This is a genomic window from Agrobacterium genomosp. 2 str. CFBP 5494 (assembly GCF_900013495.1).
In the GTDB taxonomy this organism is placed as follows: domain Bacteria; phylum Pseudomonadota; class Alphaproteobacteria; order Rhizobiales; family Rhizobiaceae; genus Agrobacterium; species Agrobacterium pusense.
Genome location: NZ_LT009718.1, coordinates 1,988,565 through 2,156,569, shown reverse-complemented (window position 1 = coordinate 2,156,569; position 168,005 = coordinate 1,988,565). Strand labels below are relative to the sequence as shown.

Genomic DNA, 168,005 nt, shown 5'->3' with positions numbered 1-168,005 from the left:
CCGCGTTGGCGCTGGCGGTGCTGAAGGGGCGGCGCTGCCAACCGAGGCAGACATCCCGGCCGATCTCCTGCAGGACCGGGCAGCGCACGGTCTCGGACATGAGCGCGCCGCGAACGAGCTGCTCGATCCGGCCGACATCGCCGGGATAGCTGTTCGAAAGGAGCTGGCTGACGGTCGAACCGGCATAGCCGATGCGTTTTCCGACCAGCGTCTGGTTTTCGGCGTTGCAGGCCTCTGCCAGAGCGATAATCCATTCCGGAGGCTGCTCGCCCCATGCGGCGCGGGCCTTTTCCAGATTGTCGGGTTTGGGCTTTGTCGGGGTCATGGCTGGACCTCGACAGTCTCCGGCTCGCCGAAAATCTTCTCGGCGTTTGGGTCATAGATGCACTCGGTTTTGAGGAGCTTCGGCGCGATCGGGCCGGTGTTGCGAACAAGCCGCCAGATCGTTGGCTCCAGTCGGGTTCCCTTCTGCAGAACGGTCAGGTACCCGGCCCGGAGCAGGCAGGAAATGTAAAGCCGGGCCGAACGCTGTGCGACCGTCAGCGAATCCGTCGAGGCATGCACCGAAATGTCGATGAGCTTGAAGCCATTCCTGAAGAACGGCGAGCGCATGGCGTTCCAGAGCGCCTGCCGAGCCGTCATCGGATCGGCGATCAATGTACCGTCTCGCTTGAACACGGGCGTGGCCGACTGTCGAGCTACGATGCGGAACAAGGCCATGCCACGCGGGTTCTGGTCACCGGTGCGGGTGATGAGTTCGGCCTTTTCGCACATGGCGAGGAAGGTCGAAATTTGCTCCCGGCCGCGATTGTTGGACAGGTCGAAGATATCGTCCACGCTGAAGGGCTGGTTGCGCATGTCGGCGTCCATCATCAGCTTCCAGTAATGATCCTGACCGGTCAGCACGCGCTGGCCCTTGGCGACGGAAATCTTGAGTGCGATCGGAGTAACCCGCATTATGCTGCCTCCTTTCTGGAAGGCAGGCGCGAGCGCGAGAACAGGCCGTTACCGCCCTCGTAAGCTGCGAGGTCGATGGAGCTAAGGCCCATCCTCGCGGCCGCCTCGGCAATGTTATGCAGAGAGTTGCCGACGCGACGGACACGGCCTTCGCCCTCGGTTCTGGCCTTTTCGAGCAGGTCATCCGCAATCGACAGCTTCGGATAGAATGTCCGCGCCAACGTGCGGGCATCTTCCATGTCGCAGGGATGGGCATATTTCGTATCGAGGACGAGATCGCGGAAGCGGTCGCCGACATGTTCCAGTTTCTTCGGGAACAGCTCCTCGCCGATCAGCATCACCGGCACGCCGCTGGCCTTGGCAATGCCGCGCACCAGCTCGATCAGGTTCTTTTTGATGAGCAGATCGCCTTCATCAATGATGAGCGGGCGGCGCGGATCGCGGCAAAGAAGGCCGATGACCTCGTCTTCCATGTCGGACAGCGTGCCGCGTGGCTGGTAGACGCCGAGTTCGGAGAGGATCGAGCGCAGCAGCTTGGCGCGGGTCCATGTGTCGCGCACTTCGACATAGGCTGCGCCGGTCTTGTTCTGGCAATAGAGCGCCGCTACGCTTTTGCCATAACCGGAATAACCGGCGAGAACGCCGAGGTTTGGTTGCAGGGGATGACGGTTCTGCAGCGACCGGACAAGAGTGAGCGCCGTAGTGACGTTCTTGATCGGTGCCGTGTCGCCATTGACTTTCATCGGTTGTGTCGTCATTTTGATCCTCGTAATTATTGCAATGCAGAGGGGGCGATGGCAGTCGGCCCCTTTTTCTTGACCTAGCCGCGTAGTGCGGCGTCGATCCCGAAATCCTCGAAAATGTCCCGGCGCGTCTGGTAATCGGCGCTGGCCTTGTAGCGGGCGAGCTTGCCCGCCGTGGCGTCATCGATGACGACACCGGAGGCGATCTGCGCCTCTACGGCCTGCGCCCACTTGAACATGCGGGCGCTGTCGGAAAGTGCCGCGTCCGGGTCCAGATGAATGACGGTGGAATTGCCCTTCAGCTCGGCCTCGCGGACGATGGCAGCGTGGATTTCCGCCGCCTTCTCATTGAGCGTGGCAGGCTGCGGCACCTTCGGCGCGGTCATGGCCTCCAGTGCGGCGGCAATGGCGGGCGTGCTGTGCTGCTGTTCGCGCTTGGGCAACTGGATGACGTTGGCGGTACCGGCTTCGCGCTCTGCCTTTTCTTTTTTGGCAAGGCGGATGGTGCGCTCGATACCGGACGGTCCCTTCTTCAGTTCGCGGATATCGGCCTTGATCTCGCGTTCCTTTTCGCGGATCAGTTCGGCGGCAATCTGTTTTTGCGCCTTGACGTAAGCCTGTGGATTGACCTCAGAGAGTTCCGGGCAGATGGCGACATCGAGATACCGGCCGGTTTCGCCGTCAAAGACGTACATCTTGCCCATGTCGAGCGGATCGAGGCGGCAAAACACATCCGTTCCGACCATGATGGAACCGGCGAGATAGAAGAAGCCATCGTTCTGAATGCCGCGCTTCTGCATGACACGGTGGCCATTCTTGCCAGCGACAGGCATCAACAGGGCATCCAGTGCGCGCTCATCAACGCGGTTGATCTTCGCCAGAGAAGCGGCTGCGACCTCGTTGGGTGTACGGTCTTTCAGGCCGCCGTGTTCACGCTCGTGATAGACATATTCCAGCCAGTCATCGATATGGCGCTGGAGCTGCTCGGCGGTCAGAGCGACTTCGAACAGGTCTTTTTCGTCTGCACCAAGGCGTTCTGCGAAAGACTTGCGACCCTCAATCGCTTTCCGATCGGCGACGGAATGGCCGATGTAACCGGGCAACTGCGGGCATACCTCATGCTGGAACGTCTTGATGACGCGCTCGACATGGCCTTTCTGCTCGGGCGAATAGGCGTCGGAAACATCCGGCTCGATACCGAGATCGGCGAAGAGACGCTTGATCGAAACTGCAACGAAATCGCTTCCGTTGTCGGTCTTGATGACCTTGGCCACACCCCATTTGAGAATGGCTTTGCGCATCATCAGGCCAACGGCAGAAGCACGCGGCGTTTTGGAAAGAGTGATGACCAGCCTGCGCGTGGCGATGTCGATGCAGGCATACAAGGAATGGCGGCCGTCGATGCAGAGCGCATCGACCGGAGAGGCGTCGATCATCCAGAGCGCGTTCGGGTCGGTAATGTGGCGGAAGGTGCCGGTACCGGAAATCTTCATGTGCGACCGGAACTTGTCCGGGTCGGTGATCTTGGTCAGGACTACCTTTTCCGAAGACTTCAGCTGCGCGATGAAATGCTGGAAGGTACGCTCCGGCGGCAATGGCTTCAGTTCGCCGTTGCGGTCGATCAGCTCCGCGCCAAAATGATCCTTGCAATAGCCTCGGATTACATCGGCCGACAGCGCCGGGTTTTTGGCGATCCATGCCAGCACAAAGGCGCGGACCTCACCGGCGTTCGCGGTGTCGAGCAAGCCCTTGCCCTTGCGCGCCTCGGAGCGATCCACCGCAAGCTTGTCTTTTGCACCGGCCTGTTTGGCCGAGCGCCACCGGAAAACCGAACGCTGCGAAATCTGCGGAAGGATGTCCTTCACCCAAGCATCCGCTTGGATCATGTTCATGTTCCACCGGTCGCAGAAGATGAACATGGAGGCCTGAACTGAGATTGAAAGGCCCTTTGAGAAGGTCTCAAAGGCGGCGACAACAGCCAAGCGGGCATCGCGTTCGCGCCGGGCGCGATCGGTCAACGATGCCGAGGCAGCGGGTTCTGGCTCGGGTCGTTGGTCCACCGGCTCGCTGCCGACAACCATGTAGCGCTGCACATAGGTGACCTGGGCGAGCGTCGGGAATAACCGATAGTGATACTCCAGACCGCCGCCATAGCCAGCATGGTTGCGCGTCAATGAGGGAACGTCGTTCCAACCCTCGCGTTTCGCGAAACGGATTACGGCGCTCTTTGTGGTGGGCAGGCCGGGCAAGGCTTCCTCCGCGATCTCACGCGCGGTTAGCCATTCCTTCAGGTGGCGCTTTTCGGAGGCAAAAGGGATAGTGTTCAACGCATTGCCCTCACGATAAGGACGAGCGTCGTGGCGACCTGCGAGAAATAGATCATTCCGAGGATGAAACAGAGGATGGCCCACAGGGCGGAAACGTCTTTTACGATCTGGCTTTTCGCGACACGGCAGACGAGCTGCAGGAATGGCGCGATGCTGCTGGCTATATTCATCGGCGTGCTCTCTTCCTTACGGCGCGAGCTGCTCTCAGCGCCTCCATTTCCTTGATGTGATCCTCAAGAAGCTGGTCCTCGATCATCTCGGCGTATTCGTCCTCGATGACGGTCAGGCCGAACTCGCCCGGCACGAAACCGAGCAGCTCCTTGGCTTTGGTGGCGTGGACAAGCGCGATGAAGGCATCGAGCGGAATGCGGTGTTCGCCACTTCCTTCCGACGCCCACTTGTCGAGCATCGCGCTTGAGATCGTGCGGCCGAGGTACTTGCTCATTGCGCTGGCGATCTCTGACCGCTGAAACCCGTCATCGCGGGCATCGCGCAGGGCGCGAGCGATGAGGCGGGAAATGCGGTTATCGAGTGGGCCGCGACCGGTCACGCCTTCCTCGTAGCGGATCGCCACCTGCGGCGGCGTCCACTCGAAGAGGTCTTTCGTGAGAGGGTCGCGGCGTTTGCTCATCGGCGAGCAGCCTTCCGCTCGGCAAGCCAACGCATGACGGAAGCTTCGTTCAGGGCGAAGAACGCGTCCTGTTCATTGGGCTTTAGCCGTGTGAAGCGGTCGTTGAGCTTTTCCCACGCGGCCAGCGGATTGGCGCGGGGAACTTGGTCAATGATGGCAATGGCGTCGGCGTAGTTCGTCGCCTCGCCGGAAATGAGCAGCTCCACGATACGAGCGGCGCGCTCGTAAGGCTGGCCAGCGATATCCAGAAGGGTCTGTTGGTTGTCTGCCAAGCCCTCATCAAGCGCGATACGGTCCCGCAGTTCAGCCGGGATACTGGCAATCTTGAGAGCGTTGAAAACATTGCGGCGGCTGATCTTGAGGAAGCGCTGTGCTGCCTCGCTGAAGGTGCCGGAGAACGCGGCGGCGGTCTCGATTGTCTCGTCATCGGAGTTTAGTGCAGAGTTTGCACTTAATTCCTGCTTTGGCTTCGGGCCGCGCCGGACCGGGTTTGCAGCCCGCCAGATTGCACACCAGTCGGCAACGTCGACACTATGCTCCAGCGCCGTCAGTTCGTGGCGATAGAGGGTTTCGGAAATCTCGGTCAGGCGGATTTGAGCGTCGTTCGCGAATTCGTCTGATTGGCGAACGATGGCGGATATTTCGATACCGAGCGATGTGGCTGCGGCAAGGCGCTTGGCACCGAAGACGAGGCGATATCGCCCCTCGGTACCGGCGATAACTTCGACCGGAACGCGCTGCCCGATCTGTTGGAAGCTTTCGGCCAACGCCTGAATGGCGTCAGGGGAGACTCTTTTCGCGTCGGAGGGGACGTCGATGAGTTTGGGAGACAGAAGTTCAATCTGCATGTGGCACTCTGGATTGTCAGGAAAGGTTGCGCGGCCTGACGAAAACATCAGGCGGCGCTCTGCGCGCCGTCAGGCTTCGACGACTTTTTTGCTCTGGTGTTGCCGCTCTTCTTGCTGCTACTGTCATCGCGGTCGTGACGACCAAGCGTGTAGCTGTCGGGAAACATCTCGCGGAAAGGCACGCCCAGTGCGTTGGCAAGAGCCTCGGCACCGGGACGGCTGGCCCCGATCAAACCTGCACGGCAAGCGCTCGCATAAAGGCCAGCATCGAGAGCGATTCCGGTCAGGGTTTTATTCTGACGTAACAGTTCCTCTTTGATGGTCGTGCGAGTCCACGTTTTTGTGGGCGTCATGATTGCTCCCTGTTTTTCTGACCTTCGGCAAAAGGTTGGTTTGGTTGGGGGTTGGCGTTCAAACTTTGTTGCAACGGGATATTCGCGTAATTACGTGAAAATGTCAATCAAACTCTCGCTATTGCGCGGGTCACAGTTTTGAAATTCACGTAATTCCGAAAATCCCATGGAAGGCATTGAAAATGTTTGGGAAATTTCGGGGAAATGCGCGGTTTTCCAACCGTGTCGCTTGGTCACGGTTTGCGTTATGACGGGAGAAACGTTCTCGCAACGCCTTGAAATCGTGCTGGACGGCGAATCAATTCACGCTTTTTCAAAAAGGGCGAAAATCCCTGATTCTACCTTTCGCCAATATTTGGCTGGCACCATGCCCGGGCTGGAAAAGCTCATCTCGATTTGCGAGGCTGGGAATGTATCGTTGGATTGGCTGGCGACGGGGCGCGGGCGTATGCGGCCAGACAACGACAACGTTGCTGGAACGTTGATCGTCGCAGGAGAGCCGAACATCATCTCAGTTGACGGAAGACAGCACGATATAACACTGGTTCCGCGCCTTGACGTTCGCGCATCTGCCGGGCTTGGCTTGGTCGCATTTCAAGAGCAAGCTGTTGAAATAATAGCGTTTCAGTCTGAGTGGCTTAGGTCGATCGGCGTTGCGCCGTCATTTGCCCGCATCATCACAGCGCGAGGCGATAGCATGGAGCCGACGATCCGCGACGGCGATGTTCTTTTGATAGACACGTCCGTGACCGAAGTGCGCGATAACGGCATCTATTGTGTGGTTTACGGGAATATGCTGCTGGTTAAGCGCGTTCATCCGAGAATGAACGGCTCCCTGCAGTTGATCAGCGACAATGCGGTGTATCCGCCAGAGGAGGTCACCTCCGCCGAGGTGCCGGGGCTGTCTATCGCCGGTCGGGTGATGTGGTATAGCCGGTCACTGTGAGAGCCAGCGGCCGGGCGTGCTGATTCCGTTCCGGCCGCGTTGCCTGCCATTTGTTCTTGCGGGCGAATTTTCTTAGAAGGCCCTTTAAGACGTTCTCTATGGTGTCGTATGTCCCGAGAAAATAAGGCCTCTAACCGCAGGGTCCCGGATTTTCCCAGATATTCCCGGTTAAAGCCTCCTCCTGCCATCTGGTGTTGCGGGTTACATTAGTCCGGCATGACGGAGGACAGGTTTTTGCTCTGAGACAAGTCCTGTCGCGCTCGGGACCTTCAACTCCGCCTTCAATGGGCGGCCTTGCCTGCCTGGCTCGCCATTGCCATGCGCGAAGCACTGATCAGCAGCTTGCGCTCGGCGCGCTCCTGCTGCGGGGTGCGATTGTAGATTTCGCGATAACACTTCGAGAAATGCGACGCTGACACGAACCCGCAGGCGACGGCGACTTCCACCACCGGCATGGCCGATTGCACCAGCAGGTGACGGGCGCGGTCAAGGCGGATTTCAAGGTAATAGCGGGCGGGCGAGCGGCCCATTTCCTGGCGGAAGAGGCGTTCCACCTGCCGGCGCGACAGATCGGCGGCGTCGGCGATATCGAGCAGCGACAGCGGCTCGGCAAGATTGCCTTCCATCAATTCGATGATCGACAGAACCTTGCTGTTCTGCACGCCAAGGCGGGCGCGCAGCGGCAGGCGCTGACGGTCGTTGGGGCTGCGCACGCGGTCGGTCAATTGCTGTTCGCAGACGCGGTTGACGAGGTTCTCGCCGAAATCCTGGCCGATCAGGCTCAGCATCATGTCAAGCGAGGCCGTGCCGCCGGCGCAGGTATAGATGTTGCTGTCGACTTCGAAGAGATCTGCGTAGACTTCCACCTGCGGGAAGGCTTCGGAAAAGCCGGGCAGGTTTTCCCAGTGGATCGCGCAACGTTTGCCGTTGAGGAGGCCAGCCTGCGCAAGGATATGGGCGGCGGTACAGAGGCTGCCGATGGCGATACCGCGATTATAGGCTTCGCGCAGCCAGGCGTTGACCGATTTGTTGATGTGTTGATCCACATCGATGCCCGAACAGATGATTGCCATTTCCGGGCGGTTTTCGCCGCTGACATAACGCCGCTCATCTGCAAGACAGGTATCGGCCTCAAGACAGATGCCGCTCGATGACATGACCTTCTGGCCATCGAGCGAGGCGATGCGCCATTCATAGGCCTGGTAGCCCAACATTCGGTTGGCGATGCGAAGCGTTTCAACCGCTGCGGCGAAGGGCAGCATGGTAAATTGCGGAATGAGAAAAAAGACGATTGAGCGCTTCTTCTGGGAGTTTCTGCTCATTTGCCCGTGCTCCGTTGCGAATACGCAATTCCTCCCTTGGAATTGGTCTTCTGGATGTCCTGTATGCGACATCTTTAACGAAAAATACGCCGTGGAATCGGGGCTGTCAAAAAATAGCTTTTGAAATATGCAAATTTTGCGACAAGCCTTTTTAAAGGGCGTCGCGTCGCATGTAAAACAGGCAGGCCAATTTACGCCCGGGGGCCGCCATTTACCCGCAGAGGGCGATGGCTCGCGGGCGTAAGAAAGGCTGCGAGCCATCGGCCGGCGGTCATTTGCGAATGACGCTTCTGCCGTAGTTGTCGGTTGTGGGCCATCCGATATCCTTCAATGTTTCAGGCGGGAGCGCTTCCAGCGCGCGGAGCATCCTCGCACGGCGCCATGACGCATAATGGGAGGCGATATTGCCTGACAGGCGCTGCAGCCAACCGGCGGATGACGGGCGATGCGGGGAGCGGTTCGCCGCGGGCAGGTAGTGTATCATGGTCATGTCTTCATCCTTTCCTGAACCACGATTGATGTGAGGATGGTGCGCCGTTGTTGACATTCAATCAAACGAAATGATATCCATCTATAAATCAAAATATTTGAAGGTGCGTGCCATGACCGTGACTTTCCGCCAACCGCTGCCGTTGCTGGATAACGACATATTGAGGACCTTCGTCGCCATTGCGGAAACGGGAAACTTCTCGACCGCCGCCGAAGTCGTGTTCAGAACACCATCGGCCGTTTCGATGCAGATCAAGAAGCTAGAAGAGCAGCTGAAAACGACGCTGTTCCTGCGCGATGCGCGTTCGGTGACATTGACGGCGCATGGGGAGACGCTTCTGACTTATGCGCGCCGCATGATTGCCTTGTCCAACGAGGCCGTGTCGCGTTTCGTCATGCCCGAATTGTCCGGTGTGGTGCGTCTCGGCGCACCGGAGGATATTGGCGAGCGCGGGCTGCTGCCGGGCATTCTCAAGCGTTTCGCCGAGGCTTTCCCCGGCATCATGATCGACGTCACAATCGATGCCAGCTCCAATCTCTATAAGCGGATGGACGAGCAGCGTCTTGATCTCGCCCTCGTCAACTGTGCTTCACATCCGCTGAGGGATACCGGCGAGGTGCTGATGCGCGAACGGCTCGTCTGGGCGGGTGCGAAATGCGGCACGGCCTATCTGCGCGATCCGTTGCCGATCTCGATATGGGAAGAGGGCTGCATCTGGCGTTCGGAGGCGATTCATTCGCTGGAAAAACGTGGGCGCAATTTCCGCGTGGCCTATCTCAGCGGCCACACGATGGCACAGCGTGCGGCGATTGCCGCAGATCTCGCCATCGCGCCGCTGCCACGATCCTATGTGCTGAACGACATGGTCATTCTGGGCGAGAAGGAAGGCCTGCCGGAACTCGGCTATTTCGATATCCGGCTGATTATGGGCGACAAGGCGTCGCGGCCGGTGCTCGCAGTGGCGGAAAGCATTCGCAATGCATTCGTCGAGGTCGCGAAGGCGGCATGAGGCGAAGGAACGCGTCACGGCCATCATGCGCCGTCGACGCGCCGCTTAGATCGCCACCGAACCCGTGGCTGCGGCGTGATCCGCGTTTTCGGTCCGCCAGCTGCCACGACTGACCAGCCAGTCTGACGACGCCTGCAGCCCGCCGAAGGGAAAGACATGGATCTGCCGGATCGGTCCTTGCGGATTGTCCCGCCAGTGCCGTTCGATCGGCCCGACGATGCTTTCCGGTGAATGGCCCCTGGCAAGCGTGGTCAGGGAAAGCGCGTTTTTCTTGAGATAGGCAATGGAATTGCCGACACCGCAGAGCGCGGCGTATTTCAGGAGCGTGGTGATCTTGGCCGGGCCGGAAACGCCGATATGCACCGGCAGATCGATACCGGATGCGGCAAGCCCCTCTGCCCAGGCGATGAAGCGGGCGGAATCAAAACCGAACTGGGTGACGATGCGCATGGCGGCGTCGGTTCTTTCGCCAAAATCGCGTTTCAGCCGCAACGCGGCCGTCGCCGTTTCGTCGTTGAAATCGGGGCTGCCTTCCGGATGACCGGCAATTGCGATATGCCTGATGCCGCAACGGTCGAAAATGCCCGTGGAAAGCATGTCGATGGTAGACGTGAACGGGCCCTCTGGCTTCTCGACGCCACCGCCGACCGCCAGCACGTCGGTCACGCCGGCGTCGCCGGCAAGCCGCTTCACCTGTTCCTCGAAATCGATGCGAGAGGCGATACGGCGCGCCGCAAGGTGCGGAACGGGCTCATAACCGAGATCACGCAGATGCTTTGCGGCATCGACCAGCTTCACCTGCGAGGCGGCTCCGGTATCTGTCAGATAAACGCGCACGCCCTGCGGAAAAAGACCGGCAAGACTTGCCGGGCCAAGCACCTGCGCGGGTGAGGCCTCGATGGAGGCGGGGATGACGGAAGTGGCGGAGATATCGGGCAATGTGTGCATGATCCTTTTGATTATCATGCACCGTTTTTGAGGCCAAGTCTGTGCCTGTTGCGGCAAGACAGCCCTGCATCTGCGACGAAGCTTGAGCCGAGCGCGGTGCCGGCGGCGCTACCAGACCCGTTTCGTCAGACCGTTCCAGAGCCATGTCCAGATTGTTGGTGGAAAGCGGAGCACCGACTTTCCGGGCGAGGGCGGCTGCGGCGCAAGGCTGCCGGACAAGGCGTCTTCGATGGCATTGATGGCGATATCGACCGAGGCTGCTGTCAAGAGAAGGGGATAGGTGGCGATGGTGTCGGACGGTGAGGGTTTCAGCCGTTTTTCGTAAAGTGTGGCGCCGGTATCCACACCCTTGTCAACGAGATGCACGGTTGCGCCGAAATTGCCCCGGTCCTTTTCCACCAGCGCCCAGTATCCACCCATCTGGCCGCGATAGGCCGGGTTGATGCCGGCGTGAAAATTGATGATGGGGCAGTGCAGGTCCCTGAGCGTCGCCGGCGTCAGCAGACGGCAGGAAATGGTGAAGATGACAGCCGGTTTCAGGAGATTGGCGGCCTTGCGACATTCTTCATCGTTCAGCGAGGCGAAATGCGTGACTGGAATGGTGCCGCCCAGATCAGGCAGGAGACCATGCTCCGCAATGATCTCTTTGCTTCTTCGTACCGTGAAGCGTTTGCCGAGCCGCGATGCGACCATCGTCGCCAGCTGGCCCACTGCGACAATCCAGCCGAGGCGTCTTGCCCGGCGCTTGAGGATGGCCGATTTGCTTTCGGGCTGTTCCATGAACACATGGATGTCGGGAAATCGCGCTGCCAGCGCATTGATCATGACGTTAGGGTTCACGCCGCCCGCCGTCATCACCAGAAGCCGATTATTGATGTCAGTCATATCACCCACTGGATTTCTCAAGCCACGATCCACGCGCAGTTTCCCTCGCGAAGCTCAAAACCATGTTAATTTTCATCGACAGGATTTTTTGAAACGCCGCTGGAACCGAATTTTGGAACTCACGTTATTGTGACGCATATCACATCGGCGCTTGCCTCGGACGGCAAGTCATAGGGGAGTAGTTTCAAATGATCACACGCATTCTTTCGACCGTTTTCGTGGCTCTGCTGACCGTCGTGACGCTCAGCTCTTGCGGCAACACCATTCGCGGCATGGGCCGGGATACGGCGAACGCCGTGGATGCGACCCAGGATGCCGGCCGCAGCGTCGACCGCGCCGCCCGTCGCTGACGACATCTCCCCTTCTGAAAGTCCGGCGTCTCCCTGAAGCCAGGGTGACGCCTTTTCTTTGACCGAATTTCCCTGCGAATGTTCCCCTGAAGAGAATCACGGGGTGGGCATGAACAGATCGATGAAAAGACTGGCGAAGCTGCTGTTGCCGTTGCTGCTGCCATTTGCGGCCGAAGCGGACGGGCAGGTGGATTTCTGCAGAATCGTGGATCATGCGGGCGGCCGCTATACCGTCTGCAGTTTCGATCCGGCGAAAAGCACCATCCGGATTTACGACCGCGACCATGTCTCAGGACAGGGATATCGATCTTTCGCCGATCTATCCTCCGCGCTCTGGCGTCAGCACATGTTCAGTGTCTTCGCCATGAATGGCGGCATGTATCATTCCGATTATTCCCCGGTCGGGCTGTTTATCGAAAACGGCGTGGAACGTTCGCCACTCAGCACCCGCGGTGGCTGGGGCAATTTCCATCTTCTTCCGAATGGCGTGTTTTACCTGAAGGATCACAAGGCGGGCGTGCTGGCGACCGAAGCCTATCTGACGGCCGACCCGAAGCCCGATTTTGCCACCCAGTCCGGGCCGATGCTTGTTATCGACGGCGGACTGCATCCGCGTTTTCTGCCCGACAGCGACAGCTTGAAGCGCCGCAACGGCGTCGGAGTCTCTCGCGATGGCATGGTACATTTTGCCATTTCGGACAATACCGTGCGCTTTTACGATTTCGCCACGCTGTTCAGGGATGTGCTGGATTCACCGAATGCGCTCTATCTCGACGGCACCATTTCCAGCGTCGATATTCCCGCGATGAAGAGGCGAGATTCACTGTTCCCCATGGGGCCGATCATCGCCGTGGTCGACAGGGTGCCGGATTAGTCGAGCCGATCAGATCGGCGCCTTGGGATAGGCTTTTTCAAGGCCGGCGGAAGCCGTCAGCCCCTTGCGGAAGGCGAGATAAGCAGGATGCTGGCTTGCCTTCGCAATTTCCGCGAGGCGGATTTGCAGGCGGGCAGGGGCGTGGCCACCCAGCCATTCACCGGTGGCTTCAAGCTTCAGGCTATTAAGAAAACGGGCGCCGGCCTGCTGGTCGAGATAAAGGTTAAGGCCTGCCAGCAGGTTCTCGTCCTGCAGCGCGTTCTCCATCAGCAACGACACCCAGGCCTTATCCTCACTCGCAAGCGAGGTCAGTTTCGAAGCAACAGTTTCACGGTCGGGGAAAGAGGATGTCTGCATGTGGGACTCGCATCGTTGCTGTTTGACCATGGTCGATAAAGCAGCGGTCGCAGCCATTCAAGATGGGTTTCAGCGGAAGAATTGCGACCGCAACGTGCCCGCGTCCGCCGTTTTCAACAGGTGTTTGTATGAAACCTTTAAAAAACGGTTACACTTTAGCCTAAATTGCGGCGAGGCCAGAAATGGCACTGATTTCAGGATCGCGCTAACGCTTTGTTTTTTAACATACCTATGCAAGGCGCGAATGGCAGCCCGTCGAAAACGCCTTCATTTAGCCGCTTTTTGCATTTGCCTTCCGCGCCGGATTTTAATAAATGCTTCCTCCACGGGCCGGGTCTTGAAGATCCCCCGGAGAGTGAATAGCTGGAGTAATCATGGAAGAAACCGCTCAGAAATCCTGCTGGGGCGTCACGTTGCGCGCACTCGCAGGCTTTGCCGCTTTTCTCGCATTGACGTACATTTTTGGCAGCCCATAAGCATCTCTCCTGATTGACGGGTTTTGAAACGGCGCGGTTTTCCTCTGGAAACCGTGCTGTTTTCGTTTCCGGTAGGCCCATGTCGCAGCTGCAAAAGCCGGTGCCGCTCTTTTGTGGCGATAAGTTCCAGCTTTGGATATGATGTGACGGAATCCATTACGCAGGAAAAACTCAATGTTTCTTTCGGTCTTTGACGTCTTCAAGATCGGTATCGGTCCTTCCAGTTCGCATACGATGGGACCGATGACGGCGGCCAACCGCTTTCTGGCGCTGATCCTCAGCGACGAGTGGCCGCGCCCCGCCGGTGCCGCCGTTGCGCGCCTGAAGGTCAGCCTGCACGGGTCTCTCGCCTTCACCGGCATTGGTCATGGCACCGGCCGGGCAGTCATTCTCGGCCTGACCGGCGAGCGGCCGGACCTTGTCGATCCCGACGCGATGGACGCCATCATAGAGGCGGTGGAGAAGGCCGGTACGGTTACGCCGCCCGGCCATCCGACCTACGAGTTCAGGACGGCCGAAGATCTCGTCTTCGACAAGAAGAACCCGCTGCCGGGCCATGCGAACGGCATGACCTTCTCCGCTTTCGATAACCAGGGCAGGCTGCTGGTCAAGCGCATCTATTATTCCGTCGGCGGTGGCTTTGTCGTCACCGACACGGAACTGGAGGCGATCAAGCAGCGCGGCAAGACCATCGATAACGGCCCGCGCGTGCCCTATCCTTTCGCCACGGCGAAGGAAATGCTGGAAATGGCCGCGCGGTCCGGCCGCACCATCGCCCAGATGAAACGGGCGAACGAGGAGACGGTTGTTTCGCGCGAAGAGCTGAATGAACGGCTGGACCAGATTTGGGACGCGATGAACGGATGTATCGAGCGCGGGCTGAAGGTGGACGGCATCATGCCCGGCGGCCTCAAGGTGCGTCGCCGTGCCCGTTCGATCTATGAAAAACTGAATGCGGAATGGCGTAGCAACCGGTTGAATCCCGTCATGGCGAATGACTGGTTGAGCGTCTATGCCATGGCCGTGAACGAAGAAAACGCGGCCGGCGGCCGTGTCGTCACCGCGCCCACCAATGGCGCTGCGGGCGTGGTGCCGGCGACAGTGCGGTATTTCCGGCATTTCCATGAGGATGCCACCGTCGACGACGTGCGGGACTTTCTCCTCACGGCGGCAGCGATTGGCGGCATCATCAAGCATAACGCGTCGATTTCCGGCGCGGAGGTGGGCTGTCAGGGGGAAGTGGGATCGGCTGCGGCCATGGCGGCGGCAGGTCTTGCGGCGGTGATGGGCGGATCGCCCGAGCAGATCGAGAATGCGGCGGAAATCGCGCTCGAACATCATCTCGGCATGACCTGCGACCCGATCGCTGGATTGGTGCAGGTGCCCTGCATCGAACGCAACGCACTGGGCGCGGTCAAGGCGGTCACGGCGGCGTCGCTGGCGCTGAAAGGCGACGGTCAGCACTTCGTGCCGCTGGATGCCTGTATCGAAACCATGCGCCAGACCGGCAACGACATGAGCGAGAAATACAAGGAAACCTCAACCGGCGGCCTTGCCGTCAACGTTGTGGAGTGTTGAGCGGGCTGGACGCCCGGCATGTCCGGCATGCTTGACGCCCGCCGCAAAAAGGCATTGATAGAGACATGCCTCTACATCTCATCAAACTTTGCGTCGGCGCGGATTCACTCCAGGACCTGAGGGATTGGGTCGCACAGCGCTCGCTCACCACCATGGCTGCGGGCCTTGAGCCGCACAGCGTCCACACCACCCGCATGATCCCCAAACGGGTAGAGGAACTGCTTGAAGGCGGCTCACTCTACTGGGTCATCAAGGGGCAAGTGCAGGCTCGACAGAAGCTGCTCGATATCCGTTCTTTCAAGGGAGACGACGGTATTTCGCGCTGCGATCTCGTTCTCGGACCCGAGGTGATCGAGACCTCACCTGCGCCGAAGCGGCCGTTTCAGGGCTGGCGCTACCTGAAGGATGACGAGGCGCCGCGCGATCTCGGGGGTGGAGGCGGCGGCGAGGACATGCCTTCCGATCTCAGGCGCGAACTGGCCGAACTTGGTCTGCTCTGACGCATGATGGATGAAAATGAAAAAGCCGGCACCTTTTGGTGGCCGGCTTTTTTATTTGGGGAGACGGGTTGGTTAGTTGATGCCGCCGACTGCATTGGTGGCGCGGCCATCCTGAATTTTCACCCAGCGACCCGGGTTGGCGGTGTCCTGACGCTTCAGATAGGTATATTCGGTTTCCGACCAGTTCATGACCTTGTTGCGCATGTTGTCGAGAACGAAGTCGCCACGGTCGGTGCGAACGGTCAGAACGGCATGGCCTTCGCCATTCGGCTGCAGAACGACGGTGATCAGCAGGTTGGAGGCGGAGAAACCCTTGTTCATCAGCATCTTGCGCTTCAACAATACGAAATCTTCGCAATCGCCGACGGTGGTAGGATAGGCCCAGCGTTCTTCGACGCCGTAGATTTCCATGTCCGTCATCGGCGTGATCGTGGTGTTGACGGTGTAGTTGACGTCAAGCATCGTCTTCCAGCGCTCTTCCGTCAGCTTCATCGGGCCATTGTCCAGCGAAGTCGGCTGGCACTCGCTCTGATAGGTCTGGCAGAATTCATAATGACCGATCGGTGGATTGGCCTTGCCGATGACGCGCATGACGGCTGCCGGCGATGCGCTGGCCTGTTGTGCGAAGGCGCCGACGATGAACGCGATCAGGATGAAAACGATACGGTTGTTGTTCATTGCTTGTCTCCCCGTGTTGAGGAGACATTCGCAGGTATTTTTTGACCCGGCGGAAATTTGCGTGGCGCAATTTGAGCTTAAATTTCAGCAAATTAGCGGATGTTTTGAACTGTATTTGAAGTGTTTTTTACACGTGTTTGAAGCAAATTTTATTAGAATTTTACGCATTCCGGCCTTAGGTTTTTGGTAGCCATTTATGCCGCTGTATCGACAGCGATTTTTCGTTCGCAGGTGTTTTCATACCCATGTTCATCGCCGTAGCGGAAGCAGGCGATGTAGGGGATTTCCCGTTTTGGGATAGGTGTTCCTTGCTGGCGCGCGTCGAAAAAGCGCCGAAAAAAACTTCAAAAAAACTGCTTTTTTCTCGAAAAAAGTTCGGACGGCGTGTTGCAGGCTATGTCTGTGACCCGGTCGTGCCGCAAATTACCAAGGTGAGCGTTCCTGTCGGGACGTTGTTTGGGCGACAGGTCGAAAGCGGCAAACTGCGTCCGCGGACTTGTTTTTGAACGGGATATCCGCGTCGCGAACACACGCCGACCGGATTTTCGGGCAGGGACGAGGGGGCGAGGCTGCGGTAAAGGTGCGTTGAAAAAGCCGCCCGGTCCCGACTGCCCATCACGGTGCGATGGACTGACTGCAGCCTTGTCCGCTGCCTGACTTCACGCTTTGCGGGGAATGGCGTCGGGCCGTGCGGGGCCTTTTTAAAGAAACTCGATCAATGCGTCGGGTGACTGGACACGATCGAATTCAACGGCGACGCCTTCCATGAAGTGACGCACGATCTTGCCACTCATGTTTTTGCCGAGCTGGACGCGGCTTCCGAGCGGCGGCCGGTGTTCGATCTCGATTGCTGCGCCCGAGAGCGACAGGTCGATCAGGCGGCAGGCGACGAGCATGCCGTCTTCGAGAACCAGCTGCGCCCTGGCATTGCGCGGGGTCAGGCGGTCGTGGCGACGGTCTTCCGGCAGGCCCAGCAACTGACGCTTGGCGATCCATGCGAGCTGGGCGGCGAGCTTTTCGCGTTTGCGCTCCGGCGCATTGATGGCGATGAGGAAACCGGATGCCGTCAGCGACGTCACCGTGCCTTCGATCCGGCCGATATGCTGGAGATAGGCGATGACGCGATCGCCATTGCGGGCGACACCCGGGCAGGTGAATTGCGCTCTCTCGGCGGTCATCTCGGTGGCGGTGCAATCATATTCTTCGTGATCGGGCAACATGAGGCGGCCATTGAAGGACACACGCACGGCGTCGTCGAGGCGAACTTCCTCAACCGGGCGCAGAATTTGGGCGGTGTTGACCGAACGGGACGAAAACATGGGCAGCGCAAATTGTAATGAATGATGATCGTCCGTTTCTACCCTGTGCGAGTTAACAGACTGTATTGCCTAATCTCTACAATTTTTCTAATCGACCAAATCGTTACGTTTCGTTGCCCCGCGCTCCGTGCGGCCATGGGCTTTCAGCATCGCTTCGTCGATCCTGGACGCCTCAGCATCTACCCGTTCGTAATGCGGCTGCGGCATTGGCCGAATATCCGGCCGGGGTGATGTCCATACGCAGCAGCCGGCTGCTTTTCATCGACAGACAGTGTATCGGCACCATCAATGTGTGGTGCCGTGGCTGCTGTGGAAGCAGCGCGCCGAGGAGCCGCGGGGCGACACCTGCTTCCGTGCGCAGTGGCAGCAGCAGCATTTCGAACGCCAGGGGTTCATCGCCGTAGCCGTCGTCAGCATCGATGTCGAAGACCACGGGCAATTGATGTTGCAGGATGCCGAGCGCCACGCGACAGGGAAAGGACGCGCCGGCCGCCGGCCAGAGTTCTGAAAACGGGCGGTCCCGCAATTCGCGGCCGAACAGGTCGCAAAGACGGGTGCCGGCAAGACGGAAGAAGGGTGTTTCCTCTCCTTTGTCTGTCAGGATGAAAAGGTCGCCGAGATGAGTCTTGAGCTTCGAGGGTTCAATGTCCTCGCGGCGTGGAGCGGCGCTCTTGCCGCGCAATTCATCCCAATAGGCGTATATCTCCAGTCCGGCCATGCTCTTCATAGCATCTCTCCATGTTCGTTTTTGGGACATCATGTCCATCCGAACGTCTGTATCTGGAGGTGTAGCGATTTTCGTGCCAACTGGATTTGTTAAGGTTAACAAAGGGTTGATATTGCCTGACGGCATTTGTCGTGGCATCGGTGCGGCCCTGTCGGGGAAAGCTCCTTCAGCACAATTTAATGGCGCTGCCCGTTCTTTTACGGTGGGCCTGCAAGCCGGACCGTTTTTGGCCTGGCGCCTTTACCGGTTACGGTTCCGGCGTCGCGCGCTTCGAAGGCGGGACGGCTTTTTTTTCTTTCAGGCTTCCTATATTGCTCGGGAAACGCAAAATTCGACCAAGACAGGGATGAACCATGTCCTACGAGGACGGCGAACAGCCGCCGGTTTCGGAAACGCCGGAGCCGAAAGACGATGCGAACAATCCCGTCTTCAATCTGCCATCGCTGCTGGTGGGCATCCTGGTCGCGCTGATCGTTGCTTATGTCGTTCCCGCCTATCTTCTGTCGGAGGAAGGCAATGGCTGGTTCATCTTCACCTTCGGCTTCATTCCGCTGCGTTATGCGGTGCCGTTTTCCCAGCAGGGGCTGGAATGGCTGTGGACGCCGGTGACCTATTCTTTCCTGCATGGCGGTATCGAGCATATCCTCTTTAACGGATTGTGGCTGATGGCCTTCGGCGCGCCGGTTCTGCGCCGGATCGGAACAGTGCGTTTCGTGCTGTTATGGTGCATTTCCGCCGCCGTTTCGGCCTTTGGTCACGCGGTTCTGAACTGGGGGGACGTGACGGTGCTGATCGGAGCGTCCGGTGTCGTTTCGGCGCTGATGGGAGCGGCCTGCCGGTTCGCCTTTCCGGCGCGGGGCGGATATAGCGCGTCTTTCGGCCATCTGATGCCGCGGCAGAGCATTCTTGCGGCGCTCTCCAACCGTACGGTGCTGATCTTCACGCTGATGTGGCTGTTCGGCAATGTGCTGATTGCGGTCGGCGTGCCGCTGTTCGGCGATGTCGGCGGTCAGATCGCCTGGGATGCCCATGTTTTCGGGTTTCTGCTCGGCTTCCTGTTCTTCGGCCTTTTCGATCGCCCGTTACGCTAGGCCGATCACGCTCCTTGTCGGGCGTGGCGCAAATTTGCTTTCGGGCGTCCCATCCGGGATTGCATTCACGCGGGCCTCAGCGCACCATACCTCATGATTTGTAACCGCCGGGGGAGACTGCGGCACTGCGGATCGCTGCAAAGAGGAGGAAGGCATGCCAACATTCGTAAAGGATCTTCTCGACCGCAAGGGCCGGGACGTCGTGACTGTCAATCCTGAGGTCAGCATCGGTGAGGCCGCGGCCACGCTGCACGCACATAAGATCGGTTCCGTCGTCGTGACCGATGGCGATGGTGTCGTTCTCGGCATCTTCACGGAACGCGATCTCGTAAAGGCCGTGGCGGGCCAGGGTGCCGCTTCTCTCCAGCAATCCGTTTCAGTGGCCATGACCAAAAATGTCATCCGCTGTCACCACGATTCCACCACCGATGAGCTGATGGAAATCATGACGGGCGGGCGCTTCAGGCATGTGCCGGTCGAAGAGAATGGCCGTCTTGCCGGCATCATCTCCATCGGCGACGTGGTGAAGGCGCGGATCGGCGAAATCGAGGCCGAAGCGGAGCATATCAAGGCTTATATTGCCGGGTGAATTAGTGTCCTCTCCCTCATTCCTGTGCTCGTCACAGGAATCTAGTCAGCCCAAGTCCTTGGGCTGATGGGAGTTCCTACCGCCACGCAGACGCGCATCAGCTGGATTCCCGTGACAGGCACAGGAATGAGGGAGCTTCTCGCCTCACCGCCGGAACGCCTGCTGCATGCGCTCCAGTTCCGGAATGCGTGCGCGCGTTTCCTGATATCCCCGGTCGATGGCTTCACTGGCGCGATGGAATTCCGACAGTCCGATATCGTTGATGCGGGGATGAAGCATCAGATCGGGCGGATCACCTGCAAGACGCGAGCGCGAAATCCTGTCCTGAATGATGTTGAAGGCCTGCACCATGACGCCCGGCAGGCCGGGGCGCGGCGCGCTGTCGTGCGGTGCGCCGCCGGGAGGTGCAGCGGCGTGCTTGACGACGGCGGAGCGGCCGAAGAGATCGTAATTGAGGTTTACAGCCACGACCAGCGCCTGCTCATAGGCCCGGCAGACCGAAACCGGCACGGGATTGACGAGGGCGCCATCGATGAGGGTGCGGCCGTTGCATTGCACGGGTTCGAAGATGCCGGGCAGCGCATAGGATGAACGCAAGGCGGTCACGAGATCACCCTGATGAATCCAGACTTCATGACCCGTGCGCAACTCCGTCGCGACGGCGATGAAGGGATGATCGAGGCTTTCGACGCGCAGCCCTTCCAGATGCTCCTGCATGCGTTTTGTGAGCCGCATTCCGCCGAAGAGCCCGCCGCCGCCGATCGTGAGATCCAGCAGGCCGGCAATGCGGCGCATCGTTAGCGAACGGGCGAATTCCTCAAGCTCATCGAGCTTGCCGGCGAGATAACATCCGCCAACCAGCGCGCCGATCGAAGTGCCGGCGATCATGCCGATCTTGACGCCCGCTTCATCGAGGGCCCGCAGGACACCGATATGGGCCCAGCCGCGGGCTGCGCCACCGCCAAGCGCGAGCGCTATCCGGTGTTTATCGACGATCTGTGTAACGGGCGGTTCATTGCCGATGACGTCGGTATTACCCGCCGCAAGGTGGTTCTGACGATTTCCCCATCCCAACATGACCGCACTCCCTGCCAGTTCTTCGGGTTCCGCCCTTGGCCCCGGAACCCGCTATATTGGTAGCAAATTGGTGCGGCCGATGGAAGGCGGCGGTTTATGTGCCTGAATAGGTTGTCGCCGGATCGAAATGGCGCGTATCGTCGGTGATTTTCGTCACCGCCTGGCCATCAGCCAGTTCGACCGTGCGGTAGAAGCAGGAGCGGCGGCCGGTGTGGCAGGTGGCGTCGTGGCCGGCGACCGAGACCTTCAGCCACACGGCGTCCTGGTCGCAATCGGTGCGGAATTCCTTCACGGTCTGCAGGTTGCCCGACGTTTCGCCCTTCTTCCAGATCTTGTCGCGCGAACGGCTGTAATAGTGGGCGATGCCGGTCTCAAGCGTCAGCGACAGGGCCTGTGCATTCATATGGGCGACCATCAGCAGTTCGCCATCGCGCGCGTCGGTGACTACGGCAGTGACGAGGCCGTGGGCGTCGAATTTCGGCGAAAAGAGACCTGCGTTTTCAAGCGCTTCCTTGTCCGCGGGCGCGGACGGAAAGGGAATGGACATGGCAACCTCGGAAAATCATCTGGCGGAACGATGAGAGGGGCGGATGAAACGGAAGAGCGCCCGCCACTCTGAATTTTCTTGCGCATCGGATTTTCCGAAAGCCGCATTACGGCTTTCGGGCCGGTGCTTAACGGTTCCGCACCATGGTCATGAAGCGCACCTGTTCGGCCGGGTCGTTCTTGAACGTGCCGGTAAAGGAGGTGGTGAGGGTGGTCGACCCCTGCTTGTTGACGCCGCGCATGGACATGCACATATGTTCGGCATCGATCATGACGGCCACGCCGCGCGGTTTCAGGGTTTCCTCAATCGATCTTGCGATCTGCGCGGTCATGTTTTCCTGCGTCTGCAGGCGGCGGCCGAAGATTTCGACAACGCGGGCGATCTTCGACAGGCCAAGCACGCGACCGGCCGGAAGATAGGCGACATGCGCCTTGCCGACGATCGGCACCATATGGTGTTCGCAATGGGAGAAGAACGGAATGTCGCGCACCAGCACCACATCGTCATAACCGCCGACTTCCTCGAAGGTCGTGCCGAGCACGTCCTGAACATTCAGCTCGTAACCGGCAAAAAGCTCGCGATAGGCCTTGGCGACGCGCTTCGGCGTATCCAGAAGTCCTTCGCGGGCGGGATTTTCTCCAGCCCAGCGCAAGAGAACGCGCACTGCTTCTTCCGCTTCGGCCTGGCTCGGGCGAGCTTCGGCCACGTCGGGTTTTGCGCCAGCGCCGGGGAAATTCTTCACGATCGCATCCATTCCGTCTCTCCCGATGCGGGTAAAGGCCGCACCTGAATTCGTTTTACATCACGAACCCATGTTCGCAGTTGCTGCTATCTGGTTGTTTTATAGCATTTTGGCAAGGCCGATGCTGTTTTTTCGGTATCGGAGCCGTTAATTTGATCACGGCTTGATGTCCAGAAAGCTCGTTAGCATATAATGAGAATGAAGGGCAGGAAAGCTTCACTGCGACAAACGCTGTGTTAGAAAAATTTGACCTGTCCTGTTTTGGGCATTCTTGAGCGCGCCGGGCACCAATGATGGACGATATCTACAATAATCGCATTCTGGACTTTGCCGGGAATATCCCGCTCATCGGCGTTCTTGAGGATGCTGACGCCAGCGCCGATAAACACTCCCGGCTGTGCGGTTCGAAGCTGAAGGTCTATCTGAAAGTCGAAGACGGTATCGTAACGGCGTTTTCGCACGAGGTTCGTGCCTGTGCGCTCGGCCAGGCCTCCGCCTCCATCATGGCACACCACATCGTCGGGGCCTCCAGCGGCGAAGTCCGGCAGGCGCGGGAAGACATGCTTGCCATGTTGAAACAGGGCGGCGATGGCCCGACGGGCCGTTTCGAGGATATGCGCGTTCTGTCACCAGTCAGGGATTTCAAGGCCCGCCACGCCTCCACCATGCTGACCTTCGAAGCCGTGGTCGATGCGCTCGACCAGATCGAAGGGCGCCAGGCTCTCGACGCCGCGGGTTAGGCAATGTGCGGCGAACCGGGCTGCCGGCACCAGCAGGCCGAGGTGAAAGCCGGGCGATCACGTAACTGGACCGGCAGCTTTGCCAGGACGCCAGGACGGCTTTTCGGTGTCGGCTTTATCAGGCTTTATCAATTGACGCTTTCCGGCTTCATCGGAAACTCCTGCCGCCATATCCCCACCTGTTCGGAATATGGCTACGAGGCGATCGCCCGCCACGGGCTTTGGGCCGGCGGCTGGATGACGCTGTTTCGTGTGGCGCGCTGCGGACCGGGCGGCACAAGCGGTCTGGATCCGGTGCCGGAAGTAATTGATGGAAGCAGGCGCTGGTGGATGCCGTGGCGCTACTGGAGCCGACATCGATGAATGACTATGTGGCCCTGCTGCACAGCATCGTTCTCGGCGCGGGCAAGCGGCTTGTCATGGCCGATCTCAGGGCCTTGGCGGAAGAGCTGGGATTTACCGACTGCAGGACGCTTGTCGCGACCGGAAATCTTGTTTTTCGCGCTGAAGCGGCACCTGTCCGCGAGATAGAGGACAGGCTGGAGCGCGCCTTCGAAGATCGCTTCGGCAAACATGTCGATATTCTCGTTCGTTCCGGCGGCGACTGGCTGAAGCTGGCGGCGGACAATCCCTTCGCCAAGGGCAATCCGCCGGATGTCTGCGTGCGGGTGATGCGTGAACCGCTTGGCGAAGGTATCCTTGGATTTCTCGATAAGTATCGCCGACAGGAGACGATCGCCGTGATCGGCGGTGACTTGTGGATCGATTTCAAGGGCAAACCGAGCGAGAGCAGGCTGCTGTCTGCGCTGACCACAAGAAGGCTCGGTATCGGCACGACCCGCAACGCCAACACGGTCAATGGTCTCGCGGAAATGCTTCGCTGAGCGGCCTTGACCTTTGACTGCAATGGCAAAAGCCTTTATCAGCCTGCGTGCCCGCCTGTCGCGGGCAAATCATTATTCCAACACCACCCGCATTCGTTGGCGGGACTGGACAGGAGCACTAAACGATGTCTGAAGCCGTTTCCCTTACATTTCCCGATGGTTCCGTCCGCAGCTACGCCCCCGGCACGACCGGCCGCGAGGTTGCCGAATCCATCTCCAAATCGCTCGCCAAGAAAGCCGTCGCCATAACGCTTGATGGCACCCTGCGCGATTTGTCCGACACCATCACCGATGGCAAGATCGAGATCGTCACGCGCGAAGACAAGCGTGCACTTGAGCTCATCCGCCACGATGCCGCCCACGTCATGGCCGAGGCCGTGCAGGAACTGTGGCCCGGCACGCAGGTGACGATCGGCCCTGTTATCGAGAACGGCTTTTATTACGACTTCGCCAAGAACGAGCCCTTCACGCCGGAAGATCTGCCGAAGATCGAAAAGCGCATGAAGGAAATCATTCAGCGCAACAAGCCGTTTACCCGTGAAGTCTGGTCGCGTGAAAAGGCCAAGGAAGTCTTCGCCGCCAAGGGCGAGAATTACAAGGTCGAGCTGGTCGATGCGATTCCGGAAGGTCAGGACCTGAAGATCTATTATCAGGGCGACTGGTTCGATCTTTGCCGTGGCCCGCATATGGCTTCCACCGGCCAGATCGGCACTGCCTTCAAACTGATGAAGGTGGCCGGCGCCTATTGGCGCGGCGACAGCAACAATGCAATGCTGTCACGCATATATGGCACCGCCTGGGCGACGCAGGAGGAGCTCGATAATTACCTTCACGTTCTGGCCGAAGCCGAAAAACGCGACCACCGCCGTCTCGGCCGCGAAATGGACCTGTTCCATTTCCAGGAAGAAGGTCCGGGCGTCGTGTTCTGGCACGGCAAGGGCTGGCGCATGTTCCAGACGCTGACGGCCTATATGCGCCGGCGGCTCGCCAACACCTATCAGGAAGTCAACGCGCCGCAGGTGCTCGACAAGTCGCTATGGGAAACCTCCGGTCACTGGGGCTGGTATCAGGAAAACATGTTCGCGGTGAAATCCGCCCATGCCTTTACCCATCCCGATGACGAGGAAGCCGATCAGCGCGTCTTTGCGCTCAAGCCGATGAACTGCCCCGGTCACGTGCAGATTTTCAAGCATGGCTTGAAGTCTTACCGCGAAATGCCGGTTCGTCTTGCTGAATTCGGCAATGTGCACCGTTATGAAGCGTCCGGCGCTTTGCACGGCCTGATGCGTGTTCGTGGCTTCACGCAGGATGATGCGCATGTCTTCTGCACGGAAGAGCAGATGGCGGCGGAATGCCTGCGGATCAACGATCTGATCCTTTCCGTCTACGAAGATTTCGGCTTCAGCGAAATTGTCGTCAAGCTCTCCACGCGCCCGGAAAAGCGCGTTGGTTCCGACGATCTGTGGGATCGCGCCGAAAGCGTGATGATGGAGGTTCTGAAGACCATCGAGGAACAGTCGGAGGGACGCATCAAGACCGGCATCCTGCCGGGTGAGGGTGCCTTCTACGGACCGAAGTTCGAATATACCCTGAAGGACGCCATCGGCCGCGAATGGCAGTGCGGCACGACGCAGGTGGACTTCAACCTGCCTGAGCGTTTCGGCGCCTTCTATATCGACCAGAACTCGGAAAAGACGCAGCCGGTGATGATCCATCGCGCCATATGCGGCTCGATGGAGCGCTTCCTGGGTATCCTGATCGAGAACTTCGCCGGTCACATGCCGCTATGGTTCGCACCGCTCCAGGTCGTGGTCGCGACGATCACCTCTGATGCGGATGATTATGGTCGTGAGGTTGCGGAAGCGCTGCGCGAAGCGGGCATGGCGGTCGAGACCGACTTCCGCAACGAAAAGATCAACTACAAGATCCGCGAGCACTCGGTGACCAAGGTTCCTGTCATCATCGTCTGCGGCCGCAAGGAAGCGGAAGAGCGCACCGTCAACATCCGCCGTCTCGGCTCGCAGAACCAGACATCGATGTCGCTTGAGGAGGCAATCACCAGCCTCGTGGACGAAGCGACGCCGCCGGATGTGAAGCGCAAGCTTGCGGCGAAGAAGCAGGTTGCCTAATATCAGTTACGGCCCCTTCGGGGGCCGTTTTGTTTGTGGGGATGTGCGGGTAATTTCACTGCCAAAGGCGACGCATTCACCTCCGTCATCCCGGACTAGATCCGGGGCCCAGCAGGATGAAGTCCTTGATCGCGAAAGACTCTCTTCACGACGCAGACGCGTCGTCGCTGGATGCCGGATCAAGTCCGGCATGACGGATGGATGTGGGTGACGCCTACTCGAAATCCCCGGACATCTCTTCCGGCGCCTGATCCTTCATCAGCACTTCCACATCCGAATCCCGGCCGGCGGTTACCTTGAAGTTGCGCTGGTAGACCTTGTCCTTGTTGCGGGCGATGGCGGTATATTCGCCTTCGGCCAGCACCATGGTCGAAAAGGCGCTGACGCTTTCATTGACAACGTCACCGCCGCCGTTCAGCACCGACCAGGCCGTATCGGCAATGGCTTCGCCGCCCGCTTCGGATACCAGCTTGAGGGTGATCTGTGCCGCCCGGTGCTGAAGGGTCGCTTCGGTAAGCTTGCCGGCTTCCACCTGGATATCGGCGCGCACGGAGGCGTTGGCGTTACCGTATTGGGAAACGACGTGATATGTGCCGGCATTGAGGCGCACGATGGTGTTCGGTTTAATGTCTTCCATAACCAGCCCGCGTTCGCCATCCGGACGGGCGTCGGAGGAATAGATAGAGAATTTCAGCTGGTTGGCGGAAATCTGCTTGTCGGATCCTGCAACGGCGTTCAGCACGAAACCACCGGCATCGAGAATGAGCACCTGTTTCTGGACGCTGCCGGAGGCAGGCACGTTGAGCTTCTTGGTGACACCTGCGCGGCCGAAAGCGACGTTGACGAAATATTCGCCCGGCACCAGATGGAATTCCGCCGAGCCGCCCTCTGAGCTTGCCAGCATCGGCAATTTACCGTCGGTGCCGGGGATGGGGCTGAATACGCGCCAGGACAGGCCTTCCTTCACCGCTTCGCCTTCGCCGGTCAGCTTGGCTTCCATGACTATGTCGCGGGCGGTGCTAGTCGGCGCGTTGGGGGCGGAGGGAGCGGTGAAAGCATTGAGTTTCGGCATTTTCGGCGTGCCGCCGAGTTGCTTGAAGTCCTTGAAGGCGTCCTGCGAAAAAGCAGCTTGCGATAACAGGCCAAGCGCGGCACATGCAATGGTCAGACGCGCCGCGATTTTGATTGCCGACATTTTCGATACCGATTGACTTCTTGATTTTCCCGGATCACTTCAAAACCAATGCCGTGGCTATTTCAAGGCCCATGTTTTTGCGATGACAGTAGAATGGAAGATTATTGATCATGACAAGTGATATCAAGCTCCTCGATTACCTCAGGGTTCGCCGTTCCACGCCGGCCCTGCAACTTGCCGAGCCGGGACCTTCGAAGGCGGAAATTGAAGATATCCTGCGGCTCGCCGTGCGCGTGCCTGACCATGGTAAGCTTGCGCCGTGGCGTTTCGTGGTTTTCCGCGGCGAGGAGCGCGTCCGTCTCGGTGAAACGGCGCTTCGGATCGCACTCGAAAAGAACCCGGACCTCGACCTGCAGCAGCAGGAAGCCGAGCGCACCCGCTTCACCCGCGCACCCGTCGTCATTGCCGTCATCAGCACTGCAAAGCCGCATTTCAAGATTCCGGAGTGGGAACAGATCATGTCGGCCGGCGCGGTGTGCCTCAATCTCATCTTCGCAGCCAATGCCAGCGGTTTCGCAGCGAACTGGCTGACGGAATGGCTCGCTTTCGATCCGGCCTTTCTCGCGGAAATCGACGTCGATGCGGCGGAGAAGGTCGCCGGGTTCATTCATATCGGTTCGACGACATTCCCGCCGGTGGAACGGCCTCGGCCGGAGCTTGCCGATGTCGTCACCTGGGTTGGGGACGTCTGATGTTCTACACCACGGACACCAACCAGCACGGCCTGCCGCATGATCCGTTCAAGGCCATCGTCGCGCCGCGCCCGATCGGCTGGATCGGCTCGAAGGGCAGGGAAGGTTCTCTCAACCTCTCGCCCTACTCCTTCTTCAACGCGATTTCGGACCGGCCGAAGCTCGTGATGTTCTCCTCCAGCGGCAGGAAGGACAGTCTGCGCAATGTCGAGGAGACCGGCGTCTTTACCGCCAATCTCGTCAGCCGCCATCTGGTAGACCGGATGAATGCGTCTTCTGCACCCGTCGCTTATGATGTCGATGAATTCGCCCTTGCCGGTCTTACCGCTGTCGATGGCCGCGTGGTGGATGCGCCTTTTGTGGGTGAGGCACTGGCGGTTCTCGAATGCCGGGTAACCCAGATTCAGCAGCTCAGGGACATTGACGGCGAGCCAGCCGATTCCTGGATGGTCATCGGTCAGGTCATGGCGATCCACATCGATGAAACGATCATTCACGATGGGCGCATCGACATGGGACTTGCCCGTCCCGTGGCGCGCATGGGCTATATGGATTACTGCGATGGCGGCAGCGATGTATTCCAGCTGCAGCGCCCCTCTACTGCGCCGTAAATATAGGCCTTCTTCGGCGAGGGTTAATTTTTATGGTGAACCAAACGTAAACCATTTGCGCCTAGAGTTTTATACATGGTGGCGGCGATGATGCCGCCATCCATTGTATGAATGTGTTTCGAGGCTCAGGTGATCGTACAGGCATTTCTTCGCTGGTCTGAAAAGGCTGGATCGACCGAGCGGGCGAATGCCGCCAATGCTCTCGGCCGTGCCTATCTGCATTCCGGCATGGCGCGCGAAAACCGCGATGCCGCCTATATGGCGATGACCTATCTTCTCGACGATCCTTCGCCGCGCGTGCGGCTGGCGCTTGCCGAAGCGCTTGCGGACGCCCATGATGCGCCGCGCGCCATTATCGTTTCCCTTGCTGAAGACCAGCCGGAAATCGCCTGCACGGTAATCGCCCGTTCGCCGGTTCTGGCCGAGGCCGATCTGGTCGATCTGGCGGGGCGTGGAGAAAGCTTGACCCGCGCACTCATCGCCGCCAGGCCCGGCCTGCCGCGCGGGGTCTGCGCCGCACTTGCGGAAGTTGGCGACCTGCCCGAAACCACCATCCTGCTAGAAAATGACGGAGCCTTCATCACACCGTTTTCGCTCCGGCGCATCGCCGAACGTCACGGTTGCGACGCCGATATCCGTGATCTCCTGCTCCGCCGCGAGGCCTTGCCTGCCGATGCGCGTCATCTGCTCGTGGGCCGCGTGAGCGAGGCTCTTGCGGATTCCGCGCTGGTTCATGCACTGATCACGCGCAACCGCGCCGACAGTCTTTTCCGCGAAGCGGAAGATTCCGCCACCATCCTGATCGCATCGAGCGTTTCCTCGCCGGAACTGCCGGCACTGGTGGAGCATCTGCGCCAGAGGCTGGAGCTGACGCCCGCATTGCTCATCCATGCCGTCTGTTCGGGCCGGCTTGAGTTCTTCACGGCGGCCATGGTCAATCTCTCCGGTCTTGATGACCGCAAGGTGCGCGCCATTCTGGCCACGGGCCGGCCGCATGCGCTGAAGGCGCTGTTCCAGTCCATTGGTCTGTCGGGCGACGTCGTTGACGTCTTCATCGAAGCGACGCTGATGTGGCGCCGTGCCGCCCGCTCGCAGCTTCCTGAGGCGGCCGCCTCCGTCTCCGCCGAACTGCTGTCGCATTTCCGTGACGTGAGCGGTTCCGAAACGCTGTTCGAACTGTTGCACGCGGTGCGCAAGCTGAGCATTGCGGAAGAACGGCAGAAGGCGAGATATTATGCGCAGGCGCTGGCGGTGGAGGCGGCGTAAGGTCGGGTTAATTTCGGCTGATACAAATCATATGAGTATCATAATTTTCCCAGAGGGGGCATCCTCTCATCCTCATCCCTGTGCTCGTCACAGGGATCCTTCCAGCCCAAGTCCTTGGGCTGGAAGGACTCTCTCCGCCGCGGAGACGCGCGTCGCTGGATTCCTGTGACAAGCACAGGAATGAGGGAAGATCGGTTGCCCGCAATCACTTATCGAACCGTTTGGCAATCCATGAATAGCTGTTTTCGACCATCCTCACAGGCGTTCCAAGGAAGTGCTTTATGCCTTCGGTGGAAGGAAGGACGCGGCTGACGCGGCCGATCGCCTGTTTGGTGAGACTTTCCTCTTCTTTCGGCGTCACTTCCGCCGTGGCCTGCTGGGCATCGGCCGGTGCTGGAGTGCCGGACTGCGTGCCGGCCGTTTGCGGGCTCTGTTCACCCGGTGTCTGGCACACGGCCACGACCACCGGATAGGACGCGTTCGCAAAACGCTCCAGCTCCTTTTCCGACACAGCGTCGCACAGTTCGATGCTCGTCCACCGCTGTTGCGAGGTGGCGAGGTAATGGCAATCGGTGGCGCTGTCGTCGCAACCGAGAAAGGTCATGAGAACGAGGGCTGTTTTCATGGTGTGTGTTGCCTCTGTCGGGAATTATGCTCTAGAAACTCATCTATCCCGATTGCAGTGACATTACGACGAAATACGCATTTTTTTGAGAGAAGGCAGGCATCGCATTGGCCATCGAAATCAAGCTTGAGACACCCCGGCAGGACGCGGTTCTGCGCCTCATCGACCTTTCCAATGCCTATATGGCGTCGCTTTACCCCGCAGAAAGCAATCATCTGGTCGATATCGGCGCGCTTGAGAAGGATAATGTCTCTTTTTTCGTGGTGCGGCAGGGTAGCCGCGTGGTCGGCTGCGGGGCGCTGGTGGAAGCGGGCGATGGCACGGCTGAGGTCAAGCGCATGTTCGTCGATCCGGAGGCGCGGGGTCTGCGCATCGGCAAGCTGATCATGGATACGCTCATCGCGCGTGGTGAGGAGCTTGGCCTTTCTGCCATTCGTCTCGAAACCGGCATCAGCCAGCCGGAGGCGATAGGGCTTTACCGCAAGGCGGGTTTCGTGGAGATCGAGGCTTTTGCGCCCTATAAGCCTGATCCGCTCAGCCTCTTCATGGAGAAGGTGCTTTAAGTCGGCGGTACAGGTTCGCGGCCGCTTTGCGGTGTCCAAAACGAAGGAATCCACGCGACATGAAACGCAGCGCGAGCGACGGATCGCGCCAAACACCCAACGTCATCCTCGGTGTGTCACGAGGATCTGCATCCGAGTGATTTATCTGACGTGAGGATGACGGCGATGGTGCATTTCCCGCTCTCCATCCGTTTCAGACCTGAATGAAAACTTAGAACTAAGAATGATCGCAACGTGCCGAGGATCAGGTCCCGTACCGGAGAAGCGATAGTTGCGGATGCGCAACGAGGCCGAGCATGGGCGGATGCGAGGTTCGCGGATATCTGTCGTTACCGGAGCTGCGGCGTCCGGCGCAGGCCTCAATCAGAAAGCGGCCTTCCGAAACGCCGTCGTTTCCTCGCTATTGTCCTCGAGCACGGCGACCTCGTCCAGGGCGTCACCCTGCGCAGGAGGCGGTGTCGGAGCTTCGGCGGCCGCGGAAAGTTCGACCTCACGAACCCATTCGCGCCAGATCGCAACCAGAAGCGCCATCAGCACCGGGCCGATGAAGAGGCCGAGGAAACCCATGGTCTTGACGCCGCCGACGAGGCCGAAAAACGTCGGCAGGAATGGCAGCTTGATGGGCCCGCCGACGAGTTTCGGGCGGATGGTCTTGTCAACGATGAAGAGTTCCACCGAACCCCAGACAAACAGGGCCAACCCGTGGGCGGGCGAGCCGCTGGCGACCAGATAGATGGACACCAGCGTGAAGGACAGAGGCGCACCGCCCGGAATGAGGGCCATGACGCCTGTCAGCACGCCGAGCGTGACGGGCGAGGGGACACCGGCGATCCAGTAGGCGATGCCGAGGATGATGCCTTCGCCGATGGCGATCAGCGTCATGCCGGTGACCGTGGAGCTGATGGTGGCGGGCACGACGCGGGAAATGCGTTCCCACCGCGTCGGCAGGATACGCTCACCGACCAGATCGACCTGACGGGTGAAACCGGCCCCGTTACGATAGACGAAGAACAGCGCGATCAGCATGAACAGCAACGTCAGCACCAGATGGAACGCGCCATTGCCGGCGGCGAGGATCGCCCTGTAGATATTGCCGATATTGGCGCCGCTGACGAGCTGGATCACCTCACCGATGGCGCCCGGCGTGCCGATATATTTCACCCATTGTTCGCCAAGCCATGGGCCGACGGCGGGAAGGGCGGCGATCCAGTCCGGCACGGGGGCGCCGGTCTTGTTGACATGCACTGCCCAGCCGAACCATTCGCGGATTTCGCTGGCCGTGTAGGAAGCGGCGATGAAGATCGGGACGACAAGGAAGGCGAGGATGAGAATGATGGCGATGGTGGCGCCGAGCGTGGTGTTGCCGCCCACCTGCCGAAGAAGCCGTGTATAGACCGGCCAGCTGGCGAAACCGATGACGAGGGCGGCGAGAACCGGAACCAGGAAGCCGTGGAAGAAGTAGATGCCGGCCAGGGCAACGAGAACGAGCAGCCAGCGTGCAGCCGAAATGGGCGGGATCAGGGCGATCCGCGTCGGGCTGGCCGGACCAAGCCATCTCGGTTCGCCACTCTGCTTACGGCTGTCATTCTTACTCACGGCAGGCTCTTTCTCGCATTCTCCCCGAAGGGTGCATTCACTCTGTCACACCGATACATATAAGTGCAATATAATCGGATCACATTACCGTTGTGTGTTTATTGCTGAACCTATTGAACGATTTTGGTAAAAATAGAACATCGGTCTTGGCGCGCGCATTGAAATATGACAATTGAACTCCGTTTTTCTTGCGGCGTAAGGTTGCCGCGCCCGATCTCCAGGTCACGCCATGCTCCGCCGCTTCTTCGCCTATTATCGCCCCTATCGCGGTCTGTTCATTCTCGATTTTTCCTGCGCTGTCTTGTCGGGCGTACTGGAACTCGGCTTTCCGATGGCGGTGAAGGCCTTTGTCGACGTGCTGCTGCCGGGCGGTGAATGGGCGATCATCCTTGCGGCCTCTGTCGGGCTGCTCCTCATCTATGTGCTGAATACCGGGCTGATGGCGACTGTCACCTACTGGGGACACATGCTTGGCATCAATATCGAAACCGACATGCGCCGTCTGGCCTTCGATCATCTGCAAAAGCTTTCCTTCCGGTATTTCGACAACCAGAAGACCGGCCATCTGGTGGGGCGGCTGACCAAGGATCTGGAAGAGATCGGCGAGGTGGCCCACCATGGTCCCGAAGACCTGTTCATCGCCATCATGACCTTTATCGGCGCGTTCCTGCTGATGCTGTCGGTCAATGTGCCGCTGGCGCTCATCACCGCCGCCGTCGTGCCCGTCACTGCCTGGGTCACCAGCCGGTATGGCGGCCGCATGACGCAGAATTTTCGCGCGCTATACGGCCGTGTGGGGGATTTCAACGCCCGTATCGAGGAAAATGTCGGCGGCATGCGAGTGGTGCAGGCCTTTGCCAATGAGGATCACGAGAGGGCGCTGTTCGAAAAAGACAACCAGAAATACCGCCGCACCAAGCTTGACGCCTACAAGATCATGGCGGCCAGCACCTCGCTGAGCTACATGAGCATGCGGCTGACACAGATGATCGTGATGATCTGCGGCGCCTGGTTCGTTCTGAATGGCGACCTGACAGAAGGTGGCTTCGTCGGCTTCCTGCTGCTGGTCGGCGTGTTTTTCCGCCCGGTGGAAAAAATCAATTCGGTCATCGAGACCTATCCCAAGGGCATTGCCGGTTTCCGCCGGTTCACCGAGCTTCTCGACACCGCGCCCGATATTGTCGATGCGCCCGATGCGGTGGAAGCGCCGCTGCTGCGCGGCGATATCGAATACCGCCATGTGGGCTTCGGTTATGCCGAGGGCAAGCAGGTTCTCAGCAATATCGACCTGAAGATCAGCGCCGGCGAGACCGTGGCTTTCGTCGGCCCTTCCGGTGCGGGCAAGACGACGCTCTGCTCACTGCTGCCGCGCTTTTACGATGTGACCAGCGGTGCAATCACCATTGACGGCGTGGATATCCGCAAAATGAAGCTCGCCTCGCTGCGCAATCAGATCGGCATCGTGCAGCAGGATGTCTTCCTGTTCGGCGGCACGATCCGTGAGAACATCGAATATGGACGGCTTGGCGCTTCGGATGCGGAGATCATGGATGCCGCTAGGCGCGCGCGGCTGGACGGCGTCATTGAGGCCATGCCGCTCGGGCTCGACACCGTCATTGGCGAACGCGGCGTAAAGCTGTCCGGCGGACAGAAGCACCGTCTTGCGATTGCCCGCATGTTCCTGAAAAATCCGCCGATCCTCATTCTCGATGAGGCCACCTCGGCGCTCGACACGGAAACCGAGCGGGCCATCCAGCAATCGCTGACCGAGCTTGCCAAAGGCCGCACCACCCTCGTCATCGCCCACCGGCTGGCGACGATCCGCGATGCCTCGCGCATCGTGGTGGTCGACCAGAGCGGCATCGCCGAAACCGGCGCTCATGCCGAACTCCTGGCTGCCAAGGGCCATTACAGCCGTCTGCACGAGGCGCAGTTCAGCGGTCATCTCGCGGGCCTCAGCTGACCGGCCCGCACGTCGCTCAGCCTTCTGCTGCCCGTTCTTCGACGATGCCGGGGTTTGCCTCCGGCTTGCCGGGATGGCTGCTGACGAGGTAACCCATGGCGACGGCGGCCGCGACGACGAAGAGCAGCAGGACACCGCTGATCGTCATCAGCCATTCGCGGGGCTTTCTGTGCCCCATGATATAGTTCGGCCACCGGCCTGGATGGTTCACCACGTCGTTATTCCGGTGCTGTCGCATGAACTTCCCCAGATTTAAGCGTTTTGGTGAAAGATCAACGCCAGCGCTACCGCGACTGTTCCGTTTGGGTGGCGAACAGGTGATGACAAGGACGTGAGTCAGGTCATTCTGTCTCGGCAAGGCCGATCAGGCGGATTGAATGGCGATGCGGTTTCCCTCGCTATCGGAAATCTCCGCGACGAAGAGTGCATCATTCACCGCCGTTTTGGGAAATAGGAGCTTGCTTCCACCGGCAAGAGCTTTGGCAATCACATCATCCACATCAGCGACACTGAAATAGACGATCGCACCATCTCGCGTCGGTACATAGGCCGGACCTTCGGCAAGCGCGGCACTGGCACCATTGCTGTTTTCGTCAAAAGGGAAATAGGCCATTCTGCTATCGTGGATCGCGACGATTTCGGCAAAGGGCACATCAAAAACCGCGCGATAGAAGCGGATCGCCCGATCAAGATCGGTCACGGGGATTTCGACATGGGCGACAATATTCATACGCTTCTCCTCAGCTAGACTGACGCTTTTTCCAATTTCTGATGGCACCGATCTTTCTAGCGATGGCTAACATGGCGAGGCAATGGCTTGCGGGCTAGGCGCATAATCTGCTGGCGCCTCTGCTCGGCCTTGCGATTGCGCCGAGGCTGTTCGGCGTGGCGCTTTTGTGCTGCGGCATCAATTCTACCGGCCAGATCGTGATGGAGGGCTTTATCAAAATGCGGCTCGCCCCCTTGCTGGCCATCGCCATCATCCCCCGCCGCCGGCGTGACCATCCTTTACGGAGACAGCGGCACGGGCGAACTGCTGATGCTGACACAGGTGGTCTTAAGCCTGCAACTCTCCTTCGCCGTCTTCCCGCTGGTGATGTTTACCGTGACAAGGTCAAGATGGGCGAGCCGCGCTCACCGCTCTGGCTCTCAGGCTTCGCATGGCTGATCGCGGTGGTGATTGCGGCGTTGAATGTGAAGTTGCTGATGGATTTTATCGGGTGATGGATCAGGTCGAGGCCTAAACGCCATTAGGAATGAGTTTTGCATATTCTGACGGTAGTTTCCCTGATTTCTCAACGAATAGATTCAACGCCCCTGATCGCAGAAGATATGTGAACGGCGTATGACTCAATCGCTCGCAATTCTTGCAATGCACCTGATCTTTCAAGTAAAATAAAGGGGCATATTTTTTTCTTATTTTCACATCACTTTGGTCACACCATTCGCATTTAAAAAGAAAATTTATCTGTTTATTCAGTGACCTAGATAACGAATCTAAGCCGCCTTCATAGAGGTTTCCGAACAGTCCAACCGATCTAATTAGAATTTCATTGACGGTAATTTCATGTATCTGAAAGTATTTTGAGAAGCCTTTCAATGATATTTGGAGAATGAAAAAAAGAAGTATTGGCAAAGTGTTGTAAACATTATAATTATCATCCCCGTGTTCGTAATGAAAAATTCTATTGAGACCAAATTTTGGTGTCGCTAGGGCTGGGTGACGGGTAGTGATAAGGTGCATGGATTTCTGCATATTCAGCTGTAATCCATTGGGCGTTTTTTTATCAAAGATAATTTTATATATTAAATCACCGGTTGCGAAATCCTGCAAATATAGATCCTTGATTACGCCATCAAACAAAGATACGCAATCTTTTGGATCTATTTGCATTACTTGTTTTGTTTGAAGCGAACCATCTGCGAAAGATTTTATTAACGCGTCGTCGTTTTGTATTAGCTTCGAGATAATGATCAAATTTTCGGTGAGCGGCTTTCGAAGAAGGGCGTACGCAACGTTGAATTTTCTTTTTTCGAAGGCCGTAAGCGCTTCGTAAATGAAATGCATTGTGTCAGCAATTAGCCCCAGCAGTATATCTAGCTTTATCGGAGTCGATACTATTCCTCCAGCTTCCGCTACTTTAGTCCATATAGATTCGTCATCTGCACTCTGACCATTTTTCCTTAATGCATCTTGTAAAAGGTCGTGCCAGAACTCAACGTGGCCAGATTGAGTTGCCTCAACCAGTAACCGGGTAATTTCGTCGTGGAGCCAAAAACAGTACTCATGCCGCGGAATTATATCCCGCGGCATGTATTGAAGTCTCTCATCTGGGATGATCCCGAGAGGTTGCATTCTTATCAAGAGCAACCGCTCGTCGCACCACAAGTATCGCACTTCTCACAAGTGCCGTTCCGCACCATCGTGAAGTTCTGGCATTCCGAGCACATGTTGCCCGTATAGCCCTGTGCGATTGAGCGCATGCGGCGTTCGTTTTCGACCTTCTTGGCTTCCGTCTTGGCCGAAGCTGCGTCTGCGGCGGCCTTGTCGGAGAAGAGGGCGGTGGCCGTCTGCTGGGCTTCCTGAACGACCTCGTCGATCACTTCTTCGGCGATTTCTTCGGCCAGTTCCTTGGCGCGCTCTTCATAGTCCCGCTTGAAGGAGACGATTTCGGAGGTTGCGATGGCGACTGTCGGTTCCAGCTTGCGGGCAGCGGAGCCTGCAAAGGAGGTCACGTTGGCCGAGGCGCGGGCAGGGGCTGCCGTTGCCGAACCCTTGGGCTCGGAAGCGGTGCGTTCGCCGTCATTGCGGGACACGATGGTCGGCTTGTAACCGCGGGTCCAGCCGGTGGAAACGAGGTTGGTCTTGCCTTCCTGGATACCCTTGCCGAGCGCCGTGTTGGAGAAGTCGGACGTATCGACATGGGCGAGATCGTGGCGGCCGAGATAGGAGACGGCGAGTTCGCGGAACACGTAGTCGAGGATCGACGTGGCGTTCTTGATCGCGTCGTTGCCCTGCACCATGCCGGCCGGTTCGAACTTGGTGAAGGTGAAGGCCTCCACATATTCTTCCAGCGGCACGCCATATTGCAGGCCGAGCGAAATGGCGATGGCGAAGTTGTTCATCATTGCGCGGAAGGCGGCGCCTTCCTTGTGCATGTCGATGAAGATTTCGCCGATGCGGCCATCACCGAATTCACCGGTGCGCAGATAGACCTTGTGACCGCCCACAGTTGCCTTCTGGGTATAACCCTGACGGCGGTTCGGCAGCTTTTCACGCTCGCGTGAGACACGCTCGATGACGCGTTCGACGATCTTTTCGGTGATCGTCACGGCCTGCTGTGCGGCGGGCTGCTGGATCAGTTCTTCGATCAGGTCTTCGTCGTCCTCATCTTCCACCAGCGACGCATTGAGCGGCTGGGAAAGCTTGGAACCATCGCGGTAAAGGGCGTTTGCCTTCAGCGCCAGCTTCCAGGAGAGCATGTAGGCTGCGCCGCAATCCTCAACCGTCGCATCGTTCGGCATGTTGATCGTCTTGGAGATCGCGCCCGAGATGAAGGGCTGTGCCGCCGCCATCATGCGGATATGCGATTCGACCGAGAGATAACGCTTGCCGATCTTGCCGCAGGGGTTGGCGCAATCGAAGACGGGCAGGTGCTCGTTCTTCAGGAACGGTGCGCCTTCCAGCGTCATCGCGCCGCAGACGTGAACGTTGGCCGCTTCGATGTCCTTCTTGCCGAAGCCGAGGTGCTCGAGCAGGTTGAAGCTCATGTCGGAGAGCTGCTCGTCGGAAACCTTCAGCGTTTCCTTGAGGAAGTCGGCGCCGAGCGTCCACTGGTTGAAGACGAACTTGATGTCGAAGGCGCTCTTCAGCGCGCCGTTGACGGCTTCGATCTTCTCATCGGTGAAGCCCTTGGCCTTCAGCGTCGAGGGGTTGATGCCGGGAGCCTGGTTGAGATTGCCATGGCCGACGGCATAGGCCTCGATCTCGGCGATCTGGCTTTCGGAGTAACCGAGCGACCGCAGCGCATCCGGAACGGCGCGGTTGATGATCTTGAAGTAACCGCCGCCTGCGAGCTTCTTGAACTTCACCAGCGCGAAATCGGGTTCGATACCGGTCGTGTCGCAATCCATCACGAGGCCGATCGTGCCTGTCGGCGCGATAACGGTGGTCTGGGCGTTGCGGTAGCCGTGCTTTTCGCCAAGTTCCAGCGCCTTGTCCCAGGCGGCTGTTGCGTGGGCGATCAGGTCCTGATCCGGGCAGTCGCCATGGACGAGTGCGACCGGGTTGACCGACAGGCCCTCATAACCTTCCGACTGGCCAAGGGCGGCGCGGCGGTGGTTGCGGATGACGCGCAGCATGTTTTCGCGGTTCGGCGCAAAGCCCGGGAAGGGGCCAAGCTCACCGGCCATTTCGGCCGAGGTGGCATAGGACACGCCGGTCATGATGGCGGTGAGCGCACCGGCAATGGCGCGGCCTTCGGCGCTGTCATAGGGAATGCCGGAGGACATCAGGAGGCCGCCGATATTGGCGTAACCGAGGCCCAGCGTGCGGTACTCATAGGAGAGTTCGGCGATCTGGCGCGACGGGAACTGCGCCATCATGACGGACACTTCGAGCACGACGGTCCAGAGGCGGACGGCGTGTTCATAATCGGCGATATCGATGCGCTTCGTCGCCTGATCCTTGAACTGCAGAAGGTTCAGCGAGGCGAGGTTGCAGGCCGTGTCATCGAGGAACATGTATTCCGAGCACGGGTTGGAAGCGCGGATCGGACCGGCCGCCGGCGAGGTGTGCCAGTCGTTCATCGTCGTGTTGAAGTGCAGACCCGGATCGGCAGACGCCCAGGCGGCGTGGGAAATCTTTTCCCAGAGGTCGCGGGCCTTCAGCGTCTTCATGACCTTGCCGTCCTTGCGGGCGGTGAGGTTCCAGTCACCGTCATTTTCGACAGCGCGCAGGAAATCGTCCTTCAGCGAGACGGAGTTGTTGGAGTTCTGGCCCGACACCGTGAGGTAGGCTTCCGAATCCCAGTCCGTGTCATAGGTCTTGAACTGGATGTCCTTGTAACCCTGCTCGGCGAACTGGATGACGCGCTTGACGTAGTTTTCCGGCACCATGTCCTTCTTGGCGGCGCGGATTTCGCGCTTCAGGGCAGGGTTCTTGGCCGGGTCGAAGCAATCGCCGTTGTCAGCCTCGCAGTTGACGCAGGCCTTCATGATCGCCTTCAGGTGCTTGGCGACGATCTTGGAACCGGTGACGAGAGCGGCAACCTTCTGCTCCTCGTTCACCTTCCAGTCGATATAGGCTTCGATATCCGGGTGGTCGGCATCAACGACGACCATCTTCGCTGCGCGGCGGGTCGTGCCGCCGGACTTGATGGCGCCGGCTGCGCGGTCGCCGATCTTGAGGAAGCTCATCAGGCCTGACGATTTGCCGCCGCCGGAGAGTTTTTCGCCTTCGCCACGCAGATAGGAGAAGTTCGAGCCGGTGCCGGAGCCATATTTGAACAGACGCGCTTCACGCACCCACAGGTCCATGATGCCGCCTTCATTAACGAGGTCGTCCTCAACGGACTGGATGAAGCAGGCATGCGGCTGCGGATGTTCGTAAGCCGACTTGGACTTGGTCAGCTTGCCGGTGAAGGGGTCGACATAAAAGTGGCCCTGGCCGGGACCATCAATGCCATAGGCCCAGTGCAGGCCGGTGTTGAACCATTGCGGGGAGTTGGGGGCAACACGCTGGGTGGCGAGCATATAGGCAAGCTCGTCGCGGAAGGCGAGGGCATCTTCTTCGGACGAGAAATATTTGCCCTTCCAGCCCCAATAGGCCCAGGTGCCGGCCAGGCGATCGAAAACCTGGCGTGCATCGGTCTCGGAGCCGTAGCGCTCGGCTTCCGGAACATCCTTCAGAGCCTTTTCATCGGGCACGGAGCGCCAGAGGAAGGAAGGAACGTCATTTTCCTCAACCTTCTTCAGGAACTTCGGCACGCCGGCCTTGCGGAAATATTTCTGCGCCAGAACGTCGGTCGCAACCTGGCTGAACTGCGCGGGAACGTCGATGTCAGCCAGACGGAACACGATGGATCCATCCGGGTTCTTGATTTCACTGACGGCCTTGCGGAAGTCGATCTCCGCATAAGGCGATTGGCCGGGCTTCGTGAAGCGGCGTTCAATGCGCATGGTTTCTGTCCTCGTCCATTGGGCGCCCGGTGAAGGGCGCAAAAATTCGTTCCAGCCGTGCGATGCCTTCGCGCAGCCGGTTGTTGCCGATCTGATGGGGATGTTCATCCTTGGATGTCATCCCTGTATCTCGTGTTTAAGATGGCCGCAAGCCTACTATATATAGTATTAACACATTCTTGCTGCCAGTCCCCGCGTAATGTTTTTGGCGGTTCCGAAGGCGCAGAAAAGCCATCGGCGAACCGCCCCCTCATGGCCGGGACGCCGTTTGGACATGCGCGCTAAAGATGGAGAAGAACCGGCCTCGTTACTTTCCGGTCCGTTGCCGCCGCAACATATTTGTCACTTTCCTCTCGCGGCACAGATTCGTCAAGCCATAGATTGAAACCCATTTTTAACCACAAGATATTGTGTGGAGTGCCTGTGGAAAACGGGGATAGGAAAAGCTCTCAGAAAAATCAGTGACTTGGCGGAAAAATTTGAAGCTTGCGCGAGGCTGGTTTCCGCAACGGAAAGGCAAAACCCCGCATTTCCGGGGTGAGGCATAATGGCGACACTGCGGTTTTTCCGTGTTTTCCGCTGTCGGCAAAAAGGCCTTTTCACATAAAAAAGCCGCCCCCGGTGGGACGGCGAAAGAGTGTATATTGCTGGGGGAAGTCTTGCGCGGTTGGTGCATCCGCACTCCGTCACCCCGGACTTGATCCGGGGTCCAGCGCGATCAACTCCTTGATCGCGAGAGACTCACGGCGCAGACGCGCCGTGGCTGGATTCCGGCTCAAGGCCGGAATGACGGATGAGAAAAAATGAGTCCCCTGTGGGCACTCAGCCGCGCGATCCCTTGGCGATCGGCTCCTGATAGGTGAAGCCCATGTCCCAGGGGAAATAGATCCAGGTGTCCTGGCTCACTTCGGTGACGAAAGTATCGATGGTCGGCACCCCCTTCGGTTTGGCGTAAACGCAGGCAAAATGCGCCTTCGGCAGCATCTCGCGCACTTCCAGCGCCGTCTTGCCGGTATCGGTCAGATCGTCGACGACAAGCACGCCTTCGCCGGCATCAACAGTCAGCTCGGGGGCTACGCCTTTCAACAGGACCGTATCACCCTGGTTGACGTAGTCATGGCGGGTGGCGATGCAGACCGTATCGATCATGCGGATGTTCAGTTCGCGGGAAATGATCGCCGCCGGAACGAGGCCGCCGCGGGTGATGCAGACGATTGCCCGGAACTCTTTGTCGAGACCGGCAAGACGCCAGGCAAGCGCACGGGCGTCGCGGTGAAACTGGTCCCAGGAAACGGGAAAGGCTTTATCGGGAAGGGACATGTCGTCTACCATCTGGTCAAAATTGTCGATGGCTTTGGCTAATAGCCGCAAGACCGGCAAAAAGGCAAGCTTTGCGCTTATCCGGCGTGATTTTGGCTGAGAGAATGCCGCTTGTTTCTTCTCCCTTAGGGGGAAAAGGTGGCCCGAAGGGTCGGATGAGGGGGTAACGGCGGAGATTTTCGGAGAGCTTGCCCCCTCATCCCGCTGCCGCGGACCTTCTCCCCGGCGGGACCCGTTGCAAAATTCCGTGGTTGTGATTCACTCGGTCGAGGATAGCGGGCGAGGTTACGATGTCGGTGCGAGACAACAGGCAGTTCAGTTTCGTTGAGGCGCTGATGCCGCAGGCGAAGGGTTCCGGTCGGCTGGAGCGCTTGTCGGGCGTTGTGAAGTGGTATCGGTTCGAAAAGCTTCTGTCGCGTCTTCGTGATGAGAAAAGCGCCGGTCGTCCGGCCTATGAACCGCTGGTGATGTTCAAGGCCCTGCTGTTGCAGTCACTCTATGGGCTTTCCGACATGGAGCTCGAGGAGGCGCTTGGCGACCGGCTGTCGTTCAAGCGTTTCGTCGGCCTGACGCTTGAGGAGGCCGTTCCGGATCATTCCACGCTTTGCCGCTTCCGTAACCTTTTGATTGGCGAAGGTCTGCTGGAGAGGTTGTTTGGAGAACTCGACCGGCAGCTCGATGCCGCGGGCCTGATCCTGCGGCGCGGCACGATGCTGGATGCGACGATCATCGAAACGACGGCGTCGCGGCCACCCAGGGGGCGCAATGGTGACTTCGATGCGGCCGCTGGATTTGCAGATGGGCGCAAACCGGAAGAGCCGGATCATCCTGGTGCTGCCGGGAGCGATGAGCGGACAATCGATCCGGATGCCCGCTTTGTCCGGCATAAGGGCAAGCACGGCTCGGCCTATGGCTACAAGGCGCATGTCGGTGTCGATGAAGGGTCTGGCCTGATCCGCAGGATTATCACCACGCCTGCCAATGTGAACGATACGGTCGTCGCCGATCGGCTGATCGTCGGCGACGAGGCCTGCGTTCTGGCAGATGGGGCGTATCATACCCATGCGCGGGAGAAAGCCTTGAAGGCGAAAGGCATCAAGCCGCGGCTGATGCGCCGTCCGAACCGGCATCACCGCGTTCTGTCGCCGCGGCTTGCCCGGCTTAACCTGTTGATATCGAAACGGCGGGCGGCCGTCGAAACGACGTTTGCCACACTCAAGAACCGCATGGGGCTCGACGTGATCCGCTACCGTGGGCTGATCAAGGCCAGGGCGCAGGTGCTACTGGCAGCCATGGCCTTCAACATGCGCCGCTGGGTGACTTTGACAACACCTGCAAGGCCCCACTGCGCCTGAAAACCACCGAAAACATCCCCAACCCACCCAAAACCCGCCAAAGACAGAGGCGGGACGGGAAATCACGGCTGAAAATCTCCCGAAAGGGTCCCGTGATGAATTTTGCAACGGGTCCCGCCGGGGAGAAGAAACCAGTGGCGGACGCTCCTTTCGAGCCAGATCGCGGGGGCTGGCGGCGCCATTTGCGCCGCATCCATATTCAACGCGACAGCAGCGTCATCGCCGTCATGGAATCGAGCAGCGTGCGGGTAACGCCGCCGAACAGCAGTTCCCACCAGCGGGAATGGCCGTAAGCGCCCATGACCAGAAGGTCGATGCTGTTATCGGAAAGGCGATTTTCGATGGCCGCCTGCGGCGAAAGGCCGGCAATCTTTTCCTGTGAGGTCACCGTCACGTTCACGCCGTGGCGGGCGAGCGTGGCCGCCAGTTCCGTACCGGCAAACCCGGAGGACTGCGTTTCGCTTTCTGCCTGGTCGACGGAGAATATCTCGACGCTGTCGGCGGCTTTCAGAAAGGGCAGGGCGTCGAAAGTGGCGCGCGTCGCCTCGCGAGAGCCATTCCAAGCGATCAGGACGCGTTTGATCGGTTTGGCGACGGTGAGCACATGCGGGACGAGGAGAACGGGACGGCCGCTTTCATAGAGAAAGCTGTCAATATCGGTGCGGCTGTCCGACAAAGCCGAGGAACTGCTCTGGCGGGCGACGACGAGATCGGCGCAACGGGCGCTGTCGATGGCAGAGGCGGAGGCGTAACCCACCGAGGTAACGAAGCTTCGCCATTCATGCGAGATGCCGTTGGCCGACAGCGTGCGCTCGAAAAGCGTGCCGACATCGGTGGTTTCCTTGTGTGCCACATCCTGCAGGGCCTGCACGGTGGCGGGATCGGGAATTTCCATCGGCGCGACGAGGGGAACGGCGGCCAGCGTTTCCATGTGCAGGCCGATGACATGCGAGGAAAACTGATCTGCAAGGCTCACCACGAATTCGCCGAGCTTCTGTGTGTTCGAAACATTGTCGACCACTGCCAATATCGTTTTGTAACCCATTTATCTCTCCTCGGTGACATCTAATTTCTGTGGGGAGAGTGGCCGCCTTTGCAGGCCGCCACCTTGATTTTGGTCAAAGCCCGTTCGTCAAAGGCCCTTTCTCGCTCAAGCCGTTGCGTCGCCCTTGCCTGCCGCCAGTCTTTTCTCCTGTCCGATCGCTTCGATCATGGCCGCGACCGCATCCGCCGCGGCCTTCAGCACGCCTGCATCCCGGGCGCGCACCACGATTTCCGTCGAAAAGCGTTGCCCGTCATATTTCGGATATGAACCGATGCTGGTTTCGGGATGGGCTTTCTGGATGGCCGTCAGCGGCGTGCCGATATCGCCTTCGCCATACGGTGAGCGTACGGCCTGCGACATCACCTTGGCGCCGGTGCGGAGCGTCGGCATGACGTTGTCGAGCATCGCCTGGAACACCTGCGGCACGCCGGCCATGACATAGACATTGCCGATGATGAAGCCGGGGGCGACGGAAACGGGGTTGGCGATGTGGGCAGCACCTTTCGGCATGCGCGCCATGCGCTTGCGCGCATCGGTGAATTCCATCTCACGGGCACGATACATGTCGCCCAGTATCCGCAAGGCTTCGGCATCGTGCTCGCAGGGAAGGCCAAACGCCACGGACACCGCATCCGCGGTGATGTCGTCATGGGTCGGGCCTATGCCGCCCGAGGTGAAGACATAATCATAGCGGCTGCGTAGCGCATTCAGCGCTTCGACGATCGCGTCCTCCTCATCGGCAACGATACGCACTTCCTTGAGGTCGATGCCGGAGATGGTCAGCACGTCCGCGAGGTGGCCGATATTCTTGTCCTTGGTACGGCCCGAAAGCAACTCGTCGCCAATGGCGAGCATGGCGGCGGTCACGACGGATTGAGCGGAAGAGGGATTGGACATGGGTGTACTCGTCATCTGTTTTATCAGACGTTAGCCCCGCGCCCGATGATTGCAAAGCGGTTTTGAAAAAATGTATTTCGGCAAATAGTTGACGTCTCGCTTTTCCGTTCACTTATGGTGAACAGTGCGTATGCCGATAGGCCGCTGGCGTGGAAGGAGCCTGTGAGCTAGATTTTCATCACATGCTTGTAACGGGTCGCCGCTAATGATCATCACGTTTTTGAAAAGGCTTCTGGCCGGGACGCCGGAAACGATAAACCCAAAGGAAACAAAGAAAATGACGAAAGTTCTGGTGCTCTATTACTCTTCCTACGGTCACATCGAAACGATGGCCTATGCTGTTGCCGAGGGTGCAAAATCGGCGGGCGCAGACGTCGTCGTCAAGCGCGTTCCGGAACTGGTGCCCGAAGCGGTCGCCAAGTCTTCGCATTTCAAGCTCGACCAGGCGGCGCCGATCGCCACCGTGGACGAACTGGCTGAATACGATGCCATCATCGTCGGCGCCGGCACCCGCTTCGGCACGGTCGCTTCGCAGATGCGCAATTTCTGGGACCAGACGGGCGGCCTGTGGTTCGGCGGCAAGCTCGTCGGCAAGGTAGGTTCCGCCTTCACCTCTTCCGCGACCCAGCATGGCGGCCAGGAATCGACTATTCTCGGTTTCCTGCCGACCTTCCTGCACCACGGCATGGCCGTCGTTGGTCTGCCCTATGCCTTCCAGGGCCAGATGGGTGTCGATGAAATCAAGGGCGGCTCCCCTTACGGCGCTTCCACCATTACCGATGGCGACGGCTCGCGCCAGCCATCCGAAGTCGAACTTGAAGGTGCACGCTTCCAGGGCGCGCATGTGGCGAAAATCGCCGCCAAGCTTTCTGCCTGATCCTGAAAGTCCTATGAAAAAGAAATGCGGCCCAAAAGGCCGCATTTTCTGTGCCGGTGGCATCATCACCAGCTTTACCGCGATGCACTCCTGCGAAGCTCGCTCCCCGATCAGATCGGCAGGTTCACCATGAAGAGGCAGCTTGCAACCACGAAGCCGATCATCGAAATTTCAAGAAAACCGTTCAGTCCGTCACGCATTTCAATCCTCCTTGTTCGATCGAAAAGAGAACGGAAAAAGTTTAACGCGGTTCCATAACAGCAGAATGAAATTTAGGGATTCTTAACGCCTGATTTACGGCGTGTCAGCCGGTGACGACGAAAGCCACGACGAGGTGGCCGAGAAGGCCGATCGCCAGGCAGGAGAGAAGAAAGATGAACAGGGCTTTTTTCATATATCCGGACGCTTTCCTCTGTACCGATCCATCGAACCATGAACTTGACGTTAGCGCCCCTGGCGCCTCCGTCACGACGCGTGACGGGGCCGTTACGCCTTGATGTCGAGCCCCGCTTCGATCGCGGCGGCGATGAAGGCCTTGCGCGCGTCTTCAGGCTTTTTCCTGCCGGCATCCACGGCGGCGCAGACCAGCAGCGCCTTGTCTAGCGCCTCGCCATCCTCCACCGGCCAGTCCTCGATCAGGGCCCAGGAGGCGGCCTGGGTTGTTTCGATGCTCGTATAATCACCCGGCGTTTCGAAGGCGATCAGGACGGGTTTCTGCCAGCGCGTGTTCATCGCTCATCCATGTTGGTTTCGCGCCCGGCTCTAAACGAAGCAGGCGGGATGCGCAATCCGTTTCGGAGCCGACCGGTGCGGTCAGTCGTCGCGTCCGAACAGCCATTCGCGAAGGATGCGCCGGTCAATGAGTTCCAGCGAGCGATCTGGCGCGATGCGATAGGTTTCCACCGCCCTTGTGCTGCTGTCTATGCGGAACTCATGGGTGAAGGTGCTGCCGATCGGTGACTTCGTCAGCTTCGTGCGCGGCTGGCCTTTATAGATGATGCTCCCGGGAATGGGCTCCACATAGGGTGCCGGACCGGCGGTCGTGCATCCCGCAAGCGCGAGCGAAAGGGCTATTGCGGCCGATGATGCGAGCGTTTTCATCCTGTCCTCCGAGGTCCATCTGCAAAAACGATATGGAGGCGCGGAGGTTCCCGGAAGCGGCGGATGCGGCAGTATTATTTCTTCCGACTACTTGCGCTTTGGGTTCTGAATGTCGCGCGCGACCCAGCGAAAGAAAAAATAGACGAGGAAGCCAAAGATGAAAAGCGGGATGAGGTTCGCAAAACCGGACATATGATTCTCGTTTCTCCCTCCCGTCACGGGGGTCTATCCGGAGAGGCTGAGACGAGGCAAGGGGTAGCACGCATGGTCGTCGGTCACATGTACGTGTGCCGACCTGCCTGCGGCAGGAGTAGGACGGAGCGAGGGAGGGGCGGGAGAGATCCGGCGCACTGCCAGCGAAGCCGGATCTCTCCGTCTCCCGCCGGTTTCAGGGTACGGGGGACTGTCTTCACTATGGCGGACAACCGAAAATAGACATAGAGCGAGAAATTACCTCGAATAAATTGCAGCGATCCAGAACTCGCGATGGATGCGACGCGCGAGACTATGCACAATTCCTCATCTTCACTGTCCGGGACATTAATCCGCCAGGCACGGGGGACGGCACGCCCCTTCCGGCCGGACCATCATGTCTGTGCAAAAGCGGTGTAACCTGTTGAAACGGCACGTCTGCCGTCATTCTTTCAGCCTGCTGGAGAGGCCGGAAGAGGGAACTTTTCACACGCTGCGTCATTGAAGCAGTCGGACACATGCCAATAGTGGAGGGTTAAACATGCTCGGCACCATCCTTGTCATCCTGCTCATTCTGTTCCTCATCGGCGCGCTGCCAAGCTGGGGTTATCATAATTACGGTTACGGCCCTTCGGGCGGTCTCGGACTGGTGCTGGTCATCGTGCTGATCCTGGTTCTGATGGGACGGATTTGATCGACAATTCCTGAAAATGCACAGGTTGCCCGCAGTCGAAAACGCTTCGGCTGCGGGCAATTTTTCGTCCGGAGCAGCGGGATGACGCCAAAAGCCATGTCATCTTAGTGGCTTAGACAACTTGGGCGGTTGGACTCCGCGTACCCGGCTGAAAAAACACGACATTCGGAACGATCCCTCTTGCGCCCCAAATGGATTCGTTCTAAATGCCCGCCATCGCTCCATTGATGAGCGTGTGAGGCCTCGTGGCGGAGTGGTGACGCAGAGGACTGCAAATCCTTGTACCCCGGTTCAATTCCGGGCGAGGCCTCCAAAATTCTCCCAAGGTACGATGATTTTTCCTGTTCCGCGTCACGATTGGCGACGTCTCGCCGTTCGTTCCGCGAAGAAAACCGCTGCCATTCTGCTTTTTACCCCACATCCGTCTTACCGCGCTTGAAAGCGCGCTCTTGGCCAATTATGAGATTACTCAAAGGCGAGGGGAGGCCCGCGCCGTTTTGAGCTTTTGGAGCCGGGACTTCCCGACCGGTATCCGTGAAATTGAGGCGATAACGACATGATGGATTTCGAAACCGCGCGCGCCAATATGGTCGACAGCCAGCTGCGTACGACCGACGTGACTTCGCATTCGGTGCTGAAGGCGTTTTTGAGTGTGCCGCGCGAGGCATTCGTGCCGACGGGTGCACGGCAGATTGCCTATGTGGATGAGGATTTGCAGATCTGTCCCGCCCGGGATGGCCGCCCGGCCCGTTATGTCATGAAGGCCTCGCCGCTCGCGAAGCTGCTGCAGCTCGCGGCCGTTTCGAGGGAGGACGTGGTCCTGGAAGTCGGCGGTGGTTCCGGTTATGCGGCCGCCATCCTGTCCCAGCTTGCCGGCTCCGTCGTTTCGCTCGAATGCGATGAAGCGCTCGCCGCACAGGCGACCGAAACGCTCGCTTCGCTTGGCTATGACAATGTCGCTGTCGTCACCGGCGATCTCGAAAAGGGTTATGCGAGCGAAGCGCCTTACGATCTGATTTTCGTGAACGGCGCTGTCGAGGAAGTGCCGGCGGCACTTACCGAACAGTTGCGTGACGGCGGGCGTCTCGTCGTCGTTGTCGGATACGGCAATGCCGCAAAGGCCACCGTCTATCGCCGCGATGGCGCCAGCACGTCGGCCGCGACCTTCTTCAATGCGTCGGTCAAGCCGCTGCCGGGTTTCGCCAAGGCAGCCGAATTCGTTTTCTGATCACCGTACCATCATTCTGTTCTTGACGCCGGGGTGGAATTTCCACCCCGGCGTTTTTGTGAAGATTGGAAATTTATCCCGTGTGCGTCTTCGAGAACATCGCGCCCACAAAGCTGTGTATCATCACGAAACTTGTCGAATCAGTGATTTAGTTCGTGGCTATGCTACCCTAAACTAAGGTGATTCGGGGTGTGCGTATTTCTGCCCCGCATGACCCCTGCAGCGGGTTGCGAAGATGCGGAGCGTCTTTCTCAGGCCTGTTGCAGACTGTCGGCGCGGCGGTTGTCTTCGGCTGCCGCTGCCGTGATGTGCAGATTGAACAGGTGCGAAGTGCCCCTGGCATCCGAAGCGATGCGAGGCCGGGTGCTAGAGAGTGGAAACCGGGGATTGATATGGCTCAGCCAAGCGTAGCGCGTGAACCGTCCATGGAAGAGATACTGGCGTCGATACGCCGGATCATCGAAAGCAACGAGCCAGGGCCCGCCGGCGCATTTTCCGGCCAGTTACCGCCGGTTTATGACGATGAGGACGAGGCGGCAGGCGACGCACCTTACATGACGGAGCCAGCCAGCCCGCCGGCCCGCGTCCCTCCGCCGGCAAACCAGGCCTTTGGCGCGCGGCCTGCACAGGATTTTTCACCGGCTTATGAAAAGTCCCTGGCCGAGCCCCAGGAAATCTCCGTCGAAAAGACGATGTCGCTCGCCGATGTCGCCGCGCGGGTTCGCGCTGCCGCAGACCGCAACGCTGCCATGGGGCCGCAGGCCTTCGCCTCGCAGGGCCAGCGCGCGGCGATGCAGGCTTCTCCAGCTTCCTCTTCTCCCGCCGTGCCGCAGACCGAACGGGCCGCCCCACAGCGTCCGACGGATGTACGGCCGCTGATGGTGGCGGCTGCGGCAACTGCTGCTGAACAGCAGGCGCCCGCCGCTTCCGAGGACCGGGCCGCTGCCGCTGCCATCGAAAGCGCGCCTGTACCGGAAAACCATTTTGATCATATGGCGCTGCGCGGTGCGATTGAAACCGCCGTCGCCGAGGAGGTTTTCGACATCGACGTGCAGGAACCCATTGCCGAGGCGCCGTCACTCGATCTGGTTGCGCCGCAGCCGGAAGACAAAGTGCAGGCCGGTTCCGACCTGTCGCTCAACCTCATCTCGGCCGCCGCGGGCGCGCAGATCGCGCGTTCCTTCAGTGAGCTGGCCGAGGTTTTCGACGGTGTCGAACGTCGTTCGATCGAGGACATGGCGGCCGAGATGCTGCGTCCGATGCTGCAGGAATGGCTGGAAGACAATCTGCCAACCCTGGTTGAGCGTCTCGTGCGCGAAGAAATCGAGCGCGTGGCGCGCGGCTCGCGCCGCTGACTTTACGCTGGCCGCAGGGCCGGGTGCTTCCCGCCCGCCTCGGGAGACGTGGCATTGGCGTTAAACAGGGGCCGCCCGGCACAGGGGCGGCTTTTTTATTGAAGATGAAAGCGTTATCGGGGCATAGTCGGCCATCGGGTCGCTCACGGAGCGTCCTGAGGGTCGGTTTCTGTTGACTCTCGACTGTCCATCCTTATTTAAAAATCCACACAAGAACTCTAAAATTCAGGTCAGGAAATGCTCGAAAAGACCTACGATTCCGCCACCGTCGAACCGAAGATCGCCAAAGCCTGGGACGAGGCTAACGCTTTTCGTGCCGGCGCCAACGCCAAGCCGGGCGCGGAAACCTTCACCATCGTCATCCCGCCGCCGAATGTGACGGGGTCCCTGCACATGGGCCATGCGCTCAACAACACGCTGCAGGATATTCTGGTCCGCTTCGAGCGCATGCGCGGCAAGGATGTGCTGTGGCAGCCGGGCATGGACCATGCCGGCATCGCCACGCAGATGGTCGTCGAGCGCAAGCTGATGGAGCAGCAGCTTCCAGGCCGTCGCGACATGGGCCGCGAGGCCTTCGTGGAGAAGGTGTGGGAATGGAAGGCCGAATCCGGCGGCCTGATCTTCAACCAGCTGAAACGTCTCGGCGCGTCCTGCGACTGGTCGCGCGAACGCTTCACCATGGATGAAGGTCTCTCCGAGGCTGTTCTCGAAGTTTTCGTCACGCTCTACAAGCAGGGCCTGATCTACAAGGACAAGCGCCTCGTCAACTGGGATCCCAAGCTGCTGACTGCGATTTCCGACATGGAAGTCGAGCAGATCGAGGTCAAGGGTAATCTCTGGCACCTGCGCTATCCGCTCGAAAAGGGCGTTACCTATCAGTACCCGACCGCATTCGACGAGGAGGGCAAGCCCACCGAGTTCGAGACCCGCGACTATATCGTTGTCGCCACGACGCGTCCGGAAACCATGCTTGGTGATACCGGTATTGCCGTGAACCCGGAAGACGAGCGGTATAAGGGCATCGTCGGCAAACACGTCATCCTGCCCATTGTCGGTCGCAGGATTCCCATCGTCGCCGATGATTACGCCGACCCGACCGCCGGTACGGGTGCGGTCAAGATCACGCCCGCGCATGATTTCAACGACTTCGAAGTCGGCAAACGCTGTGGCCTGCGCGCCATCAATGTCATGAATATCGATGGTACCATTTCCATCAAGGAGAACGAGGATTTCCTCGAAGGCCTCGACCATCCGGCGGCGCTGCACGGCGCATGGGACCGTCTGGAAGGTCAGGACCGTTTTGCCGCCCGCAAGATCATCGTCGAAATTTTTGAGGAAGCCGGCCTGCTCGACAGGATCGAGCCGCACAAGCATGTGGTGCCGCATGGCGACCGCGGCGGCGTTCCGATCGAGCCACGCCTGACGGACCAGTGGTGGGTCGACAACAAGACGCTGGCGCAGCCGGCGATTGCCTCGGTTCGCGAAGGCCGCACCAATTTCGTGCCGAAAAACTGGGAAAACACCTATTTCCAATGGATGGAGAACATCCAGCCCTGGTGCATCTCGCGGCAATTGTGGTGGGGACACCAGATTCCGGCATGGTACGGCCCGGACGGGCAGGTGTTCGTCGAGAAGACCGAGGAAGAGGCGCTGCAGGCGGCCATCCAGCATTACATCGCCCATGAAGGCCCGTGGAAGGCCTGGGTCGAGGAAAAGCTTGAGAACTTCGCTCCGGGCGAAATCCTGACGCGCGACGAAGATGTGCTCGACACCTGGTTCTCTTCTGCGCTCTGGCCGTTTTCGACGCTCGGCTGGCCGGAACAGACGCCGGAACTGGCGCGCTATTATCCGACAAACGTGCTTGTCACCGGCTTCGACATCATCCCCTTCTGGGTGGTGCGGATGATGCAGATGGGCCTGCATTTCATGAAGGACGACGCCGGTAACCCGGTTGAGCCGTTCAGCACGGTCTATATTCATGCGCTGGTTCGCGACAAGAACGGCCAGAAGATGTCGAAATCCAAGGGCAACGTCATCGACCCGCTGGAACTGATCGATGAATATGGTGCCGATGCGCTGCGTTTCACGCTTGCCATCATGGCGGCGCAGGGTCGCGACGTGAAACTCGATCCGGCACGTATTGCGGGTTACCGCAATTTCGGCACGAAGCTCTGGAATGCGACGCGCTTTGCCGAGATGAATGGCGTGAAGCGTGACCCGCATTTCCTGCCGGAAACCGCCTCGCTGACGATCAACCGCTGGATCCTGACCGAGCTTGCCAACACGGCCCGCGATGTGACGGCGGCACTTGAGAACTTCCGCTTCAACGATGCGTCAGGCATTCTCTACCGTTTCGTCTGGAACCAGTTCTGCGACTGGTATCTGGAACTGCTGAAGCCGGTCTTCGGCGGCGACGATGAAAAGGCCAAGTCGGAATCGCAGGCCTGCGCGGCTTATGTTCTGGATGAGATCTACAAGCTGCTGCATCCTTTCATGCCGTTCATGACGGAAGAGCTTTGGGCGCATACGGCCGGTGAGGGCAAGGAGCGCGATGATCTGCTTTGCCTTACCGACTGGCCGGAGCCGGAGTTCCGCGACGACGCCGCGGCTGCGGAAATCAACTGGCTGATCGATTTCGTGTCCGGCATTCGTTCGACGCGCGCCGAGATGAACGTGCCGCCGGGTGCCATTGCCTCGCTGGTGGTCGTTGGCGCCAATACCTCCACGGAAGCACGGCTCGATCGCCACGCCGCCGCTATCCGGCGTCTGGCGCGGGCCGATGAAATCCGTGCCGCCGATGTCGCGCCGAAGGGATCGGCCCAGATCATCGTCGGTGAGGCGACCATCTGCCTGCCGCTTGGCAATCTGGTCGATCTTGCGGCCGAAAAGGCTCGTCTCGAGAAGGCGATCGGCAAGGTGGACGCGGAAATGGAACGCATCGACAAGAAGTTGTCGAACGAGAAATTCGTGGCCAATGCCGATCCGGAAGTCGTTGCCGCCGAACGCGAGCGCAAGGCTGAGCTGGAAATTCAGCTCGCAAGCCTGAGAACGGCGCTCACGCGGGTAAGCGAAGCGGGGTGACATGCCGCTTGCGGCTTTGCATGAACAAAAACGCCCCGCTAAAAACGGGGCGTTTTTGCTATGGAGCGATAGGGTCGCCGCCTATCGATTGCTGCGTTGCAACGACGAATCATGTTGCTCGCGGGAGGGCGATCATTTCTCGCCATCTCGCGCTCGAAAATCTCCCGAACAGTCAAAAAAGCCAACAAAAACGGCGTGATAAGCGCCTTTCTTCGGGAAACGCGCGTGTGTGGTTATTTGGCGACAATTCCCGTCACGCGTGGGAAATTGTTTCATTTTGTGTCGGATCGCTTCCGTTTAATTAGAAAAATAACCTAAAATGATTATGCAAGGGGATCGACATGAAATTCTTACGTAAAAAATGGAGAAGTGTCGCAGAACTGTGCCAGTGTGCGGCAGATTGTCATTTTCCGCGAAGCGCTTCACTTTTTTGATGATCACATTGCCTTGATTGGGGAGAGAGATGGCAAAAACTGCAATTTTTCGCGGCGCGGTATGTTTCGCAGTCAGCATCGCGGCGGTAACGCCTTCACTGGCCGGCGGTCTCGAGCGCGGCGGTTATAATATCGATCTGTTGTTCGATCCGTCCGATTACGTTCTCGACAGCTCCGCGACCTTCGTCGCACCGCAGCGCAAGGTAGAGAATGCGCGGGACAACCCGCTGAAAAGTGGCCCCTTGCCTGCATCCTGGTCCAGGACGGCAGATGATTCCGAAAACTTCTGGTCGACCCGCATCGGGGCCAAGGCATCGATCGGCGATTTCGGCGACTGCATGTTCGACTATTCGCAGCCCTGGGGCGCGCATCTCAATCCCGGTATCTGGCAGGGATCGAGCTACAATATCGAAACCAAGGTCAAGTCGCACAATTACGCGACCACCTGCCGGGTGAAGTTCGATCTTGGCAAGGGTGACTTCTCGATTATCGGCGGCGGCTTCTATCAGGAATTGAGCGGCTATAAGTATCGTCAGGTTCTCGGGCCGGCCGTTCTGGGCCTCAATCCGGCCTGGTCCAGCTTCAGCGGCGTCGGCAAACTGGAGATGGAAGGTGATGGCTGGGGCTGGCGCGCCGGCATGGCCTACGAGATTCCCGAGATCGCGTTCCGCGCCAGCCTTGTTTATAACAGCGCTGTCGATCACGATTTGACCGGCTTCGCCGATGTTAGAGGGATCCCACAGACACCGCCGTCCATATCTCCGACGCTTGCAAAATACGGCGGCAAGCTCGTGCCGATCTATGGCTCTGTTTCCATGCCAGACAGCATCGAACTAAAAGTTCAATCCGGCATAGCGCCAGACTGGCTTGCTTTCGGTTCCGTGAAGTGGACAGACTGGAGCCAGATTCAGGTCATTCCTTTCTGCGCGGTCGGCACATCTCCCTGCGTCCCAAGTGGCGCAGACACGCTGAACACGCTTGATCTGTTCTATCGCGACGGCTGGACGATCTCCGGCGGCGTTGGTCACAAGTTCAACGAACAGTGGAGCGGAGCCGTCAGCCTGACCTGGGATCGCGGTACGTCCACGGTCATCGGCACCCAGACAGATACGTGGACGCTCGGCACGCAGATTGTCTATTCGCCCAACAAGAACATCGAGTTCAAGATTGCCGGCGCTCTCGGCCTCCTGACCTCGGGCAGCTCCTCCATCAATGGCGGACCCTGCGGCGCTGGTTTCACCTGCGGCAACGAGGCAGGCTACGATTTCGGCAACGACCTCGTGGCAGCCATCTCGACGGGTGTGAAGGTCAAGTTCTGATCTGATCCTTTCGCTAATGCTAAAATAAAGGTCCGGTTTACCAACCGGGCCTTTTTTCATGTCCGACTATGATTCCTTCTCGATAAAATTTTCTGGCCCGAAAGTTTTGTGACGATTTGGCAACACTTTTCTGCAAGCTTGGGGTCGCGTTGGAATGTGAGCATATCTGTCCATTTCCCGCCACAAACAGGGTGCTTGGCTTATGTTTAGGGCAGCGGGATCGGAAGAACATGCAGGCGTTTGATGTGGGCCCGCGGGGTTGCAGAAAGTGAAAACAGGTTTGGATTCAGGGTTTAAGCAAGTAATACGGGAATTTCATCCGGATTTCTTGTTTGGCGCTGACCGGTGGATGGCGGAACGCCGTTATATTGCCGGAAATTATGCCTATATCTGTCTAACTGGAAAATTTGGGCAATTGCCGCAGGAGACCACCGGTGGTGCGCTGGAAAGTGCTGCCGGAAAGACGCAGTGTGTTCGAAAAATCGCGACCCGGCGGGGTTCGGCTTTGCAGTATTCCGCAAGTATTGGCTATATGCCGGGAAGAGTGAGAGAAGTTCGCTGAAATGCTGAAATGTGAAGCCAACGTTTTAAAGCCGCTCCTCATGGGCATGTTGCTTGCGTCGCTCGCAATGCCTGCCGCGGCTTTTGACATCAATGCGGGCGTGACCAAGGAATCCGGCCCCTTCGACCTGTTCAAGTTCGGCTTCAAGGCCTACAAGAACGGCAACAAGGGTGAAGCTGTCGAGGCCTATCGCTACGCGGCCGAAAAGGGCCATACAGGCTCGCGCTGGGCGCTTGCCAACATGTATGCCTATGGCGATGGCGTCGCCAAGAACGACTTCGAAGCTTTCAAGATCTACAGCGAAATCGCCAATCAGGGTGTCGAACCGGGATCGGAGGATACGGGCTTTTTCGTCAATGCGCTGCTGTCTCTCGCTGATTATTACCGCCACGGCATTCCCGGAAGCCCCGTCAAAATGGACCTTTCACAGGCCCGGCAGCTTTATTTCCAGGTTGCTTCCACCTTCGGTGTGGCTGAGGCCCAGTTCCGTCTGGCAGAGATGATTCTTGCCGGCGAGGGTGGCCGCGCGGATGTGCAGCAGGCAAAGAAATGGCTCAACCAGGCCCGCAAACACGGCCATGCCGGCGCCATGTCGATTTTCGGCAACCTGATCTTCCAGGAAGGCCAGACGACGCAGGGCCTCGCCTTCATGACGGCGGCGCTGGATAAATGCACGGCGGCGGACTGCACCTGGATTCAGAACCTGCAGGAGCAGGCCTTTTCGCTGGCGGGTGAGAACGATCGCCGCGCGGCAATCGCAATGGCGCAGACCATGCGGATTGACGATCCGGATTGAAAATTGCCGCGCCAGAGCTCGGTAAAGATGGCCTGTCAGCCAGCGGGGCTGAAATCGAAGTAACCGCAGACCGGCACGTGGTCGGATGGTTTTTCCCACGCACGCACATGTTTTTCGATGCTGACCGATTCCAGCCTGTCGGCTGCTTCGGCTGACAGCATCAGATGGTCGATGCGGATGCCGTTATTTTTCGGCCATGCGCCGGCCTGATAATCCCAGAAGGAATATAGTCCTGCTTCATCCGTCGTCGCGCGTGCGGCATCGGTGAAGCCGAGGTTCTCCAGCTTGCGGAAGGCTGCGCGGGTCTTCGGCAGAAACAGCGCGTCACCTTCCCACACGCGGGGGTCGTGACAATCGAACGGTTCCGGAATGACGTTGTAGTCCCCCGCAAGGATCAGCGGCTCCTCGAACGCGAGGCGATCTTCGGCAAAGCGCCGCAGCCGCTCCATCCAGGCGAGCTTGTAGGGATATTTGACCGGATCGTCAGGCGGATTGCCATTCGGCAGGTAAAGCGAGCAGACGCGGATGGCGCCACCGTCGACGGAAAACACGCCTTCGATGAAACGCGCCTGCTCGTCGGCATCATCACCCGGCAGGCCACGATTGACCTCATCGGGCTTCACCTTGGAGAGCAGGGCGACGCCGTTGAAGCCTTTCTGGCCGTGGGTCTCGATGTGATAACCAAGCGCCTCAATCTCCAGCCGCGGAAACCCCTCATCGACCGACTTGATCTCCTGAAGGCAGACGATATCAGGCGAAGAATCCTTCAGCCACTGGCAGAGGTTTTCGATGCGCGCCTTGACGCCGTTGATGTTCCAGGTGGCAATCTTCATCGGAGTTTCCCTTTTGTGAGGGTACTTTTACCCGATGCAAAAGCGATTGCCACCGTTTTTGGAAGGTGGTGGCGAGGATGTGGTGGATAGAGGGGAGGTTGGTAGGTGAACTAGGCCGCGAAGTCAGCGTCATGTCTCTACCCCCTCATTCCTGTGCTTGTTACAGCAATCCAGCCGACGCGCATCTGCGCGGCGGGGAGACAGGGATGAGGCAGGAGAGGGACGCGGATCACCTCAAAGCTGAGAGCATTGAGGCAGAGCCGCGGACCGTTTCACTCAGATCGAGAAGCTGGTGCCGCAACCGCAGCTAGCCACGGCATTGGGGTTCTTGATCTGGAAGGACTGTCCGAGCAGATTATCGACGAAGTCGATTTCAGAGCCCGCCATATAGACGACCGAAAGGCTGTCGATCAGCACCTTGGCATCACCGCGCGCAATCACGATGTCGTCATCGGCGGGGTCTTCGGCCAGATCGAACTTGTAGGAGAAGCCCGAGCAGCCGCCGCCTTCGACGGAGACGCGCAGCGCCTGTTTGCCGGCATCCGCTGCAACGATCTGGGCGATTCGCTTCGCTGCTGCTTCCGAAAGGGTAATGTCGCTGTTTTCCATGTCGTTCCTCCTGCCGGGGTCAAGAACCGGAGAGCAATAATCTCGTTGTCACTATTATAAACCGGTCAAATTAACGGTCTATAGCCTGTGTGAGGGCGTCTGCGCGGCGATGATGCTTTGCGCTGACCTCTGCGATAGGTATGAAGGGTGAATGAAAAGGTCAATGGCCGAGACCAAAAGGAAGTCGCGGCCATAAGAAGTCAACAGGTGGATGCATGATCATAGACCAGCGCGCATTGGGTTTCGGAAGTGGCGAGAGGGCGGTTTTCGCCTCGGATCCATGGACGACGCGCGGGCGTCTTTTTCCGGAAGAAGGAAGCCTGACGCGTTCCGAGTTCCAGCGTGACCGTGACCGCATCGTCCACACGACAGCCTTTCGTCGCCTGAAGCACAAGACGCAGGTCTTCATCAGCCCCGACGGAGACCATTACCGCACGCGGCTTACCCACACCATTGAGGTGGCGCAGATCGCACGCGCTCTGGCCCGCGCGCTGAAGCTGGACGAGGATCTGGCTGAAGGCGTGGCGCTGGTGCATGATTTCGGCCACACGCCTTTCGGCCATACCGGCGAAGACGCGCTCGATGCGGTGCTGCTGCCCTATGGCGGGTTTGACCACAATGCACAGTCGCTGCGTATCGTCACCAAGCTGGAGCGCCGTTATGCCGAATATGACGGCATCAACCTGACCTGGGAAACGCTGGAAGGTCTCGTCAAGCATAACGGCCCGCTGGTGAACGCGAAGGGTGAGGGGATCAAGGGGCCGGTTCCGCTGCCCATCCTCGAATATTGCGAGTTGCAGGATCTCGAGATCGGCAGCTATGCCAGCCTTGAGGCGCAGGTGGCGGCGATTGCCGATGACATCGCTTACAATACCCACGATATCGATGACGGTCTGCGCGCCGGTTATCTCACCTTCGAGATGCTGGAGGAGGTGCCATTCCTCAGCGGCCTGATGGCGCAGGTGCGGGCGAAATATCCCGTGCTCGACAAGGAACGTTTCGCCAATGAGATCATGCGCCGCCAGATCACGCACATGGTTGAGGATGTGATCGGCGTGGCGCAGCAAAATCTTGCCCGGCTGAAGCCGCAGCGGGCTGCCGACATCAGGGCCGCCGATTTTACCGTCGCCACCTTTTCGCCCGAGATGGCCGAGACTGACAGGCAGATCAAGAAGCTGCTGTTTGCCCATATCTACCGGCACCCGGACATCATGCGCATCCGCGCCGGCGCGACGCAGATCGTCACCGATCTTTTCCACCGATATATGGAAACGCCGGCGGAAATGCAGAGCCACTACTGGGTAGACAGCATTTCCGGCATGAGCGTGGCCGCAAAAGCCCGGCATGTGGGCGACTATCTCGCCGGCATGACCGATAGTTATGCACTGCGCGCCCACCAGCGGCTGTTTGACCACACCCCCGATTTGAGATAGGGCAGCGGGCGATCGCGAAGCCGACCGGCTAAAATACCGGACATGAACAGAAGCCCTTCGCGCAGGTTGGAACGATGAACATTTTTGCCGATTTCGATACCAGGATCAAAAACGCGCTCGAGACCCTCGACCTCGTGAAAGAGAACCGCGAAAAGGTCGATTTCAGTCGAATTACCGTCGAATCCCCGCGTGATCTCAGCCACGGCGATGTCGCAACCAATGCCGCCATGGTGCTGGCGAAACCGCTCGGCACCAATCCGCGCGCCCTGGCCGAACTCATCGTGCCGGCGCTTCAGGCGGATGGCGATGTCGATAGCGTCAATGTCGCGGGTCCCGGCTTTATCAATCTCAAGGTGTCGGTTGGTTACTGGCAGCGTCTGCTGGCAGATATGATCAACCAGGGTATCGATTTCGGCCGCTCCACCATCGGTGCGGGCCAGAAGATCAACGTCGAATATGTCTCGGCCAACCCGACCGGCCCGATGCATGTCGGCCATTGCCGTGGCGCCGTGGTCGGCGACACGTTGGCGAACCTGCTCGCATTTGCTGGTTACGGCGTCACAAAGGAATATTACATCAACGATGCCGGCTCGCAGATCGATGTGCTGGCCCGTTCGGTGTTCCTGCGGTATCGCGAGGCGCTCGGCGAAGATATCGGCACCATCCCGTCCGGTCTCTATCCCGGTGATTACCTCGTTCCCGTCGGCCAGGCGCTGGCCGATGAATATGGCATCAAGCTGCGCGCCATGCCCGAAGAAAAGTGGATGCCTATCGTCAAGGACAAGGCGATCGACGCGATGATGGCGATGATCCGCGAGGATCTGGCGCTTCTCAACGTCCGGCACGACGTGTTCTTCTCGGAGCGCACGCTGCATGAGGGCAATGGCGGGCCGATCCTCTCGGCCATCAACGACCTCACCTTCAAGGGCCATGTCTACAAGGGCACGCTGCCGCCGCCGAAGGGCGAATTGCCTGATGACTGGGAAGACCGCGAACAGACGCTGTTCCGCTCCACCGAAGTGGGCGACGATATGGACCGCGCGCTGATGAAGTCGGACGGTTCCTACACCTATTTCGCCGCCGACGTCGCCTATTTCAAGAACAAGTTCGACCGTGGTTTTTCCGAGATGATCTATGTGCTCGGCGCAGACCATGGCGGTTACGTCAAGCGTCTGGAAGCCGTCGCGCGCGCCGTCTCCGAGGGCAAGTCGAAGCTGACGGTTCTTCTGTGCCAGCTCGTCAAGCTGTTCCGCGACGGTGAGCCGGTGAAGATGTCGAAGCGCTCCGGCGACTTCGTGACCCTGCGCGACGTTGTCGACGAAGTGGGTCGCGATCCGGTGCGATTCATGATGCTTTATCGGAAGAATTCCGAGCCGCTGGACTTCGATTTTGCAAAAGTGACCGAACAATCGAAGGATAATCCGGTCTTTTACGTGCAATATGCGCATGCCCGCTCAATGTCGATCTTCCGGCAGGCGCAGGAAGCGTTTCCGGGGCTTTCTCCTTCGGCTGAGGAGATGGCGGCATCTGTATCTTTGATCAGCGATATCAATGAGTTGCAGCTGGTTGCAAAACTCGCGGAATATCCGCGCCTGATCGAATCCGCGGCCCTTTCGCATGAGCCGCACCGGCTTGCTTTTTACCTCTATGATCTCGCCAGTTCCTTCCATGGACACTGGAACAAGGGTAAAGACCATCAGGAATTACGTTTTATTAACGATAAAAACCGAGAATTGAGCATTGCCAGACTTGGGCTGGTGAATGCTGTCGCGAATGTTCTGAGGTCTGGACTGACGCTTTTAGGAGCGGACGCACCTGACGAAATGCGATAACATCTCACCATTATTTGCTCACAATACGCTGGCAAGAGCTGCAATGCGTAGATGGTGGAACACGTAATGGTCGAAAAAAATGTCGCGTATAACCGGGACGCCCGGTCCGAAGGCTTCGCTGACAACGATCCTCTGGCAGAACTGGCGCGTATCGTCGGCTTCGAAGATCGTCCTTCGCATGCGGGTTCCGAAGCTGCGCCACGCGCTGCCTCACCGGTTGCCCGCCGCGAACCCGAATTTAATCTCGAGGACGAGCTGCTTCGGGAATTCGAGGTTTACGATGCGCCGCATGCCGATCCGGTCGTTCTTGATCCGGCAAACGATGTTCGTGCAGGCATCCATCCGAGCGATTTCATGCAGCGGGTCGAATCCGTTTTCGCTCGCCGCGAGCCCGCACTTGCGCCGGCAGCTGAACCGGAACCCGAGGTGACATTCGCTCCCGAAGTGACGGAAGAGCTGCTTCCAGAGGTCAATGAGGCCTATATCCACAATTACGTCGAAACCCCCACGCAGGATATCCGGGCGGATTTCCGCGATGATGCCGGCGCGGTGGCTGAAGTTTTCGATGTGCATTCGCGCCAGGCGCGTCCTGCCGAGCCGATGGTCTACGAGCAGGCTGCCTCACAGGTGGCATGGGAGGAGCCGCAGGCCGCGGAACCCGTCCAGCCGGAATGGCACGCCATGCCGGAGCTTCCGGCAGATGTCTCCAGCAATATTGCTGCCGCCGCTTATACTGCTGCACCGGAGTCCCAGAGCCTCGATCTCGCCGATGAAGTGGAAATCGCCGTCGCCGAACAGGCGCCTGCTCCGATTTCCGTTCGTCCGCCATCGCATGGCGGCCGGTCTTCGCTGGACTTTTCGAGCCTGCGGTTGCCGCTTGCCAATTTCGGCGCCCGCCGCGATGTTTCGGCCGCTGACCCGAAGCGGGTTGAGCCGCGCTCCGAACGGCAGCCTGCCGCGGCCCGGGTAGAGCCGCAGGTCGAAGTCGCTCCCGTGCCTGCCGTCGTCCAGGCGGAAGAGACCGCGCCATCCTTCACGCCTTCGGTCGCCGAGGTCTTTACGCCTGCCGCAGAGCCTCTGACGGTTGAGGCTGCCGAGAAGCCGGCGGCGAAACATCTCTCGCCGATGGACGAGTTGATTTACGACGTCGCGAAATATTCCATTCCCGGTCGCGGTGAAGCGCCGCTCGTGCAGGCGGTCCCCGCAGCGCAGGCTGCCAAGGTTGAACCGCCCGTGGTTACTGCCGCTCCGGTGAAGGCAGCGCCGGTTGCCGATGCAGCGCCCGCAGCACCCCCGGAGGAGCTTGATTTCGCCGGCTTCAACGATGATGATTTCGAGCTTGCGCTTGACGATCTCGATCTCGATCTGGATCTGTCCGACATCGCTGAAGCGGAGGTCGCGCCAGCGCCTGCACCGCAGCCGGTTCGCCAGCAGCCGGCCGCGCCGGTGGCCGTTCAGGCACCCGCACCGCAGCCGGTTAAGGTGCAGCCCGCACCGCAGCCCCGGCCTGCGCCCGTTGCCGCACCTGTTGCTGCCGTTGCCGCCGCACCTGTTGCTGCCGCTCCGGTTCAGCCGCGCCCGGCCGCTCCCCAGCCTGTCGCGCCACAGACGCTGGAAAGCCTGCCTTTCGATCCCTCGCAGATCGGTGAGACGGAAGAGCATCCGGAAACCATCGTCGAGATGGATGTACCGGAACTGCCGGTTGGCGTTTTTGAGCCGAAGCCGGCTCCCCGCCGCCATGAGGAAGACCTCGACATCGACACCGAGCTTGCGACGCTGTTTGCTCCTGCTGTTGCCGGTGGTCTCGACCGCCACAAGCACGCGGAAAACCGAGGAGCTGCCCAGGCTCGTCCTGTTCAGGCTCCGGAAGAGGCCGACGAGTTCGAACGGGCGCTGGAAGAGGATTTCCGCCGCTCCATGCAGGAGGCTGCCGCTTCCCGTGGCAATGCGCCTCGCGAGCCCGAAAATACGTACGTCGACCATCAGGCTGCTTATCGTGATGAGGATGAACGCGGCGGTCGCCGCTGGATCATGCCGGTTGCGGCTGCCATCGGCCTGGTGCTGATCGGCGGCGGTGTTTACGCGCTGGTCTCCGGCGGTTCGTCGAGCACCGGTTCCAACGGCGCGCCGGTCATCATCTCCGCCGATAACGACCCGATGAAGGTCGTGCCGGAAAATCCGGGCGGTCGTGTCGTGCCGAACCAGGACAAGGCGGTATATGATCGCGTTGCCGGCGGCAGCGCTGCCGATCCGAAGCAGCCGGCGCTGATTTCCAGCAACGAACAGCCCGTGGACGTGGTTCAGCGGACTCTGATTCCTGAACAATTGCCGCTGGAAGGCGAAAACGACGCCGATATGGAAGCCGCTGGCACGCCGGTTGGCGAGACCGAGGATCCGCGCCTGCTTTCGCCGGAAGAAAAGGCCGCGCAGAACGAAGGTTCGGCTGCGACCGGCGTTTCCCCGCGCAAGGTGCGCACCATGATCGTCAAGCCTGACGGCACGCTTGTCGCACAGGAAGTCGAGGTGCCGGCAGCCCAGCCGCCGAAGGCTGACAAGGTCGAGGAACTTGCTGCGCCGCAGACCGCCAAGCCGGGTGAGGGCGCTCCCGCCGTCATCGCCGCATCGCGGGTTCCGGTCGCGCCGGAACAGGCTCAGCCGCAGGCAAACACGCCTGCCGCCACCAAGCCGGCTGCGCAGTCCGCCGCGCCGCTTCCGGCAACACGTCCGTCCTCGCAGCCCGCAAACGTCGTGGCGACGGTGACCAATCAGGGCAATGTTCGTCCGACGACGACTGCGCCTGCTCAGCCGCAGGCCGCGCAGCAGCAGACCGCAGCCGCTATGCCGGCTGCGACCAGCACGCCGTCCGCCGGTGGCTACTATATCCAGATCGCGTCGCTGCCGAGCCAGGCGGAAGCGCAGAAGTCCTACCAGAACATGTCGGCCAAGTTCGGCTCGGTCATCGGTGGACGCGGCGTCGACATCAAGGCTGCCGAAATCGCCGGCAAGGGCACCTTCTACCGCGTCCGTATCCCGGCCGGTGACAAGAACGAAGCCGTGGCGCTGTGCGAAAAGTTCCGTTCGGCCGGTGGCAGCTGCCTGGTGGCGCGGTGACAGAGATGCGCCGGGGGTAGTACCCCGGCGCTGATTGTCTAACGACAGTGACGGAGCAGCCAACCTCCGTCATGCCGGACTTGATCCGGCATCCAGCCACGGCGCGTCTGCGCCGTGAAACGAGTCTTACGCGATCAAGGACTTGATCGCGCTGGACCCCGGCTCGGAGGCCGGGGTGACGGAAGGTAAACGTCGCTGCCCCGGCATTGGCCGAGGAGCAGGCAAAGTTCTTCCCATCTATTCTGTAACAGGCGTGACACCATGACCGATTGCAAAGCTATGATCCTCGGATGCAGCGGGCTTTCGCTGACTGCCGACGAGATTGCCCTTTACCGCGATGAGCAGCCCTGGGGTTTCATCCTGTTCGGGCGCAATATTGGCGAGCCGCAGCAGATCACCGATCTCGTCGCCGCCATGCGCGATGCCGTCGGGCGGGCAGATGCGCCGGTGCTGATTGATCAGGAGGGCGGACGGGTTCAGCGTATCAAGCCGCCGATCCTGCAGGCTTATCCGAATGCCCGCATTCTCGGTGGAATCTATGAGCGCGACCGGGGTGCCGGTCTGCGCGCCGCCTGGCTGATGTCGCGACTGCACGCGTTTGACCTGATGAAATTCGGCATCAACGTCGATTGCCTGCCGGTGCTCGACGTGCCGGTGGAAGGCGCCAGCAATGTCATCGGCAACCGTGCCTATGGCTATACGCCGACCATGGTGGCCGAGATGGGGCAGGCGGCGGCCGACGGGCTGAAGGCGGGTGGCATGCTGCCTGTCATGAAACATATGCCGGGTCATGGTCGCGGCATGGTGGATTCGCATCATGAACTGCCTGTGGTCGACGTGCCGCTCGATGAGCTGGATGCGCATGACTTCGTGCCCTTCCGGGCACTGAACCGCGAATTGATGGCGATGAGCGCGCATCTGGTGTTCAACGCGGTCGACCGCGAACGGCCGGCGACGACATCACCGAAGGTGATCGAGGAGATTATTCGCGGGCGGATCGGATTTGACGGCCTGCTGATGTCCGACGACAGTTCGATGAACGCGTTGAAGGGCACGCTGGGTGAAAGAGCTGCGAATATTGTTGCTGGCGGCTGCGATATAGTCTTGCATTGCAACGGCGTGATGGGTGAAATGCTCGAGGTTGTGAAAGAGGTTCCCGTTCTTTCCGGCCGGTCGCTGGAGCGGGTGCGGGCAGTTGAAGCGGGTTTCCCGACTGCGGACCCATCCGACGAAGCGGAACTGAGAGCCGAATTCAACGCCATGTGGGCCGTTTCCTGACAGTCGGGCGGCCGCTTACTCGGGATCAAGGCCGGAAGATCCGGCGGATGGAACGATGGCCGCAGACAAATCTCGCAATTCGACGCCGATGGACAAGCTCTGGCAGGATGTGACGCCGGAGCGGCTGACGGGCGAGGCCGGACTGGTCATCGATGTCGCGGGTTTCGAAGGACCGCTTGATCTCCTGCTGCATCTTGCCCGCACGCAGAAGGTGGACCTGTCGCGCATTTCAGTGCTGGCGCTTGCCGAGCAATATCTGCAATTCGTGGAAAGCGCGCGGCGCGTGCGCATCGAGTTGGCGGCCGATTATCTGGTCATGGCGGCGTGGCTCGCCTTCCTCAAGTCCAAGCTTCTCATTCCGCAACAATCCAAGGATGACGGCCCCTCGGGTGAGGAAATGGCCGCAACCCTTGCCTTCCGGCTGAAGCGGCTGGAAGCGATGCGCGAGGCGGCGGAACGCCTCGTCAACCGCGCCCAGCTCGGCCGCGATGTATTTGCCCGTGGTGCGCCGGAGCATATTCCGCACATCAACCGCTCTGCCTACGAGGCGAGCCTTTATGACCTGCTCAGCGCCTACGCCAATCTGCGGCAGAGACAGGCGATCACCCAGGTCACCATTGAAAAACGGCAGGTCTGGTCGCTGGTCGAGGCGCGGGAGCTTTTAACCGGTCTCCTCGGCGATGTCGGAGAATGGACCGCGCTCGATCAATATCTGCTGCAATATGTCCCCGATCCCGCGATGCGGGTGACGGCGATCGCCAGCGCCTTTGCCGCGTCACTGGAGCTGGTGCGCGAGGGGTCGCTGCAAATCCGGCAGGAGGGGGCTTTCAAGCCCATCTATATGCGCCGTGGCACGAGGGATGATCGTGCGGTCGCCGAGAGGACTTACAATGACTGATAATGATGAGACAGCCGGGGCGACGATCGCGACGGATGGGGTGGGACTAGAACCCACGGTATTTTCCGAGCGCCAGTTGAAAGAGGCCGAGCGGATCGCCGAGGCTTTGGTTTTCGCCTCGGCCGAGCCGGTCTCTCCGGGTTTCATTGCGGAGCGCCTGCCGCGCGGCATGGATGTCGACGCCGTTCTTCAGCGTCTGAAAGCCGCTTATGCGGGCCGGGGCGTCAATCTCGTGCAGGTGGGCGGGCAATGGGCCTTCCGCACTGCCGGCGATCTTTCTTTCGTCATCCGCGCCGAGGAAAAGGAACCGAAGAAGCTCTCTCGCGCGGCGCTGGAAGTCCTGGCGATTATCGCATATCATCAGCCGGTGACACGCGCTGAAATCGAGGAAATCCGCGGTGTTCAGACCTCGCGCGGCACGCTTGACGTCTTGATGGAGGCGGGCTGGGTCCGGTTCCGTGGCCGCAGGCGCACACCCGGCAGGCCGGTGACGATCGGTACCACGGTTGAGTTTCTCGACCATTTCGGTCTCGAGGAGTTGCGCGACCTGCCGGGGCTCGAGGAGCTGAAGGGAGCAGGGCTGCTTTCCGGCCGCATACCTTCCAATTTCGGCGTGCCCCTGCCGATGATGAGCGACGAATTGCGTGAGGATGAAGACCCGATCACGCAACTTGATCTGGAAGAGCTGGGCTTGCTTGCGCCTGGTGGTGGCGACGGCGACGATTGAGATCGTTATCGCGCGGGCGACACGACGCAAAAACTTTATGCTCACACCCTGTTGAAGCGGCAATTTGTTGTTTGAAAAAGCCTTTCAAACGTCTTACATCGTCTGAAAGCGAAATTCAGGAGTTTCAGTTATGGGTTCTTTTAGTGTGTGGCATTGGCTCATCGTGCTGGTGATTGTTCTCGTCCTTTTCGGACGCGGCAAGATCCCGGAATTGATGGGCGATGTCGCCAAGGGCATCAAGAGCTTCAAGAAGGGCATGGCTGACGAAGACCAGACGCCGCCGGCCGATGCCAACACGAAGACCGTCGACCACAAGGCTGACGAGATCAAGTAAGCGGCCCTGCCGTTTGGTTTGAGACTGACGCGCGTTAGGGTCTCGGGAGCATATTGATGTTTGATATCGGCTGGAGCGAGCTGCTGGTGATTGCGGTCGTACTGATCGTGGTTGTCGGGCCGAAAGACTTGCCGCCCATGATCCGCGCCTTTGGCAAGACCATGGCTGGCCTTCGCAAGATGGCGGGGGATTTCCGTACCCAGTTCGATGAGGCCCTCAAGGAGGCCGACATGGACGATGTGCGCCAGACCATATCGGATGTCCGCAATCTCAACCCGACCAACTCGCTGCGTGATGCGATGAACCCGCTTCGCCAGCTCGGCAACGAGATCAAGTCCGATCTTCAGAAGGCGACCACGCCGCCTGAGGGCCTGTCATCCTCGCCTGCTACGTCGACCGCGGCACCGGCGACCAGTGAGCCGGTTGCACCGCTCGTCAGCATTCCCGAGCCTGAGATGAAGCTGCCGGATACCCCGCCCGTGACTGCCAGCGCCCCCGTTGCGGCACCGGCCGTACCGGCGGAAAAGCCGAAGCGTGCCCGGGCTAAATCGATTGCGACGGTCGAGGCGGAAGCGGTTGCCGCCAAGCCGAAACGCGCCAGCCGCGCCAAAGCGGTCGCGGCGTCCGAACCCGTTGCTGTCAATTCCACGGAGACTTCAGCTGCAAAGCCGACCGTAAAAGCCGTCGCGAGAAAAGCGGCCGCCAGGAAGGTCGTGGCTGAAAAGCCTGTCGTGGCCGCCGATGCCAAGCCGGTGAAGCCGGCGAGAACCAAGGCTGCAAAGCCCAAAAAGGATGAAGCATGAGCGGGGACATCGAGGACAAGCCGCAGCCGCTTATCGAACATCTGATGGAACTGCGCACACGGCTGATTTGGTCGCTGGGTGCGTTCTTCGTTGCCTTCATCGCCTGTTTTGCCGTTGCCAAGCATCTCTTCAACCTGCTTGTCATTCCCTATAAGTGGGCGGTTCTCTGGGCCGGCCTTGATGTGACGAAGTCGTCGCTGATCTATACCGCGCCGCAGGAATTCTTCTTCACGCAGATCAAGGTCGCCATGTTTGGCGCGATGGTCATCTCCTTTCCGGTGATCGCCTCGCAGCTTTATAAATTCGTGGCACCCGGCCTCTATAAGAACGAGCGCGCCGCTTTCCTGCCGTTCCTCGTCGCATCGCCGATCCTGTTCCTCATCGGAGCGGCGCTCGTCTATTTCTTCTTCACGCCCATGGTCATGTGGTTCTTCCTCGCCATGCAGCAATTGCCAGAAGATGGCGAGGTTGCGATTTCGTTGATGCCGAAGGTGTCGGAATATCTGAGCCTCATCATGACGCTGGTGCTCTCCTTCGGTCTGGTGTTCCAGCTGCCCGTGGTCACGACGCTTCTGGCGCGCGTGGGCCTTCTGACCAGCGACTGGCTGCGTGAGAAGCGCAAGTTCGCGATTGTCATGGCCTTTGTGGTCGCCGCCGTGCTGACCCCGCCGGACCCGATGTCCCAGATCGGTCTTGCACTGCCTGCGATCATTCTCTACGAGATTTCCATCTACATGGCTCGACTCGTGGAGAGGAAGCGCGCTGCGGAATCCGCAAGCACGGAGCTGGAGGAGACCTGAGTTTTCGAAGGTCTCGCCGCTCAAGACATCTCCTCGCGCCGGGCTTCTGCCCGGCGTTTTGCTGTAAAACATCGGTGATGCAACAACGGTCTGGAACGACGATGCACGACATTAAATGGATACGTGAAAACCCTGAAGCTTTTGACGCGGCGCTCGCACGCCGTGGCGCGGAGCCTGCGGCCGCAGGTCTGATCGCGCTCGATGAAAAGCGCCGTTCCGTCATCCAGTCCCTGCAGGACATGCAGTCCCGCCGCAATGCCGCCTCCAAGGAAATCGGCGCCGCCATGGCGCAGAAGAACATGGAGCTTGCGGAAAAACTTAAAGCCGAGGTCGCCGACCTCAAGGACAAGATGCCGCGCGCCGAGGAGGAGGACCGTCAGGTCACCGCCGAGTTGAACGACGCCCTGTCGCGCCTGCCGAACATGCCCTTCGACGATGTGCCCGATGGCAAGGACGAGCATGACAATGTGGTGACCCGCGTCGTCGGCCAGAAGCCCGGCTGGAACCATGAGGCCAGGGAACATTTCGAAATCGGCGAAGCGCTTGGTTATATGGATTTCGAGCGGGCCGCCAAACTTTCGGGTTCGCGTTTCACCGTTCTCACCAGCCAGCTCGCGCGGCTGGAGCGGGCGCTCGGCCAGTTCATGATCGACCTGCACACCTCGGAACATGGCTATACCGAAGTTTCCTCGCCGCTGATGGTGCGCGACGAGGCGATGTTCGGCACCGGGCAATTGCCGAAATTCTCCGAGGACCTGTTCAAGACCACCGATGGCCGCTGGCTGATCCCGACGGCGGAGGTGACCCTGACCAACCTCGTGGCCGGCGAAATCCTCGAGCAGGAAAAGCTGCCCCTGCGTTTCACCGCACTCACACCGTCCTTCCGCTCGGAAGCGGGTTCGGCAGGCCGTGACACGCGCGGCATGCTGCGCCAGCACCAGTTCTGGAAGTGCGAGCTCGTCTCCATCACGGATGCGGAAAGCGCTGTCGCCGAGCATGAGCGCATGACGGCATGCGCCGAGGAGGTGCTGAAGCGGCTGGGCCTGCATTTCCGCACCATGACGCTCTGCACCGGTGACATGGGCTTTGGCGCGCGCAAAACCTACGATCTGGAAGTGTGGCTGCCCGGTCAGAATACCTATCGCGAAATCTCGTCCTGCTCGGTCTGCGGCGATTTCCAGGCGCGCCGCATGAATGCGCGCTATCGCGGCAAGGACGACAAGGCGACGAAGTTCGTGCATACGCTGAACGGTTCCGGCACGGCTGTCGGCCGCTGCCTGATCGCCGTTCTCGAAAATTACCTGAACGACGATGGCTCTGTCACAATTCCTGATGTGCTGCTGCCCTATATGGGCGGTCTGACGCGGATCGAAAAGGCGGCTTGATTTCAAAGATGCCGACATGCCGGACTTGATCCGGCATCCATCCAGCCCAAGTCGTTGGGCTGAAAAGGACTATTCCCGTGGCGCAGTCGCGCGTCGACTGGATACCGGCTCAAGGCCGGGATGACGGTTCGGGGAGTGTTCTGCCTGAGCAAAATGAAGAGCGGGAGGAAAACATGCGGATTTTGCTGACAAACGACGACGGTATCCACGCCGAAGGGCTGGCCGTGCTGGAGCGTATCGCTCGCACGCTCTCCGACGACGTCTGGATCGTTGCGCCGGAGACAGACCAGAGCGGGCTTGCTCACTCCCTGACGCTGTCCGAGCCGTTGCGTCTTCGCAAGGTTTCCGACAAGCATTTCGCTCTGCGCGGCACGCCGACTGATTGCGTTATCATGGGCATTCGCGAGGTTCTGCCGGAAAAGCCGGATCTCGTACTGTCAGGTGTCAATGCCGGCGCCAACATGGCCGATGACGTGACCTATTCCGGCACGATTGCCGGGGCCATTGAAGGTACGCTGCAGGGCGTGCGGTCTTTTGCGCTCAGCCAGGCCTTTAGCCATGCCGAAGGCCGCGTCGTGCCGTGGGAGGTGGCCGAGACCTATGCGCCCGATCTCATTCGCAAGCTCATCGATGTCGATCTGCCTGACGGCACCTTCCTCAATCTCAATTTTCCCAATTGCGCGCCAAAGGATGTGCAGGGCGTGTCCGTCACGGGGCAGGGCAAGCTCGATTTCGGCCTGACGGTGGAAGAACGCCAGGATGGCCGCGGTTTTCCCTATTACTGGCTGCGTTTCGGCGAACGCATGGGTACCTTCCGCGAAGGCACCGATATCCACGCCTTAAAGCATGGCAAGATTTCCGTCACGCCGCTGAAGCTTGACCTGACGGATTACACGGTGAAGGATCGGGTTGCGCAAGCGCTTGGATTCGGAGTCGCCGATTGAAATCTGCCATGGTCGAAAAGGAAGGTTTTGCAGCTCTCGTTCTGCGCTTGCGGGGCGAGGGGATTTCCGATCTCGACCTGCTGACGGCGGTTGAGCAGACGCCACGATCCAAATTCGTGCCGCCGCAATTTGCCGCCGACGCCTATTCCAGCCGCACCATCCCGATCGACTGCGGTTCCTTCATGGAAGGGGCCGACATGGCGGTGAAAATCCTTGCCCGCCTGCAGCTGAAACCCGGCCAGCGCGTGCTGGAAATCGGTACCGGCAGCGGTTTCATGACGGCGATCATTGCCCGCCGGGTAGAGCGCGTCTTTTCGCTGGAGCGGTACAAGACGCTGGTGCAGCAGGCGCAGAACTGTCTCGATGATCTTGCAATCCGCAACGTCGTCATCCGCCAGGCGGATGGCAGCAACGGCCTGGTGGGTGAGGGCACTTTTGACCGAATCGTTTCCACGGCGGCCTTCACCACCATGCCCCGTTTCTTTGCCGAGCAGATCGTTTCCGGCGGCATGATGATCGCGCCGATCATCGTTGAAGGTGATCGCTGCGTGATGACGCGCTTTTCCAAGACCGGCAGCCGCTTCGAGAAGGAAGAACTGTTCGAGGCGCCCTACCTGCCGCTCAGCACCCATATTGCGCGTCATTTGTGACAAAATGAAAATTTTGGAGACATTGTATTTTGGTCTCCTAATGTTCGGAATTTTCGCAAGCATTTGATTTTAAGAGATTTTATTGTTTCATCATGGCGCATCCTGTCTTCGTCATGGTTATCGAAGTGTCAAAAAAGCGCCAAACGGCTTAACGTTTTAACGGCGTGGTAACACTAACGCGCTTTAATCATAAACATCGACGCATGGTTTTCCCCACCTCGGGAAATGGGCCTTGCAAGAATTGAAATTTGTGCCGGATCGATCTCGATGCGGCGGGTTGGCGTCAGTGTAGATCGAGTCATGCGTATGAGACATTCGTCTAAAATCGGAAAATCAGTCGCAAAAATGTTCGCAGCGGCATTGCTGGCAAGCGTCGCAACGGGCTGTAGCTCGGATGCAACGCGGTTCAGCGGCCTCTTTTCCAGTGGACCGGATCAGATGACCACGGCGTCAATTCCTGCCCGTCAGGGCGGCGGTGCTTACGGGCAGGCCCCGGTTCCGCAGGGCGACATGAATGGCGGTTACGCCTCTGCCGCGCCACAGGGAGGTTATGCCAACCAGAACATGGCCGGCAATTCCTATCCGCAGCAGTCGGGTGGTTACGGTGGCGTTCAGCCGTCCACGGCCCGTGCCTCGGCCTCGCCGGTGCAGCGTTCCGAGCTGTCTGCGCCGACAGCCGTGGCGAGCCGCGATCCGTCGACCCGCAACGAAGCCATGGCCCAGCCTTTCCCGTCCGCCCAGCCCAAGGCCGCGCCGTCTCTGGCAGCGCCCGCACGGCAGGCTGCCGCACCCGCCGCTGACAACCTGACCACCGCGACCGTTCGCTCCGACAAAAACGGCTGGCACACCGATGGCGCCGCCTCCGTGACCCTGCGTCCCGGCGAAAGCATTGCGACCCTCTCCAACCGCTACGGCGTTCCGGAAAAGGAACTGCTGCGGGTCAATGGCCTGAAGACCGCTTCCGCCGCGCAGGCCGGCCAGTCGATCCTCATTCCGAAGTTCGGCCAGGTCCGCAACGCCGCCAAGGATGCCGCCGGCGATATTGCGCTCAACCGCAATGGCGACCAGCCGACACCGCTGCGTGCGCCGGATGGAAACGTGGCCGTGCTGCCGTCCCAGGCCGCCGCCCGTGACAAGGTTTCTGCTGAAGCTGGCAAACTGACGCCTCCGGGCGGCAAGCCGCTGCCGCCCTCCGGTGGCTACAAGGTTCAGCCGGGCGACAGCCTCGCCAAGATCGCCCGTGCAAACGGCGTGTCGGTGGCTGCTCTCAAGGCGGCAAACGGTCTCGGCAACGAAAGCATCCGCGTCGGCCAGACGCTCAACATGCCGGGTGCTTCGACGGATGCCATCAAGACCGCTTCCGTTCCCGCCAAGGAAGCCGCAAAGCCCGTCGAAACCGCATCCGTCAAGCCGGAGCCCTATAAGGCGCCGGCCGCCGCCGCCGCTCCGGCTGCGCCCGCAACTCCGGCCACCGCCAGTGTCAGCGATATCGAGAAAAAGGCCGACATGGCGTCCGTCGCACCGGAATCCACCGGCATCGGCAAATATCGCTGGCCCGTTCGCGGCGCGGTCATCAATAATTTCGGTGACAATGTCGAAGGCAGCCGCAACGACGGCATCAACATTTCGGTTCCCGAGGGCACGCCGATCAAGGCCGCTGAAAACGGTGTCGTCATCTATGCCGGCAATGGCCTGAAGCAGCTCGGCAACACGGTTCTTGTCCGCCATGACGACGGCAAGGTCACGGTATACGGCAACGCTGCCAATCTCGACGTGCAGCGTGGCCAGAAGGTTCAGCGCGGCCAGACCATCGCGACCTCGGGCATGACCGGCAGCGCCAAACGTCCGCAGGTTCACTTCGAAGTTCGCAAGGATGCGACGCCGGTGAACCCATCCACTTTCCTTGAATAGGTATTGCGTCTCAAGGAATGATGAAGCCGGGTGATGAGCCCGGCTTTTTCATTTACGGGGTGATGCGTGCGGAAAAAGTTCTGGAATGGGTGCCTCGGGCTTAGTGGGTATTGGTTTCTCGCGGTTTTCTCCTCCGTCATGCCGGACCCGATCCGGCATCCAGTCGACGCGCGCCTGCGCGGCGGAATGAGTCTCCTCAGCCCAAGGACTTGGGCTGGCTGGATACCGGCTCAAGGCCGGTATGACGGATTTGGGGATGCAGCCCAAGTCAGGTCGAGCCGCTACGTGTCTAACCCCTGACAAGACCCACCGTCGTCTCGATGAAGTCGGCAATCGCGCCGGTATCGTCGAGATCGAAAACCGGAAGCGCCGTGTCCGTCACCGCGTGATCGGCGGCAATGGCGACGATATGCGGATCGAGCGGCGCCAGCGGTTCCGTTTTCGCCGCCTCAACCCGGCGCGCTTCGATTTTCGGGACCGGTTCGTATTTATAACCTTCGATCAGCACCAGGTCGCACGGCGCGAGGCGGGAGAGGATGTCTTCGAAGGAGGGCTCCGGTTCGCCGCGCAATTCATGCATGATGGCGAAGCGGGTGCCGGAAACGATGGTGACCTCGTGCGCGCCGGCCTGCCGGTGACGCCAGCTATCGGCGCCGACCTTGTCAATATCGAAATCGTGATGGGCGTGCTTGATGGTGGAGACACGGTAGCCGCGCGCCGTCAGTTCGGTCACGATGCGCACGGCAAGACCAGTTTTGCCTGAGTTCTTCCAGCCGGCGATGCCGAAGACCTTTTGTGCCGTCATGCTTCCATGCTCTCCAGATAGCTGCGCGCCAGTGCAAGCTCATCCGGCGTGTTGATGTTGAAGAACGGATCGAGGCTGCCCTTTGCCGTTTCCAGCGGCGCAAAAGCAACCCCAATGGTGACATGCCGGGCAAGATAAGCGCGGATGCGCCGGTTGGCATCGTTCTTCAGCCATGCCTCGAGATCATCGGCGAGAGCGACCGGCCACAACGCAAAGACCGGATGAAGCTGGCCGCTGGAGGCGGCAATGACGATTGCATTGTCCGACAGGTGTTCGCAAAGCCGCACCACAAGATCGTCAGGGAAAAACGGGCTGTCGGCGGGCGCTGTCAGAAAGTGGCTGACCGCGTCGCCGCGGTGCTGGAAATGGCGCATGCCGGCCAGAACGCCCGCGAGCGGACCGGCATGGCCGTTCAGCGTATCGGGCAGCAGCGGCAGGCCGAAACTTTCCGCCCAGCCATTGGCTGCATTGATGGTGACGTCGCAGACCTGCGGCGTGATGCGGCTGATGACACGGGACATGAGAGGCGCATCGCCCAATTGCACCATCGCCTTGTTGCTGCCCATACGCCGCGAAAGCCCGCCGGCGAGTACCAGGCCGGGTATTTCAAAAGGGGCCGTCATTCCCGCTTTTCCTGCAGCCTTACGATATAGGTGGTGAGGAGGGCGACAAGGCCGGTCGCCAGCATCACCAGAAGAAGCGGCCAGGTTCCATCCTCTTTTGAAAGAACCGAGGAGGCGAGAACCGAGAGTGCCGCGCCGCCGCCAATGGTCATGGCGCCGCCGAGACCGGAGGCTGAGCCAGCCAGATGCGGCTGGACGCTGACCATGCCGGCATTGGCGCTGGGCAGCGTCACGCCGTTGCCGACGCCGATCAGGGAGAGCGGCACAAAAAACGCATAGGCGCTTTCCGCCCCGACCGAGATCAGTGCGATGGCGGCGATGATGCCGGCAATGCCGATGACATTACCCGACAGCATCATGCGGGTGATGCCGATTTCGCTGGCATAACGACCGGAGATGAAGTTGCCGAGCATGTATCCGCTGGCCATGAAGAAGAATTGCAGGCCGAGCATGGCCGGCGAAAGCCCATAAAGCACGCTGCCGACAAAAGGTGCGCCGCCGAGAAAGGAGAAGAACATGCCCGATGAGAAGGTCGAGGTCAGGGCGTAACCCCAGAACAGCGGCGAGCGCAGAAGTTCCGGCCAGGCATGGAACTGCTGCGAGAAGCTTGCCGATCTGTTGTGGTTGGTTTCGCCGAGATCGAGCCAGGCGAGCGCCAGGATGCCCAGGCCAAGCAGGCAGAGGAGGGCGAAGCTCGATTGCCAGCCCGAGATGTCATTGAGCAGGCCGCCAACCGTTGGTCCCACCATCGGCACCACGGACATGCCCATCGTCACATAGCCGATCATCGAGGCCGCCTGTTCCATGGGCACCATGTCGCGCACGATCGCGCGGGCCAGCACGAAGCCGGAAACGACGGCCGCCTGCGCCACGCGTCCGATCATGAAGACTGTGATATTGGGCGCCAGCATGCACACAAGCGTCGCGACGATCATGACGGCGATGCTGGCGAGCATGACGGGGCGGCGCCCGAAGAGGTCGGAGAGCGGGCCGATGACGAGCTGCAGGCAGGCGGTGGCGGCGAGATAACCCGAGACGGCGAATTGCATCACCGCGTAATCGGTCTCGAAATACACTGCCATCGTTGCAAGCGAGGGCAGGAACACATTCATGCACAGAGCCGCGACACCGGCGATGACGACCAGCGTGATGATGTGGGGTGGGGTGGTTCTGTCCAGAAAACGGCCGCCGTTCATGTCATTCTCCCGCCTCTTCCGGAACGGCAGCTTTCGTTACGGAAGCCGGCCGTACGGTGGTCACGGCAGTGGGGGTGGCGGCCGCGCGCTTGGCCATCTGCGAGCGCTTGCGCAGACTTTCCCGGTAGAAGGTATAAAGGCCCGAACTGATGATGATCATGGCGCCGATGATGGTGTAATTGTCGATTTTCTCGTTGAAGAAGAATATGCCGATCATGAAACCCCAGAGCAGGCCGGTATAACGAAACGGCGCGACGAAGGAAATTTCGCCCGATCTCATCGACAATATGATCGCCTGGTAGCCGACCAGCACCAGAATAGCCGAGGCGGCCAGATGCGAGACGATCGTGACGTTCATAGGCTGCCAGCCGCCGAAGGGCAGGATCAAGAGGCCGCCCACTGCCATGTTGACGAAGGCGGTGATGACGGTGATCGCAAGCGAAGGCACATCGGCATACATTTTCCGCGTCAGCAGATCACGCGCGGCGGTGACGGCCAGCGATGCGACAACCAGCAGCGCGCCCGGCGTAAAGCCTTCCGGGCCGGGCCGGATGATGACGAGCACGCCGATGAAACCGACGATGATCGCCACCCAGCGCCGCCAGCCCACAGGTTCGCGCAGGAACAACGCCGCACCCAGCGTCACCACCAGCGGCAGGGACTGCAATATGGCCGAAGCATTGGAAAATTCGATGAGGCCGAGCGCCGTCAGATAAAGAACGGCGGCGGTCACCTCGCAGAGACAGCGCAGGATGATGATGGGGCGCAAAAGGGTTTTCAGGGGCCGGAGCGCGCCGAAATGCCGGGCCGCGATATAGATCAGCACCACGGTCATGATGCCGCGGACGAACATGATCTGACCGGTGTTGATGTAGGGGGTGACGGACTTCGTCAGCGCGTCGTTGGCCGTGAAGCTTGCCATTGCGAGCGCCATGAAAAGCGCGCCGCGCGTATTGTCCGTCAATGCCATTCCCAAATATCCCAGACCATGCGCAGTTTACTCCGCCCGCCCTCCGGGCGATCTGGAGCCGCCGTTACGGCGCAACCACGCATTCCTCCATATAAAGAGACGTGGCACGGCAGAGCTGGCAATTCAACCGTTTATATGGGTGGGTGGATGAGAAAGACGTTCAGCCAGCCTCAGCCGCCTGTCACGCTCATATGGCGGGAGACTGCGGGTCGGTTGTGGGTGCGGTCGATGATGAAATCGTGTCCTTTCGGCTTGCGCAGAAGGGCTTCATCGATGGCGCTGGAAAGATAGGCGTCGCTGTCGGACGCGCGCAGCGCCGTGCGCAGATCGGCAGCGTCGTCCTGGCCGAGACACATATAGAGCGTGCCGGTACAGGTGAGACGGACACGATTGCAGCTTTCGCAGAAATTATGGGTCATGGGCGTGATGAAGCCCAGCCGGCCGCCGGTTTCCTTCACCGTCACGTAACGGGCCGGGCCGCCGGTCTGGTAATCGCTGTCGATGAGCGTGAAGCTCTGCTCGAGATCGCTGCGCAATTTTGAAAGCGGCAGATAACGGTCGGTGCGGTCTTCCTCGATCTCGCCCATCGGCATGGTCTCGATGACCGTCAGGTCCATGCCGCGGCCGTGGGCGAAGCGCATCAGCTCCGGCATTTCGGCATCGTTGAAGTCCTTCAGCGCAACGGCGTTGAGTTTCACCTTGATGCCTGCCGCCTGTGCGGCATCGAGCCCCTCCATCACCCGGTCGATATCCCCCCAGCGGGTGATATGGCGGAATTTATCGCTGTCGAGCGTATCGAGGGAGACATTGATGCGGCGCACGCCGCAATCGGCGAGTTCGGCTGCGAATTTCGCCAGCTGTGAGCCGTTGGTGGTCAGCGTCAATTCCTCGAGCGCACCGCTCTCGACATGCCGCCCGAGGTTCCTCACCAGGGACATGATGTTCTTGCGCACCAGCGGCTCACCGCCGGTCAGCCTGAGCTTGCGGACGCCGCGCGTTATGAAGACGGAACAGAGCCGGTCGAGTTCTTCGAGCGTCAGAAGGTCCTTCTTCGGCAGGAAAGTCATGTGCTCGGACATGCAGTAGGTACAGCGAAAATCGCAGCGGTCGGTCACGGAAACGCGCAGATAGGTGATGGCGCGGCCGAAAGGGTCCACCATCGGTGCGTTGTTTTCCGTCAGGAACTGCGCTTTTCCAAGCGATCCGGGGAAACTGTTCACGTCTCCATCCTCATTGCGCGATGCGCCCCTCAAATGATGTAGTGGCTTGCCTATCCTGAGGCAAGTCCGTAATTCTGACGCATGTGATGAGCTTGCGGAAGTGAAAAATGAGTGATGCCTGGCCGACAGAGCTGCTTGTGTCGAAAGACCGGCGCGAATTGACCGTTTCCTTCGACGATGGAAGCGTTTACCGGCTGAAGGCCGAGATGCTGCGCGTGCTTTCGCCCTCGGCAGAAGTGCAGGGCCACGGGCCGGGGCAGAAGGTCACGGTGCCGGGCAAACGCGATGTCGCCATCCGCTCCATGGTCGCGACAGGCAACTATGCGGTGCGCATCGTTTTTGACGATGGCCATGACAGTGGCATTTACACCTGGAAATACCTGAAGGAACTGGGTGAGACCGGGGACAGGCTGTTTGCGGATTATGAACGGGAGCTCGCCGAAAAAGGCTTGAGCAGGGAGCCACGGTACCGGTAGAGAAAACAGCGAGGGAGACGCCCTCGTGAGAATGATGGCAAAGGGGTCGAAGAACTGCTGCGTTTGGCAACGTTGTTGCATTCGCTCTTCGTCACCCCGGACTTGATCCGGGGTCCAGCGCGATCAAGTCCTTGATCGCGGGAGAGTCCTTTCACGGCGCAGACGCGCCGTGGCTGGATGCCGGATCTAGTCCGGCATGACGGAGGAAATGTTCTCGCGCGTTGCCGATAATCGGACGAGGGCAAAGCTTTTGTCTCACTATTTAAACGGGGTGGCGTGTGGCCGTAGAAGCAAACGGAAATGATCTGGCCCAGGTGGTCGTATTGCTGGCGGCAGGCGTTGTCGCCGCGCCGATCTTCAAGCGCATCGGCCTCGGCTCTGTGCTGGGTTATCTCGCAGCCGGCCTGGTGATCGGGCCTTACGGTCTTGGTTTCTTTTCCGATTCGCAGGCCATTTTGCACATAGCGGAACTCGGCGTGGTGATGTTCCTGTTCATTATCGGCCTTGAAATGCAGCCGTCGCGGCTGTGGTCCATGCGGCAGGATATTTTCGGGCTCGGCGCATTGCAGGTGCTGGTTTGCATGGGCGGCCTGACGTTGATCGGGGTCGGCCTCGGCTTCCCTGTCATCATGTCCTTCGTCGCTGGCAGGGCTTCGTGCTGACGTCGACGGCGATCGTCATGCAGATGCTGCAGGAGCGCAACAGCATGTCCAGCCTGAAAGGGCAGCGCATCATCGCCATCCTGCTGTTCGAGGATCTGGCCATCGTTCCGCTGCTGGCGCTCGTCGCCTTCCTCGGTTCGGGCGGGGAAGATGTCACGGCGTCGGAGCGCTGGGTTTCCGTCGGCATTGCGCTTGCCGCCGTCGGTGCGCTCATCCTTGCCGGACGTTATCTGCTCAACCCGTTCTTCCGCCTGCTGGCGGCCTCCGGTGCGCGCGAGGTGATGACGGCTGCTGCGCTGCTGGTTGTTCTGGGTTCGGCGCTTCTGATGCAGGTCAGCGGCCTTTCCATGGCGATGGGCGCTTTCCTGGCCGGCGTGCTGCTGTCGGAATCCTCCTTCCGCCATCAGCTGGAGGCGGATATCGAGCCGTTTCGCGGCATTCTGCTCGGCCTGTTCTTCCTCGGCGTCGGCATGGCGATCGATCTTGCCGTCATTGCCTCCAACTGGCAATTGGTGCTGGTCAGTGTCGCCGGATACATGCTGCTCAAGGCCTTCCTCATCTATGGCGTGGCGCGGGCGCTCGGCACCACCAGGCGTGAAAGCCTGGAACGGGCGGTGCTGATGGCGCAGGGCGGCGAATTCGCCTTCGTGCTCTATTCTGCCGCTGTCAGCGCCGGCATTCTCGACCGGGAGGCCAATGCCATCCTGACGGCGACGATCATCATCTCCATGGTGCTGACGCCGCTGATGGTCATCCTGCATGACCGGCTGGTGCCGGCGGCGGTTCCCAATACCGACGATCTGGACGTGCCTGAAAATGTCGAGGGCAGCATTCTCCTGATCGGTTTCGGACGTTTCGGCCAGATCGTCAGCCAGCCTCTTCTGGCGCGCGGTTACACGCTGTCTTTGATCGACAAGGATGCCGACTTCGTGCGCGATGCGGCGGAATTCGGTTTCAAGGTCTATTATGGCGATGGCTCGCGGGCGGAAATCCTCCATGCCGCCGGCGCCAGCACGGCGCGTGCTGTTCTCATCTGCGTCGACGACAAGGAAGCAGCCGTCCGGATCGCGGAGATCGTCAAGCATGAATTCCCGCTGGTTCCGGTTCTCGCCCGCGCCTATGACCGCGGCCACGCCATCGATCTGCTGAAGGCCGGCGTGGATTACCAGATTCGCGAGACGCTGGAATCGGCGCTGAATTTCAGCGAGGAGGTTCTGGGCGCCATGGGCGAGGAGCGGGAAGACGCCGCCCGTCTGGTGGAGGAATTCCGCGACCGCGACGAGGAGCGTTTCGCCATGGAGGTCGTCGGCGGCATTTATGCCGGCCGTTCGCTGATCCGCGGCAACGCCCAGCCAGCCGATCTCGTCGCCGCGCGCACGGCGCGTGAGCGGGCGGAGCGGGAAAAGGCGGAGGCGGCGGAAGAGTAAGGGATTGCGCCCGGCGGTGTCGCAGGGTGATTTCGAGGGATAGGAACTGACATGACGATCATTCGCACGGTCGAGGAATTGAAGGCCATCTATGACGGCACGAGCGAGGCATCCATCGCCAAGGTGACAGCCGCGCTGACGGCCGAATACAGGCTGATGATCGAAACGTCACCGTTTCTCGCTCTGGCGACGGTGGGGCCGGAGGGCATGGACTGTTCACCGCGCGGCGACAAGGGCGGTGTGGTGCGCGTGGCCGATGACAAGACCGTGCTGCTGCCGGACTGGCGTGGCAATAACCGCGTGGATTCGCTTCTCAACATCGTGCGGGATCCGCGCGTGGCGCTGATGTTCCTGATCCCCGGCTCGAATACGACCATGCGCATCAATGGCCGCGCCTTGGTTTCCGTTGACCCCACGTTGTTGCAGAGCTTCGAGATGGATGGCAAACATCCGCGCACCGTCATCGTGGTCACGATCGACGAAGTCTATTTCCAGTGTGCACGGGCGCTGATGCGGTCTGAATTGTGGAATCCCGACAATTTTGTCGACCCGTCGTCGCTTCCGACGCCGGGTCTGCTGCTCAAGGCGGCCAAGGCGGAATTCGATCAGGAGACCTATGATCGCGAATGGGCGGCGCGCGCGGCGAAGACGATGTGGTGAGGCTTCCCCCTCTCGCCCTCGTTCCTATGCTTGTCAGGAATGAGGGTGGGGACAGCGCTGTGTTTTTAATGCGCCCAAGTCGGCGCAATTTGCCTCAAGTCCGATAAATCAGCCAGTTTTTGCCGGTATAGTTCTTTTGCATACCGTCCTCGTAGAAGACCGAGCGGTTCCGGCCGGTTTCCTTGGCGTGGTAGAGCGCCGTATCCGCATGGGCGTAAAGTTCGGTCGGATTGGTGGCCTGCGCGGCAGCGGCAAAACCGATCGAGATCGTTACCGTGCCGTAATCCGCGCCTGATCTCGAATTGCGGAAGGGTGTGCTCTCCAGCGACAGGCGGATGCGCTCGCACATCACCATGACTTCCTCCGGCGTATTGCCGTCGAGAATGATGGCGAATTCCTCGCCGCCGCTTCTGGCGACGAAGCCGTCCTTGCGGACATTCGCCCGAATGACCGAAGCGACGGTAGCCAGAATCTTGTCGCCTACCGGATGGCCGAACGTGTCGTTGATCCGCTTGAAGTGATCGATATCGAGCAGGACGAGCGACGTATATTGCAGGCCGATGGAGGTATCATAAACGGTTGCCAGCCGGTCGTCGAAAGCTCGCCGGTTGGAAAGGCGGGTCAGCGAATCGGTATTGGCGATGCGCTTGTATTCATCCAGCTCCAGGCGCACCTGGTGCATTTCCTCGGCATGGCGGTTGACTTCGTTGAACGCCTTTTCGCCGTCGATGATCTTCGAGCCGGTGGCCTCGGCCAGCAACGCAATTGCGTTTCTCAGAATATTGCTGCTGGCGGCATTCTTGTCATCGATACGCTGCCGCGTCTCGCCGAGGATCCTGTTGTAGTTCTCGATGGAGGATTGTTCCCGCCGTAAGGTCCCCAGAAGGGCTTCCAGTTCGCGTCGCAGCTTTTCATGCGCATCGTCGATGAAGCGCGCGGGACCGCCATCACCGTAACGCGCGGACAGCTCGTCCAGATCGTCCTGCGTCGCCCGGTTTCCCAGCGCCGCCAGATCCTTGGTCAGCGCAGGGTTCGAACCGATATAGGCTTCGTAGAAAAGGCTGTAGTTGCGCGGGATCGGCGAAACACCCATGCTCCGCATGGCGTGGGCAATCTGCCCGGCAATGTCGGGTCCCGTGGTCTTGGGCGTGGATGCCGTGTTCATCAAGAAACTCCAGTGAGTCTGCTTATAGACTATGATTATTATTATGGAGGCTGTTTTGAAAAGCTTAATTTATGGAGAACTAATTTTTATTGCAGGAAATTCTATTTTGTACGATTTTTATCTTATTTAATTGATAATTATAAGTAATTTTCATTTTTTGGAATTTCCGGAATTTTTGACCTCTACTATCCGCCTTGGTGACAGTTTCGCATTTATTCTGTCAATCCCGATAACGCTTTGCAGCTGATTTATTTTGGCACAGCAACGTGATTCGTGGAGAGGAAAAAAGCTCAAGGGGCGGGGAATTTCCATTCGCCAAGACATGGTTTTGGGGAAGCCGATATTTGTCGGCCGCCTCCAAAGGCGTAACGTTACAGTTTGTCTGGCGGACCTGAGGGGATTGAACGCGGCGCCGTTCCGGGCGATGTCAGCAGGCGGGTGTACAAATGCCTCATCGAGTGCCGTGAAAGCGTGTTGTCTACGTTTGGCTGCGGGTTCAGGCCCTGAGTTTGATGACCGGGCATTCGGCCCCGGCGTCAGCCTGCGGCGCATGGGGAGGGCGTATGATGAGGACGTCGGAATGGGCGAGGATGTTCATCATGGATGAATCCTGTCTGGCGTAAGGCTCCGCCACGACCACGCCGCCTTGACCGCTAACCAGGCGGGCGCGAAGATAATCCTGGCGGTGATCGTTGGCTTTCAGCGCCTTCGCGGTTCTTGCGGTCGCGATGCGTTGCGGGGGCAGGTGCCGGCCAATCCGGCTGACCAAGGGTTCAAGGAAAAGCAGACCGCAAACGAGACTGGCCACGGGGTTTCCGGGCAGGCCGAGAACCTGCATGCTGCCGATGGAGCCCACCATCAGCGGTTTTCCCGGGCGCATGGCGATGCGCCAGAAATCGAGCTGCATGCCCTCCGCCTTCAATGCAGCCTGCACCAGATCGTGGTCTCCGACGGAGGCGCCGCCGAGTGTCAACAGCACATCAACCTTCGCCGCAACGGCCTCGCCGATGGCGGCGCGGATCAGCGCGTCATCATCGGGGATAATGCCGAGATCCAGTACCTCTGCACCGGCCTTGCGGGCCAGCGCGGCGACGCCGAAGGTGTTGGAGGCGATGATCTGCGCCGGCTGCGGAACGCTTCCAGGCGGCAGCAACTCGTCGCCGGTGGCAAGGATGGCGATGCGTGGCCTGCGATAGACGGTAAGCGTGGCGTGGTTCGTCGCCGCCGCCAGCGTGAGATCGGCAAAGCCGAGTTCCCTTCCAGCCTCCAGTACCGTTTCGCCTTTGGTAAAATCCTGCCCGCGCGGTCGGATATGTCGCCCGGCGATGACATCGAAGGCCGTGCGGATTTTTCCGCCTTCCAGGACTTCGGCATCCTCCTGAATGAGGATCGTATCCGCACCCTGCGGCACGGGCGCGCCGGTGAAGATGCGCACCGCCTGTCCTTCACCCACCGTACCGGCAAAAGCATGACCGGCGGCGGCCTGGCCGATGACGGTGAGGACCGAGCCGATGGCCGGTGCATCGGCGCTGCGCAATGCATAACCGTCCATGGCTGAGGCATCGAAGGGGGGCTGGGTGAGGCTTGCGATGAGATCGACCGAGAGAACGCGGCCGTCGCATTCGGCGAGCGGCAGCGTTTCGGTGTCGGTGACCGGAACCGCTGCGTCCAGAAGGCGCGCGATGGCCTCATCCACGGGCAGCAGCGGCTTCATTCAGTTCTCCTGTCGCCCGAAATCGCTGGCTTTGAAATCACCGGATTTGCCGCCGCTCTTTTCAAGCAGGCGGATATTGATGATCTCCATCGCCTTGTCGGCGGCCTTCGCCATGTCATAGATCGTCAGGCAGGCGATGGAGACGGCGGTCAGCGCTTCCATTTCCACGCCGGTCTTGCCTGACAGTTTCACCCTGGCCTCAACGCGGAGGCCGGGCAGGGTGGCATCTTCGGTGATGTCCACCGCCACCTTGGTCAGCATCAGCGGGTGGCAGAGCGGAATGAGATTGGCGGTCTGCTTCGCGGCCATGATGCCGGCCAGCCGTGCGGTGCCGATGACATCGCCCTTCTTGGCGTTGCCATCGTGGATAAGCGCCAGCGTTTCCGGCTTCATTTTCACGAAGCCTTCGGCGACCGCAACACGCACGGTTTCCGCCTTGTCGCCAACATCGACCATATGCGCTTCACCGGCCGCGTCGATATGGGTGAGCTTCGGGGCGTCGCTCATCCGGGTTTATTCCGCTGCCAGAATGCCGGACTGGCCCGTCAGCAGCGCCTTGGTGGCCGCCGTCACATCGTCCTTGCGCATCAGGCTTTCACCGACGAGGAAGGTGCTGATGCCGCTTTTTTTCAGGCGCTGGCAATCCTCGAAGGTGAAGATGCCGCTTTCGCCCACCAGCAGCCTGTCGGAGGGTACCAGTCCCGCCAGCCTTTCGCTGGTTTCGAGGCCAACCTCGAAAGTGCGGAGATTACGATTGTTGATGCCGAAAAGCGGCGAGTCGAGCTTCAGCGCCCGTTCCGTTTCCTCTTCGTCGTGCACTTCGATCAGCACATCCATGCCCAGCGCGAAAGCCTCGTCTTCCAGCCGTTTCGCGTCGTCATCCGACAGCGAGGCCATGATGAGGAGAATGCAGTCCGCGCCCCAGGCGCGGGCTTCGTGCACCTGATAGGTGTCGAACATGAAATCCTTGCGCAGCGCGGGCAGGGCGCAGGCATTGCGGGCGGCGGTCAGGAACTCCGGAGCGCCTTGAAAGCTCGGCCTGTCTGTCAGGACAGAAAGACATGCAGCGCCGCCAGCCTCATAGGCCGCAGCCAGCGCCGGCGGATCGAAATCGGGGCGGATGAGGCCCTTGGAGGGGCTGGCCTTCTTGATTTCGGCGATAAGGCCGAACTTGCCCTCGGCCTGCTTTGTTTTCAGCGCCCTGTAAAAACCGCGGGGTGCGCTCTGGTCGGCAGCCATGGCCTTCAGATCGGCCAGTGAAACCTTCGCCTTGGCGGCGGCGATTTCTTCGAGCTTGTAAGTCTCGATCTTCTTGAGAATGTCGCTCATGGTCTCGCTCTCATTCCTCGTTTGATACGGCGACCAGACGCTCCAGCGCGGCGGCGGCCTTGCCGCTGTCGAGGGCATCGCTGGCAATCGTCATGGCCTGGCCAAGCGTTTCCGCCTTGCCGGCGATGACAAGCGCTGCGGCTGCGTTGCAAAGCGATACGTCGCGATAGGCATTGCGCTTGCCTGAAAGAACCTCGCGCAGCGCCGCCGCATTGGCAATGCCGTCGCCGCCCTTGAGGTCGTCCATCCGCGCCGGCTCAACGCCGAAATCTTTTGGGGTCAGCTCGAAGGTGCGGATATTGCCGCCTTCGAGCGCCGCCACATGGGTGACGCCCGTGGTGGTGACTTCATCCATGCCGTCGCCATGCACGACCCAGATGCTTTCCGAACCCAGATCACGCAGCACTTCGGCAAGCGGCACCAGCCAGCGTGGCGAAAACACGCCGAGCAATTGCCGTTTTGCGCCGGCCGGGTTGGAGAGGGGGCCGAGCAGGTTGAAGATCGTGCGCGTACCGAGTTCGACGCGGCTCGGGCCAACGTGGCGCATGGCGGAATGGTGCATCTGCGCGAACATGAAGCCGAGACCCGCCTCGCTGATGCAGCGGGCGATGAGATCGGGACCGATATCGAGCTTCACGCCGAGTGCGGAAAGCGCATCTGCCGTGCCGGATTTGGAACTCAATGCCCGGTTGCCGTGCTTGGCGACCGGCAGGCCCGTGCCGGCGACGATGATCGAGGCGAGTGTAGAGATGTTGTAGGTGCCGATGCCGTCGCCGCCGGTGCCGACGATATCGATGGCATTGGCCGGGGCGGAAACCGGCAACATCCGGGAACGCATGGAGGAGACTGCGCCGACGATTTCGTCGACCGTTTCACCGCGCACGCGCAGCGCCATCAGGAAACCGCCGATCTGCGACGGCGTGGCTTCGCCCGACATCAGAATGTCGAAAGCCGTGCGCGCATCCTCGCGGTTCAGGCTTTCTCCATTCGCGACCCTGGCGATCAGCGGCTTCAGTTCGGCCATCTCGTCGCCTCCCAGGTTAGAAGCCGACCATCGCCTGATCGGCGAGGGCCTGGTTGATCGTCACACCATAGTCATTCTGCAGGCGGTTGACCATCTGGTCCAGCATGTCGTCGCCGGCCGCGCGGGCAATGGCGGCAAACTGCTGGTCGTCATTGGCGAGCGCGTCCGGCGTCGCGTTGGTGTCGACAGAGGTGACCTTGAAGAGGATGCGGCTGGAACCATCGGCATCGGCCGCGGTGCCGACCACGCCTTCGGCGCCCGAGAAGACGGCGGCGATGGTCTGGCGACCGAAAATCGCATCTTCGCTGGTGCGGCGCAGGCCGGATTTCTGTTCGACTGCAAGGCTCAGCTCACCCGCGACAGCCTCCAGCGTCTCGCCCTTTTCAACGCGGGCCTTCAGCTCGTCGGCCTTGGCGGCAAGTGCGGTGCGCTGCTGCTCGGCCGTCCAGTCGGCCACGACATCGTCGCGGACTTCGGCAAGCGTGCGGTCGCGGGCAGGGATGATCTGCTCGACGTCGAACCAGATGTAACCTTCGCGGCCGAGGTTGATCGGCAGGGCCTCGGTTCCGGGTTCGGTCTTGAACACGTCCTGGGCGAGCTGCGGGGAGGGCAGGCCTTCGACCGCATCGCCCTTTTCGTCGAGACCGGCTGCGTCGATGGCGGCAATGGTGACCGGTTTCAGGTTCAGCTGCTGTGCGGCGTCCGCAAGCGAAGAACCGCCGGCGCGCAGATCCTCGTAACGGTCGTGCACATTGGTGATTTCTTCCGCGGCGGCAGCGGTGGCGAGATCCTTGCGGATGTCTTCCTTTGCCTCTTCCAGCGTGCGGGTGGTTTCCGGCTTGATGCCCGTGACGCGCAGAAGTACCGGGCCGAACGAACCTTCAACCACCGGCGAAACGCCCCCATCCTTCTGGATGGCAAAAGCGGCGTCGGCAATCGACTGGTCGGGGATGGTATCCTTTGTGAATTCGCCAAGCGTGACGTCGGACGGCGTCTTGCCCTGATCCTTCACCACCTGGTCATAGGTGGTGTTGCCGAGCCTGATCTGCTCGGCGGCGGCGGCGGCCATTTCCTTGTCCGGGAAGGTCAGCTGCTCGACCGTGCGGCGGCCGGCGGTGCGGAAGCTGTCCTTGTGGCTGTTATAATAATCGGCGATCTGGGCGTCCGTTACCGAGGCTGGCTCCGCGATGTCGGAAGGTTCCAGCTTCACATAGGTGAATTTGCGGAATTCCGGCGCGCGATATTTCGTCTTGTTCGTCTCGAACCAGGGGGCGAGCACGTCGTCGCCGGGGGCCTTGACCGGCGGGATGACGGCGTTCGAAAGAATGACATAATCAACGGCGCGCTGCTCGTTGCGATATTGCTTCAGGGCATCCACGAGAACCTGCGGTGCGGCAAAACCGTCCGAGACGGCTTCAACGATCTGGCTGCGCACGGCGACCTTGCTGCGTTCCTTGATGTAGTCGTCCTCGCGGAAACCGGAATTGCGCAGGCGCTCCGTAAAGAGGTTGCGGTCGAACTGGCCATTGACCGATTTGAAGGCGGGGTCTTCGGCAATGAGTTTGGCAAGACGGTCTTCCGAAAGACCGAGGTTCATCTTCGAAGCGAGTTCGTCAAGCGATGCCCCGGCTGCAAGCTGGCTGAAGACCTGGCGGTCGATGCCGAAGGCCTTGGCCTGTTCGGTCGTCAGCCTTGTGCCGAACTGGCGGCTGAGATCGGAAATCTGCCGCTGATAGGCGAGGCGGAATTCCTCCGGGCTGACCGTCTGGTCACCCACCGTCATGACGGCGTGGGAATTGGCGGTGACAAGCGATGCGGAAACGCCCCAGATGCCAAAAGAAACAACAAGCAGGAGAAGCAGCAGCTTGGCTGCCATGGTTCGAGAAGCATTTCTCAGGGAATCGAGCATCGTTATGCAAACCTCACAGGAACGTCATCGCGGTCGCCGGCTGTCCGGCCCGCAACGTATCGGCGTTCCTTAAATCAATCCATTCGGAAATTGAAGGGAATTTCCCTTGGAAAAACGGGGTTTTGAAAACGGTTGTGTGATTGGAGGTGCCGAAATGGAGGCAACGGATGGATATCAGCGGCGTCCACACCGTCATTCCTGTGCTTGTGACAGGAATCGAGCCCGCCCAAGTCCTTGGGCTGAAAAGAGTCTTTCCGTCGCACAGACGTGTGTTGACTGGATTCTCGTCACAAGCAGAGGAACGAGGGCGGCCATCGCAGGCCTTTCAAAACAAAACCGCCCGGAGGGTCCAGGGCGGTTGAGAAAAATCATTCTTAAAGCGGATTTATGCCAGCCTGCCGCACTCAGAAAGCGCGGTCGCGCCGGATCATCGCCTTGAACTCCTCGTCCTCGCGTCGCATCTCAGCGACGACAGAGATCATTGACATCACGAACATTACGCTGATCAGGGCAAGAAGCATCGTCAGAAATGTGAACATGATGTCGTCTCCGGAGTTTCGAGAGTTTCTCCCCGTTATCAGTAATAATTCATATACTGGTAGCGGGCGGTCAGTTGCGGATAGTCAGGTCCAAGCTTTTCAGGCTTCTGTTCATAAAGGCTAAACGTCGTTGCTACCATTGCGATAACCAGAACTGTCCAGGCGGTGCTGATGACGCTGATTTTCGCCGAAGTAGACTGTTTTTCTCTTACAAACATTTGTCTGTTCCTTTGGTTTCTTGTTAACGCACCATGTCCGATCATGTTCCGCGTCAATCATAAAAATCGATTAGCATCGCCCCGGTGAAACTTCCTTGAATGGCTCGTTCATCTGGCGTTCAGGAAACTGGCTGAGGCCGTCATTCGAGGAAAAGATACTCGGCTGCGAATGACGAGATGACCGAAACGACGATCATGAAGGCCAGCATTTTCGATTCTCCGGTTGCTTAACGGGCGAAAGGCATTTCGGTTTCCCGATGCTGTGCATTTAAACAAAATGGCTCTGAAACCGCACTGAACGGCCCGTTCATCGGGGGTTCACGGCACGGCCGCGCTTGTGAGGGGTGGTTATAAAGTCTTGCGCCGCGTGCTTCTCCATGACAAAAGGCGGCACATATGCTGAAGCGTCGAGACGCGCCCACCATCTGAGAGCGATATGACGATTGCCTTTTATCCAGGATCCTTCGATCCGATGACCAACGGACATCTGGATGTGCTTCTCCAGGCGCTGAACGTGGCGTCAAAGGTCATTGTCGCGGTTGGCATTCATCCCGGAAAAGCGCCGATGTTCAGTTTCGAGGAACGGGCAGCGCTGATAAAGCAGGCGCTTGCGGAGCAGCTGCCGGGCGAAGCGGCGCGCATGGACGTCGTCTCCTTCGATAATCTGGTTGTCGATGCGGCCCGTCAGCATGGCGCGCGACTTCTGCTGCGCGGCCTGCGTGACGGCACCGATCTCGATTATGAAATGCAGATGGCGGGCATGAACCGCCAGATGGCGCCCGATATCCAGACCGTGTTCCTGCCCGCCGGCACCTCGTCGCGACCCATTACAGCCACATTGGTTCGGCAGATCGCCGCCATGGGCGGCAATGTCGAAGCCTTCGTGCCGAAAGCCGTGCTTGAAGCCCTTAACGCCAAGCTGAAGCGCTGACTTCAGCCTTACATTTGGAGCCAATCCGATGAAACTCGTTCGATTTGCCTTTGCCGGCGCCATGTTTGCGGGCGCGCTTGCCGCCAGCACCTTTGCGTCTGCCGCCGAACTTCTCACCGTCCAGCTGAAGGACGGCCCCGTTGTCATCGAGCTTATGCCCGACGTCGCGCCGAAGCACGTGGCGCAGATCGAGGCGCTGGCCAAGAAGGGCGCTTACGACAACGTCGCCTTCCACCGCGTCATCGACGGCTTCATGGCGCAGACCGGCGACGTGCAGTATGGCAACATGGAGAAGGGCTTCAGCGCCCAGCGCGCAGGTACTGGCGGCTCCGACCTGCCGGATATTCCGGCCGAATTCTCCAAGGTTCCGTTCACGCGCGGCGTGGTCGGCATGGCCCGTTCGCAGGATCCGAATTCCGCCAATTCGCAGTTCTTCATCATGTTTGCCGACGGTCCGTTCCTGAACGGCCAGTACACCGTGGTCGGCAAGGTCGTGTCCGGCATGGAAGCCGTGGACAAGATCAAGCGCGGGCAGGGCAGCAACGGCGAAGTTTCCAACCCCGACCGGATGATCAAGGTCACTGTCGGCAAGAAGTAAGACAGGGCAATAGAGCCCGAACAGAGGAGAATAATCATGGCCGAGATCAAGGATCCGGAAAACACCATCATCATGGAAACGACGACCGGCAAGGTCGTGATCCAGCTGCTTCCGGAAGTTGCTCCGGGCCACGTTGCCCGCATCAAGGAACTGGTATCGGAAGGTGCTTATGACGGCGTCGTTTTCCACCGCGTCATCGAAGACTTCATGGCCCAGACCGGCGACGTGAAATTCGGCAAGAAGGGTTCCGAAAGCTTCAACCCGGCCCGCGCCGGCATGGGCGGCTCCGAAAAGCCGGACCTGAAGGCAGAATTCTCCGCCATCCCGCATGTGCGCGGCACCTGCTCCATGGCCCGTTCGCAGAACCCGAACTCCGCCAACTCGCAGTTCTTCATCTGCTTCACGGATTCCCCGTGGCTCAACAAGCAGTACACCGTCTGGGGCCAGGTCATCGAGGGCATGGAAGCCATCGACAAGGTCAAGCGCGGCGAGCCGGTGAAGGACCCCGATTCGATCGTGTCCATGAAGCTCGCTTCGGCGGCTTGAAGGTAGCGTATAACGTGTTTACCCGCTCCGCAGGAAACTGCGGGGCGTTTCACATTGATGACAAGGGTGCCAACCTCTCAGCCGTCATCCTCGGTCCCCGGATCAAGCCCGAGGATGACGTCTCGTTAGACGAAGCCTTGTCACTCCCACCACCCGCCCCATTGAGGGCGGGTTTTGATATTTTCGAGAGCCCTTGCAATGCGTGTAGACCTGTTCGATTTCGACCTGCCCGAGGAGAATATCGCCCTACGCCCGGCGAACCCGCGCGACAGCGCGCGCCTGCTGGTGGTCGATCCGAATGAAAATCGCATGGAAGACCATCGCGTTTTCGACCTGCCGTCCTTCCTGCGGGCCGGCGATGCGCTTGTTTTCAACGACACCCGCGTCATTCCCGCCCAGCTTGAAGGTGTCAGGCTGCGCGAAGGCGCGCCGGAGACGGCCGTTTCGGCCACGCTGCACATGCGCGCCGATCAGTCCCGCTGGAAGGCTTTCGCGCGTCCCGGCAAGCGCATCAAGCAGGGCGACCGCATCCGTTTCGGTTATGAGCGCGACAATGCCTGCGGCCTTGCCCATCTGGAGGCCACCGTCGAGCAGAAGGGCGAGGAGGGCGAGATCACGCTGCTGTTCGACGTCTCCGGTCCCGTTCTGGACGAGGCCATTGCCTCCATCGGCCATATTCCCCTGCCGCCCTATATCGCGGCCAAACGGCCGGAAGATGCGCAGGACCAGACCGACTACCAGACCATCTACGCCCGCGAGAAGGGCGCCGTTGCCGCGCCTACCGCCGGGCTGCATTTCACGCCCGACCTGTTTGCCGCGCTCGACAAGGCCGGTATCGAGCGGCATTTCGTGACGCTTCACGTTGGGGCAGGCACCTTCCTGCCGGTCAAGGCCGATGATACCGACGATCACAAGATGCATTTCGAAATCGGCCACGTCTCGCAGGAAACAGCCGACAGGCTGAATGCGGTCAAGGCGCGGGGCGGGCGCATTGTCTGCGTGGGCACGACGTCGCTGCGTCTGATCGAAAGCGCGGCTGCGGAGGATGGCACCATTCACCCGTGGTCCGATGCGACCGGCATTTTCATCACGCCCGGTTATCGTTTCCGCGCGGTCGATATGCTGATGACCAATTTCCACCTGCCGAAATCGACGCTGTTCATGCTGGTTTCGGCTTTCTGCGGTCTCGAAACGATGCGTGACGCATATAAGCACGCCATCGAAACCGGATACCGTTTCTATTCCTATGGCGATTCCAGCCTGTTGTTCCGGAAAAACTGATGCACGACAAATTCACTTTCACCCTGAAAGCCACGAGCGGCGGCGCGCGCCTTGGCGAAGTCGCCATGCCGCGTGGCGTCATCCGCACGCCCGCCTTCATGCCCGTCGGCACTGTCGGCACCGTCAAGGCCATGTATCTTGATCAGGTGCGCGAGCTGGGGGCGGATATCATTCTCGGCAATACCTATCACCTGATGCTGCGGCCCGGCCCCGAGCGTGTCGCCCGCCTTGGCGGCCTGCATGAGCTGATCCGCTGGCCACACCCGATCCTCACCGATAGCGGCGGTTTTCAGGTGATGTCGCTTTCCGGTCTGCGCAAGCTGGATGAGAAGGGCGTGACCTTCAAGAGCCATGTGGACGGTTCGCTGCATCACATGTCACCGGAACGCTCGATCGAAATTCAGGGACTGCTCGATTCGGACATCCAGATGCAGCTCGATGAGTGCATCGCGCTGCCGGCCGAGCGCAAGGAAATCGAGCGCGCCATGGAAATGTCGCTGCGCTGGGCCGAGCGCTGCCGCGTCGCCTTTGGCGACCAGCCCGGCAAGGCCATGTTCGGCATCGTGCAGGGCGGCGACCAGCCGGACCTGCGCATTCGCTCCGCCGAAGGGCTGAAGCAGCTCGATCTCAAGGGTTATGCGGTCGGCGGCCTTGCCGTCGGTGAGCCGCAGGATGTGATGCTGGGCATGCTCGATATTACCCTGCCGGTGCTGCCCACTGAAAAGCCGCGTTACCTGATGGGCGTCGGCACGCCTGACGATATCCTGAAATCGGTGGCGCGCGGCATCGACATGTTCGACTGCGTGATGCCGACGCGTTCCGGCCGTCATGGTCTGGCCTTTACGCGCCGCGGCAAGGTCAATATCCGTAATGCCCGCCATGCCGAGGATATGCGCCCGCTCGACGAACAGTCCAACTGCCCGGCCTCGCGCGATTACTCCCGCGCCTATCTGCATCACCTCGTACGCGCCAACGAGGCGCTGGGCGGCATGCTCCTTTCCTGGCACAATCTTGCCTATTATCAGGAGCTGATGCAGGGTATCCGCAAGTCGATCGAGGAAGGCCGTTTCGCCGATTTTTATATGGAAACCATCGAAATGTGGGCGCGGGGCGATATAGACGCGGTTTAATGCCTCGTGACCTGTCTCCACACTCGACGTCATCCTCGGTCTCGTGCCGAGGATCTGCCGAGGTCGCTAATGTCAACGGGTGGTAGATCCTCGGACATCCTCGGACTTGATCCGGGAACCGGGGATGACGATGGAAAGGTATCTTTCCGACGCCCTGAAGTCTCCAGATTTACCTTCTACGGATTTTTCCTTGGCACATGCGCCTTACGTTCTTTTCCGGGATGACACGACCGGCACGGTGACAGCCTTCACCGAGCCGGAGGAAATCATCGTCGCGGATGAGCGAGAAGCGTTTTTTGCAGCGCTGAAGCGCATGGAAGAACTGCGCCGTGCCGGAAAGTATTTAGCTGGCTATATGTCTTATGAGGCCGGTTTCCTGTTCGAGCCGAAGCTTGCGCCTTTTGCGGAAGAACCGCGCAACGTGCCGTTCCTGAATTTTGGGGTCTTTTCCGGCCCGCAGCCGGATGACGGCCGCTTTGCGCGGCCTGACGAAGTTCCGGGCGCGGATGCGTTTCTTGCCGATACGGTCCCGGCATGGACACTTCCCGAGTATCGGCGGCGTTTCGAGCTGTTGCACGACCATATACGCCGGGGCGACTGTTATCAGGGCAATCTGACCATGCCCGTCCATGCCCGCTGGAGCGGCGATCCGCTGACGGCATTCTGGTCATTGATCGAGCGCCAGCCGGTGAAATATGGCGCGCTGGTCGATCTCGGCGGCCCCGTCATCCTGTCACGATCACCGGAACTGTTTTTCTCGGTTGACGGGCGGGGGTTCATCGAAACCCATCCCATGAAGGGAACGACGCCGCGCGGAGCGGATGCGGAGGAGGACAGGGCGATCATCGCGGCGATGCTTGCGGATGAAAAGACGCTCGCCGAAAACCGCATGATCGTTGATCTCTTGCGCAACGATATTTCCCGCATCACCGAGGTCGGCAGCCTCGATGTGCCACGGCTTTTCGATATCGAGACCTATCCGACCGTGCACCAGATGGTCAGCCATATCAGGGCGAAACTTTTGCCTGGCATGACGGTGGAAGACATTTTCGCCGCCTTGTTTCCCTGCGGCTCGGTTACCGGTGCGCCAAAAATGTGGGCGATGAAAATCCTGCGCGAACTGGAAGCGACGCCCCGCGACGCCTATTGCGGCGCCATCGGCCTCATGTCTCCTGCTGGTGAAATGCGCTTTTCGGTGGCGATCCGTACGATGACACTGTTCGATGACGGTCGCGCCGTCTTTAATGTCGGCGGCGGCATCGTCTTCGATTCCGTGGCTGAGGCGGAATATGACGAGTGCCTGCTGAAATCGAAATTCGCGGTGGGGGACAGGCTGCTGCGAAGGTGATTATTGCCCGATCATCTCAAACGCCCCATTTTCCACCAGCACTTCCTTCGCCACCGCGTGGCTTAGAAAACCCCCGGGGCTGGCGCTTGCGCCATAGGCGCCTGACTGAAGGATGGCGATGAGGTCACCGGCCTGGAGCCTCGGCAATGCCGCATTGCGAGCCAGCGTATCGAGTGGCGTGCAGAGCGGGCCGACGACAGTTGCAGTCTCCGCGTGGTCGGCCTGCATCATGGCGGGCGCAACGATGGGGTAGTTGCGCTTGACGATCTGACCGAGATTGCCCGAAGCGGCCAGATGGTGGTGCATGCCGCCATCCGTCACAACGAAGGTGGTTCCGCGCGAGGTCTTCACGGAATTGACTTCGGCCGTATAGATGCCGCCCGGACCGGCGAGGAAGCGGCCGGGCTCGACGATGACATGGGCGTCGGCGATCAGCGGCTGCGCTTTCAGCAGTGCCTTCAGATCGGGGACGGCGGCTTTTACCTTCGCGAGATCGAGCGGTGCTTCGCCGGCGAAGTAGGGGATGCCGAGGCCGCCGCCGAGGTCGATGGTTTCAAGCGGCTTGCCGAGCATTTCCGCCATGCGGGCGGCAATTGTGATGGCATGTCGCCATTGCGAGACAAGCATGTCCGCATCGAGGATCTGCGTGCCGCCATAGATATGGATGCCGACGAGATCGATAACGCCCGCATGCCGGAAAAGCGGCAGGATATTTTCCAGTTCTTCCTCATCGAAACCAAAAGCGGTGGCCTTGCCGCCCATGCGCATGGCGCCGGCTTGCGCATCCGGCACCGGATTGATGCGGACAGAGGCCTTGACGGGTTTGCCGATTGCCTCGATGCGGGCAATTTCCTCGGCGCTTTCCACGTGGATTTCGCCGATGCCGCCCGTGATCACTTCGTGCAATTCGGCTCTGCTTTTGCCCGGCCCGGCAAAGATGATGTTTTCGGGCGCGACACCGGCCTTTATAGCGGCGCGATATTCGCCAGCGGAAGCGATTTCCGCGCCGGCGCCTTCCTGCCGGAAGAGCGTGATGATGGCGGGCAGGGGATTGGCCTTCACCGAATAATAGATATCGGCAAAACCGGAGAGCGTCGCCTGGAGATCGCGGTAGGCGCGGCGCATCGCGCCAGCATCATAGAGAAAGCATGGGGTTCCGGTTTCGGCGACGATATCGCGCACGGCAAGCCCGCCGATCACAAGATCGTTTTCACTGATATCGAATGACGCGGCCGCAAGGGCGGGACCGTGGCTCTGGGGTTTATCCGTGGGCGCCATCGTCCGTCCGTTCGCGCACAAGCGCGCGGTAGTCCACCTTGCCATTGGCGGTGACCGGCAACCGGTCGACCAGCTCGATGGCGCGCGGGATCATGAAGGGGGCGAGCATTTCAGCGGCCTTCTTCAGTGCCGCGGAAACATCGATATTTTCATTGGCGGCAGTCGCCACGGCATGCACCTTTTCCCCCGCAAAGGGGTCCGGAAGGCCGATGACGGCGACCTGCTGGAACAAGCCTGTCGACATCAGGCTTTCTTCGACTTCGGTCGGGCTGATGCGATAACCCGAAGACTTGATCATCGCATCGTTACGGGCAACGAAGCTGAAGAACCCGTCTTCGTCTTCCACCGCCAGATCGCCGGAGTAACATACGGTTTCTCCGCCCAGCGCCGCCGGAATGAAGGGATGCGGGCGCAGGACTTTCGCCGTGTCTTCCGGCCGGTTCCAGTAGCCCAGCGAAACGGTCGGGCCTCGATGCACGAGAATGCCGGGTTCGCCGGGCTTTGCCCGCTGTCCCTCGGCGGTGACGATGAATATCTCACATTCGGGAATGGCTTTGCCGATCGAGGTCGGGCGGCGATCGATTTCATCCGGCGGCAGGAAGGTTGAGCGGAAGGCTTCGGTCAGGCCGTACATCAGGTAGATTTTCGTGTCCGGCAGCTTTTCGCGCAGCGCCTTCACAGTTTCCTGCGGCACGCGCCCGCCAGAATTGGTGATGTAACGCAGATGCGGAAGCGGCGTCCTGGCAAGCGACGGCGCCGCCCTCGTCAGGATCGCCCAGACTGTCGGCACCCCGGCAAGCCCGGTCACGGCATGGTCGCGCAGGTCGCGGACGATATCGTCACCGAGCCTAAAGGTGGAGATGATTGTTGTCGCGCCCTGTTCCACTGCCGTCAGCAGCTGGTTGAGGCCATAATCAAAGCTGAAGGGCAGGAGGGAAAGAATGCGATCCTTGCCGGTAATCTCCAGATAGGTACGCACGATGCGCGCGCCGGCCAGCAGATTGCGATGCGACAGCATCACGCCCTTGGGTGAGCCGGTAGAACCGGATGTATAGAGGATCGCCGCGAGGTCTTCGCCGATTGCCGCCGGGCTTTTGACCGACGTCTTGCTGCCTTCGGCGATATCGTTCGCCAGAAGCACGCGGACACCGGCCAGACCTTCCAGTGCCGCGCTCAGCTCGTCGCGCATGGTCGCATTGCTGATGACAAGTTCTGCGCCGCAATCCACGATGATATGGCGTATCTGCTGCGCCTTCAGCAGCGCATTGACCGGCACGAAGACGCATCCGGCCATGCTGACGCCGAAGATCGCCCAGCATTCTTCCGTGCCTCGCGGCAGAAAAATGACGACCCGGTCGCCGCGTTGCGCCCCGGCCTGCTGCAAGGCAGCCGCGCATCGTTCCGCCGCTTCGGCAAATTGCCGGTAGCTCAGGGATGTGTCTTTATAAACGATCGCCTGCCCGTCGCTTGCCGCGCGCGCGCCCAGCAGGTGGTGCAGCAGGTAAGGAGGTGTCATCTCCTCCGTTCCCTGAGGACGAAGGCGACGAGATCGGCGGGCGTGCCAAGGTTGTCGGGGGTGAAATGTTCGTCGTCGAGAATGATGCCGAAGCCTTCACCAAGAAAGATCATCAGCTCCAGAAAGCCGAGCGAATCGATGACGCCTCCCTCGAGAAGCGGCGTGTCGGCCGAAAAAGGTGCATAGGCAGGGAAACGGTCCGAAAGATAGGAGTGAATGGTATCAGCAATCTCTATTTCGCTCGTTTTTGCTGCAAGCATGTTCATTCCCCGATCTCCCCGTATATTTTCCATGGCTGCCGCCCCGGAACCCTGTTTATCTGTAAAGGCCAGGTTTCGGTCAGGACAACCCTAGCACCACTAAAATACCTAGGGTGGCAATAACACCAACTCTGAGTATGTTTCGTTAATAAATTGTGGGTTCCATGCGCCTTTTACTTGTATCGGCGCAGATTTATGTGCAGCGAAGCCGCCCGCGTTTCGTTCACCCTCGAGTGCAGCCATCGTCATGGCAAATCTGCCGTGGCGAAGGAGATGGCGGGCGATCGCGGAAATGTGTCTTTGTACGACTGCGCGGTCCTCGCAATAGATGAGGCGCGCGGAGGGTGCCCTTTTGGTCGCCGTTTTCAGAAAGACCAGCGGGTAATGACGGCCATCCACCTGCATGATGGCGACGATGCAGCCGAGGCGCGCGTGATCTTCAAGCATCTCACGCGTCTCGCTGGTCAGCGTACCGGGTTGAGCGGAGGCAAGCGTTATGAGGCGGGCGCTCGAGGGGCGCAACGCCTTCAACGGCAGGGGATAAAAAAGCGTGCAATCCGTCACCGTGTGAAAGCCCAGCCTCTCATTCAGCCTGCAGGCTTCGGCCGAGGGGGTGAGGTCGGTGAAGACCTCATCCTCTGAAGACGACGCCATTTGCAGCATGCGCGGCGCGAACCATCTGCAAGCCGGCTCGACATACCAGCTGGACAGATTGACGACGACGGTGCCGGTATCCGGCAGGCGGCTTTTGATTGTCAGCAATACACCGGCGGCGGCGTCACCTTTCATCAGCAATTGCCCGACCGGACCGAGTTGCCGGCGTTCGTGATGTTCGGCGATCAGCGCAAGCCCGCGGGACCAGAAGGCCTCGCTCTTTTCAGGGAAACCTTTCGTCAGAAGACTGATGGCGGCGGCGCGGTTTCCGTTATCGATCGATACGATTTTCAGGGGCGCTCTCCGCTGTCTGGCGTCACTCGGCCTGAGGAAGAGATTTTTCAACCCCACCGCGCGTTATGGGATTACAACGATAGATTTACCGTCCCGTTAATCGCGCTGGCTGCAAGGCCGAAGGAGCGATCACATTTGCATGAATGGGCAGGCGCGCCTGCTGCGCGCCTGCTGACGTTGCCGGCCGATCAGTACACGACGACGCCGCGGATGCTTTCGCCCCTGTGCATCAGGTCGAAGCCCTTGTTGATGTCTTCGAGCGGCATGGTGTGGGTGATCATCGGGTCGATCTGGATCTTGCCTTCCATGTACCAGTCGACGATCTTCGGCACATCCGTGCGGCCGCGCGCGCCGCCGAATGCGGTGCCCATCCAGTTGCGGCCCGTGACGAGCTGGAACGGACGCGTGGAGATTTCCTGGCCAGCACCCGCAACGCCAATGATGACCGACTTGCCCCAGCCGCGATGGGAGGCTTCCAGCGCCTGGCGCATGACCCTGGTATTGCCGGTGCAGTCGAAGGTGTAATCCGCGCCGCCGATCAGGTCGCCGTTGCGCTTCGTCATGTTGACGAGATAGGGCACGATATCGTCGCCGACTTCCTTCGGGTTGACGAAGTGGGTCATGCCGAATTTTTCGCCCCAGGCCTTGCGGTCCGGGTTGATGTCGACACCGATGATCATGTCTGCGCCGGCAAGACGCAGGCCCTGCAGCACGTTGAGGCCGATGCCGCCGAGGCCGAAGACGATGGCCGTGGAGCCGATTTCGACCTTGGCGGTGTTGATGACAGCGCCAATGCCTGTCGTCACGCCGCAGCCGATGTAGCAGACCTTGTCGAAGGGCGCGTCCGGGTTGATCTTGGCGAGCGCGATTTCCGGCAGAACCGTGTAGTTCGAGAAGGTCGAGCAGCCCATGTAGTGATGGATCTTGTCCTTGCCGATCGAGAATCGCGAGGTGCCGTCCGGCATCACGCCCTGGCCCTGCGTGGCGCGGATGGAGGTGCAGAGATTGGTCTTGCGCGAGGTGCACGAATAGCACTCGCGGCATTCCGGCGTGTAGAGCGGAATGACATGATCGCCCTTCTTGACCGAGGTAACGCCCGGTCCGACATCCACGACGATGCCGGCGCCTTCATGGCCGAGAATGGCCGGAAACAGGCCTTCCGGATCGGCGCCGGAAAGGGTGAAGTCATCGGTGTGGCAGATGCCGGTCGCCTTGACCTCGATCAGCACTTCGCCGGCCCGGGGACCTTCGAGCTGAACGGTCATGACCTCGAGCGGTTTTCCTGCCTGAATGGCAACGGCGGCGCGGACGTCCATATCTTATCTCCTGGCATTGTCTTGTGATTGGATGGGGCTGTTTTGCCCGAGCTTGGCTGGAGGGACAAGGGGCAAGCCCAAGTTTGTGTTTACGCATGTCACCGTGGATGCAAATCCTGTACCGGCGTCATACGCTCATACGCTTCTATCGAAGATAGCTAATTTATTAATAAATAAACTAAGCATATGAATTTGCGTCATATTTTTCAGTTCCGATTGAGCTTTGATTTACGGTTTACGTGTTAATTGACCCCTGTATTTTCAGTGGTCAGGCGACGTTGCCCGAAAAGCAGCGCCGCAGGCGGCCAAAGAGCAATTTTCGATCGACCGGCGTTAGCCGGACATATTTAGCGTCGCAGAATGCCAGGCCAGTCGCTTTTCACAGCGCGCCTTTCCCATGGTGATCAGCGACATGAGACGGTGTTTTGATGACGAGCAGGCCGATAAAAAAAGCAGCACGGGAAAGGGGAGCGTTTTTCTCGCTGCTCAAGGACCGCAAAGGCGCTTTCGCCATTATGAGCGCACTGTTGCTGCCCCTCTTCGTCCTTCTGTTAGGGGTGCTTTTCGAAGGCGGCCGGGCGCTGGTCTATTACAACCAGTCAAAGCGCGTCATGGCGCTGGCCTGCGAACGATCGACCAAGCCCACGCGGACCGATACGCCTGAAGATGAGGACCGCCGGGAAGCCGTGCTTACAACCTTCGATTCGATGATCCAGTCTACAAAACAAAAGGTGATCACCCGCGATGTTGTCATTGACTGGCTGCGCACGGATATGAAGGCGGAGTTCGGCTATAATCTGCTGTTTGCCAAGATGCTCAGCCTCGACGAATTCAAGTATCGTTTGAACTACACTTGCCAGGGCATCCCGCCTTATCCCTATGATGGTGAAGTACTGGTCAATAATGATTTTGAGAAAACCTCACTCGATAAGGAGCGCGTTCTAAAAAACGGGGTCACCGCAAGGACCCCCGGCGGTTGCTGGGGGGTCTATCGCTATACCGAGATCCGCTGGGACGGCGGGACAGACCCCGGTATCGAATTGCAGGACTGGAGCAGCCCCTGCTGCCGCAAGAATCACGACTGGGATGGCTATCCGGACGGGTTTGCGCAGAAAGTTGAGAAAGACAAGGAAACCCTCAACGACAAGGCCTGCGATATCAAAGACACAGAAAAGGCGGCCAACACGCGCAGGGATATGGTCGACGACTCCACGGGCAATAATGCGTCCTTGCCGACGCGCTACGTGATCGAGCTGGACAGCGACTGGGGCGCGGTGAGGCAAGGGGGGAAAAAGCCCATTAACGCCAACAGCTCCATCTTCAAAAAAGTGGAGCTTCATCCCGGCTACTATGAGATATCCGTGTGGTACAACGGCCGTAAGAGTCATTTCAAGGACCCTTCCAATCCCGGCAAGCTGATTACCGCTGAGCAGACGAACGGCATCGATGTCACCCTGCAGCAGCTTCGGCCACAATTGGGCACTGTAAAACCGGTCTTCAACATGCGGCAGGGACCGGGCATGGAAAATCCCGTCGATCAGGCCATCAAGTGGCGCTATTACCAGAAGAAATTCACGGTCGACACCTACTCCGTATACAAGCTCACCATCGCCGCATCGGGTTTCAGTGACAGCGTCGGCGGCATCATCACCGGGTTCGAACTGAGATATATCGGAAGGTACGGCGATGAGCGCCGGTAACCGCGTCGAAGCTCGACGGCCGAAAAAACGTTCAACGTCCTCTCGTTTCAAGAACCGGTGGCTTGGGCATTATCGGCGTTTTGCCGATGACAGGCAGGCGGCAGCAGCGATTGAGGTGGCGATATTGATGCCGTTCTTCCTCATTCTGATCTTCGGGATATTGGAAATCGGTCTGTTGTTCCTTTATCATCTCAACCTGTCGACGGCCACGACTGCAGGCATAGAATATCTTCGTAAAGCGGCGATGCAGCGGGAGCAGGTGACTGCGGACGCGCTTCGGCGTGCGATCGCGGCCAAGTTTATCGGGGCTACGGACACGGAAACCCTGAAGATAACGCTTGTTCCTATAGCCGATGACGACATCGTCGCGACGCCGATCTCCTTCCCCGTCGTCAACCGCTTTCAGGCGCCGAACAGTTCTGCCGGCCAATATATACTTGCGATCGGCTACAACTGGAATTTCGTCATGCCGACGACACATCTGCTTGTGCCCAAGTCCGGAGGCGTTCGTCAGCTGCAGAATGTGTCGCTGGCGGTCACGGCCGTACGGGTGACGGAATGATCGGCATGGGTTCACACCGCATCTTCCGGCTCTTCTCCTGCCGATCCGGCGCCGCTGCCGTCGAGATGGGACTTCTGGCGCCGGTCCTCATTCTTTTTCTGGCAGTCATTGTCGAAGTCGGGCGAGGCTGGATCAGTTATGATCGTTTTGTCACCGTGATCGATAATGCGGCCAGATGGTCGGCACGATTTCCGGAGTTCGAGACACGGGTCAGAACCGGTGTGTCCCAATTCGCGATCATCGCGGGCAACGGCATCCTCGCAACGGATAAGCTCAATCTGACTTTGCGAAGCGTTGAGCTGACCGGCGGCACGCCTAAAGAACAATTCAGGCCGTATAATTTCTTTGGATCGGCCGAGGACGTGCGATGGCAAAAGGCAGTGACTGACGGTGGATTTGGCCCCAAGGAAGCGATCATCGTTGTCTCCGGCCGCTACAGCTACCAGCCGCTGTTCTCAATCCTCTTTGGAACGACGATCACCTTCGAGCACGTTGCCGCAGTCAATCCCTTCTTCTCAAGGCATTATCCCGATCAGACCGGCAAATCCGATTTTGGCAAATGGAACGTGATGTAACGACGGCGGTCATGCCAGGTTGCCATGTCTCGGCGTCAGTCAGGTCGCCGCGCCGCTTTTGGGCGTCGCGAGCCACGCTGCACAATCCTTCAACGCCCGCGCCGCGATCAGCTGACGTTTCATGATCGTCTTGTCCTTGCCGCGAAAACGCTTGACGCCTTCTGGCTTGACGATCGAGCCCGGCTCCAGTTCGGGGAAGAGGCCGAAATTGATGTTCATCGGCTGGAAGGAGCGTTTGCCCGGTTCATCATCGGAAGACAGGTGGCCGCCGGTGATGTGGTTGAGCAGCGAACCTAGCGCGGTGGTGGCCGGCGGCAGGCTCGGGGTTTCGCCCTTTTGCTCGGCGGCGGCGAAGCGGCCGGCGAGGAGGCCGACGGAGGCGCTTTCCACATAACCCTCACAACCGGTGATCTGGCCGGCGAAACGCAGGTCCGGCCGGGATTTCAGCTTCAGCGAGCGGTCAAGCAGGGTGGGGGAATCGATATAGGTGTTGCGGTGCAGGCCGCCGAGGCGCGCGAATTCCGCATTTTCGAGGCCGGGTATCATGCGGAACACATCCGCCTGAACGCCGTATTTCAGCTTCGTCTGGAAACCGACCATGTTGTAGAGCGTGCCGAGCGCATTGTCCTGGCGCAGCTGGACGACGGCATAGGCCTTGACGGTGGGGTTGTGGGCATTGGTGAGGCCCATCGGCTTCATCGGGCCATGTCGCAGCGTTTCGCGTCCGCGCTCGGCCATGATTTCGATCGGCAGGCAGCCGTCGAAATAGGGCGTGCCTTCCCATTCCTTGAAACCGACCGTGTCGCCGGCGATCAGCGCGTCGATGAAGGCGTTATATTGCTGCTCATCCAGGGGGCAGTTGATGTAGTCCTTACCCGTGCCGCCGGGGCCGACCTTGTCGTAACGCGACTGGTACCAGCAGATATCCATGTTGATGCTGTCGCGGTGGACGATCGGGGCGATGGCGTCGAAAAAGGCGAGCGCATCCTCACCCGTCTCGGCCTGGATGGCGGCGGCAAGATCCGGCGAGGTCAGAGGCCCGGTCGCGATGATCGTGTTGCCCCATTCCTTCGGCGGCAGGCCGTTCACCTCTTCGCGGAGGATCGTCACCAGTGGGTGACCCTCCAGCGTTTTCGTCACGGCCTCGGAAAATCCGTCGCGGTCAACGGCAAGCGCGCCGCCGGCCGGCACCTGGTGCTTATCGGCGCAGGCCATGATCAGCGAGCCGGCAAGCCGCATTTCCGCATGGATGACACCAACCGCATTGGCCGTCGCATCGTCGGAGCGGAAGGAGTTGGAACAGACCAGTTCCGCCAGCGTATCGCCCTTATGCGCATCCGTGCCACGCACGCCGCGCATTTCGTGCAGAATGACGGGCACGCCGCTCTCCGCAATCTGCCATGCGGCTTCCGAACCGGCCAGCCCGCCGCCGACGACGTGAATGGGAGAAATGGTCTTGTCTTGCATTTCGGTGTCCATGGGCAGCCGCGGGGCCAAGGCTCCCGTCCGGCGGCCGTCATTCGAGTGAGAGTTCCGCGCGGGTCCTAAAAGGACGCGGCATTGTTTGCCGATGCACTAGCATGCATGGCGGGGGCAGCCAAATGGTTTTGGCGGATGGAGGCTAGTGGGCTACGAAGCTCCCGCCGGGATCGAGGAGCAGGCGCGCATTTTGAAGCAGGCAGCGGGATGAGGGGGCGAGGTTGGAGATATCAGGGGAGCTAGCCCCCTCATCCCACCCTTCGGGCCACCTTCTCCCCGGCGGGGAGAAGAAACAAGCGGCGATCTCGAACCCGATGTATTTGGCGTAGCGCCCGTATCCGAAAAGCCGGCCGGCCCTGTAAAACCGAATGGTGGCGGAAGCCAGGAGTGCATCTTCGAAAAATAGCTGCTTGCAGCGGAAACTCCAGAATCAAAAACGGCGCCAGAGGCGCCGCTTTCTTAACCTGTCGCTCAATCGTCGCGCCCTGGAGGTCGGGCAGCGGGACGATCGTTTACGCCTTAGCGGAACGAACGGGCTGCTACGTTACGGATGTCGTAACGGGTCAGGCCGATGTCGCTCAGAGCCTGGTTGGAGAGGCTGCCGAGTTCGTTGATCGTGCGGCGGTAGGAGATCCAGTTCTTTGCGATGCGGATAGGGTTCATGGTCGTTTCCTCAATCTATCTCTGTTGATTTCGTCTGCCGGCTCAGCGGTTTCTCTGTGCTCTCGGCTGTTGAGGTTTATATATAGACATGAAGCCATGTTGTGCAGTGCAGAATTTAGGCTACTGCCATGCATTTGTGCAGTATGTCGTCTAAATTTGCGGCTTTGAGTATCCTATGGGCAAAATATGAGCGGAAATGCCTGTCTTTGAGGCGGCTTTAAGGATATGGCGGCCTAAGACGGCTTTCGAAAGGGCTCTGCAGCGTGAGGGGGCAATCGGAGCAGGCCCGGACATCATCCTGCCGTACGCCAACACTCGGCATCAATGCATTTATCCGTCGGCCCAGCAGGCGGTACAGACGAATTGCTTGGAGTTGGGGCGCCACCCAAAACGAAAAAAGGCCAGAGGCGGAAGCCTCAGGCCTTTTTGGGTAGGTCGTCTCGCATCCGCCGCAGAGCGGCGGGGCGTCCAATTAGAAGCCGACGGCGGTCTTGGCGACGCGGCGGATGTCCTGACGGCCAATGCCGAGGTCATTCAGTTCGCGGTCGGTCATGCGGCCGAGTTCGGTTACGGTCTGACGATACTTGCGCCAGTTGGTGAGTGAGCGTGCAATGTTCATTTTCATCTTCCTCTTCGTGCTGTTCAGTCGCCGCGGCCAGTCTTGGGAGGCTTTGGTCCGGGGCTGAACTCGATCTCTGTATGACCACGAATATAATCGGTTTAATCAAAACAAAAACAGACAAAGCAAGATGCCACCTATGCATTAAACGCAATGCAATCCGGTAAAATGCCCCGATTGCGGCGATTCATGCATAATTTGTGACCAATTTGTGTGCTTTTGATGGAGTCATCCGCCTGTAGCCTAGCGGCGGTGCTTCATGCGGCGGCCGCGTGCGGCGGTACCGGCGCCATGATGTGCCCGCCATGCCATATTATATATAATGCCAGTGCAGCCGCGTGTTAGCGTGAAGCGGCCATATGATAGGGGGGGCTGTAATCGGGGAGGACGATGGCGCGCTACGCCGCTGTCGTCCCTGTATCCTGAAGGCTTGCCGGCATTTCGTGTTCCGAAAATCCGTTTGCCGGTGGCGAAAGCGGGCCGGGCCTCCTTCTGCCCAGCCCGGCTGGCAAGAAAAGTCCGGGCGAAACGAAAGGCAGCGGAACGGCGTGCTTGACCCTTTCTGAACATTGTGACATACCGCCGCCCAACGTGCGGGTATGGCGGAATTGGTAGACGCATTGGTTTTAGGTACCAACGCTTCGGCGTGGGAGTTCGAGTCTCTCTACCCGCACCACAAGCAAGGCATGGCTGTGCCACGCTTGCGCCAGAGTGCATCCTTACAGGATGCGGGGAGCTTCGGGGTTCATTTCTCCCCTTTGGTCTTTATTCTCCGGTGCAGGCGTAACGGTGTCCGGCAGGCGCTTGTGTAAGAAATAAGGGAAGCCACGGCCGGGGAACGATGTTTCCGGCGCAGTGCTCGAAAGTAAACCAACGGCTGTCTGAGCACCGCCGCCATGATGTGAAGGTTAGGAAAATGCAGGTTATCGAAACGCTCGCTGAAGGGCTGAAGCGCGAACTCAAGGTCGTTATTCCGGCTGCCGACATGAAGGCCCGTCTGGACGAGCGCCTGGTCGACGCCAAGGACAAGGTTCGCATCAACGGTTTCCGTCCCGGCAAGGTGCCGGTTGGCCACCTGAAGAAGATGTACGGCAAGTCCATCATGGCCGACCTCGTCAACGAGCTGGTTCGTGAAAAGCCGTCCGAAATCCTCTCCAGCCGCGGCGAGAAGTCTGCAACGCAGCCTGCGATCTCCATGACCGAAGACGAGCAGGAAGCTGAAAAGATCCTGTCGGCCGAATCCGACTTCGAATTCACCGTTGCCTACGAAATCATTCCGGCCATCGAACTGAAGGCCAATGACGGCATCAAGGTTACCCGCGAAGTTGTGGACGTGACCGAAGACGAAATCAACGAGCAGATCCTCAAGATCGCCGAAAGCGCCCGCACCTACGAGACCAAGAAGGGCAAGGCCGCTGAAGGCGACCGCGTCACCATGAACTACCTCGGCAAGGTCGACGGCGTTGCCTTCGACGGCGGCGCTGCTGAAGACGCTGAGCTGGTTCTCGGTTCGGGCCGCTTCATCCCCGGCTTCGAAGACCAGCTGGTTGGCGTCAAGGCCGGCGACGAAAAGACCATCACCGTGACGTTCCCGGCTGATTACCCGGCGGCGAACCTTGCCGGCAAGGAAGCCAACTTCGACATCACCGTCAAGGAAGTTGCTGCTGCCGCTCCGGTTGAAATCAACGACGAACTGGCCGAAAAGCTTGGCCTCGAATCGGCTGAAAAGCTGAAGGAAATCGTCAAGGGTCAGATCGAAAGCCAGTACGGCAACGTCACCCGCCAGAAGGTCAAGCGGCAGATCCTCGACCAGCTGGACGAGATGTACAAGTTCGACACGCCGGCTGGCCTGGTTGACGCCGAGTTCGACAATATCTGGCGCCAGATCAACACCGATCTCGCTCAGTCCGGCAAGACCTTCGCTGACGAAGACACGACCGAAGAAGAAGCCCGCGAAGAATATCGCAAGCTGGCTGAACGCCGCGTCCGTCTTGGCCTCGTTCTCTCCGAAATCGGCGAAAAGGCCGGCGTCGAAGTGACCGAAGAGGAAATGCAGCGCGCGCTGTTCCAGCAGCTGCAGCAGTTCCCGGGCCAGCAGAAGGAAATCCTCGATTTCTTCCGCAACACCCCCGGCGCTTCCGCTTCGCTGCGCGCTCCGATCTTCGAAGAAAAGGTCATCGACAAGCTGCTCACCGAAATCTCGGTAACGGACAAGACCGTTTCCAAGGAAGAGCTGCTGGCTGACGACGGCGAAGAAGCCACGGAAACCAAGAAGAAGGCGCCTGCCAAGAAAAAGGCTGCCGCCAAGGCTGACGACGCCTCTGAAGGCGAAGAAGCCGCTCCGAAGAAGAAGGCTCCGGCCAAGAAGAAGGCCGCTGAAGGCGACGCCGAATAATCTTCTTCAGTGCAAGCTGATTGAATGGAAAGGCCGTGGCGGAAGCTGCGGCCTTTTTGTTTGGCCGTCTTTTTGGGTGGGGTGTGACAGTCACCCGATCCACAGTCTTCCGACATGGTTATGTCATCCCTGGTTATTATGTTTCCAATCCATGGCCGCCAGTTAATGCGTCACCGGCCAAAGCGGGGATTCAGATGGAAGCGCCATGGGTGTCAGAAACTACCTGATCGAGGGTGTCTCCGGTGTCGGCAAGACGTCGGTTGCAACAGAACTTCAGCGACGCGGCCATCATGTGATCCATGGCGACCGTGAACTTGCATATAAGGGCGACCCTGAAACGGGCGCGGCCCTTGATCCAGCTCTGGAGGGCGATGCGTCGGAGATGCGTTTCCGTCACCGGCATCATATATGGGATGTCGAAAAGGTTCGGCGGATTGCCGCCGATCACAGCCAGACGCTCACATTCTTCTGCGGTGGCTCAAGGAATTTTCAGCGTTTTATCGATGTGTTCGCTGAGGTCTTCGTTCTCGATCTCGATAGCGAGACCCTGCGAAGACGATTGATCGAAAGACCCCGGGACGAGTTTGGCGGACAGCCGGAGGAGCGGGAATTTGTTCTGCAGCTCCATGCGACGAAAGAAGACATTCCCGCTTACGCCACGGTCATCGATTCATCCCGATCTCTAAATGCTGTCGTGGATGATATTCTCGCGCGTTGCGCGCCACCAATTGAAAAAGAGTAGCGACCGGGCGTCCCGCATCCTTGTTCCGATCACAATGCAGTGCAGCATGATTTTTTGCTGCATATGCTCTTGTTCATCTCCCGTTCATCTGGCACCCTGCGCAGCATGATTTGCCTGGTCGTATCAAGCGGCCGTTCGGGCATTGCGCCGCTTGAATGTGGCTTCATCGCAGCCAAACCATTGGCCTTAGCTTTTACCGTGCTTGCCGGGTTCTCCCGGTGCGCCCTTAATTTGCCAGGGGACAAGTATGTCGCTCCGAACGGGTTCTGCCCTTGTATTATTGTTCTTCACCGCAGCCGCGGCCGCCCATGCCGATGAGGCGGGGCTGATCTGGAAGCCGGTCAAGAATTCCGATCGGTCCTATACGGCGCGCATCGGCGCGAAACTGCCGGTCGATACCCCGATCCGGGCCGGGCTGGAAATGGGCATGAATGCCTCAAAGACGGGGCAGGTGGTGGATACGCCGGTGCGGCTGTGGGGTAATGTCACGTTGCTGGCCGAACAGCTGCCGGGCGTCTCGCTTGCGCGGGATGTCGGCGTCATGTTCAACGCCCTGACAGGGTCGAGCAGCGTTTCCATGACCTCGCAGCAGAAGCGTATCGTTACGCCGGAGCTGGATATCGAGGCGAACCGCAATTTCACCGTGCGGTATGACGGCACGGCGCAGCAATGGAACGGGCTTGATGTCTCACAATCGCTGCGCCTGTCCCGCTCGGAAACCGGCACGGCCTTCGTGCTGACGGGGGCGAGCCGCAACAGTTTCAACGAGTTCAGCAGCGGTGTCGCGGTGGAACAGAAGCTGGGCGATCACCTGACGGTGCGCGGGACGCTGGATCAGGGTTATGCGGATCATTTCCGGCCGGGGGTAAGTGCGCGGTATAGTATTCGGTGGTGAGGGGGCGGGCTGTCTGTATACGGTTAGTTCGCAGGTGAGAAAGTCTCTTTAGGGGCGAAAACCTTTCCTCCGTCATGCCGGGCTTGACCCGGCATCCAGTGACGGCGAGTCGGCGCTGTGAAAGAGTCTTTCGCTATCAAAGAATTGATCGCGCTGGATCCCGGCTCAAGGCCGGGATGACGGGATGGGGATGCTGTGCTTTCTCAGAAGGCCGATTACGGCAACTCCGCCGTCTCAAAAGCCGCCCCCGCGCAACCTCAATCCTTCTTGATCTCACCCATGCGGTTCCACGCATCGAGCCCAGCAATCTTGTAGGCTTCCGCCAGTGTTGGGTAGTTGAACGTATTCTCCACGAAATACTCCACCGTGCCTTTCAGGTTCAGCACCGCCTGGCCGATATGCACCAGTTCGGTGGCGCCTTCGCCGACGATATGGACGCCGAGCAGGCGGCGGGTTTTCAGCGAGAAGATCATCTTCAGGAGGCCGCTGTCGAGACCCATGATGTGGCCGCGGGAGGTCTCGCGAAAATGGGCGATACCGCATTCATAGGGAATGTTGCGTTCGATGACTTCCTCTTCCGTCAGGCCGCAGGTGGAGATCTCCGGCACGGCATAGATGCCGTAAGGGAAGAACTGCGGCGGTTCGCCGGCCGGTGCCCCAACGGCATGGCGGGCGGCGATGCGGCCCTGTTCCATGGACGTGGAGGCAAGGCTCGGGAAACCGATGATATCGCCGGCGGCATAGATGTTCGGCACGGACGTCTGGAAGGTTTCAGGATCGACTTTCAGGCGGCCGCGGCTGTCGGCTTCCAGCCCGCAGGCCGAAAGGTTGAGCGTATCGGTGGCGCCGACACGGCCGGCGGCGAAGAGGACGGTCTCGGCCTTCAGAACGCGGCCATTGCCGAGCGAGACGAGGCACTTGCCGCTCTCGTCGCGCTCCACCTTTTCCGCCTTCTGCCCGAAGATCAGCTTCATGTTGCGGTCGCGCAGCTGATAGGCGAAATCCTCGACGATTTCCTTGTCGATGAATTCGAGCATGGTTTCGCGCGGTTCCACCACCGTCACCTGCGTGTCGAGCGCGCTGAAGATGGTGGCATATTCGATGCCGATGACGCCGGCGCCAACCACGATCATGGAGCGCGGCAGTTCCTTGATTTCGAGAATCTCGTCCGAATCGAGCACCGCTTCGCCATCGAAGGGAATATGCGGCGGCCGGTAGGGGCGGGTGCCGATGGTCAACAGAATGGAAGTGCCGGTGACATTCATGATCTCACCGTCGTTCTTCACCACCTTCATGGTGTTGGCGTCAACGAAGCTTGCCGTGCCGCGAATGTGCTGCACGCGGTTGCGGGCGAACTGGTGTTCCAGCACTTCCACTTCGTGATCCAGGGTGATGAGCAGGCGGCGGCGCAGGTCCTCGGCGTCGATCTCCTGCTTGACGCGATAGGAGCGACCGTAAAAACCGCGCTCGCGCCAGCCGGTGAGGTTGAGCGCGGTTTCGCGCAGGGTCTTTGAAGGGATGGTGCCGGTATGCACCGAAACGCCGCCGACGCGGCTGCCTTTCTCGATGACCAGAACCTTCTTTTCGAGCTTGGCGGCCTGAATGGCGGCCCGTCTTCCCGCCGGACCGCTGCCGACAACAATCAGATCGAACTGGTGCATGAAAAACCCCGGAATTGAATGCATTTCGATACCGGATGTCGCATCCGGCATGGCGTCGCCGCGAAATGGTCGTGATGCCATTTTGACGATGGGGATTGATTCCCCCGTTTGCCTTGCCCGCTAGAGTGCAATGCAACAAACGCCTGCGTCAATCTGTAGCGCAAGAATCTGACGGATTCGTAACTGGGTGGGGATATTCGGCGCGGGGGTCCGTTTGCATCTGTCGTAGGGTGCGTATGGCTTTACCCCCCTCTGCCCTGCCGGGCATCTCCCCCTCAAAGGGGGGAGATCGACATGCGGCTAGGTTTCGGCCATCTCAATGTCGAGGGTAAAGTGGCGAAAGGGCCTCTGGCCGATCTCCCCCCTTGAGGGGGAGATGCCCGGCAGGGCAGAGGGGGGTAAAACCTCACGCACCCCCGCTCCGCTGTACTCTAAAACCCCAACAGCTTCATCCCGCACGGCACTGCCGAACGGGTGATCGCTAGAGAGGTCGGGCGATTGCCCGGCTGCGCCTCGGATGGGTTTGGTGTGGGTCGGATGCGTTGCGCAGCCGGGTCTTTCACCATGCCGTATCTCGCAAGGACCGTGCACTGCACCCTGCGACATGGTCCTTTCCACGAACGTTGCCAGCGTTCCACCACCAGGACCGTCCCTTGGTTTCCGCCACGTCTGGCGTCCACCCGGCAGGACTGCGATCAATATAACAGCCTGTCGCGGAGCGGGGAAAAGCGGGGGTGAATTTTTCCGGTGTCAGTCTTCCTTGCGGGTGACGTGGCGGTGAAGTGCTGCAAGGTCCTGCCGCAGCGCAGCCAGTTCGGCCAGCACTTTCACATCGATCTTTTCATGCAGTGAAAGCACTTCCAGTTCTGCCTTCAGATTCACCTCATAATCCTTGGCGGCCTCGAAGCGGTCGCGGGCGGCCTGACGATTCTGCGACATCATGATGATCGGCGCCTGAATGGCCGCCAGCATGGAGAGCAGCAGGTTGAGGAAGATGAAGGGGTAGGGATCGAAAGCGCGGGTGGTCAGTACGATGGTGTTGATGATAGCCCAGAAAATCAGGAAAAAGCAGAAGCCGAGGATGAAACTCCAGGAACCGCCGACCCTGGCGATCTTGTCTGCCAGCCTGTCGCCGAAACTGGCGCCGGCGGAAAATTCCGCATTAATATCGCTCGAAACCAGCTTTTTCTGGTGCGCCAGCTCGAGAATGCGCTGTTCCACCTCGCCGATTTCACGAGAGGAGCGCTTGAAATGAGAGACGATATAGTCGGAGATATCTGACACGGGCGTGTCTCCGGTTCTGATTGGCGGTGCGGAGCTTTCCCGAGATAAACCCGCATGATGGCGGAATTCAAACGTTTTCCGCCACCATGCGTTCAGGCGTCCCTCGCCGAAATTCATTACACCGACGGCGCGCCCTCGTGCAGCCAATTGAAGCCGGGGAAAAAGCGCTCTTTTCCATATTGCTTGCCGAACATCATGTCGAATTGCAGCAGGCGATAATTGCGCACCAAGTCAGGGACCGCGTTCGGCGCGATCGACCAGTCGGGCAGGGCATCGCCACCGGCCGTCACCAGCATGTGCCGGTCGATCACGGAAAAGGCCTGCTGAACTTCACCCAGCGTGCCGGTATAGAAAGGATCGGAAAAGCCTGCGGTTTTCAGCACGTGATAGGGCAAAAGCGCCGGGCTGATGGTGCCGATATTCTTACGCACGCCCTTCTTCGAAGACCACACGACGAGCGGCGTCTCGTGCTCCTTCTTCATCACCTCAAGCGGTGCGCGGCGGCTTGCCACCATGCCCGGCATATAGCCGCTTTCCACGAAGGTCTGGCCGAGCGGCGGCAGATGATCGCCGAAGAGGACGATGATGGTCTCACGATCGCGCTTCTTTGCCCAGCGCATCAGCTTCAGCAGCGCTTCGTCCGCTTCCACCACCCCTTGAGAATAGGTGGCGAGCGCCTGCGAGGCCGAAGCCGAGAGTTCGCCCTCAATGCCGATGGTGTTTTCGGCGTAACGGTTTGTCTCATAGGGGCCATGTCCCTGCAGGGTGACGGCAAAGAGGAAAAGCGGGTTCTGCGTCCGGTCCGCCGTCGCCATGATCTCTTCCATCAGCGCGTCGTCGGAGGCAAAATTGCCGCGTTTTTCCATGGCCGGCAGCGTCTCTTCGGAGCGGAATTCCTCGAAGCCGAAATTTTTATAGACCTGCTTGCGGTTCCAGAACCATTCCTGGAACGGATGAACTGCGATGGCGGAATAACCTTCGCCGCGGAAGAAGCTGGCGAGCGAGGGCACCGGGCGGCGGATATATTGCTGGTAGGGAATGCTGCCATAGGGCAGGAAGGCGTTCGAGAAGCCGGTCAATGCCTCGAATTCCACATTTGCCGTCATGCCGCCGAACTCGGGCGAAAACACGTTGCCGGACTGTTTGGCGCGGATGGTCGGCATGGGATCGGCCGAGAGATTCACGTTTTCAAGCCGGGTCGGATCCCACAGGGATTCGCTCATCAGCATGATGACGTCAGGGTAATCACCCTTGTTGGCGGCGAAAGATGCCGGTTCCGAGGTGAGATCGGCGATGCTGTTTTCGCCGTAACCCTCCGGCGCCGAGACATTGGCCATGGGAATATTGAAGGCGAAGGCCATCAGGAAGCCGTTGTGGCGGTAGTTTTCCTGCTGATCCCACATCATGGGGATGATGTTGAGGCGATCGCGCACCCAGGAATAATGCGAATAGTCCATCAGCGAGGCGAGGCTGGCGAGAAGCGGCAGCGCCAGCGCAAGGCCGGCGGCGCGCTCACGCCAGCGCAATACCGGCGAATGACGGTGCGCCAGCAGCCAGAGAGCCGCGAGGGAGGCAATTGCGGCGCTGAGGCCGACACCCACCAGCATCGCCGTAAAAGGCTGCGCCTTCAGCATGGTTGGCAAAAGTTCGAGAATCTGCCGCCCGAACAACAGGTCTGAGGGATAAAGCGGATCGGAAAGATAGGTCTGTTTCTGCGCTGAGATCAGCCCCACCAGTGCGCAGAGCGGCGCGACCGCTATCAGCGAAAGATAACGCCGGCCGAGGATCGCATCCAGCGCGACGAGAAGGGCGAGCACGGCGGCAATGGTTGTCATGCCCGGACGCGCGGAGGAGGTGATGAAAGTGCCGACATCCTGAAGCGAGCCGCGGACGACCCATTCCAGCGCCACGACGAGCACGACGGACGCGACCGTCAGGTTGGCAAGCGTGTAGGCCGTGCCCGAAAGCTTCGAAAGGCTCCTTGTCCATGCAGGCGAAAAGACAAAACCAGCCTTTTCGGAAGCCGTTGTTTTTGGCGCCGAATCTCTCAAACCCATACTCCGGTATTTCAGGCGCCAGCACCGATCCGGGGAGGTGAATCGGGTGTCGCAAAAGTGTCATGTAACTGTCACATAAGCGCGATGAACGCGACATGAACTTTATGGGATGTGCATATAAGCGCGATAACCTTCGCGTGAGGGCGGCTGTGTCGAGAAGCGCACGAATGAATGCAAGTGGGAATTGCTGCGTTGCGGAGCGATCACGGGCGCGGTATTGAAGGGTTATGAGCGACAGACACGATATAGAGAACCATCTCCGGATTGCCGTCGGGCAGTTCAATCCCACCGTTGGCGACGTGGCGGGCAATCTCGCCAAGGCGCGTGAGGCAAGGGCCGATGCGGCAACGCAGGGCGCCGATCTTCTGCTTCTCACCGAACTCTTCATTTCAGGCTATCCGCCAGAGGATCTGGTGCTGAAACCTGCTTTTTTGAAAGCATGTCTGAAAGCGGTGGAAGAACTGGCTGCGGAAACCGCCGATGGCGGGCCGGGTATCGTTATCGGTTTTCCGCGACAGGGCGAGACGGGTCGGCACAATTCCGTGGCGCTTCTCGATGGCGGCAAGATCATTGCGCTGCGCGACAAGATCGACCTGCCGAATTACGGCGAATTTGACGAAAAGCGTGTTTTCTCCGAAGGGTCGATTTCCGGGCCCTATAATTTCCGCGGCGTGAGGATCGGCATTCCGATCTGCGAGGAAATCTGGAACGACATGGGCGTCTGCGAGACGCTTGCCGAAAGCGGCGCGGAAATCCTGCTGGTGCCGAACGGGTCGCCCTATTACCGCGGCAAGCTGGACGTGCGCCATCAGGTGGCACTCCGGCAGGTGATCGAAAGCGGCCTGCCGCTGGTTTTCGCCAACCAGCTGGGCGGGCAGGACGAGCTGGTGTTCGATGGTGCGAGCTTTGGCTTCAATGCCGACAAGACGCTCGCCTTCCAGATGAGCCAGTTCGAGGCCACGCTTGCCGTCACCGACTGGAAACGCACAGCGGATGGCTGGCGCTGCGAAAGCGGGCCATTTTCCAAGATTCCCGAGGGTGAGGAGGCGGATTACCGCGCCTGCATGCTGGGCTTTCGCGATTACGTCAACAAGAACGGTTTCAAGAGCGTGGTTCTCGGCCTTTCCGGCGGGATCGATTCGGCGATCTGCGCCGCCCTTGCCGTCGATGCGCTGGGTGAGGAGCGGGTACGCTGCATCATGCTGCCTTACCGCTATACCTCGGAAGAATCGCTGAAGGACGCCGCCGATTGCGCGAAAGCGCTCGGCTGCCGTTACGATATCGTGCCGATCGTCGAGCCGGTGGAAGGTTTCCTGTCTGCGCTGTCAGAACTTTTCGAGGGCACGGAAGAGGGCATTACCGAAGAAAACCTGCAGAGCCGCACGCGCGGCACCATCCTGATGGCCGTTTCCAACAAGTTCGGCTCAATGGTGGTGACGACGGGCAACAAGTCAGAGATGTCGGTGGGGTACGCCACGCTTTATGGCGACATGAATGGTGGTTTCAACCCCATCAAGGACCTCTACAAGATGCAGGTCTATGCCATTTCCGCCTGGCGCAACGCCCATGTGCCGCCGGGCGCGCTCGGCCCTTCCGGCGAAGTGATCCCCGCCAACATTATCGCCAAGGCTCCATCGGCCGAATTGCGCCCCAACCAGACCGACCAGGATTCGCTGCCGCCGTACCCGGTGCTGGACGATATTCTCGAGTGCCTTGTCGAGAAGGAAATGTCGGTCGAGGAAATTCTGGCGCGCGGCCATGATGTGGCAACGGTGCACCGGGTCGAACATCTGCTTTACCTCGCCGAATACAAGCGCCGGCAATCGGCTCCGGGGGTTAAGATCACCGAGAAGAACTTTGGGCGCGACCGGCGTTATCCGATCACCAACCGGTTCCGTGATCGGTAGGGCGTTTTGGAAAGGCGCGTTTAACGCCGTGCCTGCTTAATGAATTGGGCAAGCGCATTGTGAGACGGTGCGGCATATTTCTTCTCCCCGCCGGGGAGAAGGTGGCCCAAAGGGTCGGATGAGGGGGCAACCCCTCCGTATATGACGAAGCTTGCTTGCCCCCTCATCCCGCTGCCGCGGACTTCTCCCACTCGTGGAGAAGAAACAAGTGTCATGCGCTCGATCCACAGCGGAGCGTCTTGATTGGCGCGGAAAACTCCGCGCCGCTCACCTCAAATAACCTGCCCCACATCGATACGATTGCCGTCAGGGTCTTCAAACACAAAGGCCCTCAGACCATAATCCTTGTCCTGCAGCCCTTTGATGATGCGCAGCTCATGGCTTTTGCAAATCGCATGCAGCGCATCGACATCACTCACCATCATATGCGCCACGTTGAAAGGAGCTGCCCTGTGGGCCGGCTGCAATGTCAGGTGCAGCTCGGCATTGCCCTTTTTCAGGATCATGAAGCCGACAGGGTTGCCGTTTTCGAAGGTCTTTTCGAAACCGAGCACGCCGACGTAAAAATCACGGGCCTTTTCGATATTTCTGACAGGAAGCATTGCGGCGATCCGGCCGAAGCGGATGCCGTGATCGGCGATGGTATTCATCGCGGAACCTCGGATCTGGGAGAAACGGGGAGGGTCACGGGCGGTGCCGGAACGCTGGCGTTTTTTCCGATTTGAATTTGCAGGACGGTGCCTGCGGCCATAGGATCATAATCACGGCGGTGGTTAAAGCAAACGGAATGTGCGCGCGTGCCAACGGTCCGAGCCAGACTTTTAAAGCCCGGGAGGCAGAATGCGCAGCTCCATAGAAATTTTCAACATCCGCACCCGGCAGATGCGGGTGGTGTGGCAGACGCCCGATCTTTTCGAAGCGCCGAACTGGTCGCCGGATGGACAATATCTGCTGTTGAACAGCGATGGGCTGCTTTATCGCCTGTCCCTTTCCGGTGACGCGTCGCCGGAGAAGGTCGATACCGGCTTTGCCACGCTCTGCAACAACGACCACGGCATTTCGCCTGACGGTTCGCTTTATGCCATTTCCGACAAGGTGGAATTCGGCAAGAGCGCCATCTATCTCCTGTCCGCGGCGGGCGGCACGCCGCGGCTGATGACGGAGAACCTTCCTTCCTACTGGCACGGCTGGTCACCGGATGGGAAAAGCTTCGCCTATTGCGGCATTCGCGATCAGATTTTCGATATCTATTCCATGGACATAGACAGCGGCGTTGAGACACGCCTTACCCATGGTGAGGGCCGCAATGACGGGCCGGATTATTCGCCCGACGGCGCGTGGATCTATTTCAATTCCAGCCGCACCGGACGGATGCAAATCTGGCGGGTGCGGGTGGATGGCTCAGCGGTGGAGCGCATCACCGACAGCTCCTATGGCGACTGGTTTCCGCACCCGTCACCAAGGGGGGACAAGGTTGTCTTCATTTCCTATGACGGCGACGTATTCGATCATCCCCGCGATCTCGACGTGCGGGTGCGGCTGATGGATATGGATGGCGGCAATGTCGAAACGCTTTTCGAGCTGTTTGGCGGGCAGGGCACGATGAACTCTCCCAACTGGTCACCTGATGGCGACGAGTTCGCTTATGTCAGATATTTCCCGGTGGAATGATGAAGGTAAGGTGCGGCAGGCCACATTGCCGCACCACCTGCACGGCACTTGTGTTCGCAAGCTTTTTTGCCCATAGCTTCACCCGTCAGGTGCCCGCCCTTCGGCGGGAGAATCGGGAATCCGGTGAAAAACCGGAACGTGCCCAACGCTGTGAGGCGGATGCTCTTTTTCTCATGCCACTGGAGCATTCGGGAAGGCGAAACGGGGCGGATGAAGCTTAGTCAGAAGACCGGCCTGGCAGGATGGACCGAACCGCGCGGACGGCGGCAGGTCGCTGGAAAAGCGCGTCGTCGCTGCAAACCTCCCATGGTTTCGGCACCGGCCCGCCCCGCATTGTTAGGGATAAACGATGCCGACCGAACCGCCCGTTACCATGTCGCCCGTCACCATGCCGCCCGACTCCAACCCGTTCGATCACGCGCTTTCGCCCGCCCGCCCGTTTTCCGGCGAGGAGCGTGAGGCCGTCTATCGTGCCATCGAAACCCGCCGCGATGTGCGCGACCAGTTCCTGCCGGACCCGCTGCCGGATGATCTCATCGAGCGCCTTTTGAGGGCGGCGCATTCGGCGCCCTCGGTCGGTTTCATGCAGCCGTGGAACTTCACCCTCGTCACCGATGGCGCCGTGCGCCAGGCGGCATGGTTGGCCTTCAGCCGCGCCAATGAAGAGGCGGCGGCGATGTTTGCGGGCGAGCAGCAGGCGCTTTATCGCAGCCTGAAGCTCGAAGGCATCCGCAAGGCGCCGCTCAGCATCTGCGTCACCTGCGATCCGACACGGGGTGGCAAGGTGGTGCTGGGTCGCACCCATAATGCACGCACGGATGTCTATTCCACCGTCTGCGCCATCCAGAACCTCTGGCTCGCGGCCCGCGCCGAAGGCGTCGGCGTCGGCTGGGTCAGTATTTTCCATGACAGCGATATCAGGGCCATTCTGGATATCCCCGATCATATCGAGATTGTCGCCTGGCTGTGCCTCGGTCGTGTCGATACGCTTTATACCGAACCGGAACTGGCGGTGAAGGGCTGGCGGCAGCGCGTGCCGCTGGAGGAGCTTGTGTTTCGTAACCGCTGGGGTGGGGTGTAGACCCGGAGGCCTGCGAACAGGGCGGGACGTTGCCGCGCATTTCTTCTCCTCGCCGGGGAAAAGGTGGCCCGAAGGGTCGGATGAGGGGGTAACGGCGGAGATTTTCGGAGAGCTTGCCCCCTCATCCCGCTGCCGCGGACCTTCTCCCCGGCGGGACCCGTTGCAAAATTCCGTGGTTGTGATTCACTCGGTCGAGGATAGCGGGCGAGGTTACGATGTCGGTGCGAGACAACAGGCAGTTCAGTTTCGTTGAGGCGCTGATGCCGCAGGCGAAGGGTTCCGGTCGGCTGGAGCGCTTGTCGGGCGTTGTGAAGTGGTATCGGTTCGAAAAGCTTCTGTCGCGTCTTCGTGATGAGAAAAGCGCCGGTCGTCCGGCCTATGAACCGCTGGTGATGTTCAAGGCCCTGCTGTTGCAGTCACTCTATGGGCTTTCCGACATGGAGCTCGAGGAGGCGCTTGGCGACCGGCTGTCGTTCAAGCGTTTCGTCGGCCTGACGCTTGAGGAGGCCGTTCCGGATCATTCCACGCTTTGCCGCTTCCGTAACCTTTTGATTGGCGAAGGTCTGCTGGAGAGGTTGTTTGGAGAACTCGACCGGCAGCTCGATGCCGCGGGCCTGATCCTGCGGCGCGGCACGATGCTGGATGCGACGATCATCGAAACGACGGCGTCGCGGCCACCCAGGGGGCGCAATGGTGACTTCGATGCGGCCGCTGGATTTGCAGATGGGCGCAAACCGGAAGAGCCGGATCATCCTGGTGCTGCCGGGAGCGATGAGCGGACAATCGATCCGGATGCCCGCTTTGTCCGGCATAAGGGCAAGCACGGCTCGGCCTATGGCTACAAGGCGCATGTCGGTGTCGATGAAGGGTCTGGCCTGATCCGCAGGATTATCACCACGCCTGCCAATGTGAACGATACGGTCGTCGCCGATCGGCTGATCGTCGGCGACGAGGCCTGCGTTCTGGCAGATGGGGCGTATCATACCCATGCGCGGGAGAAAGCCTTGAAGGCGAAAGGCATCAAGCCGCGGCTGATGCGCCGTCCGAACCGGCATCACCGCGTTCTGTCGCCGCGGCTTGCCCGGCTTAACCTGTTGATATCGAAACGGCGGGCGGCCGTCGAAACGACGTTTGCCACACTCAAGAACCGCATGGGGCTCGACGTGATCCGCTACCGTGGGCTGATCAAGGCCAGGGCGCAGGTGCTACTGGCAGCCATGGCCTTCAACATGCGCCGCTGGGTGACTTTGACAACACCTGCAAGGCCCCACTGCGCCTGAAAACCACCGAAAACATCCCCAACCCACCCAAAACCCGCCAAAGACAGAGGCGGGACGGGAAATCACGGCTGAAAATCTCCCGAAAGGGTCCCGTGATGAATTTTGCAACGGGTCCCGCCGGGGAGACGAAACAATGGGCACGCGCTCGCACCATTCCGCGTGCAGAAGAGATTTCACTGCTGTGGCTGGATACCCTTCAACGCCGGGTTCTTCAGGTCGATCTTGCCGGTCTGGTCCGGCAGGAATTTGGGCCCGATGACGCGCACTTTTGTGTCGTTCGGGTCATAGTCGCGTTCGGGAACAGGTTGTTCCGGCGGCTTTGCGGCCTGCTGCTCGGCGGGCTTCGGGGCCTTGTCACCTTGCGGCGATGGAATGGTGGTGATGCTGGAATAGGGCTTTTCGGCTTCCGGCCGGGACGCCTGTTCCTGCTTTTGCATCTCCTCGTGATAGGCGGCCATGTTGCAGGCGCAGCCGGGCGCTTTCGTTGAGGCATTGCGATAGGCGAAGGCGGTCGGCAGGTCCTTGTAGGGTTTGCCGGTTTCAGCGGACACCATGTCTGCTGTTTCCTGATCCGTCATGGAGTGGAAATAGAGCTCCGTCTCGGTTCCCGGGCACATTTTCTGGCACTGTTCGGCCTGGACGCGGAAATCGAGCGGCGATGCGTTGGAGGCGATCGGGAAGAATGAGCCGTCGCAGGTGCGCACGCAGAGTGTGCGAAGCCCGCCCTCCGCGGCGTTGAGGTAAGGGGAAAGGCCCGCCTGTCCCGGCTCACCGCCGTTCTGCCTGAAGGCATCGGGATAACGCGTCACATCGGGTGCAGGCGATGCTTGACGGTTCATCTCCTCAGCGGGGGTGCAGCCATTGGCATCGAGGGCGGCAAGAATGCGCTCGCGCCTGGTATCGCCGTCGTCGCTCCTCGCCGCCGCCATGGCGTCGTCGCGATCGCGGATGATCGCGTCGCGTTCGGCCTCGGCATCCACCAGCGCATCGCCGATCTCGGCGCAGAGCCCGGCATTGGGATTGCCATAAACGATGACGCTGCCGGACGAGCAGCCATAGCTGCGCATGTCGTTCCTGATCTTGCGGATGACGATGTTCTGGTGGGCAAGCGCATTGGCATAGCGCCGCACCTCGCCCGTGTTGCCGATGACACGGGGTGGTTCTCGCAACTGTTGATAAAGCGTATCGCACACCTGATCCGCAAGAGCGGCGGCAGGAGCAATGAAAACAAGGGGAAGCAGAAGGCCGATGATGCGGCTGCGCCGGGTCAATTGTGCGATCCGTTTGATGTCCCTGGCCGGTGGCAGGGGTGTTATGCTTCAGGAAATCCGTGTTTCAGGAAGATAACATAAGCTGTTGACGCATTGCGGCAACAGCATGTTCAAAACTGCGTTAACGCCGACCGCGTGTCGCTTTTCCACCTATTCGGCGGACACGAATTCGACCTTGATCCTGTCAGGGTCTTCAACGAACAGCGCGTAATAATTTTTATCGCCGTTCGCATAGGGGTATCGGTCGTCATAGAGAACCGAAACATGGTTTTGGGCGCAATGCATCTTGAGTTCGTCCACCACGCCGCGAGACGCGACCTGAAACGCGAGATGATTGAGCCCAACGCCGCAACGATGATAATCGCGTTCACGATGCTTTTTCTCCACCTGTACGAAGGTCAGGTAGGCATCCTTGTCATTTGCGATAGTAAAGCCGCTTTCCCAACGGGAGGCTACATCGTAGCCAATCTTTTGCAGAATGCTTGACCAGAACTGAAACGATTTTTCGATATCTGAAACATATATCTCAACGTGATCAAGCATATCTTTCGCTCATAAATAATAAAATAAAATATTAAATCTAAAAATCTGTATTATTTTCTATACTCGCAACTAAAAAGCCGCACGTCAATGCGCGCGGCTTTCTGGATCAATTTAGCGGGGTGTTAGACCGAAGGGTGCGAAGCCTGCACCACGGCAAAGGCCGCCATGTTGACGACGCCGCGCGAGGTGACGCTGGGCGACAGGATATGGGCGGGCAGGGCCGTGCCGAGCAGGATCGGGCCGACATGCAGGCCTTCCGTCAAGGTGCGGGTGACGCCCAGCGTGATGTTGGCCGCATCGAGGTTCGGGAAGACCAGCAGGTTTGCTTCGCCGGTCAGCACGCTGTTGGGCATGGCGCGTTTGCGCAGCGCTTCTGACAGGGCCGAGCCGCCCTGCATTTCGCCGTCCACTTCCAGTTCGGGTGCAGCCTCCTGCACGATCTTCAGCGCGCGGCGCATCTTGCGGGCGCTTTCGGAATCGCGCGAGCCGAAATTGGAATGGCTGGCGAGCGCGATTTTCGGCGTGATGCCGAAGCGGCGGATTTCCTTCGCGGCAAGAATGGCCATTTCGGCCACTTCTTCCGATGTCGGGTCGTTGTTGACGAAGGTATCGGTGAGGAACAGCGCACCCTGCTGGGTGATGAGCAGGCTGAGGCCGGCGAAGGAGCGGACGCCGTCCTGCTTGCCGATGATCTGGTTCACGTCGCGCAGATGGCGGTCGTAACGGCCTTCGAGGCCGCAGATCAGCGCATCGGCTTCGCCACGCTTGACCGACAGCGCACCGATGACAGTCGTGTTGGTGCGCACGATGGTACGTGCCGCTTCCGGGTTGATGCCGGCGCGGCCGACCAGGGCGAAATAATCATCCACGTAGTCGCGGTAGCGCGGATCGTCTTCCGGGTTCACCACGGCGAAATCCGTATGCGGGCGGATGCGCAGACCGAAACGCTTGAGGCGCGTTTCGATGATCTGCGGACGGCCGATGAGGATCGGGATGCCGGTGCCTTCTTCCAAGAGCACCTGGGCGGCGCGCAGCACGCGCTCGTCTTCGCCTTCGGCAAAGATGATGCGCTTCTTTTCGGCGGCCTTTGCGGCGTTGAAGACAGGCTTCATGATGAAACCCGAGCGCCAGACGAAGCGGTTCAGCTGGTCGAGATAGGCTTCGAAATCGGTGATCGGCCGGGCGGCAACGCCGCTTGCGGCGGCAGCGCGGGCAACGGCCGGGGCAATGCGCAGGATAAGGCGCGGATCGAAGGGCGAGGGGATGAGGTAGGTCGGGCCGAAGATCGGCGTTTCGCCGCTGTAAGCCTTGGCGGCCACTTCGGAGACTTCCTCACGCGCGAGTTCCGCGATGGCCTGCACGGCGGCCATCTTCATTTCCTCGTTGATCGTCGTCGCGCCGCAATCGAGCGCGCCGCGGAAGATATAGGGGAAGCAGAGCACGTTGTTGACCTGGTTCGGGAAATCCGAACGGCCGGTGCAGATCATCGCGTCCGGGCGGGCGGCACGCGCCTCTTCCGGCATGATTTCTGGCTTGGGGTTGGCAAGCGCGAGGATCAGCGGGTTCTCCGCCATGCGCTCCAGCAGTTCCGGCTTCAAAACGCCTGCCGCCGACAGGCCGAGGAAGACATCGGCGCCGTCGATCGTTTCGGCCAGCACGCGCTTGTCGGTCTTCTGGGCGTAAACTTCCTTCCACTCGTCCATCAGCGTATTGCGGCCGTCATAAACGAGGCCCTCGATGTCGTGGACCCAGATGTTTTCTTTCTTCGCGCCCATCGCAACGAGGAGATTGAGGCAGGCAAGGGCTGCCGCACCGGCGCCCGAGGCAACGATCTTGACGCTGGACAGGGACTTTCCGGCCAGTTCCAGAGCGTTGGTGACAGCGGCGGCGACGATGATCGCGGTGCCGTGCTGGTCATCGTGGAAGACGGGGATGTTCATCTTCTCGCGCAGCTGGCGCTCCACCTCGAAACACTCCGGCGCCTTGATGTCTTCAAGGTTGATGCCGCCGAAGGTGGGTTCCAGCGCCGCGATGGTGGAAACCATGTCGTTAATGCCGGGCGCGTCGATCTCGATATCGAACACGTCGATACCGGCGAATTTCTTGAAAAGGACGGCCTTGCCTTCCATCACGGGCTTGGAGGCAAGCGGGCCGATATTGCCGAGGCCAAGCACGGCCGTGCCGTTGGAGATGACGGCGACGAGATTGGCGCGGGCGGTGTAATCCGCCGCCATCTCGGGGTTTTCATGGATGGCGAGGCAGGGTGCGGCGACACCCGGCGAATAGGCGAGCGCCAGATCGCGCTGGTTGCCGAGCGGCTTGGTGGCCTGGATCTCCAGCTTGCCGGGGCGCGGATAGCGGTGGAAAAAGAGCGCCTGTTCTTCGATGTCGGCCTTTGCCGTGTTGGCGGGCGTGTTGTTCTTATCGTGAGAGGTCATGTCTTCCACCGTCATATCTGGTTTTATTTCGGACCCCTGAATACAACAAACTTCCCCGTGGTACAGCCGTTATTTACGGGCGTCTTATGCAAATGCGGCCACGGCTTATTCGCGTTTTCGTGAAGCGTTTCGTCATATTCCCTGCAAAAAACGGCCGCTGTCATGTTGCTGAAACACGAGTCTGGTTCTGAGAGGGAAGAAAGCCGCAGGGACGCAACCGAACAGGGGGATGAAATCCGTGGCCGGTCAAATCGAAACCAGACAGTTCAGAACGCTTTTCATTTCGGATGTTCATCTTGGTTCCAAGGCGGCCAAGACTGACTATCTGCTGGACTTCCTCAGACATCACGAGGCCGAAACGATCATTCTCGTCGGTGACATCGTCGACGGCTGGCGCCTGCGCCGCAGCTGGTACTGGCCGCAGGGCTGCAACGACGTGGTGCAAAAGCTGCTGCGCAAGGCCCGCAAGGGAACCCGCATCGTGTATATTCCCGGAAATCATGATGAATTCCTGCGGGAGTTCCCCGGCATGCATTTCGGCGGCATCGAAGTGGCCGAGCGCATGATCCATGAGGCGGCCGACGGCAGGAAATATCTCATCATCCATGGCGACGAGTTCGACGTGGTGGTGCGCAACGCCCGCCTGCTCGCCTATCTCGGCGACTGGGCCTATGACGCAGCAATCGCCATCAATATCGCCATCGCCGCCGTACGCCGCCGCATCGGCCTGCCTTACTGGTCGTTTTCGGCCTGGGCCAAGCTGCAGGTGAAACACGCCGTCAACTTCATCGGTGAATTCCAGCGTGTGGTGGCGGATGAAGCCCGGCGCAACAATGTCGACGGCGTGATCTGTGGCCATATTCACCACGCCGTCATGGAAGACATGGACGGCATACGTTACATCAACACCGGCGACTGGGTGGAAAGCTGCACGGCGATTGCCGAGAACGCCGATGGCAGCTTCGAGCTGATCACCTGGATGCAGACGAGCGAAGTGGTTGCCGAGCAGACATCGGACGAGATGGAGCCGGTGAATATTCCGGGGCTGATTGGCAAGCACGCGGCCTGATTGGAGCGTTTGACGGGCGCTGATGGTAGGCTCACCTGTAAACGAGTGTTGGTTGAAATTGTAGCATCCGCATACCGTCATCCCGGCCCTGAGCCGGGATCCAGTGCGATCAAGTCTTTGATCGCGTAAGACTTATTTCTCACGGCGCAGACGCGCCGTGGCTGGATGCCGGATCAGGTCCGGCATGACGGAGGTGAGGCTTTAGAGGCTTCTCAGTAACCTTCCGGTGACGCACCGGAGGGAGGGTGTGAATGCAGCCTCTAGGCACCAACCCAATCCGGACCCTTAGCGAGAGCTTTACCCCCACAATTCCGGCCGCGCCGGATAAACAAGCGACCCTTCATAAACCAGCCCAGGCTCCCGATCCTCGGCCAAAAGCAGCGGGCCGTCGAGATCGGCAAAGGCCGTGCCCTGCGCGGCGAGCACGGCGGGCGCCATGCCCAGCGAGGTGCCAAGCATGCAGCCGACCATGATGGTGAAACCGAGCCTTTCGGCCTCCGCCTTCATGACAAGCGCCTCCGTCAGGCCGCCGGTCTTGTCGAGCTTGATGTTGATCGCGTCGTAGCGGTCGCGCAGGCCGTTGAGGTCCTTGGTGGAATGCACGCTTTCATCGGCGCAGATCAGCACCGGATGGTCGATACGGGAAAGAATGGCGTCCTTGCCGGCGGGCAGGGGCTGTTCGATCAGCGATATCTTCAGCTCTGCCGCAAGCCTCAGATAATATTCGATATTGTCGTCGTTCCAGCCTTCGTTGGCATCGATGATGATGCGCGCCTCGGGTGCGGCTGCGCGGACGGCCCGCAGGCGGGCTTCATCATCGGCTGTGCCGGTCTTGATCTTCAGAAGCGGACGTCCGGCGTTCTCTGCGGTCTTTGCGGCCATGGTCTCCGGGTCTGCAAGCGAAATCGTATAGGCTGTGACGAGCGGCTCTGCCTCCTGTCCGAGGACCTGCTCGGCGACGCTCTGGCCGCTCATCTTCGCCTCGATATCCCAAAGCGCGCAATCCACCGCATTACGGGCCGCACCCGGTTTCATCGCCTGCTGCAACTCCTGCCGCGTGACGCCTGCGGCGATCCGCTCCGCCATCGCCTCGATATCGGCAATGACGCCTTCGATGCTTTCACCATATCGCGGATAGGGCACACATTCACCTCTGCCGGTGAAGGAACCATCGCGGATGGTGCACGTTACGACATCCGCATGCGTCCGGGTGCCGCGTGAAATGGTGAAGCTGCCAGCAACGGCGAAACGTTCTGTTGTGGCTTGAAGGTAACGGGGCATGTTTTTTCACTTCCGATTGGGCGTCAAATGACACATGACGCCAAATTTATCACGAATTGTCGGCTGCCACTGTGGCTTGCCGGAGGCCGAAACGTTATGAAACCTTTAAGAATCTCGTGACGGCTGCATTCGCTCGGAGCATTATGCAAGAACAGGACACACGGCAACAGGCGACCCCGGCCGCAATCACCGAAGACGGCGCCGTCTCCGGCGGCGGCCTGCGCTATGTCATGAGCGGCTCCTGGCGCAACAGTAATCTCTCCGCCGTTTTACCTGATCTCGATAAGATCGAAAAAAGCAGACCCGCCGGCCCGGTGGAGATCGAGCTTTCCTCCGTCGAGTCCATCGATACAACCGGCGCCTGGATCATCCAGCGCCTGCGCAAGGACCTCGAGGCGAATGGTGCGACCGTCACGCTCAGCGGCAACGACCGTATCGAGCAGGTGATCGGGCAGCTGCCCGACAAGGCGGAGATGGAGGCGGAGCCGGTCGCGCGCGAGGGACTGGTGGAGCGCATCTTTTCTCCGATCGGCAAGGCCGTGGTCCAGAACGGCGCGGATTTCCTGGCGGGCATGTATATTCTGGGTTCGGCAGTGCGCGGTGCGCAGATGAAGCTCGGACGGGGGCGTGGCGTCTCGCCGGCGGCGATCGTCAACCAGATCGACCATATGGGCGTGCGCGCCGTGCCGATCATCATGCTGATGTCGTTCCTGATCGGTGCCATCATCGCCCAGCAAGGCGCGTTCCAGCTCAGATATTTCGGGGCTGAGGTCTTCGTCGTCGATCTCGTCGGCATTCTCCAGCTGCGTGAAATCGGTGTTCTGCTGACTGCGATCATGATCGCCGGCCGCTCCGGCAGCGCCATAACCGCCGAAATCGGCTCCATGAAGATGCGCGAGGAAATCGACGCGCTGAAGGTGATTGGCCTCAATCCCGTGGGCGTGCTGGTGTTTCCGCGGCTGGTGGCGCTCACCATTGCGCTGCCGCTTCTGACCATTCTCGCCAATTTTGCCGCGCTTTTTGGTGCTGCCATCGTGGCGCTGCTTTATTCCGGCATCACTTTTGAGGTGTTCCTCTCGCGTCTGCATGGCGCGGTGGAGGAATCGACCATCGCAGCGGGTATGATCAAGGCGCCGTTCATGGCGCTCATCATCGGCATCGTCGCGGCGGTGGAGGGCATGAAAGTGGGCGGCTCGGCGGAATCGCTCGGCCAGCACGTCACCTCCTCGGTGGTGAAGTCGATCTTCGTCGTCATTCTGGTGGATGGTCTTTTTGCCATCTTCTACGCAGCCATCGATTTCTAGGGAGGGCGCGTTGGAAACACTGGACCAGAAACCGCAGCAGCAGACAAACACCGGAAAAGACGGCCGCGAGGTGGTGCTTTCCGTCGAGGGCGTGACAGTCGGCTTTAACGGCCGGAACGTGCTGGAAGATCTCAATCTCGATGTCTATCGCGGCGAAATCCTGGGTTTCATCGGTCCCTCCGGGGCCGGAAAATCCGTGTTGATGCGCACGGTCCTGCGGCTTTTGCCACGGCAGGCGGGCACGATCAGCATTCTCGGCTCTGATTATGACAAGGCGGGCGAGGACGAGCGCATGAGGCTCGACCAGCGGCTTGGGGTGCTGTTCCAGCAGGGCGCGCTGTTTTCCGGCCTGACGGTGAAGGAAAACATCCAGCTGCCGATGCGCGAATATCTCGATCTGCCGAAGAAACTGATGGACGAGCTTGCCTATCTCAAGATCGAGATGGTGGGGCTGAAGCCCGATGCGGGCGACAAATACCCGTCGGAACTGTCAGGCGGCATGATCAAGCGCGCAGCGCTTGCCCGGGCGCTGTCGCTCGATCCCGACCTCGTCTTCCTTGATGAGCCGACATCCGGCCTCGATCCCATCGGTGCGGCGGAATTTGATATGCTGATCGCGCGGCTGCGCGATTCGCTCGGCCTGACCGTTTATATGGTGACGCACGATCTCGACAGCCTGTTCTCCGTCTGTGACCGCATTGCGGTTCTCGGCCAGAAGAAGGTGCTGGTGGAAGGGACGCTGCAGGACATGTTTGCCTGCGACGACCCGTGGGTGCAGTCCTATTTCCGCGGTAAACGGGCGCGCTCTGTCGTTCTTCCGGACGACAGGCAGGAACATCCGGTGGAGTAACGAGAAGCATGGAAACCAAGGCGAACTACACCATAGTCGGAATTTTCACGCTGATCGTGATCGCCGCTGCATTCGGCTTCGTTTACTGGATGGCGGAATTCGGCCGCGGTGGCCCGACAGCACAGCTTGTGGTGCGTATTCCGGGCTCCGCCAATGGCCTTTCGGTAGGCTCTCCGGTGCGCTTCAACGGTATTCCCGTCGGCACGGTGCGCGGGCTTGCAATCGACCGCGACGACCCGGCCTATTCCATCGCCTTTACAGAGGTACAGGCGGATGCGCCGGTTTTCCCTTCCACACGCGCCGTGCTTGAAATTCAGGGCCTGACCGGAGCGGCGTATATCGAGCTTTCCGGCGGCAACAAGGATGGCGAGCGCATTCTGCAGAAAGCCGTCGAAAGCGGTGTTCCGGCCGAGCTGACGGCCGATCTTTCCAGCGTCACCAACCTGCTTGCCACCGCCGACAAGATACTGAAGCGCGCCGATGGCGCCATCGGCGAATTGCAGGGCTTCGTGCAGGATGCGCGCGGCCCGCTGACGCAGACGGTTCGCAATGCCGAAAAATTCTCCGATGCGCTGGCGGCAAACTCCGATGGCATCAAGAATTTCATTGCCAGCCTCAGCTCGCTTTCCACCACCGTACAGTCGGTCTCGGTGCGCCTCGACGGCACGCTGAGCGCCATCGAAGATCTGGTAAAGGCAGTGGATGCCGGCAAGATCGATTCCATCCTGTCCAACGTCGACAAGGTGACGAAGGATGTCGCGTCGGCTTCGAGCGATATTCAGGGCATCATGGAAACGGTGCAGAGCACGGCGCGCAATTTCGAGGCGGCAAGCACGGAAGTGCAGACGGTCGTCAAGCGCGCGGATGAGCTTCTCGCCTCCGTCGATCCCGCCAAGGTGGGCACCGTGGTTGACGACGTTTCCTCTGCGACCGCCGATGCGCGCGATGCTGTCGCGAACTTCAAGCGGATCGCCGATGATGTGGGCGCACGGCGCGCCGATATCGATCAGGCGGTTTCCGATTTCACCGAGATGGGCCGCAAGCTGAACCTGGCCTCCAGCCGCGTTGATGGGATTCTCGCCAAGGTGGACGGCATGCTCGGCACTGACGACGCCAATTCGCTGTTTGCCAAGGCGCGTGAGACGCTCACCTCCTTCAAGGCGGTGGCCGACAATCTCAATGCCCGCATCGGGCCGATCGCCGACAATCTGACCCGCTTCTCAAGCTCGGGCCTGAAAGATTTCCAGGCATTGATCGGCAGCACGCGACAGACGGTGGACAATCTCAACAATGCCATCACCAATATCGACCGCGATCCGCAACGGTTGATTTTCGGCGGCGAAACCGTGAAACAATATGACGGCAGAACAAGGCGCTAAGAGGGGTATGGGCCAATGAGACTATCGATGAACGGCCAACGCCGCGCCTTCGTTCTGGCCCCGTTGCTTGCTGCAATGATGGCGGGCTGCGCGGGCGCGCCGAAGAACGATACCTTCGATCTCTCCGTCTCGCCGGCGGCGGTGACGCAGGGGCCGTCGCTGAAAAGCCGTCAGCTGCTGATTGCCGATCCGACCGCCCTGAAGGCGCTGGACAGCGAAAACATCGTGGTGCGGCTTTCTGGCTCGGAAGTGCAATATCTCGGCAATTCGCAGTGGAGCGACCGCCTGCCGCGTATGGTGCAATCCAAGCTCGTGGAAGCGTTCGAGGATACCGGCAAACTCGGCGGCGTCGGCAGGCCGGGGCAGGGGCTGGCGATCGATTATCAGGTCGTGAGCGATATCCGCGCCTTCGAGATCGATACGGCGAAGAACCTCGCCAATATCGAAATCTCGGTGAAGCTCCTCAACGACCGAAACGGCACGGTGAAGGCGCAGGAGGTGTTCCGTTCCAGCGCCCGCGTCAGCGGCTCAGGCAACGCCAATTTCGTGAAAGCACTCGACCAGGCCTTTGCCGCCGCGACGCGCGAGATTGTGGCCTGGACGCTGAAGTCTCTCTGACGGTTGGTCCGTGCAGGCGCGGTGCCGGCACGGACGCTATCGGTATTTTCCCGATCGTTTCAGGCGGCGTCCTGCTGCGACTTCCATTCCGGCAGGGGGAAGACGCGGTCGTAGCTCCAGTTGAAGACAAAAGCATAGACCACGTAAAAAAGCGCGAAGGAGATATCCATCACCAGCGCGTGGGCAAGGCTGATATTCAGATACCAGGCGATGAAGGGCATCAGGACGATCAGCAGGCCGAGTTCGAACAGCACTGCGTGCCCGACCCGAATGGCGGGTGTCTTGAGCGTGGTGCCCTTCAGGCGCTGCATGGCGTGGTCGAAGCCGAGATTATAGACGTAATTCCAGATGGTCGCGAGCGTGGCGCTGACGAGGCCCACGACGCCGATATCCTCCATGGGCATGCCAAACAGCAATGCGCCGAGTGGAATGACCAGCAGAAGCCCGATGATCTCGAAACTGAGGGCGTGGCGGATACGATCTTGCAGGGAGCGCATTCTATTCTCCGGTTTGTGACCGGGCCGTCCCGCATGCTGTCGCCGATGTGGCCGAGGTCGTCCTCGCGCCTAGTCATATATAGCTTTCGGGCGGATTTTTCAAGCATGGGAGACTTGGGGAGTGTTCCGCCTGCTTCGTCTCGCCGCCGCGGAAGAAAAAACAGGCGGCGACGCGTTCATTCTTTCGACTGCGCCAACGAAACCGTGATCGGAACAAGAACAGTGCATTTTCGTTATCGCTTACGGAAGGAGTCGTGCAATGCAGCAGAATTCCCTCGAAGGAAGAACGATCAAGGCCGCCAACCAGGCGAAGGTTTCGACTTACACGCCAAGCCTGATTTCCCTCAAGGGAAGTTACGTGGCGATGATATTTCGCAGACCGCTTTGCAGAAATCCGCTGGATCTGCGGAAGAAATAAACAAAGCACGGCCAGTTCTGGCGCACCATTCGCATATCGAAACGACGACTGCCGACGTGAAGTTTATAAGGTGTCTCTAAAGTGTGATTTTCAATCCGGTTCGTCTCCACCTAGACTGGAGATTGCCATAAAAGCGAAGGGAGAATGACATGAAATCAGTTCTCATTATCGCCGCTGTCTTTGGTTTTTCCGCCAGCGCAGCGCTTGCGGAATGCGCGGGTCATGAAAAGATCAACGCTTCCGTCCCTGCCGTCGACCGCGAATTCAAAACCGCAAGCATCGTTCCGCCGACGGAACCGGCTGACAAGCCCGTCGTCATCCTGAAAAAGACCGATCGCCTTCCCGCCGCGGCGGTTGCCACGACCGGCGAGCCTGAAGCCGCAATGCAACGCATGCAATAAGACAGGACCATGATCTCTTCATTCTGAAAATCCCGTGCGCGATGTGATCCGCACGGGATTTTTCATTGTCTGGCTGCGTCGCACCGCCGTTTTGCAGCGTTTGAACGTCACCAGAAAGGCAGGCAGCCTCAGCTGTCGAGCTTCAGCGACAATTGCCGCGGTCCTTCGCTCTTCTTGAGCACGTAAAGCGGCCGGGTGATGATGACCTCGGTGCGCCGCTGCAATTCGCGCCGGCGTTCCAGCGCGCGCTCGCGCATGTCACGGGAACGGGCCACGACGGTGAGGGCATTTTCTATGGTTGCGTCTGCTGTGTTCATCGCTGACCTCCATAATGTTCACTATATGTTCTCATTACTGGCCGCTTGTGTCAACACTAAGGCAGGCTGTCAGCGCCATTCCGACATTTCTTGGTAAACAGGGGCGTATCACGTGGCAGCGGGCGTGGGGCCCGGCACGGCTCCGCAAGGCGCATCATGCGCCTGCGGTGAAGGCGTTTAGCCTACGCCAGCCTGGGGATCGGTGTGTGGGGATGGATATCAAGATTGCCCGGGCGCTGATCCGCCCCGGCGGCAGGGTGCATTCAGGAGTGGGGGCGTTGGTCCGGCGCTGCGAGCGTCGATAACATATCGGTGAGATGTTCGCTGGCGAGCGCCACGATGGCGAGTGCGGCCTGCTGGCGGTTCCAGCCGGCATGTTCGGCTTTTTCAATGAGCCCCTGAATGGAGGGTTCCAGTGCGAACTGGCACTCGGCCTGATAGTCCATGGTGTCGATCGAAAGCGACGGGGAATTGATTGCGGCCCGCATCGTTTGGTCTCCCTGTTTTCCGTCATGTCCTTCAAACGCGAACGCAAATTGGAACATGCACATTCAGAGGCCGGTGATACCGGATATGCCCCGCAGGGCCCGATATCACTGGCAGCGAATCCCCCAGCAGGCGGGAGTTAACGGCAAGTGCCCGTCGCTGTCAACGAATGCCCGGTAGCGATGAGGCGGGGATGCGCTTTTTCAGAGGCTTCGGTTGCGGAAGGGTTTTCGTCTCCAGATCAGCAGAGCCATGACATAAAGCGCGAAAAGGACGAACCATGTGACCGGAAGCACCATGAAAAGCGCCGCGAAAGCACAGCTTCCCTCGAAACAGGAGCCGAGGAGCCCGGAATCGGCAAGGGCTGCCGATAATAAAAACGCACATACCCCGCTCCCGACCGCGCCGAGGACGAACAGCAATATGGTGATGAGTAATCTCATAATCTCGATCATAGGGATGATTGAGACAGCTTTGCGGAAGTAACGTCACCGCAACGCCGAGAATCGCGCTTTCGTCCGCTTCATCGCAAGAATTTGAAGAGGCATCCCGGGACCGTTGGTTGCCTCGACGCAGCATGACTGAAAAACCGCCCGGGAATTATGTCAATTTCCTTTCTGGGGCGCGTTTTTAATGTATATCTTGATTAAGAGCGGGATATTTTGTAATATAAATATTATTGTGATAGATCTTAGAAAGTTCATGAGTATTCTTGCTTCATAATTTTGTATCTATGTTAGGCAACATATCCGATTTTTATTTCATTGATATTTTAACCATCACTTACTGACAAGCGGCACGGATTCACCATCCTGCGGCTGTGTCGCGAGGAAAGGATAGCAGATTTGTTCATTCTTTCATTCCCGGCTTGCCCGACGGGCAAGCTCTCGGGCCTTGTGGCCTGGGCCATCGTGCTGACAGGTTTCCTGACGCAGGCTTCCGCTCAGTCGCGCGCCTGCAACGACCCTACACCTGTCGGCAATCTCAACGAAATGTTCGATGCCATCTTCGCCTGCTGGGTGCCGCCGGAGGACACGGAGGGACTGGTGGTGACGCTGCAGTTCATTTTGCACAAGGACGGAAGGATAAGGGACAAGGTGGTGGTGATTGCCGCGCGCCCGCAGGAGGATAGTCCAAGACGCAGGGCCTTCATCGAATCCGCCATCGAGGCGGTAAGGCGGGCGGCACCTGTTCCCTTTACCGAGCAGTTTGGAAGCCGTATCGCCGGCCGGCCGCTGGCGCCGCGTTTTGTCGGTGTAAAAGAGCCTGTGCCGACGCTGGAACTTTAGAGGAGGCCAGGCGAAAACACGCGACGCTTCGAGCGCTGGCGTCGTGACTGCCGCAGCAATTTTACTGCAATGCCCGACCTAAGACGAGGCTTCCGAAGCTCACGCGATGCTTCAATCCGGCATCGCAACGTCTTGTCATTATGGAGAAATTTGGTGGGTGATGTAGGGCTCGAACCTACGACCCGCTGATTAAGAGTCAGCGGGTCTTGTTTTTAGAACCACTCACCCCGTCAGCGCTTGTCAACAAAGTTGACGCATCAAAGACTTACCATACAGGCCTTCTGTTGCCAAACACTCCGCGCCCCTCCAATCTTTGTAAACATTTTTTGATGTGACTTAGCAGGGTGATCCCAAATCACATGTGATTTGGCCGCTGACATTCCTGAGAAAGCGGGTCTAGGACTAGACGTCCTCGAATATCCGGGTCACCATTTTTGCAAGCCACTCGTTTGCAGGAACAACGCCGATGCCATCAGAACACTTCTCGGGATACACCCTTACTAAAGTCAGCAACCTCGTTAAGAAGGGGACCGACAAGGTCGTGGTGTACCGCGATAAGGAAGTCTCCGGACTAGCGATCAAGGTCACGGCGACCGGAGCCTCCTGGTACATCTCGACGCGTGACCTCAATCGCCAGATCGCGAGCTTCATCACCTTCGGCAAGGACGACATCCCGACCCTTCGGAAGCTCGTCGATGAGCTGAAGCGGGAACACGCGAAGGGCCGCGACGTCGCGCCGATGATCGCCGCGTTCTCTGCTGGGCATACCGTCCAAGATGCAAAGCACCTCCACGACGTCGAACACGGTGACGCGCTGACGTGGGAGACCGCCAGGGATCTCTATCTGGAATGGGCGGCCGACAACAAAAACCGGGACACCGTCCGCGGGTACCGATCCGCACTTGGAGCTACACTCGGACTGACTGCCGACTTCGCGCCCATTCACGGAAAGCCCTTGCCGTCTATCACCACCCACGACCTCGCATGCGTGCGCGATAACATTATCGCCCGGGTTCGCACCGAACGCGGCAAGGGCCATGGGGTTCGACAAGCCGACCTGTCCGTCGCTGCTCTCAAGGCCGCCTTCAAATTCTTCGTCAACTCCTCGAAAATCGGCCTCGAATTCAATCCTGCGGCCGATCTCTCCAAAGCACTTGAGCGATCCGCAGTTTCGTCGAAGGACGAGCAGCGTGCACTCACGCAGATCGAGATTGGCGCGCTCTGGTATGCCCTTCTCGGCTGCCGGAACGAGCAGGTCCGCCTCATTCTTCAGCTTCAGCTCCTGACCGGGCAGCGGCGATTCACGCCGACATCGGCGCTCAAGAAGTCGTTCCAGGTGGATGGACCGTATGAGTGCGTCTGGGGAATGGAAGACAAAGTCCACCACTGGAGGAAACTCGCACTGCCCCCGGCGGCAACCAAAGTCGTCCAGCAGGCGCTGCATCTGACGCGTGAAGACTGCGACTATCTCTTCCCGAAGCAGCGTCCGCGTCGAAAAGGCGATGACATGAACGGACACATCAACGAACGAACCGTGTCTGAGAAAATCGAGGATATGCGGAAGCCTGGAGGCGTCTTCGAGAAGATGCCGTTCAACGTCAGCACACACGACATGCGCAAGACCTTCACCTCAGTAATCGGGCCAAAGATGTCGATGTTCGAACTCGAGGGTCGAAAGCTGTCGCCGAAGGAAGTCGTGATCATCACCCACCTTAATGAAGGACGCGATAGCGTCAGCGAAAAGGTCTACGACCGCAATGTGAACCTCGACGTCAAGCTCGAGATCCTCACGCTATGGGAGCGTTACGTCATGGACGGGTATGCGATGTATGTTGCAAGTCTGGAGATGAAGAAAGCTGCCTGACGGTCACCAGTCGGTGATGTTCGACCTATCCCAGTGCCCGACGGATTTTCACCCTCGGGCACTGGGTGCCAGTTCTCAGTGCCGCGTATCCGGATCCCCTTCCTCGACATCATCCGAATCCTCATCTGCAGCCACCTGCTGCTGCATGAAGTCGAGCCCGTCGCCGTAGTCCGACAAGAAATGCGCTAGCGCCTCATCCGGGTGTCGAACATGTACCCGTCCGACGCCGCCCCACCCCACGCTACGGCATCGACTACATCCTCGTGTGCAGGACACCGCACCCGCGCTTCGTCACCGGCACCGACCGACTGCCCCGGCCGCCCGCAACACTCACACGTCTGAATCGACTTCTCACGCGCCGTCTCCCGGATCCGCATCATCGCGCGGAACGGATGCGGGATCTTCTTCTCCGGAGGCAGGTGGTCATCCAACGGAATGTCGCCACTGAAATACGCCGCCGACAGCTTAAGCGCGCCGTCGACGGTCTCCGCCGACGAGATCTCGAAACACCACTCCGGAGGCAGCCGCGATGCTTCTGCGACGGCCTCGTCGAGGATGTGCCGCCAACCACTGGCGACGATAATTTCCCTCATTCTGGGCTCCTTTGCTGGTTATTCTCGACATCAATCGTTGTCGCTCTTGAGATCCGACGACGGCATGCGTCGTCCACGCTCATCGATGGCGAGGCTCCGCACATATCTGAGCAGGAAGTCGCGGTCGTCCTCCGACGACGGCTGCACACCCCGCCACCGGCCGACTTCCGTGTGGAGCCAAAAACCAACGTCATCGTCTGCGACGGACATGGCGGCGACGACTGCGGTCTCAATCTGACCGCGGAATTCGAGAAGCAGCTCAGCCTTGCGACCGTTTTTCTCGAGATCGGTCTCGATCTGGCGAGAGATGGCACTCTGCCTTTTTCGATGTTCAGCGTCGGCTACAATGGCACGCGCCTTGTCCAGGACCTCATTAATGTGAACGGATTCACCGCGATCCAGCTCATCGAGACCAGCCTGCACATCCGCAGACTCTTCGTCAGCGATACGCCCCTCAGACGACTGCTTCTTCTCGAGCCACCGCCACGGATCCGCCCAGTGCCCGTCGTCTTCCTGGAAATCATCGAAGATGGCCGAGTGCTTGTCACAAACGGTTTTCGCCCACGCCCCGAGACGCAGCCGGCCATTCTCTCCGCAGACCTCGCACGTGGCCAGAGACCGCAGCCGGATCTCTTCGCGCATGCGTTTGATTTCGGCCGTCGCGCCGCGCTCGGCGACCATGAACGATACGTGCAGCACCAGGCAGCCAAACCGTTCCGTCGCTCCGTCGAGCCGCACCTTCCAAGCTGCCGGATACGTCCGCATGCGAGCGACAGCGTCCTTCAGGAGATCGAGCCAGCCGAGGTCGAACGCGAGATTGGCATAGTGAACGACGATGTCCGGGTTGTCGGCGACGAGCTTGCGGAAGAACTCTTCCTGATCCTTCGCGCGCGAAATCGCAACGCGGCGCAAGGATTCAAGACCGACCTGATCGCGCAGGTATTGGCGCTCTTCGTCCGAGAGTTCGGTGAGATACGTAAACTCGTCGGCGATAAAGGACTTGAAATCGGATTCGATGAAATAGGAGTGCGTCGCGATGTAGAATTGCGCGACTTCGACAATTCTATCGAGGTAGGAGCCGCGAAGCCGCATCCGGCGGTCGTCGTCGAGTTTCGTCATCAAATCCTCCTCCCAAGCTTGATCCAGCCATCGTCGGTCAACGCCATCGCTTTCGGTCTGTTGAGATACAGCAGCCGCGACCAGATGCGCGGATCCCATGCCGGATGATACACGGACCCATTGATCCGCCATTCCGCCGGCGACAACCCGCTCTGCCAGAGTTCGATCCGGAACGGCGTGATAAACGGCGCCTCGTACATCTCGATTTCCGTCGGCTCCGTCTGCCTCGAAAGGCGGAATTCGAGCGGGGGCATGAGGTAGCCGTCCGGCGACAGGAGCTGGAGAATCCTTCTGCCGATACGGAAATCGGTGCCAGTCTTGGCCGCCATAATCCAGCCGATCTGAACAACCGTTGGATCGATGTCAAAGGGATCCAAGCCATAGAAATCGACGGCCCTCTCGATGTCCGGGCATCTATCGAGCGCGGCGATGACGAGGTCGACCCGATCCAAGGATTCGACATGAAGCGTGACCGGCGGCAGGCCGAAGCGGCGGCGGGGTGCGGTCATAGCCAATCGGGCGGCACCGATTCAACGAAGGCATCGGCATCGGGATCGTAGACTTCCCAGCCGCCGGCGGTCTGCACGTGATACCGCGGCTCGGGTTCCTCCGGGATCGCGAGCGCGTCGTTCTGAAATGCGTGGTCGTCGCAGGTGACCGTGAGATACGCCCTCCGCTTGCGCAGCCGACCACGCTGGCCACAGTATTCGCAGGTGTGGAGGCTGCGGGCTTCGGCCAACCGATGGGCTTCGGTGACGGCGGGGACGGACGCCCAGGCATCGCCGTAGACGGAATCGTAGATCCTGATAGTCCCCATTTTTTCTTTGATCTGACCGATGTCGTAGGTCTCTCCGTCCGGCATCACGCCGTCGACGACTTCGAAATAGCGGTCGAGGATCCGGACCCATCCTTCGTGACACATGAAGTGCGTACTCGGCCGCAGCAGTCGAGGATATTTCGCGCGGAGGTCATCAAACGTCATCGGTATCCCTCCGGGGCAGCGGTCTCGACCATGCTGTCGGAGGCTTCGTCATAGCGATACCACTGCCCCCGAACTTGCATCATCCCGCCAAGCGCACCGTACTCACGCCGCGGCCACAACCGCTGCTCGTCGCTCGCATGCTCATCACAACGGCAGCGCCACCACGCCATACGGCCCGGCGGCGGGCGGCGGATGAAACCGGGTTCTCCGCAAACCTCGCAGACAGCGGCGCTTTTGATCTCGGCCTTCGCTTTCGCGAGCTTAGCGGCGACAACAGGGGTGTCGGTCCAGATTTTGAGGCCACCCCATTTTTCCTTCAACTCGAGCACTTCGAGACTGGGATCGTGCGGCAGCGCCTCGGCTACGAACGCGCGCACGAGGCCGAGCCACCCGATACCGACATCGACGTACAGGGCGGCATCGAAAACGCCCGGGTGGTCGGCGATGAGATCGTCCTTTTTGATGCGAGGGAATTCGTCATGCATCGCACCATGTCTCCTCATCACAGCCGTCACAGGTCACTACACGGCGATCTCCGCGATCTCGCCCATGACCAGACCCACATGACATGCAGGTAGACAAGGACTGGGTGACATAACCTTGGATGAGGCGCCCGCATGCTGCCTGCTCGGCGGGGGCGAGCTGACTGTCATCGACCGCGACATGAAGCCAGCCCCGGTCTGCGGTCATCGCCGTGACGGCTGCCGTCGGGTGGGCGCGGTGGAGATCCATGCGGAGGTCGTGGACGAGGTCGAACCAGCCGAGGGGGAGACGATCAGTCATGGCGGTCAGTCTCCGACAGATCCATCTCCCACTCGACGACCAGCTCGTCGGCCGCGCGGCGGTCTGCGACGGAAAGGCTGGCGTCGAACTGACGTGTCACAGTGATCCAGCCCCGCTCGCGAGTTTCGACACCGAGGATCCGGATACTCTGTAGCAGACCGCGCGCTTCGAGGTCGGCATACATGCTCCAGAGCACCGGTTGCAGGACAGTGCGGCAGCGGAAGGATTTGAGCGAGGGCACGGCGTCGCCGAAGGCGCGCGCCATCGATGCATGCCAGGCAGGATCTACGGACATGAGCGTCTCCTTGATTTCCGCGAAAGTCAGCGGGGCGAAGTGGGTGTCGGCGCAGTCGATCCCGACGTCACGGCTGAGTCCGTGCGGCGGCAGGTCGCCGTGGGAGTGGCCGAAGAGATGATACGATCCACGCAGATGACGAGGCCAGACGCGGCATGCGTAGTGGTTCATGTAGACGTGGCGCCCTTCGTCCGTCGTCTCGAGCGCATGCGTTGGCGGCTGATCCCAAGGCAGATCTCGGATCGTCTTCGAGACGCGGCCTTTCGCATCGAGATCGTGGTTGCCCAGAACGAGGATCTTGCGGCCGTGGATCTCATGGAAGAGGTGTCGGACGTATTCGACGTCACCGGACAGCGCGAAGTCTCCCACGATGTACAAGATGTCAGTGGGTGCAACGCGCTCGTTGATGCGGCGGACGATGGCGGCGTCCATGTCCTCGACGGTGTCGAAGGGGCGCGTGGCAGCGCAATGGCGGAGGATGCCGTGATGACCGAGGTGGAGATCGGCGGTGTAGAACTTGCGGGTGAAGGACATGAGGGGACTCCTGGAATAGACGTGCGAGATCGGCTCCGCGTGAGGCGGCGGTCAGGCTATTGCTATTCGGAGTCCTGCAATCATGTGTGTGGTCCTCTTATCCGGGAATCCTGAATAGCAGGACCCGGAGGAGTTGTGAGCCCCGCCGGACGAGGAAGGCGCCGGCAGGGTTAATGGGTTGCGATCGATACTCATGCACAAGTGCATGAGATATCATGGACGGTATAATCGGGGTTCAATATACCGTCTGCGATATCAAGCGGCTCGCCGTCGAAGGCTTTTCCATTCCGCTCGGGCGCGCTCGATCTGCTCCGGAGTGTATCCGACTTTATGCCCATGATCGACGATCCACTCGGTAGCCTTCGACCGCGGCATGAGGTCAAAGTGGACCAGAGCTTCGGAATCTCCGAACTTCGCAGCGAAGGCTCCTGTGCGACGGTAGGCAACTGGACAGCAGTCCAGGCAGCGCACGAATGTAGTGTTGAGCGGCTCGAATGCGGCGGCGAGCTTGTCCTTGCTCCACATAAGGTGACCATTCGCGATACTGAAGAGGTAGCCGAATGACCGCTGCTGCTGGATCGTGAGATCGCTCTCCGATGTCATGGCTGCCACCTCGGCAACCAGACGATCGAGACCCTTCTCGAAAGTGGCGAGATACTGCTCATATGAGGGGGCTACGTGTTCGATGGGCTGACGATGTCTGGTCATGCGAGGAACTCCCAAGTGTCGATGATTTCGTGGTGCTTGCTGAGGATAAGTTTGAAGGTCTGCTCCACGAGCGGAACCGCGACTTCCTTGCGATCCACGAAGCCATTTCCGTTCCACTCGAGCCGGAGCGTCTTCTGCTCACCGAAGTCAAACAGATGCGCTGCCCGCAGGTCGTCGATGATCTGCTGCGCCCAGCGCTGCGTCCGGATCTCGTCATCGAATTCAATCCGGATGACAGAGGCATCACGGAAGTCGATCCCGGTATCGGCGAGCGGCTTTGGTGTCGGTGCTGTTGGCTTCGCGTCAACGGACAAAGGCATGGGGGCGGGAACGGAACCGTCGCGATAACGAAGACCCTTCGGCTCCTTACAGTCTACCAGCCACTTTGCGAAGGCGGCGCCGACACCTTCCTTCTCGAGGACGTCGAGCACCTGCCTGCCCGTGAGCACTTCCAGTGAGCCGATAAGGAGTTCGGGATCCTCCTTCGCAAGTGATATGGCTGCCGCCCAACGTTCGGCCATGTGAGCGATTCCGACGGACAGCCTGCCGGCTGCCTGAGCGAGCAGCTCTTCACTCGGGATCTGAGCATGATCGAGGCCCGCATCCGCGAAGATCTTGCGGACACGCTCGCGATCCAGCGAGACCACCTTCGGCTTCTGCTCCTCACCGAGGTGCTTCCTGGCCTTGCCGACGTGGAAGACGATGGCCTCGACGGGACGTCCGCGGCTGGCAGCGCGGCGGAGTTCGTAGTCAGCGACGAAGCGACGGACCTTCTGCCCTGTGGATCCGTCGGCCGCTCCGAACATGTCGTCCATCGCAGGCTTGAGGACGTCGGCCTCGAAGTGACCCCAGTGGAATTTCCCTTGCTTGCCGACCCATCCCAGTTCCTCGGCGAGGTCTTCCGGCTTGTATACGAGCGGATGCTGCTCATCGAGACCGGCGACGTATGCGAGTTTGGGATAGAGCCGTGCGCTGTACTTGCACCGGAATCGTGCGAAGGCGGCGACTTCGAGATGGGCATACTGCGTCGCCGCTAGGATGACCTTGCGGACTGACGGATGCATGCGATAGCCGATCTCGCGCTCGCCCGTCGGCTTAACGATCTCCTCGCACTGCAGGAGTTGAATCCTGGAGGATGCGCGGCGGGTGCCGTCCTGTTCGGTGAAGTCGTAGGAGACGTAGGTGTTGGAGATCGCGTCGAGGTATTCTCGGATGCGGTCGGAACGAGGCGTGTCCAGGTATGCCATCGCGTCGGCAAACGAGACGGCATGGTCTTCGACTGTCGCGATGCGTGTGCGAGCGGATGCCATGAGATACTCATAGAGAGCATGGCTCTTGGCAGACATCGCCGCGGCAGGAGTTGCGCCCTCGGTTTCGCCGACATACCGGATGCTCCGGATCATGACGAGCGGGCGTTCTACACGTGGATCCTCCTTCTCGACGCGCATCTTGTCGAGCAAGGCGGAAAGGTCACCCTGGATGCCGTTGCGGTCGGATCCCGTGATCGGGGCCTTGTCGCCCGGGCGGCGGTGAAATGAATTACGCATGCGTCTCTCCTGTCCTCTGCAACAATGATTTGTCGGCCGGCGGAACGGAGCAAGAACTTTATGTCGGGCGATGCGAGAAATCCGACAGAGACGCGTGAAGATACCGTAGTGATGTCTACGTCGAACGCTGCCAGAGAGCCGACAGGAATGACAAGTTCCGACATAGACAGGCCGTTTCGATGACAAGTTCCGACACTAACAAGTTGACGCGGCTTGGTAGGGACTGGTCGGATCGGGGGCCGGAAGCCCGGATATTCTTAATAGATTCTACAGGACCATTTTGAAGGTCGTTTTCCCGTAGTGAAAGGAAGTTGTTTTGCTCCTGGACGGGATGAGACTTACGTCTCTCGCGTACGCTACGCGCTGCTCCGCTCGACCAGCTCCGCAGTCCGATATTTGCCGCCGGCGGATGTTGCGCCAATGGTCGTATGCAAGCCCACCCGCGAGTATTCCCGTAGTGATGATGGGAGGGATGGAACATGCCGAGGCAAGCCGATCCGAGCAACGAGATGGGGCGTCGCGCGACGGAGCGCTGGAGAGCAGGTCTGCGGACAGCAGCCGTGCCCGAGGCTTGCCACGTCGACACGGCGCTCGCCGCGGCAGTGTCTGTCTACCTAGCGCGAGTCCAAGAGTCCGGTGAGGACGTGCCAGCGCCGATCCGGTCAGTCATTGCCGATGCTCTTCGCATCCTCGAGTCTCGGGGCTTTGAAGCCGCGGGAGCGAAAAAGAAGACCATGGGGCGACTCCTGTATCGGCGTGACCGTGCCAAGCTCGAAAAGTCCGTCGAGAAGCCGTCCCGGAGGAAATCACTATGACGACCGATTCAGTTCCGTTTCCCCCCATTACTTCGCCCTTCGGAATCAGTTTTGGAGCGATTCCGGTAGTGATCCGGGAGACATGCCGATGAGAAAATTCGACCCACCACCTCGCGGCAACGACCCACGCTATCCGAAAGCTCGGGAAGCCCTGCTCGTGCTTGGCGCTGTGGCAGCCGAAGACGCTGACTACGCCAAGACCCGAAACGGTCGCGGCTTCAGCAAGGCCGACTCGACCAAAGGCCACGCTCTTGCGGCTCTGAGCCTCGTTGCCGTCGTCCGAGACCCGACCACTTTCACGGAGGTCACATCGATGGCCGCCCGATATCGCCGCCAGGCATCACGCATCGCGCAAGGCGCTTTGCTCTAACTCGAAACAAATTGCGGATTCCCGATTCCCCTTCGGAGGCTGCCGGCGATTGAATCTTTCACCGACCTGGCTCGATCATGGATCCTGATACGAGGAGATCCATCATGGCCGAGAAGGCAGCCGACATCCATACACTCGCGCCACGCACGTCCTGGCTCGAAGACGCTGTCGCCGATCTCTACGCGAGGCCCGGCGGTTCCGGCACACTCGACGAGCGGCTGTGGAAAGCAACGGTCACCGGCGCCGAAGTGTCGGCAACCTTTCGCGACGAGCCGTGGACTGCCGAGGACCTTATCTACGGCCCCGGATCGCCCAACAACCTCTCGATGCACCAGACGGTCTTCGGGACGAATTCAGCCGGCGCGCTGCTGTGCCAGGACGGCAAGGGCCTCTACGGCTGGCTCTTTCCGACGACCGAGACGCGCTGGCAGTACGGCCCCGAGAACGGCAGTCGCAACCTCGCCACCGAGATCTTTGACGCACCCGACTCCGGATACGTCCACGCACTCCGCGCCGCGACTCTGTCCCTGATGCAAGCCGTCTTCAAAAACCCGAGCTACGTCGGCTCATACACCATCATCGATCGCATCAACGACCAAGCAGAGGAAATGGAGACGCTTGCATCCGGGTTGGAAGAGGCGCTCGTCGCGTTCCAGGAAGCGCAAGATGAGAAGCTCGAAGCTTTCCGCGTCACGCTGTCTAACTTGAGCGCTATGGTCGACGATATGCGAACTCGAATGGCTGCTGCCGGGATCTAGCTATGACCGAAACCGACCTCACGCCCCGCCAGGCAGTCCACGCATATCTCGGCGGCGAGCCGGTCCCGCCCCATGTCCTGCGCGCCGCAGTCGCTCAGTACGTCTGCGGCTACGAGACCCTCGTCGATCTCGCCCAGGACGTCGTCGGCGACCCCTGCGACATCAGTGCGGGCAACGACCTCGCGGCCGAGATCATCATGCAGCAGACGATGCTCGAAGAGTTCTTCACGCTGACCTCCGCCGCGACCGCTCTCCCGGATCTCGTGCGCAGTCGGCAGCCGTCTCGAAGGACTCGCGCATGAATCCCCTTGCGCTCGATCCCGCCGCCGCACACCATTCTGATACCGCTGGATTCACTCCCTGTCGGTTCCTTCCAACTGCCCCGGCTGCTGCGCGATCAACCGCGCGCCCGGGGTTTCTTTTTTGAGGTGACGCATGGCGAAGGATGACCTCTTCCAGTTCGATCTGCGCGACTTCACCAGGAACATGAAAAAGATCGAGAAACAGGTGCTGCCGACGGCTCAGGCCGGATTTCTCAACGGCATCGCTTTCGGCGCACGCCGCGGCCTCCTCGCGTACGCCGACAAGAACATCAAGGGCGGACCGAATCCTTGGACGAAGAAGGGTTTCGTCGTCGAAAAGGCCACCCCGCAGAATCTGGAGGCATCGGTCAGCATCCGACCTGAGCAAGCTCGGTACATGACCTATCTGATCAATGGCGGCGTCCGGCGAGCTGGAGATCCGGGAGCATCGAAATTCGATGTCAGGGTCGACAGTTCCGAGGACTCGAAGAACAGGCTGGGCAACACGACGAAGGGGTATCTCGGCAGGATCGCGCGACAGGCCAGAACCGAGAAGGCCAAGCGGGCAAAACTGGCGGCGAAGCGTGACAAGCTACGCGCAACGGGCAAGCCAACCGCACCCGCAGGATGGAAGGCCGCCAACGCGTCTGGGAAGCCCGGTATCTTTTTCGGCGAGGTCTCCGGGAAGAGGGGCTATTGGCAGCGGCCTCAGGCTCGCGGCGGCAAGCTGAAAATGCTCGTGCGCTTCTCCGACGACGCGACATACAAGCCGACGTTCCGCTGGGACGACATCATCTCCGACTCGGTCAAGGACTCAGACCTTGCGAAGCTATACAGCGCCGAGATCACCCGCGCCCTCAAGAAGCTCAACGGCGGTTGATCCCGCCGGCGGCGTTTACCTGGACTCAACGGTCCCGCTTTATGACTCGCGAAAAGAGCATGAGGTGTGGAATGCAGTTCATTGAGTTATTCGCGGGTGCCGGGGGCATGGGCCTCGGGCTATACGCCGCAGGCATGGGTCACGAGCTGTCGATCGAGAAAGATAAGGCTCCTCATAGCGTGCTCCTGAATGCTGGAAAGGCGGCTGTCCGCATGGATCTTCGCGATGTCGGCGGTTTCTGCAACCGACTCCGACATCGCCCGGATCTGATCGCGGGAGGGCCGCCGTGTCAGGACTTCTCGAAAGCCGGGCTGCATCAGATCGGCGAGCGCGCTTTTCTCACACAGCACTTCGCGCAGATCATATGCCTGACGAGACCCGAATGGTTCATTTTTGAAAACGTGGAGGGTGCGGCGCGGTCGAAGCAATATCAGTATGCGCGCGCGCTGTGGAAACGCCACGGATACGGCCTGACCGAGCTCGTCATGGATGCCCAGTACTACGGCGTGCCGCAGCGCCGCAAGCGGTTCTTTTGCGTCGGGAGACTGGACGAACTCGATCAGTTTCTCCTCGACGAACTCGAAGCGGCGAAGTCGCCGAAGCCGATGGTCATCCGCGACATGCTGGATCCTCGTCGATACCCGGAGGACGCCGCACTGCTCGAAAAAGGCGCATTCTTCGCGAGACCATGGATGGGCCGCAAGGGCGAGCCGAACGGGCGCGGCATCATATCGATCGACGAGGTCTGCCCGACGATCGCGCGGAACACGAGGGAGAAGCCAGGCGAATCCTACATCCCGCACCCGGAGGATTCGGCCGAGCTCGAAGACACGCACATCCTGACGCTCGACCAAGTCGCCCGGATCCAAGGATTCCCTCCTACATACGACTTTCAGAAGAAGAAGAAAAAGCATGCCCGCGGCCCAGGCAGCGGATGGACCGAGAAACAGATCCAACTCATGATCGCGAACGCCGTCCCTGCGCCTATGGCGCACGCGATCGGCAAGGCGATCTTTGAGCGTCAGTACGGCTTCTCGATGCCGAAGCTCGACAAGGCTTTCACGCCGTGGCTGCTAGCGAACTCGAAAAAGAATTCGCCGAAGGACAAGGCAATGTCCGTCTCTGCCGCGAACAATATCCGCTCGCACCTCCGGAAAGCGCGGGAGATGGTCGGATGTCGAATGTACGCAAACCTCGCGCTTGAAATCCAGGCGCTCGAAGCGAGCAGCGAGATCATCTGGATCGACAAGAAGACCCGTCGCAGAGAGTCCGGCAAGCGATACGCCGACATGAGCATCCGTCAGCGGTCGGATCTGCGGACAGCTCTTGAGCTATATCACGCATACGTCCTTGAGACCCGAGATGCGTCGAAATGGGCGCCGCCGAAGCCGAAGAAGGTCGCGATGCCTGATTTCAAGAATCCGCCGAAGCCGAGCAAATGGCGCAGGAAACCCCCGATTGTCAGCGATGTCGAAGCTCCCAAGCGCGTGCCTCAACCGATCATGTGGCCGGCACCATATAGCGGCAGTCAGACGGATCCAGAACTCGCTCATCTCGGATCCTTGCTCGTCGAAGATTTCGAGCCGCCACACGATCGTTTCGAGCCCTCGCCCTCGCGAGATGATTGGTATCCAGATTACGATCCCAAAGCGGATTACGAAGAGGAGCTTCAGGAACGCCTGAGGATGCAAGCCGACGACTGACTTGCTTCTGTCGCCGCCGGCACGCACCATTTCCTTGATATCGAGGAGAGAGTGCATGCCCGCAGCCGATGTAGACATTGACCGATTCCCATCCTGGTCGACCCGTGCCCGCCGTCCTGCCGCGCCGCGCGTCGACTGGGTGTCGCTCGGGTCGGAATACGATATCGCGCACGTGGTCAGGCTCTGGCAGCTCGTCATGAGATTCCGCATCGAGTCCTTGCCCGACGACGAGAGCGTGATGTGGCAGCTCGCGGATGGCCTCCGTGGCCGTCGCGGTGACGCCGTTCGGATCCGGGAGGGTATCGTCAGCATTGATCGCCGTCATCTGAAGGAATTCCGCGATGCCATCGACTGGCTGTGGGATCACCTAGCCGACGAGCATGGGGACCAGCGCTATGCTTGGTGCCGCGACGTCGGCCAGTGGCTGCGGATGCCGACAGAGCAACCGCCGATCACGAACTTGGAGGATGCCCGGCGCGCGGTGGAAATCATCGACGATCTTATGGATGTCGCGGCCGATAACGTGATCAAGCTATGGGAGGACGCGTGATGGCGCCCCGCAAGCCGAAACCCGCACCTGAGACCATCGCCGCCGAACCCGCCATCGAGCTGCCGGTCATCCACTACATCACGAATCCTGTGACGGTCGCCGGAATGACACCGCGCACGCGTGATGAGATCGCCATCCGTGATGCCGTCCGCAAGGCGCTCAGTGAGGTCGAATCCTTGGTCGCGGACTTCGTGACGGAAAAGAGATCGGAACGCCTGTCTGATGCCGATATCGATGAGTTGTTCTGCATCGAGTTGCCATTGCAACTGCGGTACCGGAATGACGGCGGCCGGATCCGGGTGTCATACGAGGCCGCCATCGTGGATCGTCAGGCGTATCGGTAGACTGCCGTATAGGCTGGAGTCAGCTTGTCGTCGAAATACGATCTCAGCTCGGCGACAACGGATCCCAGATCTGCAGGCATGCCTGTGACTCGGTTCTTCTGCAGGTACCTTTCCCAGTCCGCCTGTTTCACCTCCGAGAACACAGGCAGAAGGCCTTCAGGGGTCAGCTCGGGGAGATCGGTGTGGCGCTGCGAGAAGGTATGTGCGATCGCCTGGCGGACGGTCTCGTCATCGAATCCTTTCCGGCTCAGGATCAGCAAGTCCCTGTAGTCCTTCATCCGGGTGTTGCCGAGGCCGCGGACGACGATGGAATGCAGCTTCTCCGCCATGGCGTATTCGAATGGCTGCACCCGTATCGTCGACGAAGTGTCGCCCTCGATCATGGGGATAATCGGCAGCTCCCTGACTGCTACGGGAGCCTCACCGCCAATCCCGACGTCGGCATAGGTGTTCACCCGGGTTTTGCCGAGCCAGCCGATGATGTGGATGCGGAGGCCCTGGTGTTCGCCGTGTTCGTGTTCGAGAACGTCAGTGCGGCCGATCTCGAAGACCACACCATCATTGTCACCGATCTCGACGGCTCGCCGGAACAGAGACATGACTTCTTCGTGAGCGATGACATCGTAGCTGTGCACGTCGACGTCGGCCGTTGGACGGTTGAGATCGGCGAACTCGGGCGCGAAGTGGTAAGCCGCGCCGCCCTTGAGAGTCATGCGAGCGCCCTCTTCGAAAGCCCACAGCCGTGCGCAGAGGCGCTCCTGTACATACTTCTGGAGCTGCTGCGGGACATCGAGACCACGGCTCTTGGACTTCGCCTTAAGCTTCTCGACCTTGCGCTCGCCGTCCGTGTGCGTGTTCGACATCGTCCATCTCCATCACGTAGTGATCTCCTGAGAGAATGGTTGTCGTCGGCCGTGCATGGCGCAAACGCGCCGGCAGCTTTCAGATTTTCGCGTAGTTCCTGATGTACATCTGCACGATATCCTCGACCTGCGCGCCGCGCTGCATCGCTTTCCGGATCAGGAGGCCGCGATCAGGAGCCTTTTCTGCTAGATGGAACGCACCGCGATAGCATTCGCCGACGTCATCCTCGCCGACCCACGCCTCATGTACGGCTAGCTCGAGCAGCGTCCTCTCCGCCGACGCGACGCGATACGGCCGTCCATCTGTGTCTTCACGGACTTCCACGCCCCAAGGCAGATCGACACCCGCGATCCATTCGAGATCGTAGTCGCCCCATCGTGCCGGCTGCGGCATCCTTTCCGGTTGGGAGAGCTGTCGGAAACCATGGCTGTTCGCGCTCGTCCATCCCCGTGCGATAGCCGACTGCATCCCTGTGACGTGGGCATTCGGAAACGCCTGACAGAGATCGGCCCAGTCCGCCTGGGCGGCGTACGAGTCCAACAGCTCGGCATCACGGCCTGTCGTCGTGCGGGACTGCCCCAGCCATTCCTGAGCGCGTGCCGTCATTGCGTCCTTGACCCCGACCTCTCCACTGCGGAGGCGCTTGGCGGTGCGCTCGGAGACGTCTAGGACTGCGGCAAGCTGTGGAGACGACAATCCGGCTGCGGAAAGCCACGCTTGGAATTGCTCCGTCGTCCATACTCGCTTAGCCATGGTCGTCTCCGTCGATCTCAATGACTACTGGGTGACAGAATATTGGCACCCAGTCAAACGGCTACGTATCCCAGCCTTAATCATCCGTTAAATCAAATCGTTCTTGACTTACGACATCGATGGGTTTCGAACGATAGAAAAGCATGCGTGGGGATTCGTTATGAGATCAGTGGAGCTGTTCGCCGGAGCCGGTGGTCTTGGACTTGGCTTGCACTCCGCAGGTTTCAAGCCCGCTGCTGTTGTCGAGTGGGACAGCTACTGCGTCGATACTATCCGCGAAAACCAGAAGCTTGGCATGCAAGCCGTCAAGGGCTGGAAGGTCAAACACGGCGACGTCCGCGATGTTGATTTCAGCGCCTTCGAAGGCAAGATCGGTCTCGTGTCTGGAGGCCCGCCCTGCCAGCCGTTCTCGATGGGCGGCAAGCATGCTGCTTATGACGACCATCGAGATATGTTTCCCCAAGCGATCCGTGCGGTCCGTCAGGCGCGCCCAAAGGCGTTTATTTTTGAGAACGTGAAGGGACTGACGCGCGCGTCTTTCAGGAATTACTTCGAATACATCCGTCTCCAGCTCGAGCACCCCGAGATCATCAAAGGTGAGGATGAATCCTGGCAGAACCACCTTGCGCGCCTCGAGCAGCATCACACCAGCGGCAGCCGCGAAGGGCTCAACTATCGCGTGGTCACCCAGTTGCTTAACGCTGCCAACTACGGCATCCCGCAGAAGCGCGAGCGCGTCTTTTTCGTCGGGATCCGTGAAGATCTGGGCAAGGCGTTCCACTTCCCGCACGAGACGCATTCCCGAGAATCCTTGTTGTGGGATCAGGTCTTGGGCGATTATTGGGATCGCCATCGCGTCGCGAAGAAGGATCGGCCTGAGATCGTGGGTGGCGATCGCATCAGCAGGATGTCGATGCCTGACGAACTGCCGTGGCAAACAGTTGCCGATGCGCTCGTCGGCCTGCCGGATCCGGCAAAGAAAATGCCGTCGGACATCATCGTGCATAACCATCGCCTCCAACTCGGCGCCCGTTCGTATCCGGGGCACACTGGCAGCCCGCTGCACGAGCCCGCGAAGACCCTCAAAGCTGGCGTTCATGGCGTGCCCGGCGGTGAAAACATGCTGCGGCGTCCTGATGGCAGCGTCCGCTACTTCACTGTGCGCGAGAGCGCCCGCCTGCAGACGTTCCCCGACGACTACGTGTTCCACGGTTCGTGGACGGAAACCATGCGTCAGCTCGGCAACGCCGTTCCGGTGGAACTGGCTGCCGTGGTCGGACGTAGCGTCGCTCAGCAGATAGGCGTGTGATGGCGGAAGGCTACGTCGAGTTCGAATTCGATCTACCGTCGGCTCTGCTCAAGAGTCTTGTCGACGAGTTCGCGAAGCTGAATTCAACATCGCTCACCCGCGAACACACGATGCAGATCCCGGACGAGCAAGGCGTGTATCAGCTCCTCGTCGGCGGACAGGTGGTCTATGTAGGCAAGACCGACGCCGATTCCGGCTTGAGAGGCCGCCTCTCCAAGCACGCCTTCACGATCCGCCATCGTCAGAACCTCAAGCCGGAAGACGTTCAGTTTAAAGCCGCCCGTGTGTTCGTCTTCACGGCGATGGATCTCGAAAAGCTACTGATCCGCCACTACTCGCAGACCGCAGGTGATGTTTGGTGGAACTTCTCAGGCTTCGGCAGCAATGATCCGGGTCGCAACCGTGACACCACCGAGCTGAAGGACGCAGGATTCGATGCCCTCTATCCCATCGATCTCGACTATCCAGTAGACATCGCCTCCGATGGCGGGGTCTCGGCGGCACAGGTTCTCGATGCCCTGAGGCGCGAGCTTCCTTTCACCCTGCGTGCCGAGGGCGATGGCGGTCGTGGTCGGAAACCTCATCCGGATCTCGTGACGAGCATGGTACCACCGTTCACGACGAAGCCATCGACCACTCGCGAAGTGCTCAACGCCGTCCTCGGCGTTCTGCCTGCAGGCTGGCAAGCCACCGCCCTGCCGGGTCGAATCATAATGTACAGGGAAAGCCGCGAGTACAGCGCGGGCGTCGTTATCGGCCGATCCTGAATCCTGCCGGCGTTTGCGCCGCGCACCGCCATCGCACACCATTCTCATGGGCACCAAGCTTGAGGAGGATGTGATGCCGGAACTACAAGTCGACGAGTTTGATAGGATGGTGCTGTTGAAAGCACTGAAAAACCAGCGCGGCGTTTACATACAGCAGTGGTCGGGTGTCCGCGCGGACGAAAAGATCCCATTCCATATCCGTGCTCAGGAGTCCGAGCTGATCGACAAAGAGATCGCGCGCGTTGGTGAGCTATGCCAGCGAATGTCGGATGCGGTCTGGACGACTGACAACGAGCATCCTGAAGTGGCTTCGTTGCAAGCGGACGAGATCACCGAAGCCGAAGCCAAGCGTCGTACCGCAGTCGCCAACATGATCACTGCCGAGATCGAAGCCATGGAGAAAATCGCGAATCTTCCAAAAGGCGCGCAGAAGACGCTCGTGCGCAGACTGTTCCCTATCTCGCATCCGGTGAAGGACATGGAAGCCGCAGAGGCCGCGGTAGCATCAGGAGATCTCACTCGGGAGGAGGCGGCGGCCGCGCTCGGGATCGATGTCGATTTCGCTGAGGCCGATGCCCAGATTGCGTCGATCCGGGAGCGTTTGGATCAGCTTGAGCCGGGCACGTGGACAACGCTGCCTGAGGATGCAGAGGACTGGATTTTCGACGTTACGGATCCTGAGGAGAAGGTCGTCATCGCATCTGCTGACACGCAGACCGACGGCACCGAAGTGGCGTTCTACACCTACGACCTGACCCCGGCCGAGAAGCACAAGATTAAACGCGAACTGCAGGGCTACGACCTGATTACATGGCAGGAGACCGTCGGCGGTGACTATCAGGGCGTAGATTTCTCCGAGCCCGCTGCCTCAGTGATCTTCGTGAGGAAGAACAAGGACAGCTACTATGAGATCCACCCAGGTAGCGACATCAGCGCTGAGTTCCGCAAGCACATGAAGAGCTTCTTCCTATCGCGTTGCGAGTACAACAGCTTCGAAGAGGTCAGGAACCTCGTACAGGAGCGCGCAGTCGCGTTTTGCAAGCTCGGCGGCAAATCCTTGAGCAAACGACACATCGACATCGAGATCTCGATCAACGGCCAGACGAAGACGTTGAGAGGGACTGCCGGGGATGCCGATAGGCTTCTGAAAGAGCTGACCGCCGCTCATCGGCGCTTCTGATGGGAACACCGACCGCCGCCCGGCTCAAGAGCTCGGCGGCGGTTTCCGTTTGTGTGGCTGCCTCCCAAAAGAAAACCCCGGATCTCTCCGAGGTGTCTTCCGGCCGCAAAGGCGACCTCGTGGGCTGTGCCCGATAGCATGATAGGTGCCGGCGTTGCCTGGCGCAATCAGCCTTCATCCAGCCTTCACGAATGCCGTGGCCCTACGCGTCAGCCACACAATGCCTGACAAGATCAGGAAGAGGAAGAGTGGAGCAACAGTGAGGACCACACGATGTATCCAGAAATCGCGCTCAATCTTACCGACTTCCTCAGTGACGCCGTCTCGAAGAAGTGCAAGCTGCTGCTCGGCTTCGGGGCTGGGCTTGAAGGATATATAGCCACCCCAATCCTCAGCTACGCACTGAGCAGTGTATGCTCCCGGATTTGGGAACCACGACAGCGGCTCCTTGTCGTATTCCAGCGTGTGGCAGTACAGGAAGATCTCCGAGCCGAGATCAACAGACCTCTGACTGCCTTCGATGCCCATGCGCACCATTGCCGGCCGCCCGACGAGCTTTTGCATCAAGGCAGTAGCCTGCGGATTCCTGATGACTTCATTTGAGTAAGGGATCACCTGCTCGACTGTCGCACGCCCAAGCGTCCTCGCATCACCTTCTACAATGAAATAGACGTTCTTGTCTGTGACGGGCGCACCGTCAATCTGGAACCAGACAGGAGACTGTTTCTTTGTGTGATCGTAGAAGTTCTCCCCCGGCCTGCCGACGTTTCGGCAGTTCTCCATTGTGCCCCAGCTCTGACACACGAGATAAGCCGAACTAGGATAAGGCATCACGAACGCGGACAGCCCATACCCGAAAAGCAACAATGGCAAAGAGACCACCAGAAGCAATCTCTTGTATTTCCCGAACGTCATAAAAGCCCCCTGAAATCATCCCGTTGCGTTCTACCTGTCATTGCATCGGATGGCGAGAGCACTTCGTATGAATTTCCGCCGGCGTTTGCCTCCCTGCCGATCCCGCTCGACCATGTATCGGCAACAGGAGCAGCCATATGACCGATACCGAGATCCTCACAATTGCCGCCGAATACCGGAATCACACGCTCACGGCTCAGTCCGGTAGGCTTTTCGATGTCATTGAGCATGCGGATCTCGTGCGGTTTGCAAGGGAGATCGAGCGGAGGGCAAAAGCTGCCGGCGTTTGCGTTGGGCATGGCGGGCGCACACCATAATCCTGTCGAATGAGGAGGAAGTGTGCGATGGGTGTGATCAGGTGGGTGGAGATGAGCAGTGACAGATACTGCGCTGACGGTGTCATGATGCTGGGTTACCTCGGCGACGAGCGGATCTGCTATGTCGCCGATTACGGCCCTGACCCGAATGCCGACGGCATTTTCCATCTGTTCACGCACAGTGAGTTTCCCGGGCGGCGTTTCAGTGAGCGCTGGACACCCTGCGATGATCTCGAACACGGCCAGTATCTGGCGGAGGCGTGGCTGCTTGAGTGGATGGCGGATGTCGGCTTCGTGCCGAAGGCGGAATTCGATGAGGCGAGGAAGAGCGCAGAACACTTCATCCGCGAGCTGCGGGCATCCTCGGAAACGAACAAGCGCCGTCTTAATGAAATCCGCGATCTCAGAGCCGAGAACACCGTCCTCAAGGAACGGATCGGCTCCGCGTTCGGTGACATCGACGATGCGATCGCCGCGCTCAAGCGGAAGGTCGACGACATCGTGGCCGATACTGGTGTTGCCCGAACCTGGTCGTGGGACGTGCCCGTCGATCAGCGGTGGAAAGGCGCCAAGCCAAAGGGATGGATCGACTCCGGATGGAGTGTCTCGGGCGATATCGGCGGCGAGTTCAGCGTCATCTTCAGGGATGGGGGTGCGGCATGAGCGCGGATCTGACTCCTGAAGATCGGGCGCAGTTGGACATCCTGATCGGCCGACCGTCTGAGGCTTTCCAGTCGAGATTGACCACGATGTGGAAGATGCAGTCGCAGATCTGGGAGAAATGGTGTCGGGCATACCAGGACGAGATCTATCGTCTCGGCTACGTGTTCGAGATTTGCTCAGTCGATGACGGGCATTTCGAGATCGTTGGCTTTAGGAAGCGGGAGGAAGCGGAATGAGCAGGATTCAAGACTACAGCAGCCGCGTCGACATCCTGAACACGGATCCGCTCATCGCCACGCTCACCTTCGAGACCGACTATTCAAAGTCCGTCCTCCGGGTGTCCTACGACCGTGAGATCGGCAAGTACTGGGTGCAGCGCCAAGGCAATCGCTTCCATTGTCACCCGCTGCTCAACGACGCCTATCCGACCATTGCGGATATCAATACCGAATCTCTCGCCATAGCCGTCTACCTCGAGACCCGCCAGCGGTTTGCTGAGGGGTTGGGAAAGCACGGCATCACAGTCGACAACTCGGGAGGCCGTTTGGTCATCGGCTTCGACAACCCTGATGCGACCTGGACAGAGATGCCGGACGAGGATCTGCGGGCGTTCGCGCTTCATGTCCTGAAGGAGTTCGACACGCGCTATGTGCCGTCGCTTGATGAGATCGCGCGTGAGGTCGTAGCCGGGCTGAGGGAGATCGCGGCGGCCAGAGTGGGAGAAGCGGCATGAGCGCCCTCGAAGCCATAATCGCTGAACGTCCTGATCTCATCATCCTGCGCGATCCTGAAGTCTTTGACACCTTCCGAGAGGTATACCAGAAGGGCTTCGTTACCGTGCTAGGCTGGCCAGATGACATCGGTAAGCTTGCAGATGCAGAGCTGATCGAGTTGCTCGAATGGTGGTACGAGGAAGATGGCGAAGCTTTGGAGAATGACTCCTACAAGTGGTGGATCAATGCCGAGGCGAACCCGATTGCTATGAGGCTATTCGAAAACACCGCCGGAGGTGCGGCATGAGTGAAGAGTTCAAGGAGCGAATGGTTCAGGATCTGATGCGGAAGGTGTTTGGTGTCGAGACGAAGGCGGGCAGAACATCGCCCGCGTATTGCGCTTTACAGGACATCCGTAACGGGCATGTCGGGCCTGAGGTTGTCGCGAGATCGTCTCTATCAGTTCTTTCTTCTGATGACGGTGCAGACATCGGTGCCACCCTTTGGCTCAGGGATTACAGATCGGCCATCGATACGAATGGGTATGAGTATGGGACAACCACCGTTCAGCGCGGAGAGATGACCCTTGTCAAGCTGGTCAAGAAGACCTCGTGACATCGCCGGAGGCTCCTGAGGGGGTGACCCCAGTGCGGGTAATTCGCGACCCCAGGTGATCGCTCTTTCCGAAAAATTTTTTCGAGCGTCAACATCAGCACCCCCTCGGCATCTGAATTGAATCTTGCAGCCACCGATCTCCCAATAAGCCTGAGTTCATTGGGAGTTTTCAATTCATGGCACGCAGGAAGACCGCCGATCCGATCATGAAGGATGCGGAAACTGACGCTGAAAATACAGAATCCGTCAGCATCCCCCCGGATGACACAGCACCCCCAGCTTCGAAACGAGAGGCTGCCAAGCTTCGCACGGTTTCCGTGAAGCAGTGCTCGCTCCTCCTGAACCGGGATCGCAACACAATTCAGAAATGGCTGGATCAGGGTTGCCCCTTCGTCACTCATGCCGACCGAAATCTTGGTGTGGCGTGGGAGCTTGATCTCGCCGAGGTGGTCAGATGGCTCGAAGAGCGCGCGGCGAGAACCGCCGCCGAAAAGTTCGGCGACACCGAAGACGGAAAGATGTCAAAGGAGGAGGCTGATCGCCGTAAGGCGGTGGCCGGCGCCGTTGTTGCGGAACTGGAGATGGTCGAGAAGCTACGCACGGTCATCCCGATCTCTACCGTCCTTGATCTGTGGGCAAAGGACTACAGCGAGATCAAGGCTAAGGCGATGTCGCTCGGCGACAAGATCGCGGTGAGCGTCGATCCCTCGATCTCCGACCACGTACGCGCAATCGCCGAACGGCATATGCGGGAAGTCATGGCTACCCTGAAGACCGAGAAATCGCTCCTGAACTGGAGCTGACATGTTCAACGTCGACCACGGTCACATTGCCGGATCCCTTCCCATCGATTTCACGAAAAGTCTTGCCGTCCTTCGTCAGGCGGTCGGAGACCTGCGTGACAACGTGCTCCAGCCGCCTGCGTGGAAGGATCCCGAGACGTGGATGTTCGAGAACATCGAGCTGCCGAAGTCGAAGACAGAGAGATCCGGGCGCCTGGTGCTGACAGGATACCAGCGCGAATTCATACGCCTGTATTTCGATCCGGAGACCGTCGAGATCGACGCCACCAAAGCGACACGCGTGGGCATGTCGCTCGAGCTCTCTGCGCTCGCCTGCTACATCCTCGCCTATCTCGGCGAAAGCGTGACGATTGCACAGCCCACCGAGGACGATGCCAAGGAGTTCTATAAGGAGCGCATCGAGCCGCTATTCACGATGTGCCCGGCATTGGGGGCGCTTCGCAGGAAGCCCCTGCGTGGCGAAAGCCAGGATACGTGGAACCTTATCGAATTCACGAACGGCGCGGTGCTGCGGCTTGTCGGGGCGGCAAGTGACGACAATTTCCGACGCTACGGTTCCAAGCACAACTGGGGCGATGAATACTCAGCCAATGCCTGGAAGATGAAGGCGGGATCTCAGGGGAGCAAGGCGGACCTGTTCATGGAGCGCGGCGGCGAGTTCTCACGCCCCAAGCTCGTTCTGATTTCCTCCCCCACAACAAGGGGCGACTGTAACACCACCGAACGCTACGACAAGTCCGACAAGCAGGAGCCATGGAATGCCTGCCCGCACTGCCATGAGATGCAGGTGTTGGAGTGGGGCGAACGCGACACCCCGTTCGGCTTCAAGATGACGAGGGACGAGAACGGCTTTGTCACGGGTGTGCATTACGAATGCCGCCATTGCCATGAACCCATCCGGGAGCATGACCGCTTCGACAAGCCGGTCACGGTCAACGACAGGGTGTGCTTCTCTCACAAGGAGTACATCGATGCCACCACCGAGTACCGCCCCTCAGCCGTGTGGCAGATCCCCGGCCGCCGCGGCATGTACATTCCACAGTGGCTCTCACCCAACGGACAGGCTGCCTGGAAGAACCTCGCGCAGAGCTTCCTGAACAAGCACAAGGATCCTGAAGAACGGAAGACGTGGGTCAACAACGTCATGGGTGTCGCCTATGACGATATGTCGACGACGGCGCTGTCGTCGTCGGAACTCACGCGCATGTGCCGGCCGTATCCCGCCGAGGTGCCGGATGATGTCGTCGTCCTCGTCATGGGTGTCGATACCCAGACGAACAAGGAGGGCAACCACCTCGAGGAACTGGCGTCACGCGAGGCCACTGTGGTCGGCTTCAACCGCTACGGACAGGCTCGCGTCATCGGCCACTGGATCGTCGAGGGCGCACCCGGGGATCCGTCCGCTGACAACCGCCTGCGCGATCTCATCAATCGCCGCTTCAGGAAACGCGACGGCAAGGAGCTAGCCATCATTGCGACCGCCATCGACCTCGGTGGCCACTACGCGGACGAGACTAGGGCTTTCGCCGCCAGCTTTCCGAAGAGCCGGAACGTGTGGGCGATCAAGGGTCGGAACAACACCAAGGGCACTCGCTCGGCGACGATCTGGCCTCGTAAGGTTTCGAGATCCACCAAGACCGGATCCCAGTTCTACGTCATCGATTCCCAGCTCGCGCGCGATGCCATCTTCCGTCTAGTTCAGATGCGCGGTGACACTGCCATGTGGGTGCCGGACGCGCTCCTCGGCATCATGCCCGACTACCTCGACAAGCTGATGTGCGAGGAGCGCAAGAAGCTGAAGACGGGATGGTACTGGCAGCCGAAAAAAGCATGCAGGGCTGAAGAGGTCTGGATGTGTCTTGCCTACGCCTATGCCGCGCTCAAGGGACTGCAGGCCTCCTACAAGGGATGGCGCGACTTGAATCTTGCAGCGGACGGCCTCGGAATCCCGAAGGTGCCGCACGATCCGGCGACCGGAGAGCTCTACGCCGACTATGCCGGTGACGATCTCTCCGCTCATGCGGTCGAGCGCACGAAGAATCTCCTCCTGATGGCGGCCGTCGCGGTGTCGGCACCAGTGCCACCCGTTCGGAGGACGGTTGGAGCGCAGGCTGCGGAACAGAGGGCTGTTCCGGAAACAGCCGAGGAAGCGCCGCCGCCGAAGCAGGTGAAACGGAAAGCCGTGAGGACGATCAGGTCATCACGCTGGTGAGGGCAGAATGGCAGCAATGATCCGCAAATACAGATTCTGGGAGCCGCTCATGCTCCAGGAAGCGATCGTCGAACTCGAGAAAGCTATCGCTTTGGGTGCCGCGTCGGTATCGACACCCGGACCCGGCGGCGGATCCGTCACCTGGACGAACCGCGACAACTACGAGGCCATTCTCCGCGATCTCTACGCTGCCTACGATGCCAAGGAATACGGCATGAACCGGCAGGCCGCCGTCTCCCATGTCCGTATTGTACCGCGCAGGGGGCTGTGATCATGGCTACCAGGTCCAATAGATCCAAGGGCTCGACCTCCGCTCCCAAGACCGCCAACACCGAGCAGCCGGTATCCGCTCCCGCAGTTGACATGACCACACCCCGCGGCATGTCCCGGATGAAGGTCATGTCGAAAGGCCGCTCTGCGCACTTCGATCAGCAGGCCGCATTCCGTCTGTCCGGAACGGGCACCTACTTCGAGGCGGCCTCCCACGCTGCGCGTCTTCAGCCCGTTCGCGGCAGCGGCCCCAACGCGGCCAACACCGAGATCGAACGCCTCCGCAACCGGAGCCGCCGCACCTACGTCAACGACGCCTTCTATAGACAGGCATGCCGCCAGATGGCGAACAACCTGATTCATTACGGCCTCAAGCCCGCCAACATCAAAGACAGGAAGCTGCTCTCCCTCTGGAAGAAGTGGATGAAGGAAGCGGACGCACGTGGCCGCCTGAACTTCTTCGGTCTGCAGTGGCTGCTCGCACTCGTCGTCGCGCGGGATGGGGAAGGATTCGTCCGTTTCCGCACCCGCAAGCCCGGCGACATGAAGAGCGGCATCAATTTCCAGCTTCAGTGCCTCGAGGGCGATTACGTGAAGCTTGACGATTCCCGTCTGGCTCCGAACGGCAACATCATCATCTCCGGTGTCGAACGCGATCTCATCGAGCGTGTCGTGGCCTACTGGATGCTCGACCATCATCCCCATGATCTGATCCTCGCCAACGGCAACAACGTGCTGCCTAAAAGAGTGCCGGCCTCGGATGTCCTGCACGTCTACATGCCCGACCGCTTCAGCGACACCCGCGGGTATCCGCATGGTGCTGCCGCGCTGAACACTTCCGATTCCAGGAAGACCTTTGACGACGCCCATCTCGAGGGCAAGAAGTCCCAGGCGATGAATGTGGGCTTCGTGACCAAGCCGCGCGATGAAGAGGCGCCCGTGTTCACCCCGGAAGGAGTCGATGAGGACGGCACCGAATACATCGGATACGAGCCGAACACCCTCACGATCCTGCCGGAAGGACATGACGTCAAGTTCTCGGCACCGACCCCTGTGGATCCGAACTACGCGTCCTACAAGCGTGAAGTCCTGTCGGAACTCGCAGTCGCCTTCGGTCTCGCCGTCGAGCACATCACCCTGAATTTCGAGAAGGTCAACGACCGCCAGTACAGGGCCATCATGCTCGAATGCACGCGCTACTTTGAGAGCCTGCAGTATCACATGATCGTCAGCCAGTTCGCGGAGCCGGTCTGGAACCGCTTCGTGGACGAAGCCTACCTATCGGGCCTGTGGATGCCCGAGGACGGGATGACGGTCGACGACTACAAGGATCCGGACTGGATGACCCCGGCTCGCGGTCACATCCATCCCCTGCAGGAAATCGCCGCCTTTAGCCAGGCTGTTCGTGATGGCTTCACCTCCCGCAAGCGCGTGGCCTCATCGTTCGGCGAAGACATCGAGGACATCGACGACGAGAACGAGATCGACCAGGCCCGGGCGAAAAGCAAGGACCTCCGATACCCCATCTATCCGGGGCTCGACGCGGACACCGAGGCCGTTTTGCGGACTCTCGAAGAAGATCCGGATGCGGAAACCGACACGGCGCAGATAAATGCTGCAAATACAGGGAGATCGAGACGAAAAGCGGCCTGATGCCGGTCGAAAATCTCATGCAAATGTCCGTGATGACAAGAATAACACGCTGAGAAAAAAGAGCTTTCTGTTGCGCACCTTGGCGAAAAAATCTGTTGACCGAGCCTGAGACATCCGGCCTTTCTGTATGCGTACTCAACGCAACAGAAAGGCTAGTACAGTGTATCTCAGTGACTTCGTTCAGCTCGACGGCGAGCGCTACTACATCGCGGTCGACACCCGCACCTGCCAGTTCCGCCTTGAGCGCGTCAGCAACGACGCCATCGCGCAGTTCATGCGCAACGTCCTGATGCTCGGCGAAGACGACACCATTCCGGGCGGCCGTTTCCCGAAGGTTTCGTCGGAGGTGTCGGCATGAGCGCGCCTTCGAAGAAAAATGTGGATCTTGACCAGATCCTCGAAGCGATGTCCGACTTCGTGCACAGCAGCCTGGATGCCGTGCTCACGGATGTCCTCGCCTATGACGCCTTGGGCGGATCCTGCGTCGGCCACTCGGCTATCGCGATGTGGGCTGAGATCGACCAGGGAACCGGTGTCCTGAAAATGCGCTTCCTGTTCGGGGCCGATGCTGACCTCCCCGATGCGGCGGCAGACGATGGCTACTACCTCGACCTCAGTGATGCCGTTATGCGCGGCGAACTGGCGTCCTCGCTGGCTTCCCTGCGCGAAGGCTTGTCGTCTGTGGCCTTCCTGCGCGTGCTTGTCGCCGATGCAGCACCGCGTCTGATCAAAGAGCGCACTCGTTTTGAAGGAGTAGCCGCATGAGCAATGCTCTGAAGCGCGCGGCCGAAGTGACCGCTGTCATCGCCGACCTCAAGAAAGGCACTGGGATCCTTGCGGACTGGCTCGCGTCCGTGATCCGCAAGGATCCCGAGCGCGCCGACAGCTCGCTGTCCCATCCGACCCTTGCCATTCGTGTCGCGCTCGAGGACGGCAAGCCGAAAGGTCAGATGGAACTCTATGATCGCACGCGCCCGATGCCTAAGCAGCGCGATACGGATTTCCGCGTCGCGGTCGAGGAGGTTTTCGAGCGCGAGGTATCGCCGCGCGATGTCATGGACTTCTTGCGCTCGGACGCATGGGGATCTGTCGTGATCGATCGTGAGTTCGTCAAAATGCTCATCGCCGACGCCAAGTCCTGACACCTGAAGCCCCCGATCTACGGGGGCTTTCATTTTTCTTCCGCTCTCGTCTCGAATCTTGCAGACGACCAGGCAACGCTCTCTCCAGACACCGATCTGAGACGAGAGCGAATGCCGAAACCTCTGCGCACAAAGCCCGCTGCCAAGCCGTTCAACGGCTCGATGACGCGTGCTTTCAGCGGGGTTCCGACCTCCATTGACGTCGAGACCGGCAGCTTTGTCGTCGTCATGGTCACCGAAACTCCGGTGCGTCGCGCGATCTGCGACCCACGGAATCCTGATCAGGAAATCATCGTCGACGAGATCATCGTACCGGCCGGCGTTGATCTCTCCCGCGCCAACGGCATGCCGCTCGTGGACGGCCACAAGACTGATGGCGGGATCGCCGCCATCCTCGGCAAGGTCGACAATCCTCGTCTTGAGGCCAACCAGGTGGTCGGCGATGCCATGTTCGCGTCGAGCCACGAGCATCTGCTCAAGGATGTCCAGCGCGGTTTCTATCGCCAGGGATCGGTCGGGTACGACGTTATCGAGGCCGAGCTGATCGAGCGCGCCGATGATGTTCCGATCTTCCGGATCACCCGCTGCTTGGTCACAGAATACTCGATCGTGCCCGTTGGAGCCGACGAGAATTCATTCATCCGGGCGAAATCCGACACCCCCAGTTCCCCCAAAATCACCTTCCGCGCAGCCGGAAAGAAACAGGAGAAGACCATGACTCTGAAGAGAGGCAAGCGCGCGAAGCGTGAAGAGACCGCCGTCGACGTTGATGAACTCGAAGCCATGATCGCCGCCGTCGAAGATGCCATCGAAGATCTCGGTGACGACGCATCCGACGAGCTGATCGAGCGCGCTCGCAAGCTCCGCGGAAAGCGCGCCGAAGAGGACGACGAAGACGAGCCTGCAGAAGAGCGCAAGCGTTCGAAGCGTGCCGAAGACGACGAGGATGAGCCCAAGGCCGAAGACGATCGCAAGCGCAAGCGCGCCGACGAAGACGACGCGCTAACCGAAGACGAGCAGGACGAATACGAAGACATCCGCTCCATCGCGCGCTCCTACGGCCTCGGCAAGCTCGTGTCGGACATGCGCGCACTAGGCAGTCGGCCGTCCGAAGCCAAGCGCGCCCTGCGCAAGGCGATTTCCGAACGCGGAGCCGTACCGGCAGCCGCCAGCAAGGACATCGAAGTGCGGCAGCCGAAGCAGCGTGCGGCCGACACCAAACTCGACACCACCGCGATCTTCGCGGCCAGACGCGCACGCTGATCGGGCGCAACAGGAGACATAACCATGGCTATTGAATTTGTTCAGCGCCCCGTCGACGAAGGATTCCTGATCTCGGAGTCCAACGGCTACCAGAGTCGCGACACCATCACCCTGAAGTCCGGGCGCGCCTATGACGCGGGATCCGTCCTTATCGCCGAACTCCACGGTGACGACGAGGCGACCGGACTTTACGTCCTCGCGACCAAGGCTCTCGTCCTGGCCTCGCCTGAAGCCGGACTCGTTGTCCTGGCGCGCTTCAAGGATGCCACCGCCGCCAGCCAGCCGGCAGCCGCCATCGTCTACGGAGCCGAGGTCAAGGACACCGAACTCGTCGTCGGCGCTGCCACCACGGTCGCGGACGTCGCTGCCGGTCTCGCCATCAACAGGATCAAGATCGTTCAGGCTCTCTGATTGCCGGAACAAAAAGTGAACAGGAGCCACAAATGAGCTTTGCAAACATCATCCGAGGCGATGCCTTCAGCTTCACCACGCTGACCAGCGCCATCAACCTCATCGTGCCGGAGCCGGAAAGCCTCGACACGCTCTTCACGTTCAACGAGCGCGGCATCCCTACGCTGACGGCGCTCGTTGAATACAAGGACGGCAAGCTTGGTCTGGTGCCGACCTCCGAACGCGGAACCGTCGGTCAAGCGATCAGCTCGAACAAGCGTCGGGCGCGTCCGATCTATGTGCCGCACTACCAGGAATACGATGCCATCATGGCGACTGAGGTGCAGGGAGTGCGCCAGTTCGGCAGCGAGACGGAATTCGAGACCATCGAATCCAAGCGCAACGAAAAGCTGAACGACATGGCCGTGAAGCTGAACCGGACGCTGAACTATGCCAAGGCTGGCATGATCCAGGGCTACCTCTACGATGCCGACGGCAGCGTGATCTACGACTGGTTCGAGGAGCTGGGCTTCGCTCGCAACGAGCATTCCTTCGACGTCACGGCACCGAACGTCAACATCCGCGACGAAGCCGTGAAGATGAAGCGGAAGGCTGAGGTCAAGCTCGGCGGCTACACCTACAGCAAGTTCATCTGGCTGTGCCCGCCCGAAATGTTCGACCTCATCGTTTCGCATCCTTCGCTGAAGGAAGCCTACGATCGCTGGCAGGATGGCGCCTTCCTCCGCGCTGACAACCGCAAGGGCTTCATGATCGCCGACAACGTCGAAATCCGCTCTTACGACATCAACGCGACCGGAGCGCTGGACAACGTCGGCCAGCCGATCCGCATGTTCCCTGCCGACAAGTCCTTCTTCGTGCCGGACACGACCAGCCTGTTCCAGGTCAGGTTCTCGCCAGCCGACACCATGGAAGCGGCAAACACCGTCGGCCTGCCGTACTACGCGATGTCGGAGCCGAAGCCCTTCAACAAGGGCGTGGACATGACGGCCGAGTCCAACTTCGTCGTCTACAACGAGAAGCCGGACGCCATCGTAGAAGTCACCTTCGACTAACCGTCGGAGGTCACAGCGCAGCCGGCTCTCCTCCTTGGCCGGCTGCGCACCCCATTCCCTTCATTCCCCCGGAGCCGCCACGATGGCAAACACAATCGACACCGCAGTTTCGAGTCTTGGCGACGCTTTCGAGTGTGCCGTCCTCGATTCAAACGCAGTATCCGTGGGCGCTCTCAACCCAGCAGATCTTGAGGCCTGGGCGCATCGGCTCGGCAATCGCACGACTCTGGTGACGCTCTACGTCTCTGCGACCGTCGAAGTCGTCCGCGCCGCCACGGCCGATGGCTGGACGGATAATGCGTCATGGCCGTTGCTCGGCCCCGGCTACCATCCTTTCAACGTGCCGGGCGGAAACCGCTATCTGCTCTTCAAGCTGCCTTCAGGAGCTGCCGCGCCCGCTGTCGTGAAAATCCTGGAGAACTGACCATGATGGGACCATCTCTCTCAGGATCCGGCGGCGGAACGACAGTCAACGCGATCATAGACCGGGTTCTGTATCACCACGTCACCGGCTCGGATAATC

Annotated in this window: 174 protein-coding genes, 3 tRNA genes, 2 pseudogenes and 1 riboswitch (1 of these 180 only partly in view); of the genes and pseudogenes, 98 read left to right on the top strand and 81 right to left on the bottom strand. The window is 59.7% G+C overall.

All coding sequences use genetic code 11. The features are described 5' to 3' along the window. From AGR2A_RS10695 to AGR2A_RS10665, 8 genes are all read right to left on the bottom strand, one after another. A partial coding sequence (locus AGR2A_RS10695; RefSeq protein WP_080822822.1) for a transcriptional regulator occupies positions 1–325 on the bottom strand: 325 nt, incomplete at its 3' end. After that, positions 322–957 carry a hypothetical protein gene (locus AGR2A_RS10690; RefSeq protein ID WP_080822820.1) on the bottom strand — a complete coding sequence of 212 codons (636 nt, stop codon included), beginning with the start codon at positions 955–957 and terminating at the stop codon, positions 322–324. The genes AGR2A_RS10690 and AGR2A_RS10695, both read right to left, overlap by 4 nt. Then, on the bottom strand, positions 957–1,715 hold the full coding sequence (locus AGR2A_RS10685; RefSeq protein ID WP_072493261.1) for an AAA family ATPase: 759 nt from the start codon (positions 1,713–1,715) through the stop codon (positions 957–959). Before AGR2A_RS10685 ends, AGR2A_RS10690 begins: the two co-directional genes overlap by 1 nt. 62 nt (positions 1,716–1,777) lie before the next feature. Further along, entirely contained in the window at positions 1,778–4,027 is a 2,250-nt protein-coding gene (locus AGR2A_RS10680; protein WP_286079585.1) for a DDE-type integrase/transposase/recombinase, read from the bottom strand. Beyond that, positions 4,024–4,197 (bottom strand): hypothetical protein, encoded by a 174-nt coding sequence (locus AGR2A_RS29550; RefSeq protein WP_167378190.1) that lies wholly within the window; start codon positions 4,195–4,197, stop codon positions 4,024–4,026. Before AGR2A_RS29550 ends, AGR2A_RS10680 begins: the two co-directional genes overlap by 4 nt. Then, positions 4,194–4,658, bottom strand: a complete 465-nt coding sequence (locus AGR2A_RS10675) for a hypothetical protein (RefSeq protein ID WP_202036622.1) — start codon at positions 4,656–4,658, stop codon at positions 4,194–4,196. The genes AGR2A_RS29550 and AGR2A_RS10675 overlap by 4 nt, the downstream gene beginning before the upstream one ends. Next, on the bottom strand, positions 4,655–5,506 hold the full coding sequence (locus AGR2A_RS10670) for a ParB/RepB/Spo0J family partition protein (RefSeq protein WP_167378189.1): 852 nt from the start codon (positions 5,504–5,506) through the stop codon (positions 4,655–4,657). Before AGR2A_RS10670 ends, AGR2A_RS10675 begins: the two co-directional genes overlap by 4 nt. Before the next feature lie 47 nt (positions 5,507–5,553). Continuing rightward, the gene (locus AGR2A_RS10665; RefSeq protein WP_080822817.1) at positions 5,554–5,859 is read right to left on the bottom strand and encodes a helix-turn-helix domain-containing protein; all 306 of its coding nucleotides are present in this window, start codon (positions 5,857–5,859) and stop codon (positions 5,554–5,556) included. Positions 5,860–6,025: 166 nt separating this feature from the next. On the opposite strand from AGR2A_RS10665, the gene AGR2A_RS30060 reads away from it, so the two are divergent. Then, the gene (locus tag AGR2A_RS30060; protein WP_286079584.1) at positions 6,026–6,805 is read left to right on the top strand and encodes a LexA family transcriptional regulator; all 780 of its coding nucleotides are present in this window, start codon (positions 6,026–6,028) and stop codon (positions 6,803–6,805) included. A gap of 281 nt (positions 6,806–7,086) precedes the next feature. On the opposite strand, the gene AGR2A_RS10655 is transcribed toward AGR2A_RS30060, so the two are convergent. Continuing rightward, positions 7,087–8,127, bottom strand: a complete 1,041-nt coding sequence (locus AGR2A_RS10655; RefSeq protein ID WP_004442297.1) for a GlxA family transcriptional regulator — start codon at positions 8,125–8,127, stop codon at positions 7,087–7,089. A 271-nt stretch (positions 8,128–8,398) separates the two neighbouring features. Continuing rightward, a complete protein-coding gene (locus tag AGR2A_RS10650; RefSeq protein WP_004442294.1) occupies positions 8,399–8,617 on the bottom strand; it encodes a DUF1127 domain-containing protein in 219 nt (72 codons plus the stop codon). A 70-nt stretch (positions 8,618–8,687) separates the two neighbouring features. On the opposite strand from AGR2A_RS10650, the gene AGR2A_RS10645 reads away from it, so the two are divergent. Next, on the top strand, positions 8,688–9,626 hold the full coding sequence (locus tag AGR2A_RS10645) for a LysR family transcriptional regulator (protein ID WP_169692031.1): 939 nt from the start codon (positions 8,688–8,690) through the stop codon (positions 9,624–9,626). 45 nt (positions 9,627–9,671) lie between these two features. On the opposite strand, the gene AGR2A_RS10640 is transcribed toward AGR2A_RS10645, so the two are convergent. Both AGR2A_RS10640 and AGR2A_RS10635 read right to left on the bottom strand, forming a co-directional pair. Next, positions 9,672–10,592, bottom strand: coding sequence for a methylenetetrahydrofolate reductase (locus tag AGR2A_RS10640; protein ID WP_034498988.1), 921 nt, complete (start codon positions 10,590–10,592; stop codon positions 9,672–9,674). A gap of 90 nt (positions 10,593–10,682) precedes the next feature. Further along, the gene (locus AGR2A_RS10635; RefSeq protein WP_034498985.1) at positions 10,683–11,459 is read right to left on the bottom strand and encodes a formyl transferase; all 777 of its coding nucleotides are present in this window, start codon (positions 11,457–11,459) and stop codon (positions 10,683–10,685) included. A 188-nt stretch (positions 11,460–11,647) separates the two neighbouring features. Between AGR2A_RS10635 and AGR2A_RS10630 the strand changes: the two genes are divergently transcribed. Both AGR2A_RS10630 and AGR2A_RS10625 read left to right on the top strand, forming a co-directional pair. Then, the gene (locus AGR2A_RS10630; protein WP_004442283.1) at positions 11,648–11,809 is read left to right on the top strand and encodes an entericidin A/B family lipoprotein; all 162 of its coding nucleotides are present in this window, start codon (positions 11,648–11,650) and stop codon (positions 11,807–11,809) included. A gap of 109 nt (positions 11,810–11,918) precedes the next feature. Continuing rightward, entirely contained in the window at positions 11,919–12,683 is a 765-nt protein-coding gene (locus AGR2A_RS10625; protein WP_072494456.1) for a phosphodiester glycosidase family protein, read from the top strand. A gap of 9 nt (positions 12,684–12,692) precedes the next feature. Here the strand turns inward: AGR2A_RS10625 and AGR2A_RS10620 are convergent, their stop codons facing one another. Continuing rightward, positions 12,693–13,040, bottom strand: a complete 348-nt coding sequence (locus tag AGR2A_RS10620; RefSeq protein ID WP_004442278.1) for a hypothetical protein — start codon at positions 13,038–13,040, stop codon at positions 12,693–12,695. Positions 13,041–13,690: 650 nt separating this feature from the next. On the opposite strand from AGR2A_RS10620, the gene AGR2A_RS10610 reads away from it, so the two are divergent. Then, positions 13,691–15,094: an L-serine ammonia-lyase gene (locus AGR2A_RS10610; RefSeq protein WP_037092522.1), complete on the top strand. Its 1,404-nt coding sequence runs from the start codon at positions 13,691–13,693 to the stop codon at positions 15,092–15,094. 65 nt (positions 15,095–15,159) lie between these two features. Beyond that, the gene (locus AGR2A_RS10605) at positions 15,160–15,594 is read left to right on the top strand and encodes a DUF1489 family protein (RefSeq protein WP_072494455.1); all 435 of its coding nucleotides are present in this window, start codon (positions 15,160–15,162) and stop codon (positions 15,592–15,594) included. A 72-nt stretch (positions 15,595–15,666) separates the two neighbouring features. On the opposite strand, the gene AGR2A_RS10600 is transcribed toward AGR2A_RS10605, so the two are convergent. Then, positions 15,667–16,272: a transglutaminase-like cysteine peptidase gene (locus tag AGR2A_RS10600; protein ID WP_004442271.1), complete on the bottom strand. Its 606-nt coding sequence runs from the start codon at positions 16,270–16,272 to the stop codon at positions 15,667–15,669. Positions 16,273–16,517: 245 nt separating this feature from the next. On the opposite strand from AGR2A_RS10600, the gene AGR2A_RS28990 reads away from it, so the two are divergent. Further along, positions 16,518–16,778, top strand: coding sequence for a hypothetical protein (locus AGR2A_RS28990; protein WP_139786365.1), 261 nt, complete (start codon positions 16,518–16,520; stop codon positions 16,776–16,778). A 195-nt stretch (positions 16,779–16,973) separates the two neighbouring features. Here the strand turns inward: AGR2A_RS28990 and AGR2A_RS10595 are convergent, their stop codons facing one another. Continuing rightward, on the bottom strand, positions 16,974–17,591 hold the full coding sequence (locus AGR2A_RS10595; protein ID WP_022556297.1) for a PilZ domain-containing protein: 618 nt from the start codon (positions 17,589–17,591) through the stop codon (positions 16,974–16,976). Between the two features lie 172 nt (positions 17,592–17,763). Continuing rightward, a complete protein-coding gene (locus tag AGR2A_RS10590) occupies positions 17,764–18,318 on the bottom strand; it encodes a PAS domain-containing protein (RefSeq protein WP_004442267.1) in 555 nt (184 codons plus the stop codon). Between the two features lie 353 nt (positions 18,319–18,671). Here AGR2A_RS10590 and AGR2A_RS10585 point away from each other — a divergent pair, with 353 nt between their 5' ends. Next, positions 18,672–19,409 (top strand): rhomboid family intramembrane serine protease, encoded by a 738-nt coding sequence (locus tag AGR2A_RS10585; RefSeq protein ID WP_004442265.1) that lies wholly within the window; start codon positions 18,672–18,674, stop codon positions 19,407–19,409. Positions 19,410–19,563: 154 nt separating this feature from the next. Next, positions 19,564–19,998 (top strand): CBS domain-containing protein, encoded by a 435-nt coding sequence (locus tag AGR2A_RS10580; RefSeq protein WP_006698832.1) that lies wholly within the window; start codon positions 19,564–19,566, stop codon positions 19,996–19,998. A gap of 144 nt (positions 19,999–20,142) precedes the next feature. Here AGR2A_RS10580 and AGR2A_RS10575 read toward each other — a convergent pair whose 3' ends face one another. The 3 genes from AGR2A_RS10575 to folE form a co-directional block, all read right to left on the bottom strand. Further along, complete coding sequence (locus AGR2A_RS10575) at positions 20,143–21,075, bottom strand: patatin-like phospholipase family protein (RefSeq protein ID WP_004442259.1); 933 nt, start codon at positions 21,073–21,075, stop codon at positions 20,143–20,145. Between the two features lie 94 nt (positions 21,076–21,169). Continuing rightward, complete coding sequence (gene hisI / locus AGR2A_RS10570) at positions 21,170–21,622, bottom strand: phosphoribosyl-AMP cyclohydrolase (protein ID WP_006698834.1); 453 nt, start codon at positions 21,620–21,622, stop codon at positions 21,170–21,172. Between the two features lie 127 nt (positions 21,623–21,749). Next, a complete protein-coding gene (gene folE / locus AGR2A_RS10565) occupies positions 21,750–22,376 on the bottom strand; it encodes a GTP cyclohydrolase I FolE (protein ID WP_003495569.1) in 627 nt (208 codons plus the stop codon). A 281-nt stretch (positions 22,377–22,657) separates the two neighbouring features. Between folE and AGR2A_RS10560 the strand changes: the two genes are divergently transcribed. From AGR2A_RS10560 to thrS, 4 genes are all read left to right on the top strand, one after another. Beyond that, on the top strand, positions 22,658–23,104 hold the full coding sequence (locus AGR2A_RS10560; RefSeq protein WP_072494929.1) for an iron-sulfur cluster assembly scaffold protein: 447 nt from the start codon (positions 22,658–22,660) through the stop codon (positions 23,102–23,104). Between the two features lie 3 nt (positions 23,105–23,107). Further along, the gene (gene yidD / locus AGR2A_RS10555) at positions 23,108–23,467 is read left to right on the top strand and encodes a membrane protein insertion efficiency factor YidD (RefSeq protein ID WP_072494454.1); all 360 of its coding nucleotides are present in this window, start codon (positions 23,108–23,110) and stop codon (positions 23,465–23,467) included. Continuing rightward, a complete protein-coding gene (locus AGR2A_RS10550; RefSeq protein WP_004442236.1) occupies positions 23,464–23,988 on the top strand; it encodes a DUF1697 domain-containing protein in 525 nt (174 codons plus the stop codon). Before yidD ends, AGR2A_RS10550 begins: the two co-directional genes overlap by 4 nt. Positions 23,989–24,113: 125 nt before the next feature. Then, positions 24,114–26,117, top strand: coding sequence for a threonine--tRNA ligase (thrS, locus tag AGR2A_RS10545; RefSeq protein ID WP_004442234.1), 2,004 nt, complete (start codon positions 24,114–24,116; stop codon positions 26,115–26,117). A 214-nt stretch (positions 26,118–26,331) separates the two neighbouring features. On the opposite strand, the gene AGR2A_RS10540 is transcribed toward thrS, so the two are convergent. Beyond that, positions 26,332–27,312 (bottom strand): hypothetical protein, encoded by a 981-nt coding sequence (locus tag AGR2A_RS10540; RefSeq protein WP_035210729.1) that lies wholly within the window; start codon positions 27,310–27,312, stop codon positions 26,332–26,334. Between the two features lie 110 nt (positions 27,313–27,422). On the opposite strand from AGR2A_RS10540, the gene AGR2A_RS10535 reads away from it, so the two are divergent. The 3 genes from AGR2A_RS10535 to AGR2A_RS10525 all read left to right on the top strand — a co-directional run bounded on the left by AGR2A_RS10535 (position 27,423) and on the right by AGR2A_RS10525 (position 29,881). Further along, positions 27,423–28,004 carry a nitroreductase family protein gene (locus AGR2A_RS10535; RefSeq protein ID WP_072494453.1) on the top strand — a complete coding sequence of 194 codons (582 nt, stop codon included), beginning with the start codon at positions 27,423–27,425 and terminating at the stop codon, positions 28,002–28,004. Further along, positions 28,004–28,615 (top strand): flavin reductase family protein, encoded by a 612-nt coding sequence (locus tag AGR2A_RS10530; RefSeq protein ID WP_004442227.1) that lies wholly within the window; start codon positions 28,004–28,006, stop codon positions 28,613–28,615. Before AGR2A_RS10535 ends, AGR2A_RS10530 begins: the two co-directional genes overlap by 1 nt. Before the next feature lie 111 nt (positions 28,616–28,726). Next, complete coding sequence (locus AGR2A_RS10525; RefSeq protein ID WP_072494452.1) at positions 28,727–29,881, top strand: DUF2336 domain-containing protein; 1,155 nt, start codon at positions 28,727–28,729, stop codon at positions 29,879–29,881. Positions 29,882–30,086: 205 nt separating this feature from the next. Here AGR2A_RS10525 and AGR2A_RS10520 read toward each other — a convergent pair whose 3' ends face one another. Beyond that, positions 30,087–30,506 carry a hypothetical protein gene (locus AGR2A_RS10520; RefSeq protein ID WP_004442223.1) on the bottom strand — a complete coding sequence of 140 codons (420 nt, stop codon included), beginning with the start codon at positions 30,504–30,506 and terminating at the stop codon, positions 30,087–30,089. Between the two features lie 107 nt (positions 30,507–30,613). On the opposite strand from AGR2A_RS10520, the gene AGR2A_RS10515 reads away from it, so the two are divergent. Continuing rightward, positions 30,614–31,069, top strand: coding sequence for a GNAT family N-acetyltransferase (locus AGR2A_RS10515; RefSeq protein ID WP_022556287.1), 456 nt, complete (start codon positions 30,614–30,616; stop codon positions 31,067–31,069). A 363-nt stretch (positions 31,070–31,432) separates the two neighbouring features. Here the strand turns inward: AGR2A_RS10515 and AGR2A_RS10510 are convergent, their stop codons facing one another. Next, positions 31,433–32,665 (bottom strand): AI-2E family transporter, encoded by a 1,233-nt coding sequence (locus AGR2A_RS10510; protein WP_006698841.1) that lies wholly within the window; start codon positions 32,663–32,665, stop codon positions 31,433–31,435. Between the two features lie 229 nt (positions 32,666–32,894). Here AGR2A_RS10510 and AGR2A_RS10505 point away from each other — a divergent pair, with 229 nt between their 5' ends. Next, positions 32,895–34,628 (top strand): ABC transporter ATP-binding protein, encoded by a 1,734-nt coding sequence (locus AGR2A_RS10505; RefSeq protein ID WP_072494451.1) that lies wholly within the window; start codon positions 32,895–32,897, stop codon positions 34,626–34,628. Positions 34,629–34,644: 16 nt separating this feature from the next. Here the strand turns inward: AGR2A_RS10505 and AGR2A_RS10500 are convergent, their stop codons facing one another. Both AGR2A_RS10500 and AGR2A_RS10495 read right to left on the bottom strand, forming a co-directional pair. Then, positions 34,645–34,866 carry a hypothetical protein gene (locus tag AGR2A_RS10500; RefSeq protein WP_072494450.1) on the bottom strand — a complete coding sequence of 74 codons (222 nt, stop codon included), beginning with the start codon at positions 34,864–34,866 and terminating at the stop codon, positions 34,645–34,647. Positions 34,867–34,992: 126 nt separating this feature from the next. Continuing rightward, positions 34,993–35,358 carry a VOC family protein gene (locus AGR2A_RS10495; RefSeq protein ID WP_072494449.1) on the bottom strand — a complete coding sequence of 122 codons (366 nt, stop codon included), beginning with the start codon at positions 35,356–35,358 and terminating at the stop codon, positions 34,993–34,995. Between the two features lie 98 nt (positions 35,359–35,456). Between AGR2A_RS10495 and AGR2A_RS10490 the strand changes: the two are divergent. Continuing rightward, positions 35,457–35,852: pseudogene (locus tag AGR2A_RS10490) on the top strand (divalent metal cation transporter); the annotation flags it as partial. Between the two features lie 16 nt (positions 35,853–35,868). Here the strand turns inward: AGR2A_RS10490 and AGR2A_RS10485 are convergent. From AGR2A_RS10485 to gpt, 4 genes are all read right to left on the bottom strand, one after another. Next, on the bottom strand, positions 35,869–36,942 hold the full coding sequence (locus tag AGR2A_RS10485) for a hypothetical protein (protein ID WP_139786364.1): 1,074 nt from the start codon (positions 36,940–36,942) through the stop codon (positions 35,869–35,871). A 47-nt stretch (positions 36,943–36,989) separates the two neighbouring features. Further along, entirely contained in the window at positions 36,990–40,808 is a 3,819-nt protein-coding gene (locus AGR2A_RS10480) for a vitamin B12-dependent ribonucleotide reductase (protein WP_072494447.1), read from the bottom strand. After that, positions 40,798–40,929, bottom strand: coding sequence for a hypothetical protein (locus AGR2A_RS30055; protein ID WP_262927040.1), 132 nt, complete (start codon positions 40,927–40,929; stop codon positions 40,798–40,800). Before AGR2A_RS30055 ends, AGR2A_RS10480 begins: the two co-directional genes overlap by 11 nt. Before the next feature lie 701 nt (positions 40,930–41,630). Then, a complete protein-coding gene (gene gpt, locus AGR2A_RS10470) occupies positions 41,631–42,128 on the bottom strand; it encodes a xanthine phosphoribosyltransferase (RefSeq protein ID WP_006698845.1) in 498 nt (165 codons plus the stop codon). 290 nt (positions 42,129–42,418) lie between these two features. Here gpt and AGR2A_RS10465 point away from each other — a divergent pair, with 290 nt between their 5' ends. Further along, positions 42,419–43,483, top strand: a complete 1,065-nt coding sequence (locus tag AGR2A_RS10465) for an IS5 family transposase (protein ID WP_080822424.1) — start codon at positions 42,419–42,421, stop codon at positions 43,481–43,483. A 199-nt stretch (positions 43,484–43,682) separates the two neighbouring features. Here AGR2A_RS10465 and AGR2A_RS10460 read toward each other — a convergent pair whose 3' ends face one another. Together AGR2A_RS10460 and AGR2A_RS10455 are read right to left on the bottom strand one after the other, a co-directional pair. Next, positions 43,683–44,528, bottom strand: a complete 846-nt coding sequence (locus AGR2A_RS10460; RefSeq protein WP_004442189.1) for a universal stress protein — start codon at positions 44,526–44,528, stop codon at positions 43,683–43,685. 105 nt (positions 44,529–44,633) lie between these two features. Next, positions 44,634–45,425 carry a competence/damage-inducible protein A gene (locus AGR2A_RS10455; RefSeq protein ID WP_072494445.1) on the bottom strand — a complete coding sequence of 264 codons (792 nt, stop codon included), beginning with the start codon at positions 45,423–45,425 and terminating at the stop codon, positions 44,634–44,636. Positions 45,426–45,702: 277 nt separating this feature from the next. Here AGR2A_RS10455 and wrbA point away from each other — a divergent pair, with 277 nt between their 5' ends. After that, on the top strand, positions 45,703–46,302 hold the full coding sequence (gene wrbA, locus AGR2A_RS10450) for an NAD(P)H:quinone oxidoreductase type IV (protein ID WP_004442185.1): 600 nt from the start codon (positions 45,703–45,705) through the stop codon (positions 46,300–46,302). 486 nt (positions 46,303–46,788) lie between these two features. On the opposite strand, the gene AGR2A_RS10445 is transcribed toward wrbA, so the two are convergent. Both AGR2A_RS10445 and AGR2A_RS10440 read right to left on the bottom strand, forming a co-directional pair. Beyond that, positions 46,789–47,034 carry a DUF982 domain-containing protein gene (locus AGR2A_RS10445; RefSeq protein ID WP_004442183.1) on the bottom strand — a complete coding sequence of 82 codons (246 nt, stop codon included), beginning with the start codon at positions 47,032–47,034 and terminating at the stop codon, positions 46,789–46,791. An 81-nt stretch (positions 47,035–47,115) separates the two neighbouring features. Next, positions 47,116–47,403 carry a hypothetical protein gene (locus AGR2A_RS10440; RefSeq protein WP_004442182.1) on the bottom strand — a complete coding sequence of 96 codons (288 nt, stop codon included), beginning with the start codon at positions 47,401–47,403 and terminating at the stop codon, positions 47,116–47,118. Between the two features lie 733 nt (positions 47,404–48,136). Here AGR2A_RS10440 and AGR2A_RS10435 point away from each other — a divergent pair. The 8 genes from AGR2A_RS10435 (at position 48,137) to exoR (ending at position 57,064) form a co-directional block, all read left to right on the top strand. Further along, complete coding sequence (locus AGR2A_RS10435) at positions 48,137–48,289, top strand: DUF3309 family protein (protein WP_004442177.1); 153 nt, start codon at positions 48,137–48,139, stop codon at positions 48,287–48,289. A 239-nt stretch (positions 48,290–48,528) separates the two neighbouring features. Further along, positions 48,529–48,602, top strand: a tRNA-Cys gene (locus tag AGR2A_RS10430). Between the two features lie 243 nt (positions 48,603–48,845). Next, a complete protein-coding gene (locus AGR2A_RS10425; RefSeq protein ID WP_022556281.1) occupies positions 48,846–49,517 on the top strand; it encodes a protein-L-isoaspartate O-methyltransferase family protein in 672 nt (223 codons plus the stop codon). A gap of 392 nt (positions 49,518–49,909) precedes the next feature. Beyond that, entirely contained in the window at positions 49,910–50,872 is a 963-nt protein-coding gene (popZ, locus tag AGR2A_RS10420) for a cell division protein PopZ (protein ID WP_072494444.1), read from the top strand. 237 nt (positions 50,873–51,109) lie between these two features. Then, complete coding sequence (locus AGR2A_RS10415; RefSeq protein ID WP_072494443.1) at positions 51,110–53,953, top strand: valine--tRNA ligase; 2,844 nt, start codon at positions 51,110–51,112, stop codon at positions 53,951–53,953. Between the two features lie 463 nt (positions 53,954–54,416). Then, positions 54,417–55,706: an outer membrane protein transport protein gene (locus tag AGR2A_RS10410; RefSeq protein ID WP_004442167.1), complete on the top strand. Its 1,290-nt coding sequence runs from the start codon at positions 54,417–54,419 to the stop codon at positions 55,704–55,706. Between the two features lie 268 nt (positions 55,707–55,974). Beyond that, positions 55,975–56,268, top strand: coding sequence for a hypothetical protein (locus AGR2A_RS10405; protein WP_234704062.1), 294 nt, complete (start codon positions 55,975–55,977; stop codon positions 56,266–56,268). A 1-nt stretch (position 56,269) separates the two neighbouring features. Continuing rightward, positions 56,270–57,064: an exopolysaccharide production regulator ExoR gene (gene exoR, locus AGR2A_RS10400; RefSeq protein WP_004442165.1), complete on the top strand. Its 795-nt coding sequence runs from the start codon at positions 56,270–56,272 to the stop codon at positions 57,062–57,064. Positions 57,065–57,099: 35 nt separating this feature from the next. Here the strand turns inward: exoR and xth are convergent, their stop codons facing one another. Then, entirely contained in the window at positions 57,100–57,897 is a 798-nt protein-coding gene (xth, locus tag AGR2A_RS10395) for an exodeoxyribonuclease III (protein ID WP_072494442.1), read from the bottom strand. Between the two features lie 276 nt (positions 57,898–58,173). Continuing rightward, positions 58,174–58,506, bottom strand: a complete 333-nt coding sequence (gene erpA, locus AGR2A_RS10390; RefSeq protein ID WP_003515615.1) for an iron-sulfur cluster insertion protein ErpA — start codon at positions 58,504–58,506, stop codon at positions 58,174–58,176. Positions 58,507–58,721: 215 nt separating this feature from the next. Here erpA and AGR2A_RS10385 point away from each other — a divergent pair, with 215 nt between their 5' ends. From AGR2A_RS10385 to AGR2A_RS10325, 13 genes are all read left to right on the top strand, one after another. Then, complete coding sequence (locus AGR2A_RS10385; protein ID WP_004442160.1) at positions 58,722–59,939, top strand: deoxyguanosinetriphosphate triphosphohydrolase; 1,218 nt, start codon at positions 58,722–58,724, stop codon at positions 59,937–59,939. Positions 59,940–60,013: 74 nt separating this feature from the next. Further along, positions 60,014–61,771, top strand: coding sequence for an arginine--tRNA ligase (argS, locus tag AGR2A_RS10380; RefSeq protein ID WP_004442158.1), 1,758 nt, complete (start codon positions 60,014–60,016; stop codon positions 61,769–61,771). A 66-nt stretch (positions 61,772–61,837) separates the two neighbouring features. Further along, complete coding sequence (locus tag AGR2A_RS10375; protein WP_072494441.1) at positions 61,838–64,882, top strand: SPOR domain-containing protein; 3,045 nt, start codon at positions 61,838–61,840, stop codon at positions 64,880–64,882. A 261-nt stretch (positions 64,883–65,143) separates the two neighbouring features. After that, positions 65,144–66,160 carry a beta-N-acetylhexosaminidase gene (gene nagZ / locus AGR2A_RS10370; protein ID WP_035211994.1) on the top strand — a complete coding sequence of 339 codons (1,017 nt, stop codon included), beginning with the start codon at positions 65,144–65,146 and terminating at the stop codon, positions 66,158–66,160. A 55-nt stretch (positions 66,161–66,215) separates the two neighbouring features. Further along, positions 66,216–67,058: a segregation and condensation protein A gene (locus tag AGR2A_RS10365; protein WP_072528725.1), complete on the top strand. Its 843-nt coding sequence runs from the start codon at positions 66,216–66,218 to the stop codon at positions 67,056–67,058. Then, positions 67,051–67,785, top strand: coding sequence for an SMC-Scp complex subunit ScpB (gene scpB, locus AGR2A_RS10360; RefSeq protein WP_072494439.1), 735 nt, complete (start codon positions 67,051–67,053; stop codon positions 67,783–67,785). The genes AGR2A_RS10365 and scpB overlap by 8 nt, the downstream gene beginning before the upstream one ends. A 130-nt stretch (positions 67,786–67,915) precedes the next feature. Further along, entirely contained in the window at positions 67,916–68,119 is a 204-nt protein-coding gene (locus AGR2A_RS10355) for a twin-arginine translocase TatA/TatE family subunit (protein ID WP_072494438.1), read from the top strand. A gap of 56 nt (positions 68,120–68,175) precedes the next feature. Beyond that, complete coding sequence (tatB, locus tag AGR2A_RS10350) at positions 68,176–68,922, top strand: Sec-independent protein translocase protein TatB (protein WP_072494437.1); 747 nt, start codon at positions 68,176–68,178, stop codon at positions 68,920–68,922. After that, positions 68,919–69,722 carry a twin-arginine translocase subunit TatC gene (gene tatC, locus AGR2A_RS10345; RefSeq protein WP_022556270.1) on the top strand — a complete coding sequence of 268 codons (804 nt, stop codon included), beginning with the start codon at positions 68,919–68,921 and terminating at the stop codon, positions 69,720–69,722. Before tatB ends, tatC begins: the two co-directional genes overlap by 4 nt. Positions 69,723–69,823: 101 nt before the next feature. Continuing rightward, on the top strand, positions 69,824–71,107 hold the full coding sequence (gene serS / locus AGR2A_RS10340) for a serine--tRNA ligase (protein WP_004442134.1): 1,284 nt from the start codon (positions 69,824–69,826) through the stop codon (positions 71,105–71,107). Between the two features lie 173 nt (positions 71,108–71,280). Continuing rightward, positions 71,281–72,051, top strand: a complete 771-nt coding sequence (gene surE, locus AGR2A_RS10335; RefSeq protein WP_004442133.1) for a 5'/3'-nucleotidase SurE — start codon at positions 71,281–71,283, stop codon at positions 72,049–72,051. Beyond that, positions 72,048–72,701, top strand: a complete 654-nt coding sequence (locus AGR2A_RS10330) for a protein-L-isoaspartate(D-aspartate) O-methyltransferase (RefSeq protein WP_022556269.1) — start codon at positions 72,048–72,050, stop codon at positions 72,699–72,701. Before surE ends, AGR2A_RS10330 begins: the two co-directional genes overlap by 4 nt. A gap of 345 nt (positions 72,702–73,046) precedes the next feature. Continuing rightward, on the top strand, positions 73,047–74,612 hold the full coding sequence (locus AGR2A_RS10325; protein WP_037093448.1) for a peptidoglycan DD-metalloendopeptidase family protein: 1,566 nt from the start codon (positions 73,047–73,049) through the stop codon (positions 74,610–74,612). A gap of 289 nt (positions 74,613–74,901) precedes the next feature. Here AGR2A_RS10325 and mobB read toward each other — a convergent pair whose 3' ends face one another. The 5 genes from mobB to moaA all read right to left on the bottom strand — a co-directional run bounded on the left by mobB (position 74,902) and on the right by moaA (position 79,426). After that, on the bottom strand, positions 74,902–75,417 hold the full coding sequence (mobB, locus tag AGR2A_RS10320) for a molybdopterin-guanine dinucleotide biosynthesis protein B (RefSeq protein WP_035211513.1): 516 nt from the start codon (positions 75,415–75,417) through the stop codon (positions 74,902–74,904). Continuing rightward, positions 75,414–76,040, bottom strand: coding sequence for a molybdenum cofactor guanylyltransferase MobA (gene mobA / locus AGR2A_RS10315; protein ID WP_004442128.1), 627 nt, complete (start codon positions 76,038–76,040; stop codon positions 75,414–75,416). The genes mobB and mobA overlap by 4 nt, the downstream gene beginning before the upstream one ends. Next, positions 76,037–77,236: a multidrug effflux MFS transporter gene (locus tag AGR2A_RS10310; RefSeq protein WP_072494435.1), complete on the bottom strand. Its 1,200-nt coding sequence runs from the start codon at positions 77,234–77,236 to the stop codon at positions 76,037–76,039. The genes mobA and AGR2A_RS10310 overlap by 4 nt, the downstream gene beginning before the upstream one ends. A gap of 1 nt (position 77,237) precedes the next feature. Further along, on the bottom strand, positions 77,238–78,206 hold the full coding sequence (locus AGR2A_RS10305) for a DMT family transporter (RefSeq protein WP_072494434.1): 969 nt from the start codon (positions 78,204–78,206) through the stop codon (positions 77,238–77,240). Between the two features lie 170 nt (positions 78,207–78,376). Further along, entirely contained in the window at positions 78,377–79,426 is a 1,050-nt protein-coding gene (gene moaA / locus AGR2A_RS10300) for a GTP 3',8-cyclase MoaA (protein ID WP_044460021.1), read from the bottom strand. A gap of 107 nt (positions 79,427–79,533) precedes the next feature. Here moaA and AGR2A_RS10295 point away from each other — a divergent pair, with 107 nt between their 5' ends. From AGR2A_RS10295 to AGR2A_RS10285, 3 genes and pseudogenes are all read left to right on the top strand, one after another. Further along, positions 79,534–79,902 carry a gamma-butyrobetaine hydroxylase-like domain-containing protein gene (locus tag AGR2A_RS10295; protein ID WP_004442123.1) on the top strand — a complete coding sequence of 123 codons (369 nt, stop codon included), beginning with the start codon at positions 79,534–79,536 and terminating at the stop codon, positions 79,900–79,902. Between the two features lie 278 nt (positions 79,903–80,180). Then, positions 80,181–81,991 (top strand): annotated as a pseudogene (locus AGR2A_RS10290) (monovalent cation:proton antiporter-2 (CPA2) family protein). 51 nt (positions 81,992–82,042) lie between these two features. Next, positions 82,043–82,651: a pyridoxamine 5'-phosphate oxidase family protein gene (locus AGR2A_RS10285; protein WP_035211516.1), complete on the top strand. Its 609-nt coding sequence runs from the start codon at positions 82,043–82,045 to the stop codon at positions 82,649–82,651. A 94-nt stretch (positions 82,652–82,745) separates the two neighbouring features. On the opposite strand, the gene AGR2A_RS10280 is transcribed toward AGR2A_RS10285, so the two are convergent. From AGR2A_RS10280 to AGR2A_RS10245, 8 genes are all read right to left on the bottom strand, one after another. Next, on the bottom strand, positions 82,746–83,816 hold the full coding sequence (locus tag AGR2A_RS10280) for a GGDEF domain-containing protein (protein WP_072494433.1): 1,071 nt from the start codon (positions 83,814–83,816) through the stop codon (positions 82,746–82,748). A 496-nt stretch (positions 83,817–84,312) separates the two neighbouring features. Then, entirely contained in the window at positions 84,313–85,530 is a 1,218-nt protein-coding gene (locus AGR2A_RS10275; RefSeq protein ID WP_080822810.1) for a molybdopterin molybdotransferase MoeA, read from the bottom strand. After that, complete coding sequence (moaC, locus tag AGR2A_RS10270) at positions 85,531–86,037, bottom strand: cyclic pyranopterin monophosphate synthase MoaC (protein WP_072494431.1); 507 nt, start codon at positions 86,035–86,037, stop codon at positions 85,531–85,533. It abuts the gene before it with no gap. Between the two features lie 6 nt (positions 86,038–86,043). Beyond that, positions 86,044–86,859 carry an indole-3-glycerol phosphate synthase TrpC gene (trpC, locus tag AGR2A_RS10265; protein ID WP_072494430.1) on the bottom strand — a complete coding sequence of 272 codons (816 nt, stop codon included), beginning with the start codon at positions 86,857–86,859 and terminating at the stop codon, positions 86,044–86,046. 10 nt (positions 86,860–86,869) lie between these two features. Then, positions 86,870–87,883: an anthranilate phosphoribosyltransferase gene (gene trpD / locus AGR2A_RS10260; RefSeq protein ID WP_006698866.1), complete on the bottom strand. Its 1,014-nt coding sequence runs from the start codon at positions 87,881–87,883 to the stop codon at positions 86,870–86,872. A 16-nt stretch (positions 87,884–87,899) separates the two neighbouring features. Further along, on the bottom strand, positions 87,900–89,792 hold the full coding sequence (locus AGR2A_RS10255; RefSeq protein ID WP_022556257.1) for a peptidyl-prolyl cis-trans isomerase: 1,893 nt from the start codon (positions 89,790–89,792) through the stop codon (positions 87,900–87,902). A 404-nt stretch (positions 89,793–90,196) separates the two neighbouring features. Beyond that, complete coding sequence (locus tag AGR2A_RS30050; protein ID WP_004442104.1) at positions 90,197–90,331, bottom strand: hypothetical protein; 135 nt, start codon at positions 90,329–90,331, stop codon at positions 90,197–90,199. A 38-nt stretch (positions 90,332–90,369) separates the two neighbouring features. Beyond that, a complete protein-coding gene (locus tag AGR2A_RS10245) occupies positions 90,370–90,549 on the bottom strand; it encodes a hypothetical protein (protein ID WP_004442101.1) in 180 nt (59 codons plus the stop codon). A gap of 436 nt (positions 90,550–90,985) precedes the next feature. Here AGR2A_RS10245 and coaD point away from each other — a divergent pair, with 436 nt between their 5' ends. The 6 genes from coaD to AGR2A_RS10215 all read left to right on the top strand — a co-directional run bounded on the left by coaD (position 90,986) and on the right by AGR2A_RS10215 (position 96,383). Continuing rightward, entirely contained in the window at positions 90,986–91,480 is a 495-nt protein-coding gene (gene coaD / locus AGR2A_RS10240; RefSeq protein WP_006698870.1) for a pantetheine-phosphate adenylyltransferase, read from the top strand. 28 nt (positions 91,481–91,508) lie between these two features. Beyond that, complete coding sequence (locus AGR2A_RS10235) at positions 91,509–92,078, top strand: peptidylprolyl isomerase (protein ID WP_004442095.1); 570 nt, start codon at positions 91,509–91,511, stop codon at positions 92,076–92,078. Between the two features lie 36 nt (positions 92,079–92,114). Next, the gene (locus tag AGR2A_RS10230) at positions 92,115–92,624 is read left to right on the top strand and encodes a peptidylprolyl isomerase (protein WP_004442093.1); all 510 of its coding nucleotides are present in this window, start codon (positions 92,115–92,117) and stop codon (positions 92,622–92,624) included. 198 nt (positions 92,625–92,822) lie between these two features. Then, positions 92,823–93,905, top strand: coding sequence for a tRNA preQ1(34) S-adenosylmethionine ribosyltransferase-isomerase QueA (gene queA, locus AGR2A_RS10225; protein WP_072494428.1), 1,083 nt, complete (start codon positions 92,823–92,825; stop codon positions 93,903–93,905). Then, complete coding sequence (gene tgt / locus AGR2A_RS10220) at positions 93,905–95,035, top strand: tRNA guanosine(34) transglycosylase Tgt (RefSeq protein ID WP_072494427.1); 1,131 nt, start codon at positions 93,905–93,907, stop codon at positions 95,033–95,035. The genes queA and tgt overlap by 1 nt, the downstream gene beginning before the upstream one ends. A gap of 190 nt (positions 95,036–95,225) precedes the next feature. Next, positions 95,226–96,383 (top strand): aminodeoxychorismate synthase component I, encoded by a 1,158-nt coding sequence (locus AGR2A_RS10215; RefSeq protein WP_072494928.1) that lies wholly within the window; start codon positions 95,226–95,228, stop codon positions 96,381–96,383. On the opposite strand, the gene AGR2A_RS10210 is transcribed toward AGR2A_RS10215, so the two are convergent. The 5 genes from AGR2A_RS10210 to AGR2A_RS10190 form a co-directional block, all read right to left on the bottom strand. Beyond that, positions 96,384–97,661 (bottom strand): type III PLP-dependent enzyme, encoded by a 1,278-nt coding sequence (locus AGR2A_RS10210; protein ID WP_072494426.1) that lies wholly within the window; start codon positions 97,659–97,661, stop codon positions 96,384–96,386. Next, on the bottom strand, positions 97,645–99,177 hold the full coding sequence (locus AGR2A_RS10205; RefSeq protein ID WP_022556252.1) for an AMP-binding protein: 1,533 nt from the start codon (positions 99,175–99,177) through the stop codon (positions 97,645–97,647). Before AGR2A_RS10205 ends, AGR2A_RS10210 begins: the two co-directional genes overlap by 17 nt. Then, complete coding sequence (locus tag AGR2A_RS10200; protein WP_034499138.1) at positions 99,174–99,437, bottom strand: acyl carrier protein; 264 nt, start codon at positions 99,435–99,437, stop codon at positions 99,174–99,176. Before AGR2A_RS10200 ends, AGR2A_RS10205 begins: the two co-directional genes overlap by 4 nt. Positions 99,438–99,545: 108 nt before the next feature. Beyond that, on the bottom strand, positions 99,546–100,436 hold the full coding sequence (locus tag AGR2A_RS10195) for a hypothetical protein (protein ID WP_080822808.1): 891 nt from the start codon (positions 100,434–100,436) through the stop codon (positions 99,546–99,548). A 137-nt stretch (positions 100,437–100,573) separates the two neighbouring features. Beyond that, positions 100,574–101,701, bottom strand: a complete 1,128-nt coding sequence (locus AGR2A_RS10190; protein WP_004442072.1) for an S-(hydroxymethyl)glutathione dehydrogenase/class III alcohol dehydrogenase — start codon at positions 101,699–101,701, stop codon at positions 100,574–100,576. A gap of 428 nt (positions 101,702–102,129) precedes the next feature. Between AGR2A_RS10190 and AGR2A_RS10185 the strand changes: the two genes are divergently transcribed. The 3 genes from AGR2A_RS10185 to AGR2A_RS10175 are packed head-to-tail and all read left to right on the top strand — an operon-like array spanning position 102,130 to position 104,538. Beyond that, complete coding sequence (locus AGR2A_RS10185; RefSeq protein ID WP_072494425.1) at positions 102,130–103,401, top strand: hypothetical protein; 1,272 nt, start codon at positions 102,130–102,132, stop codon at positions 103,399–103,401. Beyond that, a complete protein-coding gene (locus AGR2A_RS10180) occupies positions 103,388–103,963 on the top strand; it encodes a TadE/TadG family type IV pilus assembly protein (protein WP_072494424.1) in 576 nt (191 codons plus the stop codon). The genes AGR2A_RS10185 and AGR2A_RS10180 overlap by 14 nt, the downstream gene beginning before the upstream one ends. 5 nt (positions 103,964–103,968) lie before the next feature. Continuing rightward, complete coding sequence (locus AGR2A_RS10175) at positions 103,969–104,538, top strand: TadE family protein (RefSeq protein WP_080823068.1); 570 nt, start codon at positions 103,969–103,971, stop codon at positions 104,536–104,538. A 39-nt stretch (positions 104,539–104,577) separates the two neighbouring features. On the opposite strand, the gene trmFO is transcribed toward AGR2A_RS10175, so the two are convergent. The 3 genes from trmFO to AGR2A_RS10160 form a co-directional block, all read right to left on the bottom strand. Beyond that, entirely contained in the window at positions 104,578–106,017 is a 1,440-nt protein-coding gene (gene trmFO / locus AGR2A_RS10170; protein ID WP_072494422.1) for a methylenetetrahydrofolate--tRNA-(uracil(54)-C(5))-methyltransferase (FADH(2)-oxidizing) TrmFO, read from the bottom strand. Between the two features lie 519 nt (positions 106,018–106,536). Continuing rightward, entirely contained in the window at positions 106,537–106,680 is a 144-nt protein-coding gene (locus tag AGR2A_RS10165; protein ID WP_003495735.1) for a DUF1127 domain-containing protein, read from the bottom strand. Between the two features lie 472 nt (positions 106,681–107,152). After that, the gene (locus tag AGR2A_RS10160) at positions 107,153–107,299 is read right to left on the bottom strand and encodes a DUF1127 domain-containing protein (protein ID WP_004442060.1); all 147 of its coding nucleotides are present in this window, start codon (positions 107,297–107,299) and stop codon (positions 107,153–107,155) included. A gap of 593 nt (positions 107,300–107,892) precedes the next feature. Between AGR2A_RS10160 and AGR2A_RS10150 the strand changes: the two genes are divergently transcribed. The 4 genes from AGR2A_RS10150 (at position 107,893) to AGR2A_RS10135 (ending at position 111,331) form a co-directional block, all read left to right on the top strand. After that, a tRNA-Leu gene (locus AGR2A_RS10150) sits at positions 107,893–107,975 on the top strand. A gap of 240 nt (positions 107,976–108,215) precedes the next feature. Continuing rightward, complete coding sequence (gene tig / locus AGR2A_RS10145; protein ID WP_072494421.1) at positions 108,216–109,694, top strand: trigger factor; 1,479 nt, start codon at positions 108,216–108,218, stop codon at positions 109,692–109,694. Between the two features lie 205 nt (positions 109,695–109,899). Beyond that, on the top strand, positions 109,900–110,436 hold the full coding sequence (locus AGR2A_RS10140) for an AAA family ATPase (RefSeq protein ID WP_072494420.1): 537 nt from the start codon (positions 109,900–109,902) through the stop codon (positions 110,434–110,436). A gap of 247 nt (positions 110,437–110,683) precedes the next feature. Further along, complete coding sequence (locus AGR2A_RS10135) at positions 110,684–111,331, top strand: hypothetical protein (protein WP_004442052.1); 648 nt, start codon at positions 110,684–110,686, stop codon at positions 111,329–111,331. A 257-nt stretch (positions 111,332–111,588) separates the two neighbouring features. Here the strand turns inward: AGR2A_RS10135 and sthA are convergent, their stop codons facing one another. The 3 genes from sthA to AGR2A_RS10120 all read right to left on the bottom strand — a co-directional run bounded on the left by sthA (position 111,589) and on the right by AGR2A_RS10120 (position 116,333). After that, complete coding sequence (sthA, locus tag AGR2A_RS10130; RefSeq protein ID WP_004442050.1) at positions 111,589–112,992, bottom strand: Si-specific NAD(P)(+) transhydrogenase; 1,404 nt, start codon at positions 112,990–112,992, stop codon at positions 111,589–111,591. Positions 112,993–113,742: 750 nt separating this feature from the next. Then, positions 113,743–114,276 carry a DUF1003 domain-containing protein gene (locus AGR2A_RS10125; protein WP_042935668.1) on the bottom strand — a complete coding sequence of 178 codons (534 nt, stop codon included), beginning with the start codon at positions 114,274–114,276 and terminating at the stop codon, positions 113,743–113,745. A 116-nt stretch (positions 114,277–114,392) separates the two neighbouring features. Then, on the bottom strand, positions 114,393–116,333 hold the full coding sequence (locus AGR2A_RS10120; RefSeq protein ID WP_072494418.1) for an LTA synthase family protein: 1,941 nt from the start codon (positions 116,331–116,333) through the stop codon (positions 114,393–114,395). A 227-nt stretch (positions 116,334–116,560) separates the two neighbouring features. Between AGR2A_RS10120 and AGR2A_RS10115 the strand changes: the two genes are divergently transcribed. Then, on the top strand, positions 116,561–118,240 hold the full coding sequence (locus AGR2A_RS10115; RefSeq protein WP_072494417.1) for an NAD+ synthase: 1,680 nt from the start codon (positions 116,561–116,563) through the stop codon (positions 118,238–118,240). A 272-nt stretch (positions 118,241–118,512) separates the two neighbouring features. On the opposite strand, the gene AGR2A_RS10110 is transcribed toward AGR2A_RS10115, so the two are convergent. Further along, positions 118,513–118,890, bottom strand: coding sequence for a bleomycin resistance protein (locus AGR2A_RS10110; protein WP_072494416.1), 378 nt, complete (start codon positions 118,888–118,890; stop codon positions 118,513–118,515). Positions 118,891–119,080: 190 nt separating this feature from the next. Between AGR2A_RS10110 and AGR2A_RS10105 the strand changes: the two genes are divergently transcribed. The 3 genes from AGR2A_RS10105 to AGR2A_RS10095 all read left to right on the top strand — a co-directional run bounded on the left by AGR2A_RS10105 (position 119,081) and on the right by AGR2A_RS10095 (position 122,272). Then, complete coding sequence (locus tag AGR2A_RS10105; protein WP_072494415.1) at positions 119,081–119,911, top strand: TolB family protein; 831 nt, start codon at positions 119,081–119,083, stop codon at positions 119,909–119,911. Positions 119,912–119,981: 70 nt separating this feature from the next. After that, a riboswitch (cobalamin riboswitch) is annotated at positions 119,982–120,163 on the top strand. A 136-nt stretch (positions 120,164–120,299) separates the two neighbouring features. Next, positions 120,300–120,992 (top strand): 5,6-dimethylbenzimidazole synthase, encoded by a 693-nt coding sequence (gene bluB / locus AGR2A_RS10100; protein WP_107327744.1) that lies wholly within the window; start codon positions 120,300–120,302, stop codon positions 120,990–120,992. Positions 120,993–121,207: 215 nt separating this feature from the next. Continuing rightward, on the top strand, positions 121,208–122,272 hold the full coding sequence (locus AGR2A_RS10095) for an IS5 family transposase (RefSeq protein ID WP_080822424.1): 1,065 nt from the start codon (positions 121,208–121,210) through the stop codon (positions 122,270–122,272). A gap of 173 nt (positions 122,273–122,445) precedes the next feature. On the opposite strand, the gene AGR2A_RS10090 is transcribed toward AGR2A_RS10095, so the two are convergent. The 3 genes from AGR2A_RS10090 to AGR2A_RS10080 form a co-directional block, all read right to left on the bottom strand. Continuing rightward, the gene (locus tag AGR2A_RS10090; RefSeq protein WP_072494413.1) at positions 122,446–123,543 is read right to left on the bottom strand and encodes a DUF2865 domain-containing protein; all 1,098 of its coding nucleotides are present in this window, start codon (positions 123,541–123,543) and stop codon (positions 122,446–122,448) included. A 150-nt stretch (positions 123,544–123,693) separates the two neighbouring features. Beyond that, positions 123,694–124,086: a VOC family protein gene (locus AGR2A_RS10085; RefSeq protein ID WP_004442037.1), complete on the bottom strand. Its 393-nt coding sequence runs from the start codon at positions 124,084–124,086 to the stop codon at positions 123,694–123,696. 122 nt (positions 124,087–124,208) lie between these two features. Further along, positions 124,209–126,524 (bottom strand): NADP-dependent malic enzyme, encoded by a 2,316-nt coding sequence (locus tag AGR2A_RS10080; RefSeq protein WP_004442036.1) that lies wholly within the window; start codon positions 126,522–126,524, stop codon positions 124,209–124,211. A 229-nt stretch (positions 126,525–126,753) separates the two neighbouring features. Between AGR2A_RS10080 and AGR2A_RS10075 the strand changes: the two genes are divergently transcribed. Further along, positions 126,754–127,593, top strand: coding sequence for a UDP-2,3-diacylglucosamine diphosphatase (locus tag AGR2A_RS10075; protein ID WP_006697377.1), 840 nt, complete (start codon positions 126,754–126,756; stop codon positions 127,591–127,593). A gap of 297 nt (positions 127,594–127,890) precedes the next feature. Here AGR2A_RS10075 and dgcA read toward each other — a convergent pair whose 3' ends face one another. Further along, a complete protein-coding gene (dgcA, locus tag AGR2A_RS10070) occupies positions 127,891–128,874 on the bottom strand; it encodes an N-acetyl-D-Glu racemase DgcA (protein ID WP_072494412.1) in 984 nt (327 codons plus the stop codon). A gap of 143 nt (positions 128,875–129,017) precedes the next feature. Between dgcA and AGR2A_RS10065 the strand changes: the two genes are divergently transcribed. The 4 genes from AGR2A_RS10065 to AGR2A_RS10050 are packed head-to-tail and all read left to right on the top strand — an operon-like array spanning position 129,018 to position 133,025. Next, on the top strand, positions 129,018–130,178 hold the full coding sequence (locus tag AGR2A_RS10065) for an ABC transporter permease (protein WP_006697379.1): 1,161 nt from the start codon (positions 129,018–129,020) through the stop codon (positions 130,176–130,178). A 10-nt stretch (positions 130,179–130,188) separates the two neighbouring features. Further along, positions 130,189–131,028 carry an ABC transporter ATP-binding protein gene (locus AGR2A_RS10060; protein ID WP_037093204.1) on the top strand — a complete coding sequence of 280 codons (840 nt, stop codon included), beginning with the start codon at positions 130,189–130,191 and terminating at the stop codon, positions 131,026–131,028. 8 nt (positions 131,029–131,036) lie between these two features. Next, positions 131,037–132,407 (top strand): MlaD family protein, encoded by a 1,371-nt coding sequence (locus tag AGR2A_RS10055; RefSeq protein ID WP_004442026.1) that lies wholly within the window; start codon positions 131,037–131,039, stop codon positions 132,405–132,407. A 15-nt stretch (positions 132,408–132,422) separates the two neighbouring features. Beyond that, positions 132,423–133,025 carry an ABC-type transport auxiliary lipoprotein family protein gene (locus AGR2A_RS10050; RefSeq protein ID WP_045533661.1) on the top strand — a complete coding sequence of 201 codons (603 nt, stop codon included), beginning with the start codon at positions 132,423–132,425 and terminating at the stop codon, positions 133,023–133,025. A gap of 59 nt (positions 133,026–133,084) precedes the next feature. Here AGR2A_RS10050 and AGR2A_RS10045 read toward each other — a convergent pair whose 3' ends face one another. Continuing rightward, positions 133,085–133,522 carry a PACE efflux transporter gene (locus AGR2A_RS10045; RefSeq protein WP_004442023.1) on the bottom strand — a complete coding sequence of 146 codons (438 nt, stop codon included), beginning with the start codon at positions 133,520–133,522 and terminating at the stop codon, positions 133,085–133,087. A gap of 259 nt (positions 133,523–133,781) precedes the next feature. On the opposite strand from AGR2A_RS10045, the gene AGR2A_RS29545 reads away from it, so the two are divergent. Both AGR2A_RS29545 and AGR2A_RS10040 read left to right on the top strand, forming a co-directional pair. Next, positions 133,782–133,940 carry a hypothetical protein gene (locus tag AGR2A_RS29545; RefSeq protein ID WP_167378188.1) on the top strand — a complete coding sequence of 53 codons (159 nt, stop codon included), beginning with the start codon at positions 133,782–133,784 and terminating at the stop codon, positions 133,938–133,940. 149 nt (positions 133,941–134,089) lie between these two features. Beyond that, positions 134,090–134,341 carry a hypothetical protein gene (locus AGR2A_RS10040; protein WP_004442021.1) on the top strand — a complete coding sequence of 84 codons (252 nt, stop codon included), beginning with the start codon at positions 134,090–134,092 and terminating at the stop codon, positions 134,339–134,341. A 128-nt stretch (positions 134,342–134,469) separates the two neighbouring features. Here AGR2A_RS10040 and AGR2A_RS10035 read toward each other — a convergent pair whose 3' ends face one another. The 3 genes from AGR2A_RS10035 to AGR2A_RS10025 all read right to left on the bottom strand — a co-directional run bounded on the left by AGR2A_RS10035 (position 134,470) and on the right by AGR2A_RS10025 (position 135,599). Beyond that, entirely contained in the window at positions 134,470–134,658 is a 189-nt protein-coding gene (locus AGR2A_RS10035; protein ID WP_004442020.1) for a hypothetical protein, read from the bottom strand. A 263-nt stretch (positions 134,659–134,921) separates the two neighbouring features. Next, entirely contained in the window at positions 134,922–135,146 is a 225-nt protein-coding gene (locus AGR2A_RS10030; protein WP_004442019.1) for a hypothetical protein, read from the bottom strand. A 201-nt stretch (positions 135,147–135,347) separates the two neighbouring features. Next, the gene (locus AGR2A_RS10025) at positions 135,348–135,599 is read right to left on the bottom strand and encodes a hypothetical protein (RefSeq protein ID WP_004442017.1); all 252 of its coding nucleotides are present in this window, start codon (positions 135,597–135,599) and stop codon (positions 135,348–135,350) included. 390 nt (positions 135,600–135,989) lie between these two features. Here AGR2A_RS10025 and AGR2A_RS10020 point away from each other — a divergent pair, with 390 nt between their 5' ends. After that, on the top strand, positions 135,990–136,433 hold the full coding sequence (locus AGR2A_RS10020) for an energy transducer TonB (protein ID WP_234797390.1): 444 nt from the start codon (positions 135,990–135,992) through the stop codon (positions 136,431–136,433). Positions 136,434–136,584: 151 nt separating this feature from the next. Here the strand turns inward: AGR2A_RS10020 and AGR2A_RS10015 are convergent. Beyond that, positions 136,585–136,661 (bottom strand) — tRNA-Lys (locus tag AGR2A_RS10015). Positions 136,662–136,899: 238 nt separating this feature from the next. Between AGR2A_RS10015 and AGR2A_RS10010 the strand changes: the two genes are divergently transcribed. Beyond that, entirely contained in the window at positions 136,900–138,297 is a 1,398-nt protein-coding gene (locus tag AGR2A_RS10010; RefSeq protein WP_080822804.1) for an integrase family protein, read from the top strand. A gap of 185 nt (positions 138,298–138,482) precedes the next feature. On the opposite strand, the gene AGR2A_RS10005 is transcribed toward AGR2A_RS10010, so the two are convergent. The 9 genes from AGR2A_RS10005 to AGR2A_RS09965 all read right to left on the bottom strand — a co-directional run bounded on the left by AGR2A_RS10005 (position 138,483) and on the right by AGR2A_RS09965 (position 144,858). Then, complete coding sequence (locus tag AGR2A_RS10005; RefSeq protein ID WP_080822802.1) at positions 138,483–138,890, bottom strand: hypothetical protein; 408 nt, start codon at positions 138,888–138,890, stop codon at positions 138,483–138,485. Positions 138,891–138,920: 30 nt separating this feature from the next. Then, positions 138,921–140,009: a hypothetical protein gene (locus AGR2A_RS10000; protein ID WP_080822800.1), complete on the bottom strand. Its 1,089-nt coding sequence runs from the start codon at positions 140,007–140,009 to the stop codon at positions 138,921–138,923. Beyond that, positions 140,009–140,518 (bottom strand): hypothetical protein, encoded by a 510-nt coding sequence (locus tag AGR2A_RS09995; RefSeq protein ID WP_080822799.1) that lies wholly within the window; start codon positions 140,516–140,518, stop codon positions 140,009–140,011. The genes AGR2A_RS10000 and AGR2A_RS09995 overlap by 1 nt, the downstream gene beginning before the upstream one ends. Then, complete coding sequence (locus AGR2A_RS09990; RefSeq protein WP_080822797.1) at positions 140,515–140,991, bottom strand: hypothetical protein; 477 nt, start codon at positions 140,989–140,991, stop codon at positions 140,515–140,517. The genes AGR2A_RS09995 and AGR2A_RS09990 overlap by 4 nt, the downstream gene beginning before the upstream one ends. Next, positions 140,988–141,476, bottom strand: a complete 489-nt coding sequence (locus AGR2A_RS09985; protein ID WP_080822795.1) for a hypothetical protein — start codon at positions 141,474–141,476, stop codon at positions 140,988–140,990. The genes AGR2A_RS09990 and AGR2A_RS09985 overlap by 4 nt, the downstream gene beginning before the upstream one ends. Beyond that, positions 141,469–141,774, bottom strand: coding sequence for a hypothetical protein (locus AGR2A_RS09980; RefSeq protein WP_080822794.1), 306 nt, complete (start codon positions 141,772–141,774; stop codon positions 141,469–141,471). Before AGR2A_RS09980 ends, AGR2A_RS09985 begins: the two co-directional genes overlap by 8 nt. Next, entirely contained in the window at positions 141,767–142,603 is an 837-nt protein-coding gene (locus AGR2A_RS09975) for a hypothetical protein (RefSeq protein WP_080822793.1), read from the bottom strand. The genes AGR2A_RS09980 and AGR2A_RS09975 overlap by 8 nt, the downstream gene beginning before the upstream one ends. 255 nt (positions 142,604–142,858) lie before the next feature. Continuing rightward, entirely contained in the window at positions 142,859–143,311 is a 453-nt protein-coding gene (locus AGR2A_RS09970; RefSeq protein ID WP_080822791.1) for a hypothetical protein, read from the bottom strand. Then, a complete protein-coding gene (locus AGR2A_RS09965; protein ID WP_080822790.1) occupies positions 143,308–144,858 on the bottom strand; it encodes a replication initiation protein in 1,551 nt (516 codons plus the stop codon). Before AGR2A_RS09965 ends, AGR2A_RS09970 begins: the two co-directional genes overlap by 4 nt. Positions 144,859–145,761: 903 nt before the next feature. On the opposite strand from AGR2A_RS09965, the gene AGR2A_RS09955 reads away from it, so the two are divergent. The 7 genes from AGR2A_RS09955 (at position 145,762) to AGR2A_RS09930 (ending at position 150,580) form a co-directional block, all read left to right on the top strand. Further along, entirely contained in the window at positions 145,762–146,043 is a 282-nt protein-coding gene (locus AGR2A_RS09955; protein WP_080822787.1) for a hypothetical protein, read from the top strand. A gap of 104 nt (positions 146,044–146,147) precedes the next feature. After that, complete coding sequence (locus tag AGR2A_RS09950) at positions 146,148–146,801, top strand: hypothetical protein (RefSeq protein ID WP_080822785.1); 654 nt, start codon at positions 146,148–146,150, stop codon at positions 146,799–146,801. Between the two features lie 2 nt (positions 146,802–146,803). Beyond that, positions 146,804–147,103 carry a hypothetical protein gene (locus tag AGR2A_RS09945; RefSeq protein WP_080822784.1) on the top strand — a complete coding sequence of 100 codons (300 nt, stop codon included), beginning with the start codon at positions 146,804–146,806 and terminating at the stop codon, positions 147,101–147,103. 133 nt (positions 147,104–147,236) lie between these two features. Further along, positions 147,237–147,983 carry a hypothetical protein gene (locus tag AGR2A_RS29540; protein WP_167378187.1) on the top strand — a complete coding sequence of 249 codons (747 nt, stop codon included), beginning with the start codon at positions 147,237–147,239 and terminating at the stop codon, positions 147,981–147,983. Positions 147,984–148,054: 71 nt separating this feature from the next. Then, positions 148,055–149,686 (top strand): DNA cytosine methyltransferase, encoded by a 1,632-nt coding sequence (locus AGR2A_RS09940; protein WP_167378186.1) that lies wholly within the window; start codon positions 148,055–148,057, stop codon positions 149,684–149,686. A gap of 55 nt (positions 149,687–149,741) precedes the next feature. Then, on the top strand, positions 149,742–150,236 hold the full coding sequence (locus AGR2A_RS09935; RefSeq protein WP_080822780.1) for a hypothetical protein: 495 nt from the start codon (positions 149,742–149,744) through the stop codon (positions 150,234–150,236). Then, entirely contained in the window at positions 150,236–150,580 is a 345-nt protein-coding gene (locus AGR2A_RS09930) for a hypothetical protein (RefSeq protein WP_080822779.1), read from the top strand. The genes AGR2A_RS09935 and AGR2A_RS09930 overlap by 1 nt, the downstream gene beginning before the upstream one ends. Here the strand turns inward: AGR2A_RS09930 and AGR2A_RS09925 are convergent. Together AGR2A_RS09925 and AGR2A_RS09920 are read right to left on the bottom strand one after the other, a co-directional pair. Then, on the bottom strand, positions 150,565–151,443 hold the full coding sequence (locus tag AGR2A_RS09925; protein WP_080822777.1) for a nucleotidyl transferase AbiEii/AbiGii toxin family protein: 879 nt from the start codon (positions 151,441–151,443) through the stop codon (positions 150,565–150,567). The two genes, AGR2A_RS09930 and AGR2A_RS09925, sit on opposite strands and share 16 nt — an antisense overlap. Before the next feature lie 79 nt (positions 151,444–151,522). Then, entirely contained in the window at positions 151,523–152,197 is a 675-nt protein-coding gene (locus AGR2A_RS09920; protein WP_080822776.1) for a hypothetical protein, read from the bottom strand. A gap of 160 nt (positions 152,198–152,357) precedes the next feature. Here AGR2A_RS09920 and AGR2A_RS09915 point away from each other — a divergent pair, with 160 nt between their 5' ends. The 3 genes from AGR2A_RS09915 to AGR2A_RS09905 are packed head-to-tail and all read left to right on the top strand — an operon-like array spanning position 152,358 to position 155,453. Beyond that, positions 152,358–153,506 carry a DNA cytosine methyltransferase gene (locus AGR2A_RS09915; protein WP_080822774.1) on the top strand — a complete coding sequence of 383 codons (1,149 nt, stop codon included), beginning with the start codon at positions 152,358–152,360 and terminating at the stop codon, positions 153,504–153,506. Then, on the top strand, positions 153,506–154,273 hold the full coding sequence (locus AGR2A_RS09910; RefSeq protein ID WP_080822772.1) for a GIY-YIG nuclease family protein: 768 nt from the start codon (positions 153,506–153,508) through the stop codon (positions 154,271–154,273). The genes AGR2A_RS09915 and AGR2A_RS09910 overlap by 1 nt, the downstream gene beginning before the upstream one ends. 46 nt (positions 154,274–154,319) lie before the next feature. Beyond that, on the top strand, positions 154,320–155,453 hold the full coding sequence (locus AGR2A_RS09905; protein ID WP_139786362.1) for a hypothetical protein: 1,134 nt from the start codon (positions 154,320–154,322) through the stop codon (positions 155,451–155,453). 174 nt (positions 155,454–155,627) lie between these two features. On the opposite strand, the gene AGR2A_RS09900 is transcribed toward AGR2A_RS09905, so the two are convergent. Both AGR2A_RS09900 and AGR2A_RS28955 read right to left on the bottom strand, forming a co-directional pair. After that, positions 155,628–156,368, bottom strand: coding sequence for a hypothetical protein (locus AGR2A_RS09900; protein ID WP_080822767.1), 741 nt, complete (start codon positions 156,366–156,368; stop codon positions 155,628–155,630). Continuing rightward, positions 156,365–156,598: a hypothetical protein gene (locus AGR2A_RS28955; RefSeq protein ID WP_139786361.1), complete on the bottom strand. Its 234-nt coding sequence runs from the start codon at positions 156,596–156,598 to the stop codon at positions 156,365–156,367. Before AGR2A_RS28955 ends, AGR2A_RS09900 begins: the two co-directional genes overlap by 4 nt. Positions 156,599–156,736: 138 nt before the next feature. Here AGR2A_RS28955 and AGR2A_RS09890 point away from each other — a divergent pair, with 138 nt between their 5' ends. From AGR2A_RS09890 to AGR2A_RS09810, 17 genes are all read left to right on the top strand, one after another. Then, positions 156,737–157,348 (top strand): hypothetical protein, encoded by a 612-nt coding sequence (locus AGR2A_RS09890; protein WP_139786360.1) that lies wholly within the window; start codon positions 156,737–156,739, stop codon positions 157,346–157,348. After that, positions 157,345–157,584 (top strand): hypothetical protein, encoded by a 240-nt coding sequence (locus AGR2A_RS09885; protein ID WP_080822760.1) that lies wholly within the window; start codon positions 157,345–157,347, stop codon positions 157,582–157,584. The genes AGR2A_RS09890 and AGR2A_RS09885 overlap by 4 nt, the downstream gene beginning before the upstream one ends. Continuing rightward, positions 157,581–158,081, top strand: coding sequence for a hypothetical protein (locus AGR2A_RS09880; protein ID WP_080822757.1), 501 nt, complete (start codon positions 157,581–157,583; stop codon positions 158,079–158,081). The genes AGR2A_RS09885 and AGR2A_RS09880 overlap by 4 nt, the downstream gene beginning before the upstream one ends. Next, the gene (locus AGR2A_RS09875; protein WP_080822755.1) at positions 158,078–158,368 is read left to right on the top strand and encodes a hypothetical protein; all 291 of its coding nucleotides are present in this window, start codon (positions 158,078–158,080) and stop codon (positions 158,366–158,368) included. Before AGR2A_RS09880 ends, AGR2A_RS09875 begins: the two co-directional genes overlap by 4 nt. Then, complete coding sequence (locus AGR2A_RS09870; RefSeq protein ID WP_080822753.1) at positions 158,365–158,676, top strand: hypothetical protein; 312 nt, start codon at positions 158,365–158,367, stop codon at positions 158,674–158,676. Before AGR2A_RS09875 ends, AGR2A_RS09870 begins: the two co-directional genes overlap by 4 nt. A gap of 176 nt (positions 158,677–158,852) precedes the next feature. After that, complete coding sequence (locus AGR2A_RS09865) at positions 158,853–159,479, top strand: terminase small subunit (RefSeq protein WP_080822752.1); 627 nt, start codon at positions 158,853–158,855, stop codon at positions 159,477–159,479. Between the two features lies 1 nt (position 159,480). Then, positions 159,481–161,691 carry a terminase gpA endonuclease subunit gene (locus AGR2A_RS09860; RefSeq protein WP_080822749.1) on the top strand — a complete coding sequence of 737 codons (2,211 nt, stop codon included), beginning with the start codon at positions 159,481–159,483 and terminating at the stop codon, positions 161,689–161,691. 7 nt (positions 161,692–161,698) lie between these two features. Further along, positions 161,699–161,962 carry a hypothetical protein gene (locus AGR2A_RS09855; protein WP_139786359.1) on the top strand — a complete coding sequence of 88 codons (264 nt, stop codon included), beginning with the start codon at positions 161,699–161,701 and terminating at the stop codon, positions 161,960–161,962. Between the two features lie 2 nt (positions 161,963–161,964). Beyond that, the gene (locus AGR2A_RS09850) at positions 161,965–163,614 is read left to right on the top strand and encodes a phage portal protein (protein ID WP_080822746.1); all 1,650 of its coding nucleotides are present in this window, start codon (positions 161,965–161,967) and stop codon (positions 163,612–163,614) included. A 160-nt stretch (positions 163,615–163,774) separates the two neighbouring features. Then, the gene (locus AGR2A_RS09845; RefSeq protein ID WP_080822745.1) at positions 163,775–163,972 is read left to right on the top strand and encodes a hypothetical protein; all 198 of its coding nucleotides are present in this window, start codon (positions 163,775–163,777) and stop codon (positions 163,970–163,972) included. After that, positions 163,969–164,379, top strand: a complete 411-nt coding sequence (locus AGR2A_RS09840) for a hypothetical protein (RefSeq protein ID WP_080822743.1) — start codon at positions 163,969–163,971, stop codon at positions 164,377–164,379. Before AGR2A_RS09845 ends, AGR2A_RS09840 begins: the two co-directional genes overlap by 4 nt. Then, positions 164,376–164,756, top strand: a complete 381-nt coding sequence (locus AGR2A_RS09835; RefSeq protein ID WP_080822742.1) for a hypothetical protein — start codon at positions 164,376–164,378, stop codon at positions 164,754–164,756. The genes AGR2A_RS09840 and AGR2A_RS09835 overlap by 4 nt, the downstream gene beginning before the upstream one ends. 162 nt (positions 164,757–164,918) lie before the next feature. Beyond that, positions 164,919–166,019 (top strand): HK97 family phage prohead protease, encoded by a 1,101-nt coding sequence (locus AGR2A_RS09830; protein ID WP_167378185.1) that lies wholly within the window; start codon positions 164,919–164,921, stop codon positions 166,017–166,019. A gap of 24 nt (positions 166,020–166,043) precedes the next feature. Further along, positions 166,044–166,430, top strand: coding sequence for a head decoration protein (locus tag AGR2A_RS09825; protein ID WP_080822737.1), 387 nt, complete (start codon positions 166,044–166,046; stop codon positions 166,428–166,430). A 32-nt stretch (positions 166,431–166,462) separates the two neighbouring features. Continuing rightward, the gene (locus AGR2A_RS09820; RefSeq protein WP_080822735.1) at positions 166,463–167,482 is read left to right on the top strand and encodes a major capsid protein; all 1,020 of its coding nucleotides are present in this window, start codon (positions 166,463–166,465) and stop codon (positions 167,480–167,482) included. An 82-nt stretch (positions 167,483–167,564) separates the two neighbouring features. Next, on the top strand, positions 167,565–167,906 hold the full coding sequence (locus AGR2A_RS09815; protein WP_080822733.1) for a hypothetical protein: 342 nt from the start codon (positions 167,565–167,567) through the stop codon (positions 167,904–167,906). Positions 167,907–167,908: 2 nt separating this feature from the next. Beyond that, on the top strand, positions 167,909–168,005 hold the start of the coding sequence (locus tag AGR2A_RS09810) for a hypothetical protein (protein WP_080822730.1). 842 nt of this gene lie beyond the right edge of the window; the window shows 97 of its 939 coding nt (coding positions 1–97); it begins with the start codon at positions 167,909–167,911; its stop codon lies beyond the right edge, outside the window.

Coding starts and splice junctions, on each gene's coding strand:
- AGR2A_RS09915 (WP_080822774.1), top strand. CDS start 152,358: ATGAGATCAGTGGAGCTGTTCGCCGGAGCCGGTGGTCTTGGACTTGGC.
- AGR2A_RS30060 (WP_286079584.1), top strand. CDS start 6,026: ATGGAAGGCATTGAAAATGTTTGGGAAATTTCGGGGAAATGCGCGGTT.
- AGR2A_RS10640 (WP_034498988.1), bottom strand. CDS start 10,592: ATGATAATCAAAAGGATCATGCACACATTGCCCGATATCTCCGCCACT.
- AGR2A_RS09870 (WP_080822753.1), top strand. CDS start 158,365: ATGAGTGAAGAGTTCAAGGAGCGAATGGTTCAGGATCTGATGCGGAAG.
- AGR2A_RS10230 (WP_004442093.1), top strand. CDS start 92,115: ATGGCCGAGATCAAGGATCCGGAAAACACCATCATCATGGAAACGACG.
- exoR (WP_004442165.1), top strand. CDS start 56,270: ATGCTGAAATGTGAAGCCAACGTTTTAAAGCCGCTCCTCATGGGCATG.
- AGR2A_RS09905 (WP_139786362.1), top strand. CDS start 154,320: ATGGGCACCAAGCTTGAGGAGGATGTGATGCCGGAACTACAAGTCGAC.
- AGR2A_RS10690 (WP_080822820.1), bottom strand. CDS start 957: ATGCGGGTTACTCCGATCGCACTCAAGATTTCCGTCGCCAAGGGCCAG.
- AGR2A_RS10585 (WP_004442265.1), top strand. CDS start 18,672: ATGTCCTACGAGGACGGCGAACAGCCGCCGGTTTCGGAAACGCCGGAG.
- AGR2A_RS09935 (WP_080822780.1), top strand. CDS start 149,742: ATGCCCGCAGCCGATGTAGACATTGACCGATTCCCATCCTGGTCGACC.
- sthA (WP_004442050.1), bottom strand. CDS start 112,992: ATGCACCAGTTCGATCTGATTGTTGTCGGCAGCGGTCCGGCGGGAAGA.
- AGR2A_RS10610 (WP_037092522.1), top strand. CDS start 13,691: ATGTTTCTTTCGGTCTTTGACGTCTTCAAGATCGGTATCGGTCCTTCC.
- AGR2A_RS09840 (WP_080822743.1), top strand. CDS start 163,969: ATGAGCGCGCCTTCGAAGAAAAATGTGGATCTTGACCAGATCCTCGAA.
- AGR2A_RS10135 (WP_004442052.1), top strand. CDS start 110,684: ATGTCGCTCCGAACGGGTTCTGCCCTTGTATTATTGTTCTTCACCGCA.
- AGR2A_RS09830 (WP_167378185.1), top strand. CDS start 164,919: ATGACGCGTGCTTTCAGCGGGGTTCCGACCTCCATTGACGTCGAGACC.
- AGR2A_RS10355 (WP_072494438.1), top strand. CDS start 67,916: ATGGGTTCTTTTAGTGTGTGGCATTGGCTCATCGTGCTGGTGATTGTT.
- AGR2A_RS10085 (WP_004442037.1), bottom strand. CDS start 124,086: ATGCTTGATCACGTTGAGATATATGTTTCAGATATCGAAAAATCGTTT.
- AGR2A_RS10280 (WP_072494433.1), bottom strand. CDS start 83,816: ATGAACACGGCATCCACGCCCAAGACCACGGGACCCGACATTGCCGGG.
- gpt (WP_006698845.1), bottom strand. CDS start 42,128: ATGTCCCTTCCCGATAAAGCCTTTCCCGTTTCCTGGGACCAGTTTCAC.
- AGR2A_RS10560 (WP_072494929.1), top strand. CDS start 22,658: ATGGACGATATCTACAATAATCGCATTCTGGACTTTGCCGGGAATATC.
- folE (WP_003495569.1), bottom strand. CDS start 22,376: ATGGATGCGATCGTGAAGAATTTCCCCGGCGCTGGCGCAAAACCCGAC.
- yidD (WP_072494454.1), top strand. CDS start 23,108: ATGTGCGGCGAACCGGGCTGCCGGCACCAGCAGGCCGAGGTGAAAGCC.
- AGR2A_RS10550 (WP_004442236.1), top strand. CDS start 23,464: ATGAATGACTATGTGGCCCTGCTGCACAGCATCGTTCTCGGCGCGGGC.
- tig (WP_072494421.1), top strand. CDS start 108,216: ATGCAGGTTATCGAAACGCTCGCTGAAGGGCTGAAGCGCGAACTCAAG.
- AGR2A_RS10580 (WP_006698832.1), top strand. CDS start 19,564: ATGCCAACATTCGTAAAGGATCTTCTCGACCGCAAGGGCCGGGACGTC.
- AGR2A_RS09855 (WP_139786359.1), top strand. CDS start 161,699: ATGGCAGCAATGATCCGCAAATACAGATTCTGGGAGCCGCTCATGCTC.
- AGR2A_RS09955 (WP_080822787.1), top strand. CDS start 145,762: ATGAGAAAATTCGACCCACCACCTCGCGGCAACGACCCACGCTATCCG.
- AGR2A_RS29540 (WP_167378187.1), top strand. CDS start 147,237: ATGGCGAAGGATGACCTCTTCCAGTTCGATCTGCGCGACTTCACCAGG.
- AGR2A_RS10275 (WP_080822810.1), bottom strand. CDS start 85,530: ATGAAGCCGCTGCTGCCCGTGGATGAGGCCATCGCGCGCCTTCTGGAC.
- AGR2A_RS10540 (WP_035210729.1), bottom strand. CDS start 27,312: ATGTCGGCAATCAAAATCGCGGCGCGTCTGACCATTGCATGTGCCGCG.
- erpA (WP_003515615.1), bottom strand. CDS start 58,506: ATGGAAAACAGCGACATTACCCTTTCGGAAGCAGCAGCGAAGCGAATC.
- AGR2A_RS28990 (WP_139786365.1), top strand. CDS start 16,518: ATGTTCATCGCCGTAGCGGAAGCAGGCGATGTAGGGGATTTCCCGTTT.
- AGR2A_RS10485 (WP_139786364.1), bottom strand. CDS start 36,942: ATGCCGCGGGATATAATTCCGCGGCATGAGTACTGTTTTTGGCTCCAC.
- AGR2A_RS09875 (WP_080822755.1), top strand. CDS start 158,078: ATGAGCGCCCTCGAAGCCATAATCGCTGAACGTCCTGATCTCATCATC.
- AGR2A_RS10185 (WP_072494425.1), top strand. CDS start 102,130: ATGACGAGCAGGCCGATAAAAAAAGCAGCACGGGAAAGGGGAGCGTTT.
- AGR2A_RS09980 (WP_080822794.1), bottom strand. CDS start 141,774: ATGACTGATCGTCTCCCCCTCGGCTGGTTCGACCTCGTCCACGACCTC.
- AGR2A_RS10050 (WP_045533661.1), top strand. CDS start 132,423: ATGAGACTATCGATGAACGGCCAACGCCGCGCCTTCGTTCTGGCCCCG.
- AGR2A_RS10495 (WP_072494449.1), bottom strand. CDS start 35,358: ATGAATATTGTCGCCCATGTCGAAATCCCCGTGACCGATCTTGATCGG.
- AGR2A_RS09940 (WP_167378186.1), top strand. CDS start 148,055: ATGCAGTTCATTGAGTTATTCGCGGGTGCCGGGGGCATGGGCCTCGGG.
- AGR2A_RS10040 (WP_004442021.1), top strand. CDS start 134,090: ATGAAATCAGTTCTCATTATCGCCGCTGTCTTTGGTTTTTCCGCCAGC.
- AGR2A_RS10325 (WP_037093448.1), top strand. CDS start 73,047: ATGTTCGCAGCGGCATTGCTGGCAAGCGTCGCAACGGGCTGTAGCTCG.
- AGR2A_RS09920 (WP_080822776.1), bottom strand. CDS start 152,197: ATGGCTAAGCGAGTATGGACGACGGAGCAATTCCAAGCGTGGCTTTCC.
- AGR2A_RS09820 (WP_080822735.1), top strand. CDS start 166,463: ATGAGCTTTGCAAACATCATCCGAGGCGATGCCTTCAGCTTCACCACG.
- AGR2A_RS10000 (WP_080822800.1), bottom strand. CDS start 140,009: ATGACGAAACTCGACGACGACCGCCGGATGCGGCTTCGCGGCTCCTAC.
- AGR2A_RS10620 (WP_004442278.1), bottom strand. CDS start 13,040: ATGCAGACATCCTCTTTCCCCGACCGTGAAACTGTTGCTTCGAAACTG.
- AGR2A_RS10210 (WP_072494426.1), bottom strand. CDS start 97,661: ATGGCGCCCACGGATAAACCCCAGAGCCACGGTCCCGCCCTTGCGGCC.
- AGR2A_RS10625 (WP_072494456.1), top strand. CDS start 11,919: ATGAACAGATCGATGAAAAGACTGGCGAAGCTGCTGTTGCCGTTGCTG.
- AGR2A_RS09885 (WP_080822760.1), top strand. CDS start 157,345: ATGAGCGCGGATCTGACTCCTGAAGATCGGGCGCAGTTGGACATCCTG.
- scpB (WP_072494439.1), top strand. CDS start 67,051: ATGACTGATAATGATGAGACAGCCGGGGCGACGATCGCGACGGATGGG.
- AGR2A_RS10005 (WP_080822802.1), bottom strand. CDS start 138,890: ATGAGGGAAATTATCGTCGCCAGTGGTTGGCGGCACATCCTCGACGAG.
- AGR2A_RS10025 (WP_004442017.1), bottom strand. CDS start 135,599: ATGATCGAGATTATGAGATTACTCATCACCATATTGCTGTTCGTCCTC.
- AGR2A_RS10205 (WP_022556252.1), bottom strand. CDS start 99,177: ATGACACCTCCTTACCTGCTGCACCACCTGCTGGGCGCGCGCGCGGCA.
- mobB (WP_035211513.1), bottom strand. CDS start 75,417: ATGACGGCACAAAAGGTCTTCGGCATCGCCGGCTGGAAGAACTCAGGC.
- AGR2A_RS10110 (WP_072494416.1), bottom strand. CDS start 118,890: ATGAATACCATCGCCGATCACGGCATCCGCTTCGGCCGGATCGCCGCA.
- AGR2A_RS28955 (WP_139786361.1), bottom strand. CDS start 156,598: ATGCTCAATGACATCGAAAAGCCTACCGGACTGAGCCGTGAGCGTGTG.
- AGR2A_RS10530 (WP_004442227.1), top strand. CDS start 28,004: ATGTTCTACACCACGGACACCAACCAGCACGGCCTGCCGCATGATCCG.
- AGR2A_RS10595 (WP_022556297.1), bottom strand. CDS start 17,591: ATGTTTTCGTCCCGTTCGGTCAACACCGCCCAAATTCTGCGCCCGGTT.
- AGR2A_RS09950 (WP_080822785.1), top strand. CDS start 146,148: ATGGCCGAGAAGGCAGCCGACATCCATACACTCGCGCCACGCACGTCC.
- trmFO (WP_072494422.1), bottom strand. CDS start 106,017: ATGGACACCGAAATGCAAGACAAGACCATTTCTCCCATTCACGTCGTC.
- thrS (WP_004442234.1), top strand. CDS start 24,114: ATGTCTGAAGCCGTTTCCCTTACATTTCCCGATGGTTCCGTCCGCAGC.
- AGR2A_RS10245 (WP_004442101.1), bottom strand. CDS start 90,549: ATGTTTGTAAGAGAAAAACAGTCTACTTCGGCGAAAATCAGCGTCATC.
- AGR2A_RS10590 (WP_004442267.1), bottom strand. CDS start 18,318: ATGAAGAGCATGGCCGGACTGGAGATATACGCCTATTGGGATGAATTG.
- trpC (WP_072494430.1), bottom strand. CDS start 86,859: ATGAGCGACATTCTCAAGAAGATCGAGACTTACAAGCTCGAAGAAATC.
- AGR2A_RS09825 (WP_080822737.1), top strand. CDS start 166,044: ATGGCTATTGAATTTGTTCAGCGCCCCGTCGACGAAGGATTCCTGATC.
- AGR2A_RS10605 (WP_072494455.1), top strand. CDS start 15,160: ATGCCTCTACATCTCATCAAACTTTGCGTCGGCGCGGATTCACTCCAG.
- AGR2A_RS10165 (WP_003495735.1), bottom strand. CDS start 106,680: ATGAACCCTATCCGCATCGCAAAGAACTGGATCTCCTACCGCCGCACG.
- argS (WP_004442158.1), top strand. CDS start 60,014: ATGAACATTTTTGCCGATTTCGATACCAGGATCAAAAACGCGCTCGAG.
- AGR2A_RS10505 (WP_072494451.1), top strand. CDS start 32,895: ATGCTCCGCCGCTTCTTCGCCTATTATCGCCCCTATCGCGGTCTGTTC.
- nagZ (WP_035211994.1), top strand. CDS start 65,144: ATGACCGATTGCAAAGCTATGATCCTCGGATGCAGCGGGCTTTCGCTG.
- AGR2A_RS09985 (WP_080822795.1), bottom strand. CDS start 141,476: ATGCATGACGAATTCCCTCGCATCAAAAAGGACGATCTCATCGCCGAC.
- dgcA (WP_072494412.1), bottom strand. CDS start 128,874: ATGCCCCGTTACCTTCAAGCCACAACAGAACGTTTCGCCGTTGCTGGC.
- AGR2A_RS10655 (WP_004442297.1), bottom strand. CDS start 8,127: ATGAGCAGAAACTCCCAGAAGAAGCGCTCAATCGTCTTTTTTCTCATT.
- AGR2A_RS10035 (WP_004442020.1), bottom strand. CDS start 134,658: ATGAACACAGCAGACGCAACCATAGAAAATGCCCTCACCGTCGTGGCC.
- AGR2A_RS10080 (WP_004442036.1), bottom strand. CDS start 126,524: ATGACCTCTCACGATAAGAACAACACGCCCGCCAACACGGCAAAGGCC.
- AGR2A_RS09975 (WP_080822793.1), bottom strand. CDS start 142,603: ATGTCCTTCACCCGCAAGTTCTACACCGCCGATCTCCACCTCGGTCAT.
- AGR2A_RS10480 (WP_072494447.1), bottom strand. CDS start 40,808: ATGCGCATTGAACGCCGCTTCACGAAGCCCGGCCAATCGCCTTATGCG.
- AGR2A_RS10650 (WP_004442294.1), bottom strand. CDS start 8,617: ATGACCATGATACACTACCTGCCCGCGGCGAACCGCTCCCCGCATCGC.
- AGR2A_RS09890 (WP_139786360.1), top strand. CDS start 156,737: ATGAGCAGTGACAGATACTGCGCTGACGGTGTCATGATGCTGGGTTAC.
- AGR2A_RS10045 (WP_004442023.1), bottom strand. CDS start 133,522: ATGCGCTCCCTGCAAGATCGTATCCGCCACGCCCTCAGTTTCGAGATC.
- bluB (WP_107327744.1), top strand. CDS start 120,300: ATGCCGCCCGACTCCAACCCGTTCGATCACGCGCTTTCGCCCGCCCGC.
- AGR2A_RS29550 (WP_167378190.1), bottom strand. CDS start 4,197: ATGAATATAGCCAGCAGCATCGCGCCATTCCTGCAGCTCGTCTGCCGT.
- AGR2A_RS10095 (WP_080822424.1), top strand. CDS start 121,208: ATGTCGGTGCGAGACAACAGGCAGTTCAGTTTCGTTGAGGCGCTGATG.
- AGR2A_RS10415 (WP_072494443.1), top strand. CDS start 51,110: ATGCTCGAAAAGACCTACGATTCCGCCACCGTCGAACCGAAGATCGCC.
- trpD (WP_006698866.1), bottom strand. CDS start 87,883: ATGGCCGAACTGAAGCCGCTGATCGCCAGGGTCGCGAATGGAGAAAGC.
- AGR2A_RS10440 (WP_004442182.1), bottom strand. CDS start 47,403: ATGAAAACGCTCGCATCATCGGCCGCAATAGCCCTTTCGCTCGCGCTT.
- AGR2A_RS10120 (WP_072494418.1), bottom strand. CDS start 116,333: ATGGGTTTGAGAGATTCGGCGCCAAAAACAACGGCTTCCGAAAAGGCT.
- AGR2A_RS09860 (WP_080822749.1), top strand. CDS start 159,481: ATGTTCAACGTCGACCACGGTCACATTGCCGGATCCCTTCCCATCGAT.
- tgt (WP_072494427.1), top strand. CDS start 93,905: ATGCACGACAAATTCACTTTCACCCTGAAAGCCACGAGCGGCGGCGCG.
- AGR2A_RS10375 (WP_072494441.1), top strand. CDS start 61,838: ATGGTCGAAAAAAATGTCGCGTATAACCGGGACGCCCGGTCCGAAGGC.
- AGR2A_RS10460 (WP_004442189.1), bottom strand. CDS start 44,528: ATGGGTTACAAAACGATATTGGCAGTGGTCGACAATGTTTCGAACACA.
- AGR2A_RS10180 (WP_072494424.1), top strand. CDS start 103,388: ATGAGCGCCGGTAACCGCGTCGAAGCTCGACGGCCGAAAAAACGTTCA.
- AGR2A_RS09995 (WP_080822799.1), bottom strand. CDS start 140,518: ATGACCGCACCCCGCCGCCGCTTCGGCCTGCCGCCGGTCACGCTTCAT.
- AGR2A_RS10055 (WP_004442026.1), top strand. CDS start 131,037: ATGGAAACCAAGGCGAACTACACCATAGTCGGAATTTTCACGCTGATC.
- AGR2A_RS10425 (WP_022556281.1), top strand. CDS start 48,846: ATGATGGATTTCGAAACCGCGCGCGCCAATATGGTCGACAGCCAGCTG.
- AGR2A_RS10500 (WP_072494450.1), bottom strand. CDS start 34,866: ATGCGACAGCACCGGAATAACGACGTGGTGAACCATCCAGGCCGGTGG.
- AGR2A_RS10140 (WP_072494420.1), top strand. CDS start 109,900: ATGGGTGTCAGAAACTACCTGATCGAGGGTGTCTCCGGTGTCGGCAAG.
- AGR2A_RS09815 (WP_080822733.1), top strand. CDS start 167,565: ATGGCAAACACAATCGACACCGCAGTTTCGAGTCTTGGCGACGCTTTC.
- AGR2A_RS10255 (WP_022556257.1), bottom strand. CDS start 89,792: ATGCTCGATTCCCTGAGAAATGCTTCTCGAACCATGGCAGCCAAGCTG.
- AGR2A_RS30050 (WP_004442104.1), bottom strand. CDS start 90,331: ATGTTCACATTTCTGACGATGCTTCTTGCCCTGATCAGCGTAATGTTC.
- moaC (WP_072494431.1), bottom strand. CDS start 86,037: ATGAGCGACGCCCCGAAGCTCACCCATATCGACGCGGCCGGTGAAGCG.
- AGR2A_RS10105 (WP_072494415.1), top strand. CDS start 119,081: ATGCGCAGCTCCATAGAAATTTTCAACATCCGCACCCGGCAGATGCGG.
- AGR2A_RS10445 (WP_004442183.1), bottom strand. CDS start 47,034: ATGAACACGCGCTGGCAGAAACCCGTCCTGATCGCCTTCGAAACGCCG.
- popZ (WP_072494444.1), top strand. CDS start 49,910: ATGGCTCAGCCAAGCGTAGCGCGTGAACCGTCCATGGAAGAGATACTG.
- AGR2A_RS29545 (WP_167378188.1), top strand. CDS start 133,782: ATGCAGCAGAATTCCCTCGAAGGAAGAACGATCAAGGCCGCCAACCAG.
- AGR2A_RS10525 (WP_072494452.1), top strand. CDS start 28,727: ATGTGTTTCGAGGCTCAGGTGATCGTACAGGCATTTCTTCGCTGGTCT.
- AGR2A_RS10115 (WP_072494417.1), top strand. CDS start 116,561: ATGAGCGACAGACACGATATAGAGAACCATCTCCGGATTGCCGTCGGG.
- AGR2A_RS09880 (WP_080822757.1), top strand. CDS start 157,581: ATGAGCAGGATTCAAGACTACAGCAGCCGCGTCGACATCCTGAACACG.
- queA (WP_072494428.1), top strand. CDS start 92,823: ATGCGTGTAGACCTGTTCGATTTCGACCTGCCCGAGGAGAATATCGCC.
- AGR2A_RS09910 (WP_080822772.1), top strand. CDS start 153,506: ATGGCGGAAGGCTACGTCGAGTTCGAATTCGATCTACCGTCGGCTCTG.
- AGR2A_RS10075 (WP_006697377.1), top strand. CDS start 126,754: ATGAAATCCGTGGCCGGTCAAATCGAAACCAGACAGTTCAGAACGCTT.
- AGR2A_RS09900 (WP_080822767.1), bottom strand. CDS start 156,368: ATGACGTTCGGGAAATACAAGAGATTGCTTCTGGTGGTCTCTTTGCCA.
- AGR2A_RS10365 (WP_072528725.1), top strand. CDS start 66,216: ATGGCCGCAGACAAATCTCGCAATTCGACGCCGATGGACAAGCTCTGG.
- AGR2A_RS09970 (WP_080822791.1), bottom strand. CDS start 143,311: ATGACCAGACATCGTCAGCCCATCGAACACGTAGCCCCCTCATATGAG.
- AGR2A_RS10175 (WP_080823068.1), top strand. CDS start 103,969: ATGGGTTCACACCGCATCTTCCGGCTCTTCTCCTGCCGATCCGGCGCC.
- AGR2A_RS10295 (WP_004442123.1), top strand. CDS start 79,534: ATGAGTGATGCCTGGCCGACAGAGCTGCTTGTGTCGAAAGACCGGCGC.
- xth (WP_072494442.1), bottom strand. CDS start 57,897: ATGAAGATTGCCACCTGGAACATCAACGGCGTCAAGGCGCGCATCGAA.
- AGR2A_RS10410 (WP_004442167.1), top strand. CDS start 54,417: ATGGCAAAAACTGCAATTTTTCGCGGCGCGGTATGTTTCGCAGTCAGC.
- AGR2A_RS10645 (WP_169692031.1), top strand. CDS start 8,688: ATGATATCCATCTATAAATCAAAATATTTGAAGGTGCGTGCCATGACC.
- AGR2A_RS10685 (WP_072493261.1), bottom strand. CDS start 1,715: ATGACGACACAACCGATGAAAGTCAATGGCGACACGGCACCGATCAAG.
- AGR2A_RS09850 (WP_080822746.1), top strand. CDS start 161,965: ATGGCTACCAGGTCCAATAGATCCAAGGGCTCGACCTCCGCTCCCAAG.
- AGR2A_RS10285 (WP_035211516.1), top strand. CDS start 82,043: ATGACGATCATTCGCACGGTCGAGGAATTGAAGGCCATCTATGACGGC.
- wrbA (WP_004442185.1), top strand. CDS start 45,703: ATGACGAAAGTTCTGGTGCTCTATTACTCTTCCTACGGTCACATCGAA.
- AGR2A_RS10305 (WP_072494434.1), bottom strand. CDS start 78,206: ATGGCATTGACGGACAATACGCGCGGCGCGCTTTTCATGGCGCTCGCA.
- AGR2A_RS09930 (WP_080822779.1), top strand. CDS start 150,236: ATGGCGCCCCGCAAGCCGAAACCCGCACCTGAGACCATCGCCGCCGAA.
- AGR2A_RS10670 (WP_167378189.1), bottom strand. CDS start 5,506: ATGCAGATTGAACTTCTGTCTCCCAAACTCATCGACGTCCCCTCCGAC.
- hisI (WP_006698834.1), bottom strand. CDS start 21,622: ATGTCCATTCCCTTTCCGTCCGCGCCCGCGGACAAGGAAGCGCTTGAA.
- AGR2A_RS10465 (WP_080822424.1), top strand. CDS start 42,419: ATGTCGGTGCGAGACAACAGGCAGTTCAGTTTCGTTGAGGCGCTGATG.
- tatC (WP_022556270.1), top strand. CDS start 68,919: ATGAGCGGGGACATCGAGGACAAGCCGCAGCCGCTTATCGAACATCTG.
- serS (WP_004442134.1), top strand. CDS start 69,824: ATGCACGACATTAAATGGATACGTGAAAACCCTGAAGCTTTTGACGCG.
- AGR2A_RS10635 (WP_034498985.1), bottom strand. CDS start 11,459: ATGACTGACATCAATAATCGGCTTCTGGTGATGACGGCGGGCGGCGTG.
- AGR2A_RS10455 (WP_072494445.1), bottom strand. CDS start 45,425: ATGTCCAATCCCTCTTCCGCTCAATCCGTCGTGACCGCCGCCATGCTC.
- AGR2A_RS09835 (WP_080822742.1), top strand. CDS start 164,376: ATGAGCAATGCTCTGAAGCGCGCGGCCGAAGTGACCGCTGTCATCGCC.
- AGR2A_RS10010 (WP_080822804.1), top strand. CDS start 136,900: ATGCCATCAGAACACTTCTCGGGATACACCCTTACTAAAGTCAGCAAC.
- AGR2A_RS09925 (WP_080822777.1), bottom strand. CDS start 151,443: ATGTCGAACACGCACACGGACGGCGAGCGCAAGGTCGAGAAGCTTAAG.
- AGR2A_RS09865 (WP_080822752.1), top strand. CDS start 158,853: ATGGCACGCAGGAAGACCGCCGATCCGATCATGAAGGATGCGGAAACT.
- AGR2A_RS10235 (WP_004442095.1), top strand. CDS start 91,509: ATGAAACTCGTTCGATTTGCCTTTGCCGGCGCCATGTTTGCGGGCGCG.
- AGR2A_RS10575 (WP_004442259.1), bottom strand. CDS start 21,075: ATGTTGGGATGGGGAAATCGTCAGAACCACCTTGCGGCGGGTAATACC.
- coaD (WP_006698870.1), top strand. CDS start 90,986: ATGACGATTGCCTTTTATCCAGGATCCTTCGATCCGATGACCAACGGA.
- AGR2A_RS10065 (WP_006697379.1), top strand. CDS start 129,018: ATGCAAGAACAGGACACACGGCAACAGGCGACCCCGGCCGCAATCACC.
- AGR2A_RS10200 (WP_034499138.1), bottom strand. CDS start 99,437: ATGCTTGCAGCAAAAACGAGCGAAATAGAGATTGCTGATACCATTCAC.
- AGR2A_RS10030 (WP_004442019.1), bottom strand. CDS start 135,146: ATGCGGGCCGCAATCAATTCCCCGTCGCTTTCGATCGACACCATGGAC.
- AGR2A_RS10630 (WP_004442283.1), top strand. CDS start 11,648: ATGATCACACGCATTCTTTCGACCGTTTTCGTGGCTCTGCTGACCGTC.
- AGR2A_RS10190 (WP_004442072.1), bottom strand. CDS start 101,701: ATGGACGTCCGCGCCGCCGTTGCCATTCAGGCAGGAAAACCGCTCGAG.
- AGR2A_RS10160 (WP_004442060.1), bottom strand. CDS start 107,299: ATGAACATTGCACGCTCACTCACCAACTGGCGCAAGTATCGTCAGACC.
- AGR2A_RS10435 (WP_004442177.1), top strand. CDS start 48,137: ATGCTCGGCACCATCCTTGTCATCCTGCTCATTCTGTTCCTCATCGGC.
- AGR2A_RS09990 (WP_080822797.1), bottom strand. CDS start 140,991: ATGACGTTTGATGACCTCCGCGCGAAATATCCTCGACTGCTGCGGCCG.
- AGR2A_RS10535 (WP_072494453.1), top strand. CDS start 27,423: ATGACAAGTGATATCAAGCTCCTCGATTACCTCAGGGTTCGCCGTTCC.
- AGR2A_RS09945 (WP_080822784.1), top strand. CDS start 146,804: ATGACCGAAACCGACCTCACGCCCCGCCAGGCAGTCCACGCATATCTC.
- AGR2A_RS09965 (WP_080822790.1), bottom strand. CDS start 144,858: ATGCGTAATTCATTTCACCGCCGCCCGGGCGACAAGGCCCCGATCACG.
- mobA (WP_004442128.1), bottom strand. CDS start 76,040: ATGACGGCCCCTTTTGAAATACCCGGCCTGGTACTCGCCGGCGGGCTT.
- AGR2A_RS10665 (WP_080822817.1), bottom strand. CDS start 5,859: ATGACGCCCACAAAAACGTGGACTCGCACGACCATCAAAGAGGAACTG.
- AGR2A_RS10520 (WP_004442223.1), bottom strand. CDS start 30,506: ATGAAAACAGCCCTCGTTCTCATGACCTTTCTCGGTTGCGACGACAGC.
- AGR2A_RS30055 (WP_262927040.1), bottom strand. CDS start 40,929: ATGACATCCAAGGATGAACATCCCCATCAGATCGGCAACAACCGGCTG.
- AGR2A_RS10310 (WP_072494435.1), bottom strand. CDS start 77,236: ATGAACGGCGGCCGTTTTCTGGACAGAACCACCCCACCCCACATCATC.
- surE (WP_004442133.1), top strand. CDS start 71,281: ATGCGGATTTTGCTGACAAACGACGACGGTATCCACGCCGAAGGGCTG.
- tatB (WP_072494437.1), top strand. CDS start 68,176: ATGTTTGATATCGGCTGGAGCGAGCTGCTGGTGATTGCGGTCGTACTG.
- AGR2A_RS10675 (WP_202036622.1), bottom strand. CDS start 4,658: ATGAGCAAACGCCGCGACCCTCTCACGAAAGACCTCTTCGAGTGGACG.
- AGR2A_RS10385 (WP_004442160.1), top strand. CDS start 58,722: ATGATCATAGACCAGCGCGCATTGGGTTTCGGAAGTGGCGAGAGGGCG.
- AGR2A_RS10600 (WP_004442271.1), bottom strand. CDS start 16,272: ATGAACAACAACCGTATCGTTTTCATCCTGATCGCGTTCATCGTCGGC.